At 33.9% G+C, this 230686-nt stretch carries 235 protein-coding genes, 6 tRNA genes and 3 pseudogenes (2 of these 244 only partly in view); 141 read left to right on the forward strand and 103 right to left on the reverse strand.

The genetic code is table 11. The features are described from left to right. The 6 genes from gatD to DL91_RS00305 all read left to right on the forward strand — a co-directional run. Positions 1 to 163 carry the 3' end of a Glu-tRNA(Gln) amidotransferase subunit GatD gene (gene gatD, locus DL91_RS00280; RefSeq protein WP_048189733.1) on the forward strand. 1151 nt of this gene lie to the left of the window's left edge, so only the last 163 of its 1314 coding nucleotides appear in the window; its start codon lies off the left edge, out of view; it ends in the stop codon at positions 161 to 163. Between the two features lie 38 nt (positions 164 to 201). Continuing rightward, positions 202 to 2076 carry a Glu-tRNA(Gln) amidotransferase subunit GatE gene (gatE, locus tag DL91_RS00285; protein ID WP_048189734.1) on the forward strand — a complete coding sequence of 625 codons (1875 nt, stop codon included), beginning with the start codon at positions 202 to 204 and terminating at the stop codon, positions 2074 to 2076. An 89-nt stretch (positions 2077 to 2165) separates the two neighbouring features. Then, positions 2166 to 3080 carry an NAD(P)/FAD-dependent oxidoreductase gene (locus tag DL91_RS00290; protein ID WP_048189735.1) on the forward strand — a complete coding sequence of 305 codons (915 nt, stop codon included), beginning with the start codon at positions 2166 to 2168 and terminating at the stop codon, positions 3078 to 3080. Between the two features lie 64 nt (positions 3081 to 3144). Further along, positions 3145 to 4008, forward strand: coding sequence for a TIM barrel protein (locus tag DL91_RS00295; protein ID WP_048189736.1), 864 nt, complete (start codon positions 3145 to 3147; stop codon positions 4006 to 4008). 322 nt (positions 4009 to 4330) lie between these two features. Further along, complete coding sequence (locus DL91_RS00300; RefSeq protein WP_048189737.1) at positions 4331 to 5452, forward strand: AAA family ATPase; 1122 nt, start codon at positions 4331 to 4333, stop codon at positions 5450 to 5452. Positions 5453 to 5759: 307 nt separating this feature from the next. After that, positions 5760 to 6488: a DUF4013 domain-containing protein gene (locus DL91_RS00305; protein WP_048189738.1), complete on the forward strand. Its 729-nt coding sequence runs from the start codon at positions 5760 to 5762 to the stop codon at positions 6486 to 6488. Positions 6489 to 6627: 139 nt separating this feature from the next. Here DL91_RS00305 and hemA read toward each other — a convergent pair whose 3' ends face one another. From hemA to DL91_RS00375, 14 genes are all read right to left on the reverse strand, one after another. Continuing rightward, positions 6628 to 7830 (reverse strand): glutamyl-tRNA reductase, encoded by a 1203-nt coding sequence (gene hemA, locus DL91_RS00310; RefSeq protein WP_048189739.1) that lies wholly within the window; start codon positions 7828 to 7830, stop codon positions 6628 to 6630. A gap of 60 nt (positions 7831 to 7890) precedes the next feature. Then, positions 7891 to 8523, reverse strand: a complete 633-nt coding sequence (locus DL91_RS00315) for a bifunctional precorrin-2 dehydrogenase/sirohydrochlorin ferrochelatase (RefSeq protein ID WP_048189740.1) — start codon at positions 8521 to 8523, stop codon at positions 7891 to 7893. Between the two features lies 1 nt (position 8524). After that, a complete protein-coding gene (locus tag DL91_RS00320; protein ID WP_048189741.1) occupies positions 8525 to 9001 on the reverse strand; it encodes a methanogenesis marker 9 domain-containing protein in 477 nt (158 codons plus the stop codon). A 4-nt stretch (positions 9002 to 9005) separates the two neighbouring features. Next, on the reverse strand, positions 9006 to 10607 hold the full coding sequence (gene atwA, locus DL91_RS00325; RefSeq protein WP_048189742.1) for a methyl coenzyme M reductase system, component A2: 1602 nt from the start codon (positions 10605 to 10607) through the stop codon (positions 9006 to 9008). A 168-nt stretch (positions 10608 to 10775) separates the two neighbouring features. After that, positions 10776 to 11492 carry an MJ0144 family RNA dihydrouridine synthase-like protein gene (locus tag DL91_RS00330; RefSeq protein WP_048192259.1) on the reverse strand — a complete coding sequence of 239 codons (717 nt, stop codon included), beginning with the start codon at positions 11490 to 11492 and terminating at the stop codon, positions 10776 to 10778. A gap of 121 nt (positions 11493 to 11613) precedes the next feature. Further along, entirely contained in the window at positions 11614 to 12375 is a 762-nt protein-coding gene (locus DL91_RS00335; protein ID WP_048189743.1) for a GTP cyclohydrolase III, read from the reverse strand. Next, positions 12372 to 13277: a 2-phospho-L-lactate transferase gene (gene cofD, locus DL91_RS00340; RefSeq protein WP_048189744.1), complete on the reverse strand. Its 906-nt coding sequence runs from the start codon at positions 13275 to 13277 to the stop codon at positions 12372 to 12374. The genes DL91_RS00335 and cofD overlap by 4 nt, the downstream gene beginning before the upstream one ends. Positions 13278 to 13339: 62 nt before the next feature. Beyond that, positions 13340 to 14101, reverse strand: coding sequence for a coenzyme F420-0:L-glutamate ligase (locus DL91_RS00345; RefSeq protein WP_048189745.1), 762 nt, complete (start codon positions 14099 to 14101; stop codon positions 13340 to 13342). A 26-nt stretch (positions 14102 to 14127) separates the two neighbouring features. Then, positions 14128 to 14730 (reverse strand): IMP cyclohydrolase, encoded by a 603-nt coding sequence (locus DL91_RS00350; RefSeq protein ID WP_048189746.1) that lies wholly within the window; start codon positions 14728 to 14730, stop codon positions 14128 to 14130. A gap of 63 nt (positions 14731 to 14793) precedes the next feature. Beyond that, complete coding sequence (locus DL91_RS00355) at positions 14794 to 15192, reverse strand: biopolymer transporter ExbD (protein ID WP_048189747.1); 399 nt, start codon at positions 15190 to 15192, stop codon at positions 14794 to 14796. Between the two features lie 69 nt (positions 15193 to 15261). Further along, complete coding sequence (locus DL91_RS00360; protein WP_048189748.1) at positions 15262 to 16101, reverse strand: MotA/TolQ/ExbB proton channel family protein; 840 nt, start codon at positions 16099 to 16101, stop codon at positions 15262 to 15264. Between the two features lie 10 nt (positions 16102 to 16111). Next, entirely contained in the window at positions 16112 to 16720 is a 609-nt protein-coding gene (gene rnhB, locus DL91_RS00365) for a ribonuclease HII (RefSeq protein WP_048189749.1), read from the reverse strand. A 166-nt stretch (positions 16721 to 16886) separates the two neighbouring features. After that, positions 16887 to 17960, reverse strand: coding sequence for a rod shape-determining protein (locus tag DL91_RS00370; RefSeq protein ID WP_048189750.1), 1074 nt, complete (start codon positions 17958 to 17960; stop codon positions 16887 to 16889). Between the two features lies 1 nt (position 17961). Beyond that, positions 17962 to 18591, reverse strand: coding sequence for a hypothetical protein (locus DL91_RS00375; protein WP_048189751.1), 630 nt, complete (start codon positions 18589 to 18591; stop codon positions 17962 to 17964). Between the two features lie 612 nt (positions 18592 to 19203). Between DL91_RS00375 and DL91_RS00380 the strand changes: the two genes are divergently transcribed. The 8 genes from DL91_RS00380 (at position 19204) to DL91_RS00415 (ending at position 25225) form a co-directional block, all read left to right on the forward strand. After that, positions 19204 to 19872, forward strand: coding sequence for a phosphatidylserine decarboxylase (locus tag DL91_RS00380; RefSeq protein WP_048189752.1), 669 nt, complete (start codon positions 19204 to 19206; stop codon positions 19870 to 19872). A gap of 41 nt (positions 19873 to 19913) precedes the next feature. After that, positions 19914 to 20633: an archaetidylserine synthase gene (locus DL91_RS00385; RefSeq protein ID WP_048189753.1), complete on the forward strand. Its 720-nt coding sequence runs from the start codon at positions 19914 to 19916 to the stop codon at positions 20631 to 20633. Continuing rightward, positions 20623 to 22029, forward strand: a complete 1407-nt coding sequence (locus tag DL91_RS00390) for a DUF515 domain-containing protein (RefSeq protein WP_048189754.1) — start codon at positions 20623 to 20625, stop codon at positions 22027 to 22029. The genes DL91_RS00385 and DL91_RS00390 overlap by 11 nt, the downstream gene beginning before the upstream one ends. Positions 22030 to 22154: 125 nt before the next feature. Then, positions 22155 to 23105, forward strand: coding sequence for a hypothetical protein (locus DL91_RS00395; protein ID WP_048189755.1), 951 nt, complete (start codon positions 22155 to 22157; stop codon positions 23103 to 23105). Between the two features lie 9 nt (positions 23106 to 23114). Then, on the forward strand, positions 23115 to 23864 hold the full coding sequence (locus tag DL91_RS00400; protein WP_231551334.1) for a class E sortase: 750 nt from the start codon (positions 23115 to 23117) through the stop codon (positions 23862 to 23864). A 1-nt stretch (position 23865) separates the two neighbouring features. Beyond that, positions 23866 to 24234 (forward strand): dihydroneopterin aldolase family protein, encoded by a 369-nt coding sequence (locus DL91_RS00405; RefSeq protein WP_048189757.1) that lies wholly within the window; start codon positions 23866 to 23868, stop codon positions 24232 to 24234. Positions 24235 to 24319: 85 nt separating this feature from the next. Further along, entirely contained in the window at positions 24320 to 24682 is a 363-nt protein-coding gene (locus tag DL91_RS00410; RefSeq protein WP_048189758.1) for a DUF5518 domain-containing protein, read from the forward strand. Positions 24683 to 24730: 48 nt separating this feature from the next. Next, on the forward strand, positions 24731 to 25225 hold the full coding sequence (locus DL91_RS00415) for a CcdC protein domain-containing protein (protein ID WP_231551335.1): 495 nt from the start codon (positions 24731 to 24733) through the stop codon (positions 25223 to 25225). 47 nt (positions 25226 to 25272) lie between these two features. Here DL91_RS00415 and larB read toward each other — a convergent pair whose 3' ends face one another. Then, positions 25273 to 26046, reverse strand: a complete 774-nt coding sequence (gene larB / locus DL91_RS00420) for a nickel pincer cofactor biosynthesis protein LarB (protein ID WP_048189760.1) — start codon at positions 26044 to 26046, stop codon at positions 25273 to 25275. Positions 26047 to 26394: 348 nt separating this feature from the next. Between larB and DL91_RS13220 the strand changes: the two genes are divergently transcribed. The 19 genes from DL91_RS13220 (at position 26395) to sucC (ending at position 41727) form a co-directional block, all read left to right on the forward strand. Continuing rightward, positions 26395 to 26568, forward strand: a complete 174-nt coding sequence (locus tag DL91_RS13220; RefSeq protein WP_156095864.1) for a hypothetical protein — start codon at positions 26395 to 26397, stop codon at positions 26566 to 26568. Between the two features lie 9 nt (positions 26569 to 26577). Further along, on the forward strand, positions 26578 to 26778 hold the full coding sequence (locus tag DL91_RS13225) for a hypothetical protein (protein ID WP_156095866.1): 201 nt from the start codon (positions 26578 to 26580) through the stop codon (positions 26776 to 26778). 341 nt (positions 26779 to 27119) lie between these two features. Then, the gene (locus DL91_RS00425) at positions 27120 to 28655 is read left to right on the forward strand and encodes an MFS transporter (protein WP_048189761.1); all 1536 of its coding nucleotides are present in this window, start codon (positions 27120 to 27122) and stop codon (positions 28653 to 28655) included. A 61-nt stretch (positions 28656 to 28716) separates the two neighbouring features. Further along, positions 28717 to 28908 (forward strand): hypothetical protein, encoded by a 192-nt coding sequence (locus DL91_RS00430; protein ID WP_048189762.1) that lies wholly within the window; start codon positions 28717 to 28719, stop codon positions 28906 to 28908. Positions 28909 to 29568: 660 nt separating this feature from the next. Continuing rightward, positions 29569 to 30396 carry a nitrogenase iron protein gene (nifH, locus tag DL91_RS00435; RefSeq protein WP_048189763.1) on the forward strand — a complete coding sequence of 276 codons (828 nt, stop codon included), beginning with the start codon at positions 29569 to 29571 and terminating at the stop codon, positions 30394 to 30396. A gap of 20 nt (positions 30397 to 30416) precedes the next feature. Beyond that, on the forward strand, positions 30417 to 30734 hold the full coding sequence (locus tag DL91_RS00440; protein ID WP_048189764.1) for a P-II family nitrogen regulator: 318 nt from the start codon (positions 30417 to 30419) through the stop codon (positions 30732 to 30734). Between the two features lie 44 nt (positions 30735 to 30778). Beyond that, complete coding sequence (locus DL91_RS00445; protein ID WP_048189765.1) at positions 30779 to 31147, forward strand: P-II family nitrogen regulator; 369 nt, start codon at positions 30779 to 30781, stop codon at positions 31145 to 31147. Positions 31148 to 31402: 255 nt separating this feature from the next. After that, the gene (locus tag DL91_RS00450; protein WP_231551336.1) at positions 31403 to 32707 is read left to right on the forward strand and encodes a nitrogenase subunit alpha; all 1305 of its coding nucleotides are present in this window, start codon (positions 31403 to 31405) and stop codon (positions 32705 to 32707) included. 69 nt (positions 32708 to 32776) lie between these two features. After that, positions 32777 to 34159, forward strand: a complete 1383-nt coding sequence (locus tag DL91_RS00455) for a nitrogenase component 1 (protein ID WP_048189766.1) — start codon at positions 32777 to 32779, stop codon at positions 34157 to 34159. Positions 34160 to 34237: 78 nt separating this feature from the next. Then, positions 34238 to 35446 (forward strand): nitrogenase iron-molybdenum cofactor biosynthesis protein NifE, encoded by a 1209-nt coding sequence (nifE, locus tag DL91_RS00460; protein ID WP_231551337.1) that lies wholly within the window; start codon positions 34238 to 34240, stop codon positions 35444 to 35446. Between the two features lie 150 nt (positions 35447 to 35596). Then, positions 35597 to 36985 carry a nitrogenase component 1 gene (locus DL91_RS00465; protein ID WP_048189767.1) on the forward strand — a complete coding sequence of 463 codons (1389 nt, stop codon included), beginning with the start codon at positions 35597 to 35599 and terminating at the stop codon, positions 36983 to 36985. Further along, the gene (locus DL91_RS14040; RefSeq protein ID WP_231551338.1) at positions 36986 to 37156 is read left to right on the forward strand and encodes a hypothetical protein; all 171 of its coding nucleotides are present in this window, start codon (positions 36986 to 36988) and stop codon (positions 37154 to 37156) included. A gap of 5 nt (positions 37157 to 37161) precedes the next feature. Beyond that, positions 37162 to 37305: a NifB/NifX family molybdenum-iron cluster-binding protein gene (locus tag DL91_RS14045; RefSeq protein ID WP_231551472.1), complete on the forward strand. Its 144-nt coding sequence runs from the start codon at positions 37162 to 37164 to the stop codon at positions 37303 to 37305. Between the two features lie 33 nt (positions 37306 to 37338). Further along, the gene (locus DL91_RS00475; RefSeq protein ID WP_048189768.1) at positions 37339 to 37551 is read left to right on the forward strand and encodes a 4Fe-4S ferredoxin; all 213 of its coding nucleotides are present in this window, start codon (positions 37339 to 37341) and stop codon (positions 37549 to 37551) included. Positions 37552 to 37784: 233 nt separating this feature from the next. Continuing rightward, on the forward strand, positions 37785 to 37994 hold the full coding sequence (locus DL91_RS00480) for a ferredoxin family protein (RefSeq protein ID WP_048189769.1): 210 nt from the start codon (positions 37785 to 37787) through the stop codon (positions 37992 to 37994). After that, positions 37984 to 39108, forward strand: a complete 1125-nt coding sequence (locus DL91_RS00485) for a 2-oxoacid:acceptor oxidoreductase subunit alpha (RefSeq protein ID WP_048189770.1) — start codon at positions 37984 to 37986, stop codon at positions 39106 to 39108. Before DL91_RS00480 ends, DL91_RS00485 begins: the two co-directional genes overlap by 11 nt. A gap of 85 nt (positions 39109 to 39193) precedes the next feature. Further along, positions 39194 to 40060, forward strand: a complete 867-nt coding sequence (locus DL91_RS00490) for a 2-oxoacid:ferredoxin oxidoreductase subunit beta (RefSeq protein ID WP_048189771.1) — start codon at positions 39194 to 39196, stop codon at positions 40058 to 40060. A 1-nt stretch (position 40061) separates the two neighbouring features. Then, positions 40062 to 40610, forward strand: a complete 549-nt coding sequence (locus tag DL91_RS00495; protein ID WP_048189772.1) for a 2-oxoacid:ferredoxin oxidoreductase subunit gamma — start codon at positions 40062 to 40064, stop codon at positions 40608 to 40610. A gap of 10 nt (positions 40611 to 40620) precedes the next feature. After that, positions 40621 to 41727, forward strand: a complete 1107-nt coding sequence (gene sucC, locus DL91_RS00500) for an ADP-forming succinate--CoA ligase subunit beta (RefSeq protein ID WP_048189773.1) — start codon at positions 40621 to 40623, stop codon at positions 41725 to 41727. A 286-nt stretch (positions 41728 to 42013) separates the two neighbouring features. Here the strand turns inward: sucC and DL91_RS00505 are convergent, their stop codons facing one another. The 3 genes from DL91_RS00505 to twy1 form a co-directional block, all read right to left on the reverse strand. Beyond that, positions 42014 to 43096 carry a hypothetical protein gene (locus tag DL91_RS00505; RefSeq protein WP_048189774.1) on the reverse strand — a complete coding sequence of 361 codons (1083 nt, stop codon included), beginning with the start codon at positions 43094 to 43096 and terminating at the stop codon, positions 42014 to 42016. Positions 43097 to 43203: 107 nt separating this feature from the next. After that, positions 43204 to 44070: a DUF1002 domain-containing protein gene (locus DL91_RS00510; protein ID WP_048189775.1), complete on the reverse strand. Its 867-nt coding sequence runs from the start codon at positions 44068 to 44070 to the stop codon at positions 43204 to 43206. A gap of 247 nt (positions 44071 to 44317) precedes the next feature. Next, positions 44318 to 45232 carry a 4-demethylwyosine synthase TYW1 gene (gene twy1, locus DL91_RS00515; protein WP_048189776.1) on the reverse strand — a complete coding sequence of 305 codons (915 nt, stop codon included), beginning with the start codon at positions 45230 to 45232 and terminating at the stop codon, positions 44318 to 44320. A gap of 343 nt (positions 45233 to 45575) precedes the next feature. Here twy1 and tpiA point away from each other — a divergent pair, with 343 nt between their 5' ends. The 23 genes from tpiA to DL91_RS00630 all read left to right on the forward strand — a co-directional run bounded on the left by tpiA (position 45576) and on the right by DL91_RS00630 (position 64467). Further along, on the forward strand, positions 45576 to 46256 hold the full coding sequence (gene tpiA, locus DL91_RS00520; protein WP_048189777.1) for a triose-phosphate isomerase: 681 nt from the start codon (positions 45576 to 45578) through the stop codon (positions 46254 to 46256). Positions 46257 to 46326: 70 nt separating this feature from the next. Further along, the gene (locus tag DL91_RS00525) at positions 46327 to 47553 is read left to right on the forward strand and encodes a phosphoglycerate kinase (RefSeq protein WP_048189778.1); all 1227 of its coding nucleotides are present in this window, start codon (positions 46327 to 46329) and stop codon (positions 47551 to 47553) included. Between the two features lie 251 nt (positions 47554 to 47804). Further along, positions 47805 to 47878: transfer RNA gene (locus DL91_RS00530), tRNA-Thr, on the forward strand. Positions 47879 to 47917: 39 nt separating this feature from the next. Beyond that, a tRNA-Pro gene (locus DL91_RS00535) sits at positions 47918 to 47992 on the forward strand. Between the two features lie 8 nt (positions 47993 to 48000). Then, positions 48001 to 48074: transfer RNA gene (locus DL91_RS00540), tRNA-Tyr, on the forward strand. Positions 48075 to 48235: 161 nt separating this feature from the next. Then, a tRNA-Asp gene (locus tag DL91_RS00545) sits at positions 48236 to 48307 on the forward strand. A gap of 8 nt (positions 48308 to 48315) precedes the next feature. Further along, positions 48316 to 48389, forward strand: a tRNA-Lys gene (locus DL91_RS00550). A gap of 28 nt (positions 48390 to 48417) precedes the next feature. Continuing rightward, positions 48418 to 48651 carry a DNA-directed RNA polymerase subunit H gene (locus DL91_RS00555; RefSeq protein WP_197050570.1) on the forward strand — a complete coding sequence of 78 codons (234 nt, stop codon included), beginning with the start codon at positions 48418 to 48420 and terminating at the stop codon, positions 48649 to 48651. Positions 48652 to 48757: 106 nt separating this feature from the next. Then, positions 48758 to 50260, forward strand: coding sequence for a DNA-directed RNA polymerase subunit B'' (locus DL91_RS00560; protein ID WP_048189780.1), 1503 nt, complete (start codon positions 48758 to 48760; stop codon positions 50258 to 50260). A gap of 144 nt (positions 50261 to 50404) precedes the next feature. After that, complete coding sequence (gene rpoB, locus DL91_RS00565; RefSeq protein ID WP_048189781.1) at positions 50405 to 52216, forward strand: DNA-directed RNA polymerase subunit B; 1812 nt, start codon at positions 50405 to 50407, stop codon at positions 52214 to 52216. 79 nt (positions 52217 to 52295) lie between these two features. Further along, positions 52296 to 54908: a DNA-directed RNA polymerase subunit A' gene (locus DL91_RS00570; protein WP_048189782.1), complete on the forward strand. Its 2613-nt coding sequence runs from the start codon at positions 52296 to 52298 to the stop codon at positions 54906 to 54908. Positions 54909 to 54992: 84 nt separating this feature from the next. After that, positions 54993 to 56147: a DNA-directed RNA polymerase subunit A'' gene (rpoA2, locus tag DL91_RS00575; protein WP_048189783.1), complete on the forward strand. Its 1155-nt coding sequence runs from the start codon at positions 54993 to 54995 to the stop codon at positions 56145 to 56147. A gap of 10 nt (positions 56148 to 56157) precedes the next feature. Beyond that, complete coding sequence (locus tag DL91_RS00580) at positions 56158 to 56454, forward strand: 50S ribosomal protein L30e (protein WP_048189784.1); 297 nt, start codon at positions 56158 to 56160, stop codon at positions 56452 to 56454. Between the two features lie 5 nt (positions 56455 to 56459). Continuing rightward, positions 56460 to 56891 (forward strand): NusA-like transcription termination signal-binding factor, encoded by a 432-nt coding sequence (locus DL91_RS00585; protein WP_048189785.1) that lies wholly within the window; start codon positions 56460 to 56462, stop codon positions 56889 to 56891. A gap of 152 nt (positions 56892 to 57043) precedes the next feature. Beyond that, positions 57044 to 57469: a 30S ribosomal protein S12 gene (locus DL91_RS00590; protein ID WP_048189786.1), complete on the forward strand. Its 426-nt coding sequence runs from the start codon at positions 57044 to 57046 to the stop codon at positions 57467 to 57469. A gap of 16 nt (positions 57470 to 57485) precedes the next feature. Continuing rightward, positions 57486 to 58049 (forward strand): 30S ribosomal protein S7, encoded by a 564-nt coding sequence (locus DL91_RS00595; RefSeq protein WP_048189787.1) that lies wholly within the window; start codon positions 57486 to 57488, stop codon positions 58047 to 58049. Positions 58050 to 58088: 39 nt separating this feature from the next. After that, on the forward strand, positions 58089 to 60281 hold the full coding sequence (locus tag DL91_RS00600) for an elongation factor EF-2 (protein ID WP_048189788.1): 2193 nt from the start codon (positions 58089 to 58091) through the stop codon (positions 60279 to 60281). A 59-nt stretch (positions 60282 to 60340) separates the two neighbouring features. Next, on the forward strand, positions 60341 to 61582 hold the full coding sequence (gene tuf, locus DL91_RS00605; RefSeq protein WP_048189789.1) for a translation elongation factor EF-1 subunit alpha: 1242 nt from the start codon (positions 60341 to 60343) through the stop codon (positions 61580 to 61582). A 60-nt stretch (positions 61583 to 61642) separates the two neighbouring features. Then, the gene (rpsJ, locus tag DL91_RS00610; RefSeq protein ID WP_013645952.1) at positions 61643 to 61951 is read left to right on the forward strand and encodes a 30S ribosomal protein S10; all 309 of its coding nucleotides are present in this window, start codon (positions 61643 to 61645) and stop codon (positions 61949 to 61951) included. A gap of 27 nt (positions 61952 to 61978) precedes the next feature. Beyond that, positions 61979 to 62063 (forward strand) — tRNA-Ser (locus DL91_RS00615). 95 nt (positions 62064 to 62158) lie between these two features. After that, entirely contained in the window at positions 62159 to 62635 is a 477-nt protein-coding gene (locus DL91_RS00620; RefSeq protein ID WP_048189790.1) for a hypothetical protein, read from the forward strand. A 160-nt stretch (positions 62636 to 62795) separates the two neighbouring features. After that, positions 62796 to 63557, forward strand: a complete 762-nt coding sequence (locus tag DL91_RS00625; RefSeq protein WP_048189791.1) for a Ku protein — start codon at positions 62796 to 62798, stop codon at positions 63555 to 63557. A gap of 16 nt (positions 63558 to 63573) precedes the next feature. Further along, on the forward strand, positions 63574 to 64467 hold the full coding sequence (locus tag DL91_RS00630; RefSeq protein ID WP_231551339.1) for an ATP-dependent DNA ligase: 894 nt from the start codon (positions 63574 to 63576) through the stop codon (positions 64465 to 64467). Between the two features lie 42 nt (positions 64468 to 64509). Here DL91_RS00630 and DL91_RS00635 read toward each other — a convergent pair whose 3' ends face one another. After that, entirely contained in the window at positions 64510 to 65316 is an 807-nt protein-coding gene (locus tag DL91_RS00635; protein WP_048189792.1) for a metallophosphoesterase, read from the reverse strand. Positions 65317 to 65865: 549 nt separating this feature from the next. Between DL91_RS00635 and DL91_RS00640 the strand changes: the two genes are divergently transcribed. The 3 genes from DL91_RS00640 (at position 65866) to DL91_RS00650 (ending at position 67914) form a co-directional block, all read left to right on the forward strand. Further along, positions 65866 to 66363, forward strand: coding sequence for a TIGR00288 family NYN domain-containing protein (locus DL91_RS00640; RefSeq protein WP_048189793.1), 498 nt, complete (start codon positions 65866 to 65868; stop codon positions 66361 to 66363). Positions 66364 to 66511: 148 nt separating this feature from the next. Then, a complete protein-coding gene (locus DL91_RS00645) occupies positions 66512 to 66976 on the forward strand; it encodes a GyrI-like domain-containing protein (RefSeq protein WP_048189794.1) in 465 nt (154 codons plus the stop codon). Positions 66977 to 67455: 479 nt separating this feature from the next. After that, positions 67456 to 67914 (forward strand): GyrI-like domain-containing protein, encoded by a 459-nt coding sequence (locus DL91_RS00650; RefSeq protein ID WP_048189795.1) that lies wholly within the window; start codon positions 67456 to 67458, stop codon positions 67912 to 67914. A 167-nt stretch (positions 67915 to 68081) separates the two neighbouring features. Here the strand turns inward: DL91_RS00650 and DL91_RS00655 are convergent, their stop codons facing one another. The 5 genes from DL91_RS00655 to DL91_RS00670 form a co-directional block, all read right to left on the reverse strand. After that, on the reverse strand, positions 68082 to 68663 hold the full coding sequence (locus DL91_RS00655) for a radical SAM protein (RefSeq protein ID WP_197050571.1): 582 nt from the start codon (positions 68661 to 68663) through the stop codon (positions 68082 to 68084). Beyond that, on the reverse strand, positions 68626 to 68844 hold the full coding sequence (locus DL91_RS13015) for a hypothetical protein (protein WP_081882553.1): 219 nt from the start codon (positions 68842 to 68844) through the stop codon (positions 68626 to 68628). The genes DL91_RS00655 and DL91_RS13015 overlap by 38 nt, the downstream gene beginning before the upstream one ends. A 30-nt stretch (positions 68845 to 68874) precedes the next feature. Further along, positions 68875 to 70020, reverse strand: coding sequence for an O-phospho-L-seryl-tRNA:Cys-tRNA synthase (gene pscS, locus DL91_RS00660; protein WP_048189796.1), 1146 nt, complete (start codon positions 70018 to 70020; stop codon positions 68875 to 68877). A 167-nt stretch (positions 70021 to 70187) separates the two neighbouring features. Further along, on the reverse strand, positions 70188 to 70550 hold the full coding sequence (locus tag DL91_RS00665; RefSeq protein WP_052374000.1) for a DUF1801 domain-containing protein: 363 nt from the start codon (positions 70548 to 70550) through the stop codon (positions 70188 to 70190). A 36-nt stretch (positions 70551 to 70586) separates the two neighbouring features. Further along, positions 70587 to 71225 (reverse strand): PHP domain-containing protein, encoded by a 639-nt coding sequence (locus tag DL91_RS00670; protein WP_048189797.1) that lies wholly within the window; start codon positions 71223 to 71225, stop codon positions 70587 to 70589. 127 nt (positions 71226 to 71352) lie between these two features. Here DL91_RS00670 and DL91_RS00675 point away from each other — a divergent pair, with 127 nt between their 5' ends. After that, a complete protein-coding gene (locus DL91_RS00675; RefSeq protein WP_048189798.1) occupies positions 71353 to 71910 on the forward strand; it encodes a hypothetical protein in 558 nt (185 codons plus the stop codon). A gap of 45 nt (positions 71911 to 71955) precedes the next feature. On the opposite strand, the gene DL91_RS00680 is transcribed toward DL91_RS00675, so the two are convergent. Continuing rightward, positions 71956 to 72972 carry a phosphorylating glyceraldehyde-3-phosphate dehydrogenase gene (locus DL91_RS00680; RefSeq protein WP_048189799.1) on the reverse strand — a complete coding sequence of 339 codons (1017 nt, stop codon included), beginning with the start codon at positions 72970 to 72972 and terminating at the stop codon, positions 71956 to 71958. A gap of 408 nt (positions 72973 to 73380) precedes the next feature. Between DL91_RS00680 and DL91_RS00685 the strand changes: the two genes are divergently transcribed. Beyond that, the gene (locus tag DL91_RS00685; RefSeq protein WP_048189800.1) at positions 73381 to 73578 is read left to right on the forward strand and encodes a hypothetical protein; all 198 of its coding nucleotides are present in this window, start codon (positions 73381 to 73383) and stop codon (positions 73576 to 73578) included. A 106-nt stretch (positions 73579 to 73684) separates the two neighbouring features. Here the strand turns inward: DL91_RS00685 and DL91_RS13230 are convergent, their stop codons facing one another. Beyond that, positions 73685 to 73831: a hypothetical protein gene (locus DL91_RS13230; RefSeq protein ID WP_156095868.1), complete on the reverse strand. Its 147-nt coding sequence runs from the start codon at positions 73829 to 73831 to the stop codon at positions 73685 to 73687. Positions 73832 to 73892: 61 nt separating this feature from the next. Between DL91_RS13230 and DL91_RS13235 the strand changes: the two are divergent. From DL91_RS13235 to DL91_RS00695, 3 genes and pseudogenes are all read left to right on the forward strand, one after another. Beyond that, positions 73893 to 74075: pseudogene (locus tag DL91_RS13235) on the forward strand (lipoprotein-releasing system ATP-binding protein LolD); the annotation flags it as partial. A gap of 413 nt (positions 74076 to 74488) precedes the next feature. Then, a complete protein-coding gene (locus tag DL91_RS00690; RefSeq protein WP_048189801.1) occupies positions 74489 to 74770 on the forward strand; it encodes a winged helix-turn-helix domain-containing protein in 282 nt (93 codons plus the stop codon). A gap of 11 nt (positions 74771 to 74781) precedes the next feature. Continuing rightward, positions 74782 to 75165, forward strand: coding sequence for a hypothetical protein (locus DL91_RS00695; RefSeq protein WP_231551341.1), 384 nt, complete (start codon positions 74782 to 74784; stop codon positions 75163 to 75165). Between the two features lie 183 nt (positions 75166 to 75348). On the opposite strand, the gene DL91_RS00700 is transcribed toward DL91_RS00695, so the two are convergent. The 5 genes from DL91_RS00700 to eif1A all read right to left on the reverse strand — a co-directional run bounded on the left by DL91_RS00700 (position 75349) and on the right by eif1A (position 80051). Next, complete coding sequence (locus DL91_RS00700; RefSeq protein ID WP_048189802.1) at positions 75349 to 76425, reverse strand: DNA topoisomerase IV subunit A; 1077 nt, start codon at positions 76423 to 76425, stop codon at positions 75349 to 75351. Then, positions 76415 to 78028 carry a DNA topoisomerase VI subunit B gene (gene top6B / locus DL91_RS00705; protein ID WP_048189803.1) on the reverse strand — a complete coding sequence of 538 codons (1614 nt, stop codon included), beginning with the start codon at positions 78026 to 78028 and terminating at the stop codon, positions 76415 to 76417. The genes DL91_RS00700 and top6B overlap by 11 nt, the downstream gene beginning before the upstream one ends. A 111-nt stretch (positions 78029 to 78139) precedes the next feature. Continuing rightward, a complete protein-coding gene (locus DL91_RS00710) occupies positions 78140 to 78718 on the reverse strand; it encodes a KH domain-containing protein (protein WP_048189804.1) in 579 nt (192 codons plus the stop codon). Between the two features lie 59 nt (positions 78719 to 78777). Further along, on the reverse strand, positions 78778 to 79548 hold the full coding sequence (locus DL91_RS00715) for a serine protein kinase RIO (RefSeq protein ID WP_048189805.1): 771 nt from the start codon (positions 79546 to 79548) through the stop codon (positions 78778 to 78780). Between the two features lie 197 nt (positions 79549 to 79745). Next, positions 79746 to 80051: a translation initiation factor eIF-1A gene (gene eif1A / locus DL91_RS00720; RefSeq protein ID WP_048189806.1), complete on the reverse strand. Its 306-nt coding sequence runs from the start codon at positions 80049 to 80051 to the stop codon at positions 79746 to 79748. Between the two features lie 781 nt (positions 80052 to 80832). Between eif1A and glp the strand changes: the two genes are divergently transcribed. After that, positions 80833 to 82068 (forward strand): gephyrin-like molybdotransferase Glp, encoded by a 1236-nt coding sequence (gene glp, locus DL91_RS00725; RefSeq protein WP_048189807.1) that lies wholly within the window; start codon positions 80833 to 80835, stop codon positions 82066 to 82068. A gap of 10 nt (positions 82069 to 82078) precedes the next feature. On the opposite strand, the gene DL91_RS00730 is transcribed toward glp, so the two are convergent. Beyond that, on the reverse strand, positions 82079 to 82834 hold the full coding sequence (locus DL91_RS00730; RefSeq protein WP_197050572.1) for a UPF0280 family protein: 756 nt from the start codon (positions 82832 to 82834) through the stop codon (positions 82079 to 82081). Between the two features lie 68 nt (positions 82835 to 82902). Between DL91_RS00730 and DL91_RS00735 the strand changes: the two genes are divergently transcribed. The 7 genes from DL91_RS00735 to cgi121 all read left to right on the forward strand — a co-directional run bounded on the left by DL91_RS00735 (position 82903) and on the right by cgi121 (position 89329). Then, entirely contained in the window at positions 82903 to 83526 is a 624-nt protein-coding gene (locus DL91_RS00735) for a PH domain-containing protein (protein ID WP_048189808.1), read from the forward strand. A 141-nt stretch (positions 83527 to 83667) separates the two neighbouring features. Beyond that, a complete protein-coding gene (locus DL91_RS00740; RefSeq protein ID WP_231551475.1) occupies positions 83668 to 83850 on the forward strand; it encodes a YnfA family protein in 183 nt (60 codons plus the stop codon). 407 nt (positions 83851 to 84257) lie between these two features. Continuing rightward, a complete protein-coding gene (locus tag DL91_RS00745; RefSeq protein ID WP_048189809.1) occupies positions 84258 to 85436 on the forward strand; it encodes a geranylgeranyl reductase family protein in 1179 nt (392 codons plus the stop codon). After that, positions 85427 to 86473, forward strand: a complete 1047-nt coding sequence (locus tag DL91_RS00750) for a TIGR01177 family methyltransferase (RefSeq protein WP_048189810.1) — start codon at positions 85427 to 85429, stop codon at positions 86471 to 86473. The genes DL91_RS00745 and DL91_RS00750 overlap by 10 nt, the downstream gene beginning before the upstream one ends. Positions 86474 to 86638: 165 nt before the next feature. Beyond that, positions 86639 to 88138, forward strand: coding sequence for a (R)-citramalate synthase (locus tag DL91_RS00755; RefSeq protein ID WP_048189811.1), 1500 nt, complete (start codon positions 86639 to 86641; stop codon positions 88136 to 88138). A 116-nt stretch (positions 88139 to 88254) separates the two neighbouring features. Then, a complete protein-coding gene (locus DL91_RS00760; protein WP_048189812.1) occupies positions 88255 to 88824 on the forward strand; it encodes a hypothetical protein in 570 nt (189 codons plus the stop codon). After that, positions 88817 to 89329, forward strand: a complete 513-nt coding sequence (cgi121, locus tag DL91_RS00765; protein ID WP_048189813.1) for a KEOPS complex subunit Cgi121 — start codon at positions 88817 to 88819, stop codon at positions 89327 to 89329. The genes DL91_RS00760 and cgi121 overlap by 8 nt, the downstream gene beginning before the upstream one ends. A 19-nt stretch (positions 89330 to 89348) precedes the next feature. On the opposite strand, the gene DL91_RS00770 is transcribed toward cgi121, so the two are convergent. The 4 genes from DL91_RS00770 to guaA all read right to left on the reverse strand — a co-directional run bounded on the left by DL91_RS00770 (position 89349) and on the right by guaA (position 93106). Next, positions 89349 to 90332, reverse strand: coding sequence for a DegT/DnrJ/EryC1/StrS family aminotransferase (locus tag DL91_RS00770; RefSeq protein ID WP_048189814.1), 984 nt, complete (start codon positions 90330 to 90332; stop codon positions 89349 to 89351). A 10-nt stretch (positions 90333 to 90342) separates the two neighbouring features. Further along, positions 90343 to 91512: an Nre family DNA repair protein gene (locus DL91_RS00775; protein WP_197050573.1), complete on the reverse strand. Its 1170-nt coding sequence runs from the start codon at positions 91510 to 91512 to the stop codon at positions 90343 to 90345. Between the two features lie 118 nt (positions 91513 to 91630). Continuing rightward, entirely contained in the window at positions 91631 to 92092 is a 462-nt protein-coding gene (gene msrB / locus DL91_RS00780) for a peptide-methionine (R)-S-oxide reductase MsrB (RefSeq protein WP_048189815.1), read from the reverse strand. 87 nt (positions 92093 to 92179) lie between these two features. Further along, the gene (gene guaA / locus DL91_RS00785; protein ID WP_048189816.1) at positions 92180 to 93106 is read right to left on the reverse strand and encodes a glutamine-hydrolyzing GMP synthase; all 927 of its coding nucleotides are present in this window, start codon (positions 93104 to 93106) and stop codon (positions 92180 to 92182) included. Between the two features lie 154 nt (positions 93107 to 93260). Between guaA and DL91_RS00790 the strand changes: the two genes are divergently transcribed. Continuing rightward, positions 93261 to 93686 (forward strand): GtrA family protein, encoded by a 426-nt coding sequence (locus DL91_RS00790; protein WP_048189817.1) that lies wholly within the window; start codon positions 93261 to 93263, stop codon positions 93684 to 93686. 50 nt (positions 93687 to 93736) lie between these two features. Here DL91_RS00790 and DL91_RS00795 read toward each other — a convergent pair whose 3' ends face one another. Next, positions 93737 to 94318, reverse strand: coding sequence for a GMP synthase subunit A (locus DL91_RS00795; RefSeq protein WP_048189818.1), 582 nt, complete (start codon positions 94316 to 94318; stop codon positions 93737 to 93739). Between the two features lie 381 nt (positions 94319 to 94699). Between DL91_RS00795 and DL91_RS00800 the strand changes: the two genes are divergently transcribed. Together DL91_RS00800 and DL91_RS00805 are read left to right on the forward strand one after the other, a co-directional pair. Then, complete coding sequence (locus tag DL91_RS00800; RefSeq protein WP_048189819.1) at positions 94700 to 95161, forward strand: DUF2124 family protein; 462 nt, start codon at positions 94700 to 94702, stop codon at positions 95159 to 95161. Positions 95162 to 95180: 19 nt separating this feature from the next. Then, the gene (locus DL91_RS00805) at positions 95181 to 95798 is read left to right on the forward strand and encodes a DUF447 domain-containing protein (protein WP_231551342.1); all 618 of its coding nucleotides are present in this window, start codon (positions 95181 to 95183) and stop codon (positions 95796 to 95798) included. 45 nt (positions 95799 to 95843) lie between these two features. Here the strand turns inward: DL91_RS00805 and ade are convergent, their stop codons facing one another. The 5 genes from ade to DL91_RS00830 form a co-directional block, all read right to left on the reverse strand. Beyond that, positions 95844 to 97460, reverse strand: coding sequence for an adenine deaminase (gene ade, locus DL91_RS00810; RefSeq protein ID WP_048189820.1), 1617 nt, complete (start codon positions 97458 to 97460; stop codon positions 95844 to 95846). Positions 97461 to 97545: 85 nt separating this feature from the next. Continuing rightward, the gene (locus tag DL91_RS00815) at positions 97546 to 98586 is read right to left on the reverse strand and encodes an NAD(P)/FAD-dependent oxidoreductase (RefSeq protein WP_048189821.1); all 1041 of its coding nucleotides are present in this window, start codon (positions 98584 to 98586) and stop codon (positions 97546 to 97548) included. 96 nt (positions 98587 to 98682) lie between these two features. Further along, positions 98683 to 99903: a TIGR00300 family protein gene (locus DL91_RS00820; RefSeq protein ID WP_048189822.1), complete on the reverse strand. Its 1221-nt coding sequence runs from the start codon at positions 99901 to 99903 to the stop codon at positions 98683 to 98685. 237 nt (positions 99904 to 100140) lie between these two features. After that, positions 100141 to 101040 carry an agmatinase gene (speB, locus tag DL91_RS00825; RefSeq protein WP_048189823.1) on the reverse strand — a complete coding sequence of 300 codons (900 nt, stop codon included), beginning with the start codon at positions 101038 to 101040 and terminating at the stop codon, positions 100141 to 100143. A gap of 86 nt (positions 101041 to 101126) precedes the next feature. Beyond that, complete coding sequence (locus DL91_RS00830; protein ID WP_048189824.1) at positions 101127 to 101522, reverse strand: translation initiation factor IF-5A; 396 nt, start codon at positions 101520 to 101522, stop codon at positions 101127 to 101129. A 445-nt stretch (positions 101523 to 101967) separates the two neighbouring features. Between DL91_RS00830 and DL91_RS00835 the strand changes: the two genes are divergently transcribed. The 9 genes from DL91_RS00835 (at position 101968) to DL91_RS00875 (ending at position 109441) form a co-directional block, all read left to right on the forward strand. Then, positions 101968 to 102180, forward strand: coding sequence for a histone family protein (locus DL91_RS00835; RefSeq protein WP_048189825.1), 213 nt, complete (start codon positions 101968 to 101970; stop codon positions 102178 to 102180). Between the two features lie 226 nt (positions 102181 to 102406). Further along, positions 102407 to 102646, forward strand: a complete 240-nt coding sequence (locus DL91_RS00840) for a hypothetical protein (RefSeq protein WP_048189826.1) — start codon at positions 102407 to 102409, stop codon at positions 102644 to 102646. 605 nt (positions 102647 to 103251) lie between these two features. Beyond that, positions 103252 to 103695 carry a pyruvoyl-dependent arginine decarboxylase gene (locus DL91_RS00845; protein ID WP_048189827.1) on the forward strand — a complete coding sequence of 148 codons (444 nt, stop codon included), beginning with the start codon at positions 103252 to 103254 and terminating at the stop codon, positions 103693 to 103695. Between the two features lie 40 nt (positions 103696 to 103735). Then, entirely contained in the window at positions 103736 to 104590 is an 855-nt protein-coding gene (locus DL91_RS00850) for a bifunctional fructose-bisphosphatase/inositol-phosphate phosphatase (RefSeq protein WP_048189828.1), read from the forward strand. Next, the gene (locus DL91_RS00855) at positions 104590 to 105420 is read left to right on the forward strand and encodes an NAD(+) kinase (protein WP_048189829.1); all 831 of its coding nucleotides are present in this window, start codon (positions 104590 to 104592) and stop codon (positions 105418 to 105420) included. Before DL91_RS00850 ends, DL91_RS00855 begins: the two co-directional genes overlap by 1 nt. 4 nt (positions 105421 to 105424) lie before the next feature. Further along, the gene (cfbE, locus tag DL91_RS00860) at positions 105425 to 106798 is read left to right on the forward strand and encodes a coenzyme F430 synthase (RefSeq protein WP_048189830.1); all 1374 of its coding nucleotides are present in this window, start codon (positions 105425 to 105427) and stop codon (positions 106796 to 106798) included. 197 nt (positions 106799 to 106995) lie between these two features. Continuing rightward, entirely contained in the window at positions 106996 to 107868 is an 873-nt protein-coding gene (hemC, locus tag DL91_RS00865) for a hydroxymethylbilane synthase (protein ID WP_048189831.1), read from the forward strand. Further along, on the forward strand, positions 107865 to 108818 hold the full coding sequence (locus DL91_RS00870; protein ID WP_048189832.1) for a Gfo/Idh/MocA family protein: 954 nt from the start codon (positions 107865 to 107867) through the stop codon (positions 108816 to 108818). The genes hemC and DL91_RS00870 overlap by 4 nt, the downstream gene beginning before the upstream one ends. Positions 108819 to 108838: 20 nt before the next feature. After that, positions 108839 to 109441 carry an orotate phosphoribosyltransferase-like protein gene (locus DL91_RS00875; RefSeq protein WP_048192273.1) on the forward strand — a complete coding sequence of 201 codons (603 nt, stop codon included), beginning with the start codon at positions 108839 to 108841 and terminating at the stop codon, positions 109439 to 109441. Between the two features lie 66 nt (positions 109442 to 109507). Here the strand turns inward: DL91_RS00875 and prf1 are convergent, their stop codons facing one another. Next, positions 109508 to 110737 (reverse strand): peptide chain release factor aRF-1, encoded by a 1230-nt coding sequence (prf1, locus tag DL91_RS00880; RefSeq protein WP_048189833.1) that lies wholly within the window; start codon positions 110735 to 110737, stop codon positions 109508 to 109510. A 184-nt stretch (positions 110738 to 110921) separates the two neighbouring features. Here prf1 and pyrH point away from each other — a divergent pair, with 184 nt between their 5' ends. Next, positions 110922 to 111602, forward strand: coding sequence for a UMP kinase (pyrH, locus tag DL91_RS00885; RefSeq protein ID WP_048189834.1), 681 nt, complete (start codon positions 110922 to 110924; stop codon positions 111600 to 111602). Positions 111603 to 111660: 58 nt separating this feature from the next. Then, positions 111661 to 111861, forward strand: a complete 201-nt coding sequence (locus tag DL91_RS00890) for a DUF2116 family Zn-ribbon domain-containing protein (RefSeq protein WP_048189835.1) — start codon at positions 111661 to 111663, stop codon at positions 111859 to 111861. 376 nt (positions 111862 to 112237) lie between these two features. On the opposite strand, the gene DL91_RS00895 is transcribed toward DL91_RS00890, so the two are convergent. The 5 genes from DL91_RS00895 to DL91_RS00915 all read right to left on the reverse strand — a co-directional run bounded on the left by DL91_RS00895 (position 112238) and on the right by DL91_RS00915 (position 115769). Then, positions 112238 to 113173 carry a transcription initiation factor IIB gene (locus DL91_RS00895; RefSeq protein WP_048192275.1) on the reverse strand — a complete coding sequence of 312 codons (936 nt, stop codon included), beginning with the start codon at positions 113171 to 113173 and terminating at the stop codon, positions 112238 to 112240. 56 nt (positions 113174 to 113229) lie between these two features. Next, a complete protein-coding gene (locus DL91_RS00900) occupies positions 113230 to 113505 on the reverse strand; it encodes an H/ACA ribonucleoprotein complex subunit GAR1 (protein ID WP_048189836.1) in 276 nt (91 codons plus the stop codon). 125 nt (positions 113506 to 113630) lie between these two features. Further along, entirely contained in the window at positions 113631 to 114689 is a 1059-nt protein-coding gene (locus tag DL91_RS00905) for a flippase-like domain-containing protein (protein ID WP_048189837.1), read from the reverse strand. Positions 114690 to 114788: 99 nt separating this feature from the next. Then, a complete protein-coding gene (locus DL91_RS00910; RefSeq protein ID WP_156095870.1) occupies positions 114789 to 115451 on the reverse strand; it encodes an RraA family protein in 663 nt (220 codons plus the stop codon). Between the two features lie 27 nt (positions 115452 to 115478). Then, on the reverse strand, positions 115479 to 115769 hold the full coding sequence (locus DL91_RS00915) for a DUF211 domain-containing protein (RefSeq protein WP_197050654.1): 291 nt from the start codon (positions 115767 to 115769) through the stop codon (positions 115479 to 115481). A gap of 342 nt (positions 115770 to 116111) precedes the next feature. Between DL91_RS00915 and DL91_RS00920 the strand changes: the two genes are divergently transcribed. From DL91_RS00920 to DL91_RS00975, 14 genes are all read left to right on the forward strand, one after another. Then, positions 116112 to 116552 carry a toprim domain-containing protein gene (locus DL91_RS00920; protein ID WP_048189840.1) on the forward strand — a complete coding sequence of 147 codons (441 nt, stop codon included), beginning with the start codon at positions 116112 to 116114 and terminating at the stop codon, positions 116550 to 116552. Positions 116553 to 116616: 64 nt separating this feature from the next. Next, on the forward strand, positions 116617 to 117762 hold the full coding sequence (gene dnaG / locus DL91_RS00925) for a DNA primase DnaG (protein WP_048189841.1): 1146 nt from the start codon (positions 116617 to 116619) through the stop codon (positions 117760 to 117762). A 107-nt stretch (positions 117763 to 117869) separates the two neighbouring features. Next, the gene (locus tag DL91_RS00930; RefSeq protein ID WP_048189842.1) at positions 117870 to 119381 is read left to right on the forward strand and encodes an ATP-binding protein; all 1512 of its coding nucleotides are present in this window, start codon (positions 117870 to 117872) and stop codon (positions 119379 to 119381) included. Between the two features lie 99 nt (positions 119382 to 119480). Further along, positions 119481 to 120476 (forward strand): site-specific tyrosine recombinase/integron integrase, encoded by a 996-nt coding sequence (xerA, locus tag DL91_RS00935; RefSeq protein WP_081882554.1) that lies wholly within the window; start codon positions 119481 to 119483, stop codon positions 120474 to 120476. A 571-nt stretch (positions 120477 to 121047) separates the two neighbouring features. Further along, positions 121048 to 121710 carry a biotin transporter BioY gene (locus DL91_RS00940; protein WP_048189844.1) on the forward strand — a complete coding sequence of 221 codons (663 nt, stop codon included), beginning with the start codon at positions 121048 to 121050 and terminating at the stop codon, positions 121708 to 121710. Continuing rightward, positions 121688 to 122107 carry a DUF1284 domain-containing protein gene (locus DL91_RS00945; protein WP_048192276.1) on the forward strand — a complete coding sequence of 140 codons (420 nt, stop codon included), beginning with the start codon at positions 121688 to 121690 and terminating at the stop codon, positions 122105 to 122107. Before DL91_RS00940 ends, DL91_RS00945 begins: the two co-directional genes overlap by 23 nt. A gap of 153 nt (positions 122108 to 122260) precedes the next feature. After that, positions 122261 to 122596, forward strand: a complete 336-nt coding sequence (locus tag DL91_RS12595; RefSeq protein WP_052374005.1) for a cupredoxin domain-containing protein — start codon at positions 122261 to 122263, stop codon at positions 122594 to 122596. A gap of 188 nt (positions 122597 to 122784) precedes the next feature. Further along, positions 122785 to 124839 carry a copper-translocating P-type ATPase gene (locus DL91_RS00955; protein ID WP_231551343.1) on the forward strand — a complete coding sequence of 685 codons (2055 nt, stop codon included), beginning with the start codon at positions 122785 to 122787 and terminating at the stop codon, positions 124837 to 124839. Positions 124840 to 124875: 36 nt separating this feature from the next. Further along, positions 124876 to 125019, forward strand: a complete 144-nt coding sequence (locus DL91_RS13240; RefSeq protein WP_156095872.1) for a hypothetical protein — start codon at positions 124876 to 124878, stop codon at positions 125017 to 125019. 772 nt (positions 125020 to 125791) lie between these two features. Next, positions 125792 to 126169 (forward strand): hypothetical protein, encoded by a 378-nt coding sequence (locus DL91_RS00960; RefSeq protein WP_048189846.1) that lies wholly within the window; start codon positions 125792 to 125794, stop codon positions 126167 to 126169. A gap of 93 nt (positions 126170 to 126262) precedes the next feature. Further along, positions 126263 to 126502, forward strand: a complete 240-nt coding sequence (locus DL91_RS13245) for a hypothetical protein (protein WP_156095874.1) — start codon at positions 126263 to 126265, stop codon at positions 126500 to 126502. 474 nt (positions 126503 to 126976) lie between these two features. Further along, the gene (locus tag DL91_RS00970; protein WP_052374007.1) at positions 126977 to 128563 is read left to right on the forward strand and encodes an ATP-binding protein; all 1587 of its coding nucleotides are present in this window, start codon (positions 126977 to 126979) and stop codon (positions 128561 to 128563) included. 268 nt (positions 128564 to 128831) lie between these two features. After that, positions 128832 to 129002, forward strand: a complete 171-nt coding sequence (locus tag DL91_RS13250) for a hypothetical protein (protein ID WP_156095876.1) — start codon at positions 128832 to 128834, stop codon at positions 129000 to 129002. Positions 129003 to 129324: 322 nt separating this feature from the next. Continuing rightward, positions 129325 to 129528 carry a hypothetical protein gene (locus DL91_RS00975; protein ID WP_048189848.1) on the forward strand — a complete coding sequence of 68 codons (204 nt, stop codon included), beginning with the start codon at positions 129325 to 129327 and terminating at the stop codon, positions 129526 to 129528. A gap of 17 nt (positions 129529 to 129545) precedes the next feature. Here DL91_RS00975 and DL91_RS14305 read toward each other — a convergent pair whose 3' ends face one another. Both DL91_RS14305 and DL91_RS14310 read right to left on the reverse strand, forming a co-directional pair. Next, complete coding sequence (locus DL91_RS14305; protein WP_081882557.1) at positions 129546 to 130652, reverse strand: MEDS domain-containing protein; 1107 nt, start codon at positions 130650 to 130652, stop codon at positions 129546 to 129548. Then, the gene (locus tag DL91_RS14310) at positions 130624 to 130845 is read right to left on the reverse strand and encodes an MEDS domain-containing protein (RefSeq protein ID WP_048189849.1); all 222 of its coding nucleotides are present in this window, start codon (positions 130843 to 130845) and stop codon (positions 130624 to 130626) included. The genes DL91_RS14305 and DL91_RS14310 overlap by 29 nt, the downstream gene beginning before the upstream one ends. Before the next feature lie 1214 nt (positions 130846 to 132059). Between DL91_RS14310 and DL91_RS00990 the strand changes: the two genes are divergently transcribed. From DL91_RS00990 to DL91_RS01010, 5 genes are all read left to right on the forward strand, one after another. Next, positions 132060 to 134117, forward strand: a complete 2058-nt coding sequence (locus tag DL91_RS00990) for a sensor histidine kinase (RefSeq protein WP_048189850.1) — start codon at positions 132060 to 132062, stop codon at positions 134115 to 134117. A gap of 143 nt (positions 134118 to 134260) precedes the next feature. Further along, complete coding sequence (locus DL91_RS00995) at positions 134261 to 134641, forward strand: hypothetical protein (protein WP_048189851.1); 381 nt, start codon at positions 134261 to 134263, stop codon at positions 134639 to 134641. A 48-nt stretch (positions 134642 to 134689) separates the two neighbouring features. Beyond that, positions 134690 to 135238, forward strand: a complete 549-nt coding sequence (locus DL91_RS01000) for a hypothetical protein (RefSeq protein ID WP_048189852.1) — start codon at positions 134690 to 134692, stop codon at positions 135236 to 135238. A gap of 408 nt (positions 135239 to 135646) precedes the next feature. Further along, entirely contained in the window at positions 135647 to 136714 is a 1068-nt protein-coding gene (locus tag DL91_RS01005; protein WP_048189853.1) for a winged helix DNA-binding domain-containing protein, read from the forward strand. Between the two features lie 98 nt (positions 136715 to 136812). Then, complete coding sequence (locus DL91_RS01010) at positions 136813 to 137367, forward strand: DUF1697 domain-containing protein (RefSeq protein WP_048189854.1); 555 nt, start codon at positions 136813 to 136815, stop codon at positions 137365 to 137367. A gap of 118 nt (positions 137368 to 137485) precedes the next feature. On the opposite strand, the gene lon is transcribed toward DL91_RS01010, so the two are convergent. Then, a complete protein-coding gene (lon, locus tag DL91_RS01015) occupies positions 137486 to 139864 on the reverse strand; it encodes an endopeptidase La (RefSeq protein ID WP_048189855.1) in 2379 nt (792 codons plus the stop codon). A gap of 61 nt (positions 139865 to 139925) precedes the next feature. Then, entirely contained in the window at positions 139926 to 140270 is a 345-nt protein-coding gene (locus DL91_RS01020) for a metalloregulator ArsR/SmtB family transcription factor (protein ID WP_048189856.1), read from the reverse strand. Positions 140271 to 140419: 149 nt separating this feature from the next. On the opposite strand from DL91_RS01020, the gene DL91_RS01025 reads away from it, so the two are divergent. Then, positions 140420 to 141592, forward strand: coding sequence for a hypothetical protein (locus tag DL91_RS01025; RefSeq protein WP_048189857.1), 1173 nt, complete (start codon positions 140420 to 140422; stop codon positions 141590 to 141592). A 31-nt stretch (positions 141593 to 141623) separates the two neighbouring features. Here the strand turns inward: DL91_RS01025 and DL91_RS01030 are convergent, their stop codons facing one another. The 14 genes and pseudogenes from DL91_RS01030 to DL91_RS01095 all read right to left on the reverse strand — a co-directional run bounded on the left by DL91_RS01030 (position 141624) and on the right by DL91_RS01095 (position 153927). Further along, on the reverse strand, positions 141624 to 142286 hold the full coding sequence (locus tag DL91_RS01030) for a hypothetical protein (RefSeq protein ID WP_048189858.1): 663 nt from the start codon (positions 142284 to 142286) through the stop codon (positions 141624 to 141626). Positions 142287 to 142354: 68 nt separating this feature from the next. Then, a pseudogene (locus DL91_RS01035) lies at positions 142355 to 143487 on the reverse strand (tetratricopeptide repeat protein). Between the two features lie 44 nt (positions 143488 to 143531). Continuing rightward, complete coding sequence (locus DL91_RS01040; protein ID WP_081882559.1) at positions 143532 to 144269, reverse strand: anaerobic ribonucleoside-triphosphate reductase activating protein; 738 nt, start codon at positions 144267 to 144269, stop codon at positions 143532 to 143534. 59 nt (positions 144270 to 144328) lie between these two features. Next, the gene (gene hisC, locus DL91_RS01045) at positions 144329 to 145426 is read right to left on the reverse strand and encodes a histidinol-phosphate transaminase (protein WP_048192283.1); all 1098 of its coding nucleotides are present in this window, start codon (positions 145424 to 145426) and stop codon (positions 144329 to 144331) included. Further along, a complete protein-coding gene (locus DL91_RS01050; protein ID WP_048189859.1) occupies positions 145422 to 145904 on the reverse strand; it encodes a gamma carbonic anhydrase family protein in 483 nt (160 codons plus the stop codon). Before DL91_RS01050 ends, hisC begins: the two co-directional genes overlap by 5 nt. Before the next feature lie 70 nt (positions 145905 to 145974). After that, positions 145975 to 147249 carry a bifunctional sugar-1-phosphate nucleotidylyltransferase/acetyltransferase gene (gene glmU / locus DL91_RS01055; protein WP_048189860.1) on the reverse strand — a complete coding sequence of 425 codons (1275 nt, stop codon included), beginning with the start codon at positions 147247 to 147249 and terminating at the stop codon, positions 145975 to 145977. Positions 147250 to 147483: 234 nt separating this feature from the next. Next, the gene (gene glmM, locus DL91_RS01060; RefSeq protein ID WP_048189861.1) at positions 147484 to 148839 is read right to left on the reverse strand and encodes a phosphoglucosamine mutase; all 1356 of its coding nucleotides are present in this window, start codon (positions 148837 to 148839) and stop codon (positions 147484 to 147486) included. A 12-nt stretch (positions 148840 to 148851) separates the two neighbouring features. Then, entirely contained in the window at positions 148852 to 150078 is a 1227-nt protein-coding gene (locus DL91_RS01065) for a 2,3-bisphosphoglycerate-independent phosphoglycerate mutase (protein WP_048189862.1), read from the reverse strand. 8 nt (positions 150079 to 150086) lie between these two features. Beyond that, positions 150087 to 150755 (reverse strand): TIGR00297 family protein, encoded by a 669-nt coding sequence (locus tag DL91_RS01070; protein WP_048189863.1) that lies wholly within the window; start codon positions 150753 to 150755, stop codon positions 150087 to 150089. A gap of 15 nt (positions 150756 to 150770) precedes the next feature. Beyond that, positions 150771 to 151355 (reverse strand): 30S ribosomal protein S3ae, encoded by a 585-nt coding sequence (locus DL91_RS01075; RefSeq protein ID WP_048189864.1) that lies wholly within the window; start codon positions 151353 to 151355, stop codon positions 150771 to 150773. Between the two features lie 309 nt (positions 151356 to 151664). Further along, complete coding sequence (locus tag DL91_RS01080) at positions 151665 to 152117, reverse strand: flavodoxin family protein (RefSeq protein WP_048189865.1); 453 nt, start codon at positions 152115 to 152117, stop codon at positions 151665 to 151667. 99 nt (positions 152118 to 152216) lie between these two features. Then, positions 152217 to 152552 carry a NifB/NifX family molybdenum-iron cluster-binding protein gene (locus DL91_RS01085; protein ID WP_048189866.1) on the reverse strand — a complete coding sequence of 112 codons (336 nt, stop codon included), beginning with the start codon at positions 152550 to 152552 and terminating at the stop codon, positions 152217 to 152219. Between the two features lies 1 nt (position 152553). Beyond that, entirely contained in the window at positions 152554 to 153312 is a 759-nt protein-coding gene (locus tag DL91_RS01090) for a class I SAM-dependent methyltransferase (RefSeq protein WP_048189867.1), read from the reverse strand. Between the two features lie 48 nt (positions 153313 to 153360). Next, positions 153361 to 153927 (reverse strand): flavodoxin family protein, encoded by a 567-nt coding sequence (locus DL91_RS01095; protein ID WP_048189868.1) that lies wholly within the window; start codon positions 153925 to 153927, stop codon positions 153361 to 153363. A 253-nt stretch (positions 153928 to 154180) separates the two neighbouring features. Here DL91_RS01095 and DL91_RS01100 point away from each other — a divergent pair, with 253 nt between their 5' ends. Next, on the forward strand, positions 154181 to 154900 hold the full coding sequence (locus DL91_RS01100) for a CPBP family intramembrane glutamic endopeptidase (RefSeq protein WP_048189869.1): 720 nt from the start codon (positions 154181 to 154183) through the stop codon (positions 154898 to 154900). Positions 154901 to 155085: 185 nt separating this feature from the next. Here the strand turns inward: DL91_RS01100 and DL91_RS01105 are convergent, their stop codons facing one another. The 4 genes from DL91_RS01105 to DL91_RS13765 all read right to left on the reverse strand — a co-directional run bounded on the left by DL91_RS01105 (position 155086) and on the right by DL91_RS13765 (position 157981). After that, complete coding sequence (locus DL91_RS01105) at positions 155086 to 156285, reverse strand: L-serine ammonia-lyase (RefSeq protein WP_048192284.1); 1200 nt, start codon at positions 156283 to 156285, stop codon at positions 155086 to 155088. A 290-nt stretch (positions 156286 to 156575) separates the two neighbouring features. Continuing rightward, a complete protein-coding gene (locus DL91_RS01110) occupies positions 156576 to 157277 on the reverse strand; it encodes a DUF116 domain-containing protein (protein WP_048189870.1) in 702 nt (233 codons plus the stop codon). A 99-nt stretch (positions 157278 to 157376) separates the two neighbouring features. After that, positions 157377 to 157859 (reverse strand): hypothetical protein, encoded by a 483-nt coding sequence (locus tag DL91_RS01115; RefSeq protein ID WP_048189871.1) that lies wholly within the window; start codon positions 157857 to 157859, stop codon positions 157377 to 157379. Further along, on the reverse strand, positions 157826 to 157981 hold the full coding sequence (locus DL91_RS13765) for a hypothetical protein (protein WP_197050575.1): 156 nt from the start codon (positions 157979 to 157981) through the stop codon (positions 157826 to 157828). The genes DL91_RS01115 and DL91_RS13765 overlap by 34 nt, the downstream gene beginning before the upstream one ends. Positions 157982 to 158164: 183 nt before the next feature. Between DL91_RS13765 and DL91_RS01120 the strand changes: the two genes are divergently transcribed. The 7 genes from DL91_RS01120 (at position 158165) to DL91_RS01150 (ending at position 163729) form a co-directional block, all read left to right on the forward strand. Further along, the gene (locus DL91_RS01120; protein WP_231551477.1) at positions 158165 to 160273 is read left to right on the forward strand and encodes a VWA domain-containing protein; all 2109 of its coding nucleotides are present in this window, start codon (positions 158165 to 158167) and stop codon (positions 160271 to 160273) included. A 52-nt stretch (positions 160274 to 160325) separates the two neighbouring features. Next, complete coding sequence (locus DL91_RS01125) at positions 160326 to 160889, forward strand: flavin reductase family protein (RefSeq protein WP_048192285.1); 564 nt, start codon at positions 160326 to 160328, stop codon at positions 160887 to 160889. Positions 160890 to 160940: 51 nt separating this feature from the next. Continuing rightward, positions 160941 to 161450, forward strand: a complete 510-nt coding sequence (locus DL91_RS01130; protein WP_048189873.1) for a DUF367 family protein — start codon at positions 160941 to 160943, stop codon at positions 161448 to 161450. 2 nt (positions 161451 to 161452) lie between these two features. Beyond that, positions 161453 to 161599: a 50S ribosomal protein L40e gene (locus tag DL91_RS01135; protein ID WP_048189874.1), complete on the forward strand. Its 147-nt coding sequence runs from the start codon at positions 161453 to 161455 to the stop codon at positions 161597 to 161599. A 147-nt stretch (positions 161600 to 161746) separates the two neighbouring features. Beyond that, the gene (locus tag DL91_RS01140) at positions 161747 to 162490 is read left to right on the forward strand and encodes a geranylgeranylglyceryl/heptaprenylglyceryl phosphate synthase (RefSeq protein ID WP_048189875.1); all 744 of its coding nucleotides are present in this window, start codon (positions 161747 to 161749) and stop codon (positions 162488 to 162490) included. Between the two features lie 179 nt (positions 162491 to 162669). Beyond that, positions 162670 to 163350 carry a DUF169 domain-containing protein gene (locus DL91_RS01145; protein WP_048189876.1) on the forward strand — a complete coding sequence of 227 codons (681 nt, stop codon included), beginning with the start codon at positions 162670 to 162672 and terminating at the stop codon, positions 163348 to 163350. A gap of 160 nt (positions 163351 to 163510) precedes the next feature. Next, positions 163511 to 163729 (forward strand): hypothetical protein, encoded by a 219-nt coding sequence (locus DL91_RS01150; RefSeq protein ID WP_048189877.1) that lies wholly within the window; start codon positions 163511 to 163513, stop codon positions 163727 to 163729. A gap of 149 nt (positions 163730 to 163878) precedes the next feature. On the opposite strand, the gene DL91_RS01155 is transcribed toward DL91_RS01150, so the two are convergent. The 4 genes from DL91_RS01155 to DL91_RS01170 all read right to left on the reverse strand — a co-directional run bounded on the left by DL91_RS01155 (position 163879) and on the right by DL91_RS01170 (position 171062). Further along, positions 163879 to 167331, reverse strand: coding sequence for an Ig-like domain-containing protein (locus DL91_RS01155; RefSeq protein ID WP_048189878.1), 3453 nt, complete (start codon positions 167329 to 167331; stop codon positions 163879 to 163881). Between the two features lie 404 nt (positions 167332 to 167735). After that, complete coding sequence (locus DL91_RS01160; protein ID WP_048189879.1) at positions 167736 to 168392, reverse strand: NTP transferase domain-containing protein; 657 nt, start codon at positions 168390 to 168392, stop codon at positions 167736 to 167738. 89 nt (positions 168393 to 168481) lie between these two features. Beyond that, positions 168482 to 169615: a hypothetical protein gene (locus tag DL91_RS01165; protein WP_231551345.1), complete on the reverse strand. Its 1134-nt coding sequence runs from the start codon at positions 169613 to 169615 to the stop codon at positions 168482 to 168484. Between the two features lie 196 nt (positions 169616 to 169811). Next, a complete protein-coding gene (locus tag DL91_RS01170; protein WP_048189881.1) occupies positions 169812 to 171062 on the reverse strand; it encodes a Mur ligase family protein in 1251 nt (416 codons plus the stop codon). Positions 171063 to 171286: 224 nt separating this feature from the next. Between DL91_RS01170 and hypD the strand changes: the two genes are divergently transcribed. The 7 genes from hypD to DL91_RS01205 all read left to right on the forward strand — a co-directional run bounded on the left by hypD (position 171287) and on the right by DL91_RS01205 (position 177320). Next, positions 171287 to 172345, forward strand: coding sequence for a hydrogenase formation protein HypD (gene hypD / locus DL91_RS01175; RefSeq protein WP_048189882.1), 1059 nt, complete (start codon positions 171287 to 171289; stop codon positions 172343 to 172345). Positions 172346 to 172390: 45 nt separating this feature from the next. After that, positions 172391 to 173068: a phosphoglycolate phosphatase gene (locus tag DL91_RS01180; protein ID WP_048189883.1), complete on the forward strand. Its 678-nt coding sequence runs from the start codon at positions 172391 to 172393 to the stop codon at positions 173066 to 173068. Positions 173069 to 173152: 84 nt separating this feature from the next. Further along, a complete protein-coding gene (locus DL91_RS01185; RefSeq protein WP_048189884.1) occupies positions 173153 to 174457 on the forward strand; it encodes a TldD/PmbA family protein in 1305 nt (434 codons plus the stop codon). A 7-nt stretch (positions 174458 to 174464) separates the two neighbouring features. Further along, the gene (locus DL91_RS01190) at positions 174465 to 175511 is read left to right on the forward strand and encodes a radical SAM protein (RefSeq protein WP_231551346.1); all 1047 of its coding nucleotides are present in this window, start codon (positions 174465 to 174467) and stop codon (positions 175509 to 175511) included. 61 nt (positions 175512 to 175572) lie between these two features. Then, complete coding sequence (locus DL91_RS01195; protein WP_048189885.1) at positions 175573 to 176352, forward strand: sister chromatid cohesion protein PDS5; 780 nt, start codon at positions 175573 to 175575, stop codon at positions 176350 to 176352. Positions 176353 to 176415: 63 nt separating this feature from the next. Then, a complete protein-coding gene (locus DL91_RS01200) occupies positions 176416 to 176637 on the forward strand; it encodes a hypothetical protein (protein ID WP_048189886.1) in 222 nt (73 codons plus the stop codon). A gap of 311 nt (positions 176638 to 176948) precedes the next feature. Continuing rightward, positions 176949 to 177320 carry a zinc ribbon domain-containing protein gene (locus tag DL91_RS01205; RefSeq protein ID WP_231551478.1) on the forward strand — a complete coding sequence of 124 codons (372 nt, stop codon included), beginning with the start codon at positions 176949 to 176951 and terminating at the stop codon, positions 177318 to 177320. A 46-nt stretch (positions 177321 to 177366) separates the two neighbouring features. On the opposite strand, the gene DL91_RS01210 is transcribed toward DL91_RS01205, so the two are convergent. The 10 genes and pseudogenes from DL91_RS01210 to DL91_RS01255 form a co-directional block, all read right to left on the reverse strand. Next, on the reverse strand, positions 177367 to 178629 hold the full coding sequence (locus DL91_RS01210) for a methanogenesis marker 16 metalloprotein (protein WP_048189888.1): 1263 nt from the start codon (positions 178627 to 178629) through the stop codon (positions 177367 to 177369). Between the two features lie 162 nt (positions 178630 to 178791). Continuing rightward, entirely contained in the window at positions 178792 to 181506 is a 2715-nt protein-coding gene (alaS, locus tag DL91_RS01215) for an alanine--tRNA ligase (protein ID WP_048189889.1), read from the reverse strand. 369 nt (positions 181507 to 181875) lie between these two features. Beyond that, positions 181876 to 182175 (reverse strand): 50S ribosomal protein P1, encoded by a 300-nt coding sequence (gene rpl12p / locus DL91_RS01220; protein WP_048189890.1) that lies wholly within the window; start codon positions 182173 to 182175, stop codon positions 181876 to 181878. A 51-nt stretch (positions 182176 to 182226) separates the two neighbouring features. Further along, on the reverse strand, positions 182227 to 183225 hold the full coding sequence (locus DL91_RS01225; protein WP_048189891.1) for a 50S ribosomal protein L10: 999 nt from the start codon (positions 183223 to 183225) through the stop codon (positions 182227 to 182229). Next, positions 183225 to 183863, reverse strand: a complete 639-nt coding sequence (locus DL91_RS01230) for a 50S ribosomal protein L1 (RefSeq protein ID WP_048189892.1) — start codon at positions 183861 to 183863, stop codon at positions 183225 to 183227. The genes DL91_RS01225 and DL91_RS01230 overlap by 1 nt, the downstream gene beginning before the upstream one ends. A 203-nt stretch (positions 183864 to 184066) precedes the next feature. After that, positions 184067 to 184555: a 50S ribosomal protein L11 gene (locus tag DL91_RS01235; RefSeq protein WP_048189893.1), complete on the reverse strand. Its 489-nt coding sequence runs from the start codon at positions 184553 to 184555 to the stop codon at positions 184067 to 184069. A 7-nt stretch (positions 184556 to 184562) separates the two neighbouring features. Next, positions 184563 to 184997, reverse strand: a pseudogene (locus DL91_RS01240) (transcription elongation factor Spt5); the annotation flags it as partial. Positions 184998 to 185076: 79 nt separating this feature from the next. Beyond that, positions 185077 to 185262 carry a protein translocase SEC61 complex subunit gamma gene (locus tag DL91_RS01245; RefSeq protein ID WP_048189894.1) on the reverse strand — a complete coding sequence of 62 codons (186 nt, stop codon included), beginning with the start codon at positions 185260 to 185262 and terminating at the stop codon, positions 185077 to 185079. Between the two features lie 186 nt (positions 185263 to 185448). After that, positions 185449 to 186537, reverse strand: coding sequence for a cell division protein FtsZ (gene ftsZ, locus DL91_RS01250; protein WP_197050655.1), 1089 nt, complete (start codon positions 186535 to 186537; stop codon positions 185449 to 185451). 290 nt (positions 186538 to 186827) lie between these two features. Beyond that, the gene (locus DL91_RS01255; RefSeq protein WP_048189896.1) at positions 186828 to 187397 is read right to left on the reverse strand and encodes a pyruvate kinase alpha/beta domain-containing protein; all 570 of its coding nucleotides are present in this window, start codon (positions 187395 to 187397) and stop codon (positions 186828 to 186830) included. Positions 187398 to 187611: 214 nt separating this feature from the next. Between DL91_RS01255 and comA the strand changes: the two genes are divergently transcribed. The 9 genes from comA to larE all read left to right on the forward strand — a co-directional run bounded on the left by comA (position 187612) and on the right by larE (position 195026). Then, positions 187612 to 188388 (forward strand): phosphosulfolactate synthase, encoded by a 777-nt coding sequence (gene comA / locus DL91_RS01260; protein ID WP_048189897.1) that lies wholly within the window; start codon positions 187612 to 187614, stop codon positions 188386 to 188388. After that, positions 188385 to 189161, forward strand: a complete 777-nt coding sequence (locus DL91_RS01265; RefSeq protein ID WP_048189898.1) for an ATP-binding cassette domain-containing protein — start codon at positions 188385 to 188387, stop codon at positions 189159 to 189161. The genes comA and DL91_RS01265 overlap by 4 nt, the downstream gene beginning before the upstream one ends. After that, positions 189158 to 189859 carry a GTP-binding protein gene (locus DL91_RS01270; RefSeq protein WP_048189899.1) on the forward strand — a complete coding sequence of 234 codons (702 nt, stop codon included), beginning with the start codon at positions 189158 to 189160 and terminating at the stop codon, positions 189857 to 189859. The genes DL91_RS01265 and DL91_RS01270 overlap by 4 nt, the downstream gene beginning before the upstream one ends. Before the next feature lie 27 nt (positions 189860 to 189886). Further along, on the forward strand, positions 189887 to 190573 hold the full coding sequence (locus tag DL91_RS01275; RefSeq protein ID WP_048189900.1) for a (Fe-S)-binding protein: 687 nt from the start codon (positions 189887 to 189889) through the stop codon (positions 190571 to 190573). Between the two features lie 124 nt (positions 190574 to 190697). Continuing rightward, positions 190698 to 191612: a coenzyme F420-0:L-glutamate ligase gene (locus DL91_RS01280; protein ID WP_048189901.1), complete on the forward strand. Its 915-nt coding sequence runs from the start codon at positions 190698 to 190700 to the stop codon at positions 191610 to 191612. A gap of 326 nt (positions 191613 to 191938) precedes the next feature. Further along, positions 191939 to 192451, forward strand: coding sequence for a transcription factor E (tfe, locus tag DL91_RS01285; RefSeq protein WP_369792042.1), 513 nt, complete (start codon positions 191939 to 191941; stop codon positions 192449 to 192451). A 66-nt stretch (positions 192452 to 192517) separates the two neighbouring features. Beyond that, positions 192518 to 193021: a TIGR00295 family protein gene (locus DL91_RS01290; RefSeq protein ID WP_048189902.1), complete on the forward strand. Its 504-nt coding sequence runs from the start codon at positions 192518 to 192520 to the stop codon at positions 193019 to 193021. A gap of 220 nt (positions 193022 to 193241) precedes the next feature. Beyond that, positions 193242 to 193892, forward strand: a complete 651-nt coding sequence (locus tag DL91_RS01295; RefSeq protein ID WP_048189903.1) for a TfuA-related McrA-glycine thioamidation protein — start codon at positions 193242 to 193244, stop codon at positions 193890 to 193892. An 84-nt stretch (positions 193893 to 193976) separates the two neighbouring features. Continuing rightward, positions 193977 to 195026 carry an ATP-dependent sacrificial sulfur transferase LarE gene (larE, locus tag DL91_RS01300; protein ID WP_048189904.1) on the forward strand — a complete coding sequence of 350 codons (1050 nt, stop codon included), beginning with the start codon at positions 193977 to 193979 and terminating at the stop codon, positions 195024 to 195026. Between the two features lie 70 nt (positions 195027 to 195096). Here larE and DL91_RS01305 read toward each other — a convergent pair whose 3' ends face one another. From DL91_RS01305 to rimI, 9 genes are all read right to left on the reverse strand, one after another. Beyond that, complete coding sequence (locus DL91_RS01305; protein ID WP_048189905.1) at positions 195097 to 195519, reverse strand: hypothetical protein; 423 nt, start codon at positions 195517 to 195519, stop codon at positions 195097 to 195099. A gap of 1 nt (position 195520) precedes the next feature. Then, positions 195521 to 196357: a CBS domain-containing protein gene (locus DL91_RS01310; RefSeq protein ID WP_048189906.1), complete on the reverse strand. Its 837-nt coding sequence runs from the start codon at positions 196355 to 196357 to the stop codon at positions 195521 to 195523. Positions 196358 to 196426: 69 nt separating this feature from the next. Then, a complete protein-coding gene (locus tag DL91_RS01315) occupies positions 196427 to 196873 on the reverse strand; it encodes a universal stress protein (RefSeq protein WP_048189907.1) in 447 nt (148 codons plus the stop codon). A gap of 246 nt (positions 196874 to 197119) precedes the next feature. Next, entirely contained in the window at positions 197120 to 197569 is a 450-nt protein-coding gene (locus DL91_RS01320) for a response regulator (RefSeq protein WP_048189908.1), read from the reverse strand. Between the two features lie 159 nt (positions 197570 to 197728). Next, complete coding sequence (gene serS / locus DL91_RS01325; protein WP_048189909.1) at positions 197729 to 199009, reverse strand: serine--tRNA ligase; 1281 nt, start codon at positions 199007 to 199009, stop codon at positions 197729 to 197731. A gap of 117 nt (positions 199010 to 199126) precedes the next feature. Continuing rightward, positions 199127 to 200278, reverse strand: a complete 1152-nt coding sequence (locus DL91_RS01330) for an amidohydrolase family protein (protein WP_048189910.1) — start codon at positions 200276 to 200278, stop codon at positions 199127 to 199129. A 133-nt stretch (positions 200279 to 200411) separates the two neighbouring features. Then, a complete protein-coding gene (gene carB / locus DL91_RS01335; RefSeq protein WP_048189911.1) occupies positions 200412 to 203594 on the reverse strand; it encodes a carbamoyl-phosphate synthase large subunit in 3183 nt (1060 codons plus the stop codon). Between the two features lie 136 nt (positions 203595 to 203730). Further along, the gene (carA, locus tag DL91_RS01340) at positions 203731 to 204813 is read right to left on the reverse strand and encodes a glutamine-hydrolyzing carbamoyl-phosphate synthase small subunit (protein WP_048189912.1); all 1083 of its coding nucleotides are present in this window, start codon (positions 204811 to 204813) and stop codon (positions 203731 to 203733) included. A gap of 228 nt (positions 204814 to 205041) precedes the next feature. After that, positions 205042 to 205473: a ribosomal protein S18-alanine N-acetyltransferase gene (rimI, locus tag DL91_RS01345; RefSeq protein WP_048189913.1), complete on the reverse strand. Its 432-nt coding sequence runs from the start codon at positions 205471 to 205473 to the stop codon at positions 205042 to 205044. A 26-nt stretch (positions 205474 to 205499) separates the two neighbouring features. On the opposite strand from rimI, the gene DL91_RS01350 reads away from it, so the two are divergent. Genes DL91_RS01350 through cobK form a run of 3 tightly spaced genes read left to right on the forward strand, consistent with a single transcriptional unit; the run spans position 205500 to position 209186 of the window. Beyond that, the gene (locus DL91_RS01350) at positions 205500 to 205901 is read left to right on the forward strand and encodes a UPF0146 family protein (protein WP_048189914.1); all 402 of its coding nucleotides are present in this window, start codon (positions 205500 to 205502) and stop codon (positions 205899 to 205901) included. Continuing rightward, the gene (locus DL91_RS01355) at positions 205885 to 208398 is read left to right on the forward strand and encodes a calcium-translocating P-type ATPase, PMCA-type (RefSeq protein WP_048189915.1); all 2514 of its coding nucleotides are present in this window, start codon (positions 205885 to 205887) and stop codon (positions 208396 to 208398) included. Before DL91_RS01350 ends, DL91_RS01355 begins: the two co-directional genes overlap by 17 nt. Beyond that, positions 208395 to 209186 (forward strand): precorrin-6A reductase, encoded by a 792-nt coding sequence (cobK, locus tag DL91_RS01360; RefSeq protein WP_048189916.1) that lies wholly within the window; start codon positions 208395 to 208397, stop codon positions 209184 to 209186. Before DL91_RS01355 ends, cobK begins: the two co-directional genes overlap by 4 nt. 203 nt (positions 209187 to 209389) lie before the next feature. Here cobK and DL91_RS01365 read toward each other — a convergent pair whose 3' ends face one another. Then, positions 209390 to 210622 carry a proteasome-activating nucleotidase gene (locus DL91_RS01365; protein WP_048189917.1) on the reverse strand — a complete coding sequence of 411 codons (1233 nt, stop codon included), beginning with the start codon at positions 210620 to 210622 and terminating at the stop codon, positions 209390 to 209392. Positions 210623 to 210800: 178 nt separating this feature from the next. Between DL91_RS01365 and DL91_RS13265 the strand changes: the two genes are divergently transcribed. Next, positions 210801 to 210950, forward strand: a complete 150-nt coding sequence (locus tag DL91_RS13265) for a hypothetical protein (RefSeq protein WP_156095878.1) — start codon at positions 210801 to 210803, stop codon at positions 210948 to 210950. Between the two features lie 467 nt (positions 210951 to 211417). Here DL91_RS13265 and rbr read toward each other — a convergent pair whose 3' ends face one another. Together rbr and afpA are read right to left on the reverse strand one after the other, a co-directional pair. After that, positions 211418 to 211999, reverse strand: coding sequence for a rubrerythrin (gene rbr / locus DL91_RS01370; protein ID WP_048189918.1), 582 nt, complete (start codon positions 211997 to 211999; stop codon positions 211418 to 211420). A 58-nt stretch (positions 212000 to 212057) separates the two neighbouring features. Beyond that, a complete protein-coding gene (gene afpA / locus DL91_RS01375; protein WP_048189919.1) occupies positions 212058 to 212615 on the reverse strand; it encodes an archaeoflavoprotein AfpA in 558 nt (185 codons plus the stop codon). 885 nt (positions 212616 to 213500) lie between these two features. Between afpA and katG the strand changes: the two genes are divergently transcribed. The 3 genes from katG (at position 213501) to DL91_RS01390 (ending at position 220128) form a co-directional block, all read left to right on the forward strand. Beyond that, entirely contained in the window at positions 213501 to 215675 is a 2175-nt protein-coding gene (gene katG / locus DL91_RS01380) for a catalase/peroxidase HPI (protein WP_048189920.1), read from the forward strand. A 747-nt stretch (positions 215676 to 216422) separates the two neighbouring features. Then, positions 216423 to 217406 carry an SIR2 family protein gene (locus DL91_RS01385; RefSeq protein WP_231551348.1) on the forward strand — a complete coding sequence of 328 codons (984 nt, stop codon included), beginning with the start codon at positions 216423 to 216425 and terminating at the stop codon, positions 217404 to 217406. Further along, on the forward strand, positions 217387 to 220128 hold the full coding sequence (locus tag DL91_RS01390) for a hypothetical protein (protein WP_048189922.1): 2742 nt from the start codon (positions 217387 to 217389) through the stop codon (positions 220126 to 220128). The genes DL91_RS01385 and DL91_RS01390 overlap by 20 nt, the downstream gene beginning before the upstream one ends. Before the next feature lie 59 nt (positions 220129 to 220187). Here the strand turns inward: DL91_RS01390 and DL91_RS14315 are convergent, their stop codons facing one another. Beyond that, entirely contained in the window at positions 220188 to 220322 is a 135-nt protein-coding gene (locus DL91_RS14315) for a hypothetical protein (protein ID WP_255343912.1), read from the reverse strand. A 93-nt stretch (positions 220323 to 220415) separates the two neighbouring features. Here DL91_RS14315 and DL91_RS01395 point away from each other — a divergent pair, with 93 nt between their 5' ends. Beyond that, positions 220416 to 221381, forward strand: coding sequence for a hypothetical protein (locus DL91_RS01395; RefSeq protein WP_048189923.1), 966 nt, complete (start codon positions 220416 to 220418; stop codon positions 221379 to 221381). Positions 221382 to 222139: 758 nt separating this feature from the next. Here the strand turns inward: DL91_RS01395 and DL91_RS12600 are convergent. Then, the gene (locus DL91_RS12600) at positions 222140 to 222487 is read right to left on the reverse strand and encodes a response regulator (protein ID WP_081882561.1); all 348 of its coding nucleotides are present in this window, start codon (positions 222485 to 222487) and stop codon (positions 222140 to 222142) included. A 205-nt stretch (positions 222488 to 222692) separates the two neighbouring features. Here DL91_RS12600 and DL91_RS01405 point away from each other — a divergent pair, with 205 nt between their 5' ends. Together DL91_RS01405 and serA are read left to right on the forward strand one after the other, a co-directional pair. Continuing rightward, positions 222693 to 222884, forward strand: coding sequence for a DUF2099 family protein (locus tag DL91_RS01405; RefSeq protein ID WP_048189924.1), 192 nt, complete (start codon positions 222693 to 222695; stop codon positions 222882 to 222884). 1006 nt (positions 222885 to 223890) lie between these two features. Further along, a complete protein-coding gene (serA, locus tag DL91_RS01410; RefSeq protein WP_048189925.1) occupies positions 223891 to 225462 on the forward strand; it encodes a phosphoglycerate dehydrogenase in 1572 nt (523 codons plus the stop codon). Positions 225463 to 225572: 110 nt separating this feature from the next. On the opposite strand, the gene DL91_RS14320 is transcribed toward serA, so the two are convergent. Beyond that, a complete protein-coding gene (locus tag DL91_RS14320; protein ID WP_255343913.1) occupies positions 225573 to 225704 on the reverse strand; it encodes a hypothetical protein in 132 nt (43 codons plus the stop codon). Positions 225705 to 226416: 712 nt separating this feature from the next. On the opposite strand from DL91_RS14320, the gene DL91_RS01415 reads away from it, so the two are divergent. Next, on the forward strand, positions 226417 to 226893 hold the full coding sequence (locus DL91_RS01415; RefSeq protein ID WP_048189926.1) for a multiprotein bridging factor aMBF1: 477 nt from the start codon (positions 226417 to 226419) through the stop codon (positions 226891 to 226893). A gap of 71 nt (positions 226894 to 226964) precedes the next feature. Here the strand turns inward: DL91_RS01415 and DL91_RS01420 are convergent, their stop codons facing one another. The 4 genes from DL91_RS01420 to DL91_RS01435 form a co-directional block, all read right to left on the reverse strand. Further along, complete coding sequence (locus DL91_RS01420; protein ID WP_048189927.1) at positions 226965 to 227324, reverse strand: DUF356 domain-containing protein; 360 nt, start codon at positions 227322 to 227324, stop codon at positions 226965 to 226967. Between the two features lie 124 nt (positions 227325 to 227448). Beyond that, the gene (locus tag DL91_RS01425; protein WP_048189928.1) at positions 227449 to 228711 is read right to left on the reverse strand and encodes a hypothetical protein; all 1263 of its coding nucleotides are present in this window, start codon (positions 228709 to 228711) and stop codon (positions 227449 to 227451) included. Between the two features lie 12 nt (positions 228712 to 228723). Then, positions 228724 to 229167 carry a hypothetical protein gene (locus DL91_RS01430; RefSeq protein ID WP_048189929.1) on the reverse strand — a complete coding sequence of 148 codons (444 nt, stop codon included), beginning with the start codon at positions 229165 to 229167 and terminating at the stop codon, positions 228724 to 228726. Between the two features lie 165 nt (positions 229168 to 229332). After that, positions 229333 to 230686: the 3' portion of a Mur ligase family protein gene (locus DL91_RS01435; RefSeq protein ID WP_048189930.1), read on the reverse strand. 194 nt of this gene lie beyond the right edge of the window; the window shows 1354 of its 1548 coding nt (coding positions 195-1548); its start codon lies beyond the right edge, outside the window — the gene reads right to left on this strand; its stop codon occupies positions 229333 to 229335.

Here is a 230686-nt window from a genome sequence, read left to right on the forward strand (position 1 = left end):
TGGTGTGATTTCTGTTTTTGACATGATTCCTGAGACAACATATGTTAAATTGGTTTGGGCTCTTGGTCAAACTGAAAATATTGAAGAAGTCAAAAAAATCATGCAAACCAATATAGCAGGGGAGATAGGGGAAAAATCATCAGAAAAATACTTTTTAAACTGATGAATCAGTAATTATATTTTAGTTATAGGGGGATCTTTATGGACTACAAAAAATTAGGTTTAAAAATGGGTCTTGAAATACACCAACAGCTTAACACAGAAAAAAAGTTATTTTGTCCGTGTAAATGTGAATTAACTGATAAAAAGCCTGATTACAAACTTTTAAGGTATTTGAGACCAACCCAAAGTGAGCTTGGGAAAATAGATAGGGCGGCTTTTGAAGAATCTAGGCGGAAATTAAAATTTATATATGAATCATACGATTATGAAACATGTCTAGTAGAATCTGATGATGAACCACCACACCCACTGAATATGGAAGCCTTAGAAATAGCAATGATAATAGCTTCTATCCTTCATATGAATATTATTGATGAATTCCACACCATGAGAAAACAGGTTATAGATGGGAGTAATACAGGCGGATTCCAGCGAACTGGACTTGTCGCAACAGATGGATATCTTGAAACAGAATATGGAATTGTCAAAATAGAAAATCTTTGCCTTGAAGAAGACGCAGCTAGAAGAATTAGTCAGAAGAAAGGGAAAGTAGTATTCAGACTCGATAGGCTGGGAATTCCTTTGTTGGAAGTAACAACAGATCCATCTATTAAACATCCTGAACAAGTTAAAGAAGTTGCATATCAATTGGGTCAAGTTCTTCGAAGTACAAAGGTGAAGCGGGGACTAGGAACAATACGTCAAGACCTGAATATTTCCATTGCAGAAGGAGCACGTGTGGAAATAAAAGGAGTACAAGACCTTGATTTAATGCCAAAAATGGTAGAAAATGAAGTTAAAAGACAATTAAAACTAATTGAAATAATGAAGGAACTTCAAAGTAGAGAAGCTACTGTTGATAATGAAATACATAATTTAAATAAAATATTTGAAAAAACTGAATCTAAAATAATATCTAAAGCATTGTCCAAGGGTGGAAATGTTCTAGCTATAAAATTAGGTGGATTTAAAGGTTTAATAGGAAAAGAAGTTCAACCTGGAAGGCGTTTTGGAACTGAACTTGCAGTTTATGCTAAAAAAATGGGAGTATCTGGAATATTTCATATTGATGAACTTCCAGCATATGGTATAACAGATGTAGATATTGAAAGAATTGCAAACCATCTCAAATTATCGGAAAATGATGCATTTATCATTGTTGCAGATGAGGATGAAAAGGCAAGAAATGCTATTATGGAAGTACAAAGAAGAGCAAAAACATCTATTAAAGAAGTCCCTGAAGAAACAAGGAAGGCTTTAGAAGATGCTAACAGTGAATATCTCAGACCATTACCCACAGCTAGCCGTATGTATGTTGAAACAGACATACTTACTACTGTAATATCTAAAGAGCAGATAAATGATATTAAATCAAATTTACCCGAACTTCCAAATGAAAAGAAACAAAGAATTATTGATCAGTACAAATTAAGTGAGGATATAGCTTCACAACTAGTTCGATTAGATAAGGTGGAAAATTTCGAAGATACAATGTCAACCTCAAAATTAGACCCAACCACGGTAGGATCAACACTTGCTTACACACTTAAAGAGCTTAGAAGAGATGGAAATGATGTTTCAAGATTAGATAATAAGATGTTGAAGGATACTTTTGCATTGGTTGAAGATGGAAAAATCGTTAAAGAAGCAGTTTCAGAAGTTATTGTGGGATTATGTAACGAAGAAGGTTCACCAGAGCAGATAGCTAGAAGTCTTAACATTATTATGCTCTCTGAAAAAGAAGTGGAAAAAATTATAGATGAGATACTGTTTGAAAATATCAAAATTGTTGAAGAACGTGGAATGGGTGCAATTGGAGCTTTAATGGGTAAATCCATGCAGAAACTCCAGGGTAAGGCAGATGGAAAACTTGTGAATAAACTTTTGAGGGATAAGATACAGAATATAAAGTAGTTGTGATGTTTTTAATAAAAAGATAATTAAGTGTATACACACTTAAAATTCTCTTAAATAACATTTATAATGGAATCTCGGGTGGTTTTATGGAAGAACATGATATTATTATTGTGGGGGCAGGACCTGCAGGTCTAACAGCAGGTATATACGCAGGAAGAGAAGGTTTGAAAGCATTGATCATCGATAAAGGTGTTACAGGTGGAAATGCTAACATGGCTCCTGTTATTGCAAATTTTCCAGGGTATAAATCAATACCGGGATTGGAGTTGCTTAAAAATATTGGAAACCAAGCAGAAAAATATATTCATATACAGGAATATGAAAAAATAGTTAAAATACAGAAAAAAACCGACACAATAACATTAAAAACTGATAAAGATAATTATAGAACTAAATCATTAATAATCTGCTCTGGCACAACCTACAGGAAATTGGGTGTTCCTGGTGAGGATAAATATATAGGGAAAGGAATATCTTATTGTTCAATATGCGATGGTATGCTTTTTAAGGGTAGAGATGTTTTAGTTATTGGTGGAGGTAACTCTGCTGTTACACATGCTCTTCATCTTAAAGATATAGGTGTGAATGTTAAAATTGTCCATAGAAGAGACGAGTTGAGAGCTCAGAAATATTTGCAGGATAAACTACATGAAGTTGGAATACCTATTATTTGGAACTCTGTTGTAAAGGAGATAAAGGGAGATATATTCCTAAAAAGTGTGATAGTCCATAATAGAGAAACAGATGTTGATGAAGAGCTGGAGGTTTCAGGTCTATTCTTAGCTGTAGGTGAAAAACCAAACAGTGACATTGCATCTAATATGGGTGTAAATGTAGATGAAATGGGTTATATCATAACAGATAAAAACCAAAAAACAAATATTACAAATGTTTACGCTGCAGGAGATATAACTGGAGGAGTGAAACAACTTGTAGTTGCTTGTGGTGAAGGAGCTGTGGCTGCTATAAATGCATATGAAGAACTTAAAATTGTAAAATAGAATTTTTATGATTTAGATTATTCTTTTTTTAAATAAATTCCAATAAAGTTTCATTGGAGGGAATATGTCAAATGTAAGATTTGGTCCGGCTGGAAGACCCATTAACTTTAAAGGTAATGCAAAGGATGCATGTAGTTATATAAAAGAAGAAGGACTTGAAGCCTATGAATATCAGGCAACATATGGTGTAAAAATTTCTAAGCAATCAGCAATCGAACTTAAGCAGAATTCTGAAGATAATGATGTACTTGTTTCGATGCATGCGCCATATTACATAAATTTATCATCAAACAAAGATGATGTGATAGAAAGATCCATTCAAAGGTTGGTTCAAGCTGCAAAGGCTTCAGAATGGATGGGTGCTTATAGAACTGTTTTCCACCCCGGATTTTATACTAGTTACACTTCAAACGAGGCTATGGATCGATGTAAAAATGCTATAAAGCAGATTATGGATAAATTGGAGGTTCTTGGGGTTGAAAATTACTATTTTGCACCGGAAACCACAGGAAAAAGGTCTCAACTTGGCAATTTGGATGAGATAATAGAAATTTGCAGGTCATTTGATCATTTTGAACCAACAGTGGATTTTGCTCATGTATATGCAAGATCTAGGGGAAAAATTAATAAACGGGAAGATTACAATCAAATCTTTCAGAAACTTGAGGATGAATTAGGGATTAAATCTCTTCATTCTCATTTCACACATATAGAATACACAGATGCTGGAGAAAGAAAGCATCATAAACTCTTAGATGATGATTATGGTCCTCCTCTCCAACCATTTATTGAAGAAATTGCTGAGTGCGGTTGGAACATTACAGTGATATGTGAAAGTCCACTAATTGATCAAGATGCTCTTTTAATGAAAAAGATGTACAGCCAGTTTTTGGCAAATAAAAAAAAAGATATAACACCAAAAAGATAACCTCTAAAACAACTCAATTTTATTTAAGAAGGTTTTACTTTATCCTGATGTAAACTTCTGAATAAAATGTTACATTAATAATATCATTGGAAAAATAATCAATATTAATGAAAGTAAATCATTGTTGTCTATAAAAATAATTATTTTTCATTTTTTTCAATATTATTTTGAGAACAAAAGTTTTTTATCCATTGCAATATACAGTATGTTCATATAGTATTGATTCTAAAAGTATAGCAAATCAACAAATATTTGATATTCACAAATTTATACATTCAATTTGAATAAAATTTACTAAATATAAAAAACGGTAGGTATCCTAGTGAAACTGAATAATATAACTCCTGATACATTGGTATCAGACAAAAAAACTTCAAAAAATTTAAATGAACCTAATAAGGAGGCTAAACTGGTAGTGCTCCAGTCGATTGGCTATCCATTTCTATGTAATCTTGTTGAAAATCCTAAAATTGAAATATTCGATAAAGAACTTTTTGAACTTTATGCCAAAGAACAGTGGGAGGGATGTGTGGTTGATGAAGGTTCATTCTTGTTTGACCAGAAATTACTTCCAGATTATGCATTTAAGATTGTAAAAGCTCATCCAGATAATTCAAAAATAACCGATAACACGTCAATTCTTCTAATTGAGATTCAAGAATCGCGTGAAATAAAGCAGATTGAAAGTAGCATCCGAATGGAAGATGTGATTGGGCAGGAACGGGCTAAGACCAAGTGCAAAATAATAATGAAATATCTTAAGGAACCAGATAAGTTCAAGGAATGGGCACCAAGGAATGTTCTGTTCTACGGAACACCGGGCACAGGAAAGACCATGCTTGCAAAATCCCTTTCAAATGAATTAAAAGTTCCATTGTTTCTTGTTAAGGCAACTAGTCTTATAGGTGAACATGTAGGAGATGGTGCTAGACAAATTCATGAACTTTTTGAAATGGCTTCTGCAAGTTCACCATCTGTGATTTTTATAGATGAGATGGATGCTGTAGGTCTAGACAGGAAATATCAATCATTAAGGGGAGATGTTTCAGAGGTTGTCAATGCATTGTTAACTGAAATGGATGGCATTGATCATCATAAGGGAGTTGTAACAATAGGTGCAACCAATAATCCTCATTTACTTGATTTCGCAATAAGGAGTAGATTTGAAGAGGAGATTGAATTCACACTTCCAGATGAAAAAGAAAGGTTGGCTATTTTAGATCTTTATACCGGATCAATGCCAATTAGTGTTGATTTGAACTTAGATAGACTTGTAAAATGTACTAAGGGGATGTCTGGAAGGGATATTAAGGACAGAATTTTAAAAGTTGCTCTTCATAAGGCAATATACGAAGATACAGATACTGTTACATGGGAACATGTGAAATATGCTCTTAAACAACATAAAACCAAACTGAACGAACCAAAAGGTATGTTCGCATAATTATTTAAGTCTTTTTTCTTATTTTTTTGGATAAAATTTTAAATATACATTTTAATGGAAAAATAGGACTTATATATACATCCCTCACAACACTCAGGATACATGCTCTTTTTACACCTATATATTGATGTGTTCTATTCATGAATACCTAAGATCATAATTTACTATTGATTATATGGACTTTGGATTTGATTAAATTAATATGAAATTTTTTTTGTAAATATCTATTTATTTAGATTTAAAATTTAATAACATTCATGTTTATAAGTCATATAAAAAATTTAAATATGGAGGGGCATAGGATATTATGGGATCTATGAATCTAAATGAGATAATAATCGATGCAATGAAGTATTCTGCTTCCGACTTGAAAATGTTACTTCTTCTTGGATTGGTACTTTTTATTGCAGATTTTGCAGATTCACTATCTGGGGCAGGAGAAACCACAGATATTCTAAGATTTTTTCTTAGTGTCTTAGTTATTTTACTTGCTATCTTTGAAGCAGGTTATGTTTTTAGAATAGTTGAAGAAACAATTCATGGATCAAAAAAACTTCCTCAATTCAATGATTTGAAAATCACATTCATACACGGACTTAAAGAGACTATAGTCCTAATCATGTACTTTTCTATTCCTCTGTTGTTGTTTGTGTTATTTTTTGTAGAATTTTTATTCTCTATGGATTTAGATGATGTTCCAGGAGAAAGTGCAGTATTATTTCTAATTATCCTTGCTATAACAGTTATCATTTATGCATTCTTCCCGGCGGTACTGTTACACAGAGCTCATCACAACGGAGACGTAAGAGCAAGCTTTGATTTTAAAAAGATTTATCATAAAATACGAAATGTGGGTATTAAACGATTGATTATTGTTTACCTTGGAATATTCATAGTTGGAACTATGGTAGAAGTGGCTTTATCAGATAGTTTGGCAAATAGTGTTCCTATTATAGGTACTTTTATTCCTGATCTCATAATTGCCCCGTATATATTAATATTCTCCGCAAGGTTTCTGGGACTGATAGATAGATAATTAATTATGTAATAAATGTAATTTAAGTAAAATTAATCAAAATAATATTTTTATGTGAATGAATCAATGAATCCTTAATATTCTAATTAAATTAAAAATTGCATAATTATTTAATAAAATAATATACTAATAAATTTTTCTATAACCACGATTTTCTTGAGAAAATAGTTTCAGCAGCTTCGATAACATTTTTTTCATCATTTTCAGCTGCTTCCTTTAGATTTTTTATTACATCATAAAATATACGTTCAACAACTACCTTTGTTAGGTCGTCAACAATTTTTTCATTACCATTCATATCACCAAGCATTTTAAATGCTTTCTGGGTTTCATTTAACCGGATATTTTCAGCAGTAATTCTGATATTTGATATGATGGGTTCCACTTCCAAATGTTTGAGGGAACGTTTTAAAAGTTTCATTTCATTTTTAACTATATCTTCTGCGTCTGATGCTTCTGTTTCTCTCATTTCCCTACTTCTTTTTGCTATATCTCTTAGGTCGTCTATATTAAAGAGTTTCACACCAAGTTTGGAAACATCCTCTTCTATGTCTCGTGGATTTGCAATGTCTACCATAACCATTTTTGAAATAATATGTGAAGGCACAACTTCTTTAACCTTTTGATAGGTTAAAATTGGGTGCGGTGCACCGGTTGCACTTATAACAACATCTGCATCTCTCATTGCTTCATCTAATTTATCAAAGTGGATGGCTGATCCACCTAGTTCCCTTGCAAGTTCAACTGCTCTATCATGTGTTCTGTTTGCAACAACGATGGCCTTTAAATTTTTCTCAACTAGTGCCTTGGCAACAAGAGTTCCCATTTTACCTGCACCAATTACTAAAACCTTTTTACATTTAAGATCTCCATGAACAGATTCTGCTAGTTCAACTGCAGCTGAACCAATAGATAAGGAACCTTCATTTATTTTTGTTTTTTTCCGTACAACTTGACCAACATGAATTGCCTTTATGAAGATTGTATTGAGCACCTCTCCACAGCATCCTTCTTTAACACTTCTCTTTTGTGCATCTTTTATCTGTCCGAGTATTTGGTCTTCGCCAAGTATCATTGATTCCAAACCTGAGGATAATCTTAACAGATGTTCCATTGCATTGTCCTCTGTTTCAACAACAAAATCATCACATTGAAGATTTTCAATAGAACATTCTCCTAAAACCAAGTAGATCTCTGCTCTATTACATGTATTTATCTTTAGATATTCTTGCACAGGATATTTTTCATAGATATTATTGAAAACAGACTCAAGTTTCTGACTTGACCTTTCCATTTTACTAATGTCTGCTGTTTTGTGATCAACTCTAATGTTCAAAATCACTTTTTCCACCTAGAATATAATTATTTTTAAGAATTTTTTCCCATAGAACCTATTTTTAATTCATAATTTAGTAGTGTTAAGGGATATTATCAACTCGTTAACATATGTCTTAGCATCTTCCAGTTTGCCCTCTGTTAAGAGTTTTTTTATTTTTTGATCTTCTAAAATGGTATAAAGGCATGATCTTCTTTTTTTCTGATCATCTAACCTTTCTTTGAGAATTTTCCGAGCAAACGATTGGAGTTCGAGCTGCAGAACATCTTCTGGACTTATTACTTTTTCTATCTTTTTTCTTAACTCCTTTGACATGAGGGGGCTCTTTCCGCCGGTAAATATGCATATTTGCACATCGCCTATGAAAAAAGATGATGGAACGATTAAATTGCCTTTATTTGGGAAGTCTGCTCGATTAATAAGTTTTTCTCCAGATAAGTCAGCTACTCTTTGGTTTAACTCATGGTCGGCTGATGCAGTAATAACAATATCTGCCCATTTAACCCACTTATGAATTTCTTTAATTGGTTTTATGGTTGCACCAAGATCATTTAAATGTTCTGGAACATGGTTTCCCAGTACAACAACATTTGCCCCTGCCTCAAGGAATCTTATAGTTCTCCTATTTCCTACTTCTCCAGAACCTACTATTAAAACTTTGTTGTCCTTCATCTCAAGAAACAGAGGAGTCCAACCCATATTAAAACTCCAAATTCTTCATTTTAAGAAGTTTTGCAGCTTTTTTCAAGTCATTATCACATTGTTGGAGTGTTTTAAATGCCTCTTCCTCGGACACATTGAATGTTTCTGAAAGAACAGTAACACTCTCTTTTGTATTTGATTCATGTTTTCCTACAAGTTCCTCTGAAAGCTCTTTTTTCAACTCCATATACTCGTCAACACTCATTCCAATCCTTCTCATTACCATATCTCTTAGTGGACATGGTTTTGAAGGTTTACAGCACCACACAAGTGAACCAAAACAAGTTCCTTCTCCTTGGCTGAGTTTAGTTTTCTCTGCAAATTTTTCTTTTATTTCAATATACTCCTGAGGAGTTAGTTTAGCATCCTCAAGTGCATATATAACTGGACAAGGTTTTACTGGTGGACAACAAAATGCTAATGCGCGTTTGTCCCCTCCCCTGCATACATGTGATGGTGAATCTTCCCATACCATTATTTTATTCCTCCGTAAGCATCTTCTCTTTCTCTTTTGGTGTTAGATCTTCGACAATCTCCTTTGGATCGCCTATTTTAAGTATTTTTCCACCACGCATCAATGCAGCCCTATCGCAAACATCAAGAACGAAATCCATGTCATGGGATATAATTAGAAAAGTCTGACTAAGTTCATCACGAGCTCTTCTTATTGAATCAGTAACCTGAACTCGTGTAATAGGATCCATAGTACCGGTTGGTTCGTCAAGAATCACAATATTCGGTTCTTTAATCAGAACCTGGGCAAGAGCAACTCTGTGGCGTTCTCCTCCACTCAATTCATCAGGATATTTTGTTAATAAATTATTAGCATAATTTTCATCAAAACCAACTGCTTTGAGTACATATATGGCTTTCATTTTAGCAAATTCTGCGGGGAGTTCGAGACTAATTGCCTCGGTTAGGTTTCCAAGAACGTTTCTATGAGGATAAAGACTATATTCTTGATGTAAAATTCCAAGGTAAGGTATTACACGTCCTCTCCCGAAAGGGCCTTTCTGTGTCATATCAATCCAATTTTCACCAAGTTTTACCTCGATTTTACCACCGCTGGGATCTGTGAGTCCATAAAGTATTCTAGAAAGTGTTGTTTTTCCAGCACCACTAAGCCCTACAATTCCAAAGATTTCACTTGTATTAACAGTAAGATCAATGCCATCAACTGCCTTAACAACTCCCCTTTCAATGGAGTAGTAATGTTTTTTAACATTTTCTATTTGTATTATGGGGCCACCAGTCTTGAAAACATCTTTTTTCTCAGGTAGAGGTACTTGAGACATGAATTCCTGGACAACAGTCTCAGGATCTCCTTCAACAATTATTTCTCCCTTTTCAAGCCATATTACATAGTCTGATAATTTTCTCATAACCTCTGGCCAGTGAGATGTAATGATCATTGTTGTGCCTTTATTTTTTACTCCATCAAGCAGTGCCTGATGAAGTAATTCAGCTGTTTTAGGATCTAATGTTCCAGTAGGTTCATCAGCAAGGAATATCATTGGTTCCTTTGCTATCTGTCTTGCAAGTACTACTCTTTGCTTTTCCCCTCCGCTCAGATCCCTTGCAATATGGGTAATTCTGTGTGCCATCTGAGCCATTTCAATCAAGTCTATGGCCATATACGTACTTTCCTCTTCATCATGACCAGTTATTGATTTTAAAACATTATCTATGACTGTATCATCTTCATAAAGGGCAAATGTCCTCTGCAGCATTATGGATATTCTACGTTTAATGGCTGCAAAAATTTTGCGGTCACAGTTCCAGAAGTCAACTTTTTTTAATTCGAATTCACATCCACATCCGCAACTACATATTTTTCCAGCGGCAGATGGAGGTTCTACCCTCAAACAATCAGGGCAGATTGCTATTGTATATATGATCTGACCTTTATCTGGTCTGTAATCTTTCATTCCTCTGAACATATTTATGAGTACAGATTTCCCTGAACCACTTCTTCCAAGAATGCCTAAAACTTTTCCCTCATCAATGGTCATATTCAGATTTTTTAAGATTTCGACACCATTAAAGGTTTTTGTAACATTTTTCACTTCTATAAAAGACATGTAACCACCTTTTCTATGAGTTTGTGAATTTTTAGATAAATTAATTTGATTTATTCTATTTTGAATATTTAACTTATTAATTATTTGATTCAACCAATATATAATTTGATAATTATATCTTAAAAATTATCAATTTTTTTTATATAAACCCTAAATAAATTTTTTTAGTCATACCATTGAAAGATCAAACGGGAGAGTCCCATTAATAGCAGCTCTTGCAATAGAAAAACCATTAGCACCTGCAGAGAGCATATTTCTTGCAGACATCAAATCTTTGATCGAATTGTTTCCTATAATGAATACATCAACATTTTTCCTTATAGATTCAATAACACCATAATCCGCACAATCAAATCCTGGTTTCATTGCATCGACATGAATGAAATCGGCACCTGCATCATTTATTGCTTTTGCAACCATAACATTGTCCACTCCAGGTACATTTGCACGCATCTTAACCGAGACTTTCTTATCACAATTTTCTACAACCTTTGAGGTGAAATCTTTAAGTAATTCAGGATTTTTTAGAAGAGCCTGTCCACAACCCGCTTGAACCAATTCCTGCTGTCTACAGTGGGCATTTATTTCTATTATGTCGAGTTCTGGGATATTGGATATATTTATGATAGGGTCTGGAGTGCTTGCACGAAGATTAACAGATACTAGGCCTTTGTAATCATTGTTATTTTTGATAATTTTAATTTCATTGGTTATATGTTGTTCTAAATCATTTTTAGCAATATCAAATTCCGGTCTGCCTCGTTTGATTATTTTCAATCCTGCCTTTATAGATTGTTGATCTGCATTGTAACCTCCAACGGTTAAAATATCAAAACCATAAATAGCCATTTTATTGCAGAATTTACCATCTGTTATCCCTGCCATGGGGGCTAAAACCTTCAATGGGATACCTCCATTAAAACAAATTTAATTTGTCTAAAATGAATATTCATAAAGTATAATTTAAAAACAAAGAAGTTTTGAGGTTTTCCAACCTCGGATCATATTATTCTTCATTTTTCATTACATGTACAAGATTATAGGTAAATCCGCCCCTTATTTCTTCAAGTGCGAGGTCTGCAAGGTTTGCTGCTTTTTCTGCAGTCGGTGCTTTTCCAACCCCGGCTTTAAGGGCAATATTTATTTCATTTTCAATTTCTTCGATTATCTTAAGGAGTCCCTCTGGGGTTAGGCCGTTACAGGGAGACATGAAGTTGTCACCACCAATAAAGAAAAGTAAAGAACCTTTTTCAATGAGTTTCTTCATTAAGAAATGTTGTACACGGTTTACTATGAATGAAGTATCATATGCCGGGATTATGTCGGTGAGAGAGTCAGTTATGCCATTTATATCTATATGGGCGATCTGGACAAAGCTTTCATCACTTTTTACCAAGCCGTCTATTGCCAGAACTTCTGTTCTTTTCTCTGACTGGGCTCCACCATAGTTTTGAAGGGCATTTGTTGCTTTTCGCTGTGCCTCGTATGGAGTTTCTGCAGCTCCAACACCCATACTAACTGTTATGGGGTATCTATTTCCTATGGACTTTTGTATTCTGAGATGATCCTCCATGTCCACGCCATTTGTCACCGCGAGCATGTTATCGAAACGGGTGAAAAATACTAGCCCTCCCTTTGCAGCAAACTGCCTTTGGAGGTCTGCATAAAGCTCTGCCTGCAAGATCTGTAGATCTGCTTCTGCCCTTGGTGTTGGAGTAACCGTCCATGGGCCATAGTTGTCAATTTGAATTAAGGTCATTTGAATCATAAAATATCACCCAATGTAGTTCTGGCTAACATCTTTTTTTCTCCGATGTTCTTCATGTTGGTGTTTGTTACAACTACCTCTGGTATTAGTCTTTCTATTTTATTCTTGTAGGCATTATCCTTAAGGTCTATAATAAATTTGTTTAAAAAGTTCGCGTACATTTTTGCAACACCTAAACATGAAACATCATGTCCCAGAGCATTCATAAATTTGGCTGCAGGACCACTTACAGGAGCATCACCAATAATTGGAGATATCCCAACTACGTAAGCATTTTTTAGGGCTTTAGATACGCCTTCTAAAGTTATTATGGGTCCTATGGAAGTTATGGGATTTGAAGGCCCTATTATAACCATCTCAGACTCTTCAATAAATTCAATAAGTCCGGGTGATGGTGAAACAGGATTATATTTGATGTCAAGAACTTCAGGCATGCCTTGTCTCTCAACAAGAAATTTATGAAATTCCATTTTTCCTTCGTTTGTTTCAATGATTATATTAGATTTATCATTACTCATTGGAATTATTTCAGATTCAATACCCAGGGCTTTTCTCTGAATGTCAACAACCCTTGAAAGAGGATATTGTTCCATAAGCAATGTTTTCTGAATTTTTATGGCTCTATCCCTATCACCAATTTTAAGGGTTTCAGGGCATTTGATCTCCTTTAAAGTTTCATGTGTTATAAATGTATCATCCTTAATTCCATACCATGTATCATCATTGATCATTCCTGACAGTGTATACATAACAGTGTCAATATCAGGAGCCACATAAACTCCTGAAAAATAGTTGTTTTCAAGTGTATTAACAACCACACGAAGTTTATTTGGTTCTATTAATTTCATAATCCCCTGTAATAGTTTAGGGGTACCTGTTCCGCCGGAAAATATTGTTATCATATGGATCTATCTTTTTTTTATTGACTAAGATTTTGAATTTTATTAGCTATCCAATAATATTCTTATCTGAACACATCGTATTCTTTTGGTCTTAGTAGAGGTTTTGAATTTGCAGAATTGTTTCTCAATATTTTGAAATAATCCACTCCTCTTATTATAACAACAGGAATTCCTTCACTTGCTTGTCCCATTACTATAGATGCTGCTGATGCTAATTCATCTGAAACTGCTGTTTGGGTTGTTTGGAGTTCACGTCCATAGAGATCTAGTTTTCCTTCTTGGTTCCACAATGATTCCATACCCGATATCCCAATGGCTACACCCACTGCACCTTCTCTAAATGGACGTCCTTGTGTGTCAGATATTATAACTGCAACATCCTTTTCAGTTAAGGTTTCTATTTTTTTTCGGATTTGATCTGCACTTTTATCTGGATTTGTAGGGATTGGTGTTGCAAATCCATGTTCAATGTTTGATTCATCTATCCCTGCATTAGCACATATAAAACCGTGTTTAGTTTCACAAATTATGAAATTTGGTCCTAATTTGATTATATCGGTTGATTCACGAATAATAGCTTCAACAAGATTTGCATTTTTCCCAGTTTTTTTGGAAATATCCATTGCATTTTTACTCGGATTCAATGATTTAAGATCTATTACATTACCTTCTGCTTTAGCTACTGCAGTTTCTGCAATCACTATAATATCTTCATTACAAATTTCTATTCCTTCATCATCTGCAGTATTAATTATAATTTCTGCAAGATTGTCTCCTTCTTTAATAAGTGGAATTTTCTTGATACCTATGATATTAACACACATTTATGCACCTTTTCTTAATGAAGCTATTATATGGAACTTATTTCCCATTCATTCTTTCCAAAGGCTGCTGCCGATGTCACAGGGTTGGTGAACTCTCTAAATTTGCCTTGATCCATTATAAATTTAGCTGCTTCTTGGGCATTATTGGCATTAAAATCCACTATTTGTGGTTTTGTGTGTTCGTATGTTGATATGTATGCACATTTCCCTGTTTCAACCTTTTGAACTATTAAATCTTCATGGGTAACAATTCCTATAAAAGAATCTCCTTGTAGTGTTGTTGCACCAGCAATACGTGGAGTTTTAAAATCATCCTTTTCATAATCCATAGAAAGTAAAGATAATGCTATTGAATCTCTAATATTCATTCCTGAAGCTATTTTATCTGCTATCACATCTGTATGGGAACCATTTGAAACAACTGCTATGTCATCGACAATTTTTATGGAATTATATGCTATATATGGATTTTTAAACACATCTTTTTCATTTCCCTCTGTGGGAACAATTGAAACTCTGTCTTCAAATGATTTTGCTATTCTATTTGGAAAAGATCTACTGGATACTCTGTATGCAACGAATTTTCCAGATTCTGTACTTCCTACTGCTAATATTCTTCCTAGATACATTTCATTCACCTCTTATACATTTTATATATTTATCTATTTAGAGAGTATATAATAACATGAAATTTATTGTTGTGGTATATTCACTGCTTGATCTGGTAACATATCAGATGGGGCAGTTATCACAATCGCACCTTCTTTTGCCTTTATAATTATCTCGCCCTCATCTATTACCCTTGTGTGGACGGCTATTGCACCATTTTTTATGTCCTTAGACATGTCAATTCCATTAACAGTTACTAATTTAAGACCAGCTACAGGTATAAGATAATAATCCGAAGGTCCAGCAGTCTGGTTTATTTCAGGTTTACCTGAGGATGAACTGGTATCAGCAGCAGCCTGAAAACTACTTGTAACCATTAAAAATATTAGAATTGTGAATATAACATCTATGAGTGGAACTAAATTGACCCTTGGATTGTTTTCTTGTAACTTATTTCTGTATTTGCTTGTGTCAAGTGCCATTTATTTACTCCTAAAATTATTATAATTTATTTTTTAATCTTTAATTTAGTGGTAGTAATATTTACTTTTTCATTGGCGTAATTTACTTTCAATTATCTCTGCATTTGTATTGCCCTTTTCCCTAACAATGCTGCTTATGTTTTTATCAAGCATATTTGGATGTATAGATATCCATATGTTTGCATCAGAATCAAGGATCTTCTTTACCTCTACAACTCCGTTAGATTCTTTAAGGGCTTCAACAGATTTATCTACATTAGAATCAACCTTAATCTTCATTTCTGCAGTTCTCCAATTTGTCATCTTCTTGGCTATGTCTATCTTATCTATTTCTTCTTCTATCTTACTGTTTATATATGAATATAATGGTAAAATGATTATTGCTACTGTAAGTCCTGCGATTGTAGTTATTAATGCGATGTAAATCCCTTCGGCCATCATTGAAGGGTTTCCACCCACTCCCATGGCCTTGAATGTGTACCAAATACCTATAACTGTTCCAATCAAACCCAAAAGTGGGGCGATTTCTATTATGGTTTTCAAAGTATTGAGTCCTTTGGTCATTCTTCCCATTTCAACAATGAATACCCTTTCCATTGCATCTTCAACCTCAACATTGTTTCGATAGCCTATTTTCAATGCTTCAGATATGATTTTTGATATGGGATTCTGGTATTTTCCTATTGAGCGTAAAGCTTCAAGGGAACCACCTCTGTCCATCGCTTCATTCACTGTTCCAATGATCTGTGGAAGACTAATCTTGGATATTTTGCGCATTTTGTAAATCTTTTCAGAAGATAATATAACACCATAAATTCCAATTATGGTTATTAAATAGGTAATTATTCCTCCACTTCTGAACATTTCCATTATGGTTCCAAAAGAACTTGTAAAAAATTCGTATATCATTTTATCCTCGTTACTTCATTCTTTCAACAGTTGCCCAGGATCTTCTAACAAAGTCTGGTAGATCATTGTATGGTGTGTTTTTTAAAAATGAGATGGTTTTTGGATCACTGGGATAACCCGATCCAATATCTTTGAATTCCTTTTTGATCTTGTTAATTTCCATGTCCCTTTCAACTTTGGCAACAATTGATGCTGCAGATACAATAGCATATTTATCGTCAGCCCCATGTTCTGCAACAACCTTGAGATTGTTCTGGAATTTTTCTATTTCATTTTTAAATCTTTCAGGTTTAACATCTATACAATCAATATAGGATACATCTGGATTGGAATCTCCAATTATTTTTCTCATTGCAATTTTTTCTATTTCATTGAGGTTAATATCCTTTGATCTTAGCAGATCTATGTCTGTTGCACTTATATGTACAGGGTGACACTCTGCTATTTTTCTTATTTTCCTTGAGAGAACAACTCTTCTCTTTGGAGAAATTTTTTTCGAATCCCGTAATTTAAGTCTATCCAAATATTTTAATCTTTCTTCTAATATTGCAACTCCACATACAACAAGCGGACCCAACACAGATCCCCTACCTGCTTCGTCTATGCCAACTAATTTCATGTACTATTAACCCCTTAAAAAGTATAGTTGTTTGTTTAATCCTTAATTATTTTGCATATATTAAATTTTGCATATATTAAATAGTTAATAATTACAATTTATTGGCAATTAAATTAGGATATTAATTTTTAGAAAAATAAAAAATGGTTTAAAAAAAGAAGAGAATTTATTTCATCGCTTTTAAACGAACTTCGGGTTCGAGTGCCCTTGGTTCTGCAGCTACTATTGCAGCTCCCTTTGCCACAACAGTCATTGGATCGTCTGATATTTCTACCGGAATTCCAACTTCTTCATATATTCTTTCTTTTAATCCTCTGAGCTGTGATGTTCCACCAACAACTACAGTTTTGTTGTATACTCCAGATATGAGTTCTGGTGACATCCTTTCAAGAACCAGCGAAAGTGCCTCAATAAGTCTTTTAACTATTGGTTCTGCAGCATCAGCCACTAATTTGGAGTCTATTTCCACCTTTTTTGGCTTGTTGGTTTCCATGGATTTTCCAATTGCATTGGTTGTGATATTTTCAACATCTGCATCGGAATGTACCATTCCTACGGCTATTTTAGCATTTTCCGCTTCATGTATTCCTATTTCTACGTTGTAAATCTCTTTGACTTTTTCAACAATGTTTTTATCTATATCATCTCCACCATTTCGTATGGTTTCAATGTCGGTGATTCCACCTAAGGATATTACAACTATATCACTTGAACCTGCACCAATATCTATTACCATTGTACCTGCAGCTTCTGCTATAGGAAGACCGGCTCCAATGGCAGCAGATAATCCCTCACTGATAACTAGTACATAACTTGCTCCAGCTTTTATTCCTATCTCTTCAACTGCTCTTTTTTCTACTTCAGATGCATCTCCAGGAATACCTATAACAATTCTGTCAATGTTATCTGTATTTTCACCTGAACCCTTATCCATAGCATAAACCAGTAATGCTTCTGCTTGAGCTATACTTTCTATAACTCCCTTTCTGAGGGGTCTTACAGCAATAATATCTTCAGGAGTTCTTCCGAGCATTGATTTTGCTTCTTCACCAACAGCTAGAACATATGATGAATCTTCCTTTTTCACTGCAACCACAGATGGAATTTTGTATAAGTCGAATTTATCTCCTGATGGCTTAGCAACTACTGTGTTAAGGGTTCCTAAATCTATCCCTAACGTGTCAGTCAAAGCCTTTTTCTTAACATCTACCTCATCATTCTTCTTTAGAAAATCGAACATTTCATTCCTCCTTTAAAATCTTATTGAATTCTATTACAAATATCTTGTTAACTTTTGCAATTTCCTTTATTTTTGGTATAGTTTCTTCTTCAGCGGATATTAGAATTGTGGATAATGCAACATCTGCCATTTTAAATAGTGGGTCAATAGTGGTTCTTATAAATTCAGGTAACTTGTTGGTTATATAAACATCTGTTTCAATGAAACCAGTTGTTTTATCCTCTATAAGAAAATTAACTTTTAACCTTGCCTTTTCACAATCTCCCATGAACTTTTTAATGGAATTTTCAGGCCCTACAGTTAAAATTAAATTTGGCTCATTCAACACATAATATGGTGCAATTTTAAGGTAAGCCCCCCCATTATCTTTGCACATTAAACTCAAGTCTCTGACTTTGTTGATGTCTCCATGTAACAAAATGAAATCAAATTTTTTGGTTACAAATGATTCTTTGCTGGTTATATGTTCTCTGCAAAGGATTTTAACCCTTTCCTTGTCGGTAATTGCTGCGTAGGCAATATTATTAACCATCTCTTCGTTTCCGGCTATTACGCACCATATTTCATCTGATTCTTGCATGGTGGAAACTTTTGCAGCTTGTCTCAAGGTTTTTATCTTATTTTCTATCATTTTTACCACGCCTTTGTGGAAATGTTCATTAAATAATTTTAAATTTAATAAAATTTTTCAAATTAATAATTTATCTATTATTTTCGCCACACCTAAATTCATACAATATACATCATGTGTTTTGCATCAGAGCTTTATATAACTATACAATTTAACCTAATTATAACTTTATTAAATTTTTCAAATAATAATGTATTATCCTATAATAATCGGTTAACTCTGAATGGATAAAGCAGTAATTTCGATATTTAACTTATGGTGTAGTAACTTCATTATTAAAATATTTTTAACTGTTAACATGGATTTTAAGAATTAATAATTGTTTTGTGATATTAAATAATAATAATATATTTTTCAACATTAGAATTTAATAATTTTTAATTGAATTATATAAAGTTTTAGATTATAATAGATATAACGTAATTAATTCTATGTCATCAGATGTTGAATTTATAAATCTTAATTACTCATCTACTCAAGAATTATTGGACTCAATATATTAATAGGGTAGTAAATTTAATAGGATTACATTATTTCATATTTCTGGTCAGATAATACAGATTTTAGATTATAAAATTTTTAAAAGTTATTGTTTATAAAGGGGAAGTAGTTGTGTTTGTTAAAGGAGTGACATTAAAAAAAATAGGAATATTATTAACCATAGCAGTTCTACCTTTCCTGTTAGGGTATTTCTTACTCAGTTTCATAATATTTTCTGCAATAGCATTTTTTATGCAGTTTTTTAGAGATCCTAAACGGAATATTCCAACAGATGATGGAGTTGTTGTAGCACCTGCAGATGGTAAGATATTGAAGGGGAAAATTGATTGTTTAAAGGTAGTAACTAAAAAAGATGACCCTGTAATGGAACATATATTAAAGGATGATGAAAAAGGAATTCTCATAAGTACTTTCATGTCACCGTTTGATGTTCATGTACAAAGGGCTCCTGTCACAGGAAAGATTTTGAAAACCAAATATTATCCTGGTAAATTCAAAATTGCTATGGGAGATGTACATACTGAAAATGAAAAAAATTTAATAGTGATTGATTCAGAGTATGGAAAAATAGGAGTTATTCAGATAGCAGGTTTTGTTGCTAGGAGAATAGTTCAATATGTTAATGTTGGGGACAGTGTTAAGATAGGTGATAGGCTGGGAATGATAAGATTTGGATCCCGGGTTAATTTAATAATCCCTTACGATAAATTTAAAGTAATGGTTTTTGAGGGTGAAAAGCCCACAGCAGGAGAGACTATAATGGCCGAATTAGTTGAATAAATTAAATATAAACTAAACTGGTCTGAAAGAGGTTTTTTAAAATGAATATAAAGCATTATATGTCTTACGCAGATATAGTTTCTCTTGGAAACGCTTCTTTTGGATTTTTATCAATAATAATGGTTTTAAACGGTTATCTTGCACTTGCTGCCCAGTTTATCCTTGTTGCTGTTATCTTTGATTCACTTGATGGTTGGGTTGCAAGAAAAACTAAAAGAGTTGATGAGTTTGGATTTGGAGAAAATATTGACTCATTATCTGATGTGATTTCTTTTGGTGTTGCACCGGGAATGCTTTTGTATTCAGCTTGCGCATCGTTTAGTATACCATACATTAATATAGTAGTAGCACTCCTAATACTATTATGTGGGATTTTAAGACTCGCAAGGTTCAATGTAATTACAGATTCAAGTGAGGCTTCGGATGATAAATTTGTTGGCTTACCAATTCCATCAACAGCCCTGATCTTAGGATCGTTTTATCTTTCCGGTATTTTTAGAGCAGACATAGCATTAGTAATAATGGTTGTGGTATCTGTGTTAATGGTGAGTACAATTACTTATCCAAAATTTAGGGGGATCAAAATACTATTAGCAGGTAGTGTATTGATATTTTTAACACTTTTGCCACAAAACATTTCAACAATAATTACAAATCTTCCCGCAAAGCTTTTATTCATTGCCTCATTAACATATGTAATAATAATACCGATTATGGATTTATACGCCAAGCTTCGCAGAAGTGGTCCAAATGTTAGATAAGATACTAGGAAAAAAAGATAAAGATAAAAACGATACACCAGATCTCCGAAAGAATGGAAAAAAATCTGATTCCGATAGTTCGGATATTGGTGGACGCCTCAAAGATATGGTGGGCAAAGTTTCTGGCAAACCAAAGGATGAAGGTAAGCCTAAAGCAGATAATGAAAATAAAAAAGGCTCTTCTGATAAGAAAATTTCAAAGCCTATGCCTAAACCAAAACCACAACCTATGGATAAACCAAGGTTAAGGCCTCCTGAGAAAAAGAAGCCTGGAGGATTTGCAGGATTGGGTGGAGGATTTGGAAAGCAACTTCCAGAAGATGATCAAAGAACACTTGTTGGTGCAGCTGTTTTTGGAATTATACTGATTATACTTGTGGGCGCAGGATATTATTTCCTAGTTTTCGCACCTTATCAAGACACTTTGAACAGTGCGAAGATGGCTAAAATCAATGAAGTAAATTCTTACTTTAAAGGGGCATTAGCTGCTGATCCACGAAAGAATCTGATCTTGGCAGATATTGATACAGGTGAAACACCTGATCAGGTACTTGCAGTAGATGTTATTGGTCCAGCAACCAGTGCTTGGAGAGAATATCAGAATCAACAGATAAATCTAAAGAAGGATCCATATGGACGAGTAATGATAAGTTATTCTACTCAACCTACAGGTACAGCTAGCAATGATACGAACTCAACCACTCCAACTACAAGTGCGAGTGATGTGAAAAATTTAATTGTAAAAGTTGCAGATGCACAAAAAATAGTTAATGAAGCAGATGCAAGTGTGCTTGCCAATATGGATATAGTAACACCAGATACTGTGGCAGTTCCAATAGTTATAGTAAGAACCCAGGCAGCTGGAGGTCTTATAAATGTTGGCGATGCAGTTGATGTTTATCAAAATGTTGCCCCTGTAACCACCGGAAACAATACTACAACACAGACCGCTGCTCCAACAGATAATTCACCTAAAATTAGTGGTGCAACAGTACTCGCGATTTTGAGAAATACTACTAGTGGTATTTACAGCCCTAACACCGCGAACTTTACACACACTACCCAGTTCCAAGTAAATGGTGCAGGTCTTAGTACTTCAACTGGTCAATCCGCTCAAGGAGATGTTGAACAGCTGTTAAGAGCAGGTGCATCTAGAAACTGGAACGAAGCTCAGATAAATACCCTTTTAAATGCTTATGGATGGAGATTATCTGATTTTGAAAGGGTCTCAAATCTTGGAGAACTCGATGCTCAGTACCTAATATTATTGGAGGTTCCTAGAGAAAATGCACTGTGGTTAATACAAAACTCAGGCAGTGTAGTTCTTACTGTTCCAACCCAAAGGGCACCTGAATGGATGATAACAGAACTTCATCAAATATATGGAACTGGATAAAAAAAATCTAATGCCAAGTTTTCAATCTGCAGCTAAATACGGGGAAAAAAGCTGCAGATATTCCTTGGTAATTCTAAATCAGGGGAATTATTCAATGGTTAAGCCGGCTAGTCGGGGGTTAAACAATGGATTTCAATAATTTCAATAAAATAAGCGTAGCTATTATTTTTCTATTTATGATTTTTACAGTATTTTCAACCACCTCTGATGCAGCTACAGATCAAGTAGCTCATCTTCAGGAAGCAGGATCAAATTTACAATTCACTTTCCTTGAAGCTCAGATACGTGTTACTATAAAAAATAATAATGATCATGCGGAATTTTTTAAAATAAGCCAACAGTATACTGGCGACGGTACAGTTACAGTAACAGGCACAGATTCTTCAGCTATTGACTGGAATGTTATTTCAACCAGTCCTCCTGCAATTAAAATGGTTAACTTTATCAACCCTGGCGGTGATTTAGGATGGGAAATAGATTCAGGACAGACCAGAGAAGTATCATTTACTCTTGTAGAATCCAATCCACCTACACCATTTTTTATTCGTCGAGGTGATACAAGTAATACCTTCTGGCCAATAATAAATGATCCAGGATCAACAGCTACATATTTCCTTCCCAATGAAATTGAATACTTGAATCCAAATCTTCAAGTTGTTTCATGGAGTGGACACTTTTTCTTCTTCCTCAAAAACTTGGATTCAACAGGCCCTAGAGTAGAAGGTCTTATAAGGGCACCAATAGTTCCTATTAATTCAGTTCTTACAGCTAGCAATCCTACAGTTGATTTTATCGACACAGAAAATCCAACTGCTCAAACAGCAGGATGGGATGTTACATTGTTCCCGGGTCAAACAAAATCATATTCCTACACTTACAGTTATCCCACTGGATCGAGCGTAACTCCTGTCAACAGACAATCTGCTTCAACTAGAATAAATTCGGAAGGAAGTTCTGGTGACCCTAAAACACCAACATCTATACCCACAAAAAATACAGGGGTTCCTTATGGCCTTTTCGTTGTTGGTGGTATTGTGATAGCAGCGGGAATTGCTTTTGCTAGATATGTACGATAAATTTATTAGTTGGAAGTTTTTAATAATCAAAGAACTATGAAACTTTCAACGTTTTTTGTTTTACTTGGAATGTTAATCATCTCACTATATGGCTTAATAGAAGTGAGTTACTATGCATCTGCCAACCAGCTTGCTGTAAATAATACAGACACCCCTTATATAGAGATACCAAAAATTGGTGTTGATCAAGCTATAAACAATAAATCAGTTGATTATGGTATTTATCACGATCCAAAATCTGCAAAACCTGGTTTTGGAACCGTTGCACTTTTTGGACATCGTACATTCCATGGTTCTCCTTTTTTAAACCTTGACAAACTACAACCTGGAGACAACATAACGGTTCAATGGCCCGGAATTGGTAATGTCGAATATGAGGTTGTTAATTCAACCATAGTTCCAGCTTCCTACAGATTATCAATTGAACAGGGGAATACTCTCTTCCTGGTAACATGTTATCCACTTGGATCATCAAAGGAAAGATTGATGATTATGGCTAAACAGGTTAATACATATCCTATACAGATGACTAATAAAAAATCAAACAATGATCCTCCATATGCCCTAATAATCATATTAGGTTTTTTTACAGGAGGGATGTTACTGAGTTTCATTTATCCTATTAAAGAAGAACAGTACATAATATTTTTAGCAACAATAACAATTACCGTATTCCTTGTAATTGCATATATGTATCCAATTCCTCCAGATGCAATTGAATCTAAGTTATCATGGGCTAACAACCTTATAGGTGTTTAGAATGGATGTGAACGAAAAATATTTTAACAACATATCAAATAGAGAAAGAGCAATTTTTGAGGGAGCTATAACCATGGGTGCTTTATTCCATCAGTTTATTGGTACTCCCATAAATATAAAAAGTGCGGAATCCTTAGAAAAATCGATTAAAACTGCAATGGAGCTTCAACCATGTATAAATAAGGTTGAAATAGAAATTAATAGGGACATATTAAAAAAAATCGAAAATGAATACGATTATATTTCTTTGACAGGTGAAATGCTTGATGTGAAAGTTGAGTCAAATTTCTCTGATAGAAGTGCAGTTATAAGATTGAAGTACATTTCTGAACTAAAATATCCTCTTATGTATGTTGAAGATGTTGATTAACTTTTTTAGCTTTAAAGAAGTGTTTATATATTTAGAGTAACATATTAAGTTATACAAAAGTTATTAATCAATTAGGGGTGATTATTTGGTTAACTGGGTAGCAGCATTTGTTGGATTTATATTGGCAGTTGTACTTTCAAACTTGTTTGGTTACTTTTTAGGGTTTGTTGGTATTAACATTGGATTGTTTTTGGCGGGAATTGTTGTTGGGTTAATGGTTGGCGGCGGAATACTTCGAGGATTTGGTAATGGATTAGTTGCCGGAGCATTTGGAGCCATAGTGATTTCAATAATTCTGATAATAGGTGGAACAATAACAGCAGGACTTACAGGATTTGCTGCTACTGCACTTACAGGAATATTCCTTGTAATAGCTGTTTTCATAAGCAGTGGATTTGTTGTAGGTATAGGTGGCGCAATTGGATCCCTTATAAGTGGTAAGGACTGAAAAATTTGTTTTTCATTAATTCCTATTTTTTTTTAGTGGGGTAAAATTTTGGTTGTCATATATCCAGATATCAACATGTTCAATAGTCAGTCCTTCCTTGTTATTATCATAATATTGGTAATATTACAACTTCGCCAAAGAAGGATAAGAAGACCATTGGGATTGATGATCCTCCCTGCATTTATGTTGTTCATAACAATATTTATTGTTCAAAATGTTATTTTCACAAGTTTATTGAATTTTATACTTATCATTGCAAGTTTCATTACTGGAGTACTAATTGGAATTACTCTTGGTAATTTCTTTGATGTAAAGGTAGAAAAGGATGGGTCAATGTTTCTGAAGGGGTCCTTTGTTGCGGTACTACTTTGGATTTTGGTAATAGCTCTCAAGTTTTATGGTGACAATATATTAATTAATTCAGGATATATAGATCTTAATGTTTTGAGTTCTATGTTGTTGATGCTTACATTAGGTGCAATGATCGCTCGTCGACTTTTCATTTACAACAAGTTCAGGATGAAAATTAAAGAAATTAAATAAATTGTTAGATCAGAATAATTTTATGAAAACTCATTATCCATAATTATTTAGATTTTTCTTTTAATTCGTGATTTAATAATTGTTGAAGCAAATACAGCAGCTCCAAAACCATTGTCAATATTAACCACAGCAATACCTGGTGCACAAGATTGTAGCATTGCATAAAGTGCTGTGAATCCACCTTCACCAACCCCATAACCTACTGAGGAGGGAACACCAATAATCGGCATATCCACAAGACCCGCTACCACCGAAGGTAAAGCACCTTCCATTCCCGCTACAACTATGAGTACTTCCACCTCTTCTTCCAACATTATCCTAACTTGAGAGAAAAGTCTGTGTATACCTGCCACACCCACATCATAAGATCTTAAAACATCACAACCTGCTTCTTCTGCAACTATTCTGGCTTCTTCAGCAACTGGTATGTCTGATGTACCTGCGGTAATTATACCTATCTTACCTATCTTTTTCGGGTCATGTTCTTTTACAACTAATATCCTTGCCTTTTTATTATAATTTATTTTAAATCCCCTATCAATAAGTGGACTCAAATCTTCTTTTATGGATTGGTATCTGTCATTCTGAAGTCTTGTTACCATTATACTGTCATTATCAGCACATTTCATGACAATTTTTACGATCTCATCATTTTCCTTTCCTTCTGCAAATACAGCTTCCGGGACTCCAGTTCTAACTTCACGACACATATCCATCTTTGCAAAATCTTCTATCTCCATAATATGCATGGTTTTGAGCATTTTTTCAGCTGTTTCAGCTGATATCTCTCCATCTAAAAGTTTTTGAAGTATTTCCCTCATTTTATCACTTTAAACATTGGATTATTATATTAGAAAATTAAATTAAAATATTATTAACAGAATAACTTTAATTTAAAACTTAAAGTAGTTAACTTTTTTATGTTAAACTTTTCAATTATACATTTTGTAAGAATAATCTAGGATTAATGTAGTAAATTTACAATATGGCGTCAAAAGATATTTTTTTTTATTTTAGATTAAATAATTTTGGAATAAATTTCTAAAACTGCATAGTTCAGAATATTTCTATTTTAATATTTGTCATCTACATTCCAAATATTATACTGTTTTGGTATTGATTTTCAATTTCAGATAAATATTTAAAAAAATAGTGACATAATAATTAGTATGGATTCAAGAAATCAGTTGTATGTTGTTATTTCTTTGGTGGTTATTGTTTTAATATTCAGCGTCGCATATATTTACGGACCCAGCGCATCTGATCGAAGTGGTGATGAAGGAACAGAAACTCCAAGCAATATAATCATCATTACACATGAAACACTGACCTGGAACAACTAAACAATCAAAGTGGGAAATAATATAACTTGGATAAATCGAGACTTTGCAATCGAGCATGAGATAGTAAGCAATACTTCAAATTATGCATTTGACAGTGGAGTTCTCAAAAATGGTCAAAGTTTCAGTTTAAACTTTACAAAAGCTGGAACTTACAATTACTATGACAAGTTACATCCCAACTTGAGTGGAATAATAATTGTTCAACAGTAATGATAATTCAGATAGAGAAAAATTATGATAAAAAATGCAATAAGTTTATTTGCTATTTAATTATCTATAACTTAATTCAAATTAAATTGGAAAAGTTAAATAAATCAAAAAACTAATTTTAAAGTATATATTTAACTTCCATCCCAATAAATTTAGATTTAGAAAATTAAATAGGAGAAAGATAAAGAAACTGTATTAAAACTTCTTAAGGAATTCTACACTTAGAATCTGAAATTTAAAACCAAATAAAACCTTAATCATATTTAGCAGGCATTTAAAATAGTTCTAAGAATATAATTTATGAATTATTTAGTTTAACTGGGGCATAACAAAGGGATATTATGGATAAAAATCAGTATAAATGGGGTGTTGTAATAATTGCCTGTATGGCAATTTTTATTATTGTTTTAGATTCATCTGCAATGAATGTGGCCATTACTACATTAATTGTAGAATTAAATACTACTCTATCAACTATCCAGGCTATTATAGCATTGTATGCATTAATTATTGCGTCTTTTATGTTATTAGGCAGTAAAATTCAGGATATTCTTGGTAGAAAAAAGACATTTCTAATAGGATTGGTTATATATGCGATTGGTACTATTATAGCGACTTTAAGTGTAAATGCAATCATGTTAATGATTGGATGGGCTATTCTTGAAGGTATTGGAGCTGCACTAATTTTACCTGCAACAACAACATTAGTTGGTGCTAGTTACGAGGGTAAAGATAAGGTCACTGCATTTGGAATTTGGGGAGGTATTGCTGCGATGGGTGCTGCAATTGGCCCTATAATAGGGGGAATTTTTACTACATACCTTACTTGGAGACTTGTTTTTGGTTCCGAACTTGTTTTCATTGTAATTATATTTCTATTTAGAAACTACTTAACAGAATCTAAACCGACTTTGAAATGGAAAGATTTAGATAAATTAGGTGCATTACTTTCAATAACATCCCTTATTTTAATTGTTTTGGGTATTCTATTACTCACAAAACCTCAGAACTGGTCATATGTTTTGTTGTTAATAGGTTCTGGTTCTATACTATTCTTAATATTTTTATTATCCCAGAGAAGAAGAATTAATAAAGGCTTAGAGCCTTTATCTGATATAAGACTACTTAAAAACCGTGTATTTGGATTGGGTAATATTAACTCAATAATACAACAAATACCCTTAGCAGGATTTCTTTTTATCATTCCGGTATTTTTACAACAAGTAACAAAGGCAGATGCATTCACCACTGGACTTGTACTTTTACCAGCATCGATAACTATTTTAATTTTCTCTCTACTTGGAGCGAGACTTTCATCTGTTTTAGGTTCTAAATACATCTTAATGATTGGATTCATTGTTTCAGCATTGGGTTCAATAATTCTGGGAGGAACGTTCAACTTATACACACAAGCAATCGATATCGTACCTGGTACTATTGTATTTGGAGTGGGAATAGGATTTTTACTTTCCCAGCTAACTAATCTAACAATGTCAGCAGCTAGGAGTGATCAAGAAACTGATGCATCAGGATTATTTAATGCCTTTAAAAATTTAGGCTATTCTGTTGGAACCGCATTAATTGGTGTCCTGTTGTTGTTAGGAATTTTTGGTGGCCTTTCGACGTCAATAGAATCATCAGGAATAGCAGCAAATATGAGTTCAGAACAAATAGATAGTAGTTTAGTAGCTTATGTTGAAAAAATGCAGACTACTACTTTGAATATTCCGCCTAATATGGTTCCATTAGCAAATCAGATTGTGGACTCCACTATTAGTTCTGCAATGAAACACACTTTCAACATTTTGGCTCTTATACTACTTTTAGGATTCATTACGAGTATATTTTTGCCATCAAAGAGAAAATCTGTCAATTAAGTAAATATGCTGATAATGAATCTTAATTAAAAGATAAATTCAAATCATGTGGTGATATATGATGAACAAAAAATTGGATGAAGATAAAGCATTTGAACAGAAGTTAAAAGGTAAAATGGGATGGAAATGTTCATGTTCATTGGAAATAGTAGATAAAAAATGTTCTTTAAAAAAGGTAGTTTGCAAAGGATGTGGTAAAGTCTTCAAGACTAATAGGGATGTTGAGTATTGCTTTGATTGTGAAAAATTGTAGATCATATAAATTAAATTAGATTAATAAATTTTTTGTTTGCATTTTAGAGTCTTTTAGCATATTTTAACTCTTTAAATCTGTAGCAGTTTCTATTTCATTTATTTTATCATCATTAATAGAAATTAGAACTATGTATGGCTTAAATAGATTTAATTCTTTTAAAACTTCTTTACTAAAGTAACTACTCTAATATCTTCATACCCAAGGATTCGAGAGCAACTCGAATTTCATTAGCGCTTATTGTATTGTTTTCAACAATTAAAATCCTGTTACTAATCATGGAAAAACTCCTGAAGTCCCTAATTGTTGAATAATGTTTGTTTTGATGTTTATATAATAATTTTTAGTCAATCTGTTTAGTTAAGAATGAAAATTATCACTTTTTTAACGCATTTTGATTTCATATATACAGATTTGTATATTGATTTTAAATCATTTTTGGCAGTATGTTCAGTTATTTATATTTAAATTCATAATATATTCTATTGAACTCACAATTATTAGGATAATATTTGAAATATTGCTGATTTTTATATATGATTCCGTTTTTATTCCAAATATTTATATATCATAAAATCCTATTTCATGATGTCGGAAGTAGGTTTCCTTATTCCGGTTGAAGATATGACATCTTAAAAAAAAACTTGAAGAGGGGTTTGAATGGTAAGAAAAATAGCAATATACGGAAAAGGTGGAATTGGAAAGTCCACAACCCAACAAAACACAGCTGCAGCAATGGCATATTTCCACGATCAAAATGTCATGATCCATGGATGCGATCCAAAGGCAGACAGCACAAGGCTGATTTTAAGGGGAAAAATGCAAACCACCATGATGGATACCCTTCGTGATTTAGGTGAAGAAGCATGTACTCCAGAAGCAATTATTGAAGAGGGATTTGAAGGAATTAAATGTGTGGAATCTGGCGGACCAGAACCAGGAGTTGGATGTGCAGGCCGAGGTGTCATTACTGCAATCACGTTAATGGAAATGCAAGGCGTTTATGATGAAAATTTAGACTTTGTATTCTTCGATGTACTAGGTGATGTTGTATGTGGAGGATTTGCAATGCCAATACGGGATGGTAAGGCAGAAGAAATTTATGTTGTTGCATCAGGGGAGATGATGGCACTTTATGCAGCGAATAACCTCTGTAAAGGTATGGTTAAATACGCTGAACAAAGTGGTGTGCGTCTCGGAGGAATAATATGTAACAGTAGAAATGTGGATGGGGAACTCCAATTGCTTAAAGATTTCTGTGACAAACTAGGCACCCATATGATCCATTTTGTTCCAAGAGACAACATTGTGCAGAAAGCAGAATTCAACAAAAGATCTGTTATTGAATTTGATCCTGAATGCAACCAAGCCAATGAATACAAAGAACTGGCAGATAAAATAATCAATAATAAAAACTTTGTTATACCTAAACCAATGACAATGGATGAATTAGAAGATTTAGTTCTAAAATATGGTCTAATGGACTAATCTAAAATGGAAGTGGATTTATGAAAATGATAAGAGCAATTGTAAGGCCTGAGAAGGTTGAAGAAGTGGTTGATGCGTTAGATAATGCAGGATACATGGCTCTGACCAAGATGGATGTTATAGGGAGAGGTAAACAGAAGGGTATCCAACTTGAAAACATCTACTATGATGAGATACCCAAAACTATGCTTCTGCTTGTTGCCGAAGATGATGTAACAAAAAAAATTATTGAAATAATTGCAGAATCATCCTTTACAGGAAATTTTGGAGATGGAAAGATTTTTGTTAGTCCTGTTGAAGAAACTTACACTGTTAGAACTAGGAGCAGTACATTATAGTTCCTTAAAACAAGAAATTTAACAAGTTTAAGGAGAAGGTATTTATGAAGGAAATAATGGCCATTATACGCCCTAAAAAAGTAACAAAAACAAAAGAAGTTTTGGATTCTCTTGGATTCCCTGCAATGAATGCAATCAGGGTCATGGGGAGAGGTAAACAAAGGGCAATCCTGAATGAAATTAGTATTGAAATAAATGAACCAGAACTTTTAGATATGGAAGGTTCGATGCATTACATTCCAAAGAGGATGTTGTCGCTTGTTGTACCTGATGAGGATGTTTCACTGGTTGTGGAGGCCATATTGAAGGTAAACCACACAGGGCAGATAGGGGACGGTAAGGTGTTTGTATGTCCGGTAGAAGAAGCTTTAAGGGTTCGAACAATGGAAAATGGAGATGAAGCAATTTCCTGATTACATTAGACGACTTATAGTTTGTTAAAATAAATTTTAAAATTAAAAATTGATCAATATTTGAAAAAAAGTCAGAAATACATTATTAGAAAATAAAAAAAGTTAATTAATTTATTAGGAGAGTAAAAATGCCTTACAAGCTTTTAGAAGTAGATAAAGAAATTCCTGAAAGGGAAAAGCATGTATATGTAAAGCACTGCTCTGACCCTGAGGATCAAATACCAAATTGTAACACAAAGACCATACCAGGGGTCCATGTCAGAGCGAGGATGTGCATTTGCAGGTGTAAAAGGAGTTATTACTGGAGCAATAAAGGACGTAATTCATGTTGTGCACTCTCCAATTGGATGTACAAGTTATGGATATGGAACAAAGAGATACCCTACCTCTCCTGATCTTCCTAACGGTGAAAAGTTTCCAATAGATAACTTCAACCTGAAGTATATTCTGGGCACTGATCTCCAGGAATCTGATGTAGTGTTTGGTGGAATGAAAAAACTTAGACAATCCATTATTGAAGCCCACAAAGAATTTCCAGAAGCCAATGCAATTTACGCATATTCAACATGTACTACTGGATTAATTGGGGATGATATGGATGCAGTAGCTAAAGAATTAACAGAAGAACTAGGAACTAAAGTTGTTGCATTTAATGCTCCCGGATTTTGCGGACCTAGCCAGTCCAAGGGGCATCATGTTGGAAATTTAACCCTTTTTAATAATCTGGTTGGTACCAAAGAACCGATAAAAACCACGCCCTATGATGTGAACCTAATTGGAGAATATAACATTGATGGTGACTTGTGGGTTATTAAAGAATATTTGGATGAGATGGGAATAAATCTTCTGAGTAAATTCACAGGAGACTGTTGTCATGATGAGATATGTTGGATGCACCGAGCTAAATTAAGTCTCGTAAGATGTCAAAGATCTGCAACATATATCGCAGACTTAATTGAAGAAAAATACGGTGTTCCATATATTAAAGTTGACTTCTTCAGTACAAAATACTGTGCAGAAAACCTCAGAACAATTGGTAAGTACTTTGGTCTTGAAAAAGAGGCCGAAAAGGTAATTGAAGATCGTATGAAAATAGTGGGACCAGAACTGGAATTTTACAAGAGCAAACTTCAAGGAAAACGGGTTTTTATATTTTCAGGAGGACCAAAAAGTTATCACCTATCCAAACCCCTTGAAGATGAGCTTGGAATGGAAACAGTTGCAGTTGCATCCCAGTTTGAACACAAAGACGGTTTCGAGAAGATGAAGAGCAGGGTTAATGATGGAACCCTTATTATGGATGATCCCAATTCATTGGAATTTGAAGAGATAAATGAAGAATATAAACCTGACCTGATACTTGCAGGTGTAAAAGAGAAATACTTGGCAATTAAATTGGGTGTACCTTGTTTACTTATACATTCATATGAAAATGGGCCATATATGGGATTTGAAGGATTGTTAATCTGGCAAAGGATATGTATTCCAATATATACAGTCCTGTCTGGAATATGCTTGAGTTTGAGGATCAAGTTGAAGAATTCGGAGCTGAAGGAGTAAAAATTGAAAGTGGAACAAATTCTGAGGAATCTGATGGAATTAAAGCACAAAAAATAGGGGAGAGGCATGATGAGTTGTATTAATGTTATGGAAAAGGAAAGGAATGTCATAATAAATCCCCTTAAAACATGTCAACCATTTGGTGCCATGTTTGCTGTTACAGGTATAAATAAAGGATTTCCAATTGTTCATGGATCCCAAGGGTGTTCAACATTTGTAAGGTATGGTTTTGCACGTCATTTTAGGGAACCATCTGAAATAGCTGTTACATCCCTTCATGAGGATGCAGCAGTATTTGGTGGTAGAAATAACCTTGTAAAAGGTATCGAAAATCTTGCAGTAAGATTTAAACCGGATCTCATTGGAGTTATAACAACTTGTTCCAGTGAAATTATTGGTGATGATGTTTTCGGATTTGCTGATACTGCAAGAGAAAATATAAAAAAACGAATGGGTGAAGATTCTAAAAAAATAGAAGTTATTCCAATAAACACTCCAAGTTTTGTTGAAACCCACTACAAAGGTTATGACAATGCAATCAAAGCAGTTGTGAACCATTTGGCCCGTAAAAATGAACCAAATGAGAAAGTCAATATAATACCCGGAATTGTGAATCCCGGAGATGTCAGAGAATTAAAACATCTCATTGAGATGATGGGATTAGAAGGGATATTCCTCACAGACATCTCAGATCCATTTGATGCACCGCTTAGACCTTCCAAAACTACTATGAAACCTTTTTATCCAAAAGGAGGAGTATCCGTTGATGAAATCAGAGATTCTGCCAACAGTTTAGGAACAGTCTCAATCTGTAAATACGCAGGTTCTGGAGCAAAATCACTTGAAATGGAACATAATGTTCCTGCAGCCATAAACTCACCACCAATTGGTATCCAAAACACTGATCAATTCCTCAGAGAACTTAAAAAATTCACTGGCAACGATATTCCCGACAAACTTCTCGATGAAAGGGGCATACTCATTGATTCAATGGCAGATAACGCTTCAAGATATCTGTTCGGACGTAAAGTAGCAATATATGGTGACCCAGATAGTACAACAGGAATTGCACGTTTCGTTGGCGAGCTTGGAATGGGACCCACAATGGTTTGTACGGGAGTAAAAGGTCCTGAATTTGCCAAGGACATAAAAAAAATTGCTAAAGAAACAGGAAGCAATATTGATGTCATGGTAGGCCAAGATCTCCGTGCTGTGGAAGTTTATTTAAAGGAAAATCCAGTTGATATTATGATTGGTAATTCGGATGGAAGGTTAATAGCTCTGGATTTAGGAATACCCCTAATAAGGGTCGGATTTCCAGTTTATGATAGGGTGGGATACCAAAGACAGCCAATACTTGGTTATAATGGAGGATTGTATCTTATGGATTTAATCACCAACACGATACTTGAGAAATATTATGAACCAACACACTGGAAGCTTCAGCAATAAATATCTAAATTTTGTTAACTGAAATAATCCGTAATGTTAGATTAAATATGAAAATAGTAGTTAGATAGAGGTAAAAAAATGGAACCCATTATTAAAACGTTTGAGTCACGTAAAAAACACATGTGTGTAAAGGGGGAAGGAATTTCCATCCCTACCTGTGATAAAGCCAGTTTACCTGGCACAGTAACACAGAGAACATGTGTGTTTGGTGGTGCAAGAATTGTTTTAATGCCAATTACAGATTCAATTCATCTTGTACATGGCCCAATTGGTTGTGCAGCATGTACATGGGATATTAGGGGAAGTAAATCCTCAAGAGAAGATTTATATAAAAAAGGATGTTCTACAGACCTTAAAGAGAAAAATATTATCTTTGGGGGAGAAAAAAAGCTTTATGAAACCATAATGGAGCTCAATAGGATTTATAGTCCTGGGGCAATATTCGTGTATGCAACATGTGTTTCAGGTATCATAGGGGACGATATCAAGGCTGTATGTAAAAAATCAGAAGAAACAACAGGATGCAGAGTTATACCCGTTCAATCTGAAGGATATCAAGATCATAATAAAACCAAAGGACATTGGATAGGGGGTGATGCATTACTGGATTATGTAATTGGAACCAAAGAACCTGAAAAAACAACACAATTTGACATAAATATTGTTGGTGAGTTTAATGTAGCAGGAGATCTCTGGGGAATAAAACCCCTAATCACAGCAATGGGTGTTAATATAATCAGTACATTGACTGGAGATTCACATGTGGATGAGATAGCCCAGGCACACCGAGCTAAGCTGAATATAGTTCAGTGTCAGAAGTCGTCTAATTATGTTGCCAAAAAAATGGAAAAGAAATATGGAATACCTTTTATAAAGGTTAATTTCTTTGGTCTTGAGCAAACTGTGAATTCATTAAGGGAAATTGCTGATTTTTTTGGAAACCCTGAAATGATGGAAAGAACCGAAAAAATAATTGAAACCGGATTAAAAGAAGTTGAACATAAAACTGATGAATATAAAGAGAGATTAACAGGAAAAACTGTTGCACTGTATGTTGGAGGCAATAAAGCATGGTCTCTTGTAAGGGCTTTTGAAGAATTAGGCATGGATGTCATGATGTCTGGAACCAAGAATGGAATAAAAGAAGATTATGAAAGAATTAAAGAAACTGTAAAAGATGGAACAATAATTGTTGATGATGCCAATTCAACAGAATTAGCCAGACTTCTTAAAAAATACAGGCCTAATCTCCTTATATCTGGTGCCAAAGAAAATATATTTCATTAAAGCTAGGAATTCCATTCTGTGATTTTAATCATGATCGCATATCTGCATTTGCAGGATTCAAAGGTTTTGTAAGCTTTGCAAGGGAAGTTGATGCCTCTGTTTCAAGCCCAGTATTCGATCTTACATCCAAAAGTTTGAGGGAGGAATTAGATGCATCACAATAAAAAGTTTTCAGTAATAAACCCATCTAAAATGTGTCAGCCCATGGGTGCAATACACGCTCTTTTAGGAGTAAATGATGCAATGCCTCTTATACACGGGTCTCAAGGTTGCAGTACATACATGAGGTTTCAGCTCACAAGACATTTTAGAGAACCAATAGAAGTTGCATCAACTTCAATGAGTGAGAAAACTGTGATATATGGTGGAGAATTCAATTTAATGAAAGCATTAAAAAATATAACAGAAAAACAATCTCCAAATATCATAGCTGTTACATCAAGCTGTCTCACTGAAACAATTGGAGAAGATATGGAAGGGATAATAGCAAAATTTAACGAAGCAAATTTTGATAAAGATTTGCCGATAATTATCCCTATATCAACTCCAAGTTATGTTGAATCACACGTTGAAGGATATAACCGGACTATAAAAGCTCTTGTGAAACATTTAGCTTCTAAATCAGTACCAAATGGTAAAATAAACATCATTACGGGTAATATATCTCCCGCAGATGTAAAGGAAGTTAAAGAGATACTAAACAACCTAAACATTGAAAGTATCATTTTAACTGATACATCAGAAAATCTAGATGCACCATTATCAGAATCAGCTTTGAATCTGTATAAAGATGGTACAACCATAGGAGAAATTGAAGATACAGCTAATTCACTGGGTACCTTTGCATTGTCTAAACATGCAGATTCAGCAGGAACATATCTTAATAAAAAATTTGGAGTTAAATCTATATCTGGACCAATTCCACTTGGTATTGACAATACAGATTCATTTATAAATTCTGTATGCAAACTGGGAGATCTTGAAATTCCTGAATCAATAGAAAAAGATCGTGGCAGGTTACTAGATGCTATGGTAGATGCACATTCATACAATTATCACCGAAAAGTTGCAATATTTGGAGATCCTGATTTTGTATCCGGGATGGCACGTTTCACATCTGAAATGGGAATGATACCAACTGTACTATGCACAGGAAGTAGAAGCCAAAGATTCATTGAAGACATAAATGTAATTGCCGATGAAAAAGGATTTCAGCCGGTTATTTTGGCTGGTGGGGATCTATATGATATGCATCGAGAAATTAAAATAGCTGGTGCTGATGTGTTAATTGGAAATTCATATGGGGCCCATATTGCTGATGAAGAGGGTATTCCACTCTTTAGAACAGGATTTCCAATATTTGATAGATTAGGGGCGCAGAGAATAGCTACTTTGGGATATAACGGCGGTATAGAATTTGTTGATAGATTAACAAACACTTTACTTGATTTTTACTACGATGAATCAGGGTATGAGGTGGTTGGGGAAGAATCAGGAGAAACAATCAAAAATGAGTTATTTTTGAGGGAGGAGGTTTAATTGAAAATAGCAGTAGCATCAACCGAGGGTAAAATAATAGACTTGCATTTTGGAGATGCAGATCAATTTTTAATTTTTAAAATCAGGAATGGGGAAGGTATATTTCAGGAAATACGGAAGAAAACAAAATTCCTCTTAACAATCATCAAGAACGTTGGGTTGCATCAATAGATCTCATAAATGATTGTAAGGCGGTTCTTTGTAACAAAATTGGAAATGAACCTACAGTTGAACTTAGGAAATTGGGAATTAAACCGATACAGCTTGACTGTGATGTTAATGACGCAGTTAAAGAATGTTCTGAGCATTTATTGAGTTAATTATGAATTTAGAATAAGATTGGGGGGATAAATTTGATTACGGTAAATATAATTTTGGATCATGATAAATGTCAGGGTTCAGATTGTGGGGTATGTGCATATGTATGTCCAACTAATGTTTTTTCAATTAAAGAAAATAAAATATGCGTAAATTCTCCTCAGTACTGTAAGTTATGTTACGAATGTCTAGAATTGTGTCCAAGTACGGCTTTAGAACTTAATAAGAAGGAAGGAAATTTCTTATAATATTTTTATTTTTTTTCATTAACTAAAATAAGGGATTTCATTTACAACTAAATAATTTTTTTATTTTCTTAAAAAAAGCATTTGATATTTATTCTTCAAATTTGAGCAAAAGTTAAAATGTTTATTCAGCCAAATATTGGATAGGAAAATAGATCTATTTAATTAAAATGTGAGGCTAATATCCAATTATCAGTCTTACTAATTAAAATGTAACAATACTAAGGGAAACAAACATGATAACTGTTAACGAGAAATTATGCAAGGGATGCAATATTTGCAAGGAATTTTGCCCCCATAATGTTTACGAAGAATCAAAAACCCTTAATAATAAGGGAATTAATGTGCCTTGTCCTAAAAATAAAGAAAATTGTACAAAGTGTGGATTATGCACCCTTATGTGTCCGGATCAAGCAATAAAAGTGGATGATGAGAATGAAGACTGAAAAATACTTTATACAAGGTAATGAAGCCTGTGCAAGGGGAGCCATAAAGGCAGGATGCAGGTTTTTTGCGGGTTATCCCATAACTCCTTCGACTGAAATAGCCGAGGATATGGCAGTTTTCCTACCAAGGGAAGGTGGAACATTTATTCAAATGGAAGATGAGATATCGGCTCTTGGGGCAGTAATTGGTGGTGTTTGGGGCGGTATGAAAGGAATGACTGCTACATCAGGACCTGGATTTTCTCTTATGCAAGAGCATATAGGGTATGCTGTTATGACTGAAACTCCACTGGTTATTGTGAATATGCAAAGGGGCTCACCATCAACTGGACAGCCCACAATGGCCTCTCAGAGTGATATGATGCAGGCTAGATGGGGATCCCATGGAGATTATGAGATAATTGCCCTATCTCCTGCGTCCGTACAAGAATGCTTTGATTTTACTGTCATGGCTTTTAACCTTGCAGAAAAATATAGGGTTCCTGTAATGGTAATGGCTGATGAGATTGTTGGCCATATGCGTGAAAAGATAAACATACCTGAAAAAACTGAGATAATTGCTAGATCCATGCCTGATGAGGATCCTCTAACCTTTTTACCTTACAAATCGGAGCCAGATGGAACATCTGATATGCCTGCGTTTGGTGATGGATATAAACTCCTTATTACAGGTCTGACACATGATGAACGAGGTTATCCGGATGCATCAAGTCCTAAATCTCATTCAAAACTTGTAAACAGGCTTTGTAATAAGATACTTGCAAAAACCGATGAAATTGCAATGGTAAAAACCATGTTTACTGAAGATGCCGATGTTCTTATTGTGTCTTATGGTGCACCTTCAAGATCTGTTAGCACAGCTGTTAAAAAAGCAAGGGAAGATGGTGTAAAGGCAGGTTTTATAAAACTTGAAACTGTATGGCCATTTCCTGAGAGTATGCTATTGAGTGCTGCTAAAAATGCCACTAGAGTTATTGTAGTTGAAATGAATCTTGGCCAGATTTTTTATGAGGTTCAAAGAGTATTAAGAGACCATAAAGTTGAAAATCTCCCAAAGATAGGTGGAGAAATGCATAAGCCCGATGAAATACTTGAAAAAATCGAGAAAGGCTAATAATTAGATGGAATCATAATTTAACTTAAAATTTATGACTTTATACAAAGTTTATTGATGGTCTTAATTTATGGAGATGAGAAATATGGATAAAACGAATCAAAATCGTTTTATGAAATACTTGAGAACTGACAGACTTCCTAACATCTTCTGTGCAGGATGTGGGAATGGAATTATCATGAACACATTTTTCAATGCCATAGAGCTAGCTGAAATTGATTTTGATAATCTTGCTCTTGTGTCTGGAATTGGATGTTCATCTAGAGTTCCTGGGTATATCAAATGTGATTCAATGCACACAACACATGGACGACCAATAGCATTTGCAACTGGTCTAAAACTTGCGAATCCCGAACTTGATGTTGTTGTGTTTACTGGGGATGGAGATGCAGCAGCTATAGGTGGAAATCATTTGATACATGGTTCCAGAAGGAATATAGACATCACTGTTATTTGTATAAATAATAGTATATATGGTATGACAGGTGGTCAAATAAGTCCAACCTCTCCAACTGGAAGTTATGGAAGCACAGCACCATTTGGTGCTATAGAAAAACCATTCAATTTAGCAGAACTTACCAAAGCTGCAGGTGCTACCTATGTTGCACGATGGACAACAGCCCATCCAGTGCAGCTTTCAAATGCAATTAAAAAAGGATTCAACAATAAAGGATTTTCTTTTATTGAGGCAGTTTCACAATGCCCTACATACTTTGGGCGTAAAAATAAGATGAAAACTGCGGTATCAATGATGCAGTGGATGAAGGATCAATCTATACTAAAAAGACAGGCAGACAAACTTGAAATAGCGGAATTAGAGGGTAAACTTATCATTGGAGAATTCCAAAATAAAGATGAGCCAGAATACACTGAAAAGATTTGTAAACTTCTTGAAGCTAAATGTAAAACAGGAAAGCCTTCTTCAGTTAGATCAGCATACCAGGGGGAGTGAAATGCGTAAAGATATTAGAATAGCAGGTTTCGGTGGTCAGGGAATCATACTAGCAGGAATCGTTATTGGAAAAGCAGCAGCACTACACGATGATATACATGCGGTTCAAACACAGTCTTATGGTCCAGAAGCCAGAGGTGGTGCTTCAAGAACAGAAGTTGTTGTTAGTGATGAGGAAGTGGATTATCCTAAGGTACAAAATCCGGATATATTTGTTGCCATGTCTCAAACAGCATTAACTGCATATCTTGATGATCTTAAAGATGGTGGTACTTTAATTGTAGATCCTGACATGATATCCGAGGAAGAAATATTGCCATTTGTAGAGAAACACAAAATAAAGCTTTATAAAGCTCCAGCAACTAAAACTGCATCAGAAGAAATAGGAATAAAAATAGTTGCTAATATTGTTATGATTGGGGCTATAACAAAAATAACAAAGGTAGTATCTGAAGAGGCTGCAAGGGCATCTATAGCTGAAAGTGTTCCACCAGGAACAGAGAAAAAAAACCTGGCAGCATTTGAAGCAGGTTTAAAGCTAGCTGATTAGGAGGTTAAATGTGAAGATTCATGAATATATAGCGAAGGACGTATTCAAGGGGGAAGGAATACCAGTACCTAATAACAAGATGGTAACAAATCCTGAAGATGCCAGAAAAGCCGCTATTGAGATTAATAAACCTGTTGCAATCAAATCACAGGTTCTTGTGGGTGGTAGGGGAAAGGCAGGAGGAATAAAGTTTGCTGAAATACCTGATGATGTGTACGATAAAACCAAAGAAATTCTTGGTTCAATAATCAAGGATGAATTAGTAGAAATGGTGCTGATCGAGGAGAAAATTGAAATTCTATCTGAGTATTATTTAAGCGTTGTCCTAGATAGATCAGCAAAAAAACCACTTATAATGGCAAGCATGTCTGGTGGTGTTGATATTGAGGAAGTTGCAAGTGAAACACCTGAGAAAATAGTTAAATATTACGTGAATCCTCTGAATGAATTTTTACCTTATCAAGGAAGGGAAATTGCTATTAAAATGGGTGTTCCAAACCCTCTTATTTCAAAGATAGGTATGGTTATTTGGAAGCTCCTCAATGTTTTTCAGAAATATGATGCAACCATAGCCGAAATAAATCCTCTTGTTGTGACTGCAAATGGCGTAATTGCAGCAGATGCAAAACTTGATATCGATGATGATGCTCTTTACAGGCAAAAAGAACTGTTTGAACTTGAAAATATAACAAAGGACGAATTTGCATATGTAAAGCTCGATGGGAACATTGCGGTAATTGGGAACGGTGCTGGACTGACCTTGAGTGGAATGGATATGCTGAAACTTTATGGAGGAGAACCAGCCACATTTCTGGATATAGGTGGCGGATCTTCGAGAGAAAATATAGCAAAAGCATTGAACATTGTAATATCTGATCCTGATGTTAAAACAGTATTTTTAAATGTACTTGGAGGAATAACAAGGGCAGATGATGTTGCAAGAGGGGTATTGGATGTTTTAAACACTTCTAAGCGTAAAGTTCCTCTGGTCATACGGTTGACTGGCACCAATGAGGAAGAAGGTCAGAAAATACTCAAAGAAGCTGGTGTTTCGTATGAAACATCCATGGAAGCTGCTGCAAAAAAAGCTGTCGAGCTTTGCAAAGATATTAAATAACTTTTTTTTATATTTCTATTTTTTATTCAAAAAAAAACAATAAAATTAAAATAAATCTAGTGTATCATTAATTAATTTTCCCCTAATTAAATTAAGATTAATTTCATTTTGTGTATAATTATACAATGAATTTTAAATATTCGCTTAGTTTTGTGATCATAATGTTTTTAGAAATGTTTTGGTGTTGGTAAGATAGCACTTTTTATACCATATTTTTATTAATTTTTTTATGATAATTCACTTTAAAATTATTGAAATTTAAGAAAAAAAGAATATTATTCAAAAGTCAGATATTTCTTTTAATACTTAGTATATGGGCCATCACAAGCGCTGAAAGGAATATATAAACTAGCATAGCGATTCCATTAAATGTTCTATTGAACAAGAAAAGTGCAATTATACTTTGTGATAAGAACGCAGTTAAAGCACCTATCAAAAGTGCTTCTCGACCTAAATACATTCTACTTCCATTTTTACGTTTACTTCGGTAATTTCTTAGTATGTAAAATCCAGTCAATGTAACAATCATGATCCATACCATAAATGCTAAAAGAATACCATATCCGAAATCAAATGCAACTCCGAAAATTCCTGGAAGCATGTAATCGATTGCATCTTTTTTTACCACTAAAACACCGGCAAATAATGGAAATGGAAGCGTGAAAAAGTTTATCAGGTTCATCGGCATGGAAATATAACCATCAGAACCTCCAAGACACTGGGCTCCCCAGAAACATGAGCCCTGAACATGTCCCCAAAATGTTGTATTTTTTATGACCATGGTCAAACTGGGCATAGCAAATTCTTCAATCCGGGATATCCTCAAGAGAGGACTTAGTATTGGAGCATTGAGTATTTTAGAAAGAATTTCCAAAATTCCAAAACCAGCTAAACCTGCACCCATAACTAATAAAATTCTTTTTAAAGTTATAGTAGATGTCCTTCTGAAACTTTTAGACATTATTAACGTGCCAACAAACCATCCAAGTAACCATAACACTAAAAAGGATCGATGCATTATCCCTCCAGCAACTGCTATTACAAAGAAGAGTATAATTGAAAGAGTCTTTATGGATGATGATTTAATATCTACCTCGGTTAATAAACTGGCTGAAGCAGAAAGTGTTACCCAAGAAAAAACTGCCAATGGACCAAATGGATGTGTAAACTCATGATGCGATACAAATGGAAGGAAAAGAAAAGCAGTGTCAATACTGAAGATTCCCGCAAGTACAACAGTTAACACTAATGCAAGAAACAAAACTAAACTAAGTGGAATTGCTATAACATTAAAGATAAGCAGCATACCAACATGCACCATTATTACAACTTCTAAAATGAACTGAAGATGATTTTCTGCTATCAACATCTTATCACTATGATCTCTATATATTTATACTGAATTTAGAGTAATTTCATTTATTCTCTGGCATTACTTGATTAAAATATTCGTTTATCGAGGATATGAATTCAAATTCACTGTCCAGATACAAGACTACTCAAATAATTGAAGATACTTTGAAGGTAGTTCATTATCTGCTCAATAATTCCACCAGATTGAGTTGCCTGAGATGTAACACTCTGAAGTTTATTTTTGAAATCAGTCAAACTTGACTGGGCCTGCTGAGAATTTGCAAGTGAATTTGCAATCTGCTGTGCCTGTGGGTCTGATAAATTGATATTCATGCTGTTAGCTATATTAATTACTATTACCTTAATCTGAGCAGGATCCTGAAGATTCTGATTTTGAACCTGGTCCATTGCCTTAGAGAATAGTTCTGCTATTTTATCTGGACTTTGGCCTGTTTGGTTTACAATTTGTGTCTCAGTGTAAAGTTCCTCTGTGGCTGCTTTTTTGGCTTGATCTGGTATTGGGGCTCCTACAGCTACTTCATATGATTCAAGTACACCTGCAAGGGCAGCTTCTCCAGATGCTGAAATAGGGGACGATACAACTACATATCCGTTATTTATTCCCGTTGATTTTAATGCATTGGCATACATTTTAGGTGTAACAACTGTTATTTTGCTACTGTCAACAACCACGTTAATACCTTGACTGTAGCTTAGATCAACCATTGCACAGGAAAAGATTTGGCTTGATGGGTAGGTTCTTCCGGTTATGTTCATTGATATTGCATTAACTTCAGAGGCCGTAACAACCTTGGAAGTAGCATCACTAACATTTTTGCTTGTCTTAGACTGGAAATAAGAGTTCATAGAATTTTTCCAATCCGCATTAGTATAAGTTGTTTCTCCATAGGTTATTGCAAAACCTGAAACACCATAAATCGGACTTATTATCATTATTAAGAGAATCAATCCAAGTGCCAACTTCTTCATAACTATCACCATCATATCTTTCCATTGATTATGTTGAATTTACTATTAAATCTTCTTCATACTATGATCCATATCCTAATTAAAGTTATTGTTTTAAACCTTTTAAAAGCCTCTGAATTTCCTTCAAACTATATAAGTTTAATTAATTGAACTTTAAAAAGAATGTAACTTAAACATTTCTTTGTTTATAATTTTTCACAGATAAATTGTTATGTTCTTATTTATTTCTTCGTAATAGAACACATATTCAGGCTAGTAGGACTACTCTGCTCTCAGATGCACTGTTCACAATTTTACGGTCGCATAACTTTGCAATAGATTCTGCGAAGATTTGAACATCATTTAATGAGGGCATATTTTCCAGCACCAGTCTATCCCTAGAACTTCCTACGTACATATAAGCTTTGATCTCAATAAAATCAGGGTTGCTCCTTTTGATAATATTGGCGTATTCTTTAGGGTTTTTCATATTATAATCTTTAACACATGTTGTCCTCAGCACTTTTCTGCAGTCAAAGCTTGATAAAAGGTCCAATGATTTGTTCAAACGTTCCCATCCTCCTGAAATTTGAGGCTGGCACACTTCATTGTACACTTCTTTGTTAGGGGCATCTAATGATATATAGAGCTGAGTGGGTTCCTTTTCAAGGTTTTCAAGTTTAGAGGGAGTCATTCCATTGGTTACAAGAAATGTTGTAAAATCCCTGCGAATAAATTCAGATATTAAATCATTTATACGGGGATAAAGCATCGGTTCCCCTGCAAGAGATATTGCAGCATTTTTTGGTTCCTGAGATTCTTTAAGTTTTTTCTTATTTGCTAGTGAGTTACCAAAGAAACCACATAATAAATTTCTCTGGGCATCTATACAATCATCGATAATAACCTTAGGTTCATCAAAATCTTCATCCCACTCTGTTTTGGTAATGGAAATATCTCTCCAGCAAAATGAGCATTTTTGATGACAAAATGGAATGCTAGGGGACATTTGAAGGCACCTATGACTTTCAATCCCATAGAATTTTTCTTTGTAACATACTCCTTCATCTAGAAGACTTTTTTTGGTCCAGTGACATACCTTGGCTGCTGCATGTTTCAAATCTCCTGCGAATCTGTACCCTTTTTTTTCAAGGGCTTTTATTTGAATTTCTGTGAGTGTCATTTATGATCGGTTTGATAATATTTTTTTTATACAATTCAAATTCAAAATTTTGAAATTATTTCAATTTACATTTATTACCTCTTATCTCATGTATATAATATACCTAAAATTTAGATTGGAATAAATAATAATTCAGATCTAATAAATATGTTTCATGATACTACAACTATGTCTATTTTTTTAATAATTAAGTTTAAAAAGTCTTAAAGACATATTTCTTTAAAAATCTGATTCATTTGGATGTAAACTATAATATAACTCAAAAATAATACCACAATATTTTTATATCCCCTGATAAAGAAAGAAGATTAGAACTATTATGTGCTTTTTTTGGAGGTAAACAATGAGTAAAATAAAGAGAACTCCAATAGTGATTTTAAATTTTAAAACCTACTTGGAATCTACTGGAAAAAATGCTTTAAAATTAGCTATAGCTTCTGAATTGGTGGCAGAAGAGACTGGTGTAAATGTGGTTGTTGCACCTCAAAGCCCTGATATATATTCCCTATCTAATGAAGTTAAAATTCCTGTTTTTGCACAGCATGTTGATGCAGTTAATTCTGGGGGACATACTGGAAGCACACTGGTTGAATGCGTTAAAGAAGCAGGAGCAGTTGGCAGTCTCATAAACCACTCAGAACAGAGAATGAAATTGGCTGATATTGATGTAGTTGTGAAAAAAACAATGGAAAAAAACATGGTTAGTGTTTTATGTACTAACAACATTGAAACAAGTGCAGCTGCAGCAACATTAAAACCAGATTTTGTGGCAATAGAACCTCCTGAACTGATTGGATCTGGAATTCCTGTTTCGAAGGCAGAACCGGAAATAGTTGAGGGTACAGTGGATATTATACATGAAATAAATCCTAAAATTGGTGTCCTATGTGGAGCAGGTATATCTACAGGAGATGATATGAAGGCTGCTCTTGATTTGGGTGCAGAGGGAGTTCTACTTGCATCAGGTATAATCCTTGCAGAGGATCCTAAAGAGGCTTTGTTAAATCTTGTTAGTAAAATATAATGGAATATTAGTTAATGCCATAATGGGCCAAAACAATGAATAACAGTTACCATAATAAGACGGTGAACAGATGGCGCTTGATTTTTATACAATAGATGATTTTGCTCTGGATAATAAAACAGTTCTTGTAAGAGTCGACATTAATTCGCCAGTTGACCCTAGTACAGGTCTCATATTAGATGACACAAGAATAAGACTTCACGCTGAAACTATAGGGGAACTTTCAAACAGGGGTGCAAAAACAGTTATTCTGGCACATCAGAGCAGACCTGGTAAAAAAGATTTCACAACACTTAAACAGCATGCAGAATCCCTTTCAAAGATATTGAACCACAAAGTTGAATATGTTGATGATATTTTTGGGAGTAATGCAAGAAATTCAATATCAAAAATGAAAAGAAGAGATATTCTTCTTTTGGAAAATGTGCGTTTTTACTCCGAAGAGATATTAACGAGGGAACCCAAACTCCAATCAGAAACACATATGGTTCAGAAGTTATCACCCCTGGCAGATTATTTTATAAACGATGCATTTGCTGCAGCGCATAGATCTCAACCTTCATTGGTTGGTTTTGCATTTATGTTGCCATCAGCTGCCGGAAGGGTAATGGAAAGAGAGCTTAAAGCCCTTTATAATGCAATGGATAATGTTCAAAGGCCATGCGTTTATATTTTAGGTGGAGTGAAGGTTGATGACTCTATAATGGTCATGGAAAATGTCTTAGAAAATGGAAGTGCAGATTATATCTTGACCACAGGTCTTGTTGCCAACATATTCTTATGGGGCTCTGGTATAAACATAGGGAAGTACAATAAAAGCTTTATTAAAAATAGAGGGTACTGTGAATATGTTAAGAAATCTAAAAAACTCTTAAAAAATTATCGGGATAAAATAATAATACCAAAGGATGTTGCAGTATGTATGGGAAATAAAAGAGTTGAATTTTCAGTTGATGATATACCCAACCATCCAATCTATGATATAGGTACCGATACAATAACAGAATATGCAGGATATATAAGGAAAGCAGAGACATTATTTGCAAATGGACCCGCTGGAGTTTTTGAGAAGGAAGATTTCAATATAGGCACAGAGGATATACTAAATGCTATAGCATCATCACATGCATTTTCAATTATTGGTGGAGGCCACCTTGCAGCTGCTGCAAATCAGATGGGTCTTTCAAAGGGAATAAGTCATATAAGTAGTGGAGGAGGAGCTTCAATTAATCTTCTTGCTGGTGAGAATTTACCGGTGGTTGAAGTATTAATGGAACGTGCATGCAGAAAAATTTAAAATCATATCTAAAATTGTTTAATAACATAAACTAGGCATTTTCATGTTTTAATATCATATTTTTGTAAAGCTAAAATTTTAGAATAGTATATTAAGGGGAACGATATTATATGGGATGGTATATTAATTGAAGGAATTCAATTGATGTAAATCCTGTTAATGTTAAAAAATGTTTAAAAAAAACATTAATGAAAATCTAAAAATCATTAAACCCAAAACTATTTAAGTTAATATTCCATATACCTAAAAATGCCTCGGTAGCTCAGTCTGGTGGAGCGCGAGACTTGTAATCTCGTGGTCGGGGGTTCAATTCCCTCCCGGGGCTCTAAGCCGATTTAATTAGAGGCTTATAATTTATTCATTTGGGACCATAGGGTAGCTTGGTCGATCCTTTGGGCTTTGGGAGCCTGAGACTCCGGTTCAAATCCGGGTGGTCCCATTCATTATCCCGCCTTAGCTCAATTTGGCAGAGCATCGGACTGTAGATCCGAGGGTTGCTGGTTCAAGTCCGGCAGGCGGGATTTTGTTATTAATCAACTGTTAGTAAGATATATTCGCATATATCGAGAAGAGAGGAGACACTCATACAAAAGTTTATATACTATCAAACAAAAACTTTGTTAAAGGAAAAGTATTTAAGCATGCATAGGTATAACTCCTTATACTCTCATTCTTTAGAGCTGCCCTGGTGGTGTAGGGGCTATCATGCAGGCCTGTCGAGCCTGCGACTCGGGTTCAAATCCCGGCCAGGGCGTTGATTGTGGGCCCGTAGCTCAGTCTGGGAGAGCGCTCGGCTTTTAACCGAGTGGCCGCGGGTTCAATTCCCGTCGGGCCCGTTCTTAATTTTTAACTGGAGGATATATTGTGAAAAAAGATATTTTAAAACACAAATTGGTTCCAGATCATACTATTTTGTCAGAAACAGAAGCTAAAAAAGTAGTGAAAGAGTTGAAGGTTCATCCTGAACAGCTACCAAAGATAAAAGTTGATGATCCTGTTGCTAAAGCTATTGAAGCTAAGCCTGGAGATATTCTTCAAATAACGAGAAAAAGCCACACTGCTGGAAGATTCGTTACATATCGATTGGTATTAGAATAGTTGATATGGAATTTGTTAAACTAATTATGTATAATTGAAAAATTTGAATAGATCTAGAATTGTTTTTTGGAGGAATTTAAATCGAATTGTTTTTTGGAGGAATTTAATGGTAAAAAATGCATGGGAACTAGTTGATGCATTTTTTGATGAATACAACTTGGTAGACCACCACATCAAATCCTACAACGACTTTGTCAATCACAGAATACAGGATATAATTGATATAACAGAGCCAATTGTCCTGGAACAAGGCGAATACACTATAAAGACTGGGAATGTTGAGATCAGGAAGCCTTTTATTAAAGAGGCAGATGGATCAAACAGTAAAATATTTCCTACAGAGGCCAGACTTAGAAACCTGACATATTCTGCACACATGTACCTTGAAATGGCCCTCACTAAAAAAGGTGATGAGGAACAAGACATGGAGAAAGTTTACATTGGTGAACTACCTGTGATGTTGAAATCAAATATATGCCATCTCAATGGACTAGGTGAAGAGGAAATTGATGATGTTGGTGAAGATCCGCAGGATCCTGGAGGATATTTCATAGTGAATGGTTCAGAAAGGGCCATTGTAACAATGGAAGAAATTGCTCCCAATAAGATCATTCTTGAGAGAATAGGTGAGAAAGAGGATAGGCGTGCAAGGGCAATAGTTACATCGATAAAAAGTGGATTTAGGGCCCGTATAACACTTGAATACAGAAAACCACGAAAAAAAGGTGTTTTTTTAAGAATTTCATTCCCTTACGTACCTGGAGAAATACCTCTGGTTGTTCTTTTAAGAGCACTAGGATTTGAAACAGATCAGGATCTTGTTACAAGTGTTTCAGATGAGAATGATATACAATTCCTTCTAATAGATGATATACAGACCTCAGAAATAATGACACAGTACGATGCAATCAAATACATTGGAAACAGGGTTGCAAAAGGTATGACAGAGGAGTATAGAATCAAACGAGCAGAGGATGTTATAGACAAATATTTACTCCCTCATATTGGTGTTGAACCAGAAAAAAGAGCTGAAAAGGCGACTTATCTGGCTGAAATGACTGAGATGCTTCTCCAAGTTGTATTTGAAAAAAGGGAACCACATGATAAGGACCATTACGCTAATAAGAGGCTTAGGGTATCTGGAGATTTAATGGAAGACCTTTTCAGAGTTGCATTTACCAGTTTAACAAGAGATATGACTTATCAGCTTGAGAGAAGTCTTGCAAGAGGTAAAGAACCATCTGTAAAACAAGCTGTTCGTTCAGATGTGTTAACTGAAAACATCAAACATGCAATTGCCACTGGAAACTGGGTTGGAGGACGTGCTGGTGTAAGCCAGCTACTCGATAGAACAAGTTACATGGGAACATTATCACATTTAAAAAGGGTTGTATCTCCATTAAGTAGGAGTCAACCGCACTTTGAAGCTCGTGATTTGCATCCAACACAGTTCGGTAAAATATGCCCCAATGAAACACCTGAGGGCCCTAATTGTGGACTGGTGAAGAACCTTGCAATACTTGCCAAGATATCAGAGGGTTCAGATCCAGAGGAACTTGAAGCTGTAATTAAAAAGATGGGAGTTATAAACCCTGTACAAATTTTATAAACCAATTAATGATAATCCAAAGGATAATCAATTTTGTTGGAAATTGGAGTTTGTTGAGAAAGTTAAAACGCAAAAAATAGAATTTGAGCGTTATAAACCATTAAATTCTCTTCAAATCCGGAAATCCTTTTTGGGGGCAAATTCGTGAAAAAATCCAAAATATATATTAACGGTAAGATCATCGGGACTTGTGATGATCCAGAAGACTTTGTAATGTCCATGAGGGAAAAACGAAGATCTGGTGAAGTATCCCCCGAGATGAACATAACCCACTACCATGAAACAGACGAAATATACCTGTTCACAGATCCAGGAAGAACTAGAAGACCACTAATAATTGTGGATGAAGGTGAATCAAAACTCACAGAAGAACATATTGTGAAGCTTCAAGAGGGAGAACTGGACTGGGACGGTCTTATAAATCAGGGAATTATCGAGTACATGGATGCAGAAGAGGAAGAAAATTCTTACATTGCCATGTTCCCGAACGAGATCAACGAGTATCATACACATCTAGAAATAGATCCATCCACAATGCTCGGAATATGCGCAGGAATCATTCCATTTGCTAACCATAACTCATCACCAAGGAATACAATGGAAGCTGGTATGACTAAACAGGCTCTAGGGCTTTATGTTTCAAACTACAACATGAGAACAGATACACGTGCTCATTTACTTCACCATCCTCAGGTGCCACTGGTCAAAACCAGAAGTATGGATGCAACTAAATATGATAAACGTCCGTCAGGACAAAACTTCGTTGTTGCAGTTATGTCTTACGAGGGCTACAATATGGAAGATGCCCTCATACTGAACAAAGCATCACTAGAGAGAGGACTTGCAAGATCATCATTTTTCAGGTCATATGAAGCCTCAGAAAGACGTTATCCTGGAGGACAGGAAGACAAGTTTGAAGTACCAGAGAACATAGTTCGGGGCTACAGATCAGAAGAAGTTTACAGACATCTGGATGAGGATGGAATAGTAAACCCTGAAGTTGAAGTTAAATCTGGAGATGTTTTAATCGGTAAAACATCACCACCAAGGTTCCTTGAAGAGATAGACGAATTCGGAACAGTTGCAGAAAGAAGACGTGAAACATCTATAACTGTAAGACACGGAGAACATGGAGTTGTAGATGCTGTACTCTTAACAGAAACTGTAGAAGGAAGCAAACTAGCAAAAATAAGGATTCGAGACCAGAGACAGCCAGAATTTGGTGATAAATTCGCATCAAGACACGGACAGAAAGGAGTTGTTGGACTTATAGTTTCACAGGAAAATATGCCCTTCACAGAAGAAGGAGTAGTTCCTGATTTAATAATTAATCCACACGCAATTCCATCAAGGATGTCGGTTGGGCAAGTTATTGAAATGATAGCAGGAAAAGCAGGTACCATGGAAGGAACCAGAATGGATGGTACTCCTTTCGGTGGCCAACAGGAAGCCGAGATAATGGAACTCCTGAAGAAAAATGGTTTTGAAACAGCAGGACGTGAATCACTTTACAATGGAATAACCGGTGAAAGGTTAGAATCCGAGATATTCGTTGGAGTCGCATTTTACCAGAAACTGCACCATATGACTGCTGACAAAGTTTATGCAAGATCCAGAGGACCTGTACAGGTTTTAACAAGACAACCAACAGAAGGAAGAGCAAGAGAAGGTGGTTTAAGATTTGGAGAAATGGAAAGGGACTGTCTCATTGCACACGGAGCAGCATTAGCACTCAAAGAAAGACTGCTGGATGAATCCGACAAGTACGAAGCATTAGTATGTCAGGACTGTGGAATGATAGCCATATACGACAGAATAAGGGATAAAAAATACTGTGCAATATGTGGAGAATCAGAAACATTCCCAGTTGAGATTTCATATGCATTCAAACTTTTACTCGACGAACTCAAGAGCCTTTGTATATTCCCAAAATTAGTTCTTGAAGATAAAGCATAGGGGCGAACAAAAGCGGATATGATGCTGGAATTAAGAATAAAAGCACATAAAAGCACATAATAATAAGGAGAGAATGAGCTTGAAAGGAATTTTAAAAAAGATTTCCCAAATCAACTTTGGTCTTATGTCTCCAGAGAACATAAGAAAAATGTCCGTTACCAAAATTGTAACACCAGACACCTATGATGAGGACGGATATCCAATAGAAGCTGGACTCATGGACCCAAGGTTGGGAGTTATTGACCCCGGTCTTAGATGTAGATCCTGTGGATCAAAAGGTGGAGATTGTCAAGGACACTTTGGTCATATAAATCTAGCAAGACCGGTTATACATGTTGGTTTTGCAGACACAATTCATAAAGTACTTAGATCAACTTGCAAAGACTGTGGACGTGTTCTCTTAACAGAATCTGAAATGGTAGATTACAGGGAAAAGATAGAGAATCACCTCAAAAATGAGGAGAGCATAACAGCAATTATTAAAGAAATTTACACTGTTGCAAGAAGAGATAAATGCCCTCACTGTGCAGAAGAACAGGAAGATGTCAAAATTGATAAACCAGTTTCAATAGTTGAAGGAAACTATAAACTCACTGCAAGTGAAGTAAGAGAAAGGTTAGAAACCATTCCTGATGATGAGTATATATTTGTTGGAATAAATCGTGATATTGCGAAACCCGAATGGATGGTTTTAACTGTACTTCCAGTTCCACCAGTAACTGTGAGACCTTCAATAACACTTGAAACAGGGGAAAGATCTGAAGATGATCTAACCCACAAGCTTGTTGATATTTTAAGGATCAACCAGAGACTTAAAGAGAACATGGAAGCAGGAGCACCACAACTGATAGTTGAAGATCTCTGGGAACTTTTACAGTATCATGTTACAACTTACTTTGATAATGAAGCATCTGGTGTGCCACCTGCCAGACATCGTTCAGGAAGGCCACTTAAAACACTTGCACAACGTTTAAAAGGTAAAGAAGGACGTTTCAGAAGTAATTTATCAGGTAAAAGGGTAAATTTCTCCGCAAGAACAGTTATATCTCCAGATCCAAACATCAGTATAAATGAGGTAGGAGTTCCGGAGATGATTGCCACAGAAGTTACTGTACCTGTTTTTGTAACTGAATGGAATATGGATGCAATGAAGAAGTTCATTATGAACGGTCCAAAAAAGCATCCTGGAGCTAACTATGTTATACGGCCAGATGAAAGGAAGATAAGGGTGTATGACGAGACCAAGGAAACTGTTATCGAAAAATTGGAACCTGGTTTCATAGTAGAAAGACATCTAATGGATGGAGATGTAGTTTTATTCAATAGGCAACCTTCTCTCCACAGGATGTCAATGATGGCCCATGAAGTTAAAGTTTTACCCTACAAAACATTCAGATTGAATTTATGTGTATGTCCACCATACAATGCTGATTTTGATGGGGATGAAATGAACATGCACGTATTCCAGACAGAAGAATCCCGTGCAGAGGCCAAGTCCCTTATGAGGGTTCAGGAACACATACTCTCCCCAAGATTTGGAGGACCTATTATAGGTGGAATACACGATCATATATCTGGCGCATATCTTCTAACAAGAGAAGGTTCAAACTTCTCAGAAGAAGATGTATTCCAGATGGTTAAACATGCAAGAATGCCATTACCAAAACCAACAGGTGAAGAGTGGACTGGAAAACAGGTTTTTAGCCTGCTGCTTCCAAAGGATCTGAACATGGTTTACAAGGCAGAGATATGCAGAAAATGTGATGAATGCCTTAAACAGGAATGTAAAAATGATGCATATGTTGTTATTGAAAATGGACAGATTAGATCGGGAGCCATGGATGAAAAAGCATATGGTGCATTTTCAGGTAAGATACTTGATTCCATAGTCAAGGAGTATGGTACAGACAAGGCACGTGAATTCCTTGATGCATCAACAAAACTTGCAATATCTGGAATAATGAAAAGGGGTTTCACAACCAGTACCGCAGACGAAGAAATACCAAGGGAAGCCAAGGACCGTATAGAGGAGTTATTGGCAAATGCAGAGGCAAAGGTTGAAAAACTTATCGATGCATACCATAATGAAGAACTAGAAGCCCTCCCTGGCCGAAGTCTGAGGGAAACACTCGAAATGAAGATAATGCAGGTACTTGGTGAAGCAAGGGACAAGTCTGGTGAAATAGCAGAAAGTTACTTTGGAATGGAGAACCATGCAGTTATAATGGCACTTACAGGTGCTAGAGGATCAATGTTGAACCTGACCCAGATTGCAGCATGTGTAGGTCAGCAGTCTGTTCGTGGTGGGCGTATAGAGAGAGGTTACAGTAAACGTACCTTACCTCATTTCCAAGTTGGAGAATTAGGTGCAAAGGCAAGTGGATTTGTTCACTCAAGCTACAAAAAAGGCCTGGACCCACTAGAATTTTTCTTCCATGCAATGGGAGGAAGGGAAGGACTTGTGGATACAGCTATACGTACTGCACAGAGTGGTTACATGCAACGAAGACTTGTTAATGCCCTCCAGGATCTGAATGTACAACCAGATGGAACTGTGAGGGACAACAGGGGAGTTATCATCCAAACAGAATATGGTGAAGATGGTATAGACCCTGCAAAAAGTGACTATGGTAAAGTTGCAGATATAGACAGGATGATCGATGAAATGAGAATAAAATCCAAGGTTAAATAACCAAAGGATTCATCGCATCCATTTTAATTTAATGAATTATTTGATATTATTTGATTGGGACGTAATTTAGGATCAGGTGGTTTTGTGGACATAGAGAAGGTAGAAAAGGTTGTTAAGAAGAAAAGGACCAAATTTCCTGAAAAACTTATTTATGAAATAGCTGAAGCAGCCGAAAGACATGAATTAAATGACAAGGAACTAGATGAACTTGTTAAGGAAATTAAAAAGGCAAACCAGCGTGCGGGTGTCGAAAATGGAGAAGCAGTTGGTACTGTTGCTGCACAGTCTGTTGGGGAGCCTGGTACTCAGATGACCATGCGTACTTTTCACTATGCAGGTGTTGCAGAGCTGAATGTTACATTGGGACTGCCGCGTCTAATAGAAATTGTTGACGCCAGAAAGAAGATATCAACTCCAACAATGGGAATATACTTCGATGAAGAGTACAGTGCAGACGAAGAATTCGTAAGGCGAATAGCCAATCGTATTGGTAAAATTGTCTTAAATGATATTCTAAAGGATTTTAACGTCAATTATGCAAATATGAACCTTTCCATCGAGATCGATGAGGCCAAGGTTGAAGATAAAAGACTAGACCATGACGAGATCATAGCCAAGATAGAAAAAGCTTTTAAGAAAGTAGAAATAGATAAGAACCTACTCAGTTTTGAACCTACGATTTCTGATCCTAAACATGCAATAAGAGAATTAAGACTTTTAGCTGATAAGGTTCGCGATCTCCAGATAAGTGGTGTTAAAAACATCGGGAAGGTTGTGATCAGGAAAGAAGGTGCAGAATGGGCTATACACACTGAAGGTTCAAATCTTGGAGCCGTCCTCAAAATGGAAGGTGTTAATAAGACCAGAACAAGCACTAATGACATCCATGAGGTAGAGAAGGTTTTAGGAGTAGAGGCAGCGCGAAATGCAATCATACATGAAGCACAGAGTACAATGGAAGAACAGGGACTTACAGTTGATGTAAGGCATATAATGCTGGTTGCAGATATGATGACTGCTGATGGTAAGGTAAAATCCATTGGAAGACACGGTATAAGCGGTGAAAAGGCCAGTGTTCTTGCAAGAGCTTCTTTTGAAGAAACAGGTAAACACCTTTTAAGAGCCAGTATTAGAGGAGAAATTGATCACCTCACTGGTATAATTGAAAATATTATAATAGGGCAGCCAATACCACTGGGAACAGGGTCTGTTGGCGTCATTATGAAAGAGAAGAAATAGGAGGCAGTAGATGGATATAGATAGAGGAATAAGAGTTGCTGTAGATACAGGTAATGTTATACTAGGATCTGATAAATCAATTCAGGAGCTGAAGCTTGGAAAGGGTAAGCTCGTGATACTTGCAGGTAACTGTCCTAAAGATATAAGGGAAGATGTTGAGCAGTATTCAGAATTATCAGATATCACTGTTTACAATTATGATGGTACAAGTGTGGATCTTGGATCTGTATGCGGTAAACCATTCACAGTTGCAACGTTAATTATTAAGGATCCTGGTGACTCCACTATATTAGAGATTATGGGGTAGTTTCTGTGACTATAAAATTTTCGACCAATGAAATAAGGTACATTGCACTGTTTGAAAGTATGACCGGTGCAATGGTAAAGGACCTTTTAGTTGATGATGAAAATGGTAAATTAACCTTCCTTGTTAAAAAGGGAGATATGGGACTTGCCATTGGAAAAAGAGGCAGCACTGTTGCCAAGGTTCAAAAAACAGTTGACAAGGGTGTTGAGGTTATTGAACACTCTGATGATCAAGTTGAATTCATAGGTAATCTCATGGCTCCGGCTAAGATCAGAAGTATAAGAATACTTCAGAAGGAAAATGGGGAGAAGATTGCCACTCTTGAAACAGATTCAAGAAATAAAAGAACTGCTATTGGAAAGGGTGGCCAAAATATTGAACGAGCCAGACTCTTGGCCAAGAGACAGCATAATATAAATAACATTATTATAAAATAGAGAAGAACGAAGAAACAGATGATTCAAATCATAGTATTCAATATAATAAATGTTACTCGTTGATTATCATCGAATGATATTATATTAAATAATCATAAATTGAATATCTGATAACTTAATTAAATATTAATATTTACAAGGAGGAATTTCATTTGCCAGGACTTTTCGCAGCAAAAAAGCTTAAAAAGAATAGACAAAATTTCAGGTGGAAGGATGTGGAATATAAGAGGAAAGCTCTTAGATTAGATGTAAAAGCAGATCCACTTGAAGGCGCACCCCAAGCTAGAGGAATCGTTATTGAAAAAGTAGGTGTAGAGGCAAAACAGCCAAACTCTGCTATAAGGAAATGTGTACGTGTCCAGCTTATAAAAAATGGTAAACAATTAACAGCCTTCGCTCCAGGAGACGGTGCAATAGGTTTCATTGATGAACATGACGAAGTCATGATCGAGGGAATCGGAGGGCCTTCAGGAAGGTCTATGGGTGATATCCCTGGTGTTAGATGGAAGGTTACAAAAGTTAACAGCGTATCATTACAACAAATGGTTATAGGTAGAATAGAAAAACCTGTAAGATAAAAGTGAGGTAATTTTAATGAGTTTTAAGGTCTTCGATAAATGGGATTTAGAAGAGGTGAAGGTAGAGGACTTAGGTCTTGTAAACTACATTTGCCTTGACGAAATTCTGGTTCCGCACACCCTAGGAAGGCATGTTAAAAGGCAGTTCGCAAAATCCAAAGTTTCCATAGTTGAAAGACTCATGAACAAAATCATGAGAACACATAGAAACTCTGGGAAAAAGAACAAGTCTTACAACATAGTTAAAGGGGCATTGGATATTATAAACCAGAGGTCAAAAAAGAACCCTATTCAGGTTCTAGTGAAAGCGGTAGAAAACACTTCTCCACGTGAAGAAACAACCAGAATAAAGTATGGTGGAATAGGATATCAAGTAGCAGTGGATATAGCACCACAGAGAAGGGTTGATCTGGCTGTTGGATTCTTAACAAGAGGCGCTCTACAATCATCATTCAAAAGGAAACGATCTGTAGAAGAATGTCTTGCTGATGAACTTCTTTTTGCTGCAGAGTACGATACAAGAAGCTTTGCAATCGGAAAGAAGGAAGAGAAAGAAAGAATTGCAAGATCTGCCCACTAATGTTGATGATTATGAATTTTTGGTTACTAGGTGATTTTGGTGAGTAGACGTACTAAAATGATTAATAAGATTAAGGAATTGATGTACACTCCTAAGTATATAAGGAACATAGGTATTGTGGCCCATATTGACCACGGGAAAACCACACTATCTGACAACCTCCTGGCTGGAGCGGGCATGATCTCTAGAGAACTTGCAGGTGATCAGCGGTTTCTGGACTTTGATGACCAGGAACAAGCAAGAGGAATTACCATAGATGCAGCAAACGTTTCAATGGTCCACAAGTACAGGGAAGATGAGTACCTAATAAACCTCATAGACACACCTGGTCACGTTGACTTCGGTGGAGATGTTACAAGGGCAATGAGAGCTGTTGACGGTGCAGTTGTTGTTATATGTGCAGTTGAAGGTATAATGCCACAGACAGAAACTGTTCTGCGTCAGGCTTTAAAAGAAAATGTTCGGCCTGTTTTATTCATAAACAAGGTTGATCGTCTTATAAACGAGCTCAAACTTGAGGGAGACGAATTACAGAACAGGTTCCTTAAGATAATAGCCAGTGCTAATAAGCTCATAAAAAATATGGCTCCAGAGCAGTTCAAGAAGGAATGGCTTGCAAGAGTTGAGGATGGAAGTGTTGCATTTGGATCAGCATATCATAATTGGGCTATAAATGTTCCAATGATGCAGAAAACAGGTATAACATTTAACGATATTCGTGAAGCTTGTCGAGACGACAAACAGAAGGACTTAGCAGACAAAGTTCCTATACACGATGTACTTTTAGGGATGGTTGTGGACCACCTTCCAAGTCCTGATGTCTCCCAGAGATACAGGGTGCCAAGTATATGGAATGGTGATATAGAATCTGTTGAAGGGCAGGGTATGATTAACACCGACCCAGATTCACCACTTGCTGTGATGATCACAAACGTAAGCATAGACAAACATGCAGGTGAAATTGCAACTGGAAGGGTTTATGGTGGAACCATAGAAAAAGGATCTGAAATATATTTCGTAGGATCCCATGGAAAAGCCAGAATCCAACAAGTAGGAGTTTACATGGGCCCAGAACGTATTAACACAGATAAAGTTCCTGCAGGAAACATAGTCGCTATAACCGGTGCAAAGAATGCTATGGCTGGTGAAACAGTAACCAACCTCGGAACTACTATTGATGCATTCGAAGGTATTGAACACATATCTGAACCAGTTGTTACGGTTGCAGTCGAAGCCAAAAGCACCAAAGACCTTCCAAAACTCATAGAAGTTTTAAGACAAATTGGAAAGGAAGATCCAACTGTGAGGGTTGAGATTAACGAAGAAACAGGCGAACACCTCATATCAGGTATGGGTGAACTTCACCTTGAGATCATAACCTACCGTATAGATGAAAAAGGTGTGGAAATCGAGACTTCAGAACCAATCGTTGTGTACAGGGAAACTATTGCCGGAAAAGCAGGCCCTGTCGAAGGAAAATCTCCGAACAAGCACAACAGGTATTATATTGACATAGAACCTTTATCCGACGAACTTTTCAATGCCATTCAGGACGGAAAGATCAAAGAAGGCCGTGTTAAAAAGAAAGAAAACACTTCAACCTTCACGGAGTATGGTCTTCCCAAGGACGAGGCCAAAAAGGTATGGGATGTTTACAAAAGATCTCTCTTTATCAATATGACACGTGGTATCCAGTACCTGGATGAGATAAAAGAACTTCTACTCGAAGGATTTGAAAGTGCACTTGATGATGGGCCAATAGCCAGAGAGAAGGTTATGGGACTTAAAATAACACTCAAAGACGCTAAAATTCACGAGGATGCTGTTCACAGGGGTCCTGCTCAGGTTTTACCCGCAATAAGGAAAGCTGTGTACGGTGCAATCATGCTGGCCAACCCAACACTATTGGAGCCAATACAAAAAGTATTTATCAACGTTCCACAAGACTATATGGGTGCAGCAACTAGGGAAATACAAAACAGAAGAGGACAGATAGTGGACATGTCACAAGAAGGAGACATGGCTACATTGGAATCAACTGTACCTGTTGCTGAAATGTTCGGATTCGCAGGAGATATAAGATCTGCTGCTGAAGGTCGATGTCTCTGGTCAACAGAGAGTGCTGGCTTTGTAAGATTGCCTCCTGAACTTCAGAAGACAATTATAAGAGAGATAAGAGCTAGGAAAGGATTAACTCCAGAGCCTTACGGACCAGACCATTACATAGGCTGATCAAAAATTAATGAATAAAACTAATAAAATTATACAAATGTTAAATGGAGGTATATTTTATGGCTAAACAAAAAGAACATATGAACTTAGCGTTTATTGGACACGTAGACCATGGTAAATCAACACTTGTCGGACACATTCTCTTACAATCAGGAGCTATAGCTGAACAGCAGCTCTCAGAAGGTGAAAACAAGTTTAGATTTGTTATGGACAAGCTCCAAGAAGAAAGAGAAAGAGGGGTTACAATCGACCTTGCACACGCAAAATTCGATACTCCTAAATATGAATTCACAATTGTGGACTGTCCCGGTCACAGGGATTTCGTTAAAAACATGATTACCGGTGCATCACAAGCAGACGCAGCCGTATTAGTAGTTGCAATTGACGATGGTGTAATGCCACAGACCAAGGAACATGCTTTCCTTGCAAGAACTCTAGGTATCAACCAATTAATCATTGCAATAAACAAAATGGATCTTGTAAAATACGATGAAGAAAAATTCAACGAACTCAAAGAAGAAGTATCTGCTTTAATCAAAACAGTAGCATACAAACCAAAAGATATCAACTTCATACCTATCTCTGCATTCCAGGGAGACAACATCACAACATCCTCTGAAAACACACCATGGTACAAGGGACCATCACTTGTTGAATCACTTGCTGAACTCAAAGCTCCAGAAAAACCAACACAGCTACCATTAAGGGTACCTGTTCAGGATGTTTATTCAATTACTGGTGTCGGAACTGTCCCGGTGGGAAGAGTAGAAACTGGAATAATGAAAAAAGGTGACAACATCATATTTGAACCTCCGGGCTCAACTGGAGAAGTAAAAACTATCGAAATGCACCACGAAATGCTTGATCAAGCAGAACCAGGTGACAACGTAGGTTTCAACGTCAGAGGTGTTGGTAAAAACGACATCAGAAGAGGAGACGTAGCTGGACATACTTCAAATGCACCAACAGTTGCAAAAGAGTTCACAGCACAGATCGTTGTACTACAGCACCCAGGTGTTATCACCGTTGGATACACACCTGTATTCCACTGTCACACAGCACAGGTTGCATGTACCTTTATGGAACTCCAGAAAAAACTGGACCCAGCAACAGGTCAGACAAAAGAAGAAAACCCAGATTTCCTTAAAACTGGTGACGCAGCATTTGTTGTTGTCAGACCAACAAAACCTATGGTAATCGAAAAGATCAAGGAAATTCCACACATGGGAAGATTCGCTATAAGGGACATGGGTCAAACAGTGGCAGCTGGAATGTGTATTGATATCGTACCAGCGAAGTAATTAACAGATAATAACTGAAGGTAATATTAAACCTTCTTTTTATTTTTATGGAGGATTGGAATGCACAAAGCCAGAATAAAACTCACAGGTACAGATCCTGAGAAACTTGCATATGTATGTGATCAGCTCAAAAGAATAGCAGAGAGAACAGGCGTGGACCTATCCGGACCAATACCATTGCCAACCAAAAAACTTGTGGTGCCAACCCGTAAATCTCCAGATGGAGAGGGAAAAGCAACATGGGAAAAATGGGAGCTCCGAATCCACAAGAGACTTGTTGGGATTGAAGCAGATGAACGTGCAATGCGTCAAGTCATGAAGGTCAATGTACCAGACAACGTGAGCATAGAAATCGAATTAAAAAGCTAATATAGCTTAACCCCTTTTTTATATTATGCCGGGATAGCCTAGCCAGGGAAGGCGCAGGACTTGAGATCCTGTGGAGTTTGACTCCACCTGGGTTCAAATCCCAGTCCCGGCGTTCAAACCCTTACAAAGTTTGATATAATAAATTTTTATATTCTAATTTTAAATTTTTGAATTAACAATTCATATCACACCTAGAGAGGATGCTCGATGAGTTACACCCAAATATCAACTTTCATAAAAACAATAACAGGAATCACAATAGGTAAAATACAATTCAAAAGAGACGAAATCAATAAAACTGTACAAATGTTAGATGGCCATAGATTCACTGTATTTAGACATGTAATAAAAAAATCAAAAAATCAGAAAGGGCAAAAACCAGCAGTATTGTGTGTCAGATTTCATGTAAACGGAATGTCACCCGAAAGAAACATAAAATTTTCACTTTTGCCAATGTTATTTATACTTGGTCTTCCCGGATTAAGGGAAAAATATTGGATGATAAATAGAAGAAACGGAGATTTCCAGGGATTATATGAATGGAACAGTGTTGAACAAGCTGAAGAATATGTCAATTCTTTTGCAATGAATTTTATGACAAAAAGATCCATTCCAGGTTCAGTTTCATATGAGATAATTCCAGAAATTGGTCTGGCTGATCATCTAAGACATTTAGAACTATAAATACATCAATAATTTATCATAATCATAATTTCTATTTTTTAAATTCTATAACTATTTATTATAAAACTCTCTAAAAAATTCTCAGTTCAATTATTTTAAATAAAAAATAATTTATGGCTTCAAATCCAAATATAAACATAATACTTTTTGGAGGGTGATCATGAGGTCAATATGGTCGGGATATTTATCATTTGGTTCAATTCTCATACCTGTCCGTCAATATGCTGCAAGCGGAACTCTTCATGTCAGTTTTCACCAAGTTCATAAGACTGATTGTGGAAGAGTTCGTTATAAGAAGGTGTGTGAAAAGGATGGTGAGGAACTCAATCCTGAAGATATAATAAAAGCATATATTGTTGGGGGTGAATGTCTTAAATTCACTGACGAAGAATTAGATTCTCTCAAACCATTTTCAACAAAAATTATGGAAATATTAGGTTTCTGCAACATTGAAGAAATCCCTATGGAAGCACTGAACAAACCATATTATCTAGGTACAGATTCTCCAAAGAAGGGAGGGGCAGGTAAAAGTTTTCTTCTATTAAAAGAATCAATGAATAAGAGCAATAAAGTAGCGGTAGTTAAGTGGGTGTCAAGAACCAACGAGTATCTTGGAATGTTACAACCATATGAAAAAGGTCTACTCCTAAAACAGCTTTTATATCATGAACAAGTAAAGCCAATAGAAGAAGTTGAAGTATTAGATGCCGAAGTTGAAGATGAATTGGTTGATAAGGGAGTTAAGGCTATTGAAAAGATGACATTCAAGTTTGATTGGTCAAAATACACAGAAACCTACACTCAAGAGGTTAAGGAACTTGTTGAAAAGAAATTCATAGGTGAAGAAGTGGTAGTGGGTGAATTCAAAGTACCCGAAACCCGTTCAATTGAAGCTGAATTAGAAAAGATGCTGGAAGAATAGAAAATGGTGATTTATAATGCCTAACATGATTGAACCCATGCTGGCAACCCTAACAAATCCAAAGAATTTGAAATTAACTGGTACTTGGATTATCGAACCAAAATATGATGGTGAGAGGATCATAGCTGTCCGTTATGGTGATAAAATAGATTTATGGACCCGTAGAAATATTCAGGCAACCTATAAATTTCCTGAAATAGTAAAAGCATTGACAAAAGAAGTTGATGGAGATAAATGGATACTTGATGGTGAAATGACTGTTAAAGGAGGTTTTAGACAGTTATTAAACAGAAATGTTGAAGATAGATTTAAAATTAGTTTACTATCACGAAAGATCCCAGCAACATTCAATATTTTTGATATATTACAATATGAAAAAGATGATCTAATAAACAGGCCTCTTATGGAGCGTAAAAGCATATTAATGAAAGTGGTACATCCAGAAAACTACATAGAAATTGTTCCATTTAAGGAAGTAGATAAACCAGATAATCAGTTTCAAGATTATTTAAAACAGGGTTATGAAGGAGCAGTTATCAAGAATCTATATTCTAAATATGAACCTGGAAGAAGATCAGATAATTGGTTGAAGATTAAAAAAGGAGACACAGTAGATGTACGTATAATAGGAGCCACTAAAAGCACGAGTAGTATACCATTTGGTGCTCTTTTAATGGAAAAGAATGGAAAATATTTTGGTAGAGTTGGTACAGGCTTTAGTGACCAAGATAGAAAGGATATATTACAACTCCTTAAGGAAAATCAAGCACCTCTCCAAATAACAGTACCTCCCGATGTGGAACCAGAAATATTAATCACATCTAAACCTCTTTTAGCAGAGATCAAGATGCAAGAGATGATCAAAAGATCTTCCCGAGCTCCCGTATGGGTCAGATTTAGATGGGAATAATTTTAAAAAAAAATAGAGTAATTTAAATGTGTTAATTTTTATTCAAGTTATTCTTTTTAAAGTAACAACAACTATCTGTGGAGGTGCAAAAAATCTCACCGGCGCCCACACCATACCAATACCATTGCTTATAATCATTGTATCATCGCCCAATTTTGTTACGCCACTAAGATGCTCTTGTTCATATTGAGATTTTATAAATGGAGCATAAAGTCCAAATAAAGTAATTTGCCCTCCATGAGTATGTCCTGCAAGTACCAGATCTACCCTTGATTTTGAAACTTTTGGAAAATAGTCCGGTTTATGAGTAACCAATATAACAAAGTCTTCGGGAGTTACATCTTGTAGTATAGGAAGTTGGTTTGGAACATCTGTGTCCATATCTGCTACTCCTCCCACTCTGATCCTAGAAGAATTGGTGCCTATCCATGCACCATTATTCCCAATATATGTGATGCCTGCATTTTGCATGGCATGAATTGATACATTTTTAGGGTCATTATTTCCTAACACACCATAAACCCCTAGAGGTGCCTTTAATTTTGATAAGGATGAAAAAACAGGTCCAACTGCCGAAGAGTCAGAAGTAACATAATCACCACCGAGGAGGATCATATCTGGCTTTAACTCATTGGTCTGGTTTACAATGCTGTCTACTCTATCTTTACTAAAAAATGGACCATAATGAATATCTGTTAAAAAAACTATACGCTTTCCATCAAATTCTGGTGGAATCTGACTTGATTCAATTGTGATTTCTTTGGTTTGAATTAGATAAGGTTCAACAAAGGAGTAGGCACCAAAAAATATCCCTAGAATTACAATAATTAAAATTAATTTTTTTAACATTTTAGCATCCTTTCATAAATTTTGATAAAATAATTTAAATTTAGAATATTATTTTCTAAAAAAAGTCTAATAACATTGGAATTTAATTTATTTTCCCCATGCTATCTTTTTCATTATATTTTATATTAAATAAATGGTTGGTTGACTATGCATCTTTAGAATATGTTTATGCTCAAATTATTTTTAAGTTTTAGTTAGCCTATTTCCAATAATATGTTTTAATTCTAATTTAAAACCAAAATCTTTTAGAAAATAATTCAAGATTTGTCTTAAAGATGTTCAAAAATAATAAACACCTTTCTATAATCACCCAACATTAAATTTGAAACTTCTTAATATTTTTTTAACCTAATAAAAGTTTAAAATTACAATTAAGAATTGATACTAGCCGATCTAATTTGGGTGTCATTTAGGCATAGGTACTTATCGTTTATTAACAATACAAATATACATACATAACTCAAGAAAGTAGATACTAAAATTTTCAAGCTTACAAATAATTTTTTGAATAAATAATAAACAATATTAATTATAAATTGGAGAGATAAGATGCATCGTTTTGATAAATTAACTTCATTTAAAGATTACATTCCACTTATAAGAGAAAATTCACACGGAAAAAATATAGGACTTCTTGTAGACGGTCCTAATATGCTTCGAAAAGAATTTGACTGCAATTTAGATACAGTAAGAGATTTAATTTCTGAACATGGTAATATCAAAGTTGGTAAAGTTTTTCTTAATCAATACGCTTCAGACAAGCTTATAGAGGCTGTTGTAAATCAGGGATTTTCACCAATGATCGTAGCAGGGGAAACAGATGTTCAACTTGCCGTTGAGGCGTTTGAACTTATACACAATCCTAATATTGATGTGATTGCCATTATGACTCGTGATGTGGATTTCTTCCCATTAATAAATGTTGCCAAGGAACACGGGAAAAAAACTATTGTAATTGGAGCAGAACCAGGATTCAGTGTAGCTTTAAAGAATTGTGCAGATAGTACAATTACTCTAAAAACACACCAACCACCAAGCGCAGCTTAATTAATTCATTTTTCAATTCTTTTTTTAAAGTTACTTAGATTATATTTTTTCGAAATTTACATTGTTATTTTTTAAAGTAAAATCCTTATGTTGGATAAAAATTTTTATTATATAATGATGACATAAGTAAATTCTGGAGAGTTTGTTTATGGAGATAGTAGAAAAAAGAATAGAAGAAACAAGAGTAGCTTATGCACAATTTAAAGGGAGTTATAATAAAATTCCGGAGCATATGCAAGAAGTTGGTCAGTGGGTTATTGATGATGGTTTAGAAATGACTGGCATGGTATACGGTTCTTATTTCAACAGTCCTGATGAAGTTTCAGAGGATGAACTTGAATATGAAATAGGATTTTCATTTAAGGAAGATTTAAAGATTCAAGAAGGTAAATTGGGGTATAAAGAGATACCAGAACATTCAGTACTGGCAGCAGTACACAAAGGACCTTATACTAATGTAGGTCCTGTAATCCGTGCAATAGCGAAATATGCAGCAGAAAATGGGTATGATGTAGTTGGTCCAGTTACAGAGGTCTACCTCAATGATCCTAGTCAAGTTTTGCCTCAAGAGTTACTAACTGAAGTAAGATTTCCAGTGATTAAAATGGGTTAATATTCAGTTAACCTTAAAATATTTTTTTTATCTTTCAATAGAAATGGAATAACTGAGAAATGATTTCAATGCAACCCAGAGAATAGATCCTCATATATCAGAAATTTGATATTCAAATATGATACGATTCCCTAATTATGAATCTTTACTTTAAAAATTTAAAAGATATTTGAAAATATTTGACGAGCACAAGAAGAGGTTGAATTCCAGAAGAATTATTTGGAAACTTTCAAATATTTTTTGGTAAAAAATGTGGAAACAGTTGAATATCAATTAAAAAGATTTGGATATAAAATATTTCTCTTAAGACAGATGAACTTAAATTATTATTGTAAGAACATTTTTTGGGATAGTTAAAGTGTTTTTGATATGTGCTAAGTAGGATTTTATAAATAATTATAAATTTGAATTAATCTTAATTTTTATATAAATTAGAACAGAATATTTATAGATCAATAATTTATGAAGGGGGTCTTAATATGGAAATCAAACTGAAAAAAACTGAAGAAAAGCCAGTAGCATATATATTTTATACAGGGCCCGTGGAGGATATGGGTGATTTAATTGGGGAGATAGTTGATTGGATGATGGCACAAAATGTTGAAATGACTGGTCCACCATATTCTGCTTATTACACAAGTCCGGCGGAAGTCGCACCTCAAGATATGCAATATGAAATGGGAGTTCCTTTTGCGGGACAAGCATCAGAAGCAGGAAAGGTAAAAATAAAAACCATGCCTGTTCAAAAAGTCATTTCTGCTATTCACAAAGGACCTTACAGTGAAGTTGGTCAGGTGTATGAAGTTTTAATGAACAAAGTTATTGAAGATGGATATCAAATGATTGGTGCACCCATTGAGATATACTTCAACAGCCCTATGGAAGTACCCGAATCTGATCTGTTAACAGAAATACAATTTCCTGTTGTTAAAATTTGATATTATAAATTTTATATTAAGTAGATGCCAGCAACATTCATTTATTGTAGGATAGATTTGAAAGTAATATTCACATGATCCAAGATTTTAATTATCAAAAATAGAAATTAGAAATCAATGATGGAAGTACATTTTACATTCAAGTTTTTCAGTTTGGCAGTATGTAATTATTTCTTCTTCAATTCTTTCCCAGAATATATATCTTCAAAATAGATATCCTTATAATCTTGAATCATATCGGGGAATTCTGTTTTAAGCCACCTATTAACAGAACCCCATATATTACCAACAATATTCAAATTTTCAAACATGAAATAATCGGCATAACTTCTAGTTTGACTAATTATCTCCTTCCAATTAGTAATAAATGGAATAATAGGGCTTATAAATACATAGCTTGTTATATGCTCTTCATGAATAGTTTTAAGGGCCTTTAATCTATTTTTAATAGATGATGCTCCAGGTTCGACTTTTCTCTGAATATCTTCCTCTAGGGTTGAGAATGAAAATCCTATCTCTTTATTTTCAAACTGTTTTATAAGGTCAAGATCTCTTATAACCAGATCAGATTTGGTAAGAATGTTTAAATGAGGCTGATGAGGAATGAGCTTTTGCAATATTTTCCGTGTTACTTCATATTTCCTTTCAAGAGGAATGTATGGATCAGTTACTGAAGAAAGAAGGATTCGTTTACCCGTATACTTTGAAGATTTATAATCCTTCAATACTGGTATGAGAGCGGGGGGCATTGATTTTAATATCTATAAAATCGCCCCAATTCTCTTTATGACCTGTAAAACGTTTCATAAATCGTGCATAACAATAAAAACATGAATGAATACACCCAACATATGGATTTATAACATAATCTGCAGAAGGAATTCCTGTTTTAGAAATTATTGATTTGGATTTTATTTCTTGTATTTTCATAACAGCCCATTAATATATCTGCAGAATTGATTATTCACATTCATGGTACTTATTTACTATTTCAATGAATGATTCCCCAATATAGTCCTTCTGTTCCTTACTGAAACCATAGATACTACACTTAAACCATTTTGTCTGGCCCCGTTTAATACCAACTATATTCCTTTTCTTAAGTTCTTCATAGAGGAAGAACCCTCTTCGGGGATGTTTACTTGCTATTTCGTCAAACACAGGTGTTTCAAAGCGAACCAAATCATGTTCTGTTGGTTTCACTCCCAGCTGCACAACACCTTCAATTTTCTCCATTTGATCAACAAATTTCCTTGTGTCCTGGACTTCATTATCCCAATTTTTCAACCTTTCAATAACGAATGGTAATGAAGCCATAAGAGTTGCTACTGGTGCGCCACGACTAGTGCATCCCAACATTTCAAGTTCCTTCACAGCATGTCTTTTGGACTTTTTAAGTAGTATGTCAGCCCATTCATCCTTCAAACCCAATACTCCAATTGGGCCCGAAGCAGCCATACTTTTGTGGCCGCTTCCAACTACGAAATCTGCGTTAAATGCCTTAGCATCAATTGGCAAACGTCCCATAGAATAAGCACAGTTTAAAAGTAGAGGAACTCCTGCATTATGTGCAATTTTACCTATTGAACTAGAATCTGTCAAGTTCCCATAATTACCATCCACATGTGTTAGAAGAACCAAGCTTACTTCTTCACCTTGGTCAGTTAGATCATCTAGAACTTCCTTGTAACTTTCAGGATTTATTTTATAATCTGGATATTCACTGTTGGGAACTTCAACTATGTTAAGTCCAGCCCTTTCAGAAGCAACATGAGTTGTATAATGAGCATTTCCATCAATGACTATGGTGTCGCCTGGCTTGCAAAGCGCATGCATAACTGCAAATTTGCCTTCACGTGCCCCGTGAACTGTTCTTGCATGATCAGTGTTAATGAAGGAGGCAAGATCATCAAGGAAACCTTTTATCTCTGGTTTTGATATTTCATCAAGTCTTCCAGCACAGTAATCACATACACTATAACCATCAGAAAATTCATAAAGTGCCTTTCTTGCCGCGACAGGCAGTACTCCTCCTCTTTGAAGAGGATTTAAATTGAGGTTTTTCCTTTCTGTGTCTCTAGTAAGTCCATAATCTTGACATTCCATATAATTCACCTGCAAATTTTCATAAAATTATGTAGAATCTTCAAATCATATCAGATTTTTGATCACTATGTTATTTTTGTGTCTTTTTCTATTAAATTATTATCGTGGTAAAATTAGCTTTATAAATTAAGAAAATAAAATTTTTTTCTAAATAATAAATCAAATATCTAAATTTTTTTAGCAGTATTTAGATCTAGAGCTTCCCTTATCAAATTTGTAAGTTTTTTTGATTCAATTTCTTCAGAATTTCGAATCTTCACATGACGCATTTTTTTACCTGTTCCTTCTAACATTCCATCTGGATCTAAAAGTTCAATACCATTAGCAAACTCCAGGTTAACATGATCTTTGTGCACAACAATTGCATAAACCAATCCATTTTTTTCGTAGATTATATTATTCCATTTAATAACTTCATCTAGATCTAAATCCAATTTAAGAATCTTAGCCCTTAGATCTCTAACCAATATACTGATATCATCAGTAAATGGAGATAAATATTTATCCAAATCTATTCTTTTGTTTTCCATAAATTATAGCTCCTTAATTAAATGATTATATTATCATCATCTATTGGAACCTCTCCAAATTTTAAGTAATTTGGTTGTTATAGGATTTGTAATGCTTGATCTCTTTCCAAAAACAGTGAAATCACTGTTTAACACAGCCTCCCTAATATTATCAGATTCAGTTTTAACACCGGCATTTCCTATTTCATTTTCGAAATGGGCGTCACTACCCGCAATTATTTCAAGATCATTTTCTAAGGCATAATTTCTGGCCATATCATTGTAAATTTGACGTACACACCTTGAATTGAAAACTTCCATGCTATCAATAAATTTAACGTCTTGGGGATCAGGATGAAATGATGTGCTTCTTATGCCATCAAAGGGGTGCGGCAATATGACAATTCCATTTTGTGCCTTTATTTCCTCAACAACATCTAAAAAGCACGTTTTTTCTATTTCTTCTGTTAAAAAAATCCCTATGACTTCTCCCCTATCAGTCAGAATTTCTGAACCCACTATAATTTCAATTTCATTATTAGCAAGTTTTTTAGCATTTAAACCTCCTTTTATGGTATTATGATCTGTTACTGCAACTCCTGATAGTCCAGCTTTAGCTGCAACTTTCACAAGCATTTTTGGTTCCATATATCCATCAGAGGAATACTTTGTATGGGTGTGGAAGTCGTACTTCATATTAGTAAGTTTTGGAACTCATTATATTTATTGAATATATCTCATTGTAATGATAATCTTACAAGGTAACGAAAGGATCATAAACTTCAAAATCTTATCATTTACTATAACACCTTGGAGATTGTTTATGACTGGGAAAAAAACACCTATTAGAAGTCTTGATCAATTCTGGAAAATAGATGATGCGCAACTTAAAACACCAGAACATGATAAAATGTTGCTATGGCTCCTTAAAAAAGAAAATTTAAGGAAAATTATCGTTAAAAATAATCCTGAAGCAGAAAAATGGGATTGGGAGCATGTGAAGATACATGCAGAGGAGTATATAGTTTCAAACAGCGGATTTAGGGTTGGTGCTCCGGACATTATTTTTATAGTTCCACGATACATATGTCAAAACTGCAATTTCACCCATAAAAATACTGAAAACTGTCCAAACTGCGACAGCAACGACATTGTAGTGTATTCTCATGATCATCAACAACACTATTCAAGATATTTCATTGAAATAAAACCTAAAATAGAGAACTTTGGAGCTACTTTAAGACAGCTTAAACTTTATATTTCCTATGGATTCGAGGAAAGAGCCTATATTTTCACGAAGGATTTGAGATTCAAGGAAGAATTTGAAGACCAAGGTATAAAAGTCATAATCCCTCTGGAAATGCAGTCTAAACTGGATTAATATTTTATCAAGATATTTCATATTTAGAAAGGGGAATATTGGATTTTATCCAATTATGCCCATATTCTTATTTGTTTTAGCAATGGATTTTTCCGGATTTGTTTCCATTTCTAGCATTGCTCTTATTGCATCAACATTTTCAGGTACAACATCTGATTCCTGGTGTATTGCTTGCATATAATACAATTCGTTGTCTACAATGTTGAGTGATTCTCTCCAAACTGCTATCTCAAACAAATCCCCTCTAGGTCTTCCAAGATCCTTTGCATATTCCATTATTTCTGCTGTTGAGCCAAGACCCCTTGAAGCATCCACCAGAATAACTCTCGGAGTTTTTTCAAAGGTTTCAACTACATCATCTATACTCACATCAGATTCAAGTTCAACCATTAGGTTGTGTTGATGCATAAGTGTTGTTGGAACAAGTATTGCCATTGTTGTAATGTTAAGTCCGTACATGACAGTTTGAACATCAGGACCATGGTGTGATGGTACAGTTGGAGGATTTGGAACTATTGAGTTGATTGGTCCCTTTTTAACTTGACCCGGATCAGCGCCTCGTCTTACCATGACTGCTCTAACTTTTTTAATGCCACCAAGTTCTTTTATTGGATTTAATGTTCTACAAAGGCCTGTTGTGTTGCAGGAAACTACTCTTACATAGTCCGCTCCAAGTGAATCTTTGAAGTTTGAAAATGAATTGAAGGATTTTCCTATCTGTTCATGTTTTTCTCCACCTTGGAAAATACCTTTCACACCCATCTTTTCATAAATCTCCTTATTTTTTGCACCTACTCCTCCAGGAGTACAGTCTACTATAATATCTAATTTATCATATAAATCGTCAATTGTGCCTTTAACAGGAATTTCTGCTTCTTCAAAGAGGTTTTCTCTGTCAGGGGCACTCATATAAATATCATAACCTAATTCAACAGCCCTTTTAGCTTCAAAGTTTGGAGTTCGCTTTGTGACTCCTGCGATCTTCATATCATCTTGAGCAGCTACTGCATCTGCAACTCTTTTACCTATGGTACCATATCCGTTTATTCCAACAGCTTTCATAATTGACCTCCATTATGGAATTTTAAATGTTATTCCTGCTATAAATGAACTTTACCAATATATTCAAATTCTTTGAGATTTTTAATAATGTTAACTTCTTTAGATGGGGTTTGACATAAAATACTATTTCTTAAAAACAATTTATATTATTCATTGTATTATAAATTTTATGATTTATTTCCAGTTTCTATTTATTATGACATCAAAAGAAAATTAATATTAATTGTTCAATTTATTGGCTTGAAAAATATGTATTCTATTACATATAAAAAAGTTTAAGTAGTTTAACTTTTACATTATAAATGTTATAATATGAAAATGAATTTAGTTATTGTTTAGAATTATTTCGAAAATTTCGATTTTTTCTATTCATTTACCAACAGACATGGTTTAAAAAGGTGATAAAACATGATAGTTGATAATCTAGATAAAATTCTAGGATTATTTGGGTTAATGGTTGGAATTGAATTGATTGCAATAGTTATTTTCACTCTTTCAATATTATACATCCGTAACCCTTTAGCTGCAGGATTAATTGGGAATATTTCAAGTCTCACCATGACTCTTGGAATTATTGGATACGCAATAAACAGAGATAGAAAATAATTCTATAGGATTATTACTTGAATAAATATTGATTTCTATTTGGGTTTAGGAGAAATCTAAAAAAAAATATTTATGAAATCAAAAAAAAATGAAATTGTTTATAATCTTAATTTCCCTTTTTAATTTCCTCATCACATTCAGGACACAAATATTCTTTTACTTTGCCTTCTTTTTTGATATTTGCGATCTTTTCTTTTTCCTGTTTGTACCATTTATCGCATCTTCCACATTTCACAGTCTCTTGTTCAGCCATTGTATCACCATATTAATAATAGTTTTTGACACATATTAATTTTTTTAATTTAAGTCAGTAGTCTATTATTTTAGCCGATGAACCTACAGATGCTTTAGATTCAAAAACACAAGACATCATAATAAATTTGCTCTTAGATATACACAAAAAAGAGAATGTAACGTTGATTATGGTAACACATGAAAAATACATAGCAAAAAAAGCTGAAAGAAGTGTATATGTGCTTGATGGAAAAATTGAAGATGTTCATAGTATTTCTGATTTAATTGAGTTGTTGTTGATTCTACTTTATCCCATATTTCTTTTGGATACTCAATGGGAAAGCAAATAAACTATTTCGAAGAATTCAAAGATTTGGGTGTAATTATGGAAAAAGTATTTACTGTTTGTTTCAACTTTAGAATTATACAAAGTATAATTTAGATACTAAAAAAATCTAATGAGAAAGTTAAAAAGAATATCATATTTTTAAGATATACTATTATCATCTATGCTCCTTTTTATTAGTTCATCATTAAACTTAATCCCCTTAAGGGTTGTGATGATTAAATCAACTATAAATTTGGATAATTCCATAGATGTTATCGATAAAGTATATTCTTAGGGTATGAAACTGCTCTTAATGGTTTAAAAACCCATAATTGTTTGGTGATACCCATGAAGAAAATACTTTGGTGGCTTATTGCCGGTACAAAGGGAGGTATTAATAGGGCCAGAATAATACATAACATCCAAAAAAGGCCTTATAACGCCAATCAGCTGGCTGAAAAATTAGAATTGGATTATAAAACTGTAAGACATCATATAAAAGTTTTAGAAGATAACAATGTTATAACATCATCTGGTGAAAAATATGGAACCATGTATTTTCTTTCATCTACAATGGAAGAAAATTATGAACTTTTCCAGGAAATATGGAATGAAATAAAGGAAGATTAGAAGGTGATCATGTGTTAGATAATCATATGTTCAATAATCAAGTGTTTAATAACTTAGACCCAATTAATGAAACTCTTGGAGAAAATAGACCAGAAAGGAACCCATTTGATGATCCTATTTTGGCTCTTGTTGCTGCCATTGTATGTGCAGCTAACATTGGACTGCTCTTAATATTGTTATTCACATATATTACAAGTTATAAAAAACTAAAATCCCAGTTCACATTGGGTTTGGTTATATTTGCATCGCTCTTAATAGTACAAAACATAATATTCATGCTTTTCTTACTAATAAGAGAAGGGTTTCATGGTCCCGGAATGGGCTTCCCCGTACTTAGTATGAGTATAATTGAATTTGGTGCTCTCTTAGTTCTTTTGAAGACCACATGGGTTTAACACCATTTAAATTCAGAACCAAATTATTTTGAATATGAAAATCTATTACACAAATAATAAGAGTTTAATCGATTGTAACGAGATTATAAAGAAAAGATTGAATATAAAAAAATTAGCTAAATATTTCAAAAAAATAAAAATAAGGTTGAATTTTAAAACCTTTTTCAACCATTAATGGTTGCTTTACATTGCATCAAGTTTTTCTGGTAAATATGTGTCAACTACATATTCCAGCCCATATTTCGAGAAAGACTGCTGTTCTGCTTTTTTACCGATCTTTAGCATTTTCTTGATCTCTACCTTCCAGAAATCATCCCTGTATCTTGGATCTTTGTAAAGTTCTTTGAGCCTTAACACATCTATGTCCTTCAATGGGTCTGTTGGTAAGTCATAGTTAATAATGTCTGAAGCAGTAACTCCCAGAAACTTTGCATTGGGTGTTGCAAGCTCGTGGTTTACATGTGCGAGTTTTGCACTTCCAGATATTATAACCATGGCAATATGGAATCCCCATGGATCTCCATCGTTACATATGTAAACTGGAAGTCCTAGTTCTTCATTAACTCTTTTAAGAAATCTACGTGTCGCACGCGCAGCCTGTCCTTTGAGTCCTACAATAAGTGTATCGAATTTTTTATATGCATTTTCTTGGACCATCCTGTGGAACATACCCATGGTTTCAACAGCTATTACTCTTTGGACATTGTGATCAACTAGTTCAACCTCATCAATGGTTGGTGAAATTGTGTAACCTGATTTACCCATTCTCAGGGCGTTTATTTCTACATCGTCATCTTTAACTGTGATGTCACCATAGACTGATGCACCATCTTCTTCAGGCATTAATCCGAGGTCTTCACGGGATATACCTAATGTTACCTCAAGATCTTCTCCAACTATGTTAGATTCCTGCTGGTCTCCAAAGTCTATGTCCCATCCTTCTGAAACATAATACATTTCCCTTAAGGTTGCTGTTTTCCCTGTTTGAACAAGACTCTTACAAAAATTAGCCATGTAAACCATTTGGCCGATCTTCTTGATCTGTTTAACATTTCCTAGAGATCTCTGCCCAAAACGATCTCCAAGTACGTAGTAGCGTTTTTCATCGTCGTAAACTATGTTGGAAGTACCTCTTGAAGGTACTTGTATTGATGGGACATTCATAGCATTAACGTCTTCTATTATTTTATCTCCAAGACTTTGGAGTTTATTTACAGCCAGATCTCTTCTGTTTAAGGCAAGTTCTTTTCTATTCATCATCCTTTTCGCCTACTATATCTTCATCGGCTAATTCGCCTAAATCTACGTCAATTTCATCTAATATTTTTGGCCTTCTAGTTACCTTGGCCAGAATTTCCTTGTACTCTGGAACATCTTTCCCAGCAAGTATTGCAGCTTCTCTCATAATTACAGGTACGTATGTTTCAAATATCTTTGAACGCATTTCCTCATCTTTTGCTGCCCTTTTAGCGTTAATATATTTTTGAAGACTCCTTGCTATTTTCATAGTGGCTTGTCTAACTTCGTGGAGTATTTCCTCTTCTGGAGCAACACTCTGTTTACCTGTTGAAAGATATGGTACGTTTGTTGAAACTATGTTAACAAATACAGTAATTGGTGCATTTTCTAGATCCCGTATACCATACCGTTTCCAATCTATGCTTTTAAGTGCTTCTGTTATTGCACAGCTTCCCTGATCAAAGCTCAATGGAACTCTGTTTGCAAACCTCATAATTTCTGCACGGTTTTGTTCACCAACTATTCGTCCAGAATCTCCTCCATAGGATATACCTGCTTCTATTACGAATGAAACTCCACCACGATAAGTTTTGGGTTTTCTTGTTGTGGTTGCAACAAATTCAGGGTTTAAAATTTCTCTTATACCCTTCTCGATTTGTTCTTTTCCAATTGGGATCAAACCAGATGTTGGAGGTGCCATAAAGTCCATCTGGGCAAATAGTTCAACAATTCTTTCGGCTTCTTCCCATTTCATATCTTTAGGACGTTTGTTAAGGTCTATCTTGGTTATTTCTTGTATTTCATTGACCCTCTTGATCGACATCCTTGACAGTGAACTGGTTAATAAGCTCCTGAATCTACGTTTATCAGTGTGTTTTGCCATGAATATTAAGTCGTCTGCTGTAACACCTCTTGGATGGGGCAAAACTTCCTTGGGGAGAGGAGGTATAACGTCTGTAGCTCGTTCGAATATATATTTGTGTCCTGTTGGATCACGGAAGGTGATTTTTGCATGTGGATTTGCTATCATACTTCTTCTGATATATTCAAATGCTCCTTGTTCACTTAGGGAATATGAAACATCTTTGAACTGTAGCTCTATTGCCACACCAGTTGAATCTACTTCTACTGGACGTTTATCCAGTATAAGTCCTTTGTTGGTTTTGACATCCATTTTAAATGTCATTTCAACTCCCTGGAGTTTTTCACCTTTTTTATATCCCGATATTACTCTGGCAGGTTTTCCTGTTGTCATCTGGGATAATAATACACATCCACTACATCCTAGCCCTTGTTGACCTCTGGATTGAATGTTCCTGAATTTAGAACCAGCAAACATTGTACAGTAAACTTTGGTTATGAAATCTTCGGGGATTCCTGGCCCATTATCCATGTGTTTAAGAATATAATGGTCTTTATCAACTCTCTTAAGGTCTATGGATATTTCTGGCTGTATTCCTGCCTCTTCTGCAGCGTCGAGGCTGTTGGTTATCAACTCATGAAAAACCATTGTGAGGGACCTTATTTTTCCAGAGAATCCCAGCATTTGTTTGTTCCTTCTGAAAAATTCAGATGCTGTAAGTTCCTTAAATTCTTCAAAAAGTTCTGATGCTTCTCTCTCCAAACTTAGCCTCCTTTAAATGCGATTTTTTGCATCAATAATTTATAAATCTATAAATATCATGTATTTATTTATTTTTAGGACATTGCTTTTCTAATAATTTTAGAAATGTTTTTATTCTAGGTCAGTTTCATCTTTTGCAATTCTATGGAACTGCTTTATCTTCATATCACGGGTTTTTTTCTCGAGGAATGCATAGACAGTTTTATGTCTAACACCGCTTAAAATCATTTCAACTGCTTCTTTTGCAATATGTATCTGTTCCATGTCTCCAATTATTGCAACTGTTTTTCCGTATATTGAAATATCAACACCAGTCATATCAGTTATTATATCTTTGGTACGACCTTCTTTACCTATTATCCTGGCTTTCTGCCTTAATACTGCTTTCTTGTTTTTTCCAACATAGTCTGGAAGGTTTATTATCTCGAGAATTGTTTCATCGCCCATGAGTTTAACTGCTATTTCAGGGTTGAATCCCCTGCCTATAGCTTTTACTATGTAACGAGCTTTCCACACTGATAAAGGGTCTTCTGTTTCTTCTGTAGGTGATATTGCAACGGTTCCAGCTTCGCTGTCTATTGTAATTTTTGTTTTTGTTAAATTTTCAATTTCGTCCTTTGTAATGCCGTTTTTCCCAATAACAACCCCTACTCTTTCACGGGGAATTTTGAGGTATTCTGTGTTTGGCATGATTTCACCTCAATTTATATAAATAATATTCATATCCTTTTTAATATACTTTTCTATCCTCATAAATCCATAATTTTACTTTTAATCTGATCCTTAGATATCTGGAGGCCCATTTTTTTGAAATCTCTATATAAGTTGTCTATATCTCTTTTTAAAAGCTCCCTTGATATTGGATGGTCAACCATAACACCCTGGGATATGTCGATTATAACAGGTTCACCATCATCTATTAAGATATTGTAACCGGATAAGTCACCATGAACTAATTTAGCATCTTTATAAAGTATTTTAACATATTCCAATATTTTATTTGCAACATATTCAGGATCTGATATTTTGGATTGTCTCATAAGTTGTGCGGGATTTCCAATATCGTCTCCTATGAATTCCATGACCAAAACATTATTTTTCGCGATTATTGGTCTTGGTACTCTAACACCCACTTCTTGAGCTCTTGTTAGATTCCTTAATTCCTTTGTAACCCATGTATTAATAAGCTGGCGTTTGTTGGAAGTTCTTACATTGAATCTAGGGTCTCCCTGAATATAATACTGCATTTTCTTAAAATCAGATGTTCCTACCCTATATATTTTAACAGCAACAAAGTTTCCATCGTCGTCAATTCCTTTGAAGACATTTGCCTCTTTTCCAGTACTTATGGCTCCCTGTAACTTGTTTATGTGGCCCATTTTTGCAAGTTTGTAGAGTGTTTCAAGTGTAAGTCTATCAAAAACTTCACTTCCAACTCTTCTGTCTTCATCACCCTTTAAACGTTTCTCTGACAAGAGTTTTCTCAAGTCATTATCAGCTTTAGATACTTTAGAGCACATGAAATTTTTCACCAGTTATAAAAGAGCCTAAATTATTTATTAATATCATAAGTGATTAAAGAACAATATTTAAAAATCATTTAAATCAATTTAAAGCTCAAAAAGCTTAAAATAGTATGATTTATTAAACAGTCAGAATAAATCATTTCATTAATTCTAACCATTTTTTAAATTATTTTAGATAATGTTAATTTTAATTAGAGTTTCAAGTAGCCCCTTCTTTCAAGCCAGTTAGCTTCTGTTCGAGTGTATCTCCATATAACATCTGCTTTTTCATCGCTCTGGAAGTCCCATGGCTTTATTAAAACCACATCTCCTTCTCTTATCCAGATTCTTTTTTTCATTTTACCTGGAATTCTTGAAAGTCTTGTTTTACCATCTGCACATCGTACTTTGAGTTTTCCATGGCCGAGTATCTGCTCGACAACGCCTGGTATTTCACCTCTCCTTGGTGATCTTACTCTCCTCATTTCTTGTGGGCCTTGATTTTGTCCTCTTCTCAAATACTCTCCTCCTTAACTTAAAGCAGTTCATGATCATCAATGAAATTTTATAAATATGTTTAGCAACAGTTTAAAAACCATCTTTAAGAGTTATCAATTTTAATATATATTTCCATTGATCATTTAATCTTACTATTTATATAGTGTTTTGGGGTATATAAAAAAGCGCATTTATCATTGATATGATACATCTCAAAAACATTTTCTCACATTTGATTCATAACCTGCAAAAGCTAAATTCTTACATTTACGAACCCATTAAATATTTGTTAGAATTTCATCTCATAATCAGAAACTCTTTGATCCACTTCAACATTTTTTCTTGACTTTTCAAAAGAATCAAATGTTATCTGAAGTAAAATCAAATAAAATTTCATATTCATGTTCTAACAGTTCAAGTGAGTCATGATCCTTATTTTACAGTATGAATCTTTTTGTATTAGAGGATTATCTCTAACAATTTTTTGATAAATCTCAAATATGTTCCGGTAGGTCTTAGAATTTTTGAACTAGTGTTAGGAAATAAGATCGTCATCTTTCTTGAATACTCCTAGATTATAGAATATGCTTTCATCCTCAGACGTTGAACGAATATCGATCACATTTACAACACCCTCCTTTCAATAAAAATACTATGTATTGGGTATACTTTGACAGTTGAGTAAGAGTATATGAAAAGTAATGATTCATTAGTAACTATAAAATGTATCAATTAAATATACAATATCTGAAAGATCATTTGAAATCATCAAATAAGAATCGAAAAATCGAATGTGGTAACATGGGACAAGAATTTTTAAATATAATGGATCCTGAAGATGTAAAAAAGATTATAGATGATATTCCAACGAATAAACGGGTAGAAAAGGTATTACTTGGTGACTCTCTCAATAGAGTTATTGCTGAGGATGTGCATGCAACTATAAATCTCCCACCTTTTAGAAGGACTTCAATGGATGGATATGCTGTAATAGCAGAGGATACTTTTAATGCATCTGAAGATTATCCAGTTAGTTTAAAACTTATTGAAGTAATAGGTGCAGGAGATGTTCCTGAAAAAAAACTGACAAGTGGATTTTGTACCGAGGTTTCAACAGGAGCACCTTTACCCTCAGGCACCACAGGGGTGGTGATGGTAGAATTTACCGAGAGTCACAATGGGGAAATACTTATCTACGAAAGTGCTGCAATTGGCCAGAATATAACAAAAGAAGGATCGGATGTAAAAGAAGGAGAACTACTACTTCCAAGGGACACTAGGATAACTCCTGATAAAATAGGAGTTTTAAGTGCAATTGGAATGAAAACAGTGACAGTTTATCAGAAACCCCGGGTAGCAATCATATCTACTGGAAACGAGATAATAAATCCCAATGATAAGTTGACCTATGGTAAAATTTATGATATAAATTCCATGACAATTTCAAGTGCTGTTAAGGCATGTGGTTGTATTCCCGTACATACAGATATAGTTGAAGATGATTTCAGCGCTTTAAAAAATAAGATAAATGAATTTAAAGATGTTGATTTAATATTAACATCAGGTGGTACATCTGCAGGCACGGGGGATGTATTAAGGGAAGTACTGGATGATCTGGGCGAAGTTATTGTCCATGGTGTGGCAGTTAAACCAGGTAAGCCAACAATAATTGGCAGATTAAAAAATGATGAAGGTTTAAAATATTTATTTGGCCTTCCAGGAAACCCAGTTGCTGCATTAATGGTTTTTCGTGTCTTCTTTGCACCATTTTTAATGAAAATGGCATCCATAAGTACATTAACCCATTCAGATGATAATGTTCAGACACTTAAACTTTCTCGCAGATATCGTCCTGCGAGAGGAAGACTTCATTATGTATTGGTGAAAATTGAAGGAAAAAACGCAATTCCAATTTTAAAAGATTCTGGTGCGATATCTTCTCTTGCAGAAGCTGATGGTTTTATACAAATACCAAAAAATATTGAAATACTTGAAAAAGGAGAATCAGTCCAAGTTTTCCCACTAGTTGATTTTTAACAATAATAGATCATATATCAAAAAGATCCCCTAGAACAACTTTTTTATTTGTTTGCACAAGTTTTGGAATTTTTCCAAGGGTTCCAGCTGACTCTCCAACAACAACAAGCACGCCCCGCATGAATTTTCTGAAATCTTCAGCCCTTTCAAGCGATTTCTGTACTGCATCATGATCCTTGTCTCCAAGTGCATTGTTTGCAATGGAAGTTGCAAGTGCATCTGCAATACTTGCTTCTTCTGCGAAAACAGTGACAGAATCTGACCGTCCAAAGCTTATTGAATGTCCCACCGTACCTGAGGACGTGCATACTCCCATTGGTGTTTTTCCAAACTTAATTTTAAATCCAAGCTCTCCTGAAAGAGAAGATTCACCCGCATAAAGCCCTACAACCACATCTTGATCCGTTTTCAGTGCTACATCTCCCCCATTGTCAATTATCACATATTTGGCTCCATTCTCAATCATAAATCCCATTGAAAGTTGGGATATGGTCCCTGCAACAGCTGCCATTGGCCCAACCTCACCCCTTCTTCCTGCACGTGCCATTAAACTTACTATGAGTGGAGGTTCACCATTATTTTTTTTTTCAACAAGAACCGGTTCAAAACTGTTTAAAAAATCAGGATTTTCCCTAATATAACTCTTGAGTTCAAAGCGTTGTTTAAGGATAAAATTTGGAAGCTCATGTTTCATAAGATCTGTTTTAAGTACCAGATCGGTTTCACCAATTTTTATTCGTTCCCTTATTATTCTGTTAACTATCATTGAACTTAATCTGTTTGATACTACATAAAATATTTAGATGATCAATAAGAGAACTAGTGTTGATGAACATGACAGATAGTAATAGAAGAGATTCACATCCAGTAGAAAGGGTTTTATTTGAAACCAAACCCAGATTCATTGCAAATATGAAATCTGCAATATTTAAATTTATCATTGTGTTGGTGTTGTTGTATTTTTTTACTACAATAATACAGTATGCTGCCATTGTTCAAGGTCGTGTTGGAAATCTTGTAAACATACCATTTGTAGAAGGAACCACTTCCATTCTAATTATCATCATTTTATTGATGATACTATGGATACTATGGAATATTCTGTCTTGGAGATCAAAAATTTATACAATCACCAGTAAGAGAGTAATGATAAAAACAGGCGTCATTAGGAAAAAAAGTGTTTACATGCATTACGATAAAATTCAAGATATAATAGTATCCCAAAGCATTATAGAAAGGATTTCTTATTCGGGTGACATTGAAGTATTCGGTGGTCACGATAGAACCAGTTTGATCTTAGTAGACATACCAAATCCTGGCGAAATAGAAAATATGATAAACAGGATGATAGATGGAGATGATCTGGAATTTGAAACACATAAACCCAAAAAGCCAGAGCAAAAATCCAAAAAAAGAGAATCGGTCATGGAAGAGTATGATAAAAAGTTCAAACTCTAAACTAATTATTTTAATTTGAAAATTCTATTAAATTATAATTTTTCGAATAAATAAGGAGAATATCATGGAATATATAAAATCAATTTTTTTCTTTATGCTTGCTGGTCTGTTCGAAATTGGAGGAGGATACCTTATGGAATTATTCCAACATTCCAACCCGCAAACTTCGGCAGGGTTTATGCAGCATATGGAGGAATATTCATTTTAATGGCATTATTATGGGGGTGGCAAATAGACAAAATAATACCTGATAGATTTGAGATAATCGGTGCATCGGTGGTTCTCATAGGGGTATTCATAATTATGTACTGGCCACGGGGATAATATTCCATTTAATATGGATCCAACAAAGAATTAGTCAAGTAATCGAATTAATGAATTAATAGGATCTTATTCAATCAATTAAAATTTTATTCGGTGAAATCCAATAAATATTTTGCATTAATAAATTTTAAATTAATTATTATTAGAACAAAAATTTTTACATAAATAGACTATGCATCATATTAAATATAAACAAATTCTTTATTGAATATGAAACATATCATTAGTTGGTAATTTTCCAGAACTATGATCATCTCATCATAATAAATTATGCTAAGAAATTTTTTTTAGGAAATAACTTTCTAATTCTAAAAGAAGTTCTAGATCTAAATTATTGTTAAATTGATTATATCAATAAAATTACAAAAAAATAGAAAAAACTTACTAAAATTTAATTGGGTAATCTAATGAATAAATTTGACGTAGTAGTTGTTGGTGCAGGGCCTGTAGGCTCAACATTTGCTAGATATATTGCAAATGAAGGTTTTAAAGTAGTAATGTTAGAGAGGAAACGAGAAGTTGGTGTTCCCCTCCAATGTGCAGGACTTTTAGGCAAAAAAATAAAGGATATTAATATCCTTCCAGATGAATACATCTTAAACGAGGTTTACGGCGCATATTTACATTCACCTTCAAATATTATATTAAAAGTTGGCCGAAAAGATCCAGAGGCATATGTAATCGATAGAGTAGGTTATGACAAATTTTTAGTAGAACAAGCAGTAGATGCAGGGGCAGAGCTTCTTTTAAACCATAGGGTAAAAGGTTTGGATGTAAAGACAGGAGAAGTTTGTGTTGGAAACAATTCTGATAAAATATTCAAAGGTGAAGTGATTGTTGGAGCTGATGGACATGCATCCCGAGTATCTGATGAATTCAACCCGAAATCAAAATCGGTAATGGCAGCGCAATATCTTTTAGACATGAAAAAAGATGTTTTTGATATAGATAATGTCAATCTTAACGTTAATTCAAATATTTCTCCCGGATTTTTATGGATGATCCCGATTTCTAAGTCAATGGCGAGAGTAGGACTATTTGCAAATAAAGATTATAATGGACTCAATGAAGTTTTAAAAGATTTTATTAATCATGATATATGTTATAAAAATGCTTCAATTTTAAAGAAGTATCAAGGATTCATACCAGTTTACAACTCTAAAAAGAAAATTGTAAAAGATAGAGCTATACTCTTGGGTGATGCAGCATCACAAGTAAAACCCACTACTGGTGGAGGCCTTATAATTGGATTTGAATGTGCTAAAATGGCAGCAAATACTGTTTCAAGGGCACTTCAAATGGAAGATATTAAAATTCTCAATGAATATGAATATGAATATAAAAAACGTTTTAAAAATGAGTTAAAAGTTCAAATTGAAGTTCAAAAGATTTTTGAATCACTTACAAATGAAGATCTTGACCAGATGTTTTTAAAACTTAAAGAAGGAAATGCAGAGGCTTTAATATCTGAATATGGGGATATGGACACCCAATCCACTCTTATAAAAGAAATGATAAAAAATAGGCTTCTGTTTTCTATTTTACCCAAATTGTTAACTCGGAGGATAGGAAGTTTATGGAAATAGTTTTAATATTATCTCAGGAACATCAAACATTACCAAAAGCAGAGATTGAAGCTGTTTTAAATGCTGAAAGTATACCATTCAGCTTTGAAAATCAGTACGAAGGTGTTTTGATACTCAATGTACCAGATGAATATTCAAAATCTCTTAAGACCTTTGGTAAAAGGCTTTCATATACTCATGAGGTTTGTAAACTTTTAATAGAAACAGATAAAGTTCATTTAAACTCTGAAATTCAGACATATCCCTGGAAAGATATAATAATAAAAGATTTTGCTGTTAGAGTAAAGCGAATGGATAAAGATGATAAGTTTGATACAACCGATGTTGAATGGGAGATAGGCGGCTTAATAAATAACAGTATCGAACGGGCCAAAGTAAATCTAAAAGATCCATCAAGCTTTTTGAGACTTATATTCATTAATGGAAAGATTTTTGTAACTGAAAGACTATTTAAAATAGAAAAGAAGCATTTTCATAATCTTAAACCGCATAAAAGGCCTTTTTTTTATCCTGGATCCATGAGTCCAAAACTTGCAAGATGCATGGTTAATCTTACAGGAGTAAAGAAGGGAGACTTAGTTCTCGATCCATTCTGTGGAACAGGAGGAATTCTCTTAGAAGCAGGAATTATGGGTGCAGAGGTTATTGGGGTAGATATAGATAAAAAAATGGTGAATGGAACAATTAAAAATCTTAATTATTGTGGTATAAAAGATTATAATGTTTTTCAAGGTGATGCGAGGAAAATAAGCTTGCCTAATAAAGTTAACGCTATTGCAACTGATCCTCCGTACGGTATTTCAGCATCAACTGGCGGTGAAGAAAGTCAGAATCTTTATGCCGAAGCTCTTGTTACAATGGAGGAAATACTCATAGATACAGGGAAGCTATGCATGGCAACACCTCACTACATGGATATAGAAGAGCTTATACAAGGTACAAACTTTGAAATAATAGAACAACACCATATAAGAATGCACAAAAGTTTAACTCGTGTTATATCTATCCTTAAAAAATCACTGAGAGAGGAAAGATAATCATGACTTAGTTCAAATTTATTTATATAAATTAAAATTTGCATTGAGCAATTTATAAATTATTTTATTAGATTCTTAAAGGCCATCTAGAATTGTTATTCAATTAAAATTTATTAACATTAAGTAATCTTTAAAACTTGTTTAAGATTAAGTGGAGGGGGACCTTTGAAAGCTAGAATATTTGACACGACACTTAGAGATGGAGAGCAAACTCCGGGAGTTTCTTTAACTCCTGATCAGAAGCTTAGGATAGCAATTAAGCTTGATGATTTAGGGGTTAATGTTATAGAGGCAGGTTCGGCCATTACATCGGCGGGGGAAAGGGAAGGAATTAAAAAAATAGTTTCTGAAGATCTTTCAGCTGAAATATGCAGTTTTGCAAGGGCAGTTAAAGTTGATGTAGATGCAGCTCTAGAATGTGGAGTTGAAAGTGTTCATTTGGTTGTTCCAACATCTGATTTACATATAGAACATAAATTAAGAAAAACTCGAGAAGAAGTAAAAAGAACAGCAATTGAAGCTGCAGAATATGCTGTTGATCATGGTTTACTCGTTGAACTTTCAGCAGAAGATGCAACTCGAAGTGATTATAAATTTCTTAAACAAGTTCTAAGTGAAGGAATAGATGCTGGAGCTAAAAGAGTTTGTGCCTGTGACACAGTAGGAATGCTCACACCAGAAAGATCTTATGAATTTTATAAGGGTTTAACAGAATTAGGAGTGCCAGTTAGTGTTCATTGTCATAATGATTTTGGATTAGCCGTTGCAAATACCCTATCAGGACTTCGGGCCGGTGCAAGTCAGGCTCATGTAACAGTAAATGGAATTGGTGAAAGAGCTGGAAATGCTTCTCTTGAGGAGGTTGTAGTTTCCCTGAATTCCCTTTACAATATTAAAACAGATATTAATTTTAAAATGCTCTATGAAATGTCAAAAACAGTGGCAAGGATGACAGGAATATATCTCCAGCCAAACAAGGCCATAGTGGGTGAGAATGCATTTGCACACGAATCAGGAATACATGCAGATGGTGTTATTAAAAAGGCAGAAACATATGAACCAATAACTCCGGAGCTTGTTGGTCACAGACGAAGATTTGTTATGGGTAAACATGTGGGTTCTCATATTATCCGAAAGAGAATAAAAGAGATGGGATTAAGGGTAGATGATGTTAGATTTGAACAAATATTTGCAAGAATAAAAGCCCTTGGAGATATGGGAAAATGTGTAACAGATGTTGATCTTCAAGCAATTGCAGAAGATGCACTTGGAGTTCTAGCAGAAAAGCCAGTAGAACTTGAAGAGTTAACCATAGTCTCTGGAAACAAGGTCACCCCAACTGCATCGGTAAAAATGAATGTTGATGGTGTGGAAAAGGTTGAAGCTGGTGTTGGTGTTGGTCCGGTGGATGCAGCAATTGTTGCAGTTAGGAAAAGTGTAAAAGACATTGCAGACATACAGCTTGAAGAATATCATGTTGATGCCATAACAGGGGGAACTGATGCTCTGATTGATGTTGTTGTCAAACTCAAAAATGGTAATAATATAGTTAGTGCAAGAAGTACTCAGCCAGATATTATAATGGCCAGTGTAGAAGCAGTTTTAGGTGGAGTTAACAAGATAGTCAGCGATAAAAAGATCAGAGAATCTGAAAATAAGGAATAATCTATTTTAATCAAATTATGATTATTATTCCTTTTTTGGTTTGAACATAAAATCGCCGTTTATTCTAGATCAACATAAAGAAGATATAATAAACAAGAGGATTTAATAATTTAAATATGAACTCTGCACCATCAAAAGGTAAGTTATCACATGTAAAAAGATTTTTCAGCGTCTTAGGAAGTCTTTTATCCACTTACATGGCAATTATACTTACAATAGGTTTTTTAGTACCTTGGATATTAGGAGCAATCAAGATACATAACTACAATGAAATAATTAGCTTTATTGAAGTTTTTGTGTTGGTTTCTGCAACATTATCCCTTTTAAGCTTCACATATATTATGGCACTTTCAGACATACATGAAAAGGTCAAAGATTCTATGATAAAATCTGGAGAATTATTTTTCATGTCCACTGTCCAGTTTATTGTAGGACTGTTTTTATTATTATTGATGGATTACCTTACTAACAGTTTCCTCAACATTTCTAATATTAATTTAAATCTCAACTTGGCTGGAATTACTTCGATTGCAGTTTTTTTAATTCAGATAATTGTACTTTTAGAATTGATATTTGCTGTATCCAAATTTTTCAAGGGAGTTATAGGAGTATATGTTTCATTTAGGGCAGAACATTTCAAAGAATCCATATTTTATATTTTATCATGGAGGGGTAGAAATGTTTGAAAACAGCGGGGAACTAGGATGTAATATACAGGTGGCCGGATTCAAATCTCATATTACAAATATTGGACAGGTTATGGCTGATTTAAAACAATTTGACAATTGCATGATCCAACTCATGGATGCAGAGGGAATAGCCGGCAGAGAACATGCAATACATGCTACAATACACGCTATCAATACATTTTCAAGAAAAGAAAACATTGCAAATGATTTGGGCATAGAGATTTGCGTGAGAATGTCTGGTCAGAGGCAGATCTCACAAGCCTTAAAAACGCTAGGAATTAAAAACGGAGATGTAACTGTTTGTGTAATAGCAGTTGACTGTAAAGCTGATGTCATGGATAAATTAACAGATATTCTTGATGAGAGAGACGATAAAGTTCTTGAACCTGATGAGGATAAGTTAAAAAACATGTACCATATTTCAGATATTGAAGCTGAAACTGCAGGAAGCATTACAAAACTTTTAATGGAAAAAACTGCTCTTTTAATACTTGAAACTTGAATTAAAAGAAATTATATTTTTAATTTAGAGTTTTTAATATTTTTACTATCTCATCAAGATTTTCATGTGTCATACACTTCACATCAAGATTTTTTATTTCAATGCATAATGCATTCATCTTCACCCTGTTGTAATTAGGGCATACAGTTATTATACTGCCTCCATGCACATTAAATCTATTTCTTAATTGATAACTTAATCTTTTAGGATATTCATCAGGGATTATAATGTTTAATCCCGATTTGTCTCCATATAATACTTCCCTAAACTCCATTATTTCTGACTTTAAAAAGTTACAAGCTTCTAAAGTTTTAGAAAGTATGTGGGGTGCATTTTTTATCTCTGATGCAATACCTGCACATGTTATTGGATCTGCCTTAAAACTTTTTAAAATATTTTTAGCGGAATTAATTAAATTTATATCGTTTGTTGAAATGAAACCACCATTCCCAACATTAATTGTTTTGGGAGATCCCGTAGATGCAATAATCACGTGAGCCTGTTTGCCATTTCCAAGCATTCCACTTTCATCTCCAATTCCACCAGATGCATCTTCAACTAAAACAACCCCCATATCATCACAAATTTTGTAAATATTTTTTATAGGTTGTTCTGCTGAATATCCTGCAAAACTGGTTATGAAAAGTGCTTCAGGATTAAATTTTTCTATTAAACATTCTAATTCATTTACTTCTACAATGCCAAGCTCTGTTGGAATTGGAATTGCTTTGATACCAAGAAATTCAGCCATTTTTTTGAAACCTATCCAGCCGCCTTGATCAGGAATCATGATCCTATCTTTAAATGTACTCATAACTGAGAGAATGGCAGAATTTCCACTGTTCACAATTTTAACTTGATCATGTCTGGTGAATTTTTTGACACCCTTTTCTGCACTTTCTATTTCTTCATATCTACTGCCCGGAATATGTTTCAGATTGAGAGCTGACTTGCTCATGGCATTTCTTGTTTCAAATGAAGGTCGTCTGTAAAATAAATCCATAATATCCTCTTTAAGTTGGTATAAAAGTGTCTAAAGTAGTTTGTCTAGATTGTAAAAGTTCTTTTAAAAGGTCACTTTGTTTTACAAATTTTTGCATTGGTAGATTGAGTTTGGTTGATATGTAAGAAAGAGCTGTTTTCATATCCTCAAATTCAAGTGGTTTTTGATTCATAGCATTTCTAACATTTTCACGAACATTAAAAACTCCAAGAGGCACATAACCATTATATGCTTCTCTTAAAACTATTGCTCCTGCCTGTTTTCCTTCACGAGCAAGAGATTCAAGCACTGCCATTTTACATGTGTAGTAACATCCTCCAACTCTTGAATAACCTTTTTTTCCTGTGTTTCCTTCGTAGTCAGAAAATATTAGTTCTTCACTTCCAAGAACATGTAAAAATGCTTCCATCCATTCGTATTGCCATTCTGTTGGAAGTAGAAGAATTGCATAGTAATTGTTAAGACTTGAAAATTCATATACACGATGTGTATCAAGAACATCATTATAACGGACATTTTTCAGTAGACGATCACCTATAGTGCTGTCACATGCAGTTATTGACCATCTTGTTGGTACAAGTTTTCTTCTTTTACCAACTCCCATTGCACCTACTGAAAATGCTTTCTGTATGTTTGAAAATGGTATTCCCTTATTATTAAGGTCTAATACAGCATCGGCAGCCTTAAGATCACTATCATAGAAAACTTTCTCAAGCTCATGATCCCATTTTACATTTTCGATGTCAAACTTTTGTATAAGTGCACTTGGGCCATGAGGGGTGTGTTCATCACTGAAAGAGGTACCTCTTGGTTTTTTACTGAATTCTGCTTCACTTCCTATTGAGCTATCAGCAAGAGATATTTCTTGAAGTTTTTCAATATAATTATTTTCCAAGTCTTTAATACCCACTATTTGTTTCCCACGCACTAGATTCAATCTGTAACCTATTATATCCTCTTGACTTTTGTCTTGTGGGATCCAAGATTCTGGCATGTCCATGATTGTGGTGTCACCTGTAAGCGGTGCTATCATTGGTCCTGCATATACTTTAGGATAGTTCCAACTACCAATAAAAACAGATGGTGGTGTGCTCCCATCAATCTCCTTACCAACATCCACTGAATGCATTTTTATCCTAGAAGTCAGTTTCTTGAGGTAAGCTGTTTTGCCGTTTATCATAATTATCTAATAAACTATTCAACTACCAACTTAATAAGATCGATGAAAGCATTTGAGCATTAACCAAAAATTTTGTTTTTATTTTAATTAAATAATATATTTCTAATAAAATCTTTTATTATCTTTTGACTAACTTTAAGGATGCAGAATTCATGCAATATCGCAATCCTGTTGGTTTGGGTCCGTCGTCGAAAACATGCCCTAAATGTGCATCACAGCGGGCGCATAGTGATTCAGTTCTTATCATACCATAGTTTCTATCCTTATGTTCTTTGATATTTTCATCAGCTATGGGTTGCCAGAAGCTTGGCCATCCAGTTCCGGAGTCAAACTTAGTATTCGAATCGAAAAGATCCGTTCCACAACAAATACACTCATATATTCCATCCTCGTGACAGTCGTGATATTTGCCTGTAAACGCAAGTTCTGTCCCCTGATGTCTTGCAACATTATAGGATTCTTTGCTCAATATTTTTTTCCATTCTTCGTCGGTCTTTTTTATTTTCTCAACCAGTTCTACCTTACCAGTTTTTACAGAGTAGATTGGTATAAGTGAATCTTCCTTTGAATTGGTTGTCATGATAATTTATATGATCAACCAAAACTAAATAATTCACTGTTTAAGAACTTAAAAAGAAAAAGTAAATAAAAAAAAAGGTTAATTTTTTTAGGCAAATTCAATTGTACTAGGAGGTTTATCACTTACAGAAAGTGAAACATGTGTTACTTCGGGTATTTCAGCTGTTATTCTCTGAGATATTGTTTTTACCATACTCCATGGGAGTTCTGGTACATTTGCAGTCATTGCATCGATTGATTCAACCATTCGAATCACTACCAGATAACCAAAATCCCTTATGTCTCCTTTAACTCCTGTAACTTTTGTATCAGTTAAAACAGCAAAGTACTGCCATAAAGTAGCATCAAGACCTTCTTTTTTAACTTCTTCCTCTACAATTGCATTGGCTTTTCTACATATGCTTATTTTTTCAGGAGTCAATATGCCTACTACCCTTACTGCAAGCCCAGGACCAGGATATGGTTGTCTGTTAACCATTTCATCAGGAAGACCCAGTTTACTTCCTATTACTCTAACTTCGTCCTTATAAAGTTCTCTTATTGGTTCAACAATCTCCAGTACTAATCCATGTGGAAGTGCTATATTGTGATGCGATTTTATTTGACCATCACTTTCTATCCAGTCTGGTGCTATTGTGCCTTGTACAAGAAATTCAGCACCTTCTTCTTCGGCAACCCTTTCAAAAACTCTTATAAATAATTCACCAATGATCTTTCTCTTTTCTTCAGGATCAGAAACACCATCAAGTCTGTTTAAAAATTCTTCCTCTGCATTAATAGTTCTCAAATTGAGTCGGTCATTAAATGTTTTATTAACATAATCTGATTCTCCTTCTCTTAAAAGCCCGTGATCAACAAATACAGCAATTAAATTATCTCCAATAGCCGTTGAAGTTAATACTGATGCTACAGAGCTGTCAACACCACCAGAAAGTGCTATTATGGCTTTTTTATCGCCTATTATATTTTTTATTTCTTGAATTGATTCATTTATAAAATCAGATGGATCTAACATGTTTTCACCTTGAACAATATGAAATTATGTTTATCATAACAACTATAAAATCTATTTCTTATTTTTACATTGTATGATTCACTTATTTTACTTGTATTAATTGAATGTTAATAAATGATGACAAATAAATATTATTTTATTATGGAGATAACCTATGGCTCATGATAATTTATTGCAAAAGCTGTTTAAAAATCAAACAAATAAAACTTGGGTTCAATTTTTAAGATATATTTTAGTGGGAGGGATAGTTTTTATTATTGATTTCGGTTTCCTATTTATTCTAACTGAAGTTTTTGGGATTTATTACCTAATTTCAGCTGCTTTAGCATTTACACTGGGATTAATTGCCAATTATTTCCTGAGTATTAGTTGGGTTTTTAATATAAGAATTCTAACAAAAAAACACTTTGAATTCGGGGTTTTCGCGTTAATTGGAATTATAGGTCTTTTTTTTAATGAAGTTTTGATATGGGTTTTAACTGAGGATCAAGGGATTAACTATCTGATTTCAAAGATATTTGCATCAATATTAATTCTGTTCTGGAATTTTTATGCACGGAAATTTATTTTATTTAGATGATCCCTGATAAAAAATTTAAATTTAGATAATTCAAACTATGTAAAAATTAATCAGTTTAATGATTTTTTTTCATTATATTCCTTACAAGTTTCATAGAAGTTTTCAAATATCTTTCCTCCATTTTCAGTGTGATGAACTTCAGGATGGAACTGTATTCCATAAATAGGTTTGCTTTCGTGTTTCATGGCTTCAACACCACATATTGATGATGTTGCAAGAACTTTGAAGTTTTCAGGCGGTTTAATTACTTCATCTTTGTGAGATGCCCATACATCTGCACTTTTTCCAAAACCCTTTAATATATCGTTTTCATCAAGTATATTTATTTTAATCTGAGCATAACTTTCAATACCTGCTGCACCTATCTCTCCACCAAATGCTTTGGCAATAATTTGATGGCCAAGACATATGCCTAAAATTGGATAATCAAGTTCTTCAACATAACTCAAGGAGTTTCCAGCTCTTTCGATCGAAGGTCCACCACCGAGAATAAGTCCGAGGGGATTTTTTTCCTTTACTTCGTCAAGTGATGTTGAATTTGGAATTATCTCTGAAGGAATCTTAAGATAATGGAGACTTCTATAAATTCTATGATTGTACTGCCCAAGATTATTAACAACAAGTATTTTCATTTATTATACTCCTTAATTATGGTTTTAAATATATTAAAAGCAGATTTTCTAGTTTATAACTGCTTAATTTGAATTATCTTAAATCTTAATATTGGAAATCTATTTATGATCCCGAACCAACAATAAAACATGGAATTTATTGATCTAGTTTATATAGTAATAGCTCTTTTAGTGGCAGCTGTTTTGTTCTATATCTTCATATGGTTAGTGCCAATTATAATAGTATTAATCATAGCTTATGTAATATATATCTTTTTGAAGGGACCTACAGATAGTTACTGAAGGATCAAAAAAACAGATTATAAGAACATTCTTTTTATTTTTCAGTTCTAAAAAAATTATTTATCCTGTTTAAGGTAAACCATCTATTGGAGAATATATATGAGAAAGGACAGTGAATTTACAGGAATAACCGAGAATCTTTTAGCATTCCGAGAAGAGGTAAAGGATGCTAAAAAAATAACATTCATTGGTATGCCCGGGGTATGTAGTCCATTTGCTCTGCTTTTTGCCTTTGTTGTTAAGGAAAAGGAATCAATTTTTATAACGGGTACAGATTTAACTAGTGCCAAAAAAATTATCCCTTCTGATCAAGGTATGCAGTTTGGTGAATTAGCGGATCCTCATGCAGATGTTGTTGCTCTTTTGGGAGGGTTAGCTATGCCCAAATCCAAAGTTAAAGCTGAAGACATTCAAAAAATTCTTGATGTTGTTCTTGAAGATAATGGAAAATTAATGGGACTTTGTTATATGGATATATTTCGAGAGTCTGGATGGCATGAAATACTAGACTTTGACTGTATAATTAACGGGACATTAACAGGTTTTATTTTAAGAAAATAATTCTTTGGAGAGGGGATATTTGGATCTAGAGTCAATTGGAATGAAAAAGGGATTATTATATGAAACAATTTTAACAACGAGGAATGATGATGGAACTCCCAATGCTGCACCTATTGGGGTGATATGTAAGGATAATAAAGAAGTTGTTTTGTATCTTCACCAAGGATCCTGTACTGTTCATAACATAAAGAAAAATCAAAGTTTCATTGTGAATATATTGAAGGATCCAATGGTTTTTGTAGAATCTACTATGGGTGATTTGTCTGAAAAATATTTTGAGCAGTATGAAAATGAATTTTATATTAAAAATACAGATGCATTTTTTTTGGCTAATGTTACAAGTTTGAAGGATGTTGAAAGGGAAGATAATTTTGGAATTAATGTAACAACTGTTTTAAGGGCTGAAACTTCCAATATAATCAAGAAAAAAGAATGTGTTGAACCATTAAACAGGGCAATATATGGAATAATCGAAGGACTAGTATATTTAACAAGAATGGAAATGGTTTCTGGGGACATGGAGAAACTTTACCGTCATAGAATGGGTGAAATTTCCAGGATAGTAAACAAAGTTGGTGGAGAAGAACATAAAAATGCTATGAAAAAAATTTCAGAGGATTTCAAAAAGTACGATTAATATAATTGTTAAATGCCCTAATAATAGATTTATAAGATTAAACCATTATTTCTGGATCAGATCTATAAAATCAAACTTTTCAACATCAAAAAGACCAATATCACTTATTTTAAGTTTTGGAATTACAAGCAGTGCCATAAATGATAACGACATGAATGGAGATTGTAGTTTTGAGCCCATATTTTTAACAGCATGATGCAATATCCTCAAATCTGATGAAACATTTCTAACATTTTTGTAACTCATTAATCCTGCTACAGGAAGTTCCAATGAATAAACTCCCTCCTTTGAAACTGCTGCTAACCCTCCTTTATTTTTAAGGACGGTATTAACAGCTTTTGCCATATACTGGCTGTTTGTTCCTACAGTTATAATATTGTGTGAATCATGTGCAACACTTGATGCAATAGCACCATCTTTAATACCAAAACCTTTTATAAATGCATTAGAAACCCGTTCATGACCATAACGTTCTACAACTGCAATTTTTAGTATATCCTTATCAATGTTTGTTTCTAATTTTCCATCTATTATTTTTAAATTAGCTAAAAATTCTTCGGTAATTAGCTGGCCCTCGAGAACTTCCATAACCCTCACAGTTTCACTGGATCCTTTTCCCTTAATATTAAAGTCTAAAGAATTTTTTGGTTTTAATTTAAACGTGCTTGGAATTTCAATTGGTTTCACATTAAAATGAGGTTTTCCGTCCTTTGCAACCAGTTTACCATCTATAATAACCTTTTCAATATTCAATTCTTCCATATTATCTACTAAAATTATGTCTGCAGCTTTTCCAGGTATTAAATTTCCGTTGTTTAATTTATAATGCTCTGCAGGATTGATTGTAACCATTTTAATAGCATCAATGGGATCTATCCCATATTCAATAGCTCTTTTGATCATTTCATCTACATGTCCATTTAAAAGGTCATCAGGATGTTTATCATCAGAAACAATAAAATCTCCACCTGCAGTAGCAAGATCTTTAAGATTCTTGGCTGAAGAACCTTCCCTAAGCATTATTTTCATGCCAAGTCTTCTTTTTTCAGCTACTTCTTCAGCATTAGTACATTCATGGTCTGTTGATATTCCTGAAATAATATATTTACAAAGTTCAGGGCCTGATAAAAGTGGGGCATGGCCATCAATGGGTTTTTTTAATTTTTTTGCAACTTCTAATTTATCTATTACTTCAGGATTATCTTCTAATACTCCTGGAAAGTTCATCATTTCTCCAAGTGCAACTACATTATCATTTTTTAGTAATAATTCTATTTCTTCTGTAGAAATCACTGCTCCAGATGTTTCAAACATTGTTGCTGGAACACAAGAAGGTGCAGTTAAGAACATTTTAAGTGGAACAGAAGAAGCATCATTTATCATGTAATTTATACCCTTAATTCCCATTACATTAGCTATTTCATGGGGATCAGATACAACAGATGTTGTTCCATGTGGAACTACTGCTTCTGCAAATCGTGAAGGTGTTAACATAGAACTTTCTATGTGTATATGTGAATCAATAAAACCTGGTAAAATTAAACTCTTAAAATGCTCTTCAACAGTTTTAACACATTTCACTATCCCATTTTCAATAGAAATTTCGGCACCATAAATTTCTTCTGTAGAAACATTTAATAGATTTCCCCTTATCCTCTCCATAATATGTCCTCTTAATTATTATCAATTGCTAATTTAATAATTATCTTTATGATTAATTATAGTTTGAGATTTGGATACCTATGCTTCATATAGAATAGCGCAAGGGGATAGGTACTTTTTGAAAGAGATTGAAATTGTAAAATGAATGTAGGTACCTTAATGGATCTTTGGATTTATGTATCCTATTTAAAATGAGTGAATAATTACTGGAGGCAAATTTCTCCCATATGAATCTGTTAACTATTCCTGCTTTAATTTTTGGTCTAAAATATTTTTCAACATTTTTATAATAATTTTCAGAATCATTACCTTCTAAAATATTGTTTGCAGCTATAAAACCTGATTTTAACGCGTTTCTAATTCCAAAGCCCCATAATAGATCTTGAAATCCTGCTCTTTCTCCGATCACTATTTTATTTTCATTTCTAATCTTATTTGAAAAGCTTCCATAGCCTGCGAATTTCTGTTGATCTTCCATTTTAAGATCAAAATTACCTGAAAATGTATCAAATGTTCTTTTGAAATATTTGTTTAGATCATCAAATCCCTCAAATAATACAGTTGCAATACAACCACTACCATTGGATACAAGAAGATATGAATATCCCTTAAATGCATGATAATTATTTATAAGGCCGATTGCTATATTATCCAGTTCTGTTTTAAATGTTAATCCTCTTGCAACTGCGAATTTGTTTCTTGGATCAGGACCAGTTGCAACTATATCAACATCTTCAATTGGGGCGGTTTCCTCAAAATGTATGTTGACTCCTTTATCAAGTGCTTGTTCCTTTAATCCTTGATCTAAACTTTTTTCTTCAGTACCACGCTTTACAAGGTAAAATGCAGGTCGTTTACAATAAAAATCCCAGTTTTCATCGTTATTAGTTATTCTAAGTTTTTTGAAGGGTTCATAATCGAAATTGGGTTTTATTTTCATTTTACGAAATTCTTTTATTATATCTTGATTATCTGACCAGTTTTCTAGTCCTTGTATGTTTTTTTGAACTCTTGAACCAATGTCTTTATTTTTTTCAAAAACATCCACGATATAACCTTCATTTGCAAGATTGATGGCTGCAGACAATCCTGCAGGACCTGCTCCTAAAATTTTGATATATGGCATATTATATGATTTTTTGAAGATAAAAAAAATTCTATTAAAATAGGAGATAAAAAGATAGAGTACAAAATATGAAAAGTATACAAAAAAAGATATTGGTTATTTTGATTTCAGCTCATTGTAAAGTAGGGGTAAAAAAGTCCCAACATCCGTAACTATGCCTACAACCTGAGCGCTACCTCTGTCACTTAGTTTTGTAACTGTAGCTGGGTTAATATCTACACAGATACTTTTAACATGTGATGGGAGCATGTTCCCTGTTGCAATTGAATGTAACATAGTAGAGATCATTATAACCATATCAACATCCTGAACATATTTTCTCATTTCATCTTGAGCATCTATAACATCAGTTATTACATCTGGGAGGGGTCCATCATCTCTTATTGAACCTGCGAGTACAAATGGAACATCATTTTTAATGCACTCGTACATTATCCCTTTTTTCAATATTCCCTTCTCAACAGCATCTTTTATAGATCCTGCTTTGTTTATTTCATTTATAGCATATATATGATTTCTGTGACCCCGTGTAACAGCTTCACCAGTTTTAACACACATTCCAAGTGAAGTTCCATAAAGTGCATTTTCAATGTCGTGGGTTGCAAGGGCATTTCCAGCAAAGATAATATCAATTATCCCCTCTTTTATCATATTGGCTAATATTGGACCAGATCCTGTGTGAACAACTGCAGGGCCCGAAACAACTGCAATTTTGCCGCCTCTACTCTTAACTTCCTTTATTTCCGATGATATCTTTCTTATTATAGATTTTATTGGTTTTTCAGAGGATGCATCGCTTGACATGAATTCGAATACGCCTTTTTTACCTCTTGGACGTTCAGGAGGAGAAACTTGGATCCCATCCCTACCTACAACAACACAGTCTCCCTTTTTTATCCTTCCAATTGGTCTACAAAACGCTCTTCCACTTTCTAAATCCACAACAATCATACAATCCATTTCAATATCTTCAACCACTACCCATTCACCATTATAGCGTATATGGGTAGGATGGTGTGTTGTGGAATAAAAATCAACAGGAAGTGTTTTATCCTTCTCAGACATTAAAATCTTAACATCTTTAATTTCAACAACAATTGCACCAATTTCTGAAAGTTCATCCAGGATTTCTCCAAGAAGTATTTCGCTAGATGCTTCAACAATTATTCTAGCATGGCTAATATCCCCTTTGAGCTTACCAACTTTAAATTCAATTATCTTAAAATCTCCCCCCATATCCATAATGAGATCAAGAGCCTTAGGAAGGATCAGGGAGTCTATTATATGACCGGAAAGCTTGAATTCTCTTTTATACATTTTATCCACCTTTAATTTTCAATTAAAAATTCTGAAGCAGTTTGTATCATGATTTTTATTCTTGACGGGTTAAATAACAATTTAAGTATCAATTTCAGTTGAACAATATGATTTTAAAGTATTTTCGTTCCACTATAAAAAAATACTGTATTTAATAACCCATTAATATTTGGTGAATATGTTTAAAAAATAGTATGAAAACCACAAAGAATATTTTTAAAAAATATTATTTATCTGTTATTGCAATGATAGCATATCATAAATTATTTTAGCAGCATTTAACGAGGTAATATCTCCAATTTGAGTTGAAGAAACCTCAACCATATCAAATCCTACAATTTCTTTTCCTTTAAAGCTGTAGATCAATTTTTCAACCTGTTTGGGAGTTAAACCACATGAAGAAGGGGTTCCAACTGAAGGGGCATATGCAGGATCCAGCACATCTATATCAAAGGACAAATATATTGGGCCATGGATTTTTTCTATCAATTCGATTATTTCTCCAATGTTTTCATCAACATCACAAGATTTGAAAGTTTTTATATTTTGTTTACTTGCAAAACTTGCTTCATTCATTGATGCAGATCTAATACCTATTTGGATAATCTCTTTGGGATTCAGGTCAGATATCCTATGCATAACAGTTGCATGGGAATATTTTTCCCCAATGTAAAGATCTCTCAAATCCATATGGGCATCAAAATGGATTATAGTAATATCATTCATTTCAAATCCATGGCTTTCATCTATGGCTTTCAGTACACAGTAGCTTATGCTGTGATCTCCACCAATTGTTAATGGTACCATTTCCATTGCTAATATTTCAGAAATAGTTGTTTTAAGCTTTGAACATGTTTTTTTGAAATTTCCATGGACAACTTCCAAGTCTCCAAAATCGTATATTTCAGCAGACATATTCTTATCGAGAATCAGGTTGTATCTTTCGAAATTATAGGATGCTTCCCTGATCGATCTGGGACCAAAACGAGCTCCTGGCTTGTAACTTGCTGTACCATCAAAAGGTACTCCTAGAATTGCAAATCTTAATTTATTATCAGAAATAGGGAATTCAACATCTATATCTGTTGTTTCCATTGAAAATGCGAATTTCAATACATTTTCTGTGTAAAAAAGCATTTATTATCGACTCAGTAAGTTTAATTGAAATACGTTAATTAAATTTTTTGATAAATCAGGAAATTTATGGGTTTAACATAACCCATTTATCCTTTTATCCTCATTAACTTCTTTTTACCCATTGCCATGATATAATCCACTTCAGAACCTTCGTTAAGTTTGCCTTTAAGTTCATCTGGAATTGGGATATCAAATGTTTCATAGGTTTCAAGATCCATGAGTTGAACATCATTTTTTCCCATAATGGATAAAACTTGGCCTAAACGTTTGTCTATCATAGGGACATCGCACTTGGAATCAACGGGTTTAACAAAATTTCTCTTCTGACCATCAAATATTCCAGAGGCTTCGACTCTTGCCTTTGCAGCACCGTGTTTTCCCGGTGATGATGTTTGAAGACTAGTGATCTTGGATGCTTCACCGCCTATTATTACATATTTACCAACTTTTAAGGTTTTAACTTCTACTACCTTTTTTGACATTTTTTACCTCCGATTATCATATATATATATCCTTTAATGAACCATTAAAGGGATTTTGAATATTTATAAATCTAAAAGAGATCAACAAAATTCATATTCAATTCATGATCTTTAATATATTTGTAATAGAATGTATACTATCATTATCCTATCTATGTTTAGATATGTAAACTTTTATAACTTTTTGTGGAGTTTGACTTATCAGTATTTTTTATACTCTCAATACAGTAAATTGGGAACTATAATTCATAAACATTTTGACTACTCTTTTGACTACCTATTTGACTATTTGTTTTGATATTTTTTTTACACTTACACTATTATAACATGTTTTTTGTGATAAAAATCACTAAATATCCATAGAAAGTATTTATTGTTATGAAAATCCATTAAAATTCAATGTATTTAAATAAAATGAGGCTGTTAACTATATATGGTGATAAATATGAATGAACTACCAATAGCTCCAATAGGAAGAATAATAAAACATGCAGATGCAAATATAAGAATCAGTGAGGATGCAAAAGAAGCTTTAGGAAAAGTTTTAGAACAATTTGGGGAAGATATTTCCAAACAAGCACTTTTACTTGCAAAACATGCTGGAAGAACAACTGTTAAAGCAGTAGATATTGAACTGGCAATTAAAGAAATAGGTTAAATAACACCATAAATTTTTTTTTATCTATTTTTGGTGGAAAGCAGGACTTTTATGGTTCTATGGGGGTTCCTCTAAAATTAATAATTGAATATCAGGTTTAATTTGTATTACACTTGCAATCTATGACTGGTTTTTAGTGATATTGTCACATATTCTTGATAATTAGTAAAAATTATTTAAGTTTAGCAAATAATACAATTGTATTAATATGGAGGTATATCTAAAAATGGCAAAGAATGCAATATTGGCAGCAATTTTGTCCTTCCTGATACCAGGATTAGGCGAAATCTACGTAGGAAAAATAATGATTGGAATTATTTTAGTGGTTATAGCCATAGTATTATCAATAGCTATCTATACAGTAAGCTTTTACGCTTGGATATTATATATTATTATTTGGTTATACGCAATCTACGACTCCTACACCAATGCAAAAGCCACCCAAAAAACTCTAAAAACAGAATAAAATTTTTATTTTTTACATTTTTTCTATCAAATAATTAATTATATTCCAATCATAATTAAAAAAATTCCTCTTTAAAAATAATTTAAGCAGTTTTATCGTCTTCTGTTGAACTATTTTAATATATTAACTAAGTTTATATATCAGAACTTTTCAATTATAAATGTATTAAATATGGCTAATGGAATTTTATTAAATGGTTTAAACACGTTTATTCCATTGTTTAACATTGAAACGAAGAATAGATACATATAAAGAATATTTACGTTTGTTTAATTTTAATGCATTTTTTTCTTCCTTGTCTGCTTCATCATATAGTTCTTTGATTGTTTTTCCTAGAAATTCGGTGTATTGTTGTATTGCTCGGCTTTAGATATCTCTTGTTGATGTGCTTAGGTTTTTTTTTCAACCAGTAATCGAGTATATCTTCATCTATTTGCATAAATTATTTCAGCTCCCAAACCCAATTTATTTTTATAAAATATTAGGTATCCTGAGAGAGCATTTGATAAGATGACTGTTAAAAAAGGTACACTTTTATAGATAACCATTGATCATATAGGATATGATAATGTTATTTTTGAATATTTAAATTTTAAGTGGTACAAATGAAAGTTTCGATAACTTCTGGAAGGGCTGAAGGTCCAACAAAGCTCAATGCATTTGATAATGCATTATTGGACGCAAATATTGGTGATGTTAATCTTATAAAAGTTTCAAGTATATTACCTTCTGGTACAGAGGTGGTACCAGTTCCAAAATTTCCTGCAGGGGATATGGTTAACTGCGTGCTTGCATACACATCATCAGATGTTGAAGGGGATTTAATAACCGCAGTTGTGGCTGCAGCAACATCTGATGACTTTGGGTGTGTAGTTGAAAATACTGGAGTTAACAGAGATCCTGAAGACGTAAAAAGTGAAGCAGAGTCTATAGTGCAGTATATGATGGATATTAGGGGACTCAAAATAAAGGAAATGCTAATGGCAGATGAAACCCATATAGTTAAGAAACAAGGTGCTGTTGTTGCAGCAGTTGTCTACATAGGTTAGAGCAAATACAATAGATAAAGTGGTAAATCGAGGGATAAACATGGACAGGGACGATATCAAGTTCTGGGGTACGATCTCAAACAGAATAATGGAAGAGGCTAATGAAGTAGTTAAACCGCTTGTTGGTAATCCAAAAGCGGATAAAATAGTTAAAATGGGTGCAGATGGAACTCCAACCAAGTTTATAGACCTTGTTGCTGAAGAAAAGGTTATTGAAATTTTAGAAGAGTCTGAAAGACCAGTCACATTAATAAGTGAGGAAATAGGCGAATTTAAAATAGGAAAAGGACCTTCTGAAGTAGTATTTGTAGTTGATCCTTTAGATGGCACAAGAAATGCCATAAAAAACATACCTGCATATGGTATATCCATTGCAGTTGCAGATCCAATGGGTGCATCAAAATTAGTCAAAGATCCAAGCCAACTAATTATCAGTGATGTAGAAATGGGTTTTGTAAAAAATTTTGCAACTGGAGACATTTACAGTGCAAAAAAAGGGAATGGGGCATTTCTCAATGGAATTCCAATAAAACCATCCCAAAAAACCGATGTTTCAGGTTCATCAATAGGTGCCTACATATACCGTGCAGAGATGTCCAAGATAGACAAGCTCTTAAAAACTGTTAGAAGTATGAGAATTTTAGGTTCAGTTGCAATTGAATTGTGTTATGTTGCAGATGGAACATACGACGCATTTTTAGATATTAGGGGAAATTTAAGAATAGTTGATATATCTGCTGCAAAACTTATTATTGAAGAATCAAAAGGTATTGTAACAGATGAAAACTGCCAGTCACTTGAGAGTGGATTGAATGTTCTTGACAGGACATCAATAGTTGCTTCATGTAACAAATCGATTCACAGAGAAATAATAGAAATTTTGGGAGGTATCTGATGCGCTTAGGAGTTGTGGCACGTCTTGATGTCGAAGAAGCAGTTGAGCTAGCAGGGAAAATAGTTGAATTTCTTTTAGAAAAAAATGTTGAAACTCTACTGGATTCTGAATTAGCATCCAAACTAAACAAATACAAAAACATTGCTTCAGACCTAAAAGACATGGATGTTGACATGGTTATAGCAGTTGGTGGAGATGGAACAGTACTCAGAACCCAAGGATTTATAAACAAGAAAAAGATTCCATTATTTGGTATTAATATGGGTGCTGTAGGTTTTTTAACCGAAATAGATCCTGATGAAACTTTAACAGCATTGGAACAGGTTCTAGATGGGAATTATTTTGTTGAAAAAAGAACCCAACTTCAGGTATGGCATAATAAAGAATTACATTCTGCACTTAATGAGGTTGTACTCATGACTCAAAAACCTGCTAAGATGCTTCACATTGAAATAAGTGTCGATGATGAGGTTGTGGAAGAACTCAGAGCAGATGGAATTATAATTGCCACTCCAAGTGGTTCGACAGCTTATTCAATGTCTGCAGGAGGACCTATAGTCGATCCCCGAGTCGGTGCATTCATAATAGTTCCTATATGTCCATTTAAGCTGGGTGCAAGACCTACGGTAGTGCCTGATGATAGTGTGATCAAGGTTAAATTTTTGCGTGAAGGTAAAAAGGCAGTTGCAGTAATAGATGGTCAATTAGAGGAAGAAATAAATTATATGGATGAAATGATCTTTAAAAAATCAGATGATAGTGCTTACTTTGTACGGCTAACCAAAAATTTCTACAGGCGGGTTAGAGAGAAGCTTCAAGGAGACGTATAAATCCATGAAGGTTTTAGTAGTGGATATGACCCATGGGGGTGCAATAATAGCATCTGAATTTTTAAAAATACCTAATTTTGAAGTTTATGCATGGGATATATACTCAACAATGGAACAAGAAACTCGTATAGAACTAGAAGAGAAAGGGTTGAAATTTGTAGGGAAGGAAGGCTTTGATGATTTAAGGTTAGACAAAAATTATTCTACAGAATCTGATTTAATATTGATTGCACCGGTTCATTGTGAATTAGAATCTGAAGTTAACATGACCCATCATCAGGCAGTTGGATTCTTACTTGAAAACAAGATAAATGTACCAGTAATTGAAGTCACGGGTGTTAAAGGAAAAACAAGTGTTGTATGGATATTAAAAGAGATATTTAAGGGCTCAAATCCTTTAGTTTTAAGCAGTTTGGGTGTTGAAGTTGTTGAAGACAAAGAATGGAAGCTTTTAAAGCAAAATATAAGCATTACTCCTGCTAGTATAATTGAAGCATTGAAACTTGCAGAAGGATATGAAGTTGGGATTTGTATCTTTGAAACATCTCTTGGTGGAACAGGACTGGCAGATGTGGGAATACTTACAAATTTAGCTGAAGATTATCCTATAGCAAATAATTCAAGGGTTGCTAGTGATGCAAAGTTGCAGATATTCCAAAGTAGAATGGTTTCATGCGATTTGGATTCTTATAATACTAATTATTCTGAATTTCAAGAGAAAACAAACACATTTGATAATGGTGAGTTTAAAGTTAAAAATCCTGCAAATTTAACAGCTACACAAATAAGATTTGGGTTTGATAAAACCCACATGGGGATAGATATTGTTGATTTTAAAACACTAGGAAATAAAATTATCAATGAATATATTGAAGTGTCCACATTTGCACCATCCCCTATACATATTAGTAATGTACTAGCAGCAATAACCGCATCTTTAACTCTTGAAGTATCTCTGGAAAAAATAAAGGATGGCTTAAATAATTTTAATGGTGTCAAAGGAAGAACATCAACCAGTGATTACAATGGAATTAGAATAATTGAAGAAATAAACCCTGGATTGAATGTCACAGCAGTTAAAAAAGCATTGTCCATGATGAAAGATATGGATGATGTATGTGTGATATTTGGAGGTAAATATGGAGTAACATGTGAAGAAATAGATGAAAAATCTGTTTCAGAAGTTTTAGATAAAATAGAAAGTGATGTACAATTGATATTAACAGATGAATTGGGAGCTAATGTTAAAAATATTTTAAATAGAAATTTCAAATATTCAAATAATTTAAATGATGCTATAACTTGTGCTGTCAAAAATACATGTTCTAATATACTCATTATCTACAGATCAAACTTTTCAGATATTAAAAAAAGGTAATAGAGAATTCAGAACTTTACATGGTAACATTTATTAGAGATTATACAAGAATCATTCACTAGGAGTTTTAATGAAATGATTGTTAGGATCACTATATTCAAGATCCTTTATAATTATTAATCTCAATTCGGAACTTTTAATGGAATATATTTAACCAATGACTATAACTGAAGTTTTTCTTACTGGAGATGATTTTTTTGAAGGTTGGCACAAGGGGGAGCAGTCTTGCAACTGTCCAAACAAAGAGTATAATTTATGCATTATCCAAAATAACACATGAAAAAATAGATATTGAGATTATCAAAACTACTGGAGATAAAATCCAGGATTCCCAACTTTACAACATTGATGCCAAGGGTATATTTACCCGTGAACTTGATAACGCAGTTTTACAAGGAGATGTGGATTTTGCAGTCCACAGCCTAAAGGATCTACCAACAGAACTTGAAGGAGACCTAGAAATAGTTGCAATCCCTCAAAGAGAATCTTCAAACGAAGTTTTGGTATCAGAGTATGAATGGGATGAACTTCCATCTGGTGCAATAGTAGGAACAAGTAGCATTAGAAGGGAAGCTTTCTGTAACTTTCATAAAAAAGATTTTAGTATAAAAACTATAAGGGGAAATATAGATACAAGAATAAAGAAAGTATTAAGTGGAGATTACGATGCAACTATAATGGCCGAGGCAGGTTTAAAAAGACTTGGTCTAAATGAACATATAAAAAAAAGGTTTTCAATTGAGTATTTTACTCCTGCTGCAGGGCAGGGCGCAATCGCAGTTGTTGCGAGACATGATAGTGATAAAAGAAACATTTTAGAGAATTTAAACCACTTGCCTTCATTCCAGGAAGTAACTGCAGAAAAAAGGGTTCTTCAGGAGTTAGGTGTTGGTTGTCAATGGCCTTTAGGTGTTTCTGCTAATATAAAAGAGAATAAACTCAAACTCTGTGCTGTTCTTCTTACAAAAGAAGGCAAAGTACTTTCAAGAGTGAAGGTGGAAGGTTCTGCAGATGAAGCCAGTAAATTGGGTTTGAAAGCTGCAAAACTTATGATGGAGGATTATATTTGAGTAAGGTTAACGTTGGTGTAGTCGGTGTCGGAGCTATGGGTTACAACCATGTAAGGGTTTATTCTGAACTTGAAAATGCTAATTTAATGGCTGTTTCCGATCTTATGAGGGGAACACTAGCAGAAGTTTCGAAGGAGTTCAACACCGTTGGATTTGTTGATTACGATAACATTTTGAGAATGCCCGAGATAGATGTGGTTAGTGTTTGTGTACCCACAACATATCATTATGATGTAGTTATGAGTGCAATTGAACAAGGAAAACATGTATTAGTTGAAAAACCTATTGCATTCACTTTAGATGAGGCAAAGGACATGGTTAATGCAGCCCATGAGGCAGGAGTTAAGCTTGCAACAGGGCATGTTGAAAGATTCAATCCGGCTGTTGTTGAGGCTAAAAGACTCATGAGGGAAGGTGTGATTGGAGAAGTTGTATCTGCTTCAGCTAAAAGAGTAGGGCCTTTTCCTCCAAGAATTAAAGATGTTGGTGTTACAATTGATCTCGCTATACACGAAGTAGATATTATGTTCTATCTTTTGGACAGTCCTGCTTCACGTGTGTATGCAAACATGGGCAGTAGACTTGAAAAATGTGAATATGAAGATCATGCAGAAATAATGATGAAGTTTGAAAATGGCGTTGTTGGTATACTTGAAACCAACTGGCTAACACCGTATAAAAAGAGACAACTTGAGATTACAGGGGTTGAAGGAATTATTTCTCTAGATTATATTGATCAAACAGTTGAAGTCTATGGAAAAAATGCTCAAAAAGTAGATGTAGTCCATTCAGAACCTCTAAAAGACGAACTTAAATCGTTCTTATCATCAGTTACCAATGATGAGGAACCTAAGATAACAGGGGAAGATGGAATCCATGCATTGAAGGTTGTGCTTGCTGCCATGAAATCTGCTCAGAAATTAACCCCTGTGAATATGAATGAATGTTAATTAATGAGGGATGTGATTCCATGAATGAAAAACTCATTAAAAGAGCCTATGAGCTTAGAAATAGAGGTTTTACAACAGGAGAAATAGCAGACGAATTAAACGTTTCAAAAGATACTGCAAGATGGCTTATTTTACAGGGAAAAGATAGTAAAACACAAGATAAGTCAGAAAAAGCACCTATTGACTTTGCAATAAATTGGAACAGTCTAGGTGGAAGTTCAATTAGAATGAAATATGTCTCTGCTGCAATGGCAGATATGGCACTTAAATATGGAGAACCTGATGTAATAGTGGGTATAACAGTAAGTGGTATACCGTTTGCAACCATGATGGCAGAGATACTTGGATCGGATATATCTGTTTTCCATCCAATAAAACATAGAAAGATGGAAGAGGATGCAAAGGGTGCTGTAAGTAGTAATTTTGCTTCTGTTGAAGGACGTAAAGTTGTTATTGTAGACGATGTTATTACAAGTGGGCGAACTATAAGTGAAGCAGCCAAGGTGTTCAAAGATTTGGGAGCTATACCAATAGCAGTAGTTGTGCTCATTGATAAAGCAGGCATATCTGAAGTTGAAAATGTTCCTGTTGAATCTTTAATCAGTGTTAGCAGGTTAGGATAAAAATTTATCCTTTTTTACTAAAAAAAGTCTACTGTAGACATATTAATAAAAAAAAATAAGAACAGATTAAGGTCTATACCTTAATATGGCTCCTATGCCTCCAAAAGCCTTTAGAAGCTGCATTCCTTCTTCAGTTTCTGTTGATATTATCTCTACTTCTGAACCAACTTCTTCTGCCAGAGCAACAAAATCGTCAATAACATCCTCTGTCTCGCCAACTTTCATTTTTTCATTACAGTCGGGACAGGATTTATCTTTAATTTCATTCTTATTTTTTATGGTTTTATCCATGGTCTTTCCACATGCCTGGCATTCATAGTTAACTCGTTTTGATTTAATGTCTTCTGATAACAATAGTACTTCAACAGCACCCATCTGAAGGTTACGCCTTACTTCAGCTTCTCCATAAGATGCAAGTCCCTGTTCATTTATAAGTTCTACTAAAAATCTCTGTACTAATTTTTTCTCCCTTACAACATCAATTTCGGTTAGTACATCCATAGATTTTTCCATAACTTCTCTTATTCCAAATTCTCCAGTATAAGATGTGTCAACGGTTGTTATCAACAGATTTTTTATTTCATGATGAAGATAATCACCTTCAACAAATTCATCCTTTGTATGTCCCGGACCTCCAATTATAACTCCTTTAAGATCAGGGACATCTAAAAATGCTTCATTCATGTGATTTCCTATTCTTTTTAAAAATTCATGAGCTGCTAGATCAATAAGACGGTCAAACCTTCTCTGAGATTGTCCCCCTGCTTTATGTTTACCTGGAACACCACTGGTAAGATTTTTTATTATATCAATTCGTTTTCCCCGGAGAATAGCAATTGTTGCTTCTTTACGATCTATAACTGCAAGCCCATAAACATCCTTATCTTCAATTATCTCCTGAAGAGGTTTTAGGAAAAAGGTTGAATCACAATGGTAAATATAAGTCTGAACAGGTTCAGGCGGTTCGAACATGTATGTTTCCATTTTCTCTGTACCCGGTCCACCTCTAGGGATCATTCCAACAAACAAAACTAAACCCTTTTCAGGGGGGCGTTGAAAAAGTTTCATCCTTTGCATTATAACCTCTATTGCAGATTGAACATTTTTCTTTGTTTGTTTGCTTTTGATGTTGGCACTCTGACTCAGCTCTTCACGCATATGTTTTACAACATCACTGATCTGACGATCTGGTGGAATATAAACTGTTACTAATTCTGTACCTCGTCCCTTTTTTTCTGATAATTCTTTAAGGGTTCTTTTTACTTCGTACAGTTCTTTTGATGATACTTCACTCACTTTATGTCACTCCTAAACTGTGGAAATTCATTGTATTTAATATATCTCGTGTATAAATTTAAAATAGAGCATGTGTAAATTTAACTTATTTTTGGTTATGAACTACAAACTACTTCAACTTACTTATGTTATATCTTCTAAACTATTTATTATATTAAATTTAAGTATCTTTGATGGTGATGAGATGAAGATAGTTGTTACAATAGGCGGTTCAATAATAATTAAAGATTATGATTACAAAAAATTCAGGGACTATGCAGAGGTACTGCAGGACCTGTCCAAAGAACATCAAATATTCGTTGTTGTTGGAGGTGGAAAAACAGCTCGTGATTACATAGGAATTGCTAGAGGTCTTGAAGCATCTGAAGCAATGTGTGATGATGTGGGTATAGAAGTAACAAGACTGAATGCAAAGCTTTTAATTACAGCTCTTGGGGCGGATGCATATCCTGAAGTACCCCATAACTTTAGAGAGGCGTTACAATTTGCAAGTTCTAATAGAATCATTGTTATGGGCGGTACAGAACCAGCACATAGTACAGATGCAGTAGGAAGTATTCTTGCGGAATTTGTGGGTGCAGAACTACTCATTAATGCAACCTCTGTAGATGGTCTTTACAACAAAGACCCTAATAAGTATCCTGATGCAGAGAAATTTGATGAGGTTAAACCATCTAAGATGATGGAACTTATGTCAACCAAGGATATTAAGGCGGGTACATACGAATTTTTTGATATGACAGCGATACAGATTATTAAGAGATCAAGTATCAAAACAGTTATATTAAATGGGGGAGATCCTCAAAATATTAAAACTGCAATAAATGGTAAAATAGGTACCATAATACTGCCAGAAGAATATTAAATAAAAAAAAATATTATAGTATATTAAAATATAACAATAAAATTCAAGAGGTTTAAAAATGACTGATCAACACAAGCACTGTCCAATGTGCCAAAAACCAATACCTTTATCAGAAAAATTCTGTTCACCCAAGTGCGAGCAGATTTACAATGAAAACCAGAGGAAAGTTGCAAAATCAAGAAGAGTACTTTATATAATATTTGCAGTATTCATTATAATATGGCTTTTCTTTACTTTAAAAGGTAGAATAGGTTTATAATTTAATTTTTTTTTATTATTTACAATTAAAACCAACTAACTTACTTTTTTGTTTTTTTGCTTAAAATTCAATATTCGCAATTTGAAAGATGTGAACTACCCCTCCCTTTCGGAAGGAGCTTCTTCCTTCATTAAATCCACTAATGTGGTTTTTTCAGAGAAGCTTTAATTTCCGTAGTTCCTACGGTACTGATTAGATTAAGTGTAGTATGCTTAGTTATCGCATACGATACTATTAATTATTGTTAAACTATTATTTATATATAGTGGTTGGATTCATCCCCACCCTCACACATGGGGTATTCTCCAACATTAAGATAAAAAAATTTTAAATCAAAATAAGTTATCAAAAATAAAAAAAGAAATTGATGGTGTAGTTATAAAGTTACACCCATGTCGAGCTGTTCAGTTAATTCTTTGTATCTGTTACGGATGGTTACTTCTGTAACACCGGCAATGTCTGCAACATCTCTTTGAGTTTTTCTTTCACCTAGAAGTACAGATGCTATATATAATGCTGCTGCAGCAACACCTGTTGGCCCTCTTCCAGATGTAAGCCCTTTTTCCATTGCTTTTTCAATTATTTCTATAGCTTTTGACTGAACTTCACCTGAAAGGCTTAGTTCACTTGCGAATCTTGGAACGTAGTCAACTGGTGATGTTGGGGGTAGTTTAATGTTTAGTTCCCTTGTAAGGAACCTGTAAGTTCTTCCAACTTCTTTTTTACTGACTCTAGAGACTTCTGCTATTTCATCAAGTGTTCTTGGAACATTGCATCTTCTACATGCTGCATATAGTGATGCTGCAACGACTCCTTCAATACTTCTTCCACGAATTAGCTTGTTTTCAACAGCGTTTCTGTAAACTACTGATGCTGCTTCCCTAACACTTCTTGGAAGTCCCAATCTTGATGAATCCCGGTCTAATTCGCTCAGAGCGAATGCAAGGTTTCTTTCGGTTGCACCGGATATTCTGATCTTTCTCTGCCATTTTCTGAGCCTGTACCATTGTGCACGATTTCTGGCAGGTATGTCACGACCGTATATATCTTTATTTCTCCAGTCGATCATGGTTGAGAGTCCTTTGTCGTGTATTGTATATGTTATTGGTGCACCGACTCTGGTTCTTTTATCACGTTGTTCATGGTCAAATGCTCTCCATTCAGGACCCATATCCACCAAATTATCATCAATAACAAGGCCACATGCTCCACAAACTATTTCGCCACGTTCGTGGTCATTTATTAGTTTATCAGAGCCACATTCTGGGCATTTAGTTTCAATTTTTTCAATTTCTGAAACGTCCTGTTTCATTTGTTCCTTTTCTGAAACATTTGGCTCCAAATTTTCGTCCTCAACTACTTCGTGTTTCATTTCGTCCTTCGTTTCTGTCGCCCCCGTTTTTCTATCTTTTTTGAGGATATGTACAAAGTTTCTCCAACTCGATTTTCAAGATTTCTAGAATTTTTTGCAAAGACTTTTACAGAGATATATTGACATTTTGTTGGACCAAATACATCATAAATGGTCCCAAACTTTTTGTTATCCTTTGTAAAAACAGACAAACCAAAACCTGGTGTTTGATCAGATTTTAATATGACTCTGTTCCTATTGGAGATGTGTGATATTTTTCCCAGTTGTTTCATTAACCCTACCCTCAAACCGAAAGTTTTATATAATATTTATTGTCGAAAGAACTTATATTTAAACATTTCGATAGTTTTAAAAGTAGAAATCGAGGTGTAATAGATGACATATCCTTTATTATGGATTAAGAAGAGCTTGAATCGCTATTTTTCAGAAGCCTACCATAATAAGCTGTTGTAAATGCTCCTACTATTGTAGGCATTAAATAACTTACAATACGATCAATCAAACTTGCAGCAATAACAATATCTGCAGGAACACCCACTACTAGAAAAAGTCCAACCATGGTTGCTTCACGAAGTCCCAAAGCTCCCGGAATGGTTGGAAGAATAGTTATCAAAATTCCTATGGTATAAATGATTATCATGGGAATAATAGGGGGAAATGATCCAACAGCAACAAAACAAAGGTACATTCTCAACATATCCGTACCCCACATTGCGAATGAGATGGCAAGTCCTAATGTAAACATTTTATGGTCTTGAAGGACTGTTGCGAATCCTGTTGAAAATCTTTCTACATAATAAATAATTTGATCTGTAACTTGAGCAAAAGTTAATTCTTTTTTGGTAAGTTTTATGAAGAATGGGAATAAAGAACGGGCAATAGAAAGTATAATCCTTTCAGCTATCTCTCTTTTAACACCTACATATATTAAAAGTCCGAAAAAGGACATGGTTATTATTATTAGAAAACTTATGAAGAGTCCACTCCAGAAACCAATATTCCAAGTTGAAATCATATAAATAGCAAAACCCGAAACAAGCACAAATGGAAAAAATTCAAAAACTCTGTCAGCACTTGCTGAAACAAAAGCAAGATCGAATGAAATTCCCTCGAACTTGCTCAATAAATATGCTCTCATTGGTTCGCCACCAGCAGCTCCTGGGGTAAGGTTATTGCCAAATAGACTAGAGAACATCATTACAAATAACTTATTAAATCCTGGAGATTTATCTATAACCTTCAAAATCAAAGACCATCGAACAGTCCATGCACCAATAATCACAATCTCTAAAATTAAAGCGATTAATATAATTAGAGGGTTTGATTTACTTAAAACATCTAGTATGTCCTGTATTCCAACAACAAATGAGATTATAAAAATTATAAACGCACCAATTATTATAGTAGCGGTTATTTCCCATTTATGGTCGCTTATTAATTCAGAAGTAGTCTGCATCTTAAAAAAATATAGTGGGGGTCATATATCAAGTTATCTATCAATCTTATAACTACCACATTAATTATGCTAAAATTAAGTAATTAACTGATTATTTCATTATTTAATATCTAAAATGTCCAGAAATGATTTTCCATTTTTAAGCTGAAGCACTAAATTGTCTTCGTTAATTAATATATTATACGCCTCTTTGAAGACTTCCTCAGCTATTTCATGAGGAACACAGACAACTCCACATTCATCCCCAATTATAAGATCACCGGGATGTATTGTTGTTTCCCCACAGATGATTGGAATGTTAATCTTTCCTTCAGCCAGCGGCTTTCCTGCATTGGGAATAATAGCCCTCGAAAATACAGGGTAATCTACTTTTTTAACTCCTGAAACATCTCTACTGGCCCCATAAACTACAGTTCCAGAAAGACCTTCTATTTGGGCAGTTGTAGATGCCATTTCACCCCAAACTGCAGGATCATCATTATCACAACATATAATCAGGACATCTCCCTTTTCTGCAGCATATATCCCTTTTATAACTGTTCCCCAGTCATTGGCAGAGGTTTTTACAGTTGTAGCATTACCCATAATTTTGAAACTTTTTTTTATAGGTTTTAATCCTTCAAGAACCCCAGTTTGATCGGTTATATTTCTCATCGCATCCGATACTTGTGATGTTGTTAGGGTTGAGCTGGATAACTTTGAACTTGAAGATTTATTCGAAAATTGGAATAAAAAATTTTCAGGAGAGAGTTTCTCCTTCATAATTTTCCCTTTTTTATCCATTAAAAATCAATCCTGAGGAGTTGTAACTTCTTCAATTAATTTTGTTCCTGCAACAACTTCATCAACACTATGAATTGATCCACCATATTCTTCTATTGCTTTGGTAATCTCATCAAAATCCAAGTCGTCTCCCTGCATTGTAACTTTGATATTTTCAGTTTCCTTATCAATTTCCATAAGTGTGATATTAACTCCATCAACTCCACGTATTTCACTTAGATATTTAGCAAATGAAGGAATTATTGGTTCATGAGGTTTTAATATGTCCAGAACTATTCTTATTAGGCCTTTTGCCACTTTCATTTCCTCCGAATTTTTTTAAATTTATCATTTAAATTTTAAAGTATTTAAAATATACAGAATATAACTCTTGAATCAAAAATATTTAAACTTTACATTAAGCATTGCTTATATTTATAATTAAGGCTGTGATTAAAATTTATTAGGATCAACATAGAACATTCCATTTATTAATAGAAACTCAGAATTATCATTAATATGGATTTTAAAGAGTTGTATGGTTTTAAAGGAGGATAAATGGCATTTCTTCATAACCATTTTATTTACTTCAATTTTATATATGAGTTAGGTTATAATATTTTGTAGATACTTATTCAACATCATAAAAAGGGCTTACAAATGAGTTTTAAAAAATTGTCTTGTATTATGGAGGAACTCAAGATCTGTGCGGAGCAGGGAATGCCAATACTTATCGAGGGAAAAAAAGATGAAAAAGCTTTAAAATATCTTGGTATAGATGGCAATTTCATTCAAGTCTCAGGCTCAGGATTAAAATTATTCGAAATAGCAGAGATAGCTGCAGAATCATCCTCTAAAGTTATTATACTTACCGACTTTGATAAAAAAGGCATAGAACTTGCCAAAAGACTTGCAGAGGATATACAAAGTCTTGGTTCTTACCCCAATCTTGAGATACGGAGAAAGATCATGGGTATTACCAGGAAATTTATTAAAGATATTGAGAGCCTCCCAAGACATATGAAACAATTAGAACTCGAAGAATGCCCAAATGGTGTAAATGATAGTTACTATCATCAGCATTTCTGTTTCAGATACTGATGCCCAATGGCATGATATTACTAATATCATTACAAGTATCTAATACACTAAGGGAGGCCCAAAAATGGGAAAAGAAGAAATAAGTACAACTAAATATCTCATTCACGCTCAAATTAATGCTAATGGTATTGTTGAAAAACCCGATGTTGTGGGGGCAATTTTTGGACAAACAGAGGGACTTTTAAGCAATGACCTTGATTTAAGGGAATTACAGAAAACAGGAAGAATAGGTAGGATAAAAGTTAATATAAATTCCAAAGCAGGCCGGTCTAAAGGAGAAATAGTAATACCATCAAGTCTTGACCGAGTGGAGACAGCCATATTAGCCGCATCACTTGAAACTATCAATAGGGTTGGACCTTGCGAGGCTTATATACAAGTTTCAAAGGTTGAAGATGTGAGGGCTGTAAAAAGAAGAAGAGTTGTTGACAGAGCAAAAGAACTCTACAAAGGAATGATGGAGGAAGTAACTCCTGAAAGCCTCAAAATGATAGAGGAAGTCAAGGAAGCAATGAGAATACATGAAATCGCAGAATATGGTGATGAAAGACTTCCAGCAGGTCCTAATGTAATATCTTCAGATGCAATACTAGTTGTTGAGGGTAGAGCCGATGTTTTAAATCTCCTTCGTTATGGTGTTAAAAATTCCATTGCTGTGGAGGGCGTAAGTGTTCCAAAAACTGTTGCAGAATTAACAAAACATAAAACAGTTACAGCATTCCTTGATGGTGATAGGGGTGGAGATCTTATATTGAAGGAACTGCTTCAAGTTGGAGAAGTTGATTACGTTACCAGAGCACCAAGAGGAAAAGAAGTAGAAGACCTTACTAAAGATGAGGTAATGGTTGCTCTCAGGGATAAGATTCCTGTAGAACAGATTTATCAAGATGTGGGCGTTAAAGTTGAGAAGGTTGAACCAAAGGGCCCAGACAGGAACACAGTTTTAAAGGGAATATTAAAAGACCTAGAAGGATCTGGAAATGCAGAAATTTTAGACGACGCATTGAACATCTTAAAAGAAGTCAAAGTTGAAAATCTGTATGATGAACTTAAAACAGTTAACAACAGTGCATATGCAGTTGTATTTGACGGAGTCATAAGCCAAAGACTTATAGATATGGCCAAAGAAAAGGGTTTAAAACATATAGTGGCTGTTAGAATGAGCGAAGTTGTAAAAAAACCAAGCCCTATTAAAGTAATTACTAGATAAATTTAATTAATTTGATGTTTAAATAATACATCAAGGAATTAGGATAGATGATAAAGACATTCAGGGATAGATTGTAAGTTACGATCTAATCCCTGGGGGTATTTTTTATGTATGTGAACATGAAAAAAGAGTTTTTAGGAGATATAACAACTACAAAAGACATAATTATACCTAAAGATCCCCTTGAAAGAGTTATTGGACATGAAGATATTATTAAATTCGTTAAAATCGCAGCAAAACAAAGAAGAAACCTCTTGCTTGTAGGCCCTCCAGGAATTGGAAAATCATTAATAGCACAAGCAATATCATTTCATCTAGCAGATCCCAATGAGGAAATAACCGTTGTGAATAATCCTGAAAGACCTGAAAGACCATTTGTTGAAACAAAAACACGCAAAGAGATGGAAAACGAGAAAATAGATCTTGAAAGGGCAGAAGGCAATCTTGTTGACCCTGAAAATGTACCAGAAGCTGTTGCAGATAGATTAGGATTTAGATGTGTCAACTGTGGAGGGTATAATAATGCATATCAAAGTATATGTCCTAAATGTGGTGCTGATAAGTACTCCCATATAAACGCCCGGAGAAAACATTTAGGCGATCTTTTAGGCATGTTTGAAATGAATGAAGGCTCTGTAAATATACCACAAGAAAGGGTTACAACAACCAGATTGAAAAATGGTAGAGAGGAAGTTGTTATTTATGAACGTGTAGACGGTGAAAGTATAAAGATACTTGACCAGCATGCACTTGAAAAGAGAAGAGAGCTGGTTGAAGAAAAGCCTAAAAATGTAATTGTACCGCTTGATAGGAAAGTATTCATTCAGGCTACTGGTGCAAGTGAAACAGAACTTCTGGGAGATGTTCGCCATGATCCATATGGAGGGCATCCGGAACTTGGAACTCAGCCATATGAACGTGTAGTTCCTGGAGCAATCCACGAAGCTCATGAAGGTGTTCTTTTTATTGATGAAATAGTACATATAGCTCCTCTGCAGCGTTATATTCTCAGTGCTATGCAGGATAAAGTATTTCCAATAGTTGGGAGAAATCCACAAAGTGCTGGAAGCTCTGTGAAAGTTGATAATGTTCCGTGTGACTTTATTTTTATAGCAGCATGTAACATGAGGGATGTTCAATATATATTGCCACCATTACGTTCAAGAATTCAAGGGGAGGGTTATGAAATCCTCATGCGTACTACAATGCCGGATACTGAAGAAAATCAGGCTAAAATTGCTCAATTTGTTGCTCAGGAAATTAAAATGGATGGTAAGATTCCTCATGCAACTAGAAAGTCTATTAAACTATTGATCGGAGAGGCAAGGAGAAGAGCTGAGGCTATAGACGATAAAAAAAACTCATTAACACTTAGATTAAGAGATCTAGGTGGGGTTGTGCGTATGGCTGGAGACATGGCAGTTATGGATGGGAGTGATTTAATAGGTGAAAATCATATGTCATTTGCCATAGAAAATGCTACTTCGATTGAAGATCAAATAATTAAGCGATACAAATCATTTGAAAATGCTATGCATAAGGATCTATCAAGTTCTCAACATATGGGTAGTGGAAAAACTAATAATCCAAATGAAAACGTTGACAGAAGTTATATGTAAACAATGAATTCAAAAAAAATATAAACAAGACCAAAGATACACTAATAATATAAATTATACGAAAATCATTAATAAATTCAATTAAACTATCACACTAATATGAATCCTTACTCAAATCAACACTGGAAAAATCTTGAAGGAGGTTCAGCAAATTTGCAAAGAGCAGTTCCTGATGAATCGGATTATATTCTTAGAGAGAATATATTAGACGCTTTTGACTTTCCAGAGATGATAGAAGATTATTTGATCGAACTTGAGATAAGGAACTACTCAAAGAACACCATCAAAACTTATAGGTCTATAATTAATAATTTTCACAGATTTTTACAAAAAGAAGAAGATCTTCACGATGAAAGACTTGTTTTAAGGGCATTTAAAAGGTACATACGCTACCTGAAACGTGAAAAAAATGTTTCACAGAACTATATTTACCTTGTGACAGTGGTTTCAAAGAAATTCTTTGAGTTTGGTGGCATTGGAGTTTTAAAAGATGTTAAAACTCCTAAAAGAACAAAGTCTCTTCCTAAATCTCTAAACGAAAATGAGGTAGTCAATTTAATTAATGCTATGGATAAAAATGGAGATGAAGGGGTTAAATCAGAACATTCAGAGTTTTTAAAACTTAGAAACAAGGTTATATTAGCTTTACTGTACTCTTCTGGTCTGAGGGTTTCAGAATTAGTTAAACTTCATAGTGATAGTGTTGATTTAAGAGATAGAACTCTTAGAATTCGGGGAAAGGGTGAAAAAGATCGTATTGTTCTTTTTGATGAAGAAACTAAGGAATTACTCGAAGGTTATCTTTTAAAAAGAGGAGATCATAGTGATTATCTTTTTGTCAACAGATCAGGTAATCATTTAACTCCTAGATACATTCAAATGATGATTAAAGACTATGCAAAAGCTGCAGGTATTAAAAAGAGAGTAACTCCTCATATTTTAAGACATTCATTTGCAACACACTTGTTAAAGAATGGTGTGGATATCAGAGCGATACAACAACTTTTGGGTCATGCTAATCTAAGTACTACACAGATATATACCAGTGTGGATATGCATACACTTAAAAATGTTTATGACCGGGCCAAAAACTAGTTTTTTTTTTATGGATAATATGATAATTAGTTGAGATTTTTTTTTAAATTATATTTTTTCAAATGTTGAACCAATAATAATAGGTTTAAATTTAGTAAAAAATCCTATTCAATATACAAAAATTGCAAAAGAAGCTATACTTTAAAGAGGACATATACCTCAAATAATACAAATTCATGTATTGATGAGTTTTTCTATTTTTCACATATTCCTAATCCCCGGTCTATGTCCTAATAAAACATGGGAAAAGATTGAAATTTTTCTTGAATGATAATTTTTAGAATAATACTGGAATTTGATAAAATCTATAAATTCAAAATATGATATTGAAATGGTTCAAATTCCAATAAAATTTTGAATACAAATAATCAATATAGATCAAAGAAAAAAAGTATTTATAATATTTTAACCTAATAATTAAAGGGAACACATATAGGTCCTTTCTGGGTGGGGAAACCAATTTTTACCATCCAAATATATTTAATCGTTTTTCTTTAAGTTATAACGATTTTTCACATTTAAATTTTAGACAATAGAGTTTAACCTTATTAATAATGTTTGGAGGAATTTAATGGAGATAACAATTGATAATTACTTTGAAAAGAGACATTCACTTTTCAAATGGCGTACTGAAACTTCAAATGCTAACAAACTAGTAATGGCCTTTTTTATGGCATGTATTACTGGACTTATGGCACAAATAATTATACCTCTACCATGGACTCCTGTACCTATAACTGCTCAGACTTTTGCTGTTTTAATTGCAGGAATACTTCTTGGAAGATACTGGGGAGGATTAAGCATGGTAATTTATTTGTTAATTGGATTTGTAGGTGTACCATGGTTTACAGGAATGACAGGAGGTATTGGGGTAATTACTGGGGCTACAGGTGGCTTTTTAATCGGATTTATATTAACAGCATTATTCCTCGGATACTTTTCAGATAATTACATCAATGCTAGAGGGTTTAAATCAATGCTGGTTTTATTACTAGTTTCAAACTTTGCATTTATCTATATACCTGGTTTGATTGGATTAGGTGCTTGGTTATATGTTGTAAATGGTACAATACCAGGAATTTGGACATTACTTGTAATGGGTTTATTACCCTTCCTGATTGGTGATCTAATCAAAATTGGGGGAGCAGCTGCACTTGCGAAGGCTGTAACGCCTAAAGAATCCTTCAATGATGGAGATAATCTGATTGATAATGGAAATTGGAGAATATTTTGATCCCATATGGATCAGAGCCCATCATCTCCTTTGTATGCAAGGATTTCAAGGTTATGGTTACAGTAAAGACTTTGAAAGACATATGGGGATGATTATTACCTTTTTAAATTCAAATCCTTCTACTCCAATTCAAATCATAACAAGCGTGGATGAAATCTGCTTCAAATGCCCATATTGTGTTGAAGGTAAGTGTGCTAAGGAATTAGGAATAGAAAAAATTGATGAGTTTGTACTTGAACGTATAACAATAGTTGAAAATAAGATTTACTCCTTTGATAATGCAATAAAAATTGTAAACAATGATTTAGATCATAATGATATAATGATTATATGTGATAAATGCAGTTGGAAGGATAAATGTCTTTTTTTCATAGAAAATACAGGTTTGAAGGTGTGAAAATAGAATCAATATTTTAATCCTATTAGGTTATTACTTCAGGCAATTTATTTTAGCATATTCGTTTACGATAAATATTTAAAAAAATTAATACAATAATATATTATGGAAACTAAAAACTTGGTATATGTAATTATTTCTTTAGGGGGTATTGTGGCTATATTTAGTTTAGCAATTATTTATGGGCCTAGCTCAACCGATCAAAGTGGTAATGATGCTACAGAAACCCCAAGTAACATAATCATCATAGCCCATGAAACCTTAACTTGGACCAACTCAACAATTAAGGTAGGAAATAATGTAACATGGATAAACCATGACTTTGCTGTCAATCATGAGATAGTAAGTGATTCGGCCAATTATCCATTTGACAGTGGTGTTCTTAAAAACGGTCAAAGTTACAATTTAACCTTTACCCAACCAGGAACCTACAACTACCATGACAAACTAAACCCTAATTTGAAAGGTACAATAATCGTTGTAAAATAATAAACATCCCAAACAATAACTCTCTATTATGATTGATATCAGTAATTCTTTTAAATTAAAATCCTGATATTTGGGGTAAGTTCGAGGATTGAGGGGTAAAAGGATTATAACCAGTTTCATTCAGAAATCAGATTAATTTATATAAATTTGGGGGAGTTCAAATTAATCATGATGATTCTAAACATGAAATGGAACATATGGATCATGAAGCTCATGAAAAAAAGGGTGATTGTGTTGTATGTGGAGGGGAACTGACTGAACAACACAGAATGGAAGGAGGACATGTCCATTCTGGAATGATTGATGATTTAAAAAAGAGATTCTGGATATCAATACTATTTACCATACCTATTCTTATTTTATCGCCAACAATTCAAGGATTAGTTGGGTTAGGTAATTCATTCAGATTTACAGGAGATTTATACCTTCTTTTCGCCTTATCATCCATAGTTTATTTCTATGGTGGTTACCCATTTTTTAAAGGATTTTTCAACGAAATAAAATCCAGAACACCCGGAATGGATATGCTTATCTCAGTTGCTATCACCAGTGCCTATCTTTATAGCAGCGCAGTGGTTTTTGGTCTTATGGGAGAAGTTTTCTTCTGGGAACTTGCAACATTAATTGATATAATGCTTATAGGGCACTGGCTGGAGATGAGATCTGTGATGGGTGCTTCAAAAGCACTTGAAGAACTTGTAAAACTCATGCCATCAAGCGCACATAAAATAATATCTGATGGAAGCACAATGGACATTCCTTTAAATGAACTTAGTGTGGAAGACCAAGTAATCATTAAACCTGGAGAAAAGGTACCAGTAGATGGGGAGATTATCAAGGGAAGTACTTCTATTGATGAATCAATGCTTACTGGCGAATCAGTACCTGTTTTTAAGGAAATTGGTGCAGAAGTTATAGGTGGATCAATTAATGGAGATGGATCAGTTACAGTGGAAATTAAAAAAACTGGAAAGGATTCATTTCTTTCAAAAGTAATAACCCTTGTTGAAGAAGCTCAGGCCAGTAAATCAAAGACTCAGAACTTGGCTGACCGTTTTGCTACATGGCTAACCATAATAGCATTATCTGGTGGTTTTATAACTCTCTTAGTATGGTTGGGAGTTACAAATTTCGGATTTGAATTTGCTCTTGAGAGAGCTGTAACTGTAATGGTTATTGCATGTCCACATGCACTTGGACTTGCAGTACCTCTAGTTGTGGCTGTTTCAACTTCATTATCAGCACAAAATGGACTTTTAATAAGAAACCGTGCGTCCTTTGAAAAGTCACGAGATATTAATGCAATAATATTTGATAAAACAGGTACATTAACAGAAGGAAAGTTTGGTGTAACTGATATAATATCTTTAAGTAATGAATACGATGAAAAAGATGTTTTAAAATATGCTGCCTCACTTGAATCATATTCCGAGCATCCTATTGCCAAAGGGGTTGTAAACTCTGCAAAAGAGACTTTTGACGTTGAAGACTTTAAATCAATCCCTGGAAAGGGTATTAAGGGTAAAATTAATGCAAAAAATGTTGAGGTAGTCAGTCCGGGATATCTAAAGGAACATAAAATCGATATTTCTAATGAACAGGTAGATAATCTATTGTCTGAAGGAAAAACAATCGTCTTTGTAATTATTGAAGGAGAAATTATAGGTGTACTCGCACTAGCAGATATTATAAGAAAGGAATCCAAAGAAGCGATAAAACAATTTAAAGATATGGGAATCCAGTGCATGATGATTACGGGTGATAGAAAAGAGGTTGCAGAATGGGTGTCCAAAGAAATTGGACTTGATAAATATTATGCAGAAGTTTTACCACAGGAAAAAGCAATGAAGGTTCGGGAAATTCAATCAGAAGGTCTGATTGTTGCCATGACAGGTGATGGAATTAACGATGCCCCTGCACTTGCTCAGGCCGATGTTGGAATTGCAATTGGTGCAGGTACAGATGTAGCTATTGAAGCTGGTGATGTTGTCCTGGTTAAAAGCAACCCTCTTGATGCTGTTTACATAATAAAACTTGCTAAAACAACCTATAAAAAAATGTTCCAAAATCTTGCATGGGGAGCAGGATACAACATTTTTGCAATTCCAATAGCCGCAGGTGTTCTTTATAGCTTCGGAATTCTTTTAACACCGGCAGCAGGAGTTATATTAATGTCAATGAGTACAATAATAGTGGCATTTAACTCAAGAACCCTTAAAATTGATAAAATTCATGAAACATAATATCGGAGAAATATCATTTATAATCGGAATGATTAAATGTCAACTGGAATAGCTCATTATCCAATTTTTGGTACAGATATAGTTGCTATTATTGGTACAACAGCATTTATCCTCTTTATATTTGTGGCATCAATTAAAACCTTAAAAAGACTCGTATTAAAAAAAGAAATAAAAATATAGCTCCCCAGTGGCATCATTGGATCGCAATCACTGCAATAGTTTAGTTATAATACATGTTGCAATACAATTTATTTAATCATTAAAATAATTAAAACTTAAATTTATCATCCCTCAAAGATTAACTAAATCTCAATTTAGGATATACAGAAAATTTAAAAAGTTGTAGAATGATATAAAATGTATCCTCGATACATATCCAATCAGACTGTTAATATGTTAGAATCTGGGAAATTCACTATTTTAAAGGTAGCTATCAATAAATTAAATGGACTTGATTAACTATAGAATTATCGTCCTATTGATGGAAATTTAATCTATCTCTTGGCTGCTACTCCTCTCCACAACCTTGTCAACAAATATATCCATTAAAATCCTATTTTCTAACTTTTTATTAAGCTCAATTCAAGAATTTAAATATAAACAAAGCTTAGTTTTTGAACATAAAATATTGAACTTCGTTATAGCATCATATGTTTTACTCAGTTGTCGTTATATTTATTCAGTTTATAGCTCAAAACATCTACTTCGTTATAGTGTTCTATAACGAAATAAAATTGATGAATATACCAACTCTTAATAACCGTATTAAACGTTTAAACTAAAAATGAAGCATTTTAAAGCATTATAATAAATTTATGTTAAAAATATTATATTAAAGGTAATACAAAATGAAAAATTTTTTTATTAATTTATTTCTCATATGCACTCTATCTCAATAGGGATATGTTCTGTTTTCCATACAATTCCATGATAATGATGGAGTTGATGATATATGAGAGTGAGTGAAGGAATACCCAATGGAAGGATTGCAGAACTATCACATCCTGAAATGTTCCAGGAACATGAAGAAGTTATTGTATTCACTAGAGATGAATTTAGTAGGTTTTATACTTCTATGAGAGAGCAAGTAGACTATGTTAATAATATAAATTTGTTTCTAGATAGGAGTGAAGAATGGAAGTTAATAGGATATTGGCCTAAAATTTTGGATAGAGTTCACATCTTAGATGTAAATATTGATTCAATACTAACAAAGGAACCACAACAATGCTATCTTGATGCATCCTTATACAATAGTGTTCGAAGTTCTGATAAGAATGTTGCACTATCTAAAAAGAAGGTATCAGGACAATTAACCCTTCCAATTTGAATTTATTTGTTAATTTTATAAATACTATTATCGTCAATTTCATCAAGAAATTAAAGTAAAAATAGATATACTCTAAATAATAATCGTATATTAATGAATAATTGTTATCCGGTATTCATAGTTATTAGTGCTGATGATTGTTGCCAAGAATGTGCAAATACCTACGCAGGAAAAGTATTCAGTACAGAAACGGATATGGATAAAAAACCACCCCTTCATGATGATTGTAAATGTGCTGTAGCTTATTTTAAAACAAAAGAACTTGGTTTAGAAGCAGCTAAAAGGATTCAAGATACACACTCAAATAATCAAGATGAAACTCAAAAAAACTAGATATTTTCATTATTTTTCTTAAATAATTCATTTTGAGCTTCATAGAAAGTTCGGAATAGTTTATTTGTTCTATGATTATTTCTGAACCTGTCTCAATGTCTTTTGGCATGAAGCGATCAGGAATAATAATGGTGATCCTAATCAATAAAAATTCTGAATATTCATCATATTGTGTTTCAGACTTTAGGTAGTATTCATTATCCATATAAAATCTATAGGAATCCAATCTATCTTTTAAAAAATGATATTGTTGTACATTAACATCTTTGCATTCAAATTTGGGGAATAAATCTGTTGCGTCTGGTTTCGTTTTATTAATTTTGATGTCATTGATTTTTATCATTGGATCGCCTTCAGAATAATCCACTCCAATATTTTAGTGAAATTATAAATATTTAGATAAAATTTAATTAATAGATGAATCTATATGATATTTATATTATTTTAAGTATGAGAATATTCTGGTGTATAATTATGGTCAGAGATGATGAAAAACAGGAGCAAAACACATCAGGAATAGTAAAACAATTTACTGAAGAGTCAGAAATTTCAAATGATAATAAACAGACTAATGAATTTCTGCAACCTGTTCAGAATCGTCCTTGGCTGAATTTAACACTACGCTATGTTTTAGCAATTCTTGCTGTAATATTGGCATTCTGGCTATACTTGACAATAACAACATTATTTGGTCCTGGACTACCAACATACATCTTGTTTTATCCTGCAGTCATAATAGTTGCTCTTCTAGCTGGTTTTGGCCCGGGTATACTAGCCACAATTATTTCGGTAATGATAGTAGGAATCTGGATTCTACCCCCACAAGGAATATTTTCAATCAAATCACCAATAGATGAAATCGGAGTAGTACTTTTTTTTAGTTTTGGAATACTGATAAGTACTGTATCAGAACTTTATCGCAGAAACCGAAACAAAGCAGCGGCATATGACAAGGAAAAGACCCTGAATGAAACAAAACGAGAGAAAGAATTTTTAGCAGATATACTCGAAAATTCCTCCCAACCGTTTGCTATAGGATACCCTGACGGACGACTGGGTCTACACAACCAAGCCTTTGAGCAACTCACAGGTTACACAACAGAAGAGCTTCATGCCATCGACTGGTCAACTACCCTCACACCGATAGAATGGAGGGAGATGGAAAAGCAAAAATTAGATGAACTCCATCGAACAAGACAACCAATCCGATACGAAAAGGAATACATTCGAAAGGACGGTTCAAGACTACCTATCGAGCTACTGGTCAATATAGAGTTAGATACGGAAAAAAATCCTAAATATTTCTATTCCTTTATTATTGATATCACTGAACGTAAACAAGCTCAAAAAATAGTGGAATCCACATTGAATGAGTTAAGAAGATCAAATACGGAATTGGAACGATTTGCTTATGTTTCATCCCATGACCTTCAAGAACCTCTGAGAATGGTTACATTATATTCTCAATTATTGGAGAAGCGATACAAAGATAGATTAGATGATGATGCAGATGATTTTATTGAATATATCGTTGATAATGCTAGACGTATGAAGTATTTAATTGATGATCTTCTTGAATATTCAAGGGTGACCAGTCAAGCTAAGGAATTTGAAAATATAGACTTAGAAAAAGTATTAGAAAATGTACTTTCCAATTTATCCATATTAATCATTGAGAATAATGTAACTGTTACTCATGACTCTCTTCCTACAATTTTTGCTGATAAAAATCAAATGATGCAAGTATTCCAAAATTTAATAACCAATGCAATTAAATTTAGAGGAAAAAAATACCCCGAAATTGATATATCTGTCCAAAAGGGTGAAAAAGAATGGATTTTTGCTGTGAAAGATAATGGTATAGGAATCAGCCCTAAACATCAAAAACAAATATTTGAAGTATTTAAAAGATTACATAATCGAGAAGAGTATCCTGGTACAGGTATCGGGCTTTCCATAGTTCAAAAAATAATAGAAAGACACAATGGACTAATTTGGGTAGAATCGGAACTTGGAAAAGGTTCAACATTCTATTTCACGATACCAAATAAAAATTATTAAATGGTTGTATTTTCTTTGATTAATAATGAAAGTATTAATAAGTTAGATTATATAAATATATTTGTAACTTTTATGGGTGGATTCATAACTTTAGGGTTCCAAGGGGGTTCCCTAAAACAAATATTTGAGTAACAGGTTTAATTTGTAATTTACACTTACAGAAGTCATTGTCAAAAGCTTCAAGATGTTAATTAACTTTTTTTAATTAAAAATAATAAAAATAGGAATTAATATAAGATAGTTCCAATTACTCTAATTTTGAAGTAAAATGGCTGAAAATATCAAATGTCCCCGTTGCGGATTTAAAGGCCAAATGAATAGATTTATTCGTCCTTCAAGTTCCAAAGATAAAGATTCAAAACCAAAGCAGAGCAAATATAAAACTATTATTGTTACTGAGCACTACTGTCCTGAATGTAAAAAATGGTTTAAAATCTAATTTTGAATATATATAATTCCTTATTATCTAACCAAAATAATACAACTCCGTCTGGATTAGAATTCCTATTAATAATACTTATATAACATAATAATCTGAAAAAAGTTAATAAATCATTAAATAATCCTTTAATTGTGGGCTAATATTGGATAAAATTTATATGTGTATTATTACAAATAATACAGCATGGAATCGGGTTTTATGGACCACTTAAATCCGTTCCACATATTTATCCTTTCATTTTTTTTGTCGGAGCACCCAAAATACTTATTGGTGCTTCGACTACCTCCTGATAATTTATTCAAAAAAAGAGGAATATCTGATGAACTTATGGAAATCTACAGAAAAAAAATTGACATCAAAAGAAATCTTAGATCTTGCTAGTAAATGTAAATCAGAAAAACTAGAAAACTTATTGAATCAAATTCAAAAAATAACAGAACAATCCAAAGATAGACAAGTAGATCACGATCTTCTGAGAGCAAAAACAATTATCACAAGCAGATTAGCTTCAATAAGAAAATAAAAGTTTTTAAATAATATTTATTGGGGTAATGTGAAATAGAATGTTGATCCTTTCCCAAGTTGGGATTCTACCCAAATGTTCCCTTCATGCCTTTCTACAATTCTTTTTGTAATAGCTAATCTTATTCCTGTTCCTTCATATTCTTCATTTGAATGTAATTTTCTAAATATTTTAAATATATTATCAGATTGTTTTGGATCTATACCTAAACCATTGTCCTTTATCCTAAACAACCAATTATTATCTTCATTTGATGCAGAAATTTGGATATATGGTGTTTCTTCGGTACGATATTTAATTGCATTTCCTATTAAATTTTGGAATAAAAGAGTCATCTGGGAATAATCACAATTTATAGTAGGAAGTGAATCATCCGGAACAATATTAACATCATTCTCTTCCATAACTAATTTCAAATTTGATAAAGCATTTTCCAAAGGTTCTTGCATGTTTACGCACTCAAATTCTTTACCTTTGGAAGTTATTCTTGAATATTCTAAAAGATCATTAATTAAATTATGCATTCTTTTAGCACCATCTACGGCATATTCTATAAATTCATCTGCATCCAGCTGACCTTCATATCTTCTTTGAAGAAGTTGTAAAAAGCTACTGACCATACGTAATGGTTCTTGTAAATCATGAGAAGCAACATAAGCAAATTGTTCTAAATCGGAATTGGACTTTTGAAGTTTTTTCATGGCATCTAAAAGTTCTTCTTCAGTTCTTTTATGTTCAGTTGTTTCAATTAATTCCCATTTTTCTTTTCGTTTTATCAACGCGAATTCATGATTATTAACTACATCTATGACTTCTGCGGCATTACATCGTTCTAAACAATATGTACATAAAGCCATCATCTTATATTTGCCTATTACATTATCGACTGCTGCTTCGTAATCTACAAAGTCGTCCCAATCTTCTTTTTCAAGCCAGAAAGTATTTCCAGTTAATCTTAATCCATCGTATCCCCTTTCCAATGCTTTATTTAACTTTTCAATCCATCCATTTAAGACTCTATCTGAATCAAAACTACCACCTATTTTATACCATTCATTATAAGGTAATATTTCAATTTGTCCTGCTTCCAAATAACTATCCAAATCGGGAACAGCTTTTTGCAATGAGTTTTGGGCTTCCTCTGCCTGATAGAGGTTCTGAAGTGATTAACATACAGAATTCATTATTTTCCAATCCTGCTTTAAAATAGGGAATTAAAATATCAATTAAATCTTCTTTAGTTTCATAAAATTGGCAAAAATGTGTTCCCCAAGGAACATTTCCAATCAAATTAATGCCTGATGTTCTCAGTTCCATCTATAAATCCCAACTTCAAATTTTTATTATAACTTTTTATTGAAATAAAACTTAGATTAATATTTATAAAATATTCCTCAACTTAAACAACTGTATATCTATTTTATTAAATTTTATATAAATCTATTTATAAAAAAATTTCTCATTATCCATTTTTTAGAAAAAGGGAATTGAAACTAGTGCTAATTGAATTTAATTTTTCAGATGTAATGAATCAGCCTTTTCATTTTAATGGGATTTCATTGGTCTGTGGATTTATCTCATCGATTTGCACTATTGTCCTGAATGTAAAAGGTGGTTTAAAATATCATAACTGGATGTCAACAATGATGAAACTGTGGAAAAAATGTCCAAAATGTGAAGTTAATTGTCTAATGACATGTGAAGTTACAAAAAATTCTAATAAAAAAAAATATATTTGCTCTAACTGTTATCATAAGTTTGAATACTAGATTTAAATTAACAGCAGCTCTGTGTAAATGACAGAATAAGTAAATAAGTATATGAATGAGTGAAGGTTTATGTTATTAAACAAATGCGTTTATAAGTGTGGCCATAGATGTAATGCTAGATCTATAGGAACCTATCATAATGTATCTAAAACCTTTTTTTTATTCTGAATCGCTTAATCAACTATCGCTGCATATATAAATTTATAGATGGCTAAATGTAATATTAAATCTCCATGTGTTTATTCAGTTTGGGATAGGTGTACAAACTTATTTATGATACTTTAGAAGGTTTTAATATCAAATTACCTGCGTAATAATGAATTATACTTTGATAATCTAATAATTTATTTAGTTTATGGAAAATAATGTATAGTTTAATAATATTTAGTAGAGCTTAAATGAAGAATATAAATAATCAAAGTGGACAGGAAGAGTAGATAAGTCATACATACTGAATCATCCATAATAGAGATAAAGAGAACTAAATTTCATCGTATGCTAAGTATGCATGCAAGAAATACTATATTGAAGTCAATAGTTTACATAAGGTTAATAACTCTAATGTCCTCGACCTACATTATTATAGTTCGGATTAACGAAGTTGAACTTACGCAAAAAATGCATGGTTGAAAATTTAGATCTATTTTTGGACTTATTCTATTTTTTTAATGAAAAGTTAATAAGCTTTTATATAGATATTATTATTTGGAATTAAATATTATTATTTAGATTCAATAAATTACTGCAAAAATGAAGTTTAATATGGATAATGAACCTATAATATCTGTTAAAAATATTTTTATTTTAGCCTTTATCACTGTAATTAGTTTTATATTTATTTCAATATTGTTGAGAAACGATTCAGTTGAACGGATATTTTTTGTAGATATTGCCTCTCTAGTAATAGATTTATTAGTTATTTTAACTTTGTTTTATGCTGCAAAACGTTCTGCTTCTCAAGGACGACGAGTGCAGATTGCTTGGATAATCATGACCGTTGCGTTTATAGTTTATGTGATGGGCGATATTTCATGGGCAATAATGGAAATTGGATTCCATCAAAACCCTTTCCCATCTGTAGCTGATGTTTTTTATTTAATATTTTATCCTATTATTGCTATTAGTATCTATTATCTAACAAGATTTTCATTTACTCGTACTGAAAAACTTAAAATATTTATAGACATGGGGATTATAATTATAACTCTTGGCCTTATTTTTTGGACTTTTTTAATTATACCTACCTTAAACAACCAAGAAAACTTATTTGCTGCTATTGTATCTGTAATTTACATAGTTGGAGATTTTTTACTCCTTTTTGTATTATTAAGGCTGCTTTACAGCAAGTTTGATGATAATTATGGCCCGATATTTCTATTGGGTATGGGTATTTTGGTTTTGATCTGTACTGACACTATTTTCGCTTTTCAAACATTACAAGAAAGCTACATAACAGGTGGCTTGTTGGATACGGGATGGATATTAAGTTTTATTTTGATTGGATTAGCAGCCTATTTACAAGCTAGTAGAGAAAAATTCGACTTCCAAAGATTTTTCCAAATAAGAATTTGGCTCCAGAGATCTAATTTAACATCTTATTTGCCCCTTATTTGGGTATTAATAGCATTTACATTACTTATATGGGCTAGTGACAACTTCACAGATCCAAATTTAGAGTTCATTGAACTAGGAGTGGGATTCATTATTGTTCTTGTGATTATTCGTCAAGTAATAACATTAAACGAGAACAAAATTCTCATTACTGCAGCCGAAAAGGAAATAAACGACCGTAAAATAGCAGAAAATGCCGCTCGGGAGAGTGAAATATATTATAGGACTATTTTTGAAAATACTGGAACTGCCATTATTTTAATTGAAGAAGATATGACAATATCAAGGGTCAATTCAGAAGCTGAACGGATAATTGGATTTTCAAAGGAAGAAATAGAAGGAAAGAAAAAATGGACTGAATTTGTGGTTAAAGAAGATTTAAAGAGATTAAAAGGTTATTATGTTCTAAGAAATGATCCACTGGCACATCCAACAGAATATGAAACAAAAGTAAGAGATAAATCAGGAAATATAAAAGATCTTCTAGTAACAATTGTTAGCATTCCAGGCACACAAAAACAATTAGCATCAATTTTAGACATAACCAAACGTAAAATGACCGATAATAAGATTAAATCATCTTTAAAGGAAAAAAATACTCTTCTTCGAGAAATCCATCATCGAGTAAAAAATAACATGCAAATCATTTCCAGTCTACTCAACTTGCAAAAAAATTATGTGGAGGATAAGGAAGCTGTGAATGTCTTAAATGAAAGTCAAAACCGAGTTAAATCCATGGCCATGATACATGAAAAACTGTACATGTCTGACGATTTAGCTCATATTAATTTTGTTGACTATATTCAAAGTCTGGTTATAAACTTATTTTATTCTTACAATGTTGAAGAGACCAGGATAAAGCCAATACTTGAAATAGAAAATGTGAGTTTAAATATGGAAACCGCAGTCCCATGTGGTCTAATAATAAGTGAACTTGTATCTAACACTTTAAAATATGCCTTTCCAAATGAAAGGAAAGGAGAAATTTATGTATCACTCAAAACTGTTGATGATAAATATGAGATTATCATCCGTGATAATGGTGTAGGATTACCTGAGGATATTGATTTTAACAACTTAGAAACTCTTGGTCTTCTACTGATAAATAATCTAACTGAACAAATTGATGGTGAACTCACAATCAACAGAAGTCCCGGAACAGAATTTAAAATCAAATTTAAAGAATTAGAATACAAAGAACGTATATAAATCAATAATAAAATTTTATTTTAAATTTTATGATTATTTTTAAACATATTTTTTTTATTAAGTTCTCATATGCTCTTGCTCAACTCGGATATAATCTAAATTTCATAAGTTTAATTCCACAGTAATATTGGAGTTGATATTTTATGAGAGTGAGTGAGGGAGTACTTAAAGGAAGAATTGTGGAACTATATAATCCTGAAATGTTCCAAGAACATGAAGAAGTCATTGTATTTACAAGAGATGAACTCAATCACTTTTACAATTCAATGCAACAGCAGATAAACTATATTAGTAGAATAGATTTGTTTCTTGATAGAAGTGAAGACTGGAAGTTAATAGGGTATTGGCCTAAAATTATGGAGAAAGTAAATATCCTGGATGTAAATATGGATACAATATTAACAAAAGAACCATCAATACAAACTTATCTTGACGCAGTATTATATAATGCTATTAGAAGTTCTAGTAAAAACGTTGCAGTATCTAAAAAGAAAGTAGAAGTACAACTGACTCTTCCAATTTAAATTACATAACAATATTATATAATAAAAATAATTATTTAATGTGGAAATATGATTCAAAGAATAATTAATAATAAAGAGATTATAATATTTTTAATCATTTTGGGAATTTATTCAATTTTAGCAATTATTTTTAGGTTAGACACCTTCTGGAGTATTCAAAGTATAATTACTATTTTTGCAGTATTTGTTGCATTAGGAACATCAATTCTAACTTTATTAAATAATAAAAAAATTCTTAGACAATCAGAAATAAATCTTAATACACAACTTTTACACGAAGATAAGAAAGAAGCATTAAAAGAATTGTTAGGTATTTTAAATGATAATACAAATGGTATATCTGAAATTGAATTGTTTATAAATTCACCTAATTCTTTATATTTACCAACTAACACTCGCTATCTTGCTCACTCAGTAATAAGTGAATTAAATGATTATTTTAAAAATGCTCCCATGAATCACCCATCACCTACGAAGGAAGAGTTAGAATCTGAAAAAAAATTTAATTTAGACACTTGGCATAGTATGATAGATTCCAGTGAAGATAAATTAAGAGAAAATGTTATAGATAATTTAATGAATCCTAATTTTCAATAAAATATTTTAGTATAATTTTTATTGCAAAATTAACCTACATCTTAAATTATCAGCAGCTCTATGTAAATGACATATTAAGTCGATAATCTATATGTATAAATAAAGATGTCAATTATTAAATGCATTGGCTTATATGTAACTTATTTTATGAAATGTTTGATTTATACGAAGCAAACACACTCCTATATTCATAATATTATTATGGTCTAAAGTATTATTTATTTTCATCTTTCATTTTCACTTTGAAATCTATAATTTGAATACAATTATGTAAAAGTGTGTGAAAATATCATTAAAATAATTCAAAGAGAAAAAAATTTCTAGTTTCAGATCCAGAAATAATATTAATACAATTTTTGATAATTAACAATAATTGGTTGAATATGTTAAAAAATTTAGGATTACTAAATGAACTTAAGAGATATTGCCCTTGAAAGACTATGCAGTCAAAATATTGAGTATCATCGATATAAATCTCCTTCTGAGCTTGTTGAAGGGATGGGTGCTGTTCAGGCCCAGGATTATGCTGGAGCTAAATGGTCAATTGGTCTACGTATACCTGGCACAACCGATAAAAACATTGAAAACGCACTTAAAAATAAATCAATAGTTAGAACATGGGCACTTCGCGGAACACTGCACTTTGTATCTTCTTCAGATCTGCTCTGGATTCTTGAAATTTTATCCCCACATATAATTTCTAGGAATAATAGACGGTACAAACAACTCAATCTAGATGATGAAACCCTGTCAAAGAGTAATGATATACTAAATAATGCATTGGCAGACAACAATCAACTCACCCGTACAGAATTACTTGACATCATTGAACAGAAAGGTATTTCAACAGAGGGACAGCGAGCAGCTTACATGTTACAGCGAGCTTCCCTTGATGGACTCATATGTCAAAGTGTTATAAAACATAATAACCCCACCTATATATCAACTAAAGGATTCACAAAATCTAAAATAGGAATTAATGAAGGATTAAACGAGCTAGCATGGCGTTATTTCACTTGTCACGGCCCAGCAACTCTGAAAGACTTTGTATGGTGGTCAGGTCTTTTGGTTAAGGATGCAAGAACAGGATTAAATGCCATAAAATCACAGCTTAAAAAAGAAATCGTTAATGGTCAAACATATTGGCTGCCGTCCCTTTATAGCCAACGGCCTGATTCACCAACAGTGAACATTTTACCCGGGTTTGACGAATATTTACTCAGTTACAGAGATCGTAGTGCGTCAATAAATGGACAGGAATTAAAAGATCAACTTACTCCAACAAATGGTATGTTCAGCTCAACAATTGTTATTGATGGTAGTGTTGAAGGAACATGGAATAGGAAATTCAATAAAAATGAGGTAATAGTTTCAACAAATTATTTTAGAACCCTTAATTCAGATGAATTAGATATTTTATACTCAAAACTAAAATCATATAGCGAATTTACAGGTAAAACATTAGTTTGGCAATAATAATATCAAGAAGAATTATATCTGAATTATTCTAAATTGGATAGAATTTGAATCAATAAAAAGAAAAAAATTTTTAAATTCCTCTCCAATAGTTATACATGGAAACCTATATTTCGATGCTACGTGGAATTAACGTTGGTAGAACTAAACGGGTTAAGATGGATGAACTAAGGGAAATCTACGAATCATTAGGATTTAAAGATGTAAAAACTTACATACAAAGTGGAAATGCAATATTCCAGTTCAAAAACATTGATACAAACGAATTAAAGATTAAAATTGAGAATAAATTAAAAGAATCTTTTGGTTTTGACGTAGCAGTAGTGATTAGAACAATAGAAGAATTAGAAAAAATTATAAATCAAAATCCCTTAAAAAAAGAGGATATCAATCATGCATACATTACATTTCTATCAAATATTCCTTCAGAAGAATTATTTAATGATATAAAAATCATTATTGATTCTAAAATAAAAAAAGAAACTGATAAAATTATTATTTATCCAAAGGAAGTCTATCTTTTCTTATCTGGTAGGTATGGGAGAACTAAGTTTAACAACAATTTTTTTGAGAAAGAATTAAAGGTCACTTCAACAACAAGAAATTTGAAAACAGTAAAAAAATTATTGAACATTGCAGAGTCACTAAAATAATATTAAATAATAAAAATTCAATTTATACAAAAAAATAAATGATTAATCAAATTTGTGAGTTAATAAAAAAATAATAAAAAAAATGAGCATTTCTCAGAATACTCATTTTCTGATATTTTTATACTCCAGCTCCTCCAGGTACATGGTCTGATGTCATTTCGAGCATCATTGGTTTTGGAAGTTCAATACCAATTGTTTCTTTTATAACATCTTCTACGGTGTCAACTGGTATGAATTTTATTTCATCCTTAACATCCTTTGGAACATCGTCAAGATCTTTTAAATTCTCCTTTGGTAGGATAATTCTTTCAATTCCTGCTCGATGAGCTGCAATTACCTTCTCTTTAATACCGCCAACAGGTAGTACTGCACCTCTAAGTGAAATTTCGCCGGTCATTGCAAGTTTAGGATCAACTTCATGGCCTGTTACAAGTGATGCAATGGTACTTAATAGTGCTACACCTGCTGATGGGCCGTCTTTAGGAATTGCTCCTGATGGTACGTGTATATGTAAATCCTTCTTCTCAAATTCAGCTTTCTTAAGGTTGAATGCAAGTCTTGAACGAATCAGTGTTTGTGATATTTTGGCTGATTCTTTCATTACATCACCTAATTGTCCTGTAAGTGTTAATTTACCAGTACCGGGCATGAAAGCACCTTCGATGAATAGGATGTCTCCTCCTACAGGAGTCCAAGCTAAGCCTGTTACAACTCCTGGTGGGTTGTTTTTACCTGCTCTGTGGTATTGTGTAAGTTCGTGGCCAAGTATTTCGTAGAGCATATCCTCTTTTACAACATAAGGAAGATCAACTTTTCCAACAACAATTTTTTCAGATGCAACCCTAGCAACTGCAGATAGTTGACGTTTAATTCCCCTTACTCCGGCTTCTCTGGTGTATTTTTCTATTATGGTTTTCAATGCTTCGTCATCGATTTGTAGTTGAGTTTCATCTAACCCATGTTCTTCAAGCACAATTGAAATTAGGTGATCCTTTGCAATTCTGAATTTTTCATGGCTTGTGTAACTTCCAATTTCTATGATTTCCATACGGTCTCTTAATGGTCCTGGAATGTCTCTAAGTGAATTTGCTGTTGCAATGAAGAAAACATCTGACAGATCGTATGGTAAGTCAAGGTAATGGTCTGAAAAGCTATCGTTTTGTTCGGGATCAAGAACTTCTAGAAGTGCACTTGCAGGATCGCCGTTGTAAGCTGCCATTAATTTATCTACTTCATCCAAGATGAATACCGGATTTGTTTCCCCTGCACGTTTCATTCCCTGTATTATTCTACCAGGTAATGCTCCGAGATATGTTCTTCTGTGTCCTCTGATTTCTGCTTCGTCTTTAACACCACCGAGGCTGATTCTCACATATTCTCTGCCTAAAACTTCTGCTATACTTTTACCTAGGCTGGTTTTACCAGTTCCAGGTGGTCCTACTAATAGAAGTATTGAACCTTGTTTGTTTTGTTTTAATTTCATCACTGTAAGGTGCTGTATTATACGATCCTTAACTTTTTCAAGTCCGTAGTGTTCTTCGTCCAGCAATTTTCTTGCAGCTCCGATATCAATATCTTTAATTTTGCTTTTACCCCATGGTAAGGTGGTTAAGAGATCAAGATAATTTCTGATTACACTTTCCTCAGAACTGTGTGGGCCCTGTCTTTCGAGTTTGAGAACTTCATCGAGTGCTGCTTCTTTAACTTCTTCGGGCATATTTGATTCTTCGATGAGGTCTCTGTAATCTTTCTTCCCACTTCTACCTTCAGTATCGTTTAATTCTTCTTGTATGGCTTTAAGCTGTTCTTTGAGCATATTTGCTCTGTGGTTTTTGTTCATTTCTTCGTTGAACTTGGCAGCCATTTCCATCTGGAATTTTATTGATTCTTTTTGATCGATTAGAATGTCCAGGAATTTTAGACTTTTTTCCTTTAAAGAACGTATTTCCAATAATTCTTGTTCTTCAAATATTGATAACCGCATGTAAGGGTACACATATCCAATAACCTTTGTTATATCATCAAATTTATTCACCTGTTCAACATAGGCCTTTGAACCTTTGAAGTTTTGACTGATTTCAGATACAAGGTACTTTATATGGTCGAGGATTTCTTTCTGGTCTTCAGGATCCAAGTCTATAATATCTGGGATTAATCTGTAGGATGCTCTGAAATTTGCACCTTCAGTTTTGAGTTCTTCTATTTCAACTCTTTCTACTATTTCTACCATTATCTGATAGAAATCTCTCATTGATTTGATGTTATTTATTTTGATCAATGTTCCTACATTGTATAAATCAGATTCTGAATATAATCCTTCTGCATTATCTTCTTTTACAGCCACTGCAATGGCGTAATAATCATCATTTGCAACTCTTTTGTAGATGTGGCTTCCAACTTCTTTACCAATTTTCAAGGTCATTTTAGTCTCGTGTACTAAGACCTTGTCAGGTATAACAATTACTGATAATTCTTTATTAACGTTTATATCTCTCATGGTATCACTCAGGGATAGGTAATTTTGATAAATAGGCTAAAATTGCCATTTTTAAATATTATTATTTTTTAGATTCATTGCACTTTGAAAAAACACAGCCAAATAAAAAATCAATCTTTTCTTTGTGTTTTAATAGGGCGTTCTGGTTGAAGGTGTAGTAAATATAATTTCCTTGTTTTTTTGCATTCAGGATCTTTACTGTTTTAAGTATTTTAAGATGTTGAGATGCTGCTGGTTGTGTTAAACCCATCATCTTTGCCATTTCATTAACACTGAACTTTTCCTTCTCACCTGATGCCAGGCTGTAGATCAATATCAATCTGTTAATATTGCCAAGAGCTTTGAATAACTCTTCCAATTCTTCAGAAAGATCTTCCTCTCCATGTTCAGAATTTATCCCCAACATCATGTTTCATAAGTATATACGTATATGCTTATATACTTTTCTATTAATGAAATTTTATAAAAAAAAATGGGGAAAGAAATATTAATTTTCTAAACACATATAATATTACAAACATTTTTTTAAATCCTTGAAAATAGTTAAGGGATAAAATGAAGCAAAATTCAACTGGTTATGTAAATGAATTAATGGAACAGTTTGCAAGAAACACAGGACTTGAACCTGAAAATTCAAATCCTAAACGATACTTATGGACCGATGCATTTGCTGTGTGTAATTATTTGGGACTCTACAACAGGACTAATAACAAAGTTTATCTGTATATTGCTTTGCGTCTTGTTAATCAAGTACATCACACACTAGGAAAGCAACGAAATGATAATCCTAAAAATGGTTGGATAAGTGGCCTGGATGAAGAAAGGGGTGAAAAACATCCGACCAAAGGTGGACTGCGAATAGGTAAAGAAATGAATGAGCGCATGTCCGAAGAAACCATCAACGAGAGTCAAGAATGGGATAGGGATGGTCAATACTATCATTACATTACCAAATGGATGCATGCTTTAAACAACACATCCAGAGTTACAGGAGACAATAAATATATTAAATGGGCATTAGAACTTGCAGAATCAGCCCATGCTAGTTTTACTTATTTACCAGACCATGGTACTAGGAAGAGAATGTACTGGAAGATGAGTATTGATCTTACACGTCCTTTAGTTTTTTCAATGGGACAGCACGATCCATTAGATGGTTTTATCACATATAATGAAATAAAAAATGGGATGAAAGATTTTGAAGTTGGATCATCTCCAGAATCAGATCTAAAAAATGAAATTCACGAAATTACGGATATATGTAAAGGTATGGGCTTAACAACCAATGATCCGCTGGGAATAGGTGGTTTGTTATCCGATGCAACTAGAATAACCCAGTTAATAATTAGTGGTGTTTTAAAAAATATTGAACTGTTGGAAATGGTTTTAGATTCATCTATCCTAGGCTTAAGAATGTATATGAAAAACGATCCAATGAAATATCCTGCGGAATACCGTCTAGCATTTAGAGAATTGGGTCTTTCAATTGGTTTGAAGGGTTTTGAGATGATGGTGGAATTAATAAACAAAAATCCAGAGTTATCACAAATAAATTCTCTTAACGAACGTATTAACCTATTTGAAGATTATTTGGAGGTTGGAAATAACATAGAAAAATTTTGGATGGACAAAGAAAACAGAAGAACCAGCAATTGGATTGAGCACAGAGATATCAACACTGTAATGCTTGCAACCGCTTTGGAACCCAATGGATTTTTGAGGATTTAATATTCTTCAATAATATTTCAAGGACAAATTGTTATTCTGGTTGTCCTGGGATGTTGTTGGAGGGAACTGTGTTTGTTTGGGTATTTGAAGGATTTGTTGTATTAGTTGAATTTTGAGTTCCAGAAGAATTATCTGTGCCGTTACTGGAAATATTAGTTCCAGATGTTGTAAATGGTACTGCCACTAGGGAGGTAAGGGGTGTAAGTTCAATATCTCTTGCAATTATCTTTGGTAAGACTAAACGTCCTAATGTAACTGATATATAATTATAAGTTCCAGATACAGCACCATAAACTGTAATTATATCTCCTCTTTTCAAATTTGTTTGAGATTTATACGTTACATATATCAAATCAGTATTAGACCATCCGCCGTTTACTTGTGTAACAGACATCACTATATTTGTCTGACCATCTTTTTGATTTATTTGAACAATTTGGCCTGTAAAATTGACATGTTGGCCTTCATATTTATTGACATTACTATTAAGTGCTTGTAAACTTATTACAGTACATGATACTTTGTATTTTTCAAGATCAGCACCTGTTAATGGTGTATCATCTGGAAAAACCAGACCTAACATGGTTAAAATTATTAAAATTAGTATAATGGCCCCTCCAACTATTATGGCCAATTTAACTAGAAGTTTTTGATTAAAAAACCAATCCTTGCCCTTTTCCAATTTGTCTTTCATAGAAATCATTCAATATTATATATCTTATAATTTATTAACTTCAGTTTTTGATTTATTTTTCAAATATTTCAGAGGTTTTCTAAACATTCATCTTTGAGTATTCTAGCATCTTCATTGGAGGGATTTAAAACTAATGCTCTTTTAAAACATTCAATTGCATTATTAAAACGGCTTAACTCTAACAATGCAACTCCTTTATTACATATAATGCATCATTTTCATTTTCTAAATTTAAAGCTTCAACATAGCAATTTAATGCTTCCTCAAATCTTCCAAGTTCCATTAAAGCATTTCCTTTACGGTTCCACATAGCTGCATCTGGCGGTTCTTCAAGACAGAGTTCTAATGCTTTTTCATAACAAAAAAGTGCTTCTTCTGTTCTTTCAAGTTCGGATAATATGTTACCCTTGGCATTCCAGACATCAGGATCTTCTGGGTTAATATTAAGTATCATATCATAACATTCAAGGGCGGAATCAAACTTACCAAGCATTTCCATAATGAACCCTCTCCAATAAAGCACAAATTCATTTGTACTGTTGAGTTCCATTGCTTTATCACTGCATTCCAGTGCTTTTTGCGGTTGATTTGAGTTTAAAAGGGCTATTGCTTTGTTGTTATATATGTACTCGTTATTGGGGTCGATTTTAATTGCCTTATCATAACATTCTATTGCTTCTTCAAATCTTCCTAGACGTGAAAGATTATCTCCAGTTTTATTTAGGAGGTAAACATCATTTGGATCAAATTTTAGTGCAGCATTATAACAAACAACAGATTTATTGAATTTACCCACATCAAAAAGTATGTCTGCTCTTTTGGTTATCATGGATTTTTCATCTATTTTTTTACCTTCCCAATTTTCAATTGGCAACTTTTTAAACCTAATAACTTGAAATAAAGAAGAATCTGATGTATCATCGGGATATATCTTTATAAAATCTGATTCAAGCTCCTTTGCATTAGAATATCCTTCTTCGCGTGCCAAAGAATCGTTTTTTATCAGATCTCCAAACTTGACAACGTCCACATCGGTAACTGTGGCTTCAAAAAGCTTCTTACGTTCTTTTGAAACTAAGTTCCAGTAACAATGCAACCTATCACCTGGAGACAATGGTTTTTTCCAAAGTTTTCTGATTGTAGTGGTTTTTTTGCCAGTTATAAGTTCAACGTGACGGCTTCCAAAGAGTAAAATTGGTATGAGGAACCCTCCATTTATATTAATATTTTTTTTATATTATTATCTTATTTTATTATTTCATCCCCAAATGCCGAGGTTTTTATTTTTATCCTTTTTAAATATGGTTTAACCGATTCTGCGATTTCAAAAAGTTCGGTTCTAGATGGGCTAGGAGTTTCTTTGAGAGTTTCATCCAGTACACTTGTATTTTTAAACTGCTGTATCGTGTAAACATCGCAATCAATTTCCTTTGCAATTTCAACAATATCCTCTGAATTCATTAGGGTAGGAACATAGGTTGTTCTACATTCTAAGTAGGTGTCAGGAGATAGTAAACATATTTCCATACTTTTCCTTACCCTTTCACCAATATCTTCGCCTATAATTTCTTTATATTTATTGAAGGGGGCTTTAACATCTAATGCTATATAATCCACAAGATCAATTAACTCTTCCAGCCGTTCAGGGTAATAGCCATTAGTATCGAGTTTAACCTCTAGTTTAAGGTTTTTACAGTATTTTAAAATATCAATAATAGCAATATTCTGGATTAAAGGCTCTCCACCTGTTATAACTACGCTGTCAATGAAATCAAGCGATTCATTTATCTCTTGAAATATTTCAATGATCTTCCTTGGATTACCCCCATCTATAATTCCTGCATTATGACAGTAAGGGCATCTTAGCATGCATCCTGCTGTGAAAATAACAAGGGAGATTCTACCTGGAAATTCAATTGATGAAACAAGCATTCCACCTATTTCAATTGAACTTTGACCATCTTTAAAGTTTAATGAATTCATGATTTTATATGCTTCCTGAAAAATATTTATTAAAGTAGATTGTTTCCTATTGTAATTTTTTAGCCAATTAATTCATCAAGAATCTTAATGAATTTTTTATCCTTTTCAATTGTTCCAACACTGACTCTTATCCAATATTCATCCAGTCCTTTAAAAGAGGTGCAATCCCTGACAATAACTCCCTTTTTCATTAGATTTTCACTCAATTCTTTGGCTGTTAATCCTGTTTCCCTTATATCTACCAAGAGGTAGTTAGCCTTTGACTCAAAGACTTTGAGATTTTTAAAATTTGACAATGATGTGTAAAGCAATTCTCTACTTTCTATACTGACTTCGGTGGATTTTTTAATATATTCCTTATCTTGTAGAGTTGCAGTCGCTGCAATTTCTGAGAGTTTTGTAAGACTAAATACGGGTTTAACACGGTACATATATTCTATGATCTCGGGATTTGATAATCCATAGCCAATTCTCATACCTGCAAGTCCCAGTACCTTTGAAAATGTTCGGAGTATGAATACATTTTTGTAGTCTTTGAGCAGATCAACGTTATTTACATCTGAGAATTCAAAATAGGCTTCATCAACAACTACAATTGCATTTGTACTCTCTATGACCTTTTTTATATCATCCTTACTTATTAAACCGCCTGTTGGATTGTTGGGTGTGCATAAGAAAATAAGTTTGGTTTTAGGACTTATTGCTTGTATTACTGAGTCAACATCCAAAGAATTGGATGGTACGTCCCATTTTGCATAGACAGGTATTGCACCATGGATTTTAAGTGTAAATTCATAGTACATGTAACCTGGAATTGGGATTATAATTTCATCTCCAGGTTCAATATAAGCTTTTCCTAACACATCGAGTATTTCATCAGCACCATCACCGCCTAGAATAACATTTGCTGGTGAAACACCAGAATATGATGCAATGCCTTTGAGTAAACTACTTAAATTTGTTTCAGGATATTGGCTAATTAGGTGAAGATTTTTTTTAAGTGATTCTATTGCAATTGGAGAGGGTCCTATTGGATTTTCATTTGATCCTAGTTTTATTATGTCTTCAGGTTGAAAACCATAATTAGAAGCTATTTCATCAATTGATCTGCCGGGAACGTAAGGATCAAGTTTTTTTACTACTTTACTTGGGTTAATCATTCATATCACTTTTTTGTTTTGCCATTTTAAAGTATCTTATGGCATTATCTTTTATACTTTTAATTTCATCTTTTTCGAGCTTTCTAACTGCTTTTGCAGGAATTCCTAGTATTAAACTTTGCTCTGGAAATTTGTGGCTTCCCGTAACAACAGCTCCGGCTCCAACTATGCTGTTTTTCTTTATAGTTGCTCCGTTAAGCACCGTTGCATTCATTCCAATTAAACAATTATCTTCAACTATACATCCATGGAGAACAGCTGCATGTCCAACAGACACTAAATTCCCGATATTCAATGGATGTCCTTTAGATGAGTGTAATACGCAGTTATCTTGAATATTGGAACATTTACCAATGTTTATTGGTTCTATGTCTCCTCTAATCACTGCATTAAACCATACTGATGATTTTTCGTCTAAATTCACTTCTCCATCGAGAACTGCACCTTTAAATACAAATGTGTTGTTATAAACCATTTTTATCTTACCGATCTAATTTAATAAATTTTCTATAAAAATGAATTAAGCAGGAATTAGGATAATAAAATCATCTATTGTTATCAATAATATTATGTTCTTGTTTGGGTATCAGAACTTTATTAGACTCCAGATCCTTGCTAACTATTGCACCTGCCCCAATTCTCGAGTTAACACCCACCTTAACCCCGGGATTAAAACTGCTATTTATGCCTGTTTTCACACCATCTCCAAATACAACACCCATTTTACGACGACCAGAGTCTATTTTATTTCCTTTAACTCTAATTTTAATGTTTCCATCGTCGAATCTTAGATTTGCAATATTTGTACCAGCGGCTATATTACATTTAGATCCTATTATGGAGTCTCCAACATATGTAAGATGGTTCACGTTGGTGTTGTCCATTATAATGGAATTTTTAATTTCAACAGCATTCCCGACGCTTACATTATTTCCAATACTTGTATATTTCCTTATAAATGTGTTTGGGCCGATATCACAGTTTTCTCCAATGTGTGCTGGTCCCATTATATAGGTACCTGATCTCACTATGGTGTTTTTCCCAATAAAAACTGGACCATGTATTGTGACTTCTTCTTCTATTTCACCATGGATATCTGTTTCCATGTCCTTTAAAAAATGTTCATTAACATCTAAAAGCTCCCATGGCCTTCCAATATCTATCCAGTTGTTTTTTGACTTGATTCCAAGAACTTTTTCATTGTTATCCATCTGAATTTGGAGTGAATCTGTAATTTCATATTCTCCCCTCTTTGATATTCTTGTGAGATCAATGGCTTTGAATATATCTTCATCAAATAGATAAATGCCCGCGTTTATTAGATTGCTGGGTGCTTCTCCAGGAGCTGGTTTTTCAACAATATTGATAATTTTATCTCCATTTAGCTCAACAACACCAAAGGATGAGGGATCATCTACTTCTGTCAGTACAAGTAATGATTTCGCACTTTTTGAATTATATTTCTGTATAAGATCTTCTATTAAAACAGGATCCACTATTATATCTCCATTAAGAACTATAAATTTCCCTTTGATTGTGTCTTTTGTTGATCCTATTGCATGGGCAGTTCCAAGTCTTTGTTCTTGTGTTACATAATTTATTTTAACACCAAGAAATGATCCATCTTTAAAATGATTTTTTATAACTTCTTCACGGTATCCTACAACCATTGTTATATCGCTAACTCCTGCATTTCTTAGCGACTCAACATTATATTGCAGAATTGGTTTTCCCCCAACTTGAAGCATTGTTTTTGGTTTAGTGACTGTAAGGGGCCTCATTCTAGTTCCTTCGCCTGCTGTTAATATAATCGCTTTCATAACAAAAACCTCAAAATCTGTTTAACACAAATAAATATTATTTTGTAAGCATAATTTCAAATAGATATGTACTATAATTGTGTCAATTACTTTAATAAATCTTATAAATTTTTGACAATCCTTTAATAAATCTTTAAGCTATTATCATAAAACGTTTGTCAAATATTTGCTAAATATTATCTAAATATGATATCAGAAAATATATATCATTGTTAAATATTTAAAAAAAAATAATTATATCAATCCTTCAATGAACTCAGCACATTGGTCCCTTATCATATGGGCCTTCTCAATGTTAGTTGCTTCAAGAGTGATCCGGATGAAGGATTCTGTACCGGAGGGTCTTATAAGAACCCAGCTACCATCAGCCATTGATATTCTGACACCATCTATTTGATTTACATCAACAACATCTTCAAGAATAATGTGCAATTTGGCCTTAACATTTTCCATTATCAATTCTTTCTGGAAGTTTTCACAGTTCACCTTATCCCTAATGGTAGGATAACTTGGAATTGCATCTAGTTGGTCTGATAATGGACCATATTTTTGTACCAATTCTATGACTCTGAGTGCAGATAATATCCCGTCAGGGCACATACAGAAATTTGGGTGTAACCAAGTTCCAGACGGTTCACCACCAAATTGTGCATTATTATCTTCTATTGCCTCTGCAACATGCACATCTCCGACTTTTGTCCTTATAACATGGCCTCCAACTTCATCCATACATTTGTCGGTGCATAATGATGCGTCAACTGTTGTAACAACTTTACCCCCAATTTCACGACATACTATTGCTAGTAATTTGTCAAAATCAGCCATACGTCCTTTTTCATCTATGGCTATCATTCGATCAGCATCTCCGTCGTGTGCAATTCCAATATCTGCTCCAATGGCCTTAACAATCTTCATTAGTTCCTGAAGGTTTTTTTGTGAGGGCTCTGGCATTCTTCCGGGGAAAAATCCATCGGGTTGGGAATTAATAGCTACAACTGAACAACCAACCTTTCTGAGTATTAAAGGGGATAAATAGGAAGCTGCACCATTGGCACAATCTACAACAACTTTTGTACCGGGTTTTATATTGGCTTGGGCAATGATATCGGTTATATAATCTGAAACCACATATTTAACTTCTTCAACTTTTCCAATATCTTTCCATGATACGGTTTTAAAGTTTCTTTTATGGATGATTTCTTCGATTTTTCGTTCCTGATCCTGTCTGTATGCCATTCCATCAGGATTCCATAACTTTATTCCATTATACTCTGGAGGATTGTGTGATGCTGTTATCATGATGCCGGCATCTGCCTTGAGTTTCATCGTTGCATAACCAACAAGAGGAGTTGGTGCCATTCCAATCTTTAGAACATGACATCCGCATTGCAATAATCCTGCTGTCACAGCATTTTCTATCATAATATTAGATGTCCTTGAGTCGTAGCCCAGAACTATCTTACTCCCAATACCGCCTGCATAACTAGCAATTGCCATACCAATATTTACTGCAATATCAAGGGTTATATCATAACCTACTTTACCCCTTATACCGGATGTACCAAAGAGTTTAGGAATTTCAGATGTCATTTGAGTACTCCTTTATGCTCCAAATTTAGTTGATCTGTTCATGAGATCCATGAGTATATCCATTATATTGTTTCCTCTGATCCTGCACAAACCACCCTTTGATGTGCTTCGTTCGTTGAATTTTGTTACATCATCGACCCTTACTTCTGGTCCGGTAATTACTATGGGAACTGGATCTCCAGTATGGTCCATTATGGATATTGGTGTTGAATGGTCAGCAGTTAAAATAAAATAAACATCTTCTATTTTCATTAGCTCTCCAATAACTACATCAACCTTTTCAAGGAATTTAACTTTTTCTTCCATTTCACCGTCATGTCCAGCTTCATCTGCTCCATCTACATTTATGAGCATGAAATCATAATCCTTTGATGCAGTTTCTATTATGCCATTTTTAATGTTTTCAAGGTTGGTGTCAATTCCACCTGTTGCACCGGGAATATCAATGAGCTGCATACCCGCGATTGATGCTATTCCCTTAATAAGTCCTGTTTCAGCTATACAAACAGGATTTAGGCCGTATTTTTCTCCAAAAGGTTCTACTTTAGGGACTGCTCCAGCCCCTCTGGGGATGATTATATTAGCAGGATTTTCACCAGATTCGATTCTTTTAATATTTATGGGATGGTCTTTAAGTAATTCATAAGATTTTGCAACGACTTTATTCAGTATATCTGCAGTCTTCTTTGCTTCTTCAGTATCATCAAGAGCAACAACCTTTTTAGGATTTTTCCCTTCGTGTTTAGGGTCAGCATCTGAAACTTGATCAGATAAACCTTTGCCCCTTAGTACTAAAACAGCTCTATGTCCTGTTGATTCTTTGAATATTACTTGAACATCTTCTTCAAGTTCCATCCCGTTAATTGTCTGGGCTATCTCTTGTGTTCCATCTCTAATTCTTCCAGCCCGTCTGTCGGTGATAATTCCTTTATCATCTACTGTTGAGAAGTTGCATCTGAATGCTATGTCTCCGGGGAGTACATCCACCCCTACTCCTGCAGCTTCAAATGGACCTCGTCCTGTATAAACCTCATAGGGATTATAACCTAGAATGGATATATGGGACGTATCACTTCCGGCCCTTATACCAGGTCTTATTGGATCCATAATTCCGCATATTCCATTTTCTGCCATTTTATCCATATTTGGTGTTAATGCAGCTTCGAGGGGTGTTTTGTATCCAAGTTCTTTAATGGGACGATCTCCCATTCCATCTATGATCATTATGATTCCTTTCATTTTATCACCTAAACCATGATGATGCCTAATGCGGCTCCAGTTATGGTGGCTATAAGATTAACATATTCGTTGGAGATATAATGCCTTCGCTCAAGCGTAGCACCAAGTATACTGTCAACAAAGCATCCTACTGTACCTGCAATTATGGCTATTTTCAATGTTACATAGGGATCTGGAAATATTCCTAGTAGATATGCTGCCACTCCTATGATGCCTGCACCAATAATTCCTGCAACTGTACCTACAACTGAAATTCCGCCGTCTGTTCCTGGAGGGACTTTCTTAAGGGTTGTAATTAGTCTTGGTTGTTGTGTTATACCAACTTCACTTGCAAGAGTGTCTGCTGTTGCAGTGGCAATTGACCCTATAAATCCACCATAGTTTCCAAAGGCAGCCATTACAAATGGCACTATTCCATTAGAAATAACATTTTTAAGGGATCTTGTTCCCTCGTAAATACCTATGTCCTTTTTGTATTGGTGTTTGTAATTGGTAGAAATAAGTCCAAGAATCAGGAAAATGAATATTAGTATGAGCCAGTTTGCACCGGCTGTAAAAATAATTATAATACCCATGATAATCATGAAAATGGATCCAAATAGATCAAGAGCTTTTCTCAAATAGGTAATAAGCGCTATGACTATTAGTAGGACCACATATTCCAGAGGATTAAACATTTATCTCCCGCATCATTATTTATCTTCAATTACGCGAGTTTTAATGGTTTCAACACGTTTTAGAGGGTAGATCTTTTTGGACTCATGGTATATGTGAGATGCCATTTTACCACCTAAAATATCTTCAATGAGCTCTTGGAAATTTTTGTCCTTAGCTGCATTTTGAACCATTTTTTCCATTGTTTCTCGTATGAACTTCTGCTGGGAAGATTTAGCCCTTTTGATTGTGATTGCAAGTACATGGATTTTGAGTTTCACACCGTCTTTTGATGTAATATTGACTATTGCATCAATACGGCTTGTTCCTCTTCTTATCATACTTCTAACATAATCTGTTGTTACTTGATGTCCAACAAAATTTGTGTTTGCTGTGTCTCCAGCAACACCGTTTATCTCGAAGAAAAGTTTTATGTACTGTTTGCTGAAGTCTCCTGTTAGTTCACGAAGTGATGATTCAACCCTTCTTTTTACCAGAAGTTCAGGGTCCCTTGCAGGGGTTGTACCTATCTCTTGATCTCCAAAATCCTTAGGAGTCATTATTTTGTACCATTGTTTTTCTTTCCAAGTATCTCTTACTCTTCTACGTCTTGCTTTAGCCATATTATCACTTTACCTGTAAAAAATTTATAAATAAAAATCTCATGTTCTTGATATAATGTTAAAAATCATAACAAAGTACTCTAGATTAGAATCATTTATTATAACTCTCATTCATGCTTTATAAATATTGTTGAGGATCCATTACCCGATCATGTAACAAATTTAAAAACAGTATTAGGATTTATATTCTACACCGAGGTTATAATGAATTTGACTTCATCTTATATAGTTTTTATCATATCTTAAAAAAAATCCTTAGAATTATTTATATTTTTGTTTAAAAAAATAAATGGTTAATTTAGTTGTATATCACTCTTCATTCATCAATCCTTTAATAAAAACTTCTGCTGCATTAAGATCATCAGTATTGGGCCTTCCTTTATTTATACCACCTATCAATTTTAACGGGCCCCAAGCATCAAATGCTTTACATGAAAATTCACCTATAACTTTAAAGCCATGCAATGAAACTTTTCCTGCAAGTGCACTTGTATAATCTGGATTTCCCTTACCGCTGGTTGTGAATACAAAAGCTTTTCTACTTTTTACAGGAGGCAATTCATCTATGAATTCTAATAATTCTTTATTTGGTTTTCCATAGTATATTCCAGAACCAAAGCCAATTAAATCATAATCCAAGATATTGTATCCGTCTACTTCATCATATTTCATGATATCTGCATCAATGGCAGCTGCCATGGTTTTTGCAATTTTCTCAGTATTTCCTCGGTGTACTGAGTTATATGTTATTAATACTTTCATTTTAGACACCTAAATTTATTTGATATAATTTTAATAAGCTGATTTGTAATCTATTTTTAGTTTAAATGATAATTTATTGACCATCATTTAAGAATAAAATTAAAAGTTTAATGGCTTCTTCAAGAACTTTTCATGTTTAATGAATCTGCTTAAAACCTCTTCAACAGGCCCTTCATCTTCAACAATTTTTTTACCAGCACTCTTCAGACCAGGTTTTGCTGTCATACCTATTTGCAAGCATATAACCACATCACAGTCGTCAACAACTTTTAAAGATTTTCCCCACTGATGTTTCTCTCCAGGCATCTTTTTAGATTCTCTCCTATCTAGAAATTCAGTTTCTTCACCATCAAATTCATATATAAGGAATTTCTGGGCCCTTCCAAAGTGTTCTGTAAACTTTTCATCGTCTGAAACTGCAACTGCTATTCTCATACTATTTCTCCACTTGTTTAGAATTTTTAACTCCAACAAAAATGGGTCTCTGACCTTCTCCACTTTCCCATTTTTTCTCTTTGAAATCAGCGTATATAAATGTTTTAAAACCTATTTTTTCCATCAGATCAGAAACATCATTTATTTTAAAAACACCTAATTCATGTTCATCAATATCAAAATCAAATTTACCATCATCTTTCACAAGGAAAACGAAGTTTGCATTGAAAATTCCATTTTTGAGCTGAGATTGACACATCCTTGCAATTTTAAGTTTGTCTTCAACAACAGTGTCAAGGCTGACAAGGCCTTCAATCCAGTTTTCTGTGTTGAAACTAAGATCATAGATTAAAATTCCACCATCTTTCATATGATTATAAAAATTTGTTAATGTAATATCCAGTTCTTTTAGATCCCTATTGTAATGTATAGCCGAGAATATACATATAATAACATCGAATTTTTTGCCAATGTTCAGATCCTTCATATTTCCAATGATAAAATCTGCTTCAGGAACCTTATCTTGTGCTATTTTAATCATATCCTCGTTTATATCCACACCAGTAACTTTAAAACTATTTTTTAAAATTTTTGCATGTGATCCTGTTCCACAAGCTACATCCATAATTTCAAATCCTGAACTTGTTTTATGTTTATTCACAGCCCAGTTAATGAATTCAGATTCTCCAGCATAGTCTACATTTTTATATATCTTGTCGTAGTACAATGCGAATTTTTTATAAAGTTGACCTTCTGCCATATTAAAAAAACCCAATTTTTTTCATGCTAATATAATTTTGATTACATTTTAAGCTATTTTGATTATGAGATTCGCAACATTTTCCCCGAATCTTCTTATGGTTTGCATTCCCTCTTCGACTTGGATAGCTTCTCCTTTTTCTCTTCCAAATACTATATTCCAATATGTTGAACCTGGAATGATCATGTCGTTTATCAAATAAAACATCAGAAGCTCTTGTATTGTGGCTGTTTGTCCTCCGCGCCTGGCAACTGCAATTGGTCCTCCAACCTTCCAAGAGAGGAATCTATCGGTATTCATTGAAACATATCCAATTCTTTGAAGTGTTGACATTAAGTCTCCTCGGGCCGTTCCGAAGTATACTGGAGTACCAACTATGAAACCCTTTGATTCCCTTATTTTTTCGATGATTTCGTTTAGACCATCGTCTATATGGCATCTATGGAGTTTAGCACATGCCCCACATGCCTTGCATGACTCAATATTTTTCCCTCTTAAATAAATTGTTTCAGTTGTCAAACCATGGTTCTCTATAATTTCGGCACATTCTGACAATACTTCTGAGGTATTTCCATTTTTACGTGGACTTGCGCATATAAAAAGAACATTTTCCATTCAATTACCCTCCCTAGCGATAATTCCTTTATAATTTTTGATAAAATTTTTCTTGAATAATATAGTTTAATCAACAAAATAAATAAAGTTAAGTTCATTGTATTCTTTAATAAATTTTAGCCACACAACTAACTGAAAAAAGGTTTTATTTATTAGTTAAACTAACTCAGAAAATGGTTTTAAATTATATTATGATAATTACCATGATAATTACCAATAATATATTATTCAATATTTAAAGAGGGGCAATAGATTGAAATTTTTACACTCTGATAAACATTTCAAACCATTTTTGTTTCATATACTTAAAATTCTCCTTGCATTACTAATTATACAGATATTAAGGGCAGTATGCATACTGGGACTTTGGTATGCTTTAAAACCTGGAGAAAATCTAGCACTTTTCCAAGTGCTTAATGGAATTTCTTTCATAATTGTTGGAGTTTTACTGTTACTATGGTTTAGGCCATCACTAAAGGAATTAAGTCTGGACTGGGATGATATAAGTTTAAGAACAAGAATCATGTATATTTTGGGAGGTTTAATTTTAGTTACGCTTATTTTACTCCCAATTTTACTGGGATTTGAGCTTGATGTAATTGTAATGGGCTTTGTTTTTGGAATAATAGTACCTGCGTTTGAAGAACTACTTTTCAGAGGTTACATATGGAATAAAATTGAGGGTTACAACTATATTAATTCAGATCCAAATTCATTGTTCGTTCGCAGGAGAGGACTAATAACCTTGATAACTGTTACATTACTTTTCGGGATATGGCACCTTGGATATGTTGATGTTTTCTTGATAAACCCTAGGATTAGCCATGAAAACTTTTCTTTAATTACAATGCTTACAGCAAAAGTAGGATTGGGCTTATTTTTAGGTATGATATTGGGATATGTTAAACTTAAAACTGGAAAAGTTTATGCTTCGTTTCTTCTACATGGATTCTGGAATACATTTGCACCTTAAAGAGAATTAGTAAAATAAGAATATCATTATCTTAATAAATGCATTCTATTAATCTATTAATTGATTAAATAATATATTTTATGTCTTTATTATATCAACAAATAATATTGGCCAAATATTGATATTTCCAATCTGGGAAATAATTTATTTAGAGATGAAATTTAAAACACTTTTTTCTTTGATTCCTATCTCTTCTTGTAACATACTGCGAGTCCGCCTTCTGATGTTTCCCTGTAATGTCTTTTCAAGTCTCTTCCAGTTTGTGCCATTGTTTCTACAACTTCATCGAATGATACCATATGCCTTCCATCAGAGAGTAGTGCAAATGAAGCACAGTCCATGGCACTTACAGCTGCAATTGCATTTCTTTCAATACATGGAATTTGAACCAATCCCATAATTGGATCGCAGGTAAGCCCTAGATGATGTTCCATTCCCATTTCAGCAGCATATTCGATCTGATGGGGGGTTCCTCCCATAAGTTGAGCAGCAGCTCCTGCAGCCATTGCACATGCAGTACCTATTTCACCTTGACATCCCACTTCTGCTCCAGATATTGAAGCATGACTTTTAACAATATTCCCAATCATACCTGCTGTTGCAATAGCTCTTAGTAATTTTTCATTGCTTACATCATAATAATCTTGAATAAAAAATAGCACAGCAGGAAGCACTCCCGCAGATCCGCATGTAGGTGCGGTTACAATTAGATTTCCACTTGCATTTTCTTCTGCAACTGCAAGTGCATATGAAAAAAGAGTTCCAGTTTCTTTAAGGAATTTATGGGTTTGCATAGCTTTTATGTAATATTGGGATGCCGTTCTTCTTAGATTAAGGCCTCCGGGAAGTACGCCTTCCTTTTCAATACCACGTTCTATTGATTTTTTCATTACTTCAAGAATTTCACCCATGAAATTCCAAATTTCTTCCCCTTCATAATCTTCAACATAGTTCCATAAAGATTTACCATCATTTTCACACATTTTAAGTAGTTCTGTCATTGTAGTTAAGGGATATACATTATTAGAGGTATTTTCATGGTATATCTCCCTCAGAGCTCCTCCTCCTACACTGTAAACTGTCCATTTTTTTAAAATTTTTCCATTTTCATTGTATGCTTCAAATATCATACCATTAGGATGTAATGGGAGTTCTTTTTCTTTTTTCCATACAATTTCACATGATACTGGATTGAAAATAGTTTTTATCACATGATCGGTTAGATGGCCCTTTCCAGTTGCTGCGAGACTTCCATAAAGAATAACCCTGTATTTGTAAGCATCACATGTTTTTTCTTTAAATATTATTGCTGCATTAGATGGACCTATAGTATGGCTGCTTGAGGGACCAAGACCTATTCTGTAGAGTTCTTTTAGAGATTTCATGTTTAATCCTTGTATAATTTTTATTAAATTTCTCCATCTTGTCCCCTTCCCATTTTTTTGAAGAAAATTTTTATTACTTTGTTTAAATATTTGATGATAATTAGCTTTCATTTAATAATAGGTTTTCCTTTTTCCATTTTTTGGTTATTAAGAATGCATTATTAATAACAACTTTGTTAAAAAAAGTTTGCAGGAATAAAATGGACAAAATATTGGTCTTATAAAAAAAGGAGTAATAGAACGATATTAAAAAAGTTGATGTGAATTTATAAAAATTAAGGATGGTTTAATTACAATGTTTTAGGGGAATATGATTCATGGTTACATGAGTTGATTCCATGTCCATTTTCGCTTTCCTGAATCTCTCCCATCTTCTCGAGAACTGCTCGTGGGTCAACCTTTGTATTGATACATCCGTCCTTTAGAAGAGGAACACCTTGGCATGAAAATTTAGAGAGTTTCATCATGGCCAGATTCAGATCTTGATAGCATGCAACTCCAAGAACTGCTTTAAAATTGTTTTTCTCAAGTATCTTTTTCAAGAAGGTAGATCCTGGTATTATAAATACTTTGAATCCTTTATCTTCTGCTTTATTTTTGAGAACCCCTATAACACATCTATTACAATCTTTACAGACAAGTCCAGAGGCTTCTAATTTAGCTTCACAGTCTGCATGTCTTAGGCAATGTGGAAGAACCAGTATTTTATCTTGTGATTCTATTTTTTTGAAGAACTTTTCATTAACTTTATTCCTTACCTCAACCCCTATCTGATCAACTATCTTGGCATCCACTCCAACATTTTCAGAGAACTTTTTAAAGAGTCCGTAGAACATATCAATAGTAAAGAGTAAAAGCCTTGGAAAAACCAGTTTATCCTCTTTAATTAAAAGCCTTCCAAGGATGAGTGTCACAGAAAGCAGTGTAAGCATTGTTAAAACTAGAACAAAGACTATTTGACCGAATATCTGATAAAATTCATAAAACGCCATACTATGAGTTTAGTTTATACTACTATATTAAGGTACTTACAGAAAAATTAAAGAGCAAATAATAAGCCATTAGAGGAATTTTAACAGAATAAAAGAGGGCTATTGATCTAACTTTTCAATTCTAAAATCATTGATAACCCCATCTATTTCAACACCATCTTGCACTGCATTTATATCTAAACCAGAGAGGTCTTGACATGCACATAGAATGTCCTGTTCGGGGTGGGTTCCAGCCTGTATATTACAGTCTAATCGTATATGATCTCCACATGCAACAACCATTTTAAGCCTTTTTGAAGTGGGATGGTTTTCAGGGAGCACTATTATAGGGGATGAGAATTCTTTTAAGAGGAATATCATAGATTTTATTCCTTTTTCTGCAATATTACCCGTACTGAATGTGGATACTGCTATTAGATCATCTTTCTCAAGAAAAACAACGATCTCTTCCTTTTCAGGGGTTCCTATAAATATTTGCATGTCACGGCCAGTTTTTGCAAGGCCAATTTCTCCAGATCTTCCAATTAAAAACAATATTTCATCATGGCTTAATCCAATTCTTTGACGTTCTCGGACTGACATGAAGGACATACAACTCTTTTTCCTATGCCTTTAAATTCATTTCCACAATCCAAACATCTATAACGTTTGGTTTTTAGTTTTTTCATTTTAATGTCGGCCATTGGGCCTCCAACTGTGCACATATGATCACCAAATTGAAGTATGTTTTGTGGGTTATTTATTATTTGTTATTGAAGTTTAGTTTAGTTTGAGCTAGTTGATAAAACGTTTGTAACTACAATGTATTTATTCTCTAAATTCCATATAAACAATCGAATAGGATTATTAAAAAAATTAAATCAGGAAATACACACTTCTAATAAATGGTGAGACTATTGAAAAACCTTATTTTTCCATTTTCAGCAATTGTAGGTCAGGAAGACGTTAAAAAATCTCTTATATTGAATGCCATCAACCCGAGTATTGGTGGGGTTCTAATAAAAGGGGACAAAGGAACAGGTAAAACAACTGCAGTACGTGCATTGGCAGATCTTCTGCCACCACTTAAAGTTGTTAAAGGCTGTCCATTTAATTGCGACCCTGATGATCAAGATTCACTATGCGATTCATGCAAATCCGAAGATTTTGAGGTAGAAACTAAGAGTATGAAGGTTGTTGAACTACCCTTGGGATCAACTGAAGACAGAGTTGTTGGATCAATTAACATAGAAAAAGCTTTAAAAGAAGGATTAAAAGCATTGGAGCCCGGGATACTGGCAGATGCAAACAGGAACATACTTTACGTTGATGAAATTAACTTACTCGACGATAATCTTGTTGATGTATTGTTAGATGCAGCAGCATATGGAGTTAATATTGTTGAAAGGGAAGGAATTTCTTTTGTACATCCTTCCAACTTCATGCTTGTAGGTACAATGAACCCTGCAGAAGGCGAACTAAGACCCCAACTTTCAGACCGTATAGGTTTACACATATCTGTACACAGCATTATGGATTTGGAGGAAAGGGTTAAAATAATGGAAAGGCGTGAAGAATTTGAGCGTGATCCAACAGCATTCAAAGCTAAGTTCAAGGATCAACAAGATAAAATCCTAGAAAATATTGTAACTGCACGGAAAATACTCAAAAAAGTAAATGTTTCAAGGGATTTGATGGAAGTTATAGCCTACTTATGCATGGAGATGGGTGTTGATGGTCATAGGGCAGACATTGCAATTTTAAAAGCTTCAAAAACAATCGCTGCCTATAATTTCTTGGAAGAAGTTAACCTTGATCATGTTGAAGAAGCAGCACTATTGGTACTCGGGGAAAGATTCAACATAACATCTCAGAATAGGAATAAAATCAATCAGATGGTACAGAAAGCTCAGGAAGATATTTCTAAGAGAAAAGAGGAAAATCAAAAGGGCAACACTCAAGATCAAGGACAGAATCAAGGAGAAAAAGATCAGCAGGATAATGGATCTAAACAGGAAAATTCTCAAGAACAACAAGAAAATAACAATAATGAAAAACAGGAAGATTCAAATGGAAATGAAAAGTTTGAACAGCCAAATTCCAATGTAAATGATACAGGGCAAGGATCTCAAGATAATGAAAATTCTGATAATACAGAACAGGATAAAAAATTCAAACCAATTGGAAATGAAAATGATATAACTGTTAGTGAAGAGGGGGTTGATATAAAAAAACTGCTTAAAATCAAGGGTAAAAAAAAGAGGAAACTCTACGGTAAAAGAGTAGACTCAACAACGCAAAAGGGTAAATACGTAAAAAGTAGATTATCTAAAGATTTAAAAAATGATATTGCGGTTGATGCAACCTTGAGAGCTGCTGCAATAAGCTCTGAAGGAAGTATAAAAGTTAAAAGTGAACATATTCGGCATAAAGTAAGAAAACATGGTGCAAAAGCTTCAATTGCCATAGTTGTCGATATCAGTGGGTCAATGTTCTCTGATAAAAAATCTGAAAGAGTTAAAGATATTTTGATTAATGTTATTGAAGATGCAGGTAGACAAGGGGACAAAATAAGCGTTGTCGGATTTAAAGGCAGAGAAGCCATGGTTATAATTCCAACGACCAAGAGAGCAACCTCATTTAGGGAACAGATTGATAATATTAAGATTGGCGGTACAACGCCTCTTGCTTCTGGAATGAAAAAGGGATTTGAAATACTTAAAAAGGAAAGATTCAGGAATGAATACGTTCCCATGATGTTAATACTTACAGATGGTATGCCAAACGTTGCTATAGATGAGAATCCAACTAAAGATGCTCTGAAAATTGCAGGAGAACTCAAGGATAATGAAATACACACACTTATAGTGAATTTTGAACAGACAGCTAAACATGGAAGGGATATGAATATGGAACTAGCAATAGCTTCAAGTGGCAGATATTATGATCTTGAGGAACTTAAAAGTCCAGGTTGTGCAGTATCAATGATATTAAATAATGAAAGAACTGATCTGTAAGATTCGCGAACAATTGGGAAGTCCAAAAGATTTTTGTAACGAGGAAATATATATGTCAAAAATAAATATTGGTAGGAATGTTTTTACACTGACAATGCCTGTAACTTTGCTTGGAAGTAAAGTTGAGGGTAAAGTTAATTTTATGACTTTAGCTTGGGTAACACGTGTTAATTCAAATCCCCCACTCTTTGGAGTTGCAATTAATAAAGTTCACCATAGTTCTAAAGGTATAATGGAAAATAAAACCTTCAGCATAAATTTCCCCTCTGAAGACCTTCTCATTGAAACAGATTACTGTGGACTGGTTTCAGGAAGAAAAACAGATAAATCAGATATCTTCAATGTTTTTTATGGGGAGTTGGAAACAGCTCCGATGATAAAGGAGTGTGCGGTGTCTATAGAGTGTAAGCTTTTTGATGTTGTTGAACTTCCAACCAACAATCTATTCATTGGAGAAGCTGTGGCAGCATATTCTGAAGAACAATATTTAACAGATAATAAGTTGGATATTAAAAAAATAAATCCATTAATCTTAACCATGCCAGACAATAACTATTGGAAAGTTGGGGATCATGCAGGAAATGCTTGGAATGCTGGAAAGAATTTTAAGCAATGATCGATTGCAATGATTTTTATAGTGGAAAGTATAAGGTAGAGATGTAAAACAATGAAAGTGACAGTGTACCATGCAGAACAGTGCGACCCAAAGAAATGCACAACAGTGAAACTTCAAAGACAAGGCAAGATTGAAGTGGTTCCTAAACTAAACAAGTTACCTAGAGGCGCTATAGTTCTGGATCCCTTTTCTGAAAAGTCCATGTCACCTGAAGACAGGGAAATCGTTGAAAAAAACGGTATTGTAGGTCTTGATTGCTCATGGAACAGGATACAAAAGTCTAGCATAATGTTCAAGGGCAAAAAATATCATAGGTCTCTTCCTTTTCTTGTTGCAGCTAATCCAACGAACTATGGAAAGCCATGCAAACTCTCAACTGCAGAGGCTATTGCAGCAACTTTTTATATAGTGGGGCTTAAAGATAATGCTGTTGAAATAATGTCCCAGTTCAAGTGGGGACCTCATTTTCTAACACTCAATCATGAGTTATTAGAAGCATATTCCCGTGCTAAAACAAGTGCGGAAGTTGTAAAGATTCAAAATAGATTTATAGGAGGCTAAAAATGGCTAGATTTGAAGAAGCAGAAAATAGGCTGTTCAAGATTAAGATTTGCCTTAAATGTAACGCAAGAAACCCTCCAACCGCTAAAACATGCAGAAAATGCGGTTACAAGGGCTTAAGATACAAGGCTAAAGAACCGAGAGGTTAAACAAATTCCATATTATTAACTGGAGGTATTTAACTCCTCCATGTTAAATATATGACTTCAATTTAGTTTATTATATGATTAAATGTTGGTTTTTTAAATTTTAATAATATTTTTTGTTAACAAATAATTTAAACTAGAGTGATTTAGATGAACGTTGAAAACTACATCAGACAAACTCTAAAGGATCACAAGATACATCTTACCCTTCTTGATCCCGAGGAGCAGAGACATGAAGAGGCAGTATTGATCGCAAAAGAAGCTGTTTCTGGAGGTACTGATGGGATAATGTTGGGAGGTTCAACAACAGATTCAACAGAGCTTGATGCAACAGCAAAGGCCCTTAAAGAAAATGTTGATGTACCAATAATACTTTTTCCAGGTAATATAAGTGGTGTTAGCCAATATGCTGATGCCATATTTTTCATGAGCCTTTTAAACTCAAGCAATCCCTATTGGATAACTGGAGCTCAAGCATTGGGTGCTCCAATCATAAAGAAAATGGGTATTGAAACTATATCTATGGGATATTTGGTTGTTGAACCTGGAGGCACAGTTGGATGGGTAGGAGATGCAAAACTTATACCTAGAATCAAACCAGATTTAGCAGCAGCTTATGCGATTGCTGCAGAATTTATGGGCATGAAACTCCTTTACCTTGAAGCAGGATCAGGGGCTAATCAATATATTCCTGAAAAAATGATACAATCGGTAAAAAAATCTACAGGTAGCATTGTTATTGTTGGCGGAGGAATTAGAACCGGCGAAGATGCTGCTAATGTTGCAGCAGCAGGTGCTGATATATTAGTAACAGGAACAATTGTAGAAAAAAGCTCCAATATCAAAGACAAAATAAAAGAATTAGTTGATGGTATTAGATCAGTTAAAGATTGAATTTATAAATTAATCCATTCTCATTTTTTAAATTCTATTCTGCCAGATAAATAGCCTTTATATTTTTTTGCTCTAATTAACATTTAAGAGAATATCTTAATGTAAATGGATACTTCACGTTGTTATAAGATAAAAAATATATTTGTGTTCACACAACCTTAATGTTAGAGGTGAGATTAATGAGTAGTTGTGAAATAAACGGGTATGAAGAGTTATCACAAAAATTTAAAGATAAACTTGGCTTGGAAAAATCTCCTGTTGCAGTTAAACTAGTTTTAAATGAAGATGATATTCCTGAGGGTATTCCAAAGATTGAAGAAAAAGTCCGGCATTGTGAAATGATACAGAAAGCATCACAAGGCGATATATTCTATGCTACTGCTGAAGAACAGGCCTGTAAAGGTGGAGCAGGAGCAATAGGGCTTATGGAACCCCCTGAAAAAGTTAATTCTGGTGAGATGTATTATTCTTTGGGAAGATTTTCTAGTTTGGGTTCAGCTAAAAGAACTGTTGATGCAATTCCAAAAATAGAACCCATAATGAAGGCAATAGCATACTCACCACTTGAAAAAGCCCCATTTGACCCGGATGTTGTGGTTATAATATGTAACCCTCAACAAGCAATGCAACTTGCTCAAGCAATGGTTTACACCCTTGGAGGCCGTTTCGAAGCAGACTTTGCAGGAATTCAATCGATATGTGGTGACGCAGTTGCAGGACCATACACAACCAAAAGACCCAACATAACATTGGGATGTAGTGGGTCAAGGAAATTTGCAGACATAAAACCTGACGAAGTAATTGTTGGAATGAATGGTGAAAATATAGGCTGTATTGTAAATGCTCTCGAAGCATTATAATTAATTAAAAATATCTTGAATTAACATTCTAATTTTTTTTTATTTGGTTTAATTAATTATTCTTTTAATTAAAACCCCAATTTAACGAAGTCTTTTCAGAAAATTATAATATTTGTAAAAGACAGATATAATTACAACAAAACCCTTAGAGGTGAAAATTATGTCTGAAGAAAAACAGGTTTTCGAAGTGCTTGATGAGATTAAAAATTTAGAAGAGATCATTACTAAATATGTAGAAAAGGGAGAGATGGGCAACAAGTTGGTTGCAAACTGGACATTTGATACACTCAAACTCGTTGGTAAAATGGGTAAATTGATAGAAGAGCTTGAAGATAGATTAGATTTATTGGAAGAAGAAGTAGAGAAAAAGAAATTCTAAGTTGATAATAAATCAAACATATATTTTCCTTAATTTTTTTATTTAATAAATTATTGACATAAAAAAGCAAAATAGCTATTCGTTTTCTAGTAAACTAAATAAAAAAAAAGAAAAAATTAGAGAGATTTTAATCTCTTAAACCCGCATTATTAAACAGTTACTGTTTTAAATGTAGTTGTGTATGTTGTTGCTAGTCCTTTTCCTGCTAGATCTGTTACACTATTGGCATGTATAACAACAGTGTACGTGGTTCCTTTTGCTAATGCTGTGGTAGGTGTTATACTAAGTGTACTACCGCTTATTGTTCTTTTGAATGATACTGTCTTTCCACTAGAAGTTTTTAGTTCTATCACTACATTTGTTCCAAATTTAATTGCTTCACTGAAGTTGATTTTAATCACTTTATTTGTTGCTAAATTCACTGCATTGTTGACAGGATTTGTACTGATTATTTTTGGTGCTAAATTAATTGTTTGTGACGTAGATGCAGTCGTTGTATTTGCTGTTTTAAATGTGGTAATGAGCTGTGTTGCTAAACCATTTCCTGCTAGATCTGTAATGCAGTTTGGATTTAATGTGAGTATATAATTTGTGCTCTTGGCTAAAGCTTGGGTTGTATGGTATATGAATAGAGTGTTGTTGGTTATTGAGAATGTTATTGGTATAACTGTTCCTCCGCTGGATTTGAGTTGTATAAGTCCAGGGCCTAGTTTTATTGGTCTGTTAAATGTTACTGACAGCAGTTTGTTGGTTGGAACATTTATTGCATTATTGACTGGGTCTGTGCTGGTTACTGTTGGTGAGGTTACAGTGAAACTGGTTGTAAATATCGATGTTAATCCTTTATTGTTCATGTCTAAAATGCTGTTTATTGGTAATGATAGGGTGTATGTTCCGGGAGTTAGATTACCAATAGGGGTAATGGTTAAAATGTTTCCATTGATTGTTTTTGTTATTGGCATTTTTGTGCTTGCACTGTTCAGTAAAGTTATTAAGGCATAATTAGGGCCTGTTTTTATTGGTATATTGAAAGTTATTGTGATCGGTTGGTTTCCTATAACATTATTTGCATTATTAACAGGATTTGTACTTACTACGTTTAATGGTACAACTGTGTTAAATACAAGAGTATATTCATCACCAATATTACCTGCAAGGTCTTCGATTGCATCAACTGGTATGAATAATGTGTATTTAGTTGAAGGCTGAAGGCTAGTTGGAGTAATTATTAGTGTGTTCATTACTATTTGAATATTGGACAAAGGAACATTTACTCCGTTAAGTGTAATACTACTTAATCCTCCTCCTATGTCAAAATTACTTCCGCGTTGTATCTGTTCATTATATACTAATTTAATTATTTTGTTTAATTGTACATTCGATGAATTGTTTACAGGATCTATGCTGCCTACAGTTGGTGGTGATGTATCAAGCAAGTTATCGATTTTCGATATGAATGCATCATCTGTGTACTGTAAATTATCTACAGTATTTGTTTGATAAGCACCTGATGTAGTTGGATAATCATTTGACCAAGTATCTCCTACAAGGAATATGTTTCCAATGGTGTCTATGGCGAGAGCTTCACCATAATCTGCATTAACCCCTCCTAGGAATGTGGTTTCAACTTTTTCTTGTGCTGTCATAACATTTGTGAATGTTGTGAAGAAAACATCTTCCATACCGTGAGCTGTAGTATCACCACTTGGTAGTTCATTCGGGAAGCTTTTGGTTGAATTCGTTGTACCTATAATACCAATATTTCCCTGATCTGATACAATTACTCCATTGGCAAAGTCTATACCATTTCCACCTAAATATGTGCTACTTAAAATATTTTGTATTTGTTTATCCATTATTACAACAAAACCATCTTCTTTTCCATTGTTTTGACGTTGTTTAGCTCCAAGAGTAGTATACATGTTAGATGACCATGTTCCCCCTACAACATAAACTCTACCAATTGGATCTACTGCAATGCCATTTCCAACATCTCGAGCTGATCCTCCTAATAATGCTAGTCCTTCTATATTTTCAAGATATTGGGCTGATAGTTTGACAACAAAAGCATCATAATCGCCTTTGTTAGTTTGGAACCCATTATCGGGATATACGTTGGTATTAGTCACTGCAGGGAAATCAGTTGCATTGGTGGCTCCTGTTACATAGATATAATTTGATTGATCTACAGCAAGACTAGTTCCGTAACTTGTTCCAGATCCTCCAAATACTACACCGGATCTTAGGGATGCAAGATTGTTATCTAATTTTGAAACAAATACATCACCATTTCCAACGTAGGAAGTTTGAGCTAATGGTTCATTGAATGAAGAATATCGGACAGGGAACCCTGTTACTGGATTATTTTTACTATCTGTACCATTGTATGAAAATGTTTGTCCGGTTATGTAAACATTGTTGGATGCATCAACTATAATTGCGTTGGCCATATCTGCACGGTTTCCACCGAAAAAAGTACTTGCTTCTAACGTGGTGAGGTCATTACTCAATTTTGAAATAAAGACATCACCTGCACCAGTATCCCAAGGAACTGTAAATGCAGTATTTGGATAATTTTGGGAATAGGTTGTACCCGTTATAAATACATTACATCCTAATCGTCCTTGGTTATCTAATGCAATGCCTGTAGCTTTGTCACTGTAAGTTCCACCTATAAAAGTACTGGAAATTAATGTCGTAAGTGTACTATCAAATTTTGATACGAATGCATCCCATTCACCACTTTTGATTGTGGTTTGATATCCTCCAGCAATGGTAGGGAAATCACCTGAACCAGTATATCCAGTTACATATACGTTTCCTGCTTTGTCAACTGCAACGCCCTGTGCATTATCATAACTGTTTCCACTGAGGAATGTGCTGGATAATAAAGGATCTATGATTAGTTTGTAGTTTTTGTTGTATGCACCTGTTTTGTATCCGTAGCTTAAATTGTTGATTACATATGAAACAGATACATTGACTTTTTTACCATTAATTATTTGGTAAGCTACTGGTTTGGTAAGTTTTAATGCACTTAAACCATTTAGTATTTCCAGTTCACCTTTTTTATTTATTTTAAGTCCTTTGGAACCGCTAACTGTTACCCATATGCTACTAGGGCTTCCACTATTTCCAATGGAATAAATCTTTTCAATGTTTTTACCATGGGCGTTTAGATAGAGATCAATCCCATCGTATAAATTTGAATATTTCACCTTGGAATAGGTAGCTAAATTCTTCTGTACATTTTTACCTTTATAGTAGCTAACCTTGGTTTTTGATTGATCATACCCTTTAACATCAACATTATTGGAATTTACAAATTTTTCACTAACAACCCATCCCTTTTTATCTTTGGTCAGAGCATAGACAATTCCATTATCTTTAACATAAACATTTCCAATAAATGTGTTAGCAGAATATTTTACATTTTTATCAGATATTTGTCCATGATTCTCCACAAAAGGAATATTTACGGTTGTGAATTTTTTATCATTTAAACTAACTTTTTTAGTGGTACCTGCTGCACTGGCTGCTCCCATAAAAAGAAAAAATATCATTATTACCAATACAATCAAGCCCTTTTTTCTCAAATTCAAAATCTTCCCCCCCCTAACAATTTTTCAGTCTAAAACTTTTTTAAAACTAATTTATTGCCTATTTTGAATTCAACCCCCATTTCTATTGTATAAATTGAAATAATTAATTACTAATTTCCTATTTTCATCTTTTGTATTATTAAGTTTTTCTATGTGCATTAATTCAGCTTAAGGGGTTTTTTTAATCTATAAGGGATAATCCAATTTAATAGAATCCTTTAAAAATAGATAAATCATTTTAATTTGAAATTGTTTACCAGTAACGTTTTAATAGTATATATGGGGCATATTACAATTCTTATCTAGGTTTAAAATTAAATCTATAATCAAGCAGATACATTAATTCCAAAAATAGATTTATTATAAAATAAGATTTAAATTAAATATGTAAAATTAAAATAAAACTAAAAATTGTCTTTAACATGAAGATAATCTTCATATCTGTTGATATTTAGAAGTTCAAGGTTGTTAGTAGCTGGATTTCCATAAAAAACAACTCCATCTGCTATCATTTTTCTTAAAATGGGATTTAGATTATCATTATGATCTAATAAATATTTCAAAAGCAGTTTAGTATGACATACAAATGGCATTCCAAGGCCTTCTGCAGATTCAAGATAACCATATTTCTTCCGTGCTAATATTGACACTATATTTTCAGGATTTTCATATTGTAAGGCTTTGGCTTTGATTCTTTGTAAAGTTTTACTCGTGACAGTTGGTTGGTCTGCTGCAACACAGAGACATAAACTAGGTTTAACATTTTGTACTCCATTAAGTAATGTTTGTGATAGTTCAACATTATAATCCGGATTTTCAATTACTTTTACTTGTTTATAATTAAATTCCTTTAAAACAGCAGATATTTCATTGCTGAAATGGCCCAAAACTACTGTACACTCATCAACTCCAGATTTGAGCACGTTTTCAATGGTGTGTATAATAACCGGTTTTCCATTAAGGTCCATAAGCAGTTTATGATTAATATCGATACCTCTAGACTTAAGATCTTCTATCATCCTTCTATTTTTTCCTGCTGCGGTTATAACTGCTGAAACCATATGATCACTCTCAAGGCTAAAACTATCTGGAGCGCTTAATATTAATTTATTAATATAAAAGCTATTTTGAAGAAAAAATTAAAAAGGGTTTAAGGTGTGTACTGTATAGTCTTTGCAAATAGTCCCATTCCTGTACCACTACCCGATGTCCACATAACTATCTTAATTGGATAATCTGTTGGATTATTCACGAAAATTCCAGTTGCTGGGTTGCTGACCAGATCCACACAGTAGAATCCGCTGCCCATACCCTTCGGTAGAGGGCTACCTGCATCCATTACAGCGGACCTTAAAGCTCTTCCTGCAGGACAAGCACCATGTGAAACCCAGCTGTGTAATTCCGGATCGTAAACACCAGTAAAGGTAACATCTTCTTTGCCCGATGCAGATGAATGTGGCGGAACAATTGTGTTATTCCAAGCTTTAACAAATGTCCTGGAATTTTCTGCACGTGCTACATTGTCATACTCGGCGTAATATCCAACAGTATCTGCACCGCTTCCTACGATATTTTGATTAGTGCCACCATTATAAACCATTACAGGAGCACCTGAAGGATATTCAGACATATATTTTACAGTATCGTTACCAAAATAGCTTGATATCTTGCTGGGAGACACAGAATTTCTACCATCATTGAATTTTGAAAGAGAAAAATCCAGTCCAATTGAATCTCCAACATCAGAACTGTTATACCATTCCTTAAGATCTGTAACATTAACATACATGGTTGGAACTGTATCGTTACTTATGTCAGCTGCAGCCACAGTTTTAACTGTTTTATTTTCAGTTTTAATATCAATCCCTTTATCTGTTTTTACAGCTACTGTGTATGGTGTTTTATAACCCCATACAAATGTTTCAGGAGGATTTACAACAAGCTTTGATCCATTTACACTAACCATTCCAGGACCATTAAATCCACTTGCATCACCATATCGTGATACATTCCCTCCTGTGATCTTGACTATAGGCGTTTCAACAGATCCAGTTGTAATCGCAGTAAAAAAGTCTGTGAATTGATTACTTTTTAGATCTTCGATGAGATATTCTGGATGGTAAATAACTGGAACCTTACGAATTTTGGTACTGTCAACAACTTGTTGTCCACTAAGAACAGTCTCCCCTATACTAACCGCTGCAATTTCTGCAGGATTTTGAGCAGGAACGTATCCATCTACACTTTTTCCAAATGTAAATAATGCAACAGCAAAAATTACCAATATCAAAATTATAAATATAGGATTTTTCAGGAAATTTACCAGAATAAACCCCTCCTCTCACTCAACATTTATCTTTCTCTCCTATCAATCCCGTCCCAAATTTATATTATAAAAATAAATTTTATACTAAAAAGTATTTATAGTATGTGATTATGGGTTAGATATGTGTAAAAAAAGGTTAGTACATATAAAATTATTAAGTACTCCCATGATTATTATTACAATTAGAAAGTTCAGATAATGTCTTTTGGAGGCACATAATCTTTTCTTGACCATTTCCACCAATAAAAATGTTTTTATATTTGGCTGTACACTTAACTGTTAAGTCCACAATATCTGTAACTTTTGTTACAATACAAACTTCACCTACGTAGCCTTCATCTCTTAATATTTTAAGAGCAATATTGGTGGTGTTGTCTAATCCGGGGAATAATACCACAAGTGAAGGGTTTGCATTTGAAACTTCTTTTAATATATTGTAACGACATATTTCACCTTTTCTTGGTGTGCCCACTATTATAACATCCACATGGGCTTCGCTAAAAACAGCAGCAGCTGCGTCGGGATTATCAGTTTTTCCAATTATGATCTGAGCTCCTTTGTAACTAATAGTTGTTGTTCTTCCCTCAACTATAGTAAAATTGCTTAAAACATCTTCTATCAGTTTTGTGGGTATTTTCAAAATTTCAGCAACTTTAGACGCTCCTGAAGCATTTTCCCTGTTAAAAGCTCCAAATAATTTCAGTTTTCCAGTGTAAGGGCCGAAGAAAAAGGTTTCATTTGCACAATCTGCACAGATTTTGAGTAAAATATCATTCTCATTTAAAAAAGCTTGTTTTTTACCATTTAAAAACTTGCAAACTGATTTTCTGTAATTTTCTAGAGTTAAATGGTGGTCCATGTGGTCTGATCCCATATTGGTTACCAGGACCATATCAAAGTCAAAGACATGGGATGCAAAATCAAGTGTCATATCACATACTTCAACAAGAATGATATCATACTCTCTTTTTGAAGCTTCAAGTATAACTTTAGTGTATCCTTCAAAGCCTCCACCGGCATTTCCACCTAAAAGTACATTTAAACCAGATTTTTCCAGTATATCCCTTAACATGTAACATGTTGTTGTTTTTCCATTGGTTCCAGTTACACCAATTGTTAAAACAGATTTATGGGCTGTTAAAATATCTGAAAGCATTTTATGATCCGATATTATTTCTTTAACAATTTTTTTACCCCACAAACTCGGACTAACCACAACTGCATCTGCAGAATTTATCTTTCCATGATCATGAAATCCAAGATCAAATTCTAAATTTGCATTTCCAAATTCATTTATTACAATATTTTCATTTAGATCAGAAGCGTAAACCTGATGTCCATAATCAAGGAGAACTTTAACAGCATTTTTACCTTCCATTCCCAGTCCAAGAACAGCTACTTTCATTTTATTACCGTTTTGTAAATGATTTTTATATGAAATTTAAGAATATTTTAATAATTAAATATACATTGATAAATAGGATTTAATAAAACATGAATTATCCATACTTATTTTTATCTATCTGTTTTTACAATAGATATAACAAAGGTAATTAGATTATTGAAAATGAGTTATCATCCAATAAAATCGAATCTAATTTCAAATATTGAACTTATCATGGTGGCATAATGAAAAATTTATCAAAGGAAATAGTACAAAGAATTGAAAAAATTTCAAGACCCGTAAAGATAATGCATGTTTGCGGATCACACGAACACACTATAATGCAGCATGGAATAAGAACACTAATACCAAAAGAGGTCGAAATAGTTGCAGGACCAGGATGTCCTGTTTGTTGTGTGCCTTCAAGGGAAGTTGATGAATGCCTCTACCTAGCAAGGGAGGGGGTTACAATTGCTACATTTGGGGATATGTTAAGGGTTCCCGGAACAAAAGGTTCTCTTGCAGATGCTAAGGCAGATGGTGCAGATGTCAGAATAGTATATGGCGTTAACAATGCAGTTGAAATGGCACAAAATACAGACAATGAAGTTGTTTTCATGGCTGCTGGATTTGAAACCACAGCACCAACAACAGCAGCTGAACTTGTAAACGGACCTCCAGAAAACTTTTCAGTTTTATCAAGCCACAGACTTATTCCACCGGCACTCAAATTTCTGATAGAATCCGGGGAAGTAAACCTCAATGCCCTAATTGAACCCGGACATGTTTCAACAATAATCGGAACAAAACCCTACGAACCATTTTCAGAGAAATATGGGATTCCCCAAGTTGTTGCTGGTTTCAACCCATTCGATGTACTCATAGCAATCTATATGGTTTTAAAACAGTTTAAAGATGGCAAAGCCGAGGTTCAAAATGAATACAAACGTGCTGTAAGAAAAGAAGGAAACTTAAAGGCGCAGGAACTTCTTGAAGAGGTTTTCTACATAACAAGTAGGGAGTGGAGAGGATTTCCAGAAATTCCAAATTCTGTCTATGAAGTAAAGAAAGAATTCTCGGATTATAATGCTCGGGAAAAATTTGACATAGAAATAGGAGAATCTAAACAGCTTGTAACTGGATGTATATGTGGCCCTATACTCCGAGGCGTTGCTAGACCAGAAGAATGTAAATTATTCAAAACAGAATGTAACCCAATGAACCCTGTAGGGGCGTGTATGGTCAGTAAAGAAGGAACTTGCAATATAGCTTACAGATACGGATCTTTTGATCCGTCAATGTAGAACTTCATTAATACCCAATTTTATATTTAAAATACAGGTGAATGGATGATAAAAGCAGTAGCCCTTGATGTTGATGGTACTATTACAGATAAACGGCGAAGAGGATGTATAAGTGCCATAGAAACAATTTATAAAGTTGAAAATACGGGGATTCCGGTTATAATTACAACTGGAAATATTTTATGTTTCACAAGGGCATTATCAATATTTTTAGCCACTTCTGGAGGTATGGTCGCTGAAAATGGTGGGGTAATAGAATCAAATGGTGTTAAAAAAATTCTTGGAAATTTTGAAGTTTGCCAAGAGGCATATAACTATTTGAATTCTAAATTATCTGTAGAAAAAGTTCAAAACTCTGATTTAAGAGTTTCTGAGATAGCTCTGACCAGGAAAATTCCTGTAAAGAATGTTAAAGAAATTCTACGAGAGTTTGATGTCAGAATTTATGACAGCAAATTTGCAATACACATAACAGACCCTTTGGTAAATAAAGGATCATCCCTTATTAAAGTTGCAGCTGATATTGGGGTGAAACCCAATGAGATCCTTGCAATTGGTGACAGTGAGAATGATATGGAATTTTTATCTGCTGCAGGTACTAAAGTGGCTGTTTCAAACGCTGATAAGGAACTTAAAGATATAGCAGATTATGTTACCAAACAACCCCATGGAAATGGTGTAAAAGAAGCAGTGGAAAAATATATTCCTGAAATTCAATTATAAATGAATTTATTTTCATCAATTCATATTTAATAAACAAATTAAACTTATTCAAAATATTGGACAAGTACTTCGAGGTGTAATTATATGATGCATAATATAGCAAATCAGGCACTTGATCTGGCCCTTAACTACACTGATCAGGCTGAAATTTATGTGGAGAAGGAAGAAGGTGTTAATGTTGATATTAAGAAGGATAAAGTAGACTTTGCAAAGGAAGCATTCACATTTGGACTGGGAGTAAGGGTGATCCTTGATGGGAGAATGGGATTTTCATATACAACCAATCTTGATAACATTGAACCAATAGTTAAAAGTGCAATGTTCAATGCTAAAGCCAATGAAATTGATGAGAACTTTGCATTTGCACCTAAATCAGAATATCCTAATGTAAAGGGAATTTTTGACTCTAAAATTGAGTACTTGGATCTTGAAGATATAATCGGATTTGGAAATATCATGCTCGACACAGTACTGGATGAAAAATGTGAACCAACATCGGGTGGCTTTTCAACAGGCTACAGCAAATTCATAATTGCAAACTCAGAAGGTACAGTTGCTCAAGATGTTTCATCAATTTATTCGGGTTATATTTCGGTTAATGTGGACGATGGAGAGAATGTATCTACTGCAAGTGAATATGATGCATCAAGATATATGGATATAAATCCTGTACAAATAGCTGAGAAGGCATGTAAAATAGCAAAGGACTCAAGAAATGGTAAACCAATAGAAACAAAAGATTTTCCAGTTATTCTTGACCATCATGCCGCTTCAGGGCTTGTTGCAACATTTTCAAGCGCTCTTAATGCCGATAATGTTCAGAGAGGAAGGTCTGTTTTTGCTGATAAAATTGGTAAAGAAGTCGTATCCAGTTCTTTAAGTATATATGATGACGGAACTCTTGAAGGTGGCCTTCAATCCGCTGTTTGCGATGGTGAAGGTACTTCGAGCCAAAAAACACCTTTAATTGAGAATGGATTGTTAAAAAACTTTATGTACGATATTTACACCTCTAAAAAGGGAGGAGTTGAATCTACAGGTAATGGTATGAGATCATCGTATGGTGACGTTCCAGCAGTGGGTTTATCCAACTTCATACTTGAATTTGGTGATATAAAAGATATTTCAGAGATTGACAACGGTGTGTTAGTTACAGACATTCTAGGGGCACATACAGCAAATCCCATTTCTGGAGACTTTTCAGTAGAAGCCATGAATGCATTTAAAATTGAAAATGGAGAGTTAAAACATCCTATAAAAAAGGCTATGCTTTCGGGAAACATTTTCCAAGCAATGAAAACTGCATCTGCAGGATCTGCGGAGGTACGTAAGATAGGGCCATTTGTGCTTCCTACAATTCTAATTGAAAATTTGCGAGTGGTTGGTTGATGTTTTGTTGGTTGATGGAATAGATGGACAGTTTAACAGGAATATAATACATGCACTTCAGGGTTACTTTAGAATAGCTTCAAATGAAAAACCATCAAGGTTAAGGGCCTCTTCAAGCATTCCTGCAGGATATTCCGAGGATGTAGATATCTTATGGGATGAACATAAGAGTTTACTTGGAGAATACAACCAGAAATACGTTAAAACTTCTTGGAATGAAATTGAAAGACCTGAATTTTCTTTGTTAGATCTTAAAATTAAAATTGCAGATAAAATATTTGGGAAATGTGTTTTATGCGAAAGCAAATGTATGAAAAACAGGAAATTTGAGAGCGGGCTATGTGATGTGAAAAAACCTTACATATCCTCTGAATTTTTACATAAGGGGGAGGAACCACCGTTAATTCCAAGTCACACAATATTCTTTTCCGGATGTAATTTTAAATGTGTATACTGCCAGAACTGGGATATTAGTCAACATCCAGATCAGGGTATGTTATTGGAACCAAAGAAACTTGCAAGGATAATCGATCTTAGACGCAGACAGGGTTCAATGAATGTAAATTTTGTTGGGGGAGATCCTACTCCTAACATGCCTTATATTCTCCGCACAATGAAATATTCCAAGGAAAACATTCCTATTGTCTGGAATAGTAATTTATATCTATCCAAACAGGGAATGAACTTGTTAGATGGGTTTGTAGATCTTTATCTAACAGATTTTAAGTATGGAAACAATGCATGTGCAATGGATCTTTCAGGAATCCCCAATTACTGCCAAATTATAAAAAGAAACCATAAAAAAGCATATAAATCTGCAGAAATGATAATAAGACATCTTATACTACCAAATCATATTGAATGCTGTTCAAAACCACTTTTAAACTGGATAGCCGATAATCTTGGGTTAGATGTTGTTTTGAATATAATGCCTCAATACAGACCAACCTACAATGCATTTAAACATCAAGATGTTTCAACTCTTCCCACCATCGATGAAATAAATGAAGTAAAGTCATTTGCAGAAGGTTTGGGGTTTATAAATTTAATATAATTTTAAATAGAATTAATCTATATTGTAAAGAGATATTCAACAATTCGGGTGGAATGATTTTATGGGATTTTATGATTTATCAAAGGAGGAAAGACAGAAAATTGTCAAGGAAACTGAAAACAATATACTAACTGCAATAAATGATTCAGCTGAAAAATTGGATAAAAAGTTAGTTCCTGATGTTATATTGGATTATGCATCTGATGGCGACACATACATTAGAAAAAATGCTTATATGGCAATAAGTAGGATATATTTAGGGCATAATGATTTGCGGGAAAAAATACTTCAAATTTTAGATAACATGCTTGAAAATCCTGAAGAAAGAGTTAGACAAACATCTGTATATTCCATGGGTGAAATAGGAAAAAAGGATACAAATTGTGTAATGAAAAAGTTTGAAAGAGCTATAAAAGACAAACACCCTTCTGTTAGAAATGCTGTTATAGGTGCACTGAAACAGATGGGTCAAAAAAACCCAGAACCAACATTTAATTTTGCAAGAAAACATTTGCACGATGAAGATCCTGAAATTCGAAGGGTAGTTATCCATGGAATTGAACTCAGGGGTAGAACCCATCCTGGTGAAGTTTTAACACTTTTAAAAGAATTACAAGATGAAGAAGTGAAGAGCGTTCGAAATATGATTGTACATGTGATTGGACAGATTAGCTATAAAGAAGAATGTCTTGAAAAGGTAGTTAATAGTTTGAAAAACTGGCATAACAAGGAACTTGTTTGTGACGCAGCTAAAGAGATATTGCTGGTTCACATCAGATACAAATTTGCAGTAAGATCACCGGAATATGCCGAAGAGTATATAAAAAAACATTTAACATGATTATTTAGATATCATTTAAGAAAATTTTTTAATAAATAATAATTATTATGTAGGATGATTCTCATGGACAAATCAACAGACAAACTAGGTGTTGAAATATATAATGACCTTAAAAAAGATTATTCCGGTGTTGAAAGAATTGATATGGAAAATGAAACTGTTTTTCGAATCTATGCCGATGATGATACACTCTGGAAAATATTTGAAGATATGATGAACGAATTTAAAAGTATTGAATTTGATGCAGGAACTAGTGAAACCCACTTCCTAAGAGTCATAATATAATTAGAATACAAAATATCAGTGATCATTATAGAATTAGGACAAGATACTATATTCTCCAAATCCAATTTAAAATATTTATTCTATTTACTAAGATTCAGGGGGTTAATGTTTTTGGGGTTGTTTTATATCCCATGAAGATCAATTCTTAGGCTATTAACTATTGGATTTTAAACAAGATTCCTAAAATGCTTTTTTACTCTCAAATAAAGTTTTTATGCTATGAACATAATATATATTCCACAGTAGAATATTAGAAATAGGTTATAATTTAAATTTGAATACGATTAATCGGAAAATTTTTGTTGGTAGAAATGATATGCAAAAACTGTGGTGAAGAAATCAGGAATAGAGAAAATTACTGTCCCAGTTGTGGAATGGAACTATCAGTTCCCTATTCTAAATCACTAAAAGAGAAATATATTGCCGGGGAATATCAAGACCATCAAGAGGAACACATTATCCGCAAAAATAACCAGACTGAAAATGAATATCGTCCTAGAAAAGATACTGCTGACTATGAGCAGTACGATGATCAAACACTAGAAGAATATGAAACAAAAGAATCGGGTTCATCAGGAATTTTTACAGTAACTTTTTTGTTTTTAATTATGGCCCTTCTTTTTGGTTTTGTTATTGGAATGATTATATTCTCAGGAATATTCACAGGAATTTCCAAAATTTAAACCCACATCCCTTAAAAAAAAATGTTAAATAATTTAAAAGATTATTTCATTCAAAACAACTGTTTAAAATAAAATTCCCATTTTCTATTTTTCTTTTAAGTTCGGCTGTTACTTCGCGTGCTCTTTTAATATCTGACTGTCTGCATATAATCGGCATTCCAATGGATTTATCATCAACATCGAATCTCACACTTCCAGATTCCATTGTAAATGCATTGTTAGGACATGAATATGCACACATTCCACAACCGAAACATCTTTGGGTGTTTAGAATATTTGTGTAAGCACCGGTAGGGCATCTTTCACGCACAATGCAAGTTTCACAGTTTAGACAATTTTCTGGATGATACACAGGTCTTTCGTCAGAACCTTCCCAAACTTCCCCATAATTTGTGGATCCTAATACTTTATGACGCCCACGTATATCTGTAACTGGGAGTACAATGTCTTTGTTGAGTATAAATGTTTGTTCTAAAGTACTTTGGTCTAGAATTGGTATTGCAGCAGCAACACTGTCAAATACTTCAGGTCCAGCACCTGTTTTAAAACCACCTAAATAATGGGGGTCCATATCTTTCATATCTGCCGTTAACATTAGATTAGGTTTTTCATTGCTACTTCTTGTTCCACGACCGATTACAATACCTTCGCTTCCGTTTAACAAAATCTTAGAACCTGAACATATGGATCTCATCACTGGATCATTTTGTAGAGGGTTCAGCTGACCACACCCTGAAACTGAAAGACCTTTAAATGGACCTTCCATATCTATAGCATGGAAGATGGATGATACCACTTCTTCTGACGGATTTGTAAATGAATTATAATTTTTGAAGGCTAATCTTGTCCCTATCATCTGGGCTGTTCCAATGTCTTTGATGCTGGTTGTTGATTTAAATATTTCACCTTCAGTTGATTCTACTTCAACTTCTATTTCATTTCCACCAACAATGTCTTTAAATAAGAATCCTCCACCATATCCACTATCGTAGATACTGTGCGCAGTTCCATATATTATCAAATCAACGGATCCAAGCCATTCATTTGGACAGGGTCCAGGAAATCCAGGTACACCGTTTAAAAAAATATTTTTTGCTTTTTTAAAAGCACCAGGATCCGCTACTGGAACATGGAGTATTGCAGCTGTTCCAGACATTATTCCACAAGTACCTGTGGTTACAACATCAACATCCTCTGCTTTGGGACTATTCCCTTCACGAACTAGTAAAGATACTTCCTCAGCTGTGAGAACTGTTGCATCTCCTTTTTTGATCTTTTTATTTATCTCTTCTATACTGCGGATCCTCATGTTGTTATCTCCAAGATGATCAATTATTTAACTATTGTTATAATAATATTTAATAATAATTTTTTGTTTTTATTCAACTTATATTTAAAGTATACAAAAATTGTGGTTGACAGAAAAGCTGTTATTGAAATATGTGACTAAAAAATAATAATAATGGGTTGATCAACCCAAAATCTCTTTAATTTTGGTTAATGCAAATTCTAATGCTTCTTGAATTTTATCAAAGTTCGGACCAGCTCCTTGTGCAAGGTTTGGTCTTCCACCACCTCCTCCACCAAGTATGGCTGCAGATTCTTTGATGATCAGATGTACCTTAACCCCTTTACCCATGGCATTCTTGGAGGAAGCACCAACGATCTTACCTTCACTATTTCCAATTATAACCACATCAACCCCACCATCTTTTCCCGTGATGTCGGTTGCGATCTTCACAAGTTCGTTCATGTCGGCCTCTACTACTCGGCACAATACGGGGGTATCACAAATTTCTACTGCATAGTTTACAAGACTACCAATCTTTAACCCTGCAATCTCTTCTTTGAGCCTTTCAATATCATTTTTAAAGCCTTTCCATTCGGTGAAAAAACGATCACTGGTTTTTGGGAGCTGTTCAGGAGGTACTTTGAATACATTGCTGCTATCATTTAAAAGATCATCATTTATTTGAACAGCCTTAACAGCAGCTTCTCCAGCCGAGAACTCAAGTCTTTCTACTCCGTCTTGAATCCTTTCTGTTCTTGTAATTTTTATAAGACCAATATCGCCTGTCTGTTTTACATGGGTTCCTGCACAAGCCTGAACATCAATATCATCTATTTTAACAGTTCTTATATTTGCACCTGGAACAACTCCTCCCTGATAAAGTCTGAAACCATACTTCTTTTCAGCTTGGGTTCTGTTCATCCATTTGGTGTGGACATGATAATTTCTCATTACAAGCCTATTTGTAATAAGCTCAATCTCCTGAATTTCGGTGTTTTCAATTCTTTTATAATGGGCTAGATCGATCCTAGACTTTTTAACACCTTTTTGGGCTCCTGCTTGCCATACATGATCGCCAAGTACTTTCCGGGCTGCAGCAACAATTAAATGGGTTGCTGTGTGATTCTGTGTTAGAGATGTTCTTCTTGATGGATCGATCTCTCCAGTAATACGTGATCCTTTGAATGGTTTCAATTTTGCAATGTCCTTTTGATCCATTCTATGGAGTACAATTCCCTGAACTTTTTCTGCATGTGTAACTGGGAATTTATCCATTTTATTCCCTTTAACTCGAATAAATCCTACATCGGATGGTTGACCTCCGCCTTCAGGATAGAATATGGTTCTATCGAGTATAACATTGTTTTCATGGAATCCAACTATTCCAGCTTCAAATTCTGTTTTATGTGGTTTGTCATAGAATATGAGATCAGTTTCAGGAAAATTCAGTTTAACTATTTTTTTCTGTTCTACAACTTCTTCTGCATGTTCTTCAGCAACCAGAGTGTAAAAGTTGTCTGGAACCGCTGCTTTAAATTTTTCTGATATTGCTATTTCCTCAATAGTTTCAGGGGGCATTCCATGTGAATCATAGAGTTTGATAAGCATTTCAACAGGTATTTCATCTTTATTTTCTTTTTTAAGATCTTTAATGCTCTTTTTAACTAGCTGTCTACCTTTTGAAATGGTTTTCCCATATCTTTTTTCTTCTAATGTCACAACATTGAGTATATGATTTTGTTGATCTTTGATCTCTGGATATGTCCTTGAAAGGAAGTCTAACTGTATTTTCATAATGTCACATAGTGACTCTTTGAGTTCAAGATCTTTCATGAATCTTATGGTCCTTCTAAGAACAAGCCTTGCTAGATAACCCTCCTTAACATTTGATGGTATAACTCCATCTGCAAGCATGAAACAAAGGCATCTGGTATGATCTGCAATAACATAAACTGCTTCCATGGGTTCTGTTGCATTTTTAAGTTCTTCTGCAGAGATTTGAAGTTTTTCAGCAACTCTTAGCCGGAGTTCTTTCAAATCTGCTATGTCTTCTATATCCATCATACCTGCGATTCGAGCATTTTCTCCAAGTATTTGTTCGTTTAATTCAACACCGGCAAGTTTTTTAAGCTTGTCTATCACTGGTCCAAATGAAGCATCATAAGCTGTGGGTGTTCCTTGAGATATCCATGCAAATCTTTCAAGACCATAACCAGTATCAACAATTTTGAGTGGAATTTCTTCAAGTCCTTCTGGTGTTGTTTTGTATTGGATGAAAACAAGTGTTGCAAGTTCCACGCCTCGAACACATATTTCATAACAGGGTCCTGCATTTCCCCCACCTTCCCACCATGATTCTATGTAGGTTATTTCGGATGGATCTATTCCTATATGTGTTATAAAATCATGACAGTATTTTACAGTTTCATCCTTCCAGTATACCATATCCTCTTCTGTATTGAATGCATGATGTGCACCCATAGTAAAGCATGTCATATGTCGACCTGTTCTACCTACATTATCAACATCGTTCAGCCTTATTGATGGTTGTGCAATAACCAGTGGATTTGCAGGAGGTTCAACAAGACCCGAGGTAACCCAAGGTTGGAAATCGTATATTGATGCCCCAACAAGAAAAACATCGTCTCTCCACCTTTTTGCGAGGACGGGGTATCGTTTGATTGGGGTGTGTCCTCTTTCCTTAAAGAAGTTATTGAATTCCTTCTGAATATCGAATAGATCATATTTTTTAGATGTTGCAGGGTTCCCTATGAATTCATATTTATCGCAGGGTGCATCCCCACAAGTTTCCCTATCCCCAATGGACCAAAAGTCATTTCCACAGGTTGCACATGTTTTCTTTGTATATCCTAGTTCTTCTAGCTGGCGAGACATGGTAATCAACATAAAATTTTTAATATTTATTTCATTAAAATTATTTGATTAATTAGTTTGATACAAGTTTAATTTAATTTATTATCAACTTTTCAATCTATATAGGGAATTTATTAAAATAGCTACTCATCCCTTTATTCTAGTTGATCTTATTTGGATAAAAACTTGTTTAAATATTTGTAAAATAATTTCAAAAAAAATAATCCTTAATAAAAGTATTTTTATAAAATTTATTGATCTAATTTTTTAAGTTGTTTAATTTTTTAAAAATAAGTTGTATTGAATTAATCTAAAAATAAAAATATTTGAGAAAGATCGACTTGCATTGAAAGTTATATAATGCTTTTGATCTTTAAAAAAAGAAAAGAATTATCCAAAGAGAGCGCCGAGACCGGCTGCAGCTTCTTCTTCTTTTTCTTCTTCGTCCTCTTCTTCTTCTGCCTCTTCTTCAGCGGCTGCTGGTGTTGTTGCTGCTGCGGCTGCTGGTGCAGCTACTGCAGTTTTTTGTATAGCATCTTCGATGTCAACATCTTCTAGAGCTGCAATTAATGCTTTAACTCTTGCTTCGTCAACTTCTGCGCCTGCTGCTTCTAAGACTTTCTTCACGTTTTCTTCGTTAATTTCCTGACCGGTTGTGTGCAATAACATTGCTGCGTATATATACTCCATTATAATCACCTCAAAGTTTAAATTTTACTCAATTTCATTAAATTAATTAAATCAGCCGAATAGAGCGCCGAGTCCTGCTGCTGCATCCCCTTCCTCTTCTTCAGCTTCTTCTTCATCTTTTCCTGGTTCGTTATCTTCTTTGGTTTCAACCTTAGTAGAGTTTGAACTCAGTTTTTCACGAATCTCGTCGTCTACTGCATTTTCATCCTTAGCTGATGCTTCGGCTGCAACAGATAGCATCTGTGCATATGCTCTGGCAAGCAGTATGTCCCTTGTTTTTGAATTTAATATTTCTGCGTTTAAAGCAAGGTTTAACGACTGTGTAGCAGCTTTCTGGAGTAATACTGGTACAGATTCCTTGTTGAATATCATTGCTTCTACTGAAAGGTTTAATCCCTGAGTAAATGCTTTTTGAATATCTGCTAAGGTTTTTTCCTCGTCTATTGTTAATATATCAGAGGTATAAACAGTTTGATCCTCATAAGCTGCACGAAGATCAATTCCAACTTCTAATGGGAAAATTTCAAGCCTTGTGAGTATGCTTGCAACATCCCTTGGAATAGGTTCTCCAGCGGCTACAATGGTTTTGTCATTGGTTATAACAATTTTTCCCTTTTCTATTTTTGCAGGAATACCACTCTTTTGAAGCTCACCAAGTATTGGACCTGGTTTAAATGCTGTATCTCCCTTAGGAACAACAATATCCTCTGGTGCTATACTTCCTGCCTTAGCAGGGGCTGCTGTTTTACTGCCTTCAAGAATCTTGTAAAGTTTAAATGGATTCATGTTTGTGAATATCAAGGCAGGTTGTCCATCCATGTGCTCTTCAAGCGCAGTTATGTTCTCTTTATCAGAGCTGTTCAATGCAAGGCTCATAAGAGTTTTCCTTGACATCTTCAGTGTTGCACTGTCTTTGAGTGATCTGCGCATTTTCTGTAGCTGAGGGGCTGGTATATCTGAAAGGTTAGCCATACCCACTACTTCATGGCTTTCAATTAGTTTCTTGAGGCTTGCTACTTCTTCTTTCTTCCATTCAGCAACATGAGGCATTAGATCACCTTCGCTACTGGACCCATGGTTGTCTTTACATACATGGATTTTATTTGGCTTCTACCTTTCTCAAGTTTCCTGTCCAATATATCAAGCACTGCTTCAATATTAGCTGCAATGAGCTCATCATCCATATCTTGAGTACCGACAATTGCTTGGATAACTGGTTGGTCCTTCATTCTAACTTTTGCTGTATTTTTAAGTCTCTCCATTAACGGTTCTGGTTTAGCTGAGGCCGGAACTGGCTTTGGCATCTTTTTCCTTGGCCCTAAAACTGGTCCTAGGAATCTACCCACGAAGGGCATGAGATCTGCCTGTGCAACGAAAAAATCATGCTTGTTTGCAACCTTTTTGGCTGCTTTCCTGTCTTTTCCAAAGGCTTCTAAATCTTCTTTGGTTATAACAAGATCTGCACCTGCATTTTTCGCTTGAAGAGCCAGTTCTCCTTCTGCTATAAAGACAATCGATACGTCTTTACCACGGCCACTTGGGAGAAACACTTCTTCGTCTATACGGTTTTCTGGCTTTTTCACGTCTAAATCCTTGATGGTTATTACAACATCAACGGATTGTGTGAAGTTTCTCGGCTTTGAATCCGCTTTAGCCTTCTTCACCGCTTCCAATATCTCTTGTTTCATCTAATTCCTCCATGAACTTTTTAATTAAAAGTTCACACGAATTATTTTCTTTGTACTGTGTTCCATGATATGATTTTGGCCATATCTATGAATTTGATTTTGTGAAATACTATTGAATTTTATTATGATAATTGAACTATCATTACATAAAAGCATGATCATTAGATTTGATCATCAAAAACTCAATTAAAAATGAAATAAATTTAGGTATCTTGGACGAGTGTTTCGTCGTAGACTCCCTGGTCTATCTCTTTCTGCACGTCTCGGGGATCTTTTCCTTCAACAGTTATTCCCATACTTACGCATGTGCCAATAACTTCTTTTGCAGCATTTTTATAGTCATTTGATAATAGTGCATCGAACTTCATACGTGCGATCTTCAATGCCTGTTCAACCTTGAGATCTGCAATCTTGTCAAGTCCAGGATCTTGTGATCCCTTTTCTAAATTGAGTTCATCAATGATCAATGCAGTGGTTGGTGGTGTACCTACTCCAACTTCAAATTCTTTGGTTCCTATGTCAACTACTATCTTGACTGGTACTTTCATGCCTTCGAAATCAGCTGTTTTTTTGTTGATCTCTTCAACTACTTGCATCATGTTAATGCCCAGCGGACCTATTGCAGGACCTAATGGTGGACCTGGTGTTGCTTTTCCGCCGTCTATAAGAATTTCTACGGTTTCTTTTGCCATTAATCTGCTCCTTCTGTATTAATCTAATTTGGTCACCTTTAACTGTAACTGGAATTGGAACTGCAGCCTCAATAAGTTCTAAGACCACATCTTCTTTTGATTCATCTATCCTAACAACTTTGGCTTTTTCTCCCTTAAATGGGCCGGATATAAGTTCTACAATGCTTCCCTTTTGTACTGAAGCCAGTATAGGTTCCGGATTTAGAAAGCTCTTTACCTCTTCGTAGGGTATTTCCCCTTCGATTGCACCCTTCATGTGAGGCACTTTAAAGGCGGGATTTTGCATATCAATCTTGGTTGATGATTCAACTAAAATATATCCCCTGAGGCTCTCTGGAACAAGGATGGAATTTACTTCAATTCCGCTGTTTTTAACATTTCTGCCTATTAGCCTTGCTACGTTTTTTTCTTGACCTACAAGGGTTCTTATTGCATAAATCAAACTATCACTAACCTTTAATAAATTATTTCTTAAACAGTGTTATAAATGATTTTAATATGATCTTGAAAATTTAATTCATCTAAATTTGACCTAAAAGTTGAGCGGCTATGCTAATTATAAAGCCAATAGCACCTATTATCAGGACGCCTATCCCTGTTATCTTTGCAACATTCATGAATTCTTCTCTGCCTGGTTTTTTGGACACATGCAGAACTCTTTGACAGAGTTTTATAAAATCGACGATAGATTTTTTATTCAAGTTCATAGAAATACCCACTTCGGTTATAATTATAGAGAATGAGAATTTTTAAAATTTAGATAGATCACATTAGGAGGGTATAGGTTTAGGGATTTATAAACCTTTCCATTTACTGGAAGATGGTAATCACTAAACTTAAGGAAAATGGGGTAGATGTTTAAAAGTGGGTTTTTGCCTTAATAAAATATTGGATTAAAAAACACCATCTATAAATTCTTCCAATGAAGATTCAGGAATACTTTCTCGTTGTTTTTCTTCAACGAATTCCTTTTCACCAGGCATTCCAAATATGTGCGGAGACTTTACTCCAGCAACAACAATTGTTGTCCTGATAACATTTTCAAGGTCTTCCTGTATTTGGGTTCCCCATATTATATTTGCATCTGGATCTAATTCGTCAGCAACTATTTGAACGACTTTTTCAGCTTCGTGCAGTGTCAGATCCGAGCTTCCTGATATGTTGATCAATGCACCTTTTGCACTGGATATGTCCAAGTCAAGAAGTGGACTGTTAAGTGCCTCGTGAACAGATTCTATTGCCCTGTCACCAGAGTCTGATTCACCCATTCCAATCATGGCCATACCAGATCCCATCATTATGCTTCTAATATCTGCAAAATCGAGACTTACTAGACCAGGTTTAGTTATGAGTTCGGTAATTCCTTTAACTGCTCTTCCAAGAAGTTCATCTGCAACCATAAATGCCTTGTTTATTGGCAGGTTAGGTGCGACTTCAAGTAGTTTGTCGTTTGGTATTACTATCACTGTATCTGCAGCACTTTGGAGCTTTTCAAGGCCTTTTTCTGCATTTTCTCTTCTTCTGAGTCCTTCTGCACTGAAAGGCATGGTTGCAACTGCAATTGTTAAAGCGCCGATTTTCTTTGCTAACTTGGATATAACAGGTGCAGAACCAGTTCCAGTTCCTCCACCTAACCCACAGGTTACAAAGACCATGTCGGACCCTTCAAGTTTTTCCTTGAGTTGTTCCTCACTTTCTTCAGCACTTTCTTCTCCGATATCAGGCATTCCACCTGCACCGAGTCCTCCACACGTAGATCTTCCAATCAACAGCTTATGATCCGATTTTGAATAAAAGAGATCTTGTGCATCCGTATTAACGGAAAGTGTGCCTGCACCTTCGACTCCTATCTCCGCAAGTCTTGAAACTGTGTTATTTCCAGCCCCTCCAGTTCCTACAACGAAAATTTTAGCCCGGCTTCGTTGGATAATCTCTTTAAGATCGCTGTCGATGTTGTCGTCATATGAATTGCACTCTTCCATGGTTGATCTTTCCTTTCTTTTTTCAGATTCCTTTATGGTATTGTTTATAAGAGATTTCAATTCCTACCCCCACAGCTAATGTTTTATTATGTTAATTGTGTTATTGTACTAACTTATATTTAAAAGCAACGGTATTTTTAATGATAATTTACCACTGAACTATGATTTTTAACCGATATCATTTAAATCTCATAGAATGTTATGCACGAAGCAAATGTGAACTTACTTGTTTCACTTGTTTCTAGTGTGAACAATCTGAAGGAAAGTTGGGTCATTGCATCCTCTCAAGACTAAGGTCTTGGCATTGCAATGATCTCATTTATTTTGAGGTCAAAGAAGTTTCCCATGTGAGCTGGTTTCAAAACAATAGCTGCATCTAAACCCTTTGCAGTTCCGCCTACAGCAATAATCTCTGAATCTGTAGGTATAAGGCCGGCATCAGATACCATTATACTTATTTCCACACCAACTTTAACTCCCTGAGAGAATAGGCGAAGAGTGGCTGCAATAACTTCTACAGGAGTTATACCTCCAAATTTATTGGATATTCCTCTTCCAACGCCGCTTAATGAATGCGATCCAACATAAATTTTTACACCCATTTTTTCTAATTCAGTTCTGTTTTGGGATTCAATTTCAATAGAATCATCGCCCTTGAAACCAGCATGATGTGTTACATTAACAATGTTTACTTTAGGATCTCCGATGCTTTTTGCAAGTTTCACACCAGATTTTCCTGATGCAGATGCAACAACAACATGATCGATACCAAGTTCTTTTCTCCTGATCTTTACCAGTTCAATTAATTTGTTGGTATTTTCTTCTCCAGGATTTTCGAAGTAATGGATAGATTTTTCCATGCAAACCATCTCCTCTAATTATTTAAATTATTATTTTGTATCATTATTGTTTAGTTATGTGTACTAGATAAATTATGTTTTTTATTACTTCCATACTTTTTTTTATATTGGTTAATCTAATTGAATAAATATTGTGGTTTAAGAAATTTTTTTATTGTTTAATTAATGAAAAAAGCTAACTATGAAAATATACATAACAAAGTAAGGTGATGCAATGAATGCATTTGATTTTCTTACAAATGATCGTGATAGGAACCCTGAAGAGGGTATTACAATGATGTTAGACAAAGGAATGGGACCTAACATGGTTGAAGACTTTCTGGAGATATCAGGATCCTATGTTGATCTAGCAAAACTTGGATGGGGAACTTCCGCTATTCATGAAAGAGAACTAATAAAATATAAGATTGATACGTATTTATCCAATGATATTATTCCATATCCTGGAGGAACACTCTTTGAACTGGCATATATTAAGGGTAAATTTGATGAATTTTTAGTTGAATCTGATAAACTAGGATTTAAGGCCATTGAAATATCAGATGGTACAGTTGATATTACACCCAAAGAAAGGGTGAGAATAATTCGTGAAGTTAAAGAATTAGGGTTCATGGCTTTAACAGAGGTAGGTAAAAAGGATCCAAAAAAAGACCATCATTTTACAGCCCAGGACAGGGTTAAACTTGTAAAATTGGACCTTGAATCTGGTGCAGATAAGGTTATAATAGAGGCAAGAGAGGGTGGAAAAGATTTGGGTATTTTTAATGGTAAAGGTGATGTAAAGGAAGACGATGTTCAAGTTTTTGTTGATAACCTTGACATTAATAAATTGATATGGGAAGCTCCCCAGAAAAATCAGCAAACTTATCTAATACTTAAATTTGGAGCCAATGTTAATCTTGGAAACATATCTCCCGATGAAATAACAGCCCTTGAAACAATGAGAAGAGGTTTGAGGGGAGATACTTTGGGAAAGGTGAATCTTTCATGATAGATAAAATAACCATAATAGGCGGCTACAACAAACAGGGAGAAAAGGAACCTGTAGAAGAAGTAGTTATAAAAAAAGGAGAAATATTTGGGGTTGTGGGGCCAACAGGGAGCGGTAAAAGTTCTCTTATAGGGGACATAGAGCAGTTGGCACAGAAGGATACATTCTCAAAGAGGAAGATCCTTGTAAACGATGAAGAACCAAGCTACGATGATAGAACTAATCCGCGGAAAAAAATGGTTGCCCAATTATCTCAGAACATGAACTTCCTAGCGGACATGAGTGTTGGTGATTTTTTAAGTCTTCATGCTAAGTGCAGAGGTGCAAGCAGCAAATGTGTGGATGCTGTAATAAGCCTTGCAAATACACTAACTGGAGAACCCATAAAATCCGACCATGAACTTACCATATTAAGCGGTGGTCAGTCAAGGGCCTTGATGGTAGCAGACGTAGCAATTATCAGCAATTCTCCAATAGTACTTATTGATGAGATAGAAAATGCAGGTATAAAAAAACATGACGCTCTTAAGGTACTTTCAGGGCACGGGAAAATAGTCATGGTTGTAACCCACGATCCTGTGCTTGCACTAATGACCGACAGAAGGATTGTAATGAAGTCTGGGGGAATGGAAAAGGTTGTAGGCACAACAGAAGCTGAAAAATCCCTTTCCAAAAAATTAAATAAAATAGATGAACTCATGTTGAGTTTGAGGGATCAAGTTAGGAATGGGGAAGTTATTGAAGACATTGAAATGGGGGATGTTGTATTATGAAAATGATAATTGTTGCAGGAACCCCTGGATCTGGAAAGACAGCAGTACTTATACATGCTCTCCGAAGCCTTAAAGAAAGAAATTTAAAATCATCAGTAGTAAAAATAGATTGTCTCTATACCGATGATGGTAAAAAATTCGAAAAAATTGGTATACCTACAAAAGTAGGCCTGTCAATGGATATGTGTCCAGATCACTATGCAATTTATAATATAGAAGACATGATAGAATGGGCAGATGAAAACGATTCTGAATACCTTATTGTTGAAACTGCAGGATTATGCCATAGATGTGCACCATACACTATGAATAGTCTGGGAGTATGTGTTATCGATGCTACAAGTGGACCAAACACTCCTCTCAAGGTGGGTCCATTTTTAAGTACAGCAGACATTGCTGTTATAACCAAGGGAGATATGATATCACAAGCAGAAAGAGAAATATTCCGGGAAAGAGTCCTTGAAGTTAATCCAAACTGCAAAGTAATAGAAGCCAATGGTCTTTCTGGTCAAGGATGTATTGAACTAGCAGAAGAAATGGTCAAATCCAAGGAAGTATCCCTTGATGAGGAGAAATTAAGACATTCAGCACCCCTTGCTGTTTGCACACTCTGTGTTGGTGAAACAAAGGTTAATAAGAAACACCACAGGGGAATACTCCGAAGAATAGATGGATTCCAAACATACGAAGGAGAATAGAGATCTAGTGAACCAAAGGGGAATGATATGAAGAACAATTCCATAAATTCAGATCAGAGATCGAAAGTAGTAAAATTATTGCCAGGTTTTAACTGCGGAATATGTGGATATGCTCGGTGTGATGAGTTTGCACATTCGCTCATGAAAAGTGGAACAGAACTTGGGAAGTGTAAATTTTTATACCAGGAAATATTCAATGAAAACAGAAATGAACTAGAAGAATTACTAAGGGAAGAACATATATTGCCTGCTGAAAAGAAACCAGTAGGCCTCTTGGATGGATATGAAGCAGATTTTATTTTAAACCCCCTTCCAGAAGAAAGTTCTTGCAGAGAAGTTCTTTATCCATTTACTAGGAAAGTCCTCAAAGCAGGGGATGTTGTAAGGTATAGGCCTCTAGGATGTCCAATAATACATTTTGCAAAGATATTAGACGAGGACAATGGGTTAATAACAGTTCATATGATAGGGCCATGTCATAGAATTGATCCAGATGTAGAATTTGATTATATGGATATAGGTGTGTGTATGGTGGGAGGATTTGAAGGGATTATAGACGGTAAATTACCAGCTGTTGGAGAAACCATAAGATTCCTTCCAGGGCACTGTATGATGCAGAAGGTTCACTCTGGAATTGTTGTACAACTTGTTGGTAGAAGGGCTGTTATAGAGGGAATAGACCTCAAAGTATGGGCACCTCCAATAAAAGGATGAATTTTAAACATATTTAGGATTCATTAACTTTTTTAAATTAAGTTCAGGATATTTAAAAATTACAAAATAAATAAAAATCTAATCTATGAAGGCTGTTTAAAGAATAATTTAAGGATATTTCGCCATGAAAACAGATAAAATTAGCACAGAAAATATATATGGGTCTGAATTATACTTTCAAAAAGACCAAGGCCCCAAAAATGAGAGCGAATATACTTTAATTCCTGTTAAAACAGATTATATTAAACCGAATGAGTCATATGATATAATTATTAAATGTTCAGCAGATCTTTTGACTAATGGCGATTTTCTTGTAATTTCTGAAACACCAATATCTGTGTCACAAGGTAGACTTGTTGATGAGTCTAAATTTAAAGCTTCATTCCTTTCATTTTTACTGGCGGATGTATGGTCAAAATATATATGGGGATATTTATTGGGGCCAATTTTCAGAATAAAAAGTAGAACCATCCAAAACCTTAGGAAACTGCCACCAGAAGCTAGAGTCCATAAAAGAGTCATATTGGAACATTATGGTTTGAAACATGCATTAAAACCAGCATCTGAAGCAGGAGTCGATTTGAGTAATGTGCCTGGGACAATGGTTTCCCTATTACCCGAAAATCCAAATGATGTTGCAAAGGATATTGCCAAGAAGATAATGCATGATCTTAAAATAGATGTAACAGTGATGATTATTGACACCGATGCAAGTTATCAGTTAATTGGAAAAAAGTTTACATCACTTCCAATTGCAGTGCCAGGCATAAAATCGGATCTTGGAATTTTTGGATATTTACTTGGTAGATTTGGAAAAATTTTAGGACCAACTCCTTTGGGAGTTTCGAGACCAGAAAAACTTGATACTATGCTTAAAATAGCTAAACTAGCAGAAGAATATCATGAAAATAATGAAAAAGATATAAAAACAGTATATGATATGGAAAACATTTTTGAAGGAGACATTACAGGAATAACAATTGAAATGCTCAATTCAGTTGAGCATACACCGGCTATTATAGTCAGAAGGCTCTTTTAATCTCTTATAAATCTATTTCTAATTAGTTAAATTGTCATCAACAAATTATAAATACTATTTGATAGTATATAGAGTACTACCAAAGTTACATCACCAAATTAAAAACAATTGCTATATTCTCTTAAAGCTATTGTTTGATTTAGTATTTTGTAATTGCGTATAAAACTCATAACTTTGGATTATGGATCAGTATTTTTGGAATAAATCTAACTAATTTGTATTAATTCGTGTATATCTACATGTCATAGTACTGTATGGTCAACTATTCCATAAACAGTGATTCACTTGAATGGTAGAAACTGTTTAACCATAATCTGGGAGTTAATATGTCATATAAAGGAGGGGCAGAAATGCTTAGCGATCCAACAGTTCAGGAAATTCTAATGGACATAACCAATGATGAAAAGAGCAGTGTTTCAATCATTGAATGTATGTTGAAAGGAAAGACAACGGATGAAGAAATTGCAGAAGAAACCGAAATTAGGTTGAACATTGTAAGGAGGGTCTTGTACAAATTATATGATGCTGGAATAGCAACTTATAAAAGAAGTAAGGATCCTGAAACACAGTGGTACACCTACAGCTGGAGATTTGAGCAGGAAAAGGTATCGGATATTATAAGCAAGAAATATGAAAAGTTTTCCAGAGAAATTGAAGAATCTTTGGAGTATGAAGAAGAAAATATGTTCTTTTTATGTCGAACAAACGGCCACAGATATAAATTTGATGAGGCATCTGAAAATAACTTCCAATGTCCAAAATGTGGCGGATCGCTTGAATATCAGGATAATTCTACTATAATAGTGGAATTAAAGCAGATGATGGAGAGAATTACCTGAATTCTCTAAATATTATTTTTTTTAATTAATTTAAGAATTAAATTAGATATTTTATGAGGGAAACTTTTGAGTTCAAATCCATTAAAAACATTAACAGATTTAAATTGCCCTCCTAATATAATAGAACATTCTAAGGCAGTATCTAGAAAAGCCCTAAGAATTGGTTCTAATTTTATGGATAATAATGGTTCTTATGTAGATCTTAAACTGGTTGAAACCGGTGCAATGCTTCATGATATTGGTAGAATTAAAACACACTCAATTAAACATGCAGTTGTTGGTGCAGAAATATTAAGAAACCTTAATTTTCCAGAGGAGATTGTAAACATCACCCTCAAACATATAGGTGCAGGAATACCTTCAGATGAGGCAGAAATACTTGAACTTCCGCCCGGAGATTATATGCCCTGCACTTTGGAGGAGAAAATAGTTGCTCATGCAGATAATTTGATGAACGGAACGATTGAGGTAAATATTGATTTTGTTTCAAAAAAATGGGAAAAAAAGTTTGGAAAGAATCACCCCTCAATTTACAGACTTAAAAAACTAGATAAAGAACTTATAAAGTAAATTTAGATTAATTTATTTAACAATAATTAGTTTTAGACTATTCTTATATTTCTCTTTATCAACCAATCATTCTAATATTTAAACTAATTTTAACAGATAACATCTACAATAAATACTGGACATATACAATATTCCATAACAATATATTATGTAAAATGATCTTTCTGAAATTCATATCCATATTTGTAATTTAATAAATCCTAGTAATGGAGAATTATGCTTGAAACCTGAAAATCAAAATAAAAATATCATAGTATTCACAGGCCCTTCTTTGCAACCAACAGAGGCTAAAGAATTTCTTGAAGCAGATTATAGGCCTCCAGTTGCAAGAGATGATGTAATAAAAGCTTTGAGGGATAATCCGGATATAATTGTTATTATAGATGGTGTTTTCCATAAAGCACCAGCAGTCTCCCATAAAGAGATAATGGAAGCAATTAAAAAGGGAGTTATTGTGGTTGGAGGTGCCAGTATGGGTGCTTTAAGGGCGTCTGAGCTAGATGATTTTGGAATGGTTGGTGTAGGTAGGGTTTATCATGATTACCGGAAGGGAATTATCGAATCTGATGATGATGTAGCTGTGGTGATCAACCCTGAAACATTTGAACAACTCTCTGAAGCATTTATAAGTATGAACTACACATTTAAAGCAGCTATGGCCAAAGGAATAATCAATAAATCAGATTTTGAAACTTTGATAAAAACTGCAAAATCAATTTACTATCCCAAAAGAAATTATAATAAAGTTTTAAAAGAAGTAAATATTGAAGAAAAAAGAAAAAAACTTCTACAAAAATTTTTAAAGGATAATACTATAGATGTTAAAAAGGAAGATGCTATTGCTGTTCTAAAATATGTAAAAAAACTCTAATAACAAGGTTAGAATTAAATGAATCAGAAATTTATTAAATATTAAAAACATTATTATTTTTATTATTGAAAAGGATGATATCCAATGGAAGTTGAAGTGAAACTCGAAAAACTTAAGGATTATCTGAAGGACAGGAAGTTGCTTATTGCATTTTCAGGAGGAGCAGACAGCTCATTGATTGCATTTATAGCACATAAGATGTCCAAGGAATCAATAGCTGTAACTATAGATAATGGTGTAATGCCATCAGATTTTATTGGAAATGCAATGAAAATTGCAAAGGAGATCGGTATCGAACATTCAGTTGTAAAAGAAGATTTCCTAGAAGATGAATCATTCCGATCCAACCCTCGAAACAGATGTTATATCTGTAAAAATAAAATGTACTCTAAATTAATGGAGATTGCTGAAGAAGATAATTTTGAAGTTGTGGATGGAACCAGTATCAGCGATCTATTAGAAGATAGACCTGGAATAATGGTTAATTACAATAAAAACATCAAAAGTCCACTTGTTATAGCAGGGTTCACGGCTGAGGATGTTAAAAACGCTCTTGAAACCTTTAAAATAAATTACTCTAAATCAACAACTTGCATGGCAACTAGAATATCAAAAAACAGCGACATAACACTAAAAAAAATCAACAGAATAAAATATGCTGAATCTCTTTTGAAGGGGCTTTCCGGGTCTGAAATAGTTCGAGTAAGGGATCAAGATGGTGTTGCACTCATAGAACTAGAAAATATTGGAAAAATCCTTAAATCTGGAATTCTAAATCATATCGATTCTGAATTAAAAGCGGTAGGATTTAAAAAAGTTACACTTGACATTGGTGAATATGGTAATTCAAAGAAGGAGCTAGTTGTTTACAAACCATGTAAAGATGAGGAACATAAGATAATGTTTGAAACAGAGCTTCCATATACAATAAATATAAAAGAAACATGTGAACAACTAAAAAAGATTGGAAATGTGAAATGTTCAGTTGAGATGGGAATTGCAATGTTAGAAATCGAGGATAGAAATGTTACAGTATTTAAAACAGGAAAAGTAGTTGCAAGACGTGTAATTAATAAGGAAGATGCTGAAAAATTGCTTACAGAAGTGTTGCCAAATATAAGAAGAAATATCTAAACTTAATTTAAGAATAAAAAGCCATTCAAATAAAAAAAAAAGATATTTGGATTAATTATAGAAGTAGGTCTTAAATTTCTTTATGTACTTCTTCTTTGAATTTCCTTCGGAAACTTGTCATTTTCTTGAAGAATCCCCTGGAATCAGTTCCGCCAAGAGTTATAAACCTTCCCCCAATATCCACATCCATATCATCTGCTTTTATATCGGTGATTTCCACAATAATTTCTGATGCATCTTCAAGTGCATCATTTGCACAAAATTTGTAGTCTATACTCATTTTATTATGGGGATAAACTTCGTTTAAAGCTTTTTTTATGGTTAGTTCCATGACATTGAAAAAGGTTTCAAGTTCAGGAGATCCCTCCCACCAGAGATTTGCCATTATTATTCTGAGGTTGATTGTCTGTATCGAAACATCACCCTTTCTCTTAGCGACAATCCTAATGGTTTCAGGATCTGATTTTATTTTAATTATAGGCGTTTCTGACATTTTAATCGCTTATAGCTTTAATTAAGTCAACAGCTCTCACTAGTCCAACAAGATCTCCTTCAACATCTATCACAGGGATCTGTTCTATATTCCGTTGTCTCATTTTATTTGCACATTCTTGTACAGAGGTTTTAGTGGTTACAATAACCAACTCGGTATTGGCAACATCTTTAATTGTTTTGTCACTAAATTTAAGATGATTTTTTATAACATAAAGTACACTCTTACTGTCCCAAGACCATTTGTCCCCTTCTGTGCCTACAGAAGTGTTGTGCACTGTTCTCTCAGATACAACTTCACTTTCCTCTATAAAATCAGTTTCTGTGAGTATTCCTGAAATTTTACCATCATTATTCAGTCCAAGAAGCACCTTAAGTTTGTAGTATCTCATTATCTCAAATGCAACATTCAATGGTGTTCCTTCCCAGCTGGTTGGAATATTCTGGATCATATAGTTTTCAGCCGGATCCTGGATATCCATTTTCCATAATGCTTTATTTATTAAATCTGAAGCAGTTACAAGACCTATTAGTTGTCCTTCCTCTACGATTGGAACCCTTCTGATATTATTTTCTATCATCTTGGCTGCAACCTCCTTTACATCATCATCAGGAGATGCAGTTACGATATTTCTAGTCATTATAAGTGCTATTTGTTCCTCATCTGGGTTTTCAACCAGATCCGTTCTTGTAAGAACTCCAACAAGTTCATTAGTTCCATTTTTTACTACAGGCAATCCTGATACTTTTTTTTCTCTCATAATTTCCAGGGCGTTGGTACGGTTACCTGGTACATGGACAAAATATATATCTTCGGCCATTATCTCTTTTACAAACATTTCTTAACACCAGCCATAATATAAAATTAATAGGTGAAGATCAATAAAAAAATCGTTTATTTACTTCATTTATTCAATATGCACAGCTAAAACAGGACACTTTGCAGATCTAACTACCTTTTCTGTTACGCTTCCAAGTAAAAATCTATCCAATCCATGCTTACCAGAAGTTCCCATAACAACTAGATCAATATCCTCTTTATCAATCGTTTTAAGTATCACATCTGCAGGAGAACCTTCTTTTGTTTTTAGGGTAACTTTTAAATCTCCTTCCTCTAAATTTTCTTTAGTGGCCATCTCAAAGATGTGTTCAAGTGCAACTCGGCCTTCTTCTTTCAGCATTTCCTTAATCCTCACAATAAGATCTTCTGCAGGTAATCCAACTAGTGAAGATGTTTCTATAACATTTAATGCAATAATTTCTGCACCACTTGCGCGAGCAATCCATATAGCATGTTCAGCTGCTTTGTTTGCGTACTCAGAACCATCTGTGGGTAGAAGTATTTTTTTATACATTGGTTCACCTCTTATGAATTATTAATACAGTACACCTTTTGAATACTTTATAAATCATAATGAATTCTATGGTTATTTGGTTGTCATATCATATAAATATTCAATTTAAAATTTCACTCATAAAAACTTATATTATCAACCAATTAGCTTGAATATGTTTTATTCTGGCATTTAAACATTAGATATTCTGTTGTATGTACAAAATAAAACCAGTTCAAGATGATTATTAAAGTAGGGTACTAATTTTTATAGTTCATTTATTTCATTTAACATTTCATTTGAGAATTTTAATATTTTAGCCTGTTTTTTTAATCTCTGCTCTACTTGGTGTTTATAAATTGCCATTTCTATAACGCTTTGTATTCCCATGTCTTCGAATGGTTTTAGGATATAGCCAAATGGTTCTGTTACTTTGGCACGTTCCAATGTTTCATCGTCAAAATAAGCTGTTAAATATACAATGGGAATATCATATAAGTCACGTATTTGTTGGGCAGCATCAATTCCATCCATTTCACCCTTCAGCATTATGTCCATTAAAACAAGATCTGGTTTTGTTTCTCCAGATTTTTTTACAGCATCATGCCCAGTAGTTGCCGTACCAATTATGGTGTAACCCATTTTTTCCAGTTTATTTTTTAAATCAGCTGCCACAATGATCTCATCTTCAACAACTAAAATCTTTGAATCGGACAATTATTGCACCCCTAAACAATTTTCAGCAACAAATTAAATCATAATTTACATCAATTCACACGATCTTGATACTATATAGAGAGTATATTATATTAAATTTTATGATCAAAAAAAATAATATAATAATTAAAACCTAATATTTGGATAAATTATATACTTTTAAATTTCAATAACAGTTTTACCATTCATGTAAGGGATCAAAACTTCAGGAATAAGTATAGATCCATCTTCTTGTTGATAGTTTTCTAGAATACAGCAAATAGCTCTTTCTGTTGCAATTGCTGTACTGTTTAATGTGTGACACATTTTTAGAGATTCTGAATCTCCCTGAATTCCATAACGGGTGTTTAATTTACGAGCTTGATAATCTCTGCAGTTGGTGCATGAAACTAGTTCTCTGTAAGTACCTGAACCAGGAAACCAGCCCTCAAGATCATATTTTTTTGAAGCATTATCATTTAACTCTGAAGAAACAATAGAAACTATCCTGTATGGAATTCCAAGCTTCTTATAGATAATTTCAGCATTTTTCAATAATTCCTCATGGATATCCTTAGATTGTTCTTCATCGGAAAAAACGAACTGTTCAATTTTTTCGAACTGGTGAACCCTGAATATTCCTAAAGTATCCCGACCATGAGATCCAGCTTCTCTCCTAAAACAGGATGAAATACCGCAGTACTTACGCGGTAATGTTCTTTCATCGATTATTTCCCCTCTATGAAGAGCAGCTAATGTTTGTTCAGAGGTTGCTATCATGAAAAGGTCTTCATCCTCGACCTTGTAAAGGGTTTCCTCAAAATCTGCAAGTTCTGCTGTTTCTTTAATTACATCATGTTTAATAAAAAATGGTGTTTGAAATGGAGTAAAACCCTTTTCAGACAGTATATCCATGGCAAATTTAAGTAATGCCATATTTAAGTAGACCATATCTGCCTTTAAATAATAGAAACGGGAGCCTGAAATTTCTGCTGCTCGTTTAAATTCTGCCCCATCAATTCCTTCAATCAGATCTACATGGTTGGATGGTTTAAAATTAAAATTAGGAATTTTACCTTCTTCAGAAATTATTAAATTATCATCTTCAGTTTCTGATATTGGAACATTATCGTCAACAATATTTCCCACTTTGTAACGATATTCATCCCTTTTTGATACAAATTCAGCGATCATTGGTTCTAGTTGTGAAATTTCAGTTGAAACTTCCTTTGCCCTGATTTGAAGTTTCTTTAATTCATCTTTGCCCTGTTTTCGTGCTTCATTAAACGAATGTGATAGTTTATTCCTTTCTGCACGAAGATCATTCAATCTTTGTAGTCCATTTCTCCATTTTGAATCAAATTCAATGACTTTGTCAACGTTTTCGGTTGTTCTAAAACGCTTCTTTTCTGATTCACGAATTAAATCAGGATTTTCTCTGAAAAGTTTAATATTTAACATGGTATCATCAATTTTATTATTTTTCTACTTAATTGTAATATATTCTATGATTATGTATTGGTTCATTCAATGTAAAAATTCTTTTTTTACAAAATTTGTAATTATGATTGTGGATAATTATCTTTCAAATACAATATTACCCTCTTTAATTAAAGCATTTATGTTTTGGGTTTCGGTTCTATTTATTAGGGAAAGGATTGGATCTCCAGACAATCCACTTACAAGCATTATATCTGCCAATTTACCCTCTTCTATTGTACCAATATTAAGTCCTAATGCTCTAGCAGGATTTATTGTTGCCATCTTAAATACCTCAACTGGAGGAATATATTCTCTGTAATAAGCCCTTGTTATTTTAAGTGCGAATTCCATCTCTGTAAACATATTAGGGGAGTTGAACATCAAGTTGTCGGTTCCCAGACTTACATTTATTCCTAGATCTAGCATCTCTTTTAGAGGGGGAATCCCAACTCCAAGAGAACCGTTGGATCTAGGGCATGAGACAATATGAGTTCCTGTTTCACTAATAAGTTTAAGATCATCGTTTAATGGTGATGTAACATGTACAAGTAGATCAAAACCCGCCTTCAAGGCCCTTTCAACTTCGGTTTCACCGGTTAATTCCAGTGAATTCATCTGAAGTTCCTCGTACTCTGCAACATGTATGGAAGATAATTTGGATTTTTTTCTGCAAATTTCTGTTATAGTGGCTGCAACTTCGTCGTCAATTTCACCAAATCCACTTAAACCTATTCCATCACAAGATTTAAGAATCATTTCTACTGTTTTTTCAAGTTGTGATGAATTATTGGAATTATAGAAAGATTCATGTCTTCCCAGAACTATTTTTCTTATGGGAATACCTTCTGTAGCTTTTTTTAGCAGATCAATACCTTTAAATCCTCCTTCTCTGAAATCAACAAAAGTTGTAGTACCTGTTTGAAACATTAAATCTATTGTACTTTTCATTGCATCGATAATATTTTGAGAAGATGTTTCAGCGAGTATACGGTGTTTTATTCCGTTTGGAGGTTTTACTATTTGGTCTATGGGATAACCATCTCCCAAATCCTTTGCAACTGAGTCACCAATGTGAACATGGGAATTAATAAGGGATGGTGCGGCAACACAGCCTTTTCCATCTATTATTCTACCTTTTAAAAGCTTTTCAGACACTTCTACAATTTCATTGTCTTCAATTATTATGTTTGCTTTACATATGTCCATGTTCTCACCGTATAGAACATGAGCATTTTTGATTGTGATCATTAGATTAAAGTATTTTTATTGTAGTATTTATTAGTTTTAGTATTTTTCAGAACGTTAAAATAAGCCAGTATATAGTTAAACAAAACAATGGTAAAAAAAAATAAATATTTTCAAATTAATAGCAGAAATAAATTTAGAGCTGTTCATGATATTCGTTAAGAGATTTGACTCCAATTTCTCCTTCTTTAACATGTTCAATAGCGGTTAGTACTGCACGTGCACCTGCGAGAGTTGTTACATAAGGTATTCCCAGTTCAACGGCCATTCTTCGGATATAATAACCATCATCAGCTGATTGCTTTCCTGAAGGTGTGTTGATTATTAGGTCTATTTCTCCATTGACTACAGCATCTCTAATATTTGGAGAACCTTCGCTCACTTTTCGAATTTTATCTATTTTAACCTGGTTTTCAACAGCTTCAGCAGTTCCGCTTGTTGCAACGAGTTCAAATCCAAGAGTTTCTGCCTTTTCAACAATATCTCTTATGCTATTTTTATCAGAATCCCTAACACTGATGAATAATTTTCCTTTTTTAGGTAATTCCATACCCGCTGAGAGCAAGGCTTTGTAGTAGGAAACACCGAAATTTTCATCTATTCCCATGCTTTCTCCTGTGGATTTCATTTCAGGTCCAAGCACAGAATCTGCTGCAGGTAACTTTATGAATGGGAATATTGATTCTTTGACTGCAACGTGTTTAATTTTGATATCATCAACTAAGCCTAAGTCTTTGAGTTTGTATCCAACCATTAATTTGGCAGCTATTTTTGCAAGTGGTACTCCCACTGCTTTACTTACAAATGGAACTGTTCTACTTGCTCGTGGATTGGCTTCAATTATGTACACTTTATCTGTTTTAACAGCATATTGGATATTCATGAGCCCAATAACATCAAGTTCAAGTGCCAGTCTGGTTGTGTATTCTTTAATGGTTTTAAGAATATCTTCCGAAATACTTTGAGGAGGCATTACGCATGCAGAATCTCCAGAATGAACTCCTGCTTCTTCTATATGTTCCATTATACCTCCTATGAAGACAGTTTCTCCATCAGAAAGTGCATCAACATCGATTTCAATAGCATCTTCAAGGAATTTGTCAACAAGGATGGGATGTTCTGGCGAAATTTTCACAGCTTCTTTCATGTACTTTTTGAGTTCTGTGTCGTCGTAAACAATTTCCATAGCTCTTCCACCAAGAACGTAGGAAGGTCTTACAAGTACAGGAAACCCTATTCTTTCTGCTACAATACGGGCATCTTCAAAAGAGTATGCAATACCATATTCTGCTTGAGGAATATCAAGTAAATTTAGAACTTCAGTAAAACGTTCGCGATCCTCTACACGATCAATGCTTTCATGTGCAGTTCCAAGTATTTGAATTCCTTCTTCAGCAAGGGGAACTGCCAAATTTATGGAAGTTTGGCCTCCAAATTGAACAACAACTCCATCTGGATTCTCTTTGTCCATTATGTTCATTACATCTTCGAGTGTTAATGGCTCGAAGTAAAGTTTGTTTGAGATGTCGTAATCCGTACTAACTGTTTCGGGATTATTATTTATAATAATGGTTTCTATTCCTTCATCTTTCAATGCCTTTGAAGCATGAACACAACAGTAATCAAATTCTATTCCCTGACCAATCCTTATGGGTCCTGCTCCAATAATAACAACTTTTTTATTGTCTGATACTGCCACTTCATCTTCGCCTTCGTAGGTTCCATAGTAATATGGTGTTTTAGCTTCAAACTCTGCTGCGCATGTATCAACCATTTTGTAGGTAGGAACAATTCCAGTTTTTCTTCTGTGGTCTCTTATTAATTTCTCAGGAAATCCGGTTATATCGGATAATATTGCATCAGAGAATCCCATTCTTTTTGCTTTTATAAGAATTTCTGGTTTGAGAATTTCATCTGCATCTAAATTCCTTAAATAATTTTCAAAATCAACAATACTCTGTATTTTGTACAGGAAAAACCGATCTATCTGTGTAATGTCATGAATATCATCTATATCACGCCCTGATTTAAGGGCGGTATATAAATGAAAAATTCTTTCATCTGTTGCATTTTTTAATAGAGAATCGGTATATTCCACATCTACAAATCCATATTTTCCAATATCAAGGGATCTTATTGCCTTGTGAAGAGATTCTTCTATTGTTCTACCAATGGCCATAACCTCACCAGTGGATTGCATCTGCACACCTATTTCCCTTTTTATGGCTTTGAACTTATCAAATGGCCATCTAGGAATCTTTGCAACAACATAATCAAGTGAAGGTTCGAATGAAGCCGGTGTTTCCTTGGTGATGTCGTTTTGTATTTCGTCAAGGGTCATTCCTACAGCTATTTTGGCTGAAATCTTGGCTATGGGGTAACCTGTTGCTTTTGAAGCCAATGCACTGCTTCTACTGACCCGGGGATTGACTTCAATAACTTTATATTCTCCAGTTTCAGAATTAAATGCAAATTGGATGTTACAGCCACCTTGGATATGTAACGCTCTTATAATTTTAATAGATGCATTTCTTAATCTTTGATTATCAACGTCTGAAAGTGTTTGTGAAGGTGCAACAACTACACTCTCTCCTGTATGTATACCCATGGGATCCAAGTTTTCCATGTTACAAACAATTATACAAGTATCATTTTTATCTCTCATTACCTCATATTCAAATTCTTTCCACCCGATCACAGATTCATCAATGAGAACTTGATTGATAAAACTCATATCAAGACCTCTTGTAGCGACCTCGATGAGTTCTTTTTCGTTGTGTGCAACACCCCCACCTGTTCCTCCTAATGTGAAAGCTGGACGAACAATAACTGGATAACCTATTTTACCCACGGCTTCAATGGCTTCATCGATTGTTGTGACTGCCCTACAATGGGGTATTGGTTCATTAAGTTTCATCATGAAATTTCCAAATAGGTTACGATCTTCAACATTTCTTATGGTTTGAACTGTTGATCCTATGACTTTTATCCCTTCTAACGCACCTATCTTTTCAAGGCCTGTTGCAACGTTCAAACCAGTTTGTCCGCCCATGGTGGGTAGTATAGCATCTGGTTTTTCTTTTTTAATGATCTTTGCAACTATTTCCGGTGTCAGTGGCTCCACATATACTGTATCTGCCATGTCTATATCTGTTTGTATGGTTGCTGGATTGCTGTTCACAAGTATTGTTTCAATTCCCTCATCCATGAGAGATTTACAAGCTTGAGATCCAGAATAATCAAATTCAGCAGCTTGACCAATTTGTATGGGTCCTGAACCTATGATAAGAACTTTTTTTATGTCTTTGTCCCTTGGCATTTACGATCCTACCTTTATAAATCCTATAATTCAAATCAGTAATTTTTATGACTTTATTTTATGATTATACAGTTCAACCTAAATTGTTAATTTGCCTTTTTTTCATCAAAAATTGTACTTTTAACATATTTTAAGTTTAGTATTTCTTTAATATATTGAGGAAATTGTCGAAGTAATGGTCAGAGTCATGAGGTCCAGGGCCAGCTTCTGGATGGTACTGTACACTAGAAATTGGAAGTTCTTCATGTTCAAGTCCTTCAGCAGTTCCATCGTTAAGATTTATCTGTGTAACTTTAATTGGTAAATCTTTACACGAATCTGAATCAATTGTGAAACCATGGTTTTGGGAGGTTATATTAACTTTACCCGTGTTAAGATCTTTTACTGGTTGATTTATTCCCCTGTGACCGAATTTCATCTTATATATTTTTGCACCGAAGGCTAACGATATAATCTGCTGGCCAAGACAGATTCCAAATATTGGAAGTTTCTCAGATAAATTTTTAACTGTATTGGCTGCCTCTGTAACTCTTGTTGGATCTCCAGGCCCACTTGAAACCAGCATAGCCTCTGGATCATAATCTAAAATTTCTTTATAACTAGTTTTGTAAGGTAGAACAACAACACCTATATCTCTTTTTAGGAGGGCGTTTATACTATTTCGTTTTATACCGCAGTCAAGCACCACTGCTCTGTGTTTATACTCTTCACCCAAAATTTGAGGTTTTTTAACAGATACTTTGTCCACAAGGTCTATATTTTCGATATTTTCCTGTTCAACTGCTAGCTTCAAAAGTTCTTCATCATCAATTTCCTGTGTTGAAATTGCTCCTTTCATGGCTCCATGACGTCTGATTTTAAGTGTAAGAAACCTGGTATCAATCCCGCTTATACCTGGAATTTTATATTCACCTAAAAAGTCAGATAAACTCTCTTCAGAGAGCCTGTGGGAGGGATGGCTGTTTTGTTCCCTTACTATAAATCCTTCTGCTTTTATCCCATCGGACTGGAACCAATCTCTAGATATTCCATAATTACCTTGTAATGGATAAGTTGACATTAGGATCTGCCCTTTGTAAGAGGGGTCTGTAAGTGACTCAACGTATCCGGTCATTCCAGTTGCAAAAACCACTTCTCCCGTTTTAATTGTTTCAAAGCCAAATCCTTCTCCTTTAAGTATTGTTCCATCTTCTAAAGCTAATTTAGCCTCTTTTAGCATTTCATCACCGGTTAAATTAATTTGTAAATCAAAATTTGAGTAAATTATCACTTATTCTAAGCCTTTGATCATCTTCAATTTATAACTGATCCTTAATTAGATTTATTATATGAGATCTTGATCAGTAGTTTATTTTCTTGGTTTATTAATTAGATTATTTCAGAATTATATAATAAAATATTTAAAATTCATTGATTTAGAATACTCTATTAATTCCAATAGTATTATTCAACAAGTCTGGCTCATAATAACTGCGTCTTCATTGTCATCATAATAATCTTCAACAATTTTTTCTTCTTTAAATCCCATTTTACTATAAAATTTTCTGGCCCCTTTGTTTCCAACTCTTACCTCTAGTTTGATCTTTCTCACATTATATTTCTTAAAGATATTCAGACTTGTTTCAACTAATTTGGAGCCAACTTCCATTCTTCTGTAACTTTTATCAACTGCAATGGATATTATATGACCTTCATCTTCAAACTTGATCCAAAATATAATATATCCTACTACCCTATTATTTTCCTGGGCAACAAGAAATCCTGCACCCAGGTTGTAAATATCTACAAGAATATTAGCAGGATAGGGATCACTGAAGGACGCCATCTCAATTTCAAGGACTCTTTTGACGTCTGGGCGTTTAAATTCTCTTATTATCATGAATTTCTCCAGTAAAAGTGGTAAAAATGTGGAAAGATTTTTCAAATTATATTATAGCAAACTATAGGAATGCTTCTTTAATAGTTGAAGTAGGTGTAGGAGGTTTTCCATTGGTTGCCTTTACACTGCAAGAATATCTTAACATGGATATAATCATGACAGATATTAAACCTTACCATGATCAAATTGTTGTTGATGATATAACCAACCCTAACATAAATATATATAAGAATGCATCACTGATCTATTCAATACGCCCACCTGAGGAACTTCAGCCATATATAAAAAAGGTTGCAGTAATGGTAGGTGCAGATCTAATTATAAAACCATTATCAACAGAATTTATAAAACCAGATAAAGGTATGAAACTTATCAATTACAAAAAAGCAATATTTTACCAGAAGTGTAATAATGAAATGGCAGAATAAAAGTGCAGAAGATGTTTTAAATTCATTAAAATCTACCAATAAAGGATTGACCAGTGGAGAAGTACAGAAAAGGCAAGATATTTATGGAAAAAATGAGCTGATTGAAGAAGAAAAACCAGGACCCATAACCAAGTTTTTGGGACAGTTTAAAGATTTCCTTATAATACTACTTATAATTGCAGCTATAGCAGCTGCATTAATTGGAGACATAACAGATGCAATTGTAATACTTATCGTTGTCATTTTAAATGCAGTTGTGAGTTTTATACAGGAAAATCGTGCAGAAAATGCAATGGAACAGCTTAAAAATATGACATCTTCAGAAGCTGTAGTTATTCGTGATGGAGAACCAAAGAAAATTACTGCAAGTGAACTTACAATCGGGGATGTTGTTATACTTGAAGAGGGTGACAACATTCCTGCAGACCTAAGATTATTAAAAAGCTACGATCTTAGGGTGGATGAATCAGCATTAACCGGAGAATCAAAACCTTCAAACAAAGATGAAAATGTACTGTCCGAAGATGAAACTACCAATCTTGCTTTTATGGATTCATATGTGGCTTCAGGACGAGCAAGGGGCGTTGTAGTAGAAATTGGAATGAATACTGCCATAGGTAAAATTGCTGAAATGATTCAGGGAGAAGAGCAAAAAACACCTCTTCAAGATAGAATACATGGCCTTGGTAAACTGATGGGTTTAATAGCAATTGTTGTTTGTACCGGTGTTTTTACGCTGCAATTCTTTAAAGGAGTGCCATTAGTAACCAACTTCTTGACAGCAGTTTCACTTGCAGTTGCTGCTGTGCCAGAGGGATTGCCTGCAATAATGACCCTTACACTTGCACTTGGAATGCAGAGAATGGCTAAAAGCAATGCAGTTGTACGAAAATTACTTGCAGTGGAAACATTGGGTTCTTGTACAACAATTTGCACAGATAAAACCGGTACATTAACAAAAAATAAGATGGCTGTTCGCCAGACAAAGATAACCTCACCTGAAATGGCATTCAAAATATCCGCACTGTGCAACAATTCGAGTATATCCAATGGGAAAGTAATAGGAGATCCAACTGATGGTGCAATGCTAGTTTATGCTGATGAAAATGGATACAACAGACAAGAACTAGAAACGAAGCATAAAAGAATTTTTGAAATACCACTGGATAGTGAAAGAAAGAGGATGACAACTGTAAATGAATTTAATAGAGATAGATATGTTCTTACAAAGGGAGCTCCTGAGATCATCATTGAACGCTGTAACATGGTTGAAGAAAATGGGGAACTAAGTCAGATAACCTATGAAAATAGAATGGAAGTACTGGATGATCTTAAAGAAATGACATCCGAAGCTCTGAGGGTTTTGGCCCTGGCATACAGAAAGATGGGGTCTGATGAAGGGTTTGATGATAAAGCAGCACTTGAAAATGATCTGATATATGTTGGATTGGTGGGTATGATGGATCCACCAAGAAAGGAGGCAAAAGAAGCAGTTGCCCTCTGTGAAAAAGCAGGGATCAAAGTTGTGATGATCACAGGAGATAACAAAGATACTGCTGCTGCAATTGCATCTGAAATAGGTATTTTAAAGGATGGGAACGTTTTAACCGGATCAGATCTTGAAAAAATTGACGATGATAAATTTAAAGATATGGTTCAAAATGTTAGTGTATATGCTCGTGTTTTCCCAGAACAGAAAGTTCGAATTGTTGAGGCTCTAAAATCACAGGGACAAGTAGTAGCCATGACAGGGGATGGTGTAAATGATGCACCGGCACTTAAAAAAGCAGCCATAGGTGTTGCAATGGGTTCTGGTACAGATGTTGCCAAGGAATCTGCAGATATGTTGCTTCAAGACGATAACTTTGCAACAATTGTTGAAGCTGTTAAAGAGGGACGTACCATATTTGACAACATAAAACGATTTGTTAAATTTCAACTTTCAACAAACATAGGTGCTATACTAACCATTACAGTCGCATCTCTTATCAGTCTTCCAATACCATTCAATCCAATACAGATACTTTGGATAAATATAATAATGGATGGTCCTCCTGCACAGTCACTGGGTGTTGAACCTTCAGAAGCAGGAGTTATGGAACGGCCACCAAGCAGCGGAAACATCATACCCAAGCGAAACCTAATTAGGATTGGAATTGCAGGAATTGTAATGAGTATAGGCACACTTTTACTTTACTACTATGAATTGTCCAGCGGTGCAAGTGTAATAACGTCAATGACTATTGCTTTCACTGTATTTGTGATGTACCAGATATTTAATGTTTTCAACTGCAAAGCAAAGGGAATGATCCCTAATAAAACTTTATTAATAGCTGTTTTAGCATCGTTTTTGCTTCAGTTATGTGTTATTTATTTGCCTTATTTGCAGGGGATCTTCAGAACAACCGGAATTACAATAATGGACTGGGTTCTCATTGTATTAGTGGCTTCAACCATATTTTTAAGTGAATTTATTAGTGAAAAGGTGATAAAATGAAGGTCATGGTCATGGCCGGTACCTCTGATGCAGTGAAAATTATAAGTAAATTAGCAGAGCTTGAAGATATTGAAGTAATTGCAACCACTACAACAAAATATGGTGGTGATCTTGCTGTTACAGCTGGTGCAAATGAGATTATTGTTGGTCGGATGGGAATACATGAAATCGAAGATCTTATAACTGTAAATGAGATTGATATTTTGATTGATGCTACCCACCCATTCGCAGTTGACGCAAGTTTAAATGCTGTAAAATCCGCAAAAAGTTCAGGTATAATGTATATTCGTTTTGAGAGGCCATCAATAGAAATTCCAGATCACGAACAAGTGTTTGAAGTATCTTCGTTCGAAGAAGCTGCCAAAAAAGCAATTGAAATTGTTAAAGAAAATGGAAACTACAGGGTAATGCATTTTGCAGGTGTTTCAACACTTCACTATATGATCAAATGGATCAATCCTCAGTTCATGGTTGCAAGAGTACTTCCAGTTGTTTACTCCCTGAAAAAATGTCTTGAAATGGGAATTCCTAGTGAGAATATTATTGCAATGCAGGGAACATTTTCAAAGAATTTCAACATGGCATTAATGGAAGAATATGGGGTAGGAGTAGCTGTAACCAAGGAAAGCGGTGAGACAGGAGGTACTTCAACAAAAATAGCAGCTGCTATTGATTTAGAAATACCAATAATCATAGTTAAAAGGCCTGTGGTTAATGAAATTAAAAATGAGATAACATTTACAGATGTTGTTGATGTTTTGAATCATATTCATCATCAAAATTTATAAATAGAAAATTATTTGATAAAATGTTAATGAATAAATTTTTTTAGATTAATTAAAAAGAAAATTTTTAAATTAAAAATATAAAAATTGATTTAAAATTAGCCTCAGATCGCCCATCAGTCATCATAGATCAGAGCTCATAGGGTTCATCACAGGCTTAATCTGTTATATTGTCAAAAAATAAGAAAAATAATTGGAGTTTGGAATTATCCAAACATGACTCCAGCTTCTTTTTTCATTTCTTCGTCGTGTTCCATTCCTACTATTTTGTCAACAGCGTCCATGAAATCGTTCATGGTTACAGTAGATCTCTCTTCCCTTATTGCAAACATACCGGATTCAGTACATATTGCTTTTAGATCGGCACCGGAAGCACCTTCTGAAAGTGATGCAATATGCCGTATATCTACATCTTCTTCCAAAGTCATTTTTTTGGTATGGATCTTTAATATTTCCATTCTACCATCTTCATTTGGAATTGGAACTTCGATGAATCTATCGAATCGTCCAGGTCTTAACAGGGCAGGATCAAGAATATCTGGTCTGTTGGTTGCTGCAACAATTCCAACATCTCCCCTTCCTTCGAAACCATCCATTTCAGCAAGCAGTTGCATTAAAGTTCTCTGAACTTCTCTGTCACCGCTGGTGGAACTTTTCAGTCTTTTTGCTGCTATTGCATCGATTTCGTCAATGAATATAATACTAGGGGATTTCTCCTTTGCAAGCTCAAATACTCCTCTAACAAGTCTTGCACCTTCACCTATATATTTTTTAACAAATTCAGATGCAACTATCTTAATAAATGTTGCATTGGTTTCATGTGCAACTGCTTTTGCAAGAAGAGTTTTTCCTGTTCCTGGAGGTCCATATAACAGAACTCCCTTTGGAGGTTCAATACCGATGTTGATAAACAGTTCAGGTTTCTTAAGAGGTAATTCAACGGTTTCCTTAATTTCTACTATTTGTTCCTCTAATCCACCTATCTGTTCATATGCAATGTCAGGTTTTTCATCTACTTCCATGCCCGTAACAATAGGGTCTTTTTCTGATGGCAGGACATGTACTATACTGAATGTCTGCTGGTTAAGGGCCACACGAACACCAGGTTCAAGTGACTTTTCATCTAAGAATCGTGAATATCCAATTACAAAATTAGGGCCTGTGCTGCTTTTTACAACTACCCTACCGTCATCTAATACTTCAGTTACTGTAGCTATTACCAATGGAGGTGATCTGAATCTTTCAATCTCTCCCCTAAGAGATTTTACTTCTCTATCCAGCCTCATTTTCTCATTTTCGATCAGGACCTTATCCTTTTCAAGCTTCCTAACCTTCCACATGAGGTTGCGTTTGGTTTTAGTGTTATCCTCTTTTAGGATTTTTATCTCCGTTTTAAGGTCTTCAATCTTTTTCAATACATTTGGGGACATGTTTTCCATGATCCTCGCTCACTCCTAACTTTTATTTAAAAAAATAATACTCTAAGACTTAATATTATTTACTGAATTTATTGTCCTTAATAATATTTAAAGTTTCGTGGAGTTGAACTTATCAACCGCTCTCACATTAGATGGATATTTGAATTTAAAAATAGTAAGTTGTGGGATGGGATAAAATATGAAATCAGACATAGATATACTTAACTATTGGTTTGAAAAAAATGATTTAAGCGATGCATCAAGAGAACTTTATACAATTGCAATGAATCAATATTCAAAAATCGAGAACATAAAGCATATCCATCCATTCAAAATCATTCTCTATTAACCATAATTCAAATTTACGAGATTATAACATTCCTAGATCGGGTATTTTTAAAATTTTATCTAAGGTTTAATTTTTGCTCATTTAGTTATGCTTCTACCGGAAGTATATTTCCTCTCAAGTATATGAATTTTTTGTAAATTAACAATAATATTTGTGCTTACTTAAAAGTATATTTTTATTATTTTTTTGAGTATAATATTTAATAATACCCTCTTCCAATATATTGTATTAGAGTATGATTAGGGTGCATTAGGATATTATTTAATTGGAATATCAGTAAAAAATATCTTTTAGGAGTGTAATAAATGGTTGATTCCAAAATTTTAATCGTAGAAGATGAGTACATAGTTGCTACTGATCTAAAACAACGATTAGAAAAAAAATAAAATGAGTATGAGGTTATACAGTTTAAATCCTGTAAAAGCAATCAAGCTCCATTTTGTCACTGATTTTATTGATTGAAATTTTTAGTATTCTTCGCATTTGATCTGGAAGTGTTTGGTTGGGTGGTCGCATGATGGGCATTTTTCTGGAGGTTCCATACCTACGTGTACGTATCCACATACTCTGCATAGCCATTCTACTTCTTGATCCTTCTTGAAAACTTTGCCATCTTCTATTGTTTCTAAAATTTTTGTAAATCTTTCTTCATGGTGTTTTTCAACTAGGCCTATTGCCCTTAATCTTTTGGAAATATCAGTTAGACCTTCTTTATCTGCAGTATCTGCAAATTTGGGGTACATTTGTGTATGTTCCTCATTTTCACCAGCTATTGTGGCCGTAAGGTTTTCTACGGTGGTTCCGAGAGTTGTTGGTGCATCTGCTTCTACTATAATTGCTTCTGGGACTTCTCCATTTTCTTTTAGTCCGTTTATCATTCGCATTGCCCATTTGGCATGTTCTCGTTCATTTTCTGCTGTTTTGAGGAAGATTTCTGATAGCTGTTCGTATCCTTCTTTTTTTGCAACCTTTGAATACATTGTGTATCGATTTCTGGCTTGACTTTCACCTATAAAAGCTTTTGCTAAATTTTCCATTGTTTTTTTCATGATTATCTCTCCTTTTTTACAAAAAATAATTATTTAGAATTGGGATATAAAAATTATCCTAGTCGAAATGTTTCTCAAATACCGTTACAAGGTCTTTGGGTTCTTTAATAATAAAGGTTTCATACATTTTAGCTAGTTTTTTAACGTGTTCTACATCTTCTTTCCTAATGGTGATTTTTAAATCATTCCCATCGGGTAGTTGAGTGATGGTTGTTCCTTCTTCATAATCTGATGGTAATATGTAGATAGGAACATCAGCTTTCTGGCCCATAATGGCGGCGTTGGAAATTAATGTATCTCCCATCCTCATAGCTATCTTTGCAACCGTATTAGAGCTGACAGGTGCGATTAACATGAATTCATATTTTCCTAACTGAATATTACCTGCTAGAAAAGGTGCATTAGCATTAATCTCAACCCATACTTTATCAAAATTTCTTTCTATATCCTGCGATATTTCATAATATTTTATAACTTGATCTCCGGATTTTGAGATAAAAACTTCTATATCCACTTTGTCTTCGTACTTTTTATTTATTTTTTCCATCGCCTTCATGGTTTCGACTATTTTATCACCGGCACCAGTTATACCCCAAGCAATTTTCTTCTTTTTCATTAATGATCCCTCCTTGAATATTTAAAAAATATGCTGTGTTACACTTCACTTATTCCTCTTTGGTTATCCACATTTACGCATGAAACATCTTTCATTTGTCCTAAAAGTCCTATAAGTTTGACAATTCTTCTGTAAGTATTTGAATCCCATAAATCTCCTTCGTATATATTCTATATGTTATATTGGTGAGGGTTCTATTTAGAATTTTGTGACCATAATTTTTTTTTATCAAAGGAGTATTTTCCAGATTAGAAGCAAGAATGATACGGTATAGTATAATATTTTTGGAAAAATTGAGTTTTTACAGATTACCGAAATGTTAGGTATAATAGCACAGCATTCACAGTGATGATAACTGTTGTAATTATCCATCCCGTTAAATTGGTTAATTGTTTGTTAACCAGAGACCCCATTAACTTGCCGGTGACGGGTTATCATTAACATGGAGATTATTGCTAGGCAGGCAAAAACATAATATAACTTGACTGCAATTGTTATTAAAAATGTTTTCGAGTTATTTTACATAGTAGTAGGTGACCTAATCTACGATTATTAAGTTATTATAAAAACTATTGACTTTGAAATAGTATTTTGCCTGGGACACTTATAAAATCTAGTTAGTTTTAGATAATTAAACGAATACGAAAAATCACACTTATTATACAATATTTATCCAAAAATTTTATTCAAAAATTGCCGCACCTGATTTATACAAAATTTTAAGTCGATTGTATAATAAATAATATATTACAATTTATAAAGAATTCAAATTATACTTCTTAAAGAAATGTTATTAAATAGTAATTTACCTAAACACAAGATTCACAAGTTTGTAATAATTAAAAATATATGAATTAAAAAATGGAAAAAAAAAGAGTGAAAATTATGGATGAAAATAGCAAAGAAACAGCTAGAGGTAGCATGAAGAACCTTGAGTGGTGGCCTAACCAGTTGAATCTCGACATCCTGCGCCAGCATTGCTCAAAGTCTAATCCGATGGAAGAGGGTTTTAATTACGCTAAAGAATTCAAGAGTCTCGACTTCGAGACCCTGAAGAAGGACCTCCATGAACTGATGATGAATTCACAGGACTGGTGGCCTGCGGACTTTGGCCATTATGGGCCTTTGTTCATCCGCATGGCGTGGCACAGCGCTGGTACGTACCGAATCGGCGATGGTCGCGGTGGTGCAGGTCACGGCAGCCAGCGTTTTGCACCTCTAAACAGCTGGCCCGACAACGCCAATCTCGACAAGGCACGCCGACTACTCTGGCCGATCAAACAGAAATACGGTCGGAAAATTTCCTGGGCCGACCTGATGGTTCTCGCTGGCAATGTTGCACTGGAATCGATGGGTTTCAAGACCTTCGGTTTCAGTGGCGGGCGTGAAGACAGCTGGGAACCGGAGAAAGACATATACTGGGGTTCCGAGACTGAGTGGCTTGGAGAAAAGCGCTACACAGGTGATCGGGAACTTGAGAATCCCCTCGCCGCCGTTCAGATGGGCTTGATTTATGTGAACCCGGAAGGCCCGAACGGCAAACCTGACCCGATTGCTGCGGCGCGTGATATCCGAGAGAGCTTTGATCGTATGGCGATGAACGACGAGGAGACAGTTGCCCTAATTGCAGGTGGCCATGCCTTCGGTAAGACTCATGGTGCAGGTGACGCGTCACTGGTGGGCCCGGAGCCTGAAGCCGCCGGCATTGAGGAGCAGGGCCTGGGCTGGAAGAGCAGCTTCGGCACGGGCAAAGGCAACGACACGATTACCGGCGGTCCGGAGATTATCTGGACCAACACGCCAACGAAGTGGGACAACAACTTCTTCCGGATCTTATTCAGCTTTGAATGGGAGCTGACGAAAAGCCCAGCCGGAGCGTACCAGTGGAAGCCGAAGGGTAACGCAGAAGCCGATACCGTGCCAGATCCGCACGACCCGTCAAAGCGTCGCACCCCAGGCATGCTGACCACAGACCTCTCTTTGCGGTTCGACCCTATCTATGAAAAGATCTCACGGCGCTTCTATGAGGATCCGGATCAGCTTGCGGACGCGTTCGCCCGTGCGTGGTTCAAGTTGACCCATCGAGACATGGGCCCGCGTGCACGTTATCTCGGACCTGAGGTACCGGACGAGGAGCTCATCTGGCAGGACCCCATCCCTACAGTTAATCACGAACTGATTGATGAAAAAGACATTTCCACCCTTAAGGGCAGGATATTGGATTCTGGCCTATCGGTGTCAGAGATGGTTTCGACCGCTTGGGCGTCGGCGTCCACTTTCCGCGGCTCCGACAAGCGTGGTGGTGCCAATGGTGCACATATTCGCCTGGCACCGCAGAAGGATTGGGACGTCAACCAACCAGCCCAATTAGCCAAAGTGCTCGAGATGCTAGAGGGCATCCAGAGCGAATTTAACGAAGCCCAGTCAGGCGGCAAGAAGGTCTCGCTGGCTGATCTAATAGTTTTGGCTGGTTGCGCGGGTGTTGAGCAGGCTGCGAAAAATGCTGGTTACACTATAACAGTGCCCTTCTCGCCAGGACGTATGGACGCCTTGCAGGAGCAGACCGATGTGAACTCCTTTGCCGTACTAGAACCGGTCGCAGACGGATTTCGCAACTATCAGAAGACCCTTAACTCCGTTAGGTCTGAAGAGTTGCTGGTGGACAAAGCGCAATTGCTGACATTGACCGTTCCTGAGATGACAGTTCTCATTGGTGGCCTACGTGTCCTGAATACCAACTTTAGACAATACCAGCATGGAGTCTTCACTAAGCGGTCGGAGGCGCTCACAAATGATTTCTTCGTGAATTTGCTTGATATGAGAACAGCATGGAAAGCATCCACGGAAGACGATAATGTGTTTGAGGGACGAGACCGAGCAACGGGTGAACTCAAGTGGACCGGTACTCGTGTCGACCTAATCTTCGGTTCAAACTCCCAGCTCCGGGCATTGGCGGAGTTCTACGCATGTGATGACTCTCCTGAGAAGTTCATGCACGATTTTATAATGGCATGGAACAAAGTCATGAACCTGGACCGGTTTGACCTTGCCTTATCATGAAAAACGACATCTGAATCATATCGTTCTGAACTACCCCCATAATCAAAAGCTGAATAGCTTCATCCTCATATTTTTACTAAGAAACTGATGATTACACAGTATGCCTACAGTGGAAATATCACATGAAATGAAATTTTGGTGTTAAACTGGTAAAGAGATAGGATTGACTTTCCAACTCAAGTAAAAATGGTGGAAAAATTAGCACAAAATGGATCCAAACAAATAGGAATTGAAAGCAATGAAAATACTAAGAAAAATTGTAAGAAAGTTATCTTTAGAGAGGTTACTCCGATGGAATAAACTCTCTACCATTATATTCTAATTTTAAACTTTGTATTCACTTAAAAAAAATCTGAAAAGATCTATAAGTGGATACTACCCAGATCATAAAGGTGTGTTGCATGCATACTAATCTTCTTGAATGTGGACTTAAAATAATTGACTATTGCTGGTTACCCTATTTACTATTTCTGAAGTAATAATTAGATCATATACTGATTGAACTCTTAATTAGTCGTTTATATCGTTATATGACACTATGACGATGTAAATAATAACTAAATCCAAATTTTTGATCGGCAATTTATACTAAATTTAATTACATATTTTATTTATCAATGAATAAAAATTATAAAAGTTTGAATGGAAATTTTCCTAATCCACTTAATTGATATTGATTAAAGCATAAATTTATTTTATATTGAGAATCTAAATATAAATAACTTTAATGAGGTATATAACATGATTATGCCAGTTCCTGAACTTCCTCAAGTAATTATTGATGCTATTAATAATAAAAACCTAGCTATTTTCATGGGAGCCGGGGTATCTCAATTAGTTGGTTGTGATGGATGGCGTAAATTAGCAGAAAATTTGGTTTTGAAGTGTTTTAACACTAAAAAGAATGATGAAGAGTCATTTATTAATGAAAATCAAAAAGAAGTACTTTTGAAGAGTATTTCAAAAAGTAAGGATTTCAAAAAGGTAATTTCAATTTGTTATGATATATTAAAGAAAGAAGATGAAAACTTATTTTTTGAAGAGTTAGAAATGTCATTAAAGAAAGATAAAAAAATTGAATCACCCAATATTTACACCGAAATTTATGACATGCTTCACGGAGGATTAGGTGAAATTTCTGGACTTTATATTACTACTAATGCCGATGAACATTTTGATGAATTTTTCAATAAAGAAAGTAAGGAAATAATTTTTAATCCAGATGATTTTTTTAATCCAGACATCGGACAAATTAAACTTTATCATATTCATGGTACCATTTCCCATAGAGAAAGTCTAGTTTTCACTGTTAATCAGTATTTAGAACGTTATAATCCTGAAAAGGAGTATATCAACGTTTTAAAAGAAATTTTCGAGAGATATGTAATATTATTTATTGGTTATGGATTAGGGGAGTTTGAAGTTATTGATTTTTTATTTACAAAATTGGGATTGGGTAAAAGAAATCAAAACCAAATTGAATTAAAAAATTTTTTACTAAAGGGATATCTTGAAAGTGAAGAAAATGATTTAGAATTTGATAATATGTATTATAATAATCTTGGAATAACCGTTTTAGGATATTTGAAAATAGATGAAAAAGATTATGAGCAATTATATAATGTAATTAAGGCATGGAATGAAGAGATTAGTGATATACACTCTCGTGCATATGATTCTTTTAAAGGAATGGTGGAGGTTATAGAGGAACATGAAAGACTTAAAAAATGAAAGAATGGAAATATTAAGGAAAATAAAGCACAATGATCCTTTAAAATCCCAATTCTTCCGAGAGCTCTCCAAAACTACTAATCCGTTTCCATGGCTAGAAGATTTGATTATAGAAGGTTATTTTGACCCGGAAGGATATCCTTCTCCTGAAGAAGTTTCAGAAAAGAAAGGTTATTATACTATCCCCTACTGGGATCCATCAGGATATTTAGAAAATATATCAAAACTAAATTATCTAGAAAACGATGACAAAACAACAGAGCTACTAATTGACATTATTGAAAATTACATCAATTACCCTCGTGAAGAAAGAAATTATCGTATCGATTATGTTTTTTTAAAAGCCATTTTTTACCTTCCAAAAGAAAAAATTACATCTGATCATATAAACTTTATATCTAAAGCAATAAACTCGGATTCTACTTTAATTGAGTTAGAACTGTTTAAAATTGTCATGAAAAAATTGCTTGACTATAAATTTAAGGACTTTCTGTTAGAATTGTTGGAGATAATTTTAGACTATAAAAAAGAGTCTAAACAGTACCTTATAGGATATGTTCATAATGAATATGTTTCAATAATGGACGAATTTTGGCTAAATAAAAATTTAGAAGATAGTAAACCATTTATAGCCGAATTTTGTGCTTTAGATGCATTTAAAATATCTTTAAAAAAAATTTCAGATATTGTTGATGAAGATAAATTTCAATTTGATTATGTATCAATTCCTACAATTGAAGATCATCCTCAATCTATGTTTCCCGAGGAATATAAATTTCAATTAGTTCATTTTGCTAGAGACATGATCGAGTATCTACCTGCACATGGTATCTATTCCGAAGAAATAAGAATATGCACAGAAAATTTAGCTGCAAATGAAAAGAAAATCTTCCGGAGAATTGCCATTTATATAATTGATCTTTATTATGATGAATTAAATGAAATATTCTGGAATTGGATTGGTAATCCATTAGATGAAATTGATTTAAGACATGATATCTATCGTTTCTTTAAATTGAATTATTCTAAGTTTGATGATGACAAAGAAAAGATAGATTTGATTATTGATTGGGTAGATAATAATGAATACATTCGTAAATTAGAAAGTGAAGGTGCTGATCTAACTTCTTTAGCTTATCAAAAATTGAGATGGTTTTTAGCATTAGATGAGTCGAAAAATCAAAAAATTCAATCATTAATAAGAGAATATAGATTACTTTACCCTCATGATATTGAACATCCTGATTTTGGTGTATGGACGAGTGAAGAACTTGTAGGTGTAGATACAAGAAACTCTGAAAATCTTTGTAAAAAGGATAATCAACAGCTTGCTGATTATTTAAATAACTTTACTTCAGAATCTATATTCGAACAATCAGACTTATCTGAATCTTTCATTAAATGTGTATCAGATCATCCTGAAAAATTTACAAATAATCTACTGCCTTTTTTAAATGTATCAAGAAAAAATCAATATAATTTAATCTATGGTTTACAAAAGGCTTGGAGTTCTGAAAAAACATTTAATTGTATAGAAATCTTTGATTTCATTAAAGATATAATAATAAATGAAAAGTTTTGGAATGAAGAATCAGATGGTCGAAATTATAAAAATTCAATAGTGTCTGTAATTGCTGATTTCATCGAAAAAGGTACCGAAGATGATAGATTTGCTTTTGACCGAAATTTATTGAAGGAAGCAGGAAAAATCCTTTTAATCATTGTGGATAATGCAGAATCTGACCTTCAAGAAATGGATGATTTAATAACTTCCGTTTTGAACTCTTCGTTAGGAAAAATATTCTCTGCTATGGTTGTATATTCACTTAAATGTTTACGAGAATATGGAAACTTTCCGCAAAGTATTAGAATAGAATTTGAAAAACGATTTAATAATCCGCCTATTGAGCTTTCAGTCACTTTAGGTAGATATTTATCAAATTTGTGTGCGTTAGATAAAGATTGGGTGAATCAACATATTAATTTGATTTTTCCAGATAACATAGAGATATGGAAACATGCATTCATGGGATATCTTTTTTATTCTACTGTAATTTATACAGATATTTATAATCTACTTAAAAATGAATACATAAGAGCTATAAAAACCGATTTTAATGATAGAAAAATTACTCACAGATTAATCCAACATATAGGCCATTTCTATTTAAAAAATGATGAGGATCTGAATGATCCACATAGCTTAATTTCCAAATTAATTATTCAAAGAGATCCAATACAAATATCACTTCTAATACATTTTATTCTAGCAAATAAACAAAAAATTAATGTTGGCCAAATTAAGCCATTATGGTTAGAAATTATTGCAGTTTTTCCATATGATGAAGATACTGAAAATTGCAAAATTTTAGCAAAATTGTCTCGATGGTTAGAGTTAATAGAAACGATTGATTCTGATGTTTATTCATTCCTTATTTTATCAGCTAAATGTATTGAATCACAACCATCTATCTCCATTTTTATTAAAAACTTAACGAAACATGTTGAAAAATCACCTAAAGAAGTGGGGGAAATTTTTCTTGAGTTAATTAAAAAAACTCCAGAGCATAAAAAAGAAGATATTATACAAATTGTCGATGTCTTATTCCAAAAAGAACAAACCGATATTGCAAATTATATTTGTAATGAATATAGAATTAAACATCTTGACTTTTTAATTGATATTCACGATAAATATAATCAACGAGCATTGGAACAATAAATTGAGAACATCATTTGATATTAAAACTTAATAGTAACTCAATGGCATGAGTAATGCTTCTAAGTCTTGGTTAAACCAATCTTTACGTCAATAATCTGTTCCTGGCCTTTGCATTCTTTTAGTAAATGCCTTTCTATTCCCTGGAACATATCTCTGATTTTATTAGGGCCTTCCATCCTTTCTAATCTTTTCATTATCATGTCCTCGTCGATTATATTTAATAATATATATTAAATTAATAAAAATTAATAATTAATTATATTTTATGGAAATAATAAATTTAGATTATGGAAGAATTAAAAATTAAATTTGAAGAAGAATTAAATTATTGTCCTCCAGTTCTTGGCCATTTATCAAGTATAGGTGAAAACGAGTTTTCATACAGATATTACAAATTTAGACATCCAGCAGGGATTTTCTCATTACAATTAAATAATATCATAGATGATTTTTTAGACTTATTAAGCAGTTTAGAACAAATGCAGAACAAAAAAATTAATGTAGATGAGAGGAATATCAATAAGAAATTTGTACGTTTAATATCAAGTTTTTTTAAATATTATGAATCATGTTATGAAATATTTGTAGGGTGTTGTAAACAACATGACCCTCCAAGAGAAAGTGAACCTTTACATCAATGGCTTTATAAAAACAACTATGATGTAGGTCAAAAATTCTTTGATAAAGTAAAAGATGATACGGGCTATTTTAGGACATTAAATAATAAACTCAAACATACGAGCAACGATTTGAGAATTTTTTGTTTTTATAATAATCATATGAAAATAATGGGATACTATTTGGAATCTGTAGATGATAATGGAAGTTTAGGTCCAGATGAAGAATTACACCCTCGTTTTCAGGATCAACATACTGCAAATTCGTTCAATTTTATACTTAGGCAATTGTATTATTGTATTTATGAAATAGCCAATATATTAGATTCTGTTTTAATTCAACATTTCAGAGAAGTTTATTCTATTAATCTAAGTTATAATAGCGAATTTACTAAATTGTTAGATTGCAACACACTAAGAAATTTGAATGAAAAAATTAATAATTTACCTGAATTTTATTTTCCTAATGAATTTAATCGTGAAATTCCTATACCATATTTAGATGATGGATATTTAATTTTTGAAATCGAAGACTCAATTAGCTTGGATCTGATAGGCTTTAAAGTAGGTTTTGTTACGTCGGGTGATGGATTTTCAAGATCGTTTAGACTACCATTTTTGATAATGAGAGAATGAAAGAAATCTATTGTTTTTGTTTAAATATATTTCATTTACTACCTTTTAAATTAAATAATACTAAATTATAATTAATCATATCCTAATTAGTAAAATACTCCTGATTTTACCTTGGGATTAACTAGAAATACACAGCTATTTATTTAAAAACAGAACATATTAGTCTTTAACATCGTAATATAGAAGTTTAACGAAGTTACTTATTGGATATAACCAAATTATTTGAACTAAATATCCAATAAAAATTAATCATATCGAATTATAAATTTCTTTATCATTATTTTTAAGAGTATTATATTTGTTATAAATCAATAGTAAAATTTTTTAATTCACTTTTTTATTCTTGTAAGTAAAAATTGACATTTACAATAGGAAAATATTCCTTTAGAGTGAGATTTTCGCATGTTAAAAAAAATAAGCATGTAAATATTATTATAATGTTTTCAAGTGAATTTACAGATTATATGGCGAACTAATCTACAGTTACTTAGTACATTATGAAAACTATTGACTTTGATATAGTATTTTGCCTGGACACCATTACGATTTGCTAAGGTTGTGCTTTTAACAGTCAACCCTACGGATTTGGTGGAAATGTACAGTTTTGGACAAAATTCGCTGAAAGCACCCCCTGAAGAACAAAAAGTTATGATATAAGACGAAAAATTTAAGAAAATATATGATGCAATGACTCTAGGTGCCAATAATGTATGTTTCAACTGCATTAAAAACTGTCCTGTAGGCGATTATTAATTTAATTAAGGAGGTTTTTTGGATTTAAGTTGATGGTCTATAAGAGCTAATTCTATAGCGTTTTGTATTTCTGTGTCGTTGTAGGGTTTTTTGAGGTATGCTGATGGTTGGGTTTTTTGGGCTCTTTCTAATGTTTTATTGTCATAGTGGGCTGTTAGGTATATGAATGGTATTTTACAGTTATCTTTTATTATTTGGGCTGCTTTTATTCCGTCTAATTCCCCTTTTATTATGATATCCATTAAAATTAGATCTGGTTTGGTTTCTTCAATTATTTTTAGTGCCTCTTCTCCTTTAGTTACTATTCCAAGTATGTTATACCCTAAATCTTCTAATCGTGCTTTTAAATCTATTGCTAATCGTTATATTACTATATAAATCTTTTCCATTAGATTGGTTTAAGAGATTATCCAATTAAAAAAAGTTCGTTATAGCATTTAATGAAAATAATACAGGATTTTAAATTTTTATCAACATTTATTAAATTGAGATTATTATTAGATTTTGATCTATATAGAATAATTTTAAACTATCTTAAAACGCGATTACTAATCTAAATTGTATATATTTGCAGCACATATAAGTCAAATCTCAAAGAAAGATGGAGAAACAATATTCAATAATGCAGATGTAACTGGATGTGCATCCAAGTACATAAGAGAAATAGGTAGAGAAAAAGACTTTTTCAAGGCAGGAGATTGCATACCAATATATGGGGTAACAGATTCTGGCAAAAGATTTCTCAAATGAGGATATATAAAATTGGTGGTTTAAAGGAGAAATAAGATCCAAAATACCTAAACAATAATTTAAATCACATTTTGTTTTTACAGGAGTTTAATATATTTAGAATAACGGAAAGTTTCCTTGAGCTATAAATTTCAATACGGTTTAAGATTCAATGCAGGAGCTTCCAGAATATCAAATGCAAGTATCATAAACTGAAATCTTGAACAGAACTTATTGATTATATCTATCTAAAGTAATATTGATTTAATATATGATTGAAGTTTAATTCTGAATTACCGAAATTTATTTATGCCTTCAAAATTATAACAATTGTTATAACTAAATATTAGTTAAGTTATGGGGGTGATTACAGGAAGAAGATAAGAAACAGAGATGCATCAATTTATTTTGCAAAGCAGACTCATCGATCCTGGAAATACCTAAAAATTCTTTAATATAACCATGTACATTTTTTTGAAGTGTATTAAAACATTTATTTCAATTAATCATTAATTTTTGAGTTTATTACTTTTAAACGATGGGTTGGACAGCAAATCGGGAATATTAGTTATACATTACTTAAATGTACAGGTGATGTAAATGGTATTAGATTCGGTGTTTAGAAAAGAAGTAAATGCAACTACAAGATTTGTTAAAGGCTATAAAGGTAAAGTTTATTATCTTTTCAGTTTGCAGTAAAAAACTCTTTGAAGAACATCCTGAAAAATATTCTAAAATCAAATAATTAAGACCTGGCCAATTAGGGGAAAAAGTTTCTAATTGATCTTTATTCAACCTAATCTATTATTCCCCTAAAATTTTAATTTTATTTAATTTTATTTAGAGAGAAAATCAATGAGAGGAGTATGTAGAATGGAAAATTTGTAGTGGAAATATTAAGTCTTTGAAGCTGCAATAGTCAGTAAATAATTGATATGAGTAGTTTTTTAATTTTTTTTACATATGGATAAATATTTATATTACTCTAACTCATGAACTAAAATTCATTAAGATGGATAGTGAAATGATGAAAGTAATCATAGCTGATCAAATAAATGAAAAAGGGATTAAAAACCTTGAAGAAGTTGCAGATGTTGTAGTTGATTTTTCCATCACACAAGAAGAGCTAATAAGCAAAATTAAAGATTTTGATGCTATTATTGTAAGAAGTAGAACCAAAGTAACCCGTGCTGTAATAGAAGCTGGAGAAAAACTTAAAATTATAGCAAGGGCTGGCGTTGGAGTAGATAATGTTGATGTAGAAGCTGCCACTGAAAGAGGAGTAATGGTGGTCAATGCACCAGAATCCGCATCAATTACTGTTGCAGAACTCACAATAGGACTTATACTCGCGCTTGCAAGAAAGATTTCAATTGCAGATAAATCAGTGAAAGAAGGGAGATGGGAAAAAAGTAAATTCATGGGTACAGAACTTAACGGGAAAACTCTTGGAATTATAGGTTTAGGAAGAATTGGAACACAGGTCTTAAAAAGAGCAAAAGCATTTGGAATGAGTATTTTAGTTTATGATCCATACATAACCAAAGAAGCTGCAAAGGAGCTTGGTGTGGACATAGTAGACTTTCAAACATTGCTTAAAAATTCTGATATAATGACTATCCATGTACCACTCAGTCCTGAAACCAAGTACCTCATATCCAAAGATCAATTTAAAATGATGAAAGAAAATGCAATTATAGTAAATGCAGCAAGGGGAGGCATAATAAATGAAGATGACCTCTATGAAGCACTTAAAATTGGTAAATTGGGTGGTGCAGCATTAGATGTATTTGAGAAAGAACCTCCTGAAGTTAGTCCTCTTTTAACACTTGATAATGTAATTTTAACTCCCCATATCGGTGCATCAACCAAGGAAGCACAAATAGATGCTGCTGTCAGAGTGGCTAATGAAGTTAAAACCGTATTTGAAGGTGGAACACCTAAAAACGTTATTAACATGCCAGTTTTAGATAAAGAAACTTTACAAAAAGTCAAACCACATTTTAAAGTTGCTGAAAAGCTTGGAAATTTCCTTATCCAGACTGCAAAGGGAAATATAAAGGAAGTAAATATAACATACTGCGGGGAATTAGCAGAATTCCCAAAACAAGACATTATAACAAGATTTTTATTAAAAGAAATTTTAGATCCAATACTTACCGAACCTGTTAATTTGATAAATGCTCATTCAGTTGCGAAAAATAGGGGGATTATAATAACTGAAGGAAAAAGATCGGATGCAAAAGGCCACAAAAACCTTATAAAAGTTGGAATGCAAGATGATGAGACTGAAATGATTATTGAAGGTACATTTAATGAAGAACCACGGATCGTAAAGATAAACGATTATAAATTAAATATTAAACCCAAAGGAAACATGTTAATTGTAAAATACAAAGATTTACCAGGAACAATAGGTACAATAGGAACAAAACTTGGAGAACATAACATAAATATTGCGACAATGCAAGTAGGTAGAAAAGATCTTGGTGGAGAAGCGGTAATGATCTTAAAAGTTGACCAAAATGTCTTAAAAGACATAGTCGAAGAGGTTAAGAGGTTAAAATATGTTTATGATGTTATTCCAATTAATTTGTAGTCAAATTTAGAAAAGATAAACTAAAGGTTTCTGTCTTATTAATTTCCGGTTTTGTCGAAATCATAATATTAATAATGATATGAGGAAAGTTATCTTTAGGATTAATACTCCTATGTGAAAATTTCACTAATAACTTCATTATTAAGATTACCATTTAAATGGATTAATAAATAATATTCAACCCATTTACTCTCATCATTGTAATCTGAGCTATTTTTGATATTATCAACAAAAATTTTCATGATTTTTCCTCCTCAACTTTTTTTATATATCTGAAAAGCTGTTTCTTTTATAATAATTCCTTATGAAAATTATTTGTTGGAAAAAAATTTTAGTGTAAAATAAATGATAAATGAGCATTATTTTTTTATTCATTTGGAAAATCTAACTTCAATTTATAAGTTATGAGCAGATTAGATGGTATTGGAATGGATATTTTCAAATGCAAATTATAAATCCATGAAAATTCATGGAGTAATATTTATGAATTTAAGATATGGTTTTAATATTCAATTTAAAATTTGTATCCCGGTTAAATGTATTTAGAAATAGAAAATATCCATAATCTATTGTTTATTTTACTTTGATAATCTATAACATACCTATTAAAACTATCAAATCTTACATTACATATGGTACAACCAAGATTATAAAAAATACATTCATTCTTTTCCATTCTAATTATACTTAGCCTCATAATACATAACCTCCGTATCAGGAAAGTGAACACACAAAATCTGGAATATTCCCTTTTGAGATAAGTTCATTTGAGAATAACTAAAAAAATTAGATCTAAAAATGGTGTCCATAGTTAGAATAACATATATAAAATAGTGTGAACTTATATCTAAAAAGTGAGAAAAAAGGGTGCTAAGTTAACCTCTACAAAGATTTATTAATATTTAAATATAAGGGTATAGATCATATTAATGATACAAGTGTAAAGGGATCGTCATGAGATGTGAGATATGTGGAAAAAAATTAGTGGAAGAACCTCTGAAGACTAAAATAGATGGTTCAATAATGCTTACTTGTAAAGAATGCTCAAAATTTGGTAAAGTACAGAGAGAAGCTCCAAAACCCAAAAGACCAGGAGCACCAAGGAGCAGTAGGGCAACCAAGAGAGTTCAAAGGCCAAGAGAACCGGCCGAAGAAGTTGTTGAAAATTTTAAAGATATAGTTAGGCAAGCAAGAGAGAAGAAAGGATGGTCTCGTGAAGAACTTGCAGAGAAAATATATGAAAAAGCATCTGTAGTAGGAAGGATAGAATCAGGTAAAATGGTGCCGGATCTAAAGCTTGCAAAGAAAATAGAGAAATTAATGAATGTTGTTTTGATAGAAAAAACAGATGATGTTTCAGCAGATGAAATGGGTCATTCAAAAATTAAAGGATCCACAATTGGAGATATTGCTCGAATAAAAAGAAATTAAAATTATTTGAACCTTTAATTCTTTTTTTATATGTACTTATAACTTAATTTTAAAATAAAATTGTATTAAATTTAATTTCCTTTGTTTTTATGGGAATAATAACCCTTCAGGTATGTAAGCCCATTAAATAATTGTTCTAAATCTTTAAATTCACCATACTCCTCACTAATTACTATAACATGGGCCGGAGGGTGTATCTTTCTTATATGAACAATGCTTTTGGTTGTGTCATCTTCTACACGAACAAGAACCGCTATATCTGATTTTGATCTTAATTCCTGTTTTAATATCTTACCTGCAATTTCATCGGCAGTTTTAGGGTTTAATATCCTTGGCTTTCCAGCCACTTTCAATCCTGCATGTCTTTCAATGTCCGCGATTGTATTCAAAAGTTTTCCCTGATCTTCTGCCCGAATTAAAATTAAAGCCATAATTTTCACTCCTTCTAACTAATATTAAATATTAAACTTTTTTAAAATAAATTTTTGTAAATAGATTGAGATTTTCCCAATATTATTTACAAATCACTTTCAAATACACTGATCCTGAGTTGTTCTATTTCTTTTTAAGGAACGATGATATGAGTGTGCTTCTAAACAAGACTAGAATAACCAGTATCAATCCTATTGCAGTTTGTATATTCCCTAGAATATCTAAAATTGATGAGCTTATAGGTAAATTCCATGGAGGTGACGATCTATTATTTCCAAGAGGTTTGAAATATACACCAACAGCGTTTTGTTTTTGGTTTATATTAATATCGCTTGCTTCCACATCATTAACACCCACAAGGAGCCCACTGCTTATGGCACTATTAATGTCCTTAGCTATTTCTATAGCACTAAATCCGTGTTTTTTCACAGATGCGTCTACTATTTCCTGAGTAGTATCTGAGATTCCAGGTGCATCACTTCCATACGACGAAACAGAGGTGGTATTACCAGTAACAGTTATTGCATTGTTAAGTGCTTCTGTAGCACTTAGTGTTTTAAGAGGAGTTCCATCTAAAGGACAGGTCTCATAGTTGTCAGCTTCGGGGAAACTGATGCTCCAACCATCTTCTGGACACACTTTACTGTAATTTTGATCCATTGAAAAACCTGTTTCGTTAAGTTCTGTAGGGGTAAACATATCTCCTGTTGTTATTCCAGATGCAAGATTCAGAGCTCCTCCTCCATGTTTTTCCCCCGCATTTACAGCAACATTCTGAAATGCAGCAGCTACAACATCTGTTGCAGGATAACCATCTCTTATCATTTTTCCCATTAATTCAGCTGTTTGCAAACGCACAGCATCAGCAGTACCATACTGCGGGTTACCTGGGGTGTTTAAAAGGTGAATTATTGCTCCTCGTGATCCTGGAGGAAGCACTGCCAAACCATTTTTATATGGAGTAATTGTAATGGTATTGTTCGCATCAACAACAACAACATATACATCGAAATATCCGCCCACTGCGGCACCTATTGTAGGTCCACCTACCATAATCCTTATACCTGAGAAACCATTAGCGGTTGTTGCAGCTTGCGCTGCAGTTGCACCATTTTCAAGACTATTTAATGCTGTAACTATAGCACCAAGCCTTGGAGTTTCGTTACCTTCACCACCAGATAGCACTGCAAAGTTATGATTCTTTGAGAGTAAAAATGTAGACTGAAACATGTTTTTCTGCCATGATTGACTCCCTGCTGCAGCACCATTTGGATCCTGTCCTGTAGGATCTGTGATAACTATAACGTTCATTGTGGCCGATGCGGTGTTAACAACCATAGAAATGGTTATTATGAATATTAAGCAGATAAATATTTTTGATTTCATAACATCAACTCCTTAATAAACACCAGGCAACCCAGCAATTTTAATGTTTGAATAGTCTTCAATAACATTCACCGTTACTAATCCTGTATTTTTATCAACCTGTACATCTGCTGCAGCGATTGGGGATATAGATGTACCTGGAATAGTTGTAAGTACAACAGCTTCTTTGGCATTATTTATAGCTTCATTCAATGGAATTTTACGTTTACTTGTAACCAATGTATCTCCCTGTATATAACTTCCTGATCTGAAACCAACGTTTGCTAAACTACTTTTGATAGAAGCAAGAGGTATTATGTCATTTCCTTTAATTATCACTCCTGATATTTGAACTCCCTGATCTCCCACATCTGTGGAAGATGCATATGACATGTAAGTCATGACCCTTCCTGATACGATAAGCATGAAGGCCAATAATAAGATGATTAAAGTATCTCTTCTAATTTTTATGAACATTCTTTCACCACTTCAGTGCAATAGATATGCACTTATAATATTTATATATGATCTTATCCCGATCCTTAAGTCTGATCTGATCTTGATAGATTTAATGTTATGTACAAATTTGATATTAAGTATCTTTAAATTAATTAATGAATATGATAAAAAAAAAATTTATCTTTATTTTAATTCTTTACATTTGAGAATATCTTCTTTGTATTTATATGCTGCTTCACCAAGACAGACCAATGCCTTTGTATCACAATTTAAACCCTTTTTAACTCCTTCTACCACCTGATCAGAGGTTGCTCCAAGGGTGCCCTTTTTGAATTTAATTGAGGACATGTCTGTGAGCATGATTTTACCCGAGGAAATATATTCACTTTGTTTTTCAGCAGCTTTCCTCGAGGCAAATGAAGCTGGAACAATAAAATCTCCTAGTTCTAGAACTTTGCTTAATATTTCATTATCTCCCGACTCTCCAGATTCGGAAGAAACAGTAAGTACAACAGTGATACTGCTATAAACTTTTTTTAATTCTGTAACAACGGTTTCAATACCTGCAGGATTGTGTCCGTAGTCAAGGATAACATCCATACCGTTATAATTAAATAAATGTTCAATTCTACCGGGAACACCTTCAAAACTTTCAACGGCATCCACAATATTATTTAAGGGTATATTGAAGAATTCTCTAGCTGCAGCAATTGCACCAATTGAGTTGTACACATTGTGAAGTCCAACTAACTTCATTTGTATATTAACCACAACATCCTTTGTTTGGAGTTTGAATCTTCCCTTTGTTTCATCAATTTCCAATGCAAGATAATCTGGTTCCGGTCTAGTTAAACCACATTCACAACTGTATAAACCCGAACCTGTGATTGTTTCTTCAATTTTAATTTGCCTTCCACACCAGCATGTTTTGTATCCCACTCCAGATTTTTTAGTATCGAGTCCAAATGTTATAACATCTTCTTGAGTAACAAGACCAAAAATAGTAGGATCATCTGAATTCACTATAATCGGTTTATTTTTGAAGTATTCAATAAATTCTCCTTTAATTTTTGCATAATCCATAAAATCATGGTCTTGATCGAGATGGTCCGGGTTAATATTCGTTACTATTCCACAATCTGGTTCGCAACGTTCAACTAGTAATTTAAGATCTCCTGTTTTTCCAAAGGTACCTGTTTCAAGGACAGCCACATCACCTGCAAGTCTAGCTTGTAAAGGTGGTATATAATCAATATTTCCCTGCAAATTTCTGAAGCCGTGTTCTGTGGGTTTTAAACCAGCACTCCTACAAATATGTTTCAAAAGTGTGGTGGTTGTGGTTTTCCCATTAGTACCAGTTATGCATAGAACAGGTTTTTCAGGTTTGAAAATTTTCAGACAATCTTCAACAGGCAAAATATTAATTTTATAATTTGCTATTTTCTTATAAAGATCTGAGTCTTCATTAAGACTTGGAGGAGGAATTATATAATCTAACTTATTCAAAAATGATTCAGGATGAGCTGTTAAATATAAA

The sequence above is a fragment of the Methanobacterium sp. SMA-27 genome, assembly GCF_000744455.1.
Classification (GTDB): domain Archaea; phylum Methanobacteriota; class Methanobacteria; order Methanobacteriales; family Methanobacteriaceae; genus Methanobacterium_B.

Excerpts from the sequence above, each read along its gene's own strand:
- DL91_RS01235 (WP_048189893.1), bottom strand. The coding sequence starts at position 184,555 with ATGGCAAAAGAAACCGTAGAAATTCTTATAGACGGCGGAAAAGCAACA.
- katG (WP_048189920.1), top strand. The coding sequence starts at position 213,501 with ATGGATGAAAATAGCAAAGAAACAGCTAGAGGTAGCATGAAGAACCTT.
- DL91_RS00855 (WP_048189829.1), top strand. The coding sequence starts at position 104,590 with ATGCGCTTAGGAGTTGTGGCACGTCTTGATGTCGAAGAAGCAGTTGAG.
- DL91_RS00970 (WP_052374007.1), top strand. The coding sequence starts at position 126,977 with ATGGTCAGAGATGATGAAAAACAGGAGCAAAACACATCAGGAATAGTA.
- DL91_RS00455 (WP_048189766.1), top strand. The coding sequence starts at position 32,777 with ATGAGTTGTATTAATGTTATGGAAAAGGAAAGGAATGTCATAATAAAT.
- DL91_RS01020 (WP_048189856.1), bottom strand. The coding sequence starts at position 140,270 with ATGTTGGGGATAAATTCTGAACATGGAGAGGAAGATCTTTCTGAAGAA.
- DL91_RS00990 (WP_048189850.1), top strand. The coding sequence starts at position 132,060 with ATGGATAATGAACCTATAATATCTGTTAAAAATATTTTTATTTTAGCC.
- DL91_RS00910 (WP_156095870.1), bottom strand. The coding sequence starts at position 115,451 with ATGAAGGAGAAACTCTCTCCTGAAAATTTTTTATTCCAATTTTCGAAT.
- DL91_RS00790 (WP_048189817.1), top strand. The coding sequence starts at position 93,261 with ATGGCTCATGATAATTTATTGCAAAAGCTGTTTAAAAATCAAACAAAT.
- DL91_RS00360 (WP_048189748.1), bottom strand. The coding sequence starts at position 16,101 with ATGATATACGAATTTTTTACAAGTTCTTTTGGAACCATAATGGAAATG.
- DL91_RS01075 (WP_048189864.1), bottom strand. The coding sequence starts at position 151,355 with ATGGCTAAAGCAAGACGTAGAAGAGTAAGAGATACTTGGAAAGAAAAA.
- DL91_RS01065 (WP_048189862.1), bottom strand. The coding sequence starts at position 150,078 with ATGAAAGGAATCATAATGATCATAGATGGAATGGGAGATCGTCCCATT.
- DL91_RS01315 (WP_048189907.1), bottom strand. The coding sequence starts at position 196,873 with ATGTATAAAAAAATACTTCTACCCACAGATGGTTCTGAGTACGCAAAC.
- DL91_RS00355 (WP_048189747.1), bottom strand. The coding sequence starts at position 15,192 with ATGGCACTTGACACAAGCAAATACAGAAATAAGTTACAAGAAAACAAT.
- DL91_RS01365 (WP_048189917.1), bottom strand. The coding sequence starts at position 210,622 with ATGGAAAACATGTCCCCAAATGTATTGAAAAAGATTGAAGACCTTAAA.
- afpA (WP_048189919.1), bottom strand. The coding sequence starts at position 212,615 with ATGAAAAAGAAGAAAATTGCTTGGGGTATAACTGGTGCCGGTGATAAA.
- DL91_RS00305 (WP_048189738.1), top strand. The coding sequence starts at position 5,760 with ATGGGATCTATGAATCTAAATGAGATAATAATCGATGCAATGAAGTAT.
- gatE (WP_048189734.1), top strand. The coding sequence starts at position 202 with ATGGACTACAAAAAATTAGGTTTAAAAATGGGTCTTGAAATACACCAA.
- DL91_RS13245 (WP_156095874.1), top strand. The coding sequence starts at position 126,263 with ATGAATAATTGTTATCCGGTATTCATAGTTATTAGTGCTGATGATTGT.
- DL91_RS01200 (WP_048189886.1), top strand. The coding sequence starts at position 176,416 with ATGGACAAATCAACAGACAAACTAGGTGTTGAAATATATAATGACCTT.
- atwA (WP_048189742.1), bottom strand. The coding sequence starts at position 10,607 with ATGTCTTTTATAGAAGTGAAAAATGTTACAAAAACCTTTAATGGTGTC.
- DL91_RS01085 (WP_048189866.1), bottom strand. The coding sequence starts at position 152,552 with ATGAGAATAGCAGTTGCAGTTTCAGACGATGAAAAGTTTACAGAACAC.
- DL91_RS01130 (WP_048189873.1), top strand. The coding sequence starts at position 160,941 with ATGAAAGTGACAGTGTACCATGCAGAACAGTGCGACCCAAAGAAATGC.
- DL91_RS00620 (WP_048189790.1), top strand. The coding sequence starts at position 62,159 with ATGAGTTACACCCAAATATCAACTTTCATAAAAACAATAACAGGAATC.
- DL91_RS00495 (WP_048189772.1), top strand. The coding sequence starts at position 40,062 with ATGCGTAAAGATATTAGAATAGCAGGTTTCGGTGGTCAGGGAATCATA.
- DL91_RS01090 (WP_048189867.1), bottom strand. The coding sequence starts at position 153,312 with ATGGCAGAAGGTCAACTTTATAAAAAATTCGCATTGTACTACGACAAG.
- DL91_RS01245 (WP_048189894.1), bottom strand. The coding sequence starts at position 185,262 with ATGAACTTGAATAAAAAATCTATCGTCGATTTTATAAAACTCTGTCAA.
- DL91_RS00735 (WP_048189808.1), top strand. The coding sequence starts at position 82,903 with ATGACAGATAGTAATAGAAGAGATTCACATCCAGTAGAAAGGGTTTTA.
- DL91_RS00510 (WP_048189775.1), bottom strand. The coding sequence starts at position 44,070 with ATGAAGAAGTTGGCACTTGGATTGATTCTCTTAATAATGATAATAAGT.
- DL91_RS00775 (WP_197050573.1), bottom strand. The coding sequence starts at position 91,512 with ATGATAAACGGCAAAACAGCTTACCTCAAGAAACTGACTTCTAGGATA.
- DL91_RS01195 (WP_048189885.1), top strand. The coding sequence starts at position 175,573 with ATGGGATTTTATGATTTATCAAAGGAGGAAAGACAGAAAATTGTCAAG.
- DL91_RS00345 (WP_048189745.1), bottom strand. The coding sequence starts at position 14,101 with ATGTGTGTTAATATCATAGGTATCAAGAAAATTCCACTTATTAAAGAA.
- DL91_RS00795 (WP_048189818.1), bottom strand. The coding sequence starts at position 94,318 with ATGAAAATACTTGTTGTTAATAATCTTGGGCAGTACAATCATAGAATT.
- tfe (WP_369792042.1), top strand. The coding sequence starts at position 191,939 with ATGTCATATAAAGGAGGGGCAGAAATGCTTAGCGATCCAACAGTTCAG.
- DL91_RS00715 (WP_048189805.1), bottom strand. The coding sequence starts at position 79,548 with ATGTGCTCTAAAGTATCTAAAGCTGATAATGACTTGAGAAAACTCTTG.
- DL91_RS00680 (WP_048189799.1), bottom strand. The coding sequence starts at position 72,972 with ATGAAAGCTGTTGGAATAAACGGATATGGTACCATAGGTAAAAGAGTT.
- DL91_RS00290 (WP_048189735.1), top strand. The coding sequence starts at position 2,166 with ATGGAAGAACATGATATTATTATTGTGGGGGCAGGACCTGCAGGTCTA.
- DL91_RS00830 (WP_048189824.1), bottom strand. The coding sequence starts at position 101,522 with ATGTCAAAAAAGGTAGTAGAAGTTAAAACCTTAAAAGTTGGTAAATAT.
- DL91_RS00505 (WP_048189774.1), bottom strand. The coding sequence starts at position 43,096 with ATGTTGATAGCAGAAAATCATCTTCAGTTCATTTTAGAAGTTGTAATA.
- DL91_RS00760 (WP_048189812.1), top strand. The coding sequence starts at position 88,255 with ATGAACTCTGCACCATCAAAAGGTAAGTTATCACATGTAAAAAGATTT.
- DL91_RS01000 (WP_048189852.1), top strand. The coding sequence starts at position 134,690 with ATGATTCAAAGAATAATTAATAATAAAGAGATTATAATATTTTTAATC.
- DL91_RS14320 (WP_255343913.1), bottom strand. The coding sequence starts at position 225,704 with ATGAAAATTTTTGTTGATAATATCAAAAATAGCTCAGATTACAATGAT.
- DL91_RS13240 (WP_156095872.1), top strand. The coding sequence starts at position 124,876 with ATGTCAACTGGAATAGCTCATTATCCAATTTTTGGTACAGATATAGTT.
- DL91_RS00465 (WP_048189767.1), top strand. The coding sequence starts at position 35,597 with ATGCATCACAATAAAAAGTTTTCAGTAATAAACCCATCTAAAATGTGT.
- DL91_RS01430 (WP_048189929.1), bottom strand. The coding sequence starts at position 229,167 with ATGTTCATAAAAATTAGAAGAGATACTTTAATCATCTTATTATTGGCC.
- speB (WP_048189823.1), bottom strand. The coding sequence starts at position 101,040 with ATGCTTTTTTACACAGAAAATGTATTGAAATTCGCATTTTCAATGGAA.
- nifE (WP_231551337.1), top strand. The coding sequence starts at position 34,238 with ATGGAACCCATTATTAAAACGTTTGAGTCACGTAAAAAACACATGTGT.
- DL91_RS00900 (WP_048189836.1), bottom strand. The coding sequence starts at position 113,505 with ATGAAACAACTGGGAAAAATATCACACATCTCCAATAGGAACAGAGTC.
- DL91_RS00995 (WP_048189851.1), top strand. The coding sequence starts at position 134,261 with ATGAGAGTGAGTGAGGGAGTACTTAAAGGAAGAATTGTGGAACTATAT.
- DL91_RS01355 (WP_048189915.1), top strand. The coding sequence starts at position 205,885 with ATGAAATGGCAGAATAAAAGTGCAGAAGATGTTTTAAATTCATTAAAA.
- DL91_RS01145 (WP_048189876.1), top strand. The coding sequence starts at position 162,670 with ATGAGTAGTTGTGAAATAAACGGGTATGAAGAGTTATCACAAAAATTT.
- DL91_RS13265 (WP_156095878.1), top strand. The coding sequence starts at position 210,801 with ATGAAATCAGACATAGATATACTTAACTATTGGTTTGAAAAAAATGAT.
- DL91_RS00940 (WP_048189844.1), top strand. The coding sequence starts at position 121,048 with ATGGAGATAACAATTGATAATTACTTTGAAAAGAGACATTCACTTTTC.
- DL91_RS13015 (WP_081882553.1), bottom strand. The coding sequence starts at position 68,844 with ATGAAAATACAAGAAATAAAATCCAAATCAATAATTTCTAAAACAGGA.
- cofD (WP_048189744.1), bottom strand. The coding sequence starts at position 13,277 with ATGATAACAATATTTTCCGGCGGAACAGGTACCCCTAAACTATTACAG.
- rimI (WP_048189913.1), bottom strand. The coding sequence starts at position 205,473 with ATGATAATAAGAGAATTTAAACGCCCAGACGTCAAAAGAGTCCTTGAA.
- DL91_RS00820 (WP_048189822.1), bottom strand. The coding sequence starts at position 99,903 with ATGTATAAAAGAGAATTCAAGCTTTCCGGTCATATAATAGACTCCCTG.
- DL91_RS01395 (WP_048189923.1), top strand. The coding sequence starts at position 220,416 with ATGGAAGAATTAAAAATTAAATTTGAAGAAGAATTAAATTATTGTCCT.
- DL91_RS01040 (WP_081882559.1), bottom strand. The coding sequence starts at position 144,269 with ATGAATTCATTAAACTTTAAAGATGGTCAAAGTTCAATTGAAATAGGT.
- rpsJ (WP_013645952.1), top strand. The coding sequence starts at position 61,643 with ATGCACAAAGCCAGAATAAAACTCACAGGTACAGATCCTGAGAAACTT.
- DL91_RS00670 (WP_048189797.1), bottom strand. The coding sequence starts at position 71,225 with ATGAAGTACGACTTCCACACCCATACAAAGTATTCCTCTGATGGATAT.
- DL91_RS00640 (WP_048189793.1), top strand. The coding sequence starts at position 65,866 with ATGCATCGTTTTGATAAATTAACTTCATTTAAAGATTACATTCCACTT.
- tpiA (WP_048189777.1), top strand. The coding sequence starts at position 45,576 with ATGAGTAAAATAAAGAGAACTCCAATAGTGATTTTAAATTTTAAAACC.
- comA (WP_048189897.1), top strand. The coding sequence starts at position 187,612 with ATGAATGCATTTGATTTTCTTACAAATGATCGTGATAGGAACCCTGAA.
- msrB (WP_048189815.1), bottom strand. The coding sequence starts at position 92,092 with ATGACAACCAATTCAAAGGAAGATTCACTTATACCAATCTACTCTGTA.
- DL91_RS00815 (WP_048189821.1), bottom strand. The coding sequence starts at position 98,586 with ATGCCATATATCAAAATTTTAGGAGCAGGTCCTGCAGGATTGTCTGCA.
- twy1 (WP_048189776.1), bottom strand. The coding sequence starts at position 45,232 with ATGACACTCACAGAAATTCAAATAAAAGCCCTTGAAAAAAAAGGGTAC.
- DL91_RS01110 (WP_048189870.1), bottom strand. The coding sequence starts at position 157,277 with ATGGCGTTTTATGAATTTTATCAGATATTCGGTCAAATAGTCTTTGTT.
- DL91_RS01310 (WP_048189906.1), bottom strand. The coding sequence starts at position 196,357 with ATGTTTGTAAAAGAGATAATGGCCGAAGATATATATTTTGTCCATGTA.
- DL91_RS00645 (WP_048189794.1), top strand. The coding sequence starts at position 66,512 with ATGGAGATAGTAGAAAAAAGAATAGAAGAAACAAGAGTAGCTTATGCA.
- DL91_RS00975 (WP_048189848.1), top strand. The coding sequence starts at position 129,325 with ATGAACTTATGGAAATCTACAGAAAAAAAATTGACATCAAAAGAAATC.
- DL91_RS00480 (WP_048189769.1), top strand. The coding sequence starts at position 37,785 with ATGATAACTGTTAACGAGAAATTATGCAAGGGATGCAATATTTGCAAG.
- DL91_RS13765 (WP_197050575.1), bottom strand. The coding sequence starts at position 157,981 with ATGTGCACAGTTGGAGGCCCAATGGCCGACATTAAAATGAAAAAACTA.
- larE (WP_048189904.1), top strand. The coding sequence starts at position 193,977 with ATGGAAGTTGAAGTGAAACTCGAAAAACTTAAGGATTATCTGAAGGAC.
- carA (WP_048189912.1), bottom strand. The coding sequence starts at position 204,813 with ATGCTAAAAGAGGCTAAATTAGCTTTAGAAGATGGAACAATACTTAAA.
- DL91_RS01005 (WP_048189853.1), top strand. The coding sequence starts at position 135,647 with ATGAACTTAAGAGATATTGCCCTTGAAAGACTATGCAGTCAAAATATT.
- DL91_RS01305 (WP_048189905.1), bottom strand. The coding sequence starts at position 195,519 with ATGTCAGAAACGCCTATAATTAAAATAAAATCAGATCCTGAAACCATT.
- DL91_RS01255 (WP_048189896.1), bottom strand. The coding sequence starts at position 187,397 with ATGGAAAAATCTATCCATTACTTCGAAAATCCTGGAGAAGAAAATACC.
- DL91_RS00525 (WP_048189778.1), top strand. The coding sequence starts at position 46,327 with ATGGCGCTTGATTTTTATACAATAGATGATTTTGCTCTGGATAATAAA.
- rpl12p (WP_048189890.1), bottom strand. The coding sequence starts at position 182,175 with ATGGAGTATATATACGCAGCAATGTTATTGCACACAACCGGTCAGGAA.
- serS (WP_048189909.1), bottom strand. The coding sequence starts at position 199,009 with ATGTTAAATATTAAACTTTTCAGAGAAAATCCTGATTTAATTCGTGAA.
- pscS (WP_048189796.1), bottom strand. The coding sequence starts at position 70,020 with ATGGAATGTCAAGATTATGGACTTACTAGAGACACAGAAAGGAAAAAC.
- nifH (WP_048189763.1), top strand. The coding sequence starts at position 29,569 with ATGGTAAGAAAAATAGCAATATACGGAAAAGGTGGAATTGGAAAGTCC.
- DL91_RS00385 (WP_048189753.1), top strand. The coding sequence starts at position 19,914 with ATGAATATAAAGCATTATATGTCTTACGCAGATATAGTTTCTCTTGGA.
- DL91_RS00430 (WP_048189762.1), top strand. The coding sequence starts at position 28,717 with ATGAACAAAAAATTGGATGAAGATAAAGCATTTGAACAGAAGTTAAAA.
- DL91_RS00445 (WP_048189765.1), top strand. The coding sequence starts at position 30,779 with ATGAAGGAAATAATGGCCATTATACGCCCTAAAAAAGTAACAAAAACA.
- DL91_RS01185 (WP_048189884.1), top strand. The coding sequence starts at position 173,153 with ATGATGCATAATATAGCAAATCAGGCACTTGATCTGGCCCTTAACTAC.
- cgi121 (WP_048189813.1), top strand. The coding sequence starts at position 88,817 with ATGTTTGAAAACAGCGGGGAACTAGGATGTAATATACAGGTGGCCGGA.
- DL91_RS01205 (WP_231551478.1), top strand. The coding sequence starts at position 176,949 with ATGATATGCAAAAACTGTGGTGAAGAAATCAGGAATAGAGAAAATTAC.
- rbr (WP_048189918.1), bottom strand. The coding sequence starts at position 211,999 with ATGAAAAAAACAATGGAAAATTTAGCAAAAGCTTTTATAGGTGAAAGT.
- DL91_RS00295 (WP_048189736.1), top strand. The coding sequence starts at position 3,145 with ATGTCAAATGTAAGATTTGGTCCGGCTGGAAGACCCATTAACTTTAAA.
- cobK (WP_048189916.1), top strand. The coding sequence starts at position 208,395 with ATGAAGGTCATGGTCATGGCCGGTACCTCTGATGCAGTGAAAATTATA.
- DL91_RS00490 (WP_048189771.1), top strand. The coding sequence starts at position 39,194 with ATGGATAAAACGAATCAAAATCGTTTTATGAAATACTTGAGAACTGAC.
- DL91_RS00750 (WP_048189810.1), top strand. The coding sequence starts at position 85,427 with ATGGAAATAGTTTTAATATTATCTCAGGAACATCAAACATTACCAAAA.
- DL91_RS00425 (WP_048189761.1), top strand. The coding sequence starts at position 27,120 with ATGGATAAAAATCAGTATAAATGGGGTGTTGTAATAATTGCCTGTATG.
- DL91_RS01330 (WP_048189910.1), bottom strand. The coding sequence starts at position 200,278 with ATGATCACAATCAAAAATGCTCATGTTCTATACGGTGAGAACATGGAC.
- alaS (WP_048189889.1), bottom strand. The coding sequence starts at position 181,506 with ATGTCTCGCCAGCTAGAAGAACTAGGATATACAAAGAAAACATGTGCA.
- DL91_RS01030 (WP_048189858.1), bottom strand. The coding sequence starts at position 142,286 with ATGAAAGACAAATTGGAAAAGGGCAAGGATTGGTTTTTTAATCAAAAA.
- DL91_RS00850 (WP_048189828.1), top strand. The coding sequence starts at position 103,736 with ATGGACAGGGACGATATCAAGTTCTGGGGTACGATCTCAAACAGAATA.
- DL91_RS00335 (WP_048189743.1), bottom strand. The coding sequence starts at position 12,375 with ATGATTCAAATGACCTTAATTCAAATTGACAACTATGGCCCATGGACG.
- DL91_RS00685 (WP_048189800.1), top strand. The coding sequence starts at position 73,381 with ATGATAGTTGATAATCTAGATAAAATTCTAGGATTATTTGGGTTAATG.
- DL91_RS13220 (WP_156095864.1), top strand. The coding sequence starts at position 26,395 with ATGGATTCAAGAAATCAGTTGTATGTTGTTATTTCTTTGGTGGTTATT.
- lon (WP_048189855.1), bottom strand. The coding sequence starts at position 139,864 with ATGAGAGATATAAACGTTAATAAAGAATTATCAGTAATTGTTATACCT.
- DL91_RS00745 (WP_048189809.1), top strand. The coding sequence starts at position 84,258 with ATGAATAAATTTGACGTAGTAGTTGTTGGTGCAGGGCCTGTAGGCTCA.
- DL91_RS13250 (WP_156095876.1), top strand. The coding sequence starts at position 128,832 with ATGGCTGAAAATATCAAATGTCCCCGTTGCGGATTTAAAGGCCAAATG.
- DL91_RS00405 (WP_048189757.1), top strand. The coding sequence starts at position 23,866 with ATGGATGTGAACGAAAAATATTTTAACAACATATCAAATAGAGAAAGA.
- tuf (WP_048189789.1), top strand. The coding sequence starts at position 60,341 with ATGGCTAAACAAAAAGAACATATGAACTTAGCGTTTATTGGACACGTA.
- DL91_RS01425 (WP_048189928.1), bottom strand. The coding sequence starts at position 228,711 with ATGAAATCAAAAATATTTATCTGCTTAATATTCATAATAACCATTTCT.
- DL91_RS00700 (WP_048189802.1), bottom strand. The coding sequence starts at position 76,425 with ATGATGAATAGAAAAGAACTTGCCTTAAACAGAAGAGATCTGGCTGTA.
- DL91_RS01010 (WP_048189854.1), top strand. The coding sequence starts at position 136,813 with ATGGAAACCTATATTTCGATGCTACGTGGAATTAACGTTGGTAGAACT.
- DL91_RS00905 (WP_048189837.1), bottom strand. The coding sequence starts at position 114,689 with ATGCAGACTACTTCTGAATTAATAAGCGACCATAAATGGGAAATAACC.
- DL91_RS00450 (WP_231551336.1), top strand. The coding sequence starts at position 31,403 with ATGTCAGAGCGAGGATGTGCATTTGCAGGTGTAAAAGGAGTTATTACT.
- DL91_RS01280 (WP_048189901.1), top strand. The coding sequence starts at position 190,698 with ATGAAAACAGATAAAATTAGCACAGAAAATATATATGGGTCTGAATTA.
- DL91_RS00845 (WP_048189827.1), top strand. The coding sequence starts at position 103,252 with ATGAAAGTTTCGATAACTTCTGGAAGGGCTGAAGGTCCAACAAAGCTC.
- ade (WP_048189820.1), bottom strand. The coding sequence starts at position 97,460 with ATGGAGAGGATAAGGGGAAATCTATTAAATGTTTCTACAGAAGAAATT.
- DL91_RS00375 (WP_048189751.1), bottom strand. The coding sequence starts at position 18,591 with ATGATAGAAAATAAGATAAAAACCTTGAGACAAGCTGCAAAAGTTTCC.
- DL91_RS01420 (WP_048189927.1), bottom strand. The coding sequence starts at position 227,324 with ATGGCTTTAATTTTAATTCGGGCAGAAGATCAGGGAAAACTTTTGAAT.
- DL91_RS01050 (WP_048189859.1), bottom strand. The coding sequence starts at position 145,904 with ATGGTTTATAACAACACATTTGTATTTAAAGGTGCAGTTCTCGATGGA.
- xerA (WP_081882554.1), top strand. The coding sequence starts at position 119,481 with ATGAATCCTTACTCAAATCAACACTGGAAAAATCTTGAAGGAGGTTCA.
- DL91_RS00560 (WP_048189780.1), top strand. The coding sequence starts at position 48,758 with ATGGTAAAAAATGCATGGGAACTAGTTGATGCATTTTTTGATGAATAC.
- DL91_RS14310 (WP_048189849.1), bottom strand. The coding sequence starts at position 130,845 with ATGGAACTGAGAACATCAGGCATTAATTTGATTGGAAATGTTCCTTGG.
- DL91_RS01135 (WP_048189874.1), top strand. The coding sequence starts at position 161,453 with ATGGCTAGATTTGAAGAAGCAGAAAATAGGCTGTTCAAGATTAAGATT.
- DL91_RS01415 (WP_048189926.1), top strand. The coding sequence starts at position 226,417 with ATGAGATGTGAGATATGTGGAAAAAAATTAGTGGAAGAACCTCTGAAG.
- DL91_RS01270 (WP_048189899.1), top strand. The coding sequence starts at position 189,158 with ATGAAAATGATAATTGTTGCAGGAACCCCTGGATCTGGAAAGACAGCA.
- DL91_RS00690 (WP_048189801.1), top strand. The coding sequence starts at position 74,489 with ATGAAGAAAATACTTTGGTGGCTTATTGCCGGTACAAAGGGAGGTATT.
- DL91_RS00730 (WP_197050572.1), bottom strand. The coding sequence starts at position 82,834 with ATGATAGTTAACAGAATAATAAGGGAACGAATAAAAATTGGTGAAACC.
- dnaG (WP_048189841.1), top strand. The coding sequence starts at position 116,617 with ATGGGAAAAGAAGAAATAAGTACAACTAAATATCTCATTCACGCTCAA.
- DL91_RS00580 (WP_048189784.1), top strand. The coding sequence starts at position 56,158 with ATGGATATAGATAGAGGAATAAGAGTTGCTGTAGATACAGGTAATGTT.
- DL91_RS01225 (WP_048189891.1), bottom strand. The coding sequence starts at position 183,225 with ATGCCTCATGTTGCTGAATGGAAGAAAGAAGAAGTAGCAAGCCTCAAG.
- DL91_RS01105 (WP_048192284.1), bottom strand. The coding sequence starts at position 156,285 with ATGAAATCTCTAAAAGAACTCTACAGAATAGGTCTTGGTCCCTCAAGC.
- DL91_RS00770 (WP_048189814.1), bottom strand. The coding sequence starts at position 90,332 with ATGGATTTATTTTACAGACGACCTTCATTTGAAACAAGAAATGCCATG.
- DL91_RS01265 (WP_048189898.1), top strand. The coding sequence starts at position 188,385 with ATGATAGATAAAATAACCATAATAGGCGGCTACAACAAACAGGGAGAA.
- DL91_RS00625 (WP_048189791.1), top strand. The coding sequence starts at position 62,796 with ATGAGGTCAATATGGTCGGGATATTTATCATTTGGTTCAATTCTCATA.
- DL91_RS00890 (WP_048189835.1), top strand. The coding sequence starts at position 111,661 with ATGACTGATCAACACAAGCACTGTCCAATGTGCCAAAAACCAATACCT.
- DL91_RS01350 (WP_048189914.1), top strand. The coding sequence starts at position 205,500 with ATGTGGAAAGATTTTTCAAATTATATTATAGCAAACTATAGGAATGCT.
- DL91_RS00350 (WP_048189746.1), bottom strand. The coding sequence starts at position 14,730 with ATGTATCTAGGAAGAATATTAGCAGTAGGAAGTACAGAATCTGGAAAA.
- DL91_RS00895 (WP_048192275.1), bottom strand. The coding sequence starts at position 113,173 with ATGAAACAGGACGTTTCAGAAATTGAAAAAATTGAAACTAAATGCCCA.
- serA (WP_048189925.1), top strand. The coding sequence starts at position 223,891 with ATGAAAGTAATCATAGCTGATCAAATAAATGAAAAAGGGATTAAAAAC.
- DL91_RS00485 (WP_048189770.1), top strand. The coding sequence starts at position 37,984 with ATGAAGACTGAAAAATACTTTATACAAGGTAATGAAGCCTGTGCAAGG.
- DL91_RS01125 (WP_048192285.1), top strand. The coding sequence starts at position 160,326 with ATGTCAAAAATAAATATTGGTAGGAATGTTTTTACACTGACAATGCCT.
- DL91_RS00635 (WP_048189792.1), bottom strand. The coding sequence starts at position 65,316 with ATGTTAAAAAAATTAATTTTAATTATTGTAATTCTAGGGATATTTTTT.
- DL91_RS00655 (WP_197050571.1), bottom strand. The coding sequence starts at position 68,663 with ATGCCCCCCGCTCTCATACCAGTATTGAAGGATTATAAATCTTCAAAG.
- rnhB (WP_048189749.1), bottom strand. The coding sequence starts at position 16,720 with ATGAAATTAGTTGGCATAGACGAAGCAGGTAGGGGATCTGTGTTGGGT.
- DL91_RS00945 (WP_048192276.1), top strand. The coding sequence starts at position 121,688 with ATGGAAATTGGAGAATATTTTGATCCCATATGGATCAGAGCCCATCAT.
- DL91_RS01180 (WP_048189883.1), top strand. The coding sequence starts at position 172,391 with ATGATAAAAGCAGTAGCCCTTGATGTTGATGGTACTATTACAGATAAA.
- DL91_RS01140 (WP_048189875.1), top strand. The coding sequence starts at position 161,747 with ATGAACGTTGAAAACTACATCAGACAAACTCTAAAGGATCACAAGATA.
- glmU (WP_048189860.1), bottom strand. The coding sequence starts at position 147,249 with ATGAAAGCGATTATATTAACAGCAGGCGAAGGAACTAGAATGAGGCCC.
- DL91_RS01070 (WP_048189863.1), bottom strand. The coding sequence starts at position 150,755 with ATGTTTAATCCTCTGGAATATGTGGTCCTACTAATAGTCATAGCGCTT.
- hypD (WP_048189882.1), top strand. The coding sequence starts at position 171,287 with ATGAAAAATTTATCAAAGGAAATAGTACAAAGAATTGAAAAAATTTCA.
- DL91_RS00330 (WP_048192259.1), bottom strand. The coding sequence starts at position 11,492 with ATGGCAGGGATAACAGATGGTAAATTCTGCAATAAAATGGCTATTTAT.
- DL91_RS00675 (WP_048189798.1), top strand. The coding sequence starts at position 71,353 with ATGACTGGGAAAAAAACACCTATTAGAAGTCTTGATCAATTCTGGAAA.
- glp (WP_048189807.1), top strand. The coding sequence starts at position 80,833 with ATGGGACAAGAATTTTTAAATATAATGGATCCTGAAGATGTAAAAAAG.
- DL91_RS00840 (WP_048189826.1), top strand. The coding sequence starts at position 102,407 with ATGGCAAAGAATGCAATATTGGCAGCAATTTTGTCCTTCCTGATACCA.
- ftsZ (WP_197050655.1), bottom strand. The coding sequence starts at position 186,537 with ATGGAAGAGTGCAATTCATATGACGACAACATCGACAGCGATCTTAAA.
- DL91_RS00665 (WP_052374000.1), bottom strand. The coding sequence starts at position 70,550 with ATGGAAAACAAAAGAATAGATTTGGATAAATATTTATCTCCATTTACT.
- DL91_RS01230 (WP_048189892.1), bottom strand. The coding sequence starts at position 183,863 with ATGAAACAAGAGATATTGGAAGCGGTGAAGAAGGCTAAAGCGGATTCA.
- DL91_RS00875 (WP_048192273.1), top strand. The coding sequence starts at position 108,839 with ATGAATGAAAAACTCATTAAAAGAGCCTATGAGCTTAGAAATAGAGGT.
- DL91_RS00930 (WP_048189842.1), top strand. The coding sequence starts at position 117,870 with ATGTATGTGAACATGAAAAAAGAGTTTTTAGGAGATATAACAACTACA.
- larB (WP_048189760.1), bottom strand. The coding sequence starts at position 26,046 with ATGAGGGAAATACTTCAAAAACTTTTAGATGGAGAGATATCAGCTGAA.
- DL91_RS00835 (WP_048189825.1), top strand. The coding sequence starts at position 101,968 with ATGAATGAACTACCAATAGCTCCAATAGGAAGAATAATAAAACATGCA.
- DL91_RS01080 (WP_048189865.1), bottom strand. The coding sequence starts at position 152,117 with ATGAAAGTATTAATAACATATAACTCAGTACACCGAGGAAATACTGAG.
- cfbE (WP_048189830.1), top strand. The coding sequence starts at position 105,425 with ATGAAGGTTTTAGTAGTGGATATGACCCATGGGGGTGCAATAATAGCA.
- glmM (WP_048189861.1), bottom strand. The coding sequence starts at position 148,839 with ATGACATCTGAAATTCCTAAACTCTTTGGTACATCCGGTATAAGGGGT.
- DL91_RS01115 (WP_048189871.1), bottom strand. The coding sequence starts at position 157,859 with ATGTCAGTCCGAGAACGTCAAAGAATTGGATTAAGCCATGATGAAATA.
- DL91_RS00370 (WP_048189750.1), bottom strand. The coding sequence starts at position 17,960 with ATGTTCGATTTTCTAAAGAAGAATGATGAGGTAGATGTTAAGAAAAAG.
- carB (WP_048189911.1), bottom strand. The coding sequence starts at position 203,594 with ATGCCAAGGGACAAAGACATAAAAAAAGTTCTTATCATAGGTTCAGGA.
- DL91_RS01150 (WP_048189877.1), top strand. The coding sequence starts at position 163,511 with ATGTCTGAAGAAAAACAGGTTTTCGAAGTGCTTGATGAGATTAAAAAT.
- DL91_RS00650 (WP_048189795.1), top strand. The coding sequence starts at position 67,456 with ATGGAAATCAAACTGAAAAAAACTGAAGAAAAGCCAGTAGCATATATA.
- DL91_RS01385 (WP_231551348.1), top strand. The coding sequence starts at position 216,423 with ATGCCAGTTCCTGAACTTCCTCAAGTAATTATTGATGCTATTAATAAT.
- DL91_RS00710 (WP_048189804.1), bottom strand. The coding sequence starts at position 78,718 with ATGCCAAACACAGAATACCTCAAAATTCCCCGTGAAAGAGTAGGGGTT.
- DL91_RS00440 (WP_048189764.1), top strand. The coding sequence starts at position 30,417 with ATGAAAATGATAAGAGCAATTGTAAGGCCTGAGAAGGTTGAAGAAGTG.
- DL91_RS00955 (WP_231551343.1), top strand. The coding sequence starts at position 122,785 with ATGGAACATATGGATCATGAAGCTCATGAAAAAAAGGGTGATTGTGTT.
- DL91_RS00920 (WP_048189840.1), top strand. The coding sequence starts at position 116,112 with ATGAGTTTTAAAAAATTGTCTTGTATTATGGAGGAACTCAAGATCTGT.
- DL91_RS00320 (WP_048189741.1), bottom strand. The coding sequence starts at position 9,001 with ATGGTATGGGAAGATTCACCATCACATGTATGCAGGGGAGGGGACAAA.
- pyrH (WP_048189834.1), top strand. The coding sequence starts at position 110,922 with ATGAAGATAGTTGTTACAATAGGCGGTTCAATAATAATTAAAGATTAT.
- DL91_RS01390 (WP_048189922.1), top strand. The coding sequence starts at position 217,387 with ATGAAAGACTTAAAAAATGAAAGAATGGAAATATTAAGGAAAATAAAG.
- DL91_RS13230 (WP_156095868.1), bottom strand. The coding sequence starts at position 73,831 with ATGGCTGAACAAGAGACTGTGAAATGTGGAAGATGCGATAAATGGTAC.
- DL91_RS00395 (WP_048189755.1), top strand. The coding sequence starts at position 22,155 with ATGGATTTCAATAATTTCAATAAAATAAGCGTAGCTATTATTTTTCTA.
- DL91_RS01210 (WP_048189888.1), bottom strand. The coding sequence starts at position 178,629 with ATGAGGATCCGCAGTATAGAAGAGATAAATAAAAAGATCAAAAAAGGA.
- DL91_RS00390 (WP_048189754.1), top strand. The coding sequence starts at position 20,623 with ATGTTAGATAAGATACTAGGAAAAAAAGATAAAGATAAAAACGATACA.
- DL91_RS01160 (WP_048189879.1), bottom strand. The coding sequence starts at position 168,392 with ATGGTTTCAGCAGTTATAACCGCAGCAGGAAAAAATAGAAGGATGATA.
- DL91_RS00315 (WP_048189740.1), bottom strand. The coding sequence starts at position 8,523 with ATGGGTTGGACTCCTCTGTTTCTTGAGATGAAGGACAACAAAGTTTTA.
- guaA (WP_048189816.1), bottom strand. The coding sequence starts at position 93,106 with ATGTTAGATCCATCTGATTTTATAAATGAATCAATTCAAGAAATAAAA.
- DL91_RS14315 (WP_255343912.1), bottom strand. The coding sequence starts at position 220,322 with ATGAAAAGATTAGAAAGGATGGAAGGCCCTAATAAAATCAGAGATATG.
- DL91_RS00960 (WP_048189846.1), top strand. The coding sequence starts at position 125,792 with ATGAGAGTGAGTGAAGGAATACCCAATGGAAGGATTGCAGAACTATCA.
- DL91_RS01170 (WP_048189881.1), bottom strand. The coding sequence starts at position 171,062 with ATGAAAGTAGCTGTTCTTGGACTGGGAATGGAAGGTAAAAATGCTGTT.
- DL91_RS00630 (WP_231551339.1), top strand. The coding sequence starts at position 63,574 with ATGCCTAACATGATTGAACCCATGCTGGCAACCCTAACAAATCCAAAG.
- DL91_RS00800 (WP_048189819.1), top strand. The coding sequence starts at position 94,700 with ATGAGAAAGGACAGTGAATTTACAGGAATAACCGAGAATCTTTTAGCA.
- DL91_RS01095 (WP_048189868.1), bottom strand. The coding sequence starts at position 153,927 with ATGGAAAATGTTCTTTTTATATGCGCAAGTCCACGTAAAAATGGAAAT.
- DL91_RS01025 (WP_048189857.1), top strand. The coding sequence starts at position 140,420 with ATGAAGCAAAATTCAACTGGTTATGTAAATGAATTAATGGAACAGTTT.
- DL91_RS00595 (WP_048189787.1), top strand. The coding sequence starts at position 57,486 with ATGAGTTTTAAGGTCTTCGATAAATGGGATTTAGAAGAGGTGAAGGTA.
- DL91_RS01275 (WP_048189900.1), top strand. The coding sequence starts at position 189,887 with ATGAAGAACAATTCCATAAATTCAGATCAGAGATCGAAAGTAGTAAAA.